A 230,686-nucleotide genomic window follows, 5' to 3' on the forward strand; every position below is an offset into this window, starting at 1 on the left:
GCACCATTTCCAAAACAAATTCCAAATATCATTTTTTAATACATAACTTGCTTAGTTAAAAGCAAGCCGTAGGCGTGATGGTTTTGGAGGCGTCAATTGCCACGATGGCAAATTGATGCCGAACAAATTCGAGGGGTCAGGAGACCCCGAAGAACAAGTCCAGTTCTAGGCACCATTTCCAAAACAAATTCCAAATATCATTTTTTAATACATAACTTGCTTAGTTAAAAGCAAGCCGTAGGCGTGCTGGTTTTGGAGGCGTCAATTGCCACGATGGCAAATTGATGCCGAACAAATTCGAGTCAGCAGGAGCTGACGAAGAACAAGTCCAGTGCATACCACGAAGTGAGTTACGAGGCAGGAGCCGAGAGCCGGCCAAGTCCTGCGCGTACCTATCAACTAACCGAAAGCCGCACCTTCTTCTATTTAAACTTTTCTTTTAGCAGTCCCAATATCATCAAGATAGAACTTAAGTCTTTGCTCAATTTCTTCAAGGGCCGCAAGGCGAATTTCGATGGCCGTATTACATGAGCGGCGAGTTTTGATTGATTCGATTCCCTCTTTAGAAGGGATATTCATAACTGGTCTTTTTTCTTTTTCTTGTTCTAAGGCCACCTGTTCTTCAAATTCTTCAATAAGCTTATTTAGAGGTGTCGGTGCCTTAGCAGTACGATCTTCTACAGGAAAATGCTTTGATGCTGGAAACATCACTAGAACATCGTTTTCTGATTTTGTGTTTGATTCAATTTGTTTCATTAATTTCAATTCCTCATAATAAGCTTTTATAGCGTTCAATTGTCGTCGCTATTTATAAAGCATAACCTAGGCCAAGATTTTTTGGGATAACCCATGTAAATTTGGAAGGTTACAAAAATTGAACGTCAATTATTTGGTCAGGCAAGCTGTTCATTAGACAAATTTCTCTCGCAATATCAAACACTTAGTCACATTTTATTTAGTCCCTAACTTGCGAGATATGATGAGCGTGGTACAATATTGGAGTGAAAAGAATCAACTGTATGCAATGCAAATATTATTTTAGTACTTGGGACAAGGATGCTCCTCGCGGATGTCGTAAATTCAATATGAAATCCACAAATATGCCTTACATCCTCGTTCGCCAATCAAGTGGTTCGGATTGCAGCTTCTTTGAACAAAAAGAACACTTAAAGAAGAAAAAGAGTAAATTAGACGATCTTAATGACCCGAGCCTGTGGTAATCGATATATATCAAATTAGTATAAGAACTATTCCATAATACTATTTCTAATATAAATAAAAACATCATATATAAGCCTCATCAATCAAGTATGTGAGGTGCAAAATGAAAAAAGAGATCCTATTAACGTCATTAATTATGATGAACCCTGTAGCAAACCTACAAGCAAAAGAGATTACTGAAGTCAGAACACAAATGCTTTCAAGTTATGAAACCCTGGCCAATTTATCATTTGAATCTAATAGGTCTTTCGATGGCCACTATTGGACATATAATGATGAACTAAATGATGCCACTAAACACTATCGTAAATTCAAATGGGCAATCGAGATTAGAGACAATAGTGATGAAACGATGACTCATACTGATAATGAATTAAAAATGGAGTATTTCTTGGTTCTTCATAAAGTATTTGAAGATGGATATATTGTGAGTTCTGAAAGTGAATTCCGTGTTGATCGTTTAACAAGTAAAAGGTTCAAGCTATATAACTGTGATTCATCACTTAATTGCCAAAGTGATTACGCCAATACAGAAATGATTCTTGAGAATATCGGAGATGAGAAAGTTCTTCTCATTAAGAATCTTAAGTATGTATTTTCACAAGATGATTATGAAGATGTTTTCTTCATTCAAACTAAGAAATAGAAAGAAATTTGTGAATTCAAAAGAAGTTCTAGAATATTTGTTAACTCCCCTTGATCAATCTCAAGGGGATGTTTTTAAAGAAGTAATTCGTGAGATCGAGCAATTAGAGATTCGTTTAATAGCATCGACGAGTCCTAATTGGGCCAAGCTTGCTAAATCTCGCCTGCTCTCTTCTAACACTGCTTCAAGAGCAATTGATGATAGCTTAGCAAGATGGGATGAGGCCAATCGTTACATCAGCGAATGTATACAAGATGAAAAGAAGCTTAGCTTTGAGATCATCACGAAAATTAACTCCATCTACAATGCTAAGAATTCGAAAATCAGAGAAACTCCTATCTACGGGGGTGGTATTGAGTTCATAAGGCCACAATATCTAGAGGAAGCAAAAGTGCTCCTTATAGATAAACTCTTAAGTGATGTCGATATGTGCTTTTATGAGAAGGCCTTTCACCTGTATCAATGGATCGTAAGTCTTCATTTCTTTGATAATGGAAATGGCCGAACTTCAAGATTATGCGCTGATTATATTCTCATGCAAAACGGAAAACTTCCTATATGCTTCCAGTCGAGCGTACGTTCTCATGTGGCGCAAATGCTTGAGGATAGAACGGTGAACAAAGAAGATAAGTATCTTAGTTTCTTAAAAGCAATAAAGCGAAGCTATGAAATTGTCTTAGAGATTTGAGTCTGGCAGCTCAATACCTTGTTCATAATAAGTTGGCCCAGCTTCTTTAATCATTCCACCGCCAAGACACACTTCCTCACCTTCTATATTAGTATAGAAGACAATCGATTGGCGTTTTGCAATAGCACGCTGAGGAGTATCAAAGTCAACTCTTACAAAGTCTTCAGAAACTTCAGTGATTGTGCACTCTTGATCTTTTTGACGATAGCGAATCTTGGCCTTTAGCTTCATTCCCACTTGTGGCCTAAATTCTTCATCAACCCATGAGAGATCAGTGGCCGTTAGGTAGTCAGCGTATAAAGCACCATGCTTTTCACCACGTTCAACAATAACAACATTTCGTTCAGTGTCTTTACCAACAACAAACCAAGGCTCACCTGGGCCTCCAAGGCCTAGGCCCTTTCTTTGGCCAATCGTATAGAAGGCACTACCGCTATGGCGGCCAACTTTGGTACCATCAAGAAGTTCGAAATCCCCTTCTTTGATATGAATATAATTTGATAGGAAGTTTTTGAAATTTCTCTCACCAATAAAACAGATTCCAGTTGAGTCCTTCTTATCGTGAGTAATTAGATCATACTTCTTTGCAATCTCTCTTACTTGCGGCTTTTCAATGGCACCGACAGGAAAGAGAACTTTATCAAGAACTTTTGATTTGATTGTATAGAGGAAGTAAGTTTGATCCTTATTATTATCAAGGCCTTTGATAAGCTTTGATTTTCCATCAATTTTTTTTGTCTGGCAGTAGTGTCCTGTTGCAAGATAATCTGCACCAAGTTCCATGGCCTTATTAAAGAAGACCTTAAATTTGATTTCACGATTACAAAGAATGTCTGGATTAGGAGTAAAACCTTGTTCGTATTCTTCAAGGAAATTTGCAAAGACGTTATCACGGTACTCTTTAACAAAGTCCACAGAATAGTATGGGATATCAAGCTTTTCACATACGGCCACAACATCTTCAAATTCAAGCGATGCCTTACAATTTCCGTTTTCGTCTTGTTCTTCCCAATTTTTCATGAACATGCCAATGACGTTATAGCCCTGCTCTTTTAATAGAGCAGCACACACAGAGGAATCCACTCCTCCGCTCATTCCGACAATGACTGTTTTTCCGTTACCTACATTTTCCATGAGCCTTATTTAGCACATTTACGTACTAGAGGTCTAGTGCCCATGAAGCAATGGACATGGCAATATTATTGGTGGCGTGATGTAAAGTCTTAATATTGAGTGAGTTCACATGGTCCGCAGGAGTGTGGATGCGAGCTGCATTTGAATCACTCTCCCAATTCTGAGTAAAGACAACACTTGGGATATTAAACTTTTGAAATGACGTATTATCGCCATAGACAAAATCATAAGGACTTACCTTGAATTCCACTCGAAATGTTCCCTCAGATGACTTCGCGTAAAATCGTTGTGCGATAGATTTTTCGGCCTTATGAAGGCCAGAGCTTGCAGGAGAATAGTAGAGCTTCATATTTCCAAGCTGCTGCTCCTTATCTTGAGTCATTGTATCGTAACCAAGCATAACGAGTTCAACATAAGAATAGACGCGAATTCCTTTTTCTAGATTAAGGTTCTTTACATAATCATATGAACCTAAGAAACCATTTTCACCATAATCAAAAAAGACCACGCGAACAGTTTTTTCAAGATCAAGTTCTGCAAGGATATTAATTAAGCTTAAGGCGGCAACAACCCCTGAGGCATTATTGTCTGCACCAGGTTGGCGTCCTTTATTGACGACCTTAAAATTCTTTAAGTCATAAGCTGCGGTATCGTAATGAGCACCGACAACGATGATCTCATTTGGATTCTTTATCCCCTTCTTTTCCCAGACGATATTGTAACCATTTGTGGACTTGAGTCCATCGACTTGTTGAATCCTCTCATTAGTAAGCCTTTGCCACTTCTTTAAATTGGCAGCACTCAATTTATCTTTTGATGCGGCCAAGTCCTTCCTAAAAAGTTCTTTTGCATATTCAATATCTGGAACGAATTTAACAGTTTTAAGAGAAGTATTATTTTTTCGTACATTACTTTCGATATAGCTAACAATATAATCCTGTGCCGTTTTGTGTCCACTTGTGCCCACGAAACGATTAGGCCTTGTTTCCTTAACAAAGCTATTGATAAGGGCCCCTATATCTTTTTCAGAATTCTTTGAAACAGCATAATAAAGAGAGCGTAACTTCTTTGGCGATCTCTTACTTTTAGAAAGTTTATATGTGTCTTTAAAATTTTTAAATTCTTTAGCTGTCACAGAAAGTGACATTGATAATGCGATAATTAAATACTTCATTTAAAACCCTAGTTCTCTTTTCTTTGGACGAGATTGTGCTTCTTCGTTTTCTTCTTTTTGTTTCTTATTTAGTGGTAGACGGTAGAATTCACCTTCGATGAATTGCCCTGTTTGAAAAATTTTGGCATGGCCAATGACTTTAGCACTCGGCCCATTCTTTGTTAGGAAGACGAAATGATCACCTCTAAAGTGGATCCCAGAGGCCTTGTCATCAAGATCGAAATAGATATTGCCATTATTTAAAAGATAAAGACTTCCCTTATAAGCATCACCTGTTGAACTAATACGACAGTAACACTCTACCGGCTTTGAAGTGTCCACAACTTCGTAATTAACAAAGTGATTTCCAACAATTCGCTCAAATGTTAATTCTTTTGCCTTTGCGACGTAGATAAAGCCACGAGACATATTAATTGACACAATTTTGCTATCAGGAACCTTCGGTTTGTTATCGAAAGTCTTATACTGCGTTTGCCCCAAATAATATTGGTGCTGGCCTTTATGCTCACCGACAACACTGTCATCGTCATGAAGATAGATTGTATTTTCCTTGATAAAGCCTGGTGCAATATAGCGATCAGTTAATTCTATGATTTCTTCGCTTGCATAGGCCTGGGCCCTTAGGCTCGCCTTCTTATCATGTTCGGCCCGACTAATCGTTTTAGAATCAACAAGCTGTCCGATTTTATCAACTTCAGAAGTTTTTAAATCGGCCAAGGGTAGAATTAGATGTGACATTATTTCATCATTCGCTTGAATCAATAAGTGACAGTCGTTTTTAATCGGATCATTTGGTGCACTTAAAACAAAGCGGTTTTGAACAGGGATAACCTTACAGTAATGGCCCGTTGCAATCTTTGTGGCCTTTAAAACAGCAAGCTTTGAATAGAGGGTTTCCAGAACAAGCGTTGCCTTATCAATTGTTGGGTTGGCCCAGACACCTGCAACACGACTTTCAAGTAATTTTGAAATAACTCTTTCCTCAAAAGCGCTAGAAGCACTTGTCACGTAGAAAGGAATGCCGATTAAACGACAAATATCGCGAATTTTCTCTTCTGATTCACTGGCCCATGGTGCAAAAATATTATTTATTTTTTTTAGCCACGTGATCTTTTCAAAATGCCTATAGGCTTCAAGTTGTTCTTCATCACCACGAAGTTCTTCAGGTAGTTGCCCTTCAGGAGTTAATTTCGCTTTAAATTGCTCCACTAGTGATTCGTCTTCACTCGTTATACGCTCAAAAAATGAGATATTTACGCCAATACATTCGTGTCCCTGCTTCTTTAAAAGCAGTGCAGTAACGGCCGAGTCAATACCGCCATCTATACCGACGATAATCCTCTCTTTCTTCATTTCTTTCTTAGCGAATTGCATAATTAAATTATAAGTGATTTTGAAAATTTAAACAGGGTAAATTTAATTTTATCGATAACTTTATCCCACTAAAAGCCTCATATATTCATTGACATAACTCAACGCAAAATCAGATAATATTCATTCACGACGCAATAACACACGAGGACACAACACAGATTATGAAAACGAGTAAGGGTAATAGTAAAAGAAGCAAGAAGCTAAAATTTATTGATATCTTTTCAGGCGCAGGGGGATTCTCTTGTGGACTTGAGATGGCAGGCTTTGAATGTGTCATGGGAATTGACTTTAACAAGCATGCGATGGATACATTTGCACTTAATCACAAAAAAGCTTTCCCATATTGTGGTGATATCTCAAAGCTTACGAATAAGAAAATTAAAGAAGTCCTTGGTGATACTGAAGTTAACCTAGTTGTTGGAGGCCCTCCATGCCAAGGTTTTTCAACAGTAGGTCCAGGAAACCCTGATGATATTAGAAATAAGTTATTCCTTGAGTTCGTAAGAGTCGTTAAGCTTACAAACCCTGAGTTTGTCGTTATTGAAAACGTAACAGGTCTTCTTGCAAAGAAGAACGAGGCCACTCTTAAGGCAATCTTTAAGAAATTCAACTCTCTAGGTTACAACCTTGATGTAAAGGTCATGAGCTCACAAAATTATGGTGTACCAGAAAAGAGACGCCGTACAATTTTCATTGGTAGCCGCATTAATGAGAAAGTTGAATTTCCAAAAATTACACACGATACAATTATTGCAAAAACTTTTCGTCCACCAGTAACTGTTGGTGAGGCCCTAAGTGATATTGAAACAAAGAAAGGTGAAATTTTAAATCACGATCTTGATAGTGCAAAAATTAAGTCTAAACTAGATCTAAAACGTATTAAGCGTATTCCAGAAGGAAAAGGCATTCGTTACGAAAAAGATGAGAAGATGTACCTTACGCCATCTTTAAAACTAGGCGTCGACTGGAAGACAATGCGAGAAGGTCGCTTTAGACAAACAAAGTATCAGAGACTTGATTCAAAGAGTGTATCTCCGACAATCATGACTCACCGTCATAGCTACTACCACCCTACAGAGCATCGCTACCTTACTCAAAGAGAAGCAGCAAAGATTCAAAGTTTTCCAAATCACTTTGAATTCTGTGGGCCAATCTCTGCTCAGTGGAGACAAATTGGTAATGCCGTTCCACCACTTATGGGGAAGGCCATTGGTAGCGCAATTAAGAAAATGCACAATGCCTACCTAAAAACAGCAGTAGACGGTAAGGTAAAAAAGAAAACAAAAGTTAAGTCAATAATTGATGATGTCCGAGGAGGAGCATTTGTCTATCGCTAGAATCTCGACATTATTTTTACTTCTACTAAGCCTTTCTTGTGCAACTCATACAGAGTCAGTAAAACTTGAAACAACAAGTTGTCACACAAAGAGAGCGGCCATCGATCTTGGCTCAGGTTCGACTAAGTTAGTTGTCGGACTGGTTGATACATGTCGCGGTATGGTTGAGGGAATTCTTTTTGAGGCGCAAAGAGCTGTTCCTCTTAAAGATCAATTACAAGCTTCAGATGACAATGAATTTAATGAAGAAATGCAAAATCGTCTTAGAGATGTTTTTGACGAATTCAAATACCTAGCAAAGAACGAAGGTGCAAATGATATTAGAGCTGTGGCCACATCTGCTTTTCGTACAGCGGATAATGGTGGTGACGTAGCTGATCTATTAAAAGAGCAAACGGGAGTAGACCTTGAAATTATCTCTCAAGAGCAAGAGGCCAAGTTTGCATATTCGGCAGCACTTTCAAAACTTAAGTCAATGAATGTTTCTCAAAAACCACCTATTGCAATTTGGGATATCGGTGGTGGAAGCATGCAAATAACTAAGCCAGTTGATGCAAAAGGTGAAAAGACACAAGTTGCGCTTTTAAAAGTAGCATCAGTTACTTTTAAAAACCTTGTACTTAAAGAGTTTTATCCAAAAGGAACGAAGACACCAAATCCACTAAAAGAAGAACGTGCCCTTAAGGCGATGGACCTTGCAAGAATTACGGCAAAAGACCAACTTAGCGAATTTGGAAATTTAAAAGATTATCAAGTTTACGGCGTTGGTGGTGTTCACTACTTCAGTATTGGTGGACAATTTAAAAAAGCAAATCGCGTCTACAACCAATCAACACTACTAGCAAAGCTTCTTGAAAGAGCAAAGCTTACTGACAAAGAAATTAATAGTAAGTATGCATCAACTGATGTGACAAATATGGCCCTTGTTCTAGGCTTCATGCAAACACTTAAGGTTGATGAAGTTAAGCCTATCAAAGTAAATATGGCCCACGGGCTTCTGATCAATCCAGCTTTCTGGAACTAGATTAATTAGTTTTAAAGATACAAAGGTTACCTTCATCGACAACAGTCGGTGAGGGCCAGCCATTTTCCTCGGCCATGCTACTTAGCCAAATATTCGCATTTCCCTTTGTCACAATAGTCACTTCTTTATGACGACTTATCTCTAGGATTTGCTCTAAAATATATTCATATGTTTCTTTAGAGAATGGATCATAAAGATAGTAAATATCAGCAATAGGAATTGAAAAAGACTTAAGTGAAAGGTCTTGAACTTTAAAAACTAAATTATCTTCTAAGCCTAACTCCTCACAAGCATTATTAGAAACTTCAACACGGTGAGGAACATATTCATATCCGACAAAGTCAAGATCTGGCCTCATAAGAGAGCAAACTAGGCCTACGCGTCCATAACCAGAGCCAAGGTCTACAATAGAGCTGCCCTTAGCGGCGTCAATTTGATCAAGGGCCAGTAATATCGTGGAATAACCTGACTGAACACCAATGCCGGCCCTTTGATAGAGTCGCTCTTTTGTTTCATGGTCATATTCCATTTCTTGATCCAGTTTATAATTGAGATCGAAAATATCATCCAGATTATCAAAAGTTCGATAAAGATTTGGCCCTTGGTGGCCCATCTCCTGATTACGCCCCTCTTGATCTTTTTCTTCTTTGATAAAGAAATCACTCATTGTATTTAAAGAGTGAATAAGAAATTCTTTCTGATCTGATCCAGCTTTATCAATGATTGATTCTAAGATCTTAGCTTCAATATTTTTAGAGCGCTTCTTTATATCTTTTAATTTACTTGGCCCACTTTCAACTAGGAATTCACTAAGGAATGAGACGGCCTCTAATTCATCATCAAAAAGTGGCGTTATGAAATTCTTATAAGAAGTCACTTGCCCATTTTTCTTATCTTCTTGTTTTTGCAACCAGAGCTCATCTTTAAGAAAGTCCATAACTGTCACTAAGAAAGCAGAGTTTGTGTAGAGAGATGCAAGTTGTATAGGTGAAAACTCAGTCGTGTCACCTTTCTTACCTTCTAGTAAATTTAAGAACATTAATTCAGATATACTCATCTCGCCTCCATGGTGTTTAACTAAAACGATCATGGTTGCAAAGCATGAGCCTCTTAAAGTATTTAGATCATAGCTTTATAATGGCCCTAAGTAAAATTAGAGGCCATTATTAGAATTAGTCGCTTGTGTGAGGTTATAGAAGATCCCCTTTTGAAGCATTAGATTATCTGGAGTATCGAATTCGGCCAGCCTACCATCTTTAAAAACTAGAATTCTATCACACTCTTTAATTGTATCGAGTCTGTGAGCAATGAAGAATGATGTCTTTCCTTCCATCACATTATGAATTCCGTCATGAAGAATCTTTTCAAAATATGGATCAACATGTGCTGTGGCCTCGTCCAAGATGAGAATATTAGGATTTTGTAAACATACGCGTGTAAGAGAGATCACTTGTTTCTCCCCCGCAGATAGGTTTGATCCACCATCTTTTAAGACACTGTCTAAGGTAAGCTTTGAATAGCTCATTACCTTACTCATTCCAGTCTTATCACAAATTGAAAGAATATCTTTATCTGTTAAATCAGGATTTACAGAGAGATTTTCTCTGAGCGTTCCATCGAAGATAATAACATCTTGTGAAACAATTCCAATCTGATCACGGTAGTGATCAATATCTAACTCTTTAAGGTTTTGGCCATCGATTAAGACCTCACCTTTTTGATAATCATAAAGACGAGAAAGAACAGCAACCGCCGTCGTTTTCCCTGAACCAGTTGGGCCGACAATCCCAATTTTTTCACCCTTGTGAATTTTAAATGAAATATCATTTAAGGCCGTACTGATTTCATTATAGCCCATGATAACGTTCTTAAACTCAATTTCACCATTGATCTTATGATGTCTATTATCATATTGATCAAAGACTTCTCTTTCTGTTTCAACCTCTATGAAGTTTGCGACACGATTAACACTTGTAAAGGCCGTTATGATATTGGCCATTTCTCTAAAAAGAGAAAGCACAGGCCAGAAAAACCTCTCACAATAGCGCATCAGCGCAATAAATAGAGCAAGAGTAAGTGTGCCATCTAAGTAAGCATTCCCCCCAAACCAAACGAGAATGAGAAGTGGAAGCCCACATAGGAAAGACAACATTGGCATAGTTAAGGCGTAGTATGAATTTGCACTTAATTGTACAACCTGTTGTTCATTAACTGCTGACTTAAAATTATCATAAGACCAATCTTCTACTCCAAAAGAGCGAATCACATGGATTCCATCAATATACTCCGAAAGTTTAGAGTTAATATTTGATGAGTACTTACTAATGGCCCTATTAAGAGATCCGATTTTATCACGAGTAATAATTAGAAAGATGACCGCAGGAATCATCCCAGAGATAACCATTAGTCCAATTTTAAAATCTGTTATAAGCATTGCTGTTGCCGATGAGATAATCATTAGAACAGAAATGGCCAGGCGTCCAAGAGAGCTTGTAAAGAATTTCTCAATTCCTTCCACATCGTGAGTCATACGCGTAACAATACGTCCCTGAGGCCATGAATCGAAGAACTTTAATGGTAAGTGGGATAGTTTTTGAAAAAGACGATCTCTAATCTTTAAGATGACATAACTCGTTTGCACAATTAAGTAACGACGGCCCACGTAGTGAATAAGTACACCACCCAACTCAAGAGCTAGTACATAGATGGCCCATTTCTTGGCGAGTTCCCAATTTGACTTGGCAAGCCCTTCACCAACTAATACCCCAAGAGTATGACCAGATAGCATCGAAAAAACAGTGAATGTTATAAGCATAAGAATCGACACTAAAATTTTTAGACGATACCCTTTGGCAAACTTAAATAAAAAGGCCGTTGTTTTTAAGGCCGAATGCCCTTGCTCCTTATGCTTCGATTCCTCTTGATCATCTTGTGCTAGAAATTGTTTTGCATCACTCATTACTTGGCCCCTGCTTCAATACGATCTAAATTAATCACCTTCTCGCAATACTTGAGAGTTGATTCTCTATGGGCAACCCAAACAAGAGTTGACTCTGGCAGGTATTTATTAATATTTGATAAAATTGTTTCTTCAGTAACAGTATCGACTGCTGATAAACAGTCATCTAAGAGTAAGATCTCTGGTTTTCTCACAAGAGCACGAGCAAGAGTAAGTCTCTGTTTTTGTCCACCAGATAGGTTAACACCCCACTCTCCAAGTTGTGTATCAAGGCCATCATCAAAGCCTTCAATATCGCTCTTAAGGCCTGCTATTTCTAAAACTTGCCATAGAACTTCATCATCAAAATCTTGATCCATTAAGATATTATTTCGAATAGAGTCTGCAAAGAGAAATGACTTCTGGTGAACCATGGTAATATGGGACCTTAAAAATTTATGGCCATACTCATTAAAAGGACGCCCGAAGAACGTTACTTCTCCGCGAATATCTCGTTCAAGTCCACTTAGAATATTTAAGAGAGTCGTTTTTCCAGTACCAATCTGACCGATAATACCGATACGCATACCACGCTTCACTTCGAGATTAATATTTGAAAGAATATCGTTTCCTTCATCATATTTAAAACTTAAGTTCTTGAGATTAAAAACCGTATCACCAGTTAGCTCATGTTCCACTTTCTTATCTAGTAAGTACTCTTCTTTTAAATGAGTATAGATTTCGGCCAGACGTCTTAGAGAAGTAAAAGACTTTCTCCAGTCTGAAATAATATATCCAAGTTCCATAAGTGGATCTTGTAAAAGGAGAACAAGGCCTTGGATAGCAACAAACTCCCCAACAGTAATTTCACCCTTCATAAGAATGCTAAAACCGTAAGTGAATAGAATAATATAGGTTGCAAATGATGCTAGTCCTGAAGAAGGAATATAGAGCATTGACGTGTTATTGGCATCTAGACGCATTTTACGATACTTCTGAGCACCAGCAAATAAGCGCTTGTACCAGAAAAAGGCCGTATTTCCGAGTTTTTGAAGCCTGACTGTTGAGATGGCCTTTGAAGTTTCATCATTAAAATATGAAAGATAATCTTGGGCCACATCGTAGCGCTCCATTTCAATTGTTGAAATATAGCGAACGAGAATTGGAACGATTAATAATGCCAGTACAGAAATAATCGTAATATGCACATTAATCATAAAAAGAGAAATAACAGTAAATAAACCTAAAAAGAGTACATCCGCAGCACCAACAAGTGTGAAGCCAAAAACAAAACGGGCCTGTCCAACATCACTATTGGCGGCACTCATAAGAATCCCCTTAGGATATTTATTAACGAGAGTGTCCATCGAAAAATATTGGGCATTTTGCCAGATGTCGTCTTTTAAAAAGCCACCAGCATGATGAGTTTGTCTTCCTAAAAAGATACGCCAACCAACACGGCCAAAGTAGAGCATAACCCTAGAAAATAAAACTACTGAGAATATATAGAAGAATTTATGCCTTAAATCATCACCAGTAATGAAATAGTCAATTGTCCAAGAAGGCATCGTTTTATTCGTAAAGAAGTCAACGACATCTCCCATGGCACGAGAGTAAAATACCTGACAAATATTACAAACTACTATTGATATAATCCCTAAGAAGTAAGCTGATTTTTTGCGGCGTAAATAATTCAACCAAATTTTATAGTGCATAGTCATTGCAAAATATTATATGATTTAAAAATGAGATTTCATATTCTTTTATTGTTAATATTTTCTGTCACATCACCAATCCACGCCGAGCTTGCAGAGTTTGACTCAGGTCCAGGTAACGCAAAAATATTTAGGATTGATGCTCTTGAAAATTACGTCAAGAAAATCAGAGAAGAAATAAGTCGCGTCGAAACAGGTATGGATGACAAAATGGGCAAAGAGCTTAAGACTCTAAAGGCCCAACTTGAAGAGCTTAAGAATAAAGAAACTAATATGGACGGGCTCAAGGTTATCGAAGATCGCCTAAATAAGCTGGAATTAAAACATGCTGATGATGTAAAGAAGATACAGGCCGACTTTAGAAACCTTCAACAAAATATCGATCAATCACTATTGGACTTATCAAATAAGATCCTACAGCGAATACAGGTTTTCGAAAAGTATCTTCAAAAGCCCTAGTGTGAACAGTGTCGATATTCATTTTCGACTACTTTTAACTTCTTAGCGATCGTTGGCTGAGTTAAATATATTGAAGTTAATCTTCTCTCATTTGAGACGTAAGAAGAGCCCTTTCTTAGCTCTTTATCTAAACAAAGCTCACTTCGTAAATTATCAACAGCAATGCCACTGTGTGCGACGACTTCAGCACTAAACCAGTCTGCAAAGACTTCATCGAGTTGATCTCTTTGCTTTCCAGGAAGTGGATAGAGCGAACGATTACATGTAGGGTTTGCTAAGAGGTTATCTCCAACTTCTTTAGTTAGTACTTTATTTTGAACTAAGAACTTTAGTTGTGAATCATCTCTATACTTGGCACCAGCACTCGTTGAATTCCTTAAACATTTTTGAATGGATTCAAAAGGATTCTTGCTCTTATAATAACCAGAGTAACGACAGCTATCAAAAGAGTGAGCAATCTCGTGTGCCATTAGACTTACTAGAGTTGCACGATACTTGGCAAAAGCAAAATTTAACCCTTCAAGTCCGATATTAATTTCATTAGTCTTAGGATCATAAGCAAGGCCCCATTCTAAAAAGTCACGGGGTGCCTCGGCCACCTTAGTTCCTTTAACTTTCATTGGTATGAAAACTTTTATGGCCTTAACCTTATTTTCGATTTCATTATATGCCTTAGACTTACCAAGCTGAATCTTTAAAACAGAAAGGGCACTTTTCTTGGCCAATTTTAAACTATTTTCTAATAAGGCAATCTTCTTCTTTGTATAAAGCTCAGAAAAAATCTCACTTAACTCTTTATCAAGTAAGTCCTGAATAACTTTCGGACGGTCTTTAAATGTCCCAGAAGAAAGAACGATATTTTCGATATAGTAGAGTCGCCACTGCTTGGCCACATTGACGGGATCGTTAACATCAAGTTTTCGACGCTTAATCCAACTCGTCACAACAGGGCTTTTCTTAGCAATTAAGCTTCCAAGTGCCTCGTCTGCAACAGCGGCAATAGGCTTTGAGTTGGCAAGATCGACCTTAAGCTTTGCAATTTCGTTGTATATCGCCTCATCTTTTTCAAAGCTAACTTTCTTACAATATGAGTTGTAGGTAGGGTTAGCAAAGAGGCCTATTGAAATAAAAAAGGGGAATAAAAACTTCATTCCCCTATTATAGCTTAAAAAAATTAAATGGATTGTGTGGACTTATTTACCGGAAACAACCGCTTGATCAAAGTGGTTAGAACGCATTCCGCAGTCCACTAAAATCCCCGCAGCATTAACACCACTAGAAGCATTAGATAATAAGAACGCTACCGTATTGGCCACTTCTTGTGTTTTAAGTGCTTCCTTTCTCATCGTAAGCTTTTCAGCAAAGATATAGTTATCAATATAACCAGGGATTCCTGCAGAGGCCGAAGTCTTTAATGGCCCTGAACAAACACTATTAAAACGCACGCGAGAGAACTCACTGAAGCTTTTTGCCAAGTAAGAACAAGTTGTTTCAAGCATTGACTTAATAGGGCCCATATAACCATAAGAAGTTGCCTTTGTATCAGAAATTGAAATCGTCACAACTGATGCATCTTGATTAAAAAGAGATGATAATTCATTTGAAAGCTGCACTAGAGAGAAAGAAGAAATCTGAGTCGCTTGTGCAAAGTCTTCCCAAGAAGTCTCATGAAAAGGTTTTGGATTAGCTAGGTTTGCAAAGGCAATTGAATGAAGCATTCCATCCAATTTTACTTCATCATTTTTCAAATTAACGGCAAGTGCCTTAATTTGATCGGCACTGGTTACATCAACAAGGTAGCTCTTTGACTCTGGAAAGAGCTTTGAAAGTTTGGCCTGGTGATCTTCACTTTGAACAGTGAATATACACTTACCACCATTTTCGATGATTGTTTTTGCACTGAAGTAAGCAACACTTTTCTTATTTGCAACACCAGTGATTAGAAATAACTTATTTTCAAAATTTAAAAAACTCACTTTATACCTTTATACTTTTGCACATGTAAATTCGATTGAAAGAACGGCCTTACCTGCAACCTTTGTTTTCCCTTTGAAGTAGAAAGCATTAGAGATTTGTTCAGTAAGTTCAACTTCCATCACTAGCTCATCACCAGGACGAACCATATTTTTGAATTTTGCATTTGATACTTTTGCAACGACACCTAGTCCACCATCAACACCAGCGGCCATCAGACACGCGCCAGATTGAAAAAGTGCTTCTTGCAGAAGAACACCAGGCATAATTGGGTTACCAGGAAAGTGACCTTTAAAAAAGTCCTCATCACCAGTAACTTGATAGCTAGTTACAATTTTATTTCCCTCACGCTCAACAATTTTATCAACAAATAAAAAAGGCTCGCGTTGTGGAATTAGATCTTTAACATTTAGTTCGCTCATTACAGTCCACCAGTTACTTCAAGTGATGCACCTGTAATATAGGCAGCTTCTTTAGATGCTAAAAATTGAACAGCATGGGCAACTTCAGAAACCTTTCCAAATCTCTTTAGAGGTACTTGCTTCTTGTATTCTTTAACTTGCTCAGCAGGAAGATCAGCAATCAGTTCAGTTTCAATGAAACCAGGACATACATTATTGATCGTAATTCCTTTCTTACCAACTTCTTTAGAAATTGATTTACTCATAGCAATTTGACCTGCTTTAGAAGCAGCATAATTTGCTTGTCCCGGAAGGCCTAGGCTTCCACCAACAGAGCTCATATTAATGATTCGGCCATATCTCTTTGAAAGAAAGTGATTCACTGCTCTCTTTGTCATTAAGAATGTACCAGTTAAGTTGATATCAAGAACACGTGCCCAATCTTCATCTGGCATAATAGGAGATAAATTATCCTTTCTGATACCTGAGTTGTTCACAAGAATATGAATCTGCTCAAACTGCTCATTCATACGATTCCAAAAAGCTTCAACTTCAGAAGCATTTGATACATCAAAGGCCTCAAGAAAGAGATTTTCTCCCAACTCCCCTAATTGCGCCTTAAACGCATTGGCCGCATCATGATTTCCAGCATAAGTAGCAACAACGCGTGCTCCACTCTTTAAGAAAGCTTCAGTGATTCCACGTCCAATCCCGCGAGTACCACCAGTAACAATTGCAACCTGATCTTTAAAATCAAACATATTTATTCCTTTTATTTTTTATTTTTCGCTAGATTTATCTAAGTAAGTATTTAAGTCATGCCCTACGATAACACCGTAGTTTGCGGCCCCAAGCCAACCAGACATGATAATCCCAACAGAGCCGGCATGAAATAGGCCCTTTACTTCATTTGGAAGATCTTTAGAAACAGCAAGTCCTTCAAACTTTGTTCCAAATGAAGACCCGAAATGGTGATGTGTATACTTCTCAACTGTACGAGGAGAAGAAACATTTACATGCTCAACCTTGTCCTTGAAACCAGGAACAAGCTTCTCCATCGTATTAAGAGCATTTTGTGCAAGATACTCTTTGCGCTCTTTATACTCTTCATCACTTAAGTGCATCCAATCTTCATAGCGTGCATTGATACTTGAAACAACTGCATATTTTTGCTTCATATGCTTTCTCATATCAGGATAGTAGATTGAGAATGTCTGAGAGTATGCTTTTGGTGATAGAAGAAGGTCTGTATCAAATTTATCTGAGCTTGAGTAAAAGATTAGCTCACCGATATTTGGAATCGACTCTCCTTCTTTAAGGCCCATAAAAACCTGACATGAAGAAGAATTTACTCTTACGGCCCTTGCTTCTTTAGCAAATTTTTCAGAATAATTCGCATTAGGAGTCATCTTAAAGATCGTATTATAAAGGGCAGAGTTAGAAAGTACTGATTTTGATAAAACCCTTTCTTCTCCAATACGCACACCTTTTGCGACATTATCTTCAACTAAGATTTCATCTACTTTTGCATGAAGTTTAATATCCACTCCATTGGCAAGTAGTTCATCTTTCATCATCCCAATAAGCTTATCCGTTCCACCTCTAAAGATATAAGCACCTTTATTCATGAAGTTAGAAAAAACAATTCCGAATGTAATGGCCTCATCTTCTAGAGTTGAACCATTAGCATAAGCGATTGGTTCAAGTAAGAAGCGAACCACATCATTTCGGCCTGGAAAGTATTTTTCAAATAATTGGCCATTAGTCATGGCCTCATCATCATAGAAATTCATGGCACGAAGTTCATTGAAGAACCCCACAACGTATTCACGTTCAAGATTAAATTTCTCCACCATGATATTAATATAGTCTTCTTTGGTGAAATCTGTATCAATCTCAAACTGAGGATTAATAAAACGAATCTTATCAACACGCTCAATGCAGTCAGCGATATCTTTTGACCAATATCGACGACAAGTTTTAATCATCCCAACAGGAAAGCCGTGAAGAGAGATATCAAAAATATGTCTTTCACCTTCATTTGTTGGACGTCTAAACCATGTAGCGAAGCCACCTAATTTATTATGGGCCTCAAGAAGAAGGACGCTTCTTCCATCTTTGGCCAGTTTGTTAGCTGCCGTCATACCTGCAAGCCCTGAGCCTACGATAATAACGTCATAAAATTTAGTAATTGGGTCTTTCTTTTTCAGTAATGTCATTTTTAACTTTTCTTTTTAAATCAAATTATTTTTTTAATACCATTGTTGATAATTTTTGTGTTTTTGGATTAATTACATAAACAATGAATGCAACAGTACCGTTATCATTGATACGTGGAGCATGAACAAATGGAGATGTAGTTGCGTCTACAACTTCATAGTCTACACCATTGATCGAAAGAGCGTCTCCTTCTCCAATAAGCTTTGACCACTGTCCATTAATATATGTAAAGATTGCCGCTACACCGGCCTTATCATAACCGCGAATAATGATGTCCCCATTTGCATTCATTGAAGGAGCAAAACCATCAAATTTAGAAATCTCTTCTCCTAAAGTTAAAATTGGCCTAACAATCCCATTACTTGAAGCAAAGAGTTTCACACCATCACTTGTTTGTGCCCAAACAGCAATGTCACCTTTTTTATTAACAGTGTATTGATTTTGGATCGCTTTAATTTTTGAAGACGGTTGTCCATCTCTATCCTGCATAACAATTTGACGACTCCCCTTTTTAATATTGTAAAGGTAGAGACGATCTGGTTGAGACTCAGCAGTAGACTTGCCCATTCTCACTTTTGTTAGAACATAATTACCGGCCGTTACTGGAGAGAAGATATATCCCATCTCTTTTGTAAAACTTGTGAAAACATCTTTTTGTCCATCAAGATTCTTGATCACAACCTTTGCTTTGCTTGTTCCAAAAGAGTGACGGTAAATTAAAGTGTCTTCACTATTCATGGCCACACCAGAAACACCAGTAAACATCCCTTCAAAGTTTTCATGCTCTAAGCGCTTACCAGTCTCAAGATTAATCGTATAAATACCAGTGTGTTCATAACCATTATTAGGTGCGAAAACAACGTGATCTTGTCCCGTCGCTCCATCATTGAAAAGATAGAACTCACTAATGGCCTCATCACCGTTTCCAGCAAAGAGCTTCACATTATCACCTTGGTTCCCACAAAGTATTCCGTATTTAGAAATTCCGTTGTCTGCTCCACTAAGAGAGAAACAAACTTTACCTGAATTTTCTAATCTAAGAGATGTACTGATCCAAAATGTTTGATCAGGAAGATTAAGTTTTAATTCACCACTACTTGCTAATAATTCGTAATTTGCTTGTGCATTGAACATTGCGATAGCGGCCAATGCTATTTTAAATAAATTCTTCATAATATTTACCCCGAAATAAGTGAAAGTGTGTGTTATTAAAGGCATTATCATACCTAAGAGGCTTCATTTCGGCTAGAAAATGGACGAGAATTTTTTGGGCCAAATGACTAAAAATAGGTTAGATTTGACACATGTCGATCCTTTGTAACTTAAAAAACATCAATCTTGCCTTTGGGCAGAAAGTCATTTTCAATAACGCACAATTCTATATTGAGCACGGGGACAAAATTGGTCTCATTGGCCTAAATGGAATGGGAAAATCTTCGCTACTAAAAATTATTAACGAAGAATTAGCACCGGACTCCTCAACTCCCCCATTTACATTTGAAAAGGCCACGAAGGCACAGGGCCCGACTCTCGAGTTTAATGTTTTCAAAGTCGATCAAAATTTTACAATACCTAATGACGACATCACGATTGCTGAATATTTTTATTTTCAATATCGTGATTTAAAAAAACTCAATGATGATTTACTAACTCTAGACTTATCAACAGATAAGGGACTTGAGAAACAAAATAAAATCATGGAAGAGCTTGAGCACAGAAATTACTGGGAGCTCAAAAATAATTACGAAAGTTACATCAAGGCCTTTGGCCTAACTGATCTTCATGTTAAGGTAAAAGGCCTCTCAGGTGGAGAACAGAAAAAGATTCAATTAAGTCTTGGATTAACGGCAAAGCAAAACCTTATCCTATGGGATGAGCCAACAAACCACTTAGACTTTGAAACAATTGAACAATTTGAAGATGAGATCATGAAGTCTAATAAGACTCACGTTATCATCTCCCACGATAGATACTTACTTTCAAAAGTTACGACGAAAATCTTTCACATTCATGCGGGTATTGTATCTCCTTTTAAAGGAACATACGCCGAGTACCTTGAGTTTACAGCTGCCCAGGAAGAACTCAGGTTAAACTCTTTAACAAAACTAAAGAACTCGCTTAGGCGTGAAACGGCCTGGATGCGCCAAGGGATTAAGGCCCGTGGAACTCGCTCCAAAAAGCGTGTCGAAAACTTTAACGACTTATCAAAAGCTGTCCAAAAGTTAAAGGATCAGGCACGTAGTCAACTTGATCTGGCCATGAATGATAGTAATCGAAAAACAAAACAACTTGTCCAATTCAAAGACGTTTCTTTTGGTTTTGAAAATAAAGCTCCGCTATTTAAAGGGCTAAACCTTTCAGTTTTTAAAGGAGACAAGATTGGTGTCTTGGGTGAAAATGGAGTTGGTAAATCAACTCTAATGAAACTAGTCGCAGATCGCTTAACTAATATCAGTGGTACAATCAAAAGAGCAGATGACTTGAAGGTTTGTCTTTTTTCACAAAAGAGAGATGAGTTTGATTTATCAAAGTCACCATATGAACTTCTAGGTGAAGGTGAAGACTTTATTCATTTTAAAAATGGCCGCTCAATTCACGTCGCTAGTTATTTTCAAAATTTCCTCTTTGATCGCGGCGAGCTCTATCGTCCTCTATCTAGCTTTTCAGGAGGAGAGCTAAATCGACTTCAACTTGCACTTAACTTAAAGAATGAAGCTGATATTTGGATCTTTGATGAGCCAACAAATGACCTTGATATTGAGTCGATTGAAATTTTAGAACAGAAACTTTCTGAGTTCCAAGGAACTGTTATTATCATCTCTCACGACAGATCATTCTTAGAAAATATCACAAATCGTGTCTGGTTAATTGAAAATCAATCCGTCACAAAGTTCTCAAGTGGATTTACTTTTGTTCGTCCATACCTTGAGGCCCGTGAGATTGAAAAAAATCTAGAAAACCAACAACAAGAAGACGTTGGCCCTCAAGTTATTGAAGAAGTTAAAGTCGAGATAAAACCAAAAGTAGATACCGATAAAGTTGAAGCTGAAATCATGGATATTGAAGAACAAATTACAAAAATTGACGAACTTCTATCTCGTTTTGATTATTCAAATATGGACGATGAAAAGAATCAATTGATCGCAGGACTAAATCAAAAAAAGAGTGTTCTCAATGAAAAGATTGAAGAGCTTTTTGAGCTGTTATCTTAAATAGTTAGCAACTGCCAAAGAAGAATGGCTATTTCTTATAGGAAATGGCCAAGTTCCCCACCTAAACTACTGAATTCTTTAATATAATAGAAATCTGTTACTATCAAAAAGTACTTAAAAAGTATGTGAATTTACCGATATGAACTTGACGATTATTAGTGGTACGTAAACAGGATAGGAACAAGTTTGAAATTAAAGGCAATATCGGCCCTCGTCATACTCACGCTGGCCCTACTATTGACGAATAGAAATTCGAATGACGATAGTCTAGTTGCTTCAAACACCACAAACTCAATAAATCAAATTGTTGTCGATGACGAAAACAATCAAAAACGTAAACCAGCTTCCAATTCAGCAAATTCAATAAGTTCAGTAAAGAAAAGATTCATTGCAAAGAAGACGACTCCAACTAAAGATTCGGGAGAAAACGTCAACTCGTCACCGGCATATCTTAATAATAATTATCAGAATGATTCTGTTGTCTCGACAGGAGAAATTAGCTCAGGTGAAAGTAGTTATACAGAAACAAGTAACGCAACTCCTGCTTATTCAAATAATCGTGATATGGCCTCTTCTAGCTACTCGCCAACAGAAAGCAACAAGAGTGAAGATAAGAAAATAGCGGGGGCGTCAGGATCATCCGGGTCTTCGGGCCCAAGCTTTTATTACCAACCAACAGTACAATCACAGGAAGAATCAAATACATCATCAAGCTCAAAGAGCTCATCTTCATCTTCATCTTCATCTTCATCGTCTGATCCATATATCCCTCCGACACCAAGGCTACAGGGTTTAGTTCCCCCACTTAATGGAGTGATTACGCATACAAATTTTTTCTCACGCCAGTTCAGCGCGTATGCAGCGACGACTTGTCCTGATCCAAAGGTTGCAATCTTTGATACGGTTACGATGTCAATTCTCGAAGACAATCCGATTGATCTTGAGACGATTGCAACGTCCACTCAATTTGAATTTAATATTAATGACCTTGATTTAGACCTAACAGCACCAGCACGCTACAAGATCAAGCTTCTAGGTTGCGATATCGAACTTGAAAAAATCGTCACAAGTTTCTATAAGAACCAGAATATTACAGCAGCTTCAACAATACTTGCCCAATTACCTTCAACTAGTATTGATTACTCAACAGATGCAAGCTTCACTAAGAAATTAGAGGAAGCAGAAGAGGCCCTATCAAAAACTCTTGATGAAAATCTGACAAATCTTGAGGATGCCTATACACAAATTGAAAGTGATAACGAGATACAAAACACTTTTAACGAGCTAACAGATGGTGAAAACCTTGAAGTCCTAAAAAGCTCAAAACCTAAGATTAAAACAATTCTAACAGCAACCTTTATGGATGAAGGGGTATCGGCTTCGTATTCTGCACTTGCAGATCACTGGGACTCAACTTACCAAGTTGCCTATGAATGGTTTGTTGATGGTGTCTCAACGGGAACAGGCAATGCTTGGAACTACACTCCTCCATCTAATACTCTTCCAAAGGCAACGATCACACTTAAGGTAGGAAAGAAGCAAAGTGGGAATGATCGTGTCGATACAAATTTTCCTTTCCACGAAAAAAGCTATGAAATCGATATTAATCAAGTGAATGACGCTCCTACTTTGGCCACTCCACAAACAATTAGTGCTACGGAAGACTCAAATTTAGATTTTAGTTTAACACAAGGAGTAGACCCAGATTCATTCTCATTAACTTATTCAATTGAAACACAACCGACGAATGGAACTCTGACTTGTAGCGCTGGCACAACAGCTTGTACGTATACACCTAACCTCAATTTCACAGGTAGCGATAGCTTTACATATAAGGCAAACGACTCAGAGCTGGATTCAAATATTGCGATCGTTAATATTAATGTTGCAAACGTGAATGATAGGCCAACAATCGCAGCAAATGAGACTTTTGTTGCAACAGAAGACAATGTTTTAAACTTCACTCTTACTGATTCATCAGACATAGACAATACTAGTGCTGAATTAAGCTATAAGTTAATCACGCCACCTTTAAATGGAACGTTATCAAATTGTTTTACAACAGGTGGTTATACTTCGGATCTAAGTTGTACTTACACACCTAATGCAGACCATAACGGTTCAGACACATTTACCTATATTGTTAACGATGGCCAATACGACTCAATTGGCCAGGCAACAGTTACAATAAATACAACGGCCGTAAATGATGCTCCGATACTTTCTTCAACTCAGACACTAACAACAGCAGAAGATACACTTCTTGCTTTCACACTAAATACAGGAAGTGATATTGAGGCCGATACTCTAAACTATATTATCGTATCAACGACTTCTAATGGTGTTTTAACTTGTACGGGCGGTACTTCAAGAGATTGTCAGTATATGCCTTCAGCAAATTTCAACGGAGTTGATACTTTTACATATAAAGTTAATGATGGAAGTCTTGATTCAAATACTGCAACAGCAACAATCACAATCTCATCAGAAAACGATGCGCCTCTAATTGGTAGTGACCAAAGTGAATCAACAAATGAAGACACTCTTGTAAGTTTCACACTTAATAGTGCGACTGATATTGATGTACCGGCACAAACACTTCAGTACAAGCTTATTACAGCTCCTACGAATGGGACACTATCAAATTGTATTACAAGTGGAAGCTACTCAACTGACGTTACTTGTGACTACACACCGAATTTAAATTTTAATGGGACTGATTCATTTACATATCGAGCTAATGACACGTTAGCGGACTCTCCTACACAGGCAACTGTTACAATTAATATTGCCGCTGTAAACGACGCTCCTGTCCTAACAGCAACACAAAGTGTTTTTACAACAGAAGACAATTCAGTAAGCTTTGACTTAAATGCAGCTTCAGATATTGAAAACGATGCTCTGACTTACACTATCGTTTCGACAACTTCTAGCGGTACTCTTGTCTGTGACGAGGGAAATTCAAGGGCCTGTACTTATACGCCAAATGCTAATTTCAATGGCCAAGATACATTCACTTATAAAACGAGTGATGCAAGCTTAGACTCAAATACAGCAACTGTAACAATAGATGTGACAGCAATTAATGATGCTCCAGTGATGGCATTGGATCAAAGTTTCTCAACAGATGACAACACTCCACTAAGTATTACTCTATCAAATGCAACAGATGTTGATGGAGATAGCTTAGCTTATAAAATAACATCGATGCCAACAAACGGGTCTCTTACAAATTGTATTACAACAGGAAGTTACGGCACAGATCTTACTTGTACTTATACTTCAAATATAAACTTCAATGGTGTTGATACATTCTCATTTATTGCCAATGACACAACAACAGATGCCCTTAGCTCAGCGACTGTGACAATTACAGTAGCAGACAAGACTCCTTCAGCACCACCGACTATTGCACTTAGCTCTGCTCTTTATACGAATTCAACGAATACTAATCTTACAGTTAGTTCATGTAGTGACATAAGCTTTGTCCTAATTAATGAAGGTACTCAACCTACTCCTGCAGATAGCTCTTGGCAGTCTTGTTCAACAACAGCATCGGCCATTACATATACCTTGGCCAATACAAATCAAGGACTCCATACTCTTAAGGCATGGTCTAAGGATGTAAATGGTAACGTATCGCTAACATCAACAGATATCTCTGTTTACTATGATACGATAGCCCCTACAATCTCGATTGCCACCGTTGCTAATCAAGCAGGATCAAATGGAGTTACACTTTCATGGGATATTACGGAAGATAATATTTCAGCTGCTCAAACACATACAATTGACTATTGGAATGGGAGTGCTTGGGTAAATATCACTTCATCACTAAATGCAAGTGTTGGCCCATTATCAAATACGACTTTTACACAAGCATGGACAGTACCAGCATTAGATATTGAAGACGCAAAAGTTAGGATCTCACTTAGTGACCTTGCTGGAAATACTAACACAGTTGAATCGAATACATTCTGGATCGATTCGACAGCGCCACAACTTGCTCACGATACATTTACATCATATGGGCAAAGCACAACAAAGACATTTTCGTGGACACTAACAGAGAAACATATTGATGCTGGTGCAAATGATTTCGCTTTAAGATTCTTTGATGGAAGCTCCTGGCAAAACCTAACGGCAGTAGCAGCTGTTACAAGTGAGAATATTTCAAAGAACTACTCCACTGATATCACGCTAGGAAGTGAAGTTAATAATGCCGTCTTTGAAGTAAGCTTTACAGATGCAGCAGGACATAGCACGACGGTGCAGAAGACTTTTGTCATTGATGGAACAGCACCGACAATTTCTTCAATCTCATTAAATGGTGGTGCAACAACAACTGGAAATAATAATGTTCAAGTTGATCTGACTGCAGCGGACTCTGCTTCAGATATTACGTATATTTGTCTCAAGTATGATGATACAACAGCGCCTTCAAGTATTAATGATGAATGCTTCACAACACTTCCAGAGGCAAAAAGAACGAAGAATTTAACAATCACAAGTGCAGACAATCTCTATGTAAGAATTGGTTTTGTCACTAATAGCTATAGTGTTTATGCATGGGCCGCCGATGCTGCTGGGAATATTTCGACAAATACTCAAGTAGCTGGAGTTGATAAAGAATCGATTAATTATATGCCAGGAACACCTCCTGAAATTTTTAATATTAGTGCAACGAATACAAATACACCAAGCTCACCGGCCACGCTTGCACAACTTCAGGCCCCTCAAAACAGTGATATCTACGTTAAATGGAAGGCCATTGATAATGAGGGACTAGCAACCAATCCAATTAGTATTTACTATTCTTATATGGATGGCACAGAAGAGAAATATGAGCTTCTAATGGATAGTGTTGCCAATATTCAAGGAAGCGGTTGTACGATTTCTGCCCAAGAAACAGGCTGTATCAAACTAACAGCACTTTCACCTACTAATGCTGTTTATAAGATCAGAGTTGTGGCACTTGATAGCGACGGAAGTGAAACCTTTATGACTTCGGCCCCTCTTAATGAATCTAACTTTAGAATTATTGCAGGAAGTACTGAAAAAGGAATAGGCGGAAGTGGACGTTCAGTTATTTTCAAAGATGGAAATTCAACATATGAAATTGACCTATTCTCAACGGTAGTCACTGATCGTGGAGATATATTCTATCGTGACCTAGATGCTGGTCTCTTATGGGTAGATCCTGCCACAGGAATTATTAAAGAATTATTACCAACAACAGGTACACCAAGTGGAGATGGCGGATCAATTGAAAATGCCACAATTGGCTTTGCAAGTGCCATTACCCTTGACTACAACAATGGGCTTCTTATTGTCGATAAGGGAAGTATTAGACGTATTGATATGAATACGACTCCTTGGCAAATATCGACTCTAGTCGGTGGAGGTTCGAGCTCTAATCCAGGAACAAGTTTCGCACCAAGTGCAATCGACATTGCAAGCTTTCACCGCTTTCAAGGTACGCTTATTCCTCTACCAAACGGCGACCTCTACTTTAGAAGTACTTCAAGTAATACTGATCGCAATTGGTTTCACTTTGATGCAAGCGAGAATATAGTCAATCGTATTCAAATCGATGGTGTCGGTATCTACAATGAAGACACTTATAGTTGGTCTGGAAGAAGTGTTACAAATATGGCCATCGCCTATAATGCGGTAAACTCAACGCTTGAGCATATGCATGTATCTGTTCATAAGCCTGTCACAGGAAATACTCATTACCGTGTCGCTAGACTAGACTATGCATCAGGAACACCGACAACAACTTATAATGCTATTGCTCCTTATGATATCTACACAGGTTATCGTTCAATATATAAAACAGGATTAGATGGTAAGATCTACTTTGATTATAATCACGGCAGAAACCTTATGCACTATGACCATGTCACTAATACGTACACAAGAGTTCTAGGTACAGACTCGACTTCAAGTACGCCATGTGCAGATGGGACTGCGGCAACGTCATGCCCTATTGATCTTCAAGGTTATTTTGTAAACCAACAAGGTAAAATCTATTTTAATGACCACGGCCTTATTAGAACATTAGATGATAGTGGTAATGTCGTAACTCTAGCTGGACAATTCTCTTCTTCAGGAGATGGAGAAAGTGCACTATCTGCTCGTATCTCGGCCTCTTGGCAAATTGATTGGGGTAAAGATAACGGCCTAGACAACACAATCGTTGTCGGAGATTACGTTTCAGGAACATACAGAGAATTTACAATTGGTGGAACCATCGAAACTATTGTTGGTGGTTACTCAGCGAGATCCTATAGCTTCTCAGTTGATCGAACAACAGGAGATATTTTTGATGATGTTGGTTCAGGTGTAAATCGCTACAGCAGAACGACATTAACGAATACACGTGTTATTGGAAGTGGTGCCACTTGGTACTTTGATGCTGCATCCGATGGACTAGTCGGAACAGATATTAAATTTGACTGGTATAACGAGCAAATTCTAGGGGTGGCAAATGGTGAGCTTATGCTTCACAAGTCACGTTATAATGGATCAACGACTTCAGATGCATTTATTAAACTATATGATATGAATGATAGCTACCGTCAGTCCCACTTTGCGGGGATGCCAGATACAGAAAGAGGAAGTTTCTATAGTGCCGGAACACCTCTAGCAACAACTCGAGTACCAACTTACGGCGGAATGGTTAATGCACACTACGACTCAACACTAGGCTGGATGTTTAAGCAGACAGGCTCTGCGCGAGTTATGGTAAAAGGTGGCGATGGAAATATTGTTGATTACACAATGCTACCAAGAACGACTAACGGCTTCACTCACGTACGCCATAATTCGAAAGAGTATTACTACTATTGTTCAAGTAATAAGCTTTGGCAGTATAATTTTACAGATGATATCGAGACTGAATTAAGCTGGGATGCACAGGTTAGTTGTTATTCATCACAGAGAAAAATTCTCTACAACCCAACTAATCATTCTGTTCACTTCTTAGTTATTCAAAATGGATTATTTGCAGTTGCAGAGTATTTTCTTTAGATATTTTTTTCTTTACGAATCATGGCCATGGCAACTTTAACACCATCAACAGCAGCAGATGTAATTCCACCTGCATAGCCCGCACCTTCTCCACAAGGATATAGGCCTTTGTGAGAATCAGACTCAAATGTTGCGCGACTTCTTTTAATTGTCACAGGTGCAGAAGTACGAGTTTCAGGCGCTAATAAAAGAGCATCATTATTAACAAAGCCCTTCATTTTCTTATCAAAAGACTCTAAACCTTCACGTAAACCTTGTGCAATAAATTCAGGTAAGATCGTTGTTAAGTTATGAGAGAAAATCCCTGAAGGACAAGATGTCTTTGGAAGATCTTTTGAAACTCGTCCATCAAGAAAGTCTTGAACTCTTTGAGAAGGAATCTCTTTTCCTGTAGCATTTGCAACAGAAGCCTCATAGGCCTTCTTTTCAATATCGCGTTGAAAGTAGTGGCCATTTAAAACATCGTCAAGGCCAAAGTCTTTGCCTGCGTTTACAGAGACAACAAGTGCCGAGTTCGACCACGGTGAGTTTCTAGCAAAGTTACTCATTCCGTTTACAACAATACCATCCGCATCTGTTCCAGATGAGAGAACGTAACCACCAGGACACATACAGAATGAGTATGTTCCTTTATCAACATTTTTATTATGATAAGTAAGCTTGTAGCGTGCGGCACCAAGATTTTCTTGTACAAAACGCCCATACTGAAGGAAGTCGACTTGCGTACGACGGTGCTCAATACGTACACCTACAGCAAAGTCTTTTGCTTCCATAGCAACTTCTTTATCTTTCAAATGATAGTAAATTTCTTTTGCCGAGTGCCCTGTTGCTAGAACAACATTATTACTCTCCAGAATTCTTCCGTCACTAAGCTTTACACCTGCGACTTTCTTATCTTCTTCAAAAATAACTTCATCAACTTTTACGTTATAGTGAATCTCACAACCCTTGTCTTTTAAGTGATCCGTGATTTTTTTAATCAGTCCACGAATCTTATTCGAACCTAAGTGTGGGTTAGAAACGTAGGCCGTCTCAGGAGGTGCACCAAAGTCAACAAAACGATTCATTACGTATTGAACGTAAGGTGACTTAATACGCGTAATCAACTTTCCATCAGAAAACAGTCCAGCGCCACCTTCACCAAAGCATACGTTATTATCATCATCAAATTCATTATAGCGCCAAAAGCGAGCGATATGCTTCATACGATTATGAGCACGATCTCCCCTTTCAATAATCACTGACTTGATTCCATACTCAGCTAAGCGTAGAGCGCAAAATAGACCCGCAGGGCCTGCACCAATAATAATTGGTGTTTGCGAAAAATTATCAAGAAAATTAAATTGTTCACGGTAGGCCGAAAACTCTTCTCCTGGATAAATAATTTCTACTTTATAATTATAGATAGGCTTCTTTCCGCGATTTGCACCACGAGCATCAAGTGCCTTATTATGGATTCGATAATCAGCAAAACCTGGAAAGTTTTTATTTAGGTAAAACTCTAGGTCTTGATCGTAGTCTAATTTAAAATTCGTAATTTTACTCATTCGTACTCTTTCTTTCTCTATATGATAAAGTTATGTGATAAAATAATCAGCGTATATTATAACCTATCTTGCCCAAATTAAAGGATTAACATGGCCAAAATTTCCCAAATAATCATTGGTGACGAGCTGCTAAATGCAAAAATTAATGATCTTAACTTGCAAATACTTGCAAAAGAGATCGCTCCCCTTGGATTTGACTTCAAAAAGTGCACAGTCCTAGGAGACAAATTTGATCAAGTAACTCAGGAAATTAAAAAACAGGCCACTGAAAATGACTTTCTTATCATTACAGGAGGGCTAGGGCCAACAAAAGATGACTTAACAAAATCCATTGTTGCAAATGCACTAGGAGTTGAACTTGTTGAGAACCTCGAGGCAGAAAAGGTCGCCATAAGACAATATGAAGCTTTTGGCAGAACATTTTCACGCGAATCAAGTAATTACCACTTACTCCCAAAAGATACCTCTCCCATTTATAATCCTTCAGGACTCGCTCCAGGAATTCATGCAAAACTTGGAAGCTGTGAAATCTTTTGTACCCCAGGTGTACCACGCGAATGCCAAACCATGATTCGAGATAGCATTGTTCCAATGCTTAAGGACCGAGCAGAAAGCTCTCATGAACTCTTTGTTTGCCGCACTCACAGTATCCCAGAAGAAACAATCTTCTTTAAACTTTGCCCTAACCTTTGGGAAGACCTCGAACAATTTGGCAAGGTAAGCTCCCTCCCAATTATCTCAGGTGTGGACATTACAATAAATCTAAAACCAGAGCATCAAAATGAAGACTCACGACAAAAGATCCGTGACATTATTGAGGCCACAGAAATTAAAAATAATATTTGGACATATGGCCTTCGCTCAATCGAAGAAGTCATTGTTGAAGAAGCAAAGGCAAAAGAGCTGACAATTGGCTTTGCAGAAAGCTGTACAGGCGGACTTGCCAGCTCAACAATAACAAATGTCCCAGGCTCATCTTCAGTCTTTCTTGGAGGAGTCGTCAGTTATGCCAACTCCGTGAAAGAAAATATTATTCACGTCAAAGAAGAAACACTCAAGAACCATGGCGCCGTTAGCATTGAAACAGCAACTGAGATGGCCGCTGGTTCTCGCAAGGCCCTAGGTGTTGATATTGCCATTTCTTATACTGGAATTGCGGGTCCAGGTGGTGCGACTCCTGGCAAACCAGTTGGTACTGTTTGCATCGGTGTTGCCACAAGTGAAGGTGTATCGGCACAAAGATACGAGTTTCGCGGAGATCGTATGCGTTTAAAGAATAAATTTTGCCAACAAGGCTTGATCTTACTTCTTGCGAAGGTACGCGACCTTTAAGGCTTTAAGGTACGCGCCACCTTTTCAGGATTTCAACATCTTGCGATCATGAGTACTTACACTAAGAGGGATTTTAAAAACACTCCTTTTTAAAGAAGTGCTAATTATATTAGTTAAGTTACTTGAAAATCTTCGTTCATAAAAAGACACCTCATCTGCATACTTAAAATGTGGCCTATAGTTTAACAAGCGAGCTTCAAAGCTTGTGAAGTGTAGAGAACTATATGGATAATCAATGCATCTTTCTACAATATTTACTCTTAGAGGATTTTGATAAATATAACGATATACATTTTGTAAATAGTCCTGATTGGACACAATTGTCCACTTATAGCGATTACTGAATTTATGATTTATTACTCTAGCATTTTGACTGATTAGTTTTGAGAGTTTGAGATTAAAATACATCATAAACCTATCAAGATTCTCATTAGGAGTTGTAATGAGTAAGTGATAATGATTATTCATTAAAACGAAACAATTTATTTCAACATTAACATTTTTCCGAGCATAAGCTAATGCCTGCTTAGCTAAATCCCAAACATGATACATTGGTAGTGGAAAAGGAACTTTATTATTAGTTCGAGAAGTTACGTGATAAGGAAACTCATTTTGTCTAATTAATTTAGGTCTAGGCATTCAGACGTTCTGTCGTATCTGACATGACAAATAAATAAAAACGACATCATTTTATTTTTTAATTCGATTACGAAACATGGTACGCGCCACCTTTTCGAGATTCTAGAAAGTTATCTAACAAAAAGGAGAAATCTTCCTCAGAGAACTCACAAGAATTAAGATTACTAATACAAAAGACTTCATTCCATAATGAATACTAATGAAAAGCAACGAGATAGAAAATTTAGGCTTAAGTATAGAAGAAATTGGAGACTAAGTGATTAAAATCTCGAAAAGGTGGCGCGTACCAAAAAGGGGGGCAGCTCAGTGAACTGCCCCTCCCCCCATCTCAGCGCTAGCTTTAGGCAGCTTTCTTAATTTCTTCCATTTCCATGATTAGGGTTGAAATTCGTTTACCTGCGCCCTGTAAACGTCCGGCCAGTAACCTTGATAGATTGAGTATCAAGAGTGAAAAGATTCGAGGATTGGTTTTGTACAGGCCGAATATGTCCGAGTAGTTCATGACGAGAACATCTGTATAATTATCTGATTGAACGGTTCCGTAGCGAACGTTCTCTTTTAGAAGTACCATCTCTCCAAAGAGGTCTCCTTTCTTACAACGAGCGATTTCTTTATCACTAGCATTGAAAACTTTGGCAGAGCCGTTAAGGATGAGAAATAATTCCTCACCAATGTCACCGTGTTTGAAAACATAGTCACCAGGCTTTAGCGTGAGCACCTTACAGCGCTCACATATAGTCATAATTTCATTGTCGTAAAGGTCAAAAAATAGCGGACAACCTTTAACGATTGATAAAACACTCATCTCTCTTCTCCAGATTTAAAGTCAGCTTTAAGTAATTACTTAATTAAGCAACATTCTTCTTATCAGGGTCCACCTTTTTAATTGGAGCATCTTCACGCATGAATCTTTCGATACTTTGAAGAACTTTAAGTACACCTTGCATTGTACTCTGCTCCTTAGCATTACCTCGTTGAAGGTGATACCAAAGGTTTTGCATAGAAGTTTCAACTTTCTTAAAAATTTTGTAACGCTTTTCCGGCAGAGGGAAAAGAGTGTTTAGGAAAGTTAAAATTAGAGAGAAGAAAATCCCCGCAATCGATGTCTTCATCGAGAAGGCAACGTTGATAACGAAACGAGTAAGGTTATCTGAAGATTTTTCAATATTATTAAAGTCAATGGCCGCAATCTCTGGAAGGGCCATGGCAATACCAATGAACGTTCCGAAAACCCCAAATACAATAAATAGGTTTGGAAGAATATCGATCATACGAGACGCACCATCAATAGGAATATGACCATAAAGTTTAGTCCAGTTTCTATCATCACTCATGATACGATCAGTAAGCTCTGTATAGTTTGGAGGAACAGTTGATTTAAATACCGAACTCTCCCCGTGAATTGAAGCAATAAGACCATGTTTAGAACCGATATACTGATTCAGAGAAATACTTGAGCCCTCTGAGTTATCGATTTCTTTATCGATCTCTCTTTGTTGCTGTTGCATGACCTCTTTACCGTCATAATGACGATTTTGAATATTGGCATTATTGCTGAAACGAAGAGCATTATCTGGTAGGGCCGCATTTACACGTCCTAAAAGATTAGACATATAAGAATCGATATCATCGATTGGTATATTCTTTTGCTTGTCATCATCGATGGCCGCATCTAGTTCACGTGTAAAACGAGAGTAGTAAGCATCATCATCCTTACTGTGACGATATGCTAAGTAGCGGAATACAAGGGCGCATACTAAAAGCCCCATCATAAATTCGATAAGATATGTACCGAAAAACCCTAAAACAATCTCAATCATACGTACCTCTTTGTTAGGTCTACCAATCCTCGACTATTGGTATTCTATTTCACTTTTGGAGACAGTTGCAGTAACCTCTCCATCGCTTTTGGATCATCTTTTAATGTAAAGCTCAGCTCAACACGTTGTGACTGTGAACAACTATAGTCACCACACTTCATGTCTTCGTTTGCAAGTGGTACTGCAAAACTAGCAGGCTTTCTTTCTTCAACAATAAACCCTTTTGGTTCAATTAGTTCAGCTGCAATCGATTCACGTTGTCTCTCGATTACTGTCTCAAGAGGAATCGGTCTTGAGAAACCATAACCAATCGACTTCGTCACATTTCTCATATAGAACTTATATGGATAATTCATACCATCGCTATAAATATAGTTTGAAATAGCTAAGGCACGACGTGACGATAGGTTTAAGTTATAGTTATACGAGTAAGCTTCTGCCATCATTGGATCAAGTGCCTTACCACCAAATAGTGGAGAGGCGTGACCTTCAACATTGAAGCTATCAAGTTGCTCTCTTACTGTATCATCAGCAAATAAAACTTCAGAGTACAATGGAATAAGCGACTTAAGCTTCTTCTTAGCGTGTCTACTTAGTCTTGAAGAACCTGTTTCAAATAGTAAGTTCTTATCCATTAGAAGTGTTACGTTACCTGTTTTTGGATCAACCGCTGCATCGATATTATTACTTCTAAATTTGTCAGCAAGGTTTCTCGCAATATTTGCACGTAAGTTCTTCTTCTGATCTTCAACTTTTTTCGCAATCTTCTTAACTTGTTTCATGAAATCTTTCTTATCATTAACTTCAGCAAGACAAGAGTTAAGCTTCTTATTCGCACCATCTAGTCCATTACCAAGTTCTGTAACTTTCTGATTCAAGGCACTTGATCCTGTCTCACAAGCATTTAGGTCTTCACCAAGAGATGCGATTTTACGGCCAAGATTACCATTCTCATCATTCTTATTAGCAAGGGCATTTTGTAGGTCACTTACCTCTTTACCAAGTCCTGCAACCTTCCCTTTTAATTCATTATTTTCGTTATTAAGTCCAGCAAGCTCACCTTTTGCTTTACCAAGGGCCTCTTTAAGTCCACCGTTCTCTTTTCCAAGACCAGCAAGTTTACCTTCTGCCTTACCAAGAGCTTCTTTAAGTCCACCGTTCTCTTTACCAAGACCAGCAAGCTCACCCTTTGCTTTTCCAAGAGCTTCTTTTAGTCCACCGATTTCTTTGCCCATTCCGGCAAGTTTACCTTTGGCCTTTCCAAGAGCTTCTTTAAGTCCACCGTTCTCTTTACCAAGACCAGCAAGCTCACCCTTTGCTTTTCCAAGAGCATCTTTTAGTCCACCGATTTCTTTGCCCATTCCGGCAAGTTTACCTTTGGCCTGTCCAAGGGCTTCTTTAAGTCCACCATTTTCTTTACCAAGACCAGCAAGTTCACCTTTAGCTTTTCCTAGAGCATCTTTAAGTCCACCGATCTCTTTACCCATTCCGGCAAGTTTACCTTTGGCCTGTCCAAGTGCTTCTTTAAGTCCACCGTTCTCTTTACCAAGACCAGCAAGTTCACCCTTTGCTTTTCCTAGAGCATCTTTAAGTCCACCGATCTCTTTACCCATTCCGGCCATCTTACCTTTGGCCTGTCCAAGGGCCTCTTTTAGACCGCCTATTTCTTTACCCATACCAGCAAGCTTACCTTTTGCTTGCCCTAGAGCTTCTTTAAGTCCACCATTTTCTTTACCAAGACCAGCTAGCTCACCCTTAGCTTTTCCAAGAGCGTCTTTAAGTCCACCGATCTCTTTCCCCATACCGGCCATCTTGCCTTTGGCCTGTCCAAGAGCTTCTTTTAGGCCACCGATCTCTTTCCCCATACCGGCCATCTTGCCTTTAGCTTGTCCAAGCGCCTTCTTAAGTCCACCGATTTCTTCACCCATGCCTTTCATCTTACCTTTTGCCTGACCTAGAGCTTTCTTAAGCCCTCCATTTTCTTCAGACATACCAGCAAGCTTTCCTTGGACCTGGCCAAGTGCTTTCTTAAGTCCACCATTCTCTTCTGACATTCCTTTAAGTTTTCCCTTGGCCTCGCCAAGCGCCTTCTTAAGGCCGCCATTTTCTTCAGACATACCAGCAAGCTTTCCTTGCGCCTGTCCTAGAGCTTTTTTAAGTCCACCATTTTCTTCTGACATTCCTTTAAGCTTTCCTTCAGCTTGCCCGAGAGCATCCTTAAGTCCACCGTTTTGTGCCATTAGAGACTTCTTATCACCTTCAAGTTTTCCAACCATCGCCTTAAGACGATCAACTTCACCTGCAAGACCTTTATTCTTAGCGTCTCCCTGGGCAAGTTTTGATTGAAGGTTTTTGATATCACCTTTAAGGCCTTGATTACTTTGTTGTGAACGTGCAAGATTAGACTTAAGCCCTTTCACATCATCATTTAGACCTGCGATTTTTCCATCACGAGCGGTAACATCAGCATTTAATTTTTTAATTTGAGAATCTTTTTGTGCAGTAAGAGAATCCATGGCCTGAGCATGTTTCCCCTTTAGATCTTTAATTTGGTTATCATAGGCCATTTTTTGATCGGCCTTATTCTTTTCATACTGCTTTGTTAAATCTGTAAGCTCACGTTTGTGATCAGAGTTTAATTTTGCAATTTGCGACTGTGCATCTTTTTTTACACCAGCTAACTGCTTTTCTTTTGTATCAAGTTCTGATTGGTACTTCTTATTTAAGTCAGCAATTTTTGATTCATAGCCTGCTTTTTGTTTTGCTTCTGATTTCTTATGCATTTTTTCTAGATCAGTAATCTTCTTAGCGTGATCAGAGTTAAGCTTTGCAATTGTTTCTTGTGATTTCTTAATAGTACCTGCTAGTTGAGCATCTTTTGTATCAAGCTCTGCTTGGTGTTTCTTATTAAGATTTGCAATCTTCGACTCATAACCCATTTTTGTATTTTGTTGCTGTTTTTGATGAGACTTTGTTAAGTCATCAACTTTCTTAGCGTGATCAGAGTTTAGCTTTGCAATTGTTTCTTGTGACTTTTTAATAGTACCTGCTAGTTGAGCTTCCTTTGTATCAAGCTCAGACTGGTGCTTCTTATTAAGATTAGCGATTTGAGTCTCATAACCCATCTTCGTATCTTTTTCTTTTTTCTCATATGACTTTGTTAGATCCGCAACTTTCTTTGCGTGATCTGCATTCATCTTAGCGATTGTTTCTTGAGACTGCTTTTTCTGACCAGCAAGTTGTTGGTCCTTTGAAGTAAGCTCAGACTGAAACTTCTTATTAAGATTGGCGATTTGAGTCTCATAACCCATTTTCGTGTCTTGTTGTTTCTTCTCGTAAGACTTAGTGATCGTATCCACTTTTTTGGCGTGATCAGCATTAAGTTTTGCAATCGTATCCTTAGACTGCTTAATTTGGCCGTCTAATTGTTGTTGCTTAGATGTAAGCTCCGACTGGTGCTTCTTACTAAGATTTGCAATCTGAGTTTCATAACCCATTTGCGTGTCTTTTTGTTTCTTTTCATAACTCTTAGTAAGAGTATCGACTTTCTTAGCATGATCAGAGTTAAGTTTGGCAATTGTTTCTTGAGACTGCTTTTTCTGACCAGCAAGTTGTTTTTCCTTAACATCAAGTTCACCTTGATACTTCTTATTAAGATCAGCGATTTGAGTTTCATAACCCATTTTCGTATTTTGTTGCTGCTTCTCATAAGTTTTCGTTAGATCAGATACTTTCTTTTGGTGTTCTGAGTTAAGACGAGCAATAGTTTCTTGTGAATCTTTCTTTTGCCCAGCAAGTTGCTTATCTTTTGTATCAAGTTCCGTCTGGAACTTCTTATTCATGTCTGCAACTTGTTTTTCATATCCAGCTTTTTGTTGCTGTTTTTGTTTTTCATAAGTTTTTGTTAGGTCGGCCACCTTATTTTGATGGTCAGCATTTAGCGTCTTAATCTCATGCTCTTTTGTTGAGATGATATTGGCATACTTCTTATTTAGATTATCAACTTTAAGTGTGTGATCTTGATTAAGTTTTTGAACTTCTTGCTCTTGGGCCTTTTTCTGTTCAACAATCTCTTTTTCAAGCTTTTCTTGAGCAATAATACGCCCTTTTATCTCACGATTTGCCTTGGCGATGAGTTCTTCATTCTTACGCTTTACTTGTTGAAGCTCTTGAATTTTCTTTGTGTCTTCAGTTACTTTTTGAAGAGTGTTAGCAAGTTTTGATCTAACCTTCACAATTTCATTATTAACAAGCTTGTTTTCGGCCTGTTGCTCCTGAACTTTCTTTTGCTCTACTTCTAGCTTTGTCTCAAGCTTAGTTTTAACCTGAGTAATCTTTTTGATATCTTGTGTTTGTTTCGTAATTTCCTGCTCTAGCTCTTTAAGTTTCTTTTCTTGCTGAGTTTTTACTTGTTCAACACTTGAGAGAGTTTCTTGAATTTTTTTCTTCTGCTCTTCAACTTGTTTCTTTTTCTTATCAAGTTCACCAACTTTAGAATAAAGAATATTATTCTTATCCTGTGCCTTAGCAAGCATAGAGTCACGTTCTTTAATTTGTTCTTCAAGATCTATTAGTGATTTTTCTTTGAATTCAAGAACAGTTTTAATTCTCTTCTGCTCTTGTTCTTGCTCTTTAATCTTCTCTTTTGTTTGCTCAAGATTCTTAGAAAGTTTATCGTTCTCTTGAGATTTTTGCTTCATCTCTTTTACGATTTGTTGAATTTTCTTTTGAAGTTCTTGTTCTTCTTTCTTTTGTCTCTCCATCATACGTGAAAGCTTATCAAGCTGGGCCTCTTTAGAACGTAGGTCATCTTGATTCTTACGAATCTCTTCAAGACGCTTCTTCATCTCTTTAGCTTTTTCGTTGATTTCTTTCTTTAATTCTGAATTTTCACGAGAGATCTTTTTAGACTTATACTTTTCTTTATCAAGTTGTTGTCCAACTTTTTCAACAATTGATTCTTTCTTTGTTTGGTTCTCAACCATCTCTTCCATGATCTTCTTATTCTTTTCAAGTTTCTCAACAAACTTAGAAAGCTCGACCATTTTCTGGTTAATCACGTTCTTATAATCAGTAACCTCAGTGATTGATTGCTCAATCTCATTCTTGGCCTTCATTTCTTTGATTTTTTGCTCTTTGGACACCATTCCTTCAAGCTGTTGCTCGTGCTTCTTCTTCTCCTGCGCTTGCTGAAGTGATTTAACACCAACTTTAATCATGGCAAATACGAACATTACTAGGAATACAACTGCAACGGTTGTAAACATATCTGAGTATGAACTCCAGATTGACCCGTCGTCTTTTCTTTCTTCTCTTTTCATAATCCTACCCTCGAACAGATCATAGGATAGCGATTTCTAGAGTTTATTAAAGGCAATGGCCTCTAGGGCCTTGAATTATCTGAGTAACTTAAATATTTACACGTGCTTAACAGGGCAAGAGAGCATTTCTTGGGCCAAAAACCAACTTGCAAGTTGAACACCAAAAGTGGCAAATATTGTGGCCAACGTAAATAATATTGGCCGTTGCCCAATATCTGAGTCAAAAGATCGGAATCATTTGGGCCAGTTTATCTCGTAACCACCTAATAACTCATTTTACTTCGTTTTTACTGCGGCATATTTTAACCTTACTTTATATTAATCTTAAGTAGTTACGTGATTGAGACGATAACTATTTGGGATAGTAAATGAAGAAATACACGGAACAGTTTAAATTCATTCTGACGTTTACGCTATTGCTTATGATGGCAAGTTCATGCGTACCTCAGGCAGCTAATAATCGCTCTACATCTAGCAGTGACAATGATGGTGTGGAATCAGAGATCAACGATCCAAGCTTCGAAGACTCAAGGGCCTATATTCAATATGCAGGAAATGTTTATGATTCTGTATTTGAAATGGATAATTACTTTGATGACAAGCTTACATTAAGAGGTCGTGGGATTCACAATTACGTGAAAGAGAATCTCAATAAAACATACTGTGCAGTTGTCAACTTCCCTAGTATTGAAAGTGGTACTCCACTTGTTGCGGTAGGATTTCCACAGTACACGATCAATGTCTCAGAAAATTCAAAAGAATATTTCTTAAGATTCACTTATCGCACAATTGATAAATCTATCACACAAAGCTATTGTGATAACCTTGATGTTCAATCTTTTATCGTCGCTAAGGCCCTAAATTCAACAAAAGTAAAATACGATATCGATGATATTTGTCCAACATGCTCAAATATCACAACAACATCAGGTTCTCTGCTTCTAACAACAAATGCAGGAGATGACCTAACAACAGCACTTGGAAATAGTTTATCATTTAAGTTGTTCTTCACTTATATCGGAACTCCTGATAATGGAAATCTTTGTTCACAAGACTCACAATGTACAAGTAATGGAAGTGACTACTGCTGTCTAAACGGACAATGTGTTCAAGACTTGTCTGCCAAGACAGAAAATATCCCTAGCACAATCTTAAATGAGATTGATCTGAATCCATCAGCAATCTACAACTATCCTAACTACTATAATATTTGTACAACAGGTTCAGTTCCAGGAACAGATCCTGATGATGAATACACTCCTGATGAAGAAGCAGCGATTCGCTTTAATCGTTTGAAACAACTTTTTCAGTGTACGACTCCATTTGATGGTGAACGCGGTATTTGTACAACAATCTATGAAGGTGCTCGTACAGACCTAGAGGAAAATTACGAAACGAATATTGATGACACAAATTTTGCGACTACATATAAAGGAACAAAACCTTTTGCTAACTCAATCCATGAAGTGCGCTATCAAAATGGTGTTATCTATAAAGAAGGTGCTCCCATTGTTCCAGGAACAGTAAGCATCTCCGGTGAAAATGACAACTTAACAGATACGACTAAGCTAAAAATCACGACACCATATAGTGAAACGAATAAGTACAAAAACCTTGAGATTGATGCCTATACTGATGTTTCATGTAAGCGTATCAATAATTTCCAGGCCCAATGTTATAAAGTCTATAAGCAAGGACAAAATGAAGGAATGGCCACTGACCACTACCCTGGAACACAACGCTTTCAAATTCCTTATTATGCAAACCTAAGCAATAAATTAGTCGTTGAAGTCGATGAAGTGACAAGAACACAAAATACTTCATGGACTCTTTCTGTAGGAGCAATTAATGAAGTTGTCTTTGGAAATAACTACATTGTTCAAGACTCACAAACAGTTAAGATAATCTTCTATGTTAACTTAACAACATATCCAACAATCCTGACATCTAAGGAAGCTGCACAACAGGAGATCGCTACATATTGTAAGTGTTCATTATCACAATGTGCGCTTGAAGAAGTTAGGGACACAAATGATGTGGTTGTTAATTACCAATGTTACTTAGTTTCTAATCAACCAGAAGCTCCCCTACAGCAATCATTTTACCTTTCGGCCAAAACCGCTCCACAGAGGTACTTTGATAGTAATGGTGTCTCTAAGAAAGACTTAACATTAACAGATGTAATTCTTGAACCAAATCTTGCTCAAGAAGGAACAGCGTTTGCTTATACGAGTGGAGATAAGTCAAAACCTAATAATTTAAATGATTACGTTGGCTTTAATGAAATCTACGGAAGCTTTGATCTGACAAGTACAGGGGCCAAAGCCGCGAAAGAGATTTCAGTTAATGAAGGGACAACGTATGATATCTTCGTTTCAGGTGGAAATTATTCAAGTTGTTCATCTTGTGGAAATGATTACTACGCTTCAAGCCTAAAGTATCTATCAAACGAGTTCACAAATGGCCCAGCTGGTTACCAACCTGACCTAACGACTTCATCAAGAAAGAAGACAACAAAGTATCGTTCTGATGACTTCCTCTTTGGACGTGCCTGCTTTGTGCCTGCTACGATGCTTGCTTGGACTCACCAACCTTACGAAGACCAACAGGATCAGAGACTTAATCGTATGAAGGCCCAGCACTTTATGGTTGCTAATGGTTATGATCGCGACTGGTATGGATTCAACTACGGATCTGTAATTGGATCATTTGATGGTGTTAAATGGTTTGCAGTTGGCTCAAAAAGAAGAATCAAGGCATCAAGTAATAAGCTCTTTCTGGCCATTAATGCAAAATTCTCTGATCAAACAGTTGAGAATAGTTATTCTGTTACAGTACAAGATTCAGTTATTAACGGAAGTTCAAATATTCCTACAACGGATTTTGCAACAGATGGAGCAACTTGCCAGCAAATTCACTCTTGTAGCACAGATAATGAATGTGTTTCTGCACTAGGTTGGGATTATGCTTGTGAGAATATTTCGACACTCTCATCACCTTTTCCAAATTTTGATGTAAATGGAAACGAGATCCCACAAGAAAGCGATATTGACCGCCTTCTTTCTCTAACAGGAACTTTTTCAGGTGGCGTAAAGAGATGTGTCTATCGAGGACGTGGAGCAGCTTGTTTACCAGAATACAACACTGTAAATAACTCTTCTCAGTCTTACACGACAGTTGGTTCAAAGAGACTACATGGTTGTTCATTTAACAATCACTGTCAGCCACTTGAAGGTGCCAATAATGATAAGTTTAATAATAGAATTTCACGTAAAGCAACTTCTCTAGCATTCCAAAATGGACAGGTTGATACGGATGAGGATCTTGTCTCAACAGTGGGACTAGAAGCACCGGCCCTTGGCCGTCCATTTAGCTATATTGGTAATGAAGCTCCTAATTCAAATGCAAAGAAGAACTTACTGCTAAATAATGTTCAGGGCCTCTGCCTACCAGGGCGTGATGCAAACTTAGAAGATGTAGTAGTTTCGATGGATCGTGAATCAGTTCTTGTTCCAGATTTCATTGGTAATATGGGAAATACTGTTACTGACCTACAAAATAACGTAAACCTTAATACTTTCCTAAGTTGCCCTACTTTTGATACGACTGGTGACTATATTGCCTTTGATCGAATAAATGATGTGACAACAAGAACATCAGATTTACAACTCCTATCAAGATCTCAAAACCTGAGTACATACTTCTTAGAAATTTTTGAAGGACTTACAAATAATGAACTTCTAAAAGACCTTGAAGATGAAGATGCACCATATGTTGATTCACAAGCTCTTCCTGTAAATGCATGCCTTAGAGCTCCAGGTTCAACATGTTTTACAGACCTTGATTGCTCGGCCTCTAAATTTGTGACAGATAATACAAAGGGTGTCTCAATCGATGATCTTATTACGGCAACAAGTCAGTATGAGCTATCTTTCTGGCAAACAGAACAGGTTTGTTCACAACCAGCACGTGTTGGCGATGATGACTATGACATAAGAAATAATCGCTGTTGTACAGAGATGGGAAATACATTTAAAGTCCCTACTCTTGATATCTTTGGAAGACCTATTTCAAATGATTCAACGATCACTAATAGTGACGGTGTTGATTTAACAAGAGTACCCGGTGCGGAAATTGGCGCAAAGACTGCAACACGCTTCTCAGGAAATGTTCTGACAGAGTATGAAAGACAAACTGATGGTATCAACACAATGACAATGGCAACTAAGGATGCTGGGATACCTGAGGCAAGTGCCTACTCTCAGTTTAAGGCCCTTTCAACTTATGGGAAGAAAATGTGCTGTAGCGAGAACTGGGTTCGAAGCTTTAACAAAGAAGTGAATGGTGGTGGACATGAGTGGGGGCCAAGTAAAATGCAAGCTCACGGTCAAGACTCACTAGAAGACTTTAAATGTTACAACTACGCTGATCAGTCAAAACAAAATTGTAGTGCCACTCAAGCTCAAAATACATCAAGCTGTTCACTTGTGGATATACCAGATGCAATTGGAGAAGATATCACAAAGTGGCTGGGATATTATGAGCTAACAGGTATTCCTAATATCGTTATCAAAGACCATATCTCAGGTGTTGTTGATATGGGTGATAATAAGTGTAGCAAACCAATCTATCGTGATGACACGGCAACTGCGGAATATGGTATTGATGGGTTTATGCTTGCAGACACTGCCGACTATGAGCCACTATCAAAAGCAAATGAATTCAAGCCAGTATTTGAAAGTGATGAGTTTGCTTGTTGTATGCCGGCAGGAACACAAATGCAGGCCGGAGATGATGCGAACCTTTGTTGTACTGGTTATATCAACCCGCAAAACAATAAGTGTCAGCTAAAGAATTATGCTAACGTTTCTGCATATACGAATCGTTATGTTTCAAGTGAACTTCAAAATCTTCCAGATTCAGACTTTGAACCTCTGACTGGGCACATGAAAGATCGTGAAAAGCTTGCTATCGTAGCATGTCAGCAAAGTATGTGTGCTGATGGTTATGTTGGTTTTGGTCTAGCTCATGGACAATATGGACTTCCAGAAGAAACACTTGCTGATGCAGATGCTGCAGGAGTTGGAAATGTTAAGCGATTTATGCAAAATACTGATAATGATAATGAGCTAGGTCGCGTTGACTACTTCCTAGAAGGTCTAAAGTGGAATGCTCACGTTTACTGTCTTCCGGCCAATGTTGCCAGTGAGCTTCAAGGCTCAACACCGGCCGTTCAAGTTCTTAACTGTAATTAAATTTAATATCATCAATAATCTTATCGAGGAGTGCCTTGGCCACTCCTCTATTATCCTTTGCAATATAAGGATGAATTTTCATACTAAGACTTAGTTGTCCATTAAACTCCATGGCAACAATACCAACGGGAAAATTCTTTGACCCTGGAGTTGTGGCAAACCACACCTCATCTTTCCCAAGAGACTTATAACTTTCATCTTCAACATTCCAAGCACCGATATTAGAAAATGTCCCAAGCCAGAAATTCTTTGTTGCAGAATTTCTAGAAAGTTTGGCCATATAATTTCTGCCAAATAAAACACCGATGTGGTGAACCCACCAGAGTCCAATATGATTGAGAGTTTTAACTTTTTCAGAAAAGCTATTTCTTATTTCTTTATAGTCAGAATTTGCATTAAGGCGTAGTTGAACAAAAGAGGTGTGATTTTCATAAGGGTTAGACTTATTAACGATTCCTCTAATATTAATAGGAAGTAGCCAAGAGTAGCGCTCATTTTGACATTCATCTTTGATCAGAGAAAAAACATGAAGATTAATAAGTTCTAAGAGCACAACATTTTGAGAAAGCTTATTTTCCTTTAGAAAATTATTAAAGGCCTTTGTCTCATCATGATTAAGTACCCCTATTTCAAATTCATAATTATCTTTAGGTCTAATATCATTACGTTCTTTCCACTGCGGGGCCTTAGCTGGTGAAATATCCGTCGCTTTCAAAGCAAGTTTCACATGTTTCCAAAATGAGATCTTCTTCTTGTAATTGGAATAGATCGGATCTCTTTTAGCGCCAAGTTGAGTAAGGTAATATGGAATGGAAGCACTTCCATCCATCAAAGAATGAGAGTACTCAAAGTATTCTGGAGACAAGAGACTTCCCTCATGCCACTTTGCCCTGCCAATAACACATTGATCGTTTTCTCCCCTTTCCTTTAATAACTCATACCAAACACCAACCCAGTCACGACTGAAGTAACGCTTCGATATGATATTAAAGGGCCAGATCACAGAAGACTTCCTTCAAAACGAAATGATCTCATAGGCCACAGTCCTTGGTTCTCATCACTGTGAATTTCAAACATATGTCCTGTATTCTCCACAACGACCCCATCAATTAATGGAGAGAAATGAATTGCATCCTGCCCCGTATAGAGATTACAAATATGATATTGATTTAATATTTTAGAGTCCTTTAGATATTTTATAACTGCTGAAATAATATCCTTTTTTGTGTCATTACTCATTTGTGACTGAAAACAAAGATATTGGATCTCTAATGTTTTTAGAATTCCGTTATCGACCTTTGGTCTTCCCATCATTTCAACAATATTAGTTAAAAACTTCTTTGCAAATTTTAAGTTATATAATTTATATGAGCGGCCTAGGTCACGATTTGAAATCATAAAAATTGATAAGAGTTTACCACCGTCAAAAACACCATAGTAAGCATTGCCTTCAGTATCATCTATTTCTTCCATCAAATCGAGGTCATGGGCCTCTTGGATATAAAACTTTTTAAAATCAGAAAAAGGAATTTCTCTAACATCATAAAACGTTGGATTAAAAACAGCAGGAATCACAACGGAATATACATGATAATTATTGATATAACGATAGTTATAACCACGGCCACCTTTTGTTAAAGAAGCAATGGCCTTTTCATTGTCTGAGAGAATAGCAGTATAGGCCATCTCACAGCGAAGATCATCTGAAAGCTTAGGCAGGGCCGAGATAACATCGGCAAAGCACTTTCTCCATTGAACCTTTGCTCGACGTCCACCTTGAGGTGAAACTCGTAGGTCACAAAAGTAGGCCACTGGACGATAATCACCGTCAATGTAGCGCAGGTGTCTTACAATTGTTCCAACACCACAAATACTTAAGTCTTCATTTAGAAATAAGAAAGTCCAAAAGTGATTGCCCTTTCTCTCATAAAACTTGAAGAAGTCATTGCCACGATCAAATGACAATGCCTCATCTCCAGTTTCCATATGAATATCTTTGTAAAAATTTAAGATCCCTTCGTTATCTTCTCTAGTCGCCAGCCTTATGTGTGAGTAAGGGGCAACGACCTCTTCCAAGGTCATCATACAAACGCTCCTTGCTAGCGAGACTAGCTATAAGATTTAACTTTCTTGATTGAGCGAGCTTTTAGTAGTCTCTTTAAAAGGAACATAACAATGCGACCAAAAGAAAGGTGTACATTCATCATTGTTCCATACTCAATCACTTCATCATCAGGCTCACTCATACCAGGTAGCATTTTTGTGTAGCCTTTATAAAGTCTAAACGGGCGTATTGTATTATAGATCTCACCAAGTTTTGGCTTGGCACTTGAGTATGCATAAATATAAAAGTTACGTCCCATACGTGATGCTTCAATATACATCATTAGCCAGAAGTAAACTCCTAGAAGTCGACAACGTTGGTAACGTGACATCCAAAGCGCTGTTGCTTCAAATAAATCATTTTCAAAATCAGGAACGTCTTTTTGTAATTTTGCTAAGGCTTCATCAGGTAAACTTTTAACAACACGAGAGTCACTCCCTAGTGCGAAAGTAAAACCACCACACATTAGCCCGTGTTTATTAAACAGAGCAAATGTCTTATTTCTAGCAAGAAAGTCTAAAGGAAACTTAACACCAATCCTTTGGTACGCGAGTTGTTGAAACTCTTGTAATTCGTCAAGTTCGTTAATGCATCTAAGCTCCGAGCGGTAAATACGCTTAACACGACGCCCCGTCCCAACAATAACACCTGGCAATACAGCTAATTGTCTAATCATTACTCTCTCCTGTTAGAGTTTTGCTGGGGACATCTTAGAAATAAGCTTAAGCATCAGTAAAATCTCAAACGATTATTAAAATTTCCCCAATTTCATCCTGCGCACTAATAATACCTATAAAATTGCACCCTTAGAAAGGGCCTAATGGAATCTTATTCAATTTCTAACAACATTTTTGGGAAATTCCGTCAAAAGAATAATATTTACAACAATTATTAGTGCCATTGTGCCACCTTGCGAATATGTCCATCGATGAATAATTTCAATAATTAATGCCAAGTACCATGACTTGCGCAGGCCTCATTGCTATTTTTCTCCATTCACAAAAGGAGCCCAATGAAGACAATAATGTCCCTACTACTATTAAGTTTCATGGCCGTTTCAAGCTATGGAATGCAAATCAACAAATCAGCATTTTCTGGCAAGAATTTCTGGTATATCGATCAAATCGATCGAGTTGAGATTATTACTGACCTATACAAGCAAACAAAAGCTGAATACGCCCTATGGGAAGTGAAGAAGAAGCGTATCGGTGTTGATGGAGATATGATCTTTAAAGAAGCAATTGAAGCAGAACAATCAATTGCAGATGTCGACGACGCCATTTCTCAAGCTAGAAGCAATATGGAATTCTACGATCGTGCAAGAAAACTAATTGCGAGCTTTCAAGATACACACTTTGGACTTAACACTCATATTGCAGCACCTTGGATTGTTTCAGGTTTCAATACGAAGTTAGTTGCAGACAGTGGAAAAGTTATTATCGCTTCAAAATATGCCAAGGTAATTGAGAAGTCAGTTATTGAAACACAAAATTACAATCTTAAAATGATTGAATTAGGTGATGAGCTAATTAGTGTTGATGGTGTTAAAGTTAGTGACGCTATCGAGGCCCTAATGCCATATATCGATGCTTCAAGCCCAGCGTTTGCAAGATCACGTGCAGCGGCCATGCTAATTGAGCGCTACTTCTTATTCCCTACAAAACCATACTTTGATATTGAGTTTAAAAGTGAAAAGACACAGACTGTTTATAAAACACGCCTACCTCTTTATTACTCAGGAAATACTAGCATCGTTAGAAAGAAAGACATTTCATTCTACCTTGAACAAAAAGGCTTCTTAAAACTTAAAGAGCTTCGCTTTAAATGGGATAACCAAAAGAGAACGTTCGTAAAGGATACAAGCCTTAAAGTAGAAACTCTACCAGAAGGTCTACCAACAGGTGCAATTGAGCTAGAGAACTGGACATCGGCAAATGGTGGGGGAAGCCCAATCGTTCGCTCTGCTCTAATCTTAAAAGATGCAAAAGCTTATGCTTATATGCAGGTTAACTCTTTTTCAGTATCAACAGTATACTATAAAGGTGAGCAGCTTTCTTTCATCGAAGCGTTAAGAAAGAATATTAAATTCTTTAAAGCACAGAACCTAAATCTAATTTTAGATATTAGAAATAATGGTGGTGGAAACGGTGGTTACCCTGCTCAACTTCTAGCTATGCTAACAGAGCAAGGTCAATCATACCCTAATGCAACTTGGGCCTCGGCAGTAACTCGTTATATGAGACAACTTATCGAGTACTATGGTGTTGAAGAAATCTTTAAAGACATTGGTGGAAGTGACTGGACAATGCAATCAGATGCATTCTTTGAAGCAGCGGCCGAAGGTAGAACACTTTCACGTGCAACTCAAAACTATGATATTACGGCAGACCCACAAGTTGGTGGATTTGATGGTAAGATCGTTGCCCTAGTCTCACCAAATTGTATTTCAGCATGTGATATTACGAGTATCCTATTACAAGGCTCAAAAAGAGCGAAATTAATCGGAACACATGCAAATGGGACAGGTGCAGGCTACCGCTCAAACGACGTGTATAACACGCAATTTAAGGACCGCTACAACGTATTCTCGACACAGATTCCAAATATGCTATTTGGTTATGGTGTTGAAGGACATCAATTTGGTGATCTTTTAGGAATTGACTCTGCCTATGAGTTAAATTCTGAAAACGTTCCAGTTCAAGCAGATGTAAATTATGTTGAGACTAAGAAAGACTTAACTAACTACATGTCAGGTTGGATTGAAAAAGCAATTGAAGTTTTAAACGCTGAATAAATAAAATACCAAGGCCACGTTACTTACGTGGCCTTATAAACATTCCAATTTCTCTACGGTGTGAAGGAAGATGACAAACAGATACTTCATACTTCTTATCATCAGTAAATACCTTGATCCATTCATCAACTTTTTTAAGATCATTGATAACAGGTGTCTTAATCGTTAAGAAAGCACCTTTAATATTCTCATAAAAATCCATAATACGACGAGATTGATTTGTGTTGAGGTCACCATTTAGGTTTAAGTCTGAAATGAGCCAATCACAGTGCTTTGGTAATTGGGCCCTCGTGACATCAAAGACACTCTTTTTGATATGTGAAAATTGCTCACCAAATTTTGATTCGATAAGTGGTGACATCAGAGCGGGATCAACAGAAACAAGTTTTGCACCTTTTTCAAGAACGTAGTATGAAATCCCACCTGGAGCACTTCCTATTTCAACAACTTGATCATTAGCAGTTATCACCTCATCAAACAGTCTAAAGGCCTGACAGGCCTTATGATAGGCCCTCGCAGGAACTTCCTCTTCACAGATATCACTCTCCTCTAATGAAAATGTATCTATTGGTGTCTTAATCGTCTCAAAATGCCAGAATTGGTTTTCTCCAACAGTAGCATACTCACCTTCAATGGGAGCTTGAATGTATTTATCAATGAATGTGGCCTGTCTGCGAGCAAAGACAACAGGTCGACTGACAAGCTGTGCTTCATAATCTTTAGGGCCTTTCATGCTTACAAATTCTTTATTAGAAAAGCTTAAATGAAGCTCTGGATGCTTTAGCTTAATTTCCTCTAAGAGAAGATCCTTAAGCTTTGGATGGTAGAAGAATAGATAAAATGCGTTCATGGAGAAAATATTAACATGAATAGTTGTGATGGGATACAACAACCAAATTCTTAATAAAATTCTAATAAATAGAGCTAATTTATATTTTGAAAATAATCCAGAAATCTGCCAAAAATATAAGACGCCCTCTCAAAAGGGCGTCTCGATATCTGTATAACTATAATGATGCCGGTGATCTAAGATTTTCTTTAATTTGAAACTGCGTAAAGATATTTTCCTTATTGGCCCCTTCAGAGTAAAAATTTTGATAAGGAATATCCCCGTTAAGATTTGCACTAACACTTCCCTTATTTGGATGAGATCCAAAAAGACGTGTTAGCAGGTAATCATTTTTAATCTGGTTATTCACGTTATAAGCAATATCTTTAAAGCGCCATAGAGGTAGCTCATGCTTATACTTTGCAAATAGTTGTTTAGAACCAATTTCCATACAAGCAGCAATCATTGACCTTCTCTTTGATGGCCTAAAGATATACTTCCAACGATATTTCTTCTCACACTTCTTTTTAATCTCAGAAGTATAATTGCCTGTTGACCATTCTTTTAAGAAATTTGCATAAGACTTATAAAGCTTATGACGACAACTACTAAAGAGTGATCGAAGTCTGACAAAGAAGTTTTTGGACTTACCACCACAGGCCTCTTTAAATACCCCGTAGATCTCATCAGAGTTACGATTTAAGAAATTGGCGATATTTGCATTATCCATAGTGATCGTCGAAGTAAATTCAGCTGGAGCACGAACTTGATAATGATCAAACATCGTTGCAAAATTTCCATAGCTATTTGTACGTTCTCTGACAAGATCCTTCATCTTATCTTCGGTCTTTGATACCGCCCAGCTATAGTCTTTATTAACCTTGCTTTGCTGATCAAAAGTCATAGTGAAGACATTAGTGCTAAAAATATCAAAGTCACGTCTAGCATGAATAAGCTCTTCTTCAGACTGATAGTTTATATTAACTTTCTTTGATTCAACGCGATCATTAGAAACCAATTGATCATAACCAATAAGCTTACCTAAGACGGCCCCAAGAAGTTTTGAAAAGATATTTTGTGTATACGATAATCTTTCATAACGGTGAGAGAAGAATTTATAAACTCGCCCATCCTTAACAACTTCTGTTGATTCAGTTTGTGAGTTCTTTACACCACCAATAATGAAAGCTAGATACTTTGACTCTTTAAGCTCCTTCTTACGATTCTCATAAGAAGTAATATTGTCTGCAAGTGTTGAATAATTAAACTTCCCAAAACGCACAACACCTTTAAGCTCATTTAGCTTATCACTATTTCTAAGGTCATCGACATATAAAGACATATAGGCCTTATATGACTTCTCAAAGCTATAATTAAAGTCATAACGAAATAAAGTTAATCTGATAAGATTTAGGAAGTCTGCCATTAATGTCACATTCGCACCGGCAGAAATTAATTTTGAATCCTCTGCACTTAAGCGAATAATCTCATTGGCCTTAGCATTATCAGCTGGCCCTAGACGTTGGATTTCCACAGTCGACTTTCTTTCATACTTGGCCAGCGCACCAGCAGCAACACCAATTCCACTATATGAAGCTGTCGCAGCTGCACCTGCAGCAAATGTTAGAGCATCTTCTTTCTTGATAAAATCATAATCTCCAAGCTTAGAGAAATTTTCTGGCCTAAGATATTTGTACATAAAGAAGAGACGATCAAATTTTGTCTGAAGTGCATCCTCCACATTATCAGCAAAGTGGTTAAACCTCATTGTTCTCTTTAGTGAAAGATTACTATAGGACTTAAGCACTGATGGAGAAATATTAATGATCCCCTTCGCTTGAAGTGCACCGAGGAAATTTCGAGCAGAGATCTCAATAACCATTTCATCATTTACGAGATAGCGATCTTCATCAAATAAAGATGGGGCCGCACTACGGTTAAAAAGAACCTTAAACCCATGAAAGTCACCAGCGTGTCGCCAACCAACAAGGTTAACACCACCAAAGAAACCATTGGCATCATGACTTAGACGATCGCCGATTGCCTGATAATTGGCCTGGTAATTATCATAGATTTGACGATAGATCGGAGAAATATCGGCAAGGTCAGTATCTGAAAACTCAGATTCTAACCTATGGTTGTCTACTGTGAAATTAGAAAATATAACAGGTTCAACGACATCCTCTTGAGCGAAGACATTCGTTGCTCTTGCTTGAAATAGAAATGTAAAAATTAAGAGAATAAGTGTTTTCTTCACTCTTTCCTCTGTATTACTTATTAAGTTCACCACGTCCCCCTTTAGTGATCACCCAATACCCAAGGCTCACTAGCGGAAAAGAAACGGGAACGAACGTGCAATACAGATTCTTTTAGCCTAAAAGGGATTCTACGTTCATTATTCGACACGATGCAAGATTTTCTTATTATTTATTGTCATTTATCAAGTTTTGAATAGTTACCCAGAATTTTTGATAGATTTTACTTATCTTAAGTTAATCTTAATTTAATGGATTTATTAGGCCAGGCCGACGATAATAAATACAAGACAAATGAGGTGACTAATTAAAATGGTCAACTTAAGCTAACTAAACAAAATCAAGGAGAATTATAATGGCATTTGAAAGTATTGATGGAAAGCAAGTCCCTAAGACATCATTTAAAGTTTTTAAAGATGGAGGATTAGTAGATCTAACATATGATGAAGTATTTAAAGGTAAACGTGTTGTAGTCTTCTCACTACCTGGTGCCTATACACCAACATGTTCATCGACTCACCTTCCACGCTACAATGAACTTGCTGGCGCGATTAAGAAAGAAGGTGTTGATGCAATCTATGTCCTATCGGTAAACGATGCATTTGTTATGGACGCTTGGATCCAAGACCAACACGCTGAAGAAGTTGGTGTTCTTCCAGACGGAAATGGTGACTTCTCAAAAGGAATTGGCCTATTAGTTGATAAATCAGATATTGGATTTGGTGCAAGAACTTGGCGCTATTCGATGGTCGTTAATGATGGAGTTGTTGAAAAGTCATTTATTGAACCAGATAAACCAGGTGACCCATTTGAAGTTTCAGATGCGGATACAATGCTTAATTACCTAAACCCAGAAGCAAAAAAACCGGAGGCCATTGCAATTATCACACGCCCAGGTTGTCCTCACTGTCACCGAGCAAAGGAGCTTCTAACAGAGAAAGGCCATAAGTATAATGAAATTATTCTAGGCCAACATACATCTAATCAATCTCTATTTGCCATTACTGGGCAAACAAAGGTTCCTCAAATCTTTATCAATGGTGAAAGAATTGGTGGACGAGATAAATTAGAAGAATTAAACGAACAGGGTAAATTATAAAAAAAGGCCGTCATCATGACGGCCTTCTTATTTATTTAAATTAAAAATAACATTTCAAAATAAGTTGGTACAGGCCACAGGTCATCAGGAATAATACTTTCAAGACGGCCACAGTGGTCAGCAATAATTTCACTAATTGGCATTAAATCGTATGCAAAAGAGTGAGCAACCTTCTCTTCGTCATGGACTTCACTTAATCCAGCAAGAGCATTTTTTAAATTTCTATTTTGCTCGAAAACTGCTTCTAGAGAGAATTGAAGATCTTTTAAAATTTCAGTCTCTACTGTTGCCTCAATTTTGATGGCCTTAGAAGCTGCAATAGATGAAGTTAATTTCGCCTTATAATTTAGTGCGGCCGGAACAACTAATTGGTTCACCATATTAGATAGTGTACTAAATTCAATCGTGCGCTTTGTAATATAAGTTTCAAGAAGAACATTGTAGCGAGTATCCAGCTCTGATTCACGGTAAATTCCATGCTTCGTTAAAAATGCTGTCTCTTCCCTATCCACAAGAACATTTAAGCTATCAGCTGTTGTCTTAAGATTTGGAAGTCCTCTCTTTTGTGCTTCTTCAAGCCATGCTTGTGAATAACCATCACCGTTGAAGATAACATCCCAAGATTCATTAATGAAAGTATGGCAAATATCAAGTAGTGCCTGATCAACTGAGACACCATCACGAGTTTTAGCTTCAAGTAGATTATTGGCCTCTTCTAAAACGGCCGCTACTGCACCATTAAGAATCGTTAATGGGAAACCAATAGATTGATCTGAACCACATGCACGGAATTCAAATTTATTTCCAGTAAAGGCAAATGGCGAGGTTCTATTTCTATCCGTATTATCTTTTGGAAGCTTAGCAAGTGCTCCTGCTCCAAGATCGAGAATAGTTTGTGACTCTGGAGAAAATTCTTCACCTTCTTTGATGGCCTTAAAAATTCTTTCAATTGTTGAACCTGTAAAAACTGAAATGATCGAAGGAGGTGCTTCATTTGCGCCAAGACGATGGTCATTACTATGAGAAGCAATTGAGGCCCTTAAAAGCTTAGCATGGCGATGTACTGCTGCGATAACAACAGAAGTGAAGGCCAAGAAACGATAGTTTTGATGTGGCTCACTTCCTGGATCAAGAAGATTGATTCCACTATCACTTGCAAGTGACCAGTTTAGGTGTTTACCTGAACCATTAATCCCAGCAAATGGTTTCTCATGTAAGAGAGCAACAAAACCGTGACGGATGGCAACGTTTTCAATCGTGGCCATAACCATGTGGTTATTATCGGCCGAAACGTTTGCATCTCTAAAGATTTGCGCAAGCTCAAATTGTCCTGGGGCAACTTCATTGTGACGAGTCTTGGCAGGAATCCCTAATTTATGAAGCTCATAATCAAGCTCTTCCATAAATGCTAAAACGCGCTCATTGATTGCACCAAAGTAGTGGTCATCTAATTGTTGGTTCTTAGTTGAAGGCGCACCAAAAAGCGTACGTCCAGTCATAACCAAATCTTCTCTTAAATTATAATAACTCTTATCAACGAGAAAATATTCTTGTTCAGCTCCACACGTTACAATCACGCGATCAACATTCGTCTCCCCCGTTAAATGAAAGAATTTCTTTGCACTTTCTCCAAGAGTAGAAACCGAACGAAGAAGTGGAGTTTTAATATCGAGGGCCTCACCATGGTATGAAACAAAGGCCGTTGGAATACAAAGAGTTTTTGACTCTCCCGTTCCGATCAAGAACATTGGTGAAGTTAAGTCCCATGCAGTATAACCGCGGGCCTCAAATGTCGAGCGTGATCCACCATTTGGAAAAGATGAAGCATCGGGCTCACCTTGAATTAACTGACTTGCAGATAATTTCTCAATAGGTCTTCCTGTTGAGTAATCGAAGTCTAAGAAAGCATCGTGTTTTTCAGCAGTCGAGCCAGTTAGTGGTTGAAACCAGTGACAAAAGTGAGTTGCACCCTTATCGAGGGCCCACTTTGTTACGGCCTTAGCAACGATCTCTGCCTGGGCCTTAGAGATATGAGAGTTTGAGTGAATTGCCTCGTTAATTTCTTCCTTAATTGAATCAGGTATTTCCTCGGCCGTTTGAATATCAAACGTATTCTCACCGTAGTAATCTGTTACTTTTTGATGCTTACCTGATTTATCTCTGGGACGTAGAAAATTTAAACCTTCAATTAGATTATTTGGGACACTCATTTACTTCCTCTCCGTGGCAGTATAGATGGATAACTACCTATATTATAAGGACTAAAGAGGATTTGTGTCCAATGAAAATTTATTTTTGTAGTGAGATGATTTGAGTTTCAAACACCTGATTATGATCGATTTCAGCTGCTTTAATTTTGGACATACAAAGTACACATCCTGCCATTAAAACAAAGATCATTTTTACGATTGCTTCATATGCATCCGGTGGTAACATTGCTAACTCCAAAAGTTTAGGCTAATTTAATTGACTTAATATTAGAGCATAATGGCAAAAGAAATGCTGATGAGCAATAAAAAATTCATGCGTAGTACATTTTTATACCTAGGCCAAAGCGAGCTTCCAGAGGGCTTTATGGCCGACAAGCGCAACGACTTCAGACTAAGTCGCTTCTGCTTATCTTCACTAACAGGCCTTAAAGATTTATCTATTATCAACCACTTACATTTAGAAAGTGATAAGAGTAAGCTCGTTTCAATTAGCCACACTAAAGAGCTTGCAGCCTGTGCGCTATGCACAAACCCTGAAGTAAAATCTGTCGGTATCGATATTGAGTGGTCTGAACGTAAGATGCGAGAGGGTACATTCAAATACTTTGTCTCTCATGAAAGAGAGCTTAAGCTCCATACTCCACTTGAGATCTGGTGTATAAAAGAAGCGGCATTTAAGGCCTACTCACCATTTCACGATGATGAAAAAGAAAAGATTCTCGTCCTAACTGACTTTGAAATTATCGAACAAGGTATTTTACAAGGGCCAAATGACAGTGAGCTTATTTATGAGATTATCGAAGAAGAATATCAGGGCAGGCCATTTAAGCTTGCCCTGACAGAGTATTAATTTTTTATTTTAAGAAACTTTCTAATTTCTTTTCATCTTCAATCTTGATTTCTTTTATCTCTTTTAGGCCATTTCCAAGTGTCACTCTCAAAGTCATAAGCTTTCCTGTGCGAGCGATTAAGAAATCAATTTGATCATTTTCCTTATACATCTCTGCAATGGAGTCATAGGCCTTCTTATCAAGTCTAAGGGAATTAATGGCAATAAGTTCATCTCCAGCATTAAGGCCGGCCTTATACCCACAGCTATCTTGGCGAATAGACTTGATGATAAGCTTACCACCTTCTTCAGCGATATTTGCGCCAATATCTAATTTAGGCGTTGACCACTCAACACTTGCACCCATGCGCTTTAGATAATCTTCAAAATCAATCTCTTCCACACCTTCAACAAAGAGTCTAAACTCATCACTTACATTTTTAGAAACAAGGCCTTCTAGAATTTCAAAGAAGCCTTCTTTTGTTAAGCCAACGGCCGGCCTTTCTTTGTAGTCGGCCCAAAGTGCACGAACAAGATCGTTGATCCCCTTGCCTTCATTCTTCATAAGTGTATTTAGAATAAAGAAAACAAGTCCACCCTTTAGATAATAACTCACAGATGAGTTCTTAAAATTTTCTCCTGCACGGTAAAGTTTAATCCATGCATTGAATGATGAGTCTTCAAGAGAATGGTAACCGCGCCCAGGTGTTGCAAGGTAGTTATTGATATTCTTCTTCATGCACTCAAGATATTCTTTAAGCGAATAAAAACCACTGCGATAAGTGATTAACTGGTCAACAAAGCTTGTCATTCCTTCCGTTAGCCAGTGCATACGAGTATAATTTTCGTTCTTATAATCAAATGGCCCTAGCTCAATAGGACGGATTCTTTTAACATTCCAAAGGTGGAAGTACTCGTGAGCAACAAGCTCCATATACTCTTTGTAGCCTTTCTCTTTGGCCAAGTGGTACGGACAAAATTGCAGAACTGTTGAATCTAAGTGCTCAAGTCCACCAAAGCCACTTGGACTTAAGTGAGTGATGAAATAGTAATGATCATATGGAAGCTCGTCACCGACGATCTTTGCCGTCTCTTCGACGATTGTCTTGATATCGTCATTAAGTTTATCCATCACTTTATGTGACGCTTGTGCATGAGCAAAATCACCATAAAAAGCAATATGGTGCTCCTTATCTTGGTGCATGAAACCATAAGTTTCATGGCAGCCAATTTCAATTGGCGTATCCAGTAGTTCATCAAAGTCGGCCGCTTCATAAATAAAGTGGTCCCTTTTTTCAGAGATATCTTTTAGTGCCGTCGTCACCTTTGACCACAGAGGATTAATTTTAATTTCAACTTGTGAGCTTCCAGTCTCCCCTTCAATACCGATAAAGACACTCGGCCCATGTAAGAAAGCATGAGTGTTATCAACATGGGAAGTACGAACAGTTAGCTCATGACAATAGATCGTATAGGCAATTCTAATTTTTCCATCTTCACTAAATGAAGCAGATTGAAAACTTGGGTGAGCAAGATCAACTCTCCACTCATTCTTTGAAACCTGTTCATGAAAAAGACGATTTCCCTTTGAGTCCTCGACTTTGATTTCTTTGATATTTCGAGCGTACTCTCTCATTAAATATGAGCCAGGAGACCAAGATGGCATGTAAAAACGCACCTCGTTCGCCTTTTTATCAAGCATAGCGTCTAAAGAAATATTAACTAAGTGAGTCTGAGGGTTTGGAATATCGATTATATATTTAAGCATTTAACGCTCCTTTTATAAGCTTTGTTATACCACCAATTTATTTCAAGAAAAACCTCTTGAAAAGGATTCGTTTACTTGCTAAAAGCCCTCTAACAACACAATTTAATGGAAAATCATAATGGAAAATCGATCTGACAACGTACAGCAGTCTGGGCATTATAACATCGACCGCTCGCAAATTATTCTCCCGCAACTGACTTTCACGCAGATAGCACAAGATCAACTTAATCTTATGCTTGAAAATGATTTCACTCTACAGGGGAAATACTTAAGAATTCTTATTAGCGGTAAAGGATGTGAGGGATTCAAGTACTCAATTGGATTTCACAACTTAAATGACGATGACTTTCTAATCCCTGTTCCAAGCATGGATATTGAAGTTATTATCGACCCATTTACAGCTTTCTATCTAGGTGAAACTCTCATTGATTATCAATTTAATTATATCAATGATGAAGAAGGCTTTATTGTGACAAATAAACAGCAAGAAGAATTCCAAGGAAAGTTTTGGCGAAAAGACAAAACAAAGATTCCTCCAAAGGCCGAGGTTCAATAAAAAATGGACTATCGTTACCTCAGGGCGTTTACACTTACTGCAAAATACTTAAGCTTTTCAAAAGCTGCCGCAGAACTAAAGATTGCACAATCAGCGGTTTCAAGACAAGTTAAACTCCTTGAAGAGTCCATGAATGAGGAACTTATCATTCGTTCGAGTAAGAAGGTAATTCTTACGAAGAAGGCCAAGCAGTTGCTAAAATCGATTGACCAATTTGAAGATAGCCTAGGAAATATTTTTGAAACCACTCAGGAGCGCCCAGTACATATTGGGATTCTCGATGGGCTTCTAGTTAATTGGTTTAATCCCATTCTTGCAAAGTATGCAAAGAATTATAAGAGAGATATCTTCATTCACGTGGCCGACAGTCCGGCCCTAAGACGTGGAATCGAAGATGGTATTTACGATATCATTTTCTCAACTGATAATTTTCAATCAGACCTCACTTCTTCTTTAAAACTTTTTGAAGAGAAGTTCGTCATTATTTCAAACGAAACAATTAACAAGAGAAAGCTTCACGAACATACGTGGATTGTTTTTAGTGAGCTAGACCATCTTCATAAGCTCTCGACAAAGGCACCGCCTAAGAAGATTGTTGTGGACTCACTTGAGAGTATCAAGGCCCTTGTAAAGCACGGTGTTGGAATTGCAGTTGTGCCTGATCACACGCTTTCTAAGCACGATAATTTTGTTACAGAGCCTGTTAGTGGACTTAAGAATATGAATATCTATATGACCACTTTAAGCTATAAGAATAGGCCTGCATTTTTAAAAGAATTTATTAAGATTTTAGAAACGAAATAAAAAAGGCGAACAATGTTCGCCTTTTTTCTTATTTTCTTTTGATGTCCTTGATTCCAACAACACCAATTAGGAATACTTTATTTGAGATGAAGTGAAGATTCTTAGTCTTTCTATTTTCAAAGTTAAAAAGCCAGTCTTCTCCAACTCTTTCAACTGATGCCGAATACTTTTTTCGACTATCATTAACACCACTATAAAGAGTATCAATTTCAATATCACCACCGTCTGATGGATTTAGGTTACTAACAGTAATCCTAACAACATCACGATCGCTTCTTCTAACTAAGACAACACCTTTCATCACTTGCTCTAGTGAATAAGTGTCAGTTCCGATGATTTTCCCCTTATCAGAGAACTCCTTCTTATAGACTGATGTAACCTCTCCGATTTCCTCATCAACATTTACACCTAGATGATAGAAGCTCTTATCTTCATCATTTGTAATGTGAACAAGTTTAACCTGTGCTGCCATAAGTGAAGTCGTGGTAACAACGGTTAAAAGAAGTAATTTCATCAATGATTTCATATTCATCTCCCTCTCAATTTGATAAGGCATATTGCCATTAATCGCATGCTAATGGGAGAGAAAATTTTACAACTATGTAAGAAACACACGACTTCAAACATTAGCCAAAGCTAATATCGAGAATTAGTCTAGCTTAACGTATTAAAAATAATAGGCCCACCAACGTGTTTGAATTCATCATCGCGAAGATCAGCGAATTCATAACCCGATAAATGGTCGTGTAATATTTTCAGGATATACTCATTAATATTCTCAATCTGATCAAGGCCAAAGGTTTGAGCAAAGCCGGCCACCTTTTGCGTAATATAATCATTCTTGAAAATACCAGAGCTTAAATTAGACTTCTTAGAGAACTCTCTAAACTCTTCAATTGAAACACCCATCTTGCGTGAGTCATCCTTGTCAAATTTATCAAGGCTATAGTTGATAAGAGTTGAAAGAATTATGGCCTCAAAGTCAATTGAGTTAATATCGTAATTTAGATAGAAATTATCAGAAAGCATGCCGTCATCTTTAAGAGACAGGTAAGTTTCTTTTAATGTCTTAATGAAAGGCATTAGCTCTATAAGAAGCTTGCACTTACTTTGTAACTTCTTCCAAACCTCAACATTATTTACCACAACAATTTTATTATCATTGTCACGATACTTCACAAGGTCGCTAAAGAAGTCATCTAGGAATAGATCAAATGAAGCCCCTAGGAAGTTCTCTTCCGAGTCCTCAAAAAGGTGATTTCTTAAGGCCTTCTTTACATCCTTTTGTAGGATACGAATTAGTGAGTTTCCGATCTTATAGATATCAGTGAAATCAAAGTACTCGAAAATGCTTTCATCACCGAAGTTTCGAATATCTTTAATATAAGACATTCCAAGAAGAATAAGCTCGCGGTTTTGATTACCAATACGAGTCATGGCAACAGGGCCATCTTTTAAAACACCGTAGTATTCCATACTTGCATTGAGCATACGAATAAAGTTGAAATGTAAGTAGCTAAAGCGCTTCTCATCTTCCACTTTATTGAGCTCATCATGGATACTTCCAGCATTCTTTTCAAAGGCAATAATCGAGTTCTGATGCAGAGTTTGCATCTTTCCCTTAGTTGTAATATTTCCAGTTAGAGGCTGCTTCTTATTGATAAAGAGGTCGATATGGCCAATTGAAGGAAATGGATTAACCACTTGCAGGGCCTCAAAATAATCAACGAAACCGTAGTCTCTAAGCCTTTCTTTCTTATCTTGGTACTGATTCTCGTTATAGATCATATAATCTTCAGAGATCATTTTAAAGAGGTGCTGGTAAGCGGCTTCAACACCAACTTCAGTGTAGAGGTCCTTGATGAGTTGGCGAACCTCATCAACAATATCGCAATCTTCATCAAATTCAAAAAGAAGAAGATTATCTTCTGTTAAGAAGTAATTGTCGTGATCATCAGGATATAGAGGATCTTCAACATCAAAGGTCCAAACATTGAAGCGTCCTTTAAGGAAAAGAATGAACTGATCTGACTTGACGAATTCATAGCGAATTTCTTCATCTGGGCACTTGGCAACAGTGCTCACCCAAGATGTGAATTCATTGACATCGAGTTCATCTTTTGACCAAAGGTCTATATCGTAGAAGGTTTCTCTTTGCTCTTTAGAAAGTAATTTAAGAGCATGAGACTTTACTTCGATTGGCAGGGCCTTAACGGATACATAAAGAGGCTGAACAGGAAGTTTCTCAAGGCTCTCTCCCTTAGAGATATAGCTATTTACTAGCTCCATCGAAGTGTAGGCCTTAGATTCCTTAAGAATTAAAGAGATTACATCTGTTGCTGGTAATTTATCTTCGTGTTTTTTGTCGCTCATATATCCGCCATTATATCAAATAAGCCTTTAATTTAAGCTATTTAACATAAGTTGTTAACCTAAATCTAAAGTTTGTACTGCACAACAGTAAATAACTAAAAATATTAAGAAGAAAAAGCACTTCTAACACGAAAACATGATATTCGTCATATTATTTCCCCTATAACTTATTTAATTTAGATATATGAAGTGATAAGATGGATTTAACCAAGAAAAGGTATAGATTATGGAAAAGAGACAGTGTGTAGATTGCCCATCAAGAGAGTTAGGAATCTTCTGTGGGTTATCAAATGATGAAGCCGCTAAAGTGTCACTTACAGCTTCTTCTCTAAAATTTAAACGTGGTGAAAAGCTATTTTCTCAGGGAAATCGCCCTGCGGGAATCTACTGTGTTCAGTCAGGTAATATTAAGCTGACAAAGACAGGCTCTGATGGAAAAGAGACAATTGTAAGAATTGCTCAACATGGAGATGTTATCGGTCACAGATCACTATTTACTGCTCAAGACTTCAATGGAACGGCAACGGCCATTGATAATGTTTCTGTATGCTTTATTGATAAACCAAGCTTATTAAAATTAATTAATGATAAACCGGCAATCGCTCTTGAACTAATTAATAAATTAAGTCGCGACATGGGAATTGCTGAAGAGCGCTCAAGTGCTTTTCACCAAAAGAATGTTCGCGAGAGAATTGCTAGACTTCTCCTCGACCTTGCCAAGACTCACGGTAACACTCTTATCAACGGCGAAGTTCAAATCGAACTTAAGCTAACAAGAGAAGAAATGGCCACGATGATCGGTACGGCCAATGAAACACTCATTCGCATTATTTCTGAATACAGAAAGGATGGGCTAATTGATCAGAATGGTAAGTTAATCATCATCAAGGACGCTGTAGAACTAGAGAAAAGAGCTGAAGGCGTTTATTAAAGTTTTACTATTTTAAGTTTATAAAAAAAAGATAACTAACAAGAATAGAGAGATGGATATCCAAAGTATCACAAGCAAGAGTCAGTCTTGCGAGGCAGAAGTGTGCCTTCACTGCTCTGAAGAAATTGCCCCTGGTGAGCTCATCACTAATGAAAGAGATGGCAAATTGGAAAAGTTTTGTTGCTACGGGTGTATGAGTGTCCACTCTCTGCTTCTTAGTAATAACCTTGAAGACTTTTACCGTTATCAAAATGAGCAAGGCTCTCAAGCAAATAGCTTAAAAGAGCGTCCTAGTAACTCGAAAAGTAAGTTTGAATATATGGATAGCGAAGCCTTCATTCGTGAATACGTCACAATTGAAGAAGATAAGCTTAAGGTTCACTTCCTATTAGAGGGTGTCCACTGCTTTGCCTGTATCTGGCTTATTGAAAGAATTTCAAAATTAGAAAACTCGGTCATCGAGGCCCAGGTCAATATTGGAAACAACTTAGGTAGCTTCACAATTGATACAAAGAGGCCATATTCGATTGCAAAGCTTGCTGCGACACTTGCGCAACTTGGCTACACTCCTCACCCATTTAATATTGAAAAAGATCAGGAAAAGAAATTAAGTGATCGTCGCGATATTCTGCAAATTGGAGTCGCTGCTTCGGCCATGAGTAATATCATGATCTATGCGGTATCCAACTATGCTGGAGCAACTGGTGATTACGTTAAGTTATTTGATGGAATCAGTTTTGCATTTTGTCTTCCGGTCATTCTCTATAGTGCAAAGCCTATTCTAGTGAATAGTGTTAGCGCAATTAGACTAAGAAGCACAAATGTTGATATTCCACTGGCCATGGCCATTGTCTTTGGATTCTTACTTTCAGCAATAAATTTCTTTAGAGAGTCGGGCCCAGTTTACTTTGATTCAATCACAACACTTATCTTTCTAATTCTACTTTCTCGCTACTTTGTAAAAATGCTGACTCAAAAGTCCATGTCAACAAAGGGGATCTCTTCACTCTTTCTAAACACAGGTGTGAAGAAGATTGTTGGCGGTGCAATTAAGCATGTTTTTTCTAACGAGGTAGAAGTTGGAGATCACGTTGTCTTTGAAGAAGATGAAAGAATTATCTATGACGGAAGGCTTGCTAGTGAGAAGGCCCTTATTCTTAACTCAATCAACACTGGGGAAAGCCGCCCATTAGTAGTCAATAAAGGTGACTTCATTGCAGCAGGAGCAGTAAGCCTAAGCAATGACCTAGCACTTGAAATTAGTGCCATTGGAACACAAACAAAACTAGGAAAGAATCTTTCTGCTATTGAAAATAATACAATTGTAAAAAATCCTGCCAATGTTTGGGCACAAAAGATCTCACGCTATTTTACAATTGGAATTATCCTTCTAAGTATCGTGGCCCTTACTCAAGGCTTAGTGACAGGAGACCTCTCAAGATCATTTGAAGTCATCCTAGCAATTTTAATTGTTGGCTGCCCATGTGCTTTTGCCATGGCCACACCAATCGTAGTTGCAACTCGAATTAATAAACTTAAGTCATACGGAATCTACGTTAAAAACGAATTGAGCCTTGAAGAGTTAAATAATGCCAAGAATATCATCTTTGATAAGACAGGAACTCTGACAAAGGGGAAATTTGCGGTTAGCTCATTTTCGAATCACTCACAAATGAGTGATGAAGAGGTTCTTGCCTTAACATTCACACTTGAACGAGCGGCCCAACACCCTATCGCCTTTGCTTTAAAAAAATACTCAAAACAAAAAATATCGAACGAGAGTCTTTTAAAGTATGCAGATATTGTTGCTGAAGTTGTCACTGGAAAAGGTGTTCAGGCACAAATTGATGAAATAACTTACTTTATCGGAAAAGGCCTTCTTGACGGCGAGATTGCACTTTATGCAAATAGCGAAGTCATTGCAACTTTCAAGATCGAAGATAGTATCAGACCTGAATCAAAGGATCTCGTTAGCTTCTTACAACAACGAGGTATCGATATTCACCTCTCAACAGGTGATGCCTCAGAGATGGCCAAAAAGATCGCAAGTGAAGCCGGAATTAATGAGACTAGCCTCTATATCGAACAAAGCCCAGAACAGAAGCTAGAGCTTGCTGACAAGCTAGAAAACGTTGTCTTTGTTGGTGATGGCGACAATGATGCCTTGGCCATGATTAAGTCTAACGTGTCCATTGCTATTGGTGCACAGGCCGATATTGCCCTTAGAAGCTGCGATATCTATCTGCCACAAGAAGATCTAAATTTAATAAAAGTCTTATTTAAAGTTGCACGTAATGTGAAAGGTACTTTACGCCGAAATATTATGTTTGCAGTTACATATAATATTGTAGGAATTACATTAGCGCTTATGCATATCATTACTCCTCTGCATGCTGCGATCTTAATGCCTATCAGTTCTTTAACAGTTCTTCTCTCAAGTACATTGCCATTAATTGGATTTGATATGAGAATGTTAAAAAATAAAGGAAAAAGCTGATGGAAGTCATTATCGTTCTATTACCAATTGCAATATTCTTAGCAGTAGGATTCCTATTGATTTTTATTTGGGCAACTAAGTCAGGTCAATATGATGACTTGGATACGCCATCCATTAGAGTTTTATTTGAAGAAGAGAATAATAATATTGTTCACAACCAAAAAAAGGAAGAATGATTATGAGCATGAGTACGAATGCCAATCTAGAAGAGTTCTCGTATAACGATAAGATATCGAAAGCTTTTCTAATGGCGACAGTTTTCTGGGGGGCGATTGCACTATTTATGGGTGTTTTCATCGCTTTTCAATTGGCCTATTGGAAACTTAACCTAGGTATAGAATGGACAACTTTTGGCCGTCTAAGACCACTTCACACAAATGCTGCAATTTTTGCATTTGTTGGAAACGGGATGTTTCTTGGGGTTTATTATTCAACTCAAAGGTTATGTAAGGCGAGAATCTTTTCAGATTTCTTATCCTGGGTACACTTTTGGGGATGGCAGCTGATTATTGTTTCAGCAGCACTAACACTACCACTAGGTATTACAACAGGGAAAGAGTATGCCGAACTAGAATGGCCAATTGATATTGCCATTGCAGTTATTTGGGTTGTCTTTGCAGTAAACTTCATTGGTACGCTAATTAAGAGACGTGAACGTCATATGTATGTGGCCCTTTGGTTCTACATTGCAACAATTGTAACAATTGCTGTTCTTCACATCTTTAACTCTCTTTCTGTACCAGTTAGCTTTTTAAAGTCTTATCCTGTTTACGCTGGTGTTCAAGATGCGATTGTTCAATGGTGGTATGGGCACAACGCTGTTGCCTTCTTCCTAACAACTCCGTTCTTAGGTATCATCTACTACTTCTTACCAAAAACAGCTAATCGTCCAATCTATTCATATAGACTTTCGATTATCCACTACTGGTCTTTAGTATTTATTTATATTTGGGCAGGTCCTCACCACCTTCTATACTCATCTGTTCCAGATTGGGTACAGACACTTGGTATGACTTTTTCAATTATCCTATGGATGCCTTCTTGGGGTGGGATGATCAACTTTCTTCTAACACTAAGAGGTGTTTGGGATAGAGTTAGAACTGAACCAATCTTAAAGTACTTTGCTACTGCTGTAACTTTCTACGGTATGGCAACTTTTGAAGGTCCACTACTTTCAATTAAATCGGTAAACTATATTGGTCACTTCACTGACTGGGTTGTAGGTCACGTACACGCTGGTACAATCGGTTGGAACTACATGCTAATTGTTGGTGTCCTTTATTACTGTGTCGAAAAACTATGGAAGACAGAGCTATACTCTAAGAAAATTGCAAACGCACAATTCTGGTTAGCAACAATCGGTCTTCTACTTTATATGATGTCAATGTGGGTTGCTGGTATTACTCAAGGTCTAATGTGGCGTGCAGTAGATGCTACAGGAAAACTTGTTTACCCTAACTTCATTGAAACAGTTATTAAAGTTATTCCAATGTACTGGGTACGTGCATTTGGTGGTGTATTTGTTTTACTTGGTTTCTTCTTAATGATCTTCAACCTATGGATGACTTATAAGAAAGCTAAGTATGCAAACAAAGACAAAGAAGAATCACAAGAAGTGTTTAAAGCGGCACCTATTTCAGCTCACCCTGAAGATGCAAATGCTGAAACTCACAGAAAGCTTGAGGGGCTTCCTGTAACTTTTACTGTTCTAACTTTAATTGCAATCGTTGTTGGTGGAGCAATTGAAATTATCCCTTCAATGCTTTCAAATAAATTTGTCGAAGTAGACCCAAGAGTTAAACCATACACTCCACTAGAGCTTATGGGACGAGATATCTTCGTTAAAGAAGGATGTTACGTATGTCACTCTCAACAAATTCGTCCAACAGTTGCTGAGAAACTACGTTACGGAAACCCTTCAACTGCTGCGGAATCTGTATACGATAGGCCATTCCAATGGGGATCACGTCGTATTGGACCAGACCTTGCTCGCGTTGGTGGAAAATACAACGATATGTGGCACTACCGTCACATGATCAATCCACGTGAAGTAACTGCTGGATCAATCATGCCTAATTATGATTGGCTAACTAAGAAGAAAGTTAACTTCAAAATGCTTCCGAAGAAAATGGACGTTATGGTTGCCCTAGGTACTCCATATAGCGAAGATGAAGTAACAAATGCAATTGATCTTGCAATGGAGCAAGCAACTCAAATCACTAAAGGTTTAAATGAGTTTGGTGTTCCAATGAAAATGCAAGATAAGGAAATCATCGCACTAATTGCGTATCTACAAAGACTTGGGGTCGATACAAAAGAATCGAAGTCAGAGGAATAGAGATGAAATCTGAAGTAATGCAAAATATGCCGTGGGAATGGATGCCAGCAGTGTCGCTATTCATTTTCGCGGCCATCTTCTTGGGCGCCTTCTTCTGGTCAATGAGACCGGGCTCAAAAGAGCTTTATGAAGAAGTTGCCAACAATGCACTTTCTGACGGCGAGGCAGTCGTTAATGAAAACAAAGGAAGCAACAATGACTAACGAAAATAACAAATCGAAGCAAGAAAATATCGTACTTGAAGATGAGAAAGATCTTGTTATGGATCATGAATACGATGGTATTCAAGAGCTTAACCACCCTCTACCTAGCTGGTGGACAGGTGTTTGGGCACTTTCATTTATCTTCTCTATCCCATACTTTATGTATTACGTCCTAATGGACGGGCCAACTCTTTTGGATACATACAAAATGGATATGGCGCAAATGCAAAAGATCATCGATGCTGAAGCAGCAAATACTGCAAACTTTGATATCCAAGCATACGATAGCTATGTAGCAACACCTGCTGCAAAAGAACTTGGAAATACTGTCTTTATTGAAAACTGTGCAGCTTGCCACCTTGACGATGGTGGTGGGGATATCGGTCCAAACTTAACAGATAAACACTGGATTAATATTACTAAACTTGATCCAGAACAAATCTATAAGTTTGTTGTTCATGGTAATGAAGATATGGGGATGCCTGCTTGGGGAGACATCCTAAGTAAGGAAGACATCATGGCCGTTACTGACCATGTAATAGCACTGCAAGGAACAACTCCTGCAAAAGCTAAAGAGCCACAAGGTGAGCTACTTAGCGAATAAGAACTAAAAGAGAAAGAAATGGCAAAGAAATCACAATTTGAATTACACGAATCGAGACTAGGTACAACTGATGACAGTGGACACCGCGTCTTCCTGTTTCCAGAAGAAGTAAAAGGTATCTGGAAAACCAGGCGTGAGATATTCTATTGGTTTCTAATTTTTGTCTATCTCGTCTTGCCGTGGATATATATTCAAGGAGAACAAATGATTCTCCTTAATATCCCGGCCAGAGAGTTTTCATTCTTTACATACAAATTTTATGCCCACAATGCGCCTATTTTAATATTTGTGATACTCGGTTTTCTATTTTTTATCGGGTTTATCACAAGTATTTTTGGGCGCGTTTGGTGTGGTTGGGCATGTCCTCAAACAGTTTTTATCTCATCTATTTTCCTCAAGCTTGAGGCCCTTATTGAAGGGAAGCCAAGAGCGAGAAAGAAATTAGCTGAAGGGCCGTGGACGAAAGAGAAAGTTATTAAGAAATCACTTAAGTGGATTGCTTTCCTTGCCGTCTCTCTACATATCTCACATACATTTCTGGGATACTTTGTAGGAACACATCACCTACTCTCTGTTAGTTTCCAAAACCCAGCAGAGAACTTCACTCTATTCACAATCATGCTCCTTATTACAACAATTGTCCTTTTAGACTTCGGTTGGTTTAGAGAGCAGTTTTGTATTATCGCTTGTCCTTACGGAAGAATGCAGTCTGTAATTATGGATGAGAATTCACTGGCAATTCTATATGATGAAAGACGTGGAGAGCCAAGACGTCAACCAGGAATGAAACCTGAAGAGCATGGTGATTGTATCAACTGCTACGCTTGTGTTAAGGCCTGTCCAACAGGAATTGATATCAGACGTGGTGTCCAACTAGAATGTATCGCTTGTACAAATTGTATCGATGCATGTGACGACATCATGTTAAAAACGAATCGACCAAAAGGGCTCATTCGTTACGACACTCAAAGTAATATTGAAGGAAAGGGCCGCCATATTTTTTCAATTAGAAATATCGGCTACCTTGTTGTTCTTATAGGTCTAATCATCGGATTTGTTTATAGTCTTTCTTTATCACAAGGGATCACAACGACAGTTCTAAGAGGGCCAGGAACACCGTTTACGGTAAGTTCTCCGACGACAACAAGAAACCACTTTCATATCGTTATTGAACAAAGTGGTGATATTGTCGAAAGAAATATCGAAGTTGCAGTCCAAGGTATTAAAGAAGGCTCTTACGAGTTAAAAATGCCAAGAAACCCTTTCGTTTTCAAATCGAATCACGAAAGAAAAATTGTCTTCATCGTCTTTAACAATGAAGTACTAACTAACGGAAGCTTAAAATTTAATTTCATCATAAAAGATCTCGACACAAATGAAGAGATCATTAAAGAGGCGGTACTCGTTGGACCAGTTAAGTAGTCTACAGGGAATCTCACCATACGTTATCATAAGCGCAGGTCTTACAATGGGGCTTGTTGCTAATTTCCACTGCGTGGGAATGTGTGGCGGAATTACCATGGCCGTCTCTAAGTCCTTTAGTCAAAACATGTCCTACCAAGTAGGAAGACTTCTGGGCTACATGGCCACAGCACTGGTTATCCCGGTGCTTGGCTTTACAATCTTAGATATCAAATCAAACCCATATCTTATGCTTTTTTCAGGTTTGAGTATTGGTTTGATCTTAATTTGGATGGGACTTAAAAGACTTTTTAAATTCTCAAATTTCAAATTTGCTCAAACTGTTTCACAAAAATTACACAACTTGAATGCCAAGCTTTGGCCAAAAATTTCAAAGAAAGTTGGAAATAAACCTCACCTCTTTAATTTTTCAATTGGGAGTATCAGTGTTCTTCTTCCATGTGGGCTTTTATGGGCGATGTTAGCACTAGCGATAAGTGCGGCCTCACCTGCACTAGCAGCACTCTTTGTATTCTTCTTTTGGCTAGGAACACTTCCGGGACTATTATTTGGGCCAAGTGCCATTAGAAAGATAAAATTCCCAAGTAGAATTCAAGCTGGTGTCCCTTACCTATTTTTAATTATTGGAACTGCTACAATCGTCTACCGCGTGTATATGATGTGGAGTCCAGCGCCAGGAGCGCCAACATGTCACTAAAGAAAATGATAACTAAATTTTTTCAAGATCCAGAGTTCTATGCATTTAACTTTTTGCTCTTCACTGTGATCATCCTCTTTCCTTGCCTACTCGTTGCTTTAACAGTTAAGTACTGGTCTTGGTAAGAGGGTGCCATGCTCCTTTGGTTTCGCACTTGCTAAATACGAAAACACAAAGATATTTTTTAGCAGGTGCGAAACCAAAGGTGCATGGCACGCTTACGGAATAACTGTATAATCGACGCTACCAACTCCACCATCACGACTGGCATCGGCACCAAGGCCACCAGAGGCATCAGCAAGTCCAAGCCAATTATTCGTTCCACAATTTACGTGAATACGGCCACCACCGCCACCTGATCCGCGATAACCTGTCGTATTTGACCCACCAATTGTTGATATATTTCCACTACCATCACAAGTTAGGCCCTTTACATAAACCGAACCACCAGCACCAGAGCCACCTGTTGCTCCAGAGAGGTTTCCGTTAACACCATTTGAATCGACTACAGCGGAAATATTAACATTGGCATCTGAAACTAACCAGATGACACCACCACCAGCACCACCACTGTAATCACCCGAGTCATCACTTCCACCACCAGAACCCGGAGTATTTGGCTCAGTTGCACTACCATATGTAATTCCACTATTAGTACAATAACCATTTCCACCGGCCCCAGCGTGTCCTCCCGCTCCGGCCGGATTATTTCCACTTGAACAGGCAAGTCCACCTGCCACTCCATATCCATTATGACCAATTCGGCCAGGAAGCTCCCCTTTACCAAGAGAAGAAATAGATGCATTCACATTAATGTTTCCGATTGCATAGACATCAGGAAGCCCAGCTTCAACAGCTCCATCAAAAGTGACAACACCACCTGAATGGATTTGAGTAATATCTTTACTTGCAGAAATTAAACTAGAAGTTGCTGTTGAGAAATTCCCACTAACATCAAAACCTACATCAGTATTATTTCCATAAACTCTAAGAGTCATAGCTGTATCAAGAATAAAGTTTCCGGCACCTGTAAAGCTTTGCACACCACCTAGTGTTAGGTCGTTACTAACGGTACAAGTTGAGGCAAAGTCACCTGTTGTACAAATTGAGTCCTGATCCATTAATGATACATAGAATGAACCTTCATCAACTCCACGATCGTTATTTTTCATATCAATTGTTCCACCATATTGATAGACACCACTAATGTCTGTCATCGTGATAGCAATTCGGCCCGCACCACCATGTCCACTTGAAGATCCAGTTGCAGAACCACCTTGAGCGGCCATTGATCCATTTCCAGTAATTGAACCAGTATTGATCCAAATTGAACCACCTGAACCACCTGAACCATAGTTTCCTGATATATAAGTACCATTTCCACCATTAGCTAAAATTGCTCCCGTGAAATTTGTTAAGTTTGAAATAGAAAACTTAACGGCACCACCACCGTCACCTCCGGCAGCATGAGCATGACGTCCACCACCTGAACCGAAATCAGTTGGTGCAGTTTCATCTCCATACAGATTTCCCCAAGTATTGGCACTATAACCTTGGCCACCAATACTTCCATAACTAGCAGCACCGCCATGATTATTCCCACCACTAGAGTCTTTCCCTCCACCTGGTCCGGACGTACTCGTATAACCTCTTTGCGAAACATCAACTGTTCCAGCAAGATCGAGATTTGTTGCAATAAAGTCCGCAAGGTTAACCTTCATCGTGGCACCGGCTTCAATCGTTGCATTTCCAGATATATCGAAAGTGTACTTATCACGATTTTGGGACTGAATCGTTGCACCAGATTTCACTAGTAGATCACCAGTAACGTTAATATTTGTAGCGCTATCATAGAGATAAATATCATTATTTAAAGTTAAGTTACCAGCAAAGAGATCACTCGGTAGCCACTTAGCATTGTTAATTTCACAAGTCGTTCCACTTGTTCCAACATCACAGAATTGGTCTAATGTTGAGTAAGCAAAATATAGAGTTCCAGAATCTCCTGGATGAGTTGAAGTACCAGGCCCATAGTCAAAAAATCCAGAAAATGTATTAGTTGAAGTTGTGATATCAATTGATAAGCGACCGCCTGATCCTGAACCAGCACCACGTCCACCAGAGTTACCGCCTTTGGCCTGAATATTACCTGTACCAGTAAAACTTGTATTAGCAGTAATCCAAATGGAACCACCAGCACCACCACCAGCAGCGTAAATACTTGCACCTAAACCAGCATTGGCGTCGGCCTTAATCTCACCATCAACATTAACAGTATCAGCAATAATTTTGATGGCACCACCACCATTACCACCTCGGTAATTTCCAGATGAACCACCACCTGAACCAAAAGTGACAGGAGCAGTTAAGCTACCATATGGACTATTTCCACCAGCAGTCGATGTTGCGTTTTCACCATTTCCACCATTTCCACCGTGCGCCCCGCCCCCAGCTTCATCATTACTATTTGTGAGTCCAGGAGAAGGCCCAAAACCTTCTTCAAGGCGATTTCTAGAACCGTAGTACCCAAGTCCAACTGCACTAATTAGGCCACCAGATTGAAGATCAAAAGCAGATGTTTCAAGAAGAGATAGGTTCGCATTAATTGATGATCCATTCTCAATTGTGATGGCCGTATCGGCCGCAATTGAAATCGATTTAAGATATTCTGTATAAGAAATACTTGAGCCAGCTTGAAGGCTTAGGCTTCCTGTTAAATCAATCGAGAAATTTCCATTATGGCCTTGAATTGCAAGCCCTGCACTTGGAGATAGAATAAGATCCGCACCAGTGAGAACAATATTATTTCCTAATGGTTTAGTTGCAGCAATTGTACAAGTAGTTGCGAAATTACCACTATCACAAATGGCATCATTAGTTGAAAGTCCTAAGTGAAATGTTCCAGGGCCACCGTGCTTACTACTAGATCCACCATTAGTATTAACAACACCTGTTAAGTTATAATTACTACCAGCAAGTTCAATTGAAAGCCTTCCACCAGAACCACTACCACTTCCGTAGTAATATAATTTACCTTCGCCACCAGAAACAAGAATATTTCCAGTTCCAATAATAGAGTTGGCCGCTTGAATCCAAACAGAACCTCCGGCACCACCACCTGAAGCATAAATAGAAGTGGTCGCTCCGTCATTTCCTTGTGCCAGGATATTACCATTTACAATAATATCGTTGGCCACAATCTTAATGGCCCCTCCACCATTACCACCAGAAACATTCTTAGAAGCTCCACCACCTGAACCATAGTCAACAGGATTGGTTGCACTACCATATGGAGTTTGTCCACCTAGCGTTGCTGCGCCTTCTCCGTTACCACCAGCAGATGCGTGAGCACCACCACCTGCTTCATCTGTATTATTTGAAAGTCCAGGAGAGATCCCAAAACCATCTTGACGGCCAAGACCGGCCCCAAGATATCCAAGCCCTTTTGCATTGAGGCTTGAACCTGTTTGGAGCTCAAGAGTCTGCGTTTCTAGATTTGTGAGATTGGCTATAATCATTGCATTTGTTTCCAATGTCGTATTTCCATCAGTTAAGATTTCAATTCCGCGAGCATTAGCAAGATATGTGATACTAGAGTTTGGCTTAAGAGTTAAGTTACCAGTTAGATCAAGTGCAACACCAGGGTTTAGGCCATCGATAGAAAGTGAGACACTATCTGCAATTTCTAAGTTATTTGCATTGATTGTATAATTTGCACCAATTGTTTTACTTTGATTAATAAAGCAAGTTGAAACGAGATCACCACTATCACAAATCGCTGAAGGATTTGCTAGAGCTAAATAAAACGTTCCATCTGCGGCCCTTTTCTTTCCAAGGCCACCTGTCGTTAAAACATTTCCAGAGAAGTCATAAGAAGAACCATTAAACTCAATAGCAATACGGCCCCCAGAACCACTCCCTGCTCCATAGGTATATGTCTTACCTGCACCACCAGCAGCACTAATCATTCCTGATCCAGAAAAAGAATTACTTACTTGAAGCCAGATTGAACCACCAGCACCACCACCGGCCGCATAGATTGAGCCAGAAGCACCGTCTGTACCATTGGCAGTTAGTGAGCCATTAACCGTTAGGTTATCTGTAATAATTTTAATGGCACCACCGCCATCTCCACCATCGTAACCACTTGAAGCACCCGCACTTGAGCCGTATTCAATTGGAGCGCTAGCTACACCGTAGACAACACTACCACCAGCTGTTGAAGCATTCTCTCCGTTTTCACCAACAGAAGCGTGGCCTCCACCACCTGATTCATCAGTGCCATTGCCTAACCCTGCAGATGGTCCCTTCCCATCGGCACCACCATCACGGCCTCCAGTGAAACCTCGGCCATTTAGATTAATGGCACCACCCGACTGAATATCAATACTTGTAGCATTAAGTTCTGTTATATTGGCCGCAAGTGTTCCACCAGATTCAATCACAAGATTACTTCCAATATTAAGATCAATACTTGTAGCATCAGGAGTTTGAACAAGAGCACCACTTTGAAGAGTTAAATTTCCTAAGATTGTATAAGTTACATTGGCCATGAGTGTTTGAGTGTCATTGATATAACACGTTGTTAGAATATCTCCACCACCACTACAATTTGGATAAATATTTGGGATATTTACATAGGCCGTTCCCTCAGCAACTCCACGTCCAGCAAGGTGGCTAACATTTGCATTAACAGTTGCCTGATTTGCAATAATTGAAATTCGTCCTCCAGCACCATTGGCAGCGGAGTTGGAATGACCAGAACTTCCACCAGTTGCCGTTAGTGTCGCAGCTAAAATTAAGTTATCAGCAGTTAGCCAAATTGAACCACCAGCACCACCTCCAGAGATATCACTACTTTCTTGGCCATTGCCACCATTAGCAGAAATTGTTCCTGAAATATCTAAAGTATTTGTCACACTTAACTTAACGGCACCACCACCGCTTCCACCAATACGTGAACCACCAGCACCTCCACCTGAACCATAATCAACTGGAGCACTAATTGAACCATATGCAGGAGCTCCGGCCGTCCCAGCATTACCATTGAAACCATCTGTTGCGTGACCACCGCCACCACCATTATCATCAGTTCCAATACCTCCAGCTGGTCCACCACCATTGCCCATGGCGCGGCCTCCGAAGTACCCCTTATTATTTACATTAATGGCACCAGAGATCGTTGCATTTGAAATCGTTGAGTCTGAAATATTAGCGTTTAGTGTTCCGGCCATATTAAAATTATTAGCAACAATATTACTAATGGCCGTCATTGCATCCATTGATAAAACACCACCAGTGGCCATTATGAAATCGCCGGCAGCATTATTAAAAGTAAAGTCAGAGTCAAGGCCCTTAACGCTTACGTTACCTGTTGTATCAATTGTTAAGTTACCACTTGTGAGATTTATGTCACCACCGATAACTTTAGAAGTATTAATAATACAAGTTGAAGAAAAATTTCCACTATCACAAAGTTGGTCATTGCTTGCAAGACCTAAATAGAAGCTTCCATCTGATGCGCGAGTACCAATACTTCCTCCAGAAACACCAATGGTTCCATTAAAAGTATAAACCCCAGAGTTTTGATAAATTGCAATTCGTCCAGCTGCTCCAGCTCCTGTCCCTTGTGAACCATTAATTCCACCAGCTGAACCACCATTAACAGAAACACTTCCACCACCAGTAATTGTATTTTGAGAAATAATCCATAGCGATCCACCAGAACCACCAGCTCCTTGATCACAACAACTGTTAACACCAGCACCACCTTGGGCAAGAATGCTTCCATCAATATTTAAATTAGTCGCAATAATTTTAGCGACACCACCACCGGCCCCACCGGCCTGAGCATCACCAGCACCACCACCAGAACCAAAGTCAACAGGCTCAGTTCTTGAACCATAGACAGTTGTCCCTCCACTTGAGCGGCCATCACCGCCAGGCCCTGCGTGCCCTGCTCCACCTGGGTCAGCACTTGTGTTAGAGTGTCCAAAACCTCCAGAAGGTCCACTTCCATTAGCAGCGCCACTGGCACCACCAGCATAACCTTTGCTTGAGACATCAATACTTGCACCTGCTTGAATATCAAGAGTCGTCGTACTTAAAAGAGTAAGGTTTGCAGAAATTTTTCCACCCGATTCAATCGTAGTACTCCCATCAACTTGCATAATAATTTTCTCAACAGCATTTGAAGAGATATCACCACCACTTTGAATCACAAGATTACCAGGAATATAAATGACTGTTGCATCGGCCATGGTTTGAAGATCATTTACATAGCAAGTTGTATTAACATCTCCTCCACCTGAACACGTTAAGCTCGTTCCAGAAGAAGCGATGGCCGCAGTTGTAAACGTCGTACTTTGTTGTCCAATCGTATTACTTGAAGTATCGATATAACAAACTGTTAGGCTATATTGTGTTGAAGGATCAAGTGATGAGATGGATTGCGAAAGATTAGTATTTCCAAAGTCAACACCTGCGCTACAATCACTTGGCGCCGTTGTTCCTGTTGCTATTTGATATTTATATGTTTGAAGATTTGTTGTGTTGATTACTGCGTAACTGAGGTCAATATCGTAACTATTAATTGCATCAATATTTAGAGAGTGTAAGTAGCTAGAAGTTTTTGAGAAGTTTTTAGATTCTGGACTAGATGTATTTCCGGCATTATCGGAAACTGTCGCACTTACGGTTACTGCTCCATCTGCCTGGGAGCTAAAGTCAAAGGTATCACTCCAATTCCCTCCAGTACATGCTGTTGACTTCGTCACGACATTTCCACTTAGAGTCACGCTACCATCTTCTGTACATGTTCCTGATAAAGTAGCACTTGGGCCAAAGACTTCACCAGCTGTATTTGTAATAGTCACACTTGGAACTGAAGTATCATAATTGATCGTAGCGCTAATTGGATTATCACTGATATAGTCACCAGTTGTGGCCGTCCAAATATAAACAGTTCTTGATCCATCTGCACCTGCTGAAAAAGTAAAATCAGTTGGCTCAGTCGTCACCCAACTTCCACCAGCACATGTCGAAGTATCGGCCGGCTTTGTGGCCTGAGTTTCAGATAAACACCACATCGTCGCATAAGTATCATTTCCAACACTAAGTCCAACTGTTAAATCATTTGAGTCACTAGATGACATTGTAAGTGTTGGATCAGGCATCGAAACGTTCTTTGTCAGAGAAATCGTTTCTTGGGGCGAAGAATTTCCTGCGCTATCAGTATAGACAACATCAAAGTCGAGGGCACCATTAGGAATTGCTGCTGTATCAACATCAACACTCCATGCTCCCCCTGAACAAGTTGTCGTCGCATTTGCTGCATTTGTTAATTGAACCTCACCACCGTCTTCACTACACGTTCCACTAAGAGTAAAACTTGTTTGATTTGATTCATCAATGACAGTGGCAGGAGATGTTGTAATGGCCGTTGTTGGTGCAACGGTATCAACTTCAATAGTTCCAACAATTGGATCTTCGGAAATATGATCAGCACTATCTGCCGTCCAAACATAGAGATCACGACTCCCTTCACCAGGAGTGAATGTATAAGTAGCAGGAGGAGTCGCCGTCCAAGCGCTGCCATTACAAGTTGCTGTGTCTGTAGGTTGAGTTGTTTGAGTTTCAGAAATACAATATTTTGTCGCACCATCTGTATTTGCGACACTAATACCAACAGTTAAGTCATTACTAAACTCCTCACTGCTAGAGTCTGAGTCTAAGAGAGAGACTGTTGGAATTGTAATACCTCCACCACCAACGATAGAGTACTTAATCTTCGAACAGGAGCTAAAAGCTATTGCTATTAGAAAGAGAAAAACGTGCATCGATATCAAACCTGTTAAATAATTTTCGTTACTCAAACAAGTTTATCGACATAAAGTAAATTTTCTTAACAATTTTTAGTATTTAGCATAACTAGCTAAAGATACTGTTCACAAATGCTAGTAATATTAGCTATTTGCAAACCTAATCTATTGAGATCTCAAGTTATGGCCATCGGCCTGATTTAGCATCGAAGATTTTCAAACTGCCAAGCCTAGGTGCCATGCACCTTTGGTTTCGCATCTGCTAAATACGAAATAATCAAGGCAGTTCTTAGCAAGTGCGAAACCAAAGGAGCATGGCACACTTATTTACAGTCACGCATGCGCTGTAGCAGCTCACTATCCTGCTCTTGAATTCGAGGTCTTAGGTACTCAACAACAGAAGAGTTTTCTTGTAGGATACGAACTAAGCGGCATAGAAAGACATTATCCTCAGCACTTTCAACAATCGACCAACCATCAACGACATTATTCGTCTCGTAGAAGAATTTAAAGAAGAGCTCTTTATATTCAAGTTTTACGTTCTTTCCGGCCTGAGCAACTAACTGCTCGCCTAGTGCCTTATCATGAACTGAAAATCCCCACGTCAGTCGATCTCCACTACCGAGATCAAGTGTTCCCTCGTATGTTTTAAAGAAGACACCTTTCTTTGTAATTCGCACTAATTTTCCAGAGCGAGTCCCATCAGATTTAGGGTAATTTAAAATTCCCCAACCTAGAAGACCTGCAATGATAGCGAGAATAAAAAGTGTGAAATAGATTTTCTTCTTCAAATGAACAACCTCGTTAAATAATTGATACTTCTATTGTAGCCATTTACATCATTAGTTGTAAAAAACTTAATCTTATTAACGCATCTTTATACCTCTTAAGTTTAATCTAGCGCCTGTGTGCGTTAAATTTCAACAAAGCCAAAGAGCGAGGTTAGATGTGTTCAACTTCATCGATTTAACAGATACCCAGGCCGTTATTCCAATACTAGGCCTGTGCCTTCTACTTTGTCTTGTGGTAGCACGTTTTACTAAATTCATCGGTATTCCCAAAGTCAGTGGCTTCATTATGCTTGGGATTATCCTAGGTCCCTATGTCACGGGTATAATCACTCACGAATTTCTAGAAAAAACAAATTATCTTTCAGACCTGGCCTTAGGGCTCATCCTCTTCAATATTGGTGGAGAATTTAATAAGTATCTTTTACGGCGATTAAGTAACGAGCTCATCAAAGAAACGCATTATAAAGTCTTTCTGATGTTTCTTATCAGTAGTATCCTCTTTGCTACTTGCCTGCTGATATTTACCGGACTCTCCGCCGCCAATGTATTTATCATTGCCGTCATGCTTGGAATTATAAGTATTGAAGCAGCACCGCCTACTACGGTTCTTGTCATGAAAGAATATAATACTCATGGCCCGATAACTGATGCCATCATGATCCACCTTGCAGTAGTAACAGGTTTAACTATTGTTGGTAGCTTATTCTTTACATCAGTCTTTCAGGCAACGGGGCTTTGGCCCTCATCTGTTTCTTCCTATCAGTCGATTCTTTCCATGGCCAAGGAAGTTATTGGCTCCATTGCAATTGGAGTTGCACTTGGACTTCTTTTGACATGGCTTGAGAATTTTGAAAATAAGATTGGTAACTTCCTCTTTTCAATTCTTACTATGATTCTCTTTTCTCAAACCCTGGCCCATTTTTTAAACTTAAATGTACTCTTAATTTCACTAGTTCTTGGATTTACGGTGACTCAGGCTTCTTCAAAAGGGAGACTCATTCACACAACAGTAAGAGATATAGGAAGTTCACTCTATGCAATCTTCTTCGTCTACGCTGGTACTCATATAAATATTGCAGGTCTAATTTCTGAAAACGCCCTCTTTGTGATCATGTACATTGTCATTCGTACTTTTTCTGTTTTCTTTGCCCACCGTATCTTCGCTAGGCGAGTAACAACTAATGATTACAATATGTTAGGACATTGCCTCTACTCGCATGCTGGGACAGCAATAGCCATTGCCATGGCCATTCAAAAAATCCCCCATATTACGAGCGACATTATCTTTCAAACCATAATCTCCAGTATTTTCATCTTTGAAATAGCAGGTCCACTAATCCTTAAAGAAGCACTTAAACGCAGCGGAGAGGTCTCTCTAGAGTCTCTAAACGACGGGCAGTTTAGCTATGGACAGGATCGCCGTTCAATTTTTAAAATCACCAAAGATTTTATCTCGAACAGCCTCTCGGGACTAAAAAAATAGTTTTGTCAGGATTAACAACCTGAGTTAAGATGCCTATATGGATACGACGATTTCAAATAATGAAAATAACGATGTGGAAGCATCGAATAAAGATATAGCTGAACAAGTTTCACAAGAAGAAAACGAAACAAAAGAAGAGATTACGAAGACAAGAAAAGACCTACATATGCCGCGTAGGATATTTCACTTCTCGATGGGCCTCATTGCGGGGATGATCTATAAGCATTTTCTAACTCACGCCCAGGCCGTCCATATTCTTGGTATTGCTACATGTGTTTTCTATATTCTTGAACAAATTAGAATTAATTACCCAGAAAATCGATTAATGAAATTAGGTAGTCGCTACCTTTTACGTGCAGAGGAACAACTTAAAGAGTCGGCCTCGATGCCGTATCTAATGGGACTCCTTCTAACAATCCTAACATTTCCAAAAACTATTACACTTGTTGCTGTTTTCACACTTGCAGTTTGTGACCCTTTAAGTGCTATCATTGGAATTCGCTTTGGAAAGACAAAGCTAAAAGATAACCGCTCCCTTGAGGGAACTCTTGCTTTTTTAATTGCAACAGTTGCGATTCACCTGATGGTCCTTCTAAGTGTTTACGAATTTAATATAAGAATTGCTCTTGTCACAATTTGTAGCTCTCTTGTTGTAACGGCCGTGGACTTTATGGATTTTAAAATTGATGACAACCTAACGATTCCTCTATCAACAGCAGGGGCCCTTTGGGTATTCATGGCAATCTTTCTATAATGAGACACTAAAAGAATTTCAAAAATTTCTTTTTCTTAATTTGAACACGACGGTAAAAAGCTTCGTTCTTGGCCTCGTGCTTTATTTCCACGAGTCCTTCTTTGATAAATTCGTTTAGGTAGGACTCCAGTACTTCCATATTCACTTCATCAAGAAGACTGAGATCCTCACTTTTGATTGAAATGAGGAGGTTCTCCATATTCATCCACTCAAAGAACGATATATTCTCCAAGATTATTTCTTTGGCCAAATCCATATCATCATTTTGTAGGTTCTTATCGGTTTTAGAATTCACTTTAAAATTCCCCTCGCCCCATCTATTATAGAACATATGGAAAATAATACTAGTCGCACAATTGTTGGTACAAATCTCCCAATTGATTACTTTGAAATGGGTAACGCTAAAGCACAGAAGACACTTTTAGTCCTCCATGGCTTTGCTCAAAATAACGAACAAATCAAAGAAAATATCGTTGATAAATTATCACCACAAATTGGCGAAAGCTTTCGTATACTCATCCCAAATGGTGTCTTTCCAATTCCTAAGATTAGGCCAAATCAAATTACCTATCGCTATAGCTGGTACTTCTATGATCACACAAGACAGAAGTATTATATCGATATGAGTACACCGATTGAGGCCCTCGGAAATTTATTAAGAGAAAGAAATATTGAGTTTAAAGATGTCACTATCGTTGGTTATTCTCAAGGAGGCTATCTTGCACCAATTATGGCAAGCTACCTTCCAGGGATCCGTGCCTCTATTGCCATAAATGCAAATACGAGAGTCGATAAGCTTGGCGAGAACTTAAACTTTAAGCACCTTTCAATTCATAACGAAGGTGATCCTGTTGTCGAATTTGAAAATTCTCACAATAGCTTTTTAGAGCTAAAAAAGAAAATAGCTGATGCTCGATACGAAAGCTTTGAGATTAATTCTCATGAAATTACACCAGAGAATTTAAGGGCCTTAGAATCTTACCTACTAGAAATCAAATAAGAGCTTTAAAAATTCTTTACGTGAATTGATGTCCACAGCACGGGAAGTATTAAAGGTTACGTGCCCTTCACCTTTGTGAAATTCAATATCCCACATAGACTCTGACGAGTAAGGAAGAATACTATAGCGAGAGTCCACAATTGTATTGCCTTCTCCCCAATGAAGATAGCCACTTGTGAAACTTCTAAATCTCTCATAGTCATAAGGGAACTTATCTGATTTATAATGTTTTAAAAGATTCTTAATTTCTTTTTCTTTAACAATGGATGCACTCTCACTTTTTGGATAGAGTTTAATCTTACCAAAAGGAATACTTTTAACGGCATAGAATTTTGCCTGATCTTGATCGACAACAATTCCACGCCAGACCACATTATTAAAGATCGTAGGCTTGATCATCTTTCTTTGGGTCTGCTCATTAATAAACCCCTTTGTTGTTAGAAAATTTGTCACGCGCTCTCTTTGATAAAAGCCAAGAGACATGAAAGCAATAACATAGATGATGGCCGCAGTATTAAATTTTAAATTCTTCGTACGTAGACAAATAAGAACAAGAATAACAAGTGGAATTGTACAAAGAGGATCAATAACGGCAACAGTATTTAGAGCAACCCTAGTAGAAGAAAGGGGCCAAAAAAGTTGTGTTCCATAATTTGTAAATGAATCCAAGAGGCCATGGGTGGCATAGGCACAAAATGTATAAAGATAACTTCTTTTAACAGGAACCCTAAATAGTTTAAGAAATAAACTAACAATCAAGGCACCTATGGGAATAAAAAAGAGTGAATGAGTAAAGTGTCTGTGAAATTGAACGTGAAATAGTGGATCAGTTGATGAGCGAATGAGAATATCGAGGTCCGCGGCCATTCCCGCAAGGGCACCCCAAAGAGCTATCGCCTTTAAACTAGGCGCTTCTTTAGCTTCTTTTGGTTCTTCCTTCTTTCTTTGTATCTTTGACTTAACCTTGGTCGCTCCTAGAGCTGCCATTGATCCAAGTACGGCCTGCGATAATGGGTCCACTAAAATCCTCACTTTATGTATTCACCTAGAGTATGTTACCATAATTCCATGAAGTTTTTAAAAGACCAAGCACTCCTTGCAGGCATAAAAAAAATTTGTATACTAACTGGTGCCGGCATCTCTAAGGAGTCGGGATTAAAGACTTTTCGTGACCAAAATGGGCTTTGGGAAAATCACGATATTTACGAAGTGGCCTCTCCCTTGGCCTTCAACAATAACCCCAATTTAGTCCACGAATTCTATAATCAAAGAAGACGACAGCTACAATCAGGTGAAGTTCACCCTAATGATGCACACCAGGCCTTGGCCGATCTAGAAAAGTCAGGTAAATTTAAGACAACTATTATCACTCAAAATGTTGATAACCTCCATGAGAGGTCTGGTTCAAAAAATATCTTCCACATGCATGGCCAGCTTTTAAAAGTTCGTTGTAAGAAAACGAAGAAAATCTATGAATGGAAAGATGACCTTACAGTTGAAGATCGCTGCCAGTGTTGTCATACGAAGGGCAATCTAAGGCCACATATCGTGTGGTTTGGCGAAGTTCCACTCTATCTCGACGAAATTCAAGAGGCCCTCTTAAAATGTGATCTCTTTATTTCAATTGGAACTTCTGGGCTTGTCTACCCTGCGGCCAACTTTGTGGCGATTGCTAAGAGCGCCGGTGCTCACTGTCTAGAGATCAATCCGCACCCGACAAATAACGCTGAACTTTTCGATGAAACCATTGCAGAGGTAGCAACGCAAGGCGTACGCCACTTTGTGGAATCCATGCTTCAAATCTAGCGTGCAGAAATTACATATTTCATAAAATCACTTTAATTTTCGTATCCCCTTGGCTATAAGTGGGCACTCAATGCTATTGGAGAGATATATGAAATCAGTGATTTTAACACTAGCGATGCTTTTTGCAGTTACATCTAACGCACAAGCTTCAAATAATATTAGAGAAATTTGTGAAAACGCTTACTATGCCACTGGCTATACTAAGCTTCATCAATATAATCTCATCGTCAACTGGGCCCGTATTTCGGATCATGCCCTAGTTGATCTTGAGAATATTATCTACTCGGACTATTTCAAGATTCTAGCTGAAAAAGATCTGGGAAATAACAAATCAAAATATACTTTAAAAGAAAATGGAAAACTGAATTCATATCAATATGAAGCGGCCCTTAGTGAACTTGCGAAGATCACAGGAAATAACGCTTCATGTGTTTATGATCTTTAATCGTTAGAGGGAAAAAATATGAAAAAATTATTACTAGCTGCTACTCTTTTTATTTCTGTAAACGCAAGCGCAAACCAAATCAAAATTTGTGCAATGGAAGCTCAAGAAACTTGTAAAGAGTTAACAAACAAAGAAGATTTCTACACATGTTTCAATTCAGTACGTGACTACTGTATTGATAGCTACATGTACCAATCAGGTAACAAGTCGATGCCATGGTGTTTTGATGAGTGTGCTCTTGTTCAAGACGAAGCTCAAAGAAACCTTTGCTACGAAACTTGTACTGAAAAATAATTCAAACAAATAAGTACAAATAAAGAAGGCACCCATTGGGTGCCTTTTTTTATTCATTTTTATCTTTCAACGATAGCAACAACGCCCATCCCACCTGCAGTACAGATAGAAATTAGTCCGCGTCCGCCGCCTTTTTCTTGAAGCATTTTAGCAAGGCCTGCGACTATTCTTGCACCAGTAGCACCAAATGGGTGTCCAAGAGCAAGTGAGCCACCTTTAACATTTAGCTTTGAGCGATCAATTGATCCAAGCGCACCGTCTAGCCCGAGCTTAGTTTTACAGAATTCCTCATCTTCCCAAGCTTTAAGAGTACAAAGAACTTGAGCAGCAAAAGCTTCGTGAATTTCGTAGAAATCAAAGTCTTGAAGAGTTAGACCTGCACGCTTAAGAAGCTTTGGTACAGCATAAACAGGTGCCATTAAAAGCCCTTCTTCCTCGATAAAATCAACTGCTGCCGACTGGCAAGTTGTGAAGTATGCTGAAACTTCTAAGTTATGTTCTTTTGCATATTCTTCTGAGCATAGAAAAACACAAGAAGCACCATCTGTAAGTGGTGTTGAGTTAGCAGCTGTTAAAGTAGCTTTATCTGATTTTTCAAAAGCTGTTCTAAGAGATCCCATCTTTTCAACAGTTGTGTTAGCTCTTAGAATTCCATCACGCTCAAGGCCTTTAAATGGCACAACAAGGTCACTATAGAAACCTTCGTTATATGCACGCTCAGCATTTTGATGAGACTCCCACGCTAGTTGGTCTTGATCCTGACGAGCAATATTCCAACGTTGGGCCATAAGCTCACAACTTTGTCCCATAGAAAGACCTGTACGAGGCTCCTTAACCGCAGGGAAAGATGGTTTTAGATCGGCCGGGCGAATACTTAGTAATGCCTTTATACGATCACCAGTTGTGCGAGCGTAGTTTGCACGGCTCATGGCATCTGAGAATTTCTTAGAGAATTCAACTGGGATATCACTATTTGTATCAACACCACCAGCGATACCACACTCAATTTGTCCTGTCGCAATTTTCATGGCAATAATATTTGAGGCCTCAAGAGAAAGCCCACAAGCTTTTTGAATATCTGTAGCTGGAGTGTGAAAAGACAGTCCAGATTCAATTGTACACTCACGCGCAAGAGAGAAGTCATAGGCATGCTTACTAACAGCACCAAGAACAACCTCGCCGACTTCTTGTCCCTTAAGATTCATCTTGTCGACTAAACCTTTTAAAGCAGCAGTCATTAGTTCCTTGTTAGAAACACCCTGATATTTTGTACCAGATCTTGCAAATGGAATACGTGATCCCGTGATAATACAAACTTTTCTTTGTTCCATTAGATTTCCTTTTTATTAATTTGCCTTTTAACCTATTAGGCTTTTTAGTTCGAAGATTATTTTACGATAACTACTTAAATGAAAGAACTCTTCTAGCTCTGATAGTATCGTATTTAATTTTAATTTTTCACGTCCCTCAATACACTTGAGTATTTCCACAACATACTTTTCAATAACGATAAAACATATCGCCAATGGTGAGAGATTTGACGTGTACACGTCAGGAAACCCCACGCCATTAAGTGAACCGTGGTGCTGGCGAACGATAACATCAATCCCTGTTGGAATCCCTGATATTTCTTGAAGTAAAGTCGTGGTCATATTGGCGTGTTCTAAAACAAGCTTCCTTTCTGATTCACTTAAGTCCACTTGCTCCATATCGTCGAGAGAGTGAATTTTAAGAAGCTTCTCTTCACGTAAGACAATATCGTGAAAGAAGCAAATATAACAAACCTTATCCATCGTTTGCTTAAGTTGTTCACCTCTTCCCCATCCAAGATTAGGAATAATTTGGTAGAAGAATAAACTCGCTAGATAATTTCTTTTGAATGCGTATGTTGTTTCATTTTCTAAAAGAGAGCGAAGTAGTGTCGAGAGCTTCTTTGAGCTATTTACCGTCTTTGTCATAGCAACAATTGAGGTCTTAGCAAGCTTTACAGTTTGTGGAGTGATTCCTATTTCATTGAGAAGGTTTTGAGAGATCTCAAAAGTATCACTACTCACTTCCATCACTTTCTTGTCTTCTTTGAAGGCCTTAACGACCTTAGTTAAAGACTGAGAAAGAATTTGTCCCATAAGCTTTTCAAAGTCTTCTTTTTGGACAAAGAAATGAGTTAGGTTATTTTGCTCATAGCGCCTAACAATATCCTTATCAAGAATATCGTTAGCATAGATACGCTTTACAAAATGCTCCTCACCGGCCTTAGTCATTTTGATATAAATATCACAACATGGGTTTGAAAGCTGATAGAAGTTAGCAATTTCAACACTTACAAAGTCGGGCATCTTCAAATGTCTTAATTCTTCATCTGTAATATTTAAACTCTTGATAAGTTGAAGACTAATGTCCCTAAGAGAGAACCTTGATGGTAGAGAAGTAAAGTTACCATAATCAATCTCCATCTCCCCTAAGATAACAACAGGTTTTTTAATCGTGTGGTCGATCATGAAATTAACAAAGTTTTGACCACCAGGGATATTCCTCCCCTCACTATCGATATATTTATTTTCACAAATAATTCCATCAAAGCTTGCTAAATCATCCGCCCTCTTTATTAGAGATGAGTTCTCGAGGCATTCAATCTCAAAAGAGTACTCATTTGTTAAGTACTCTCTCACACTAGATTGGATACGCTCATCAGAATGGATGATTAGCAATTTTCTCATTAAAACGATCTTCTCTTAAAGATAGAGTTAAAAATAAATCCCCATATCGCCAAAGTTGCCACAAGATGAACAAGGCCAAAGACAAAACTCTTAACGATATCGATATTTAACTCGGCCCCTAAAGATAACATATCCGCAAGACCTGAAATTTCTCCAATTCTTGGCAATAGCCAATAAAAGATAAATCCAAAAATAGAAGAAAGGTTAAGCCCTGATAGTGCAGGATTTCCTGCCTGAATATAAGTGTAGACACCAACCGAGGCGATAACATAGAAACATGTTAAAAGTAGTGTTCCAATCTTATTAAAGAATAAGCTAAAGAAGCAGCTAACAAACATGATAATTAAGATTTGTAAGAAGTGTGGAATAAGTGAAGCGGTCATCTTAATCATTGAAAAGTCCACTCCCTTAGGAACAAGATCATTCGAGATTAAGATAATAATACCGATAATAAGAATGAATACTAAGTAAAGAAAACTTAAAAGTGCCCCACCTAGCATACGATTAATCACGTATGAAGAACGATTGATTGGTAGCGCTAAGATTTGAGAAATAACACCACTCTCTAAATCACTACGAAAGATATTTGCCGAAATCAGGGCCGCAACAAGCTTTGCACTAAGACTGATAATCCATATCACAACCGTCATACTTGCTGTTGCGAGATAAGTACTAAAACCCGACTCTTGGATTTCAATTTGTAGAGTATTACTTAAAACACCACCTAGATACATTACGACAACAGTCATAGCAAATAAGAAGATGACTGATTTATTTCTAACTTCTTTTTCAATTGTATTTTTAATTAGCGTAAAATTAAACATGAGCTTCCTCACTTTCTTCTTTTGTCCCTTTAACTAGAGTATAGAAACGATCCTCTAAAGACATCCCATCACGAACATCATCAATTAGGCCTTGGGCCTGAACTTTACCGTGATTTAAAATAATAACTTTCTTTGCAAACTTCTCCACCTCAGAAAGAATGTGAGAGTTGATTAAGATTGTTTTCCCTTTGCTTGAAAGCTCAAGACAAATATCCTTCACATCTTTAATCCCAATTGGATCAAGACCAGAAAATGGCTCATCTAAAATAATGAGATCTTTGTCTGCGACAATTGCGATACAAAGACCAACTCGTTGCATTTGTCCTTTTGACAGCTCACTAAGTTTCTTCTTACCCAACTCTCCTATTGAAAGCTTACCTAGGGCCTCCTTAATTCTCTCTTTTACTTGAGACTTCTCGACTTGATGAAATTCAGCAAAGAACTTTAGAGTTTCCTCAACAGTAAAGTAATTATAGAAAGTGAACTTTTCTGGTAGGTACACAAGGCGTGATCGTGACATTGGATCATTAGAATCGATATCATAAATCGAGATCTTTCCACTATCAGCACTAATAAGGTTTAGCATACACTTTACAAAAGTAGTCTTACCGGCTCCATTTGGCCCTAAAAGAGCAACAACATCACCATGCTCAACAGTCAATGAAAAGTCAGATAATGCCTTTTGGTCTCTATAACTCTTAGAGACATTTTCAACGTTAATTACGCTCATATATAAATCCTTATTTATCGAGAATTGTTTTAGAGTTGATACTACGTGGGCGCTTTTGCTCATCAATGGCCACGTAAGTAAAGATTCCATCTGTTACTCTTACACGCTCAGTTTCAAACTTACGAATAACCCAAGCTTCAACCTTGACAGCAAGAGATGTATTTCCTTCTCTTACAGTTGAGCAGTAACAACAGAGAATATCCCCGACCCCAACAGGTTGGATGAATTTCATTGCTTCAATTGCAATTGTTGCCGTACGGCCATTACAGCGTTTTCCAGAATAGATTGCACCGGCGATATCCATTTGCGAAAGAACCCAACCTCCAAAGATATCACCATTGTGATTTGTATCACAAGGCATCGTTAGCGTACGAACACATAGTTCTCCTACTGGTTCATTTTCACTATTTTTTCCCACCATTTATATCCTTTTAAAGTCAGTTATAATAATTATAAAATATACCTATAATTTTAGAGTAAAAGGTCATTCAATGCTAGAAAAGAAAGAATTGCAACTCATTGGACAAGCTGTTGTTGTCAGCAGTGTTATTGTGGCAGTATTAAACGGAGTGTATCTGTCTGGTATTTTCCCACAAGATGGAATGGTTTCAAGATTGCTAATTCTCTTAGGTGGAAATTTCATCAAAGGTGGCTACATTCAGTGGCTAACGTACTTGGCCTTCTTCTGGTCAATCTCCGAAATAAAAGCATTAAAGGCACAAATAAAAGCAGAGAAATCCTACTTTAAGGCCAATCTGCTGCCTACAGATGAAAAACACCTGCTCATGTCTGACGATGTTATTCAGATTGGTCAAAAAGTGAAAGACTTTGAGAAGAAGTATTCAAAGACTCTGCTTACTCAACTCATTAAAAACTCTTGTGCGAAATTTCGTTCAACGAAAAATGTTTCAGAAGTTCTTGAGGTTATTAATATCATCACAGACCTACACAGAGATAACTCAGAAACTGAACAGTCCAATATTCGCTATCTCTTATGGGCCATTCCCTCTCTAGGATTCATTGGTACCGTACTTGGTATTTCAAGCGCCTTAATGCTTGCGAACTCTAAAGACATGCAGCTAATTACATCAACTCTTGGTGTTGCCTTTGATACAACACTTGTTGCACTTATTCTAAGTATCATTCTTATGTGGCTCTTTCACGACCTACAAAAAGCAACAGATCAATTTCATATGAAGACAAAAGAATATGTTATTGAAAACCTTGTTAATAAGATTGAGATGTAGGAAAGCAAAGAATGCGCCAAAGAAAGTCCATAGACGTTTTTAATATTTCATTTCTCGATCTACTTTCAGGAGCACTTGGAGCGGTTATCATCCTCTTTATTGTTGTTCCAAAGAATGAAACTCCAGTTGCTGAAAAGCCAAAAGAAGTTTGTGTTGATAATTCACAGGCCTTGTCTCAATGTGAGAAGCTTGCCCAAGATCAAAAGAAAGTCATCCAGGAGCTTACTGCTCAAATTACTCCACCTAAGGCAAAACCAGAACCAAGGCCTAAGCCAAAACCGACACCTGCTCCTGTTGCAAAGAGTGCTGATGTAGGATTTAACTTTAAAGGCAAACGCGTGGCCTTCCTCATTGATGTCTCGGGCTCAATGGGTACAGATGATCGCATCGGCCAAGTAAAGGCAGGACTTAAGATGCTTATTGCCTCAATGGGTAAGGATTACTATGTCGATATTATCTATTTTCCAGGCAAGAATCGCAGTTCACAATATGCCCTCTGGGGTGTTTTACAAGACCTTAGGGATCTAAAAATAAAAGAAGAAGTCTATGAGTTCTTGGCAAGTTTAAGGCCTTATGGGGCCACACCAACAAGGGCCGCCCTTAAGTATGTCATTGACCAATATCCACAAGTAACTGATATCGTTCTCCTAAGTGATGGCTCCCCGACAAAGTCAGGGCGAACAACTTCACCGGATAATATCGATGATATTGTTAGGGATATCACTGATAAGAATCGCCTTCGAAAAGTACAAATTAATGCCATTGGGGTTGGGGCAAAGAACTTTAGTAAGTCGTCGGATTTATATAAGTTTTTAAAGAATTTAACAGATGCCAATAACGGTTTTTTCTATGGCTTCTAAAGTTGGCGAAATTTACGGATTTTGCTAACTATAGATTTTATAGTGATTTTCACCTAAGCCTCTGATTTTATTAATTTAGTAAACCAGCGACTTCAGCGACTTATCCAAAATTGTCATAATAGTGTCAATGAACATGGCACTTAAACCAACATTTCGTCAGCACATTGTCAGAGTCTTGTTAAGAGCAAGTTTCTCGGCACTCTTTTTTGGAGCGACTCTCCTATTTACCTCATGTGCAGGGCCAATGAACCCATTCGGAAGTGACACTCTTTCAATTATTAATGATGGAGATAGTTTCGAAAATCTTGAAGCCTTTACTAATATCTTAGACAACCATCTAAACTTCGATAATGTTGGAACGAGTACAATAGGTATCGAGTTTTTTCCAAAGAAACAAAATCGTCACACTATTTATGATCTCTATATTAAGATCAATTCAACTCGAGGAAAACTTAATCCTGAAAATATTGTGATCTTTTGGAACGGTAGAAATATCACTTCAAGTTTTAAGAATAATAATAAAGTTATCTATGAAGACGACCAAAATATTATTTACAAGATCAACCGACTAAGTCTACCTGCAAGACTTGAGACTGATATTAAAATTGGCTATCAGTACCGTGGAGAAATTCGTTCACTATATCGTTATGAAGAACCTTCATGTAAACAATTTACAACGGCCAATAATAAAACAACGATTACAACAACTGACCCATTTAATGTTAAGACAAGCTTTATTGATCTTGTAAAAAGAGAAGCTTCTAAAGTACATACTAACCCTTCCATGCTACTAGGTATTATTGCCCAAGAGTCAGGCTTTAATTATCGCTCGGTAAGCTCAGCAAAGGCCATTGGACTGACGCAAGTTACAGATGCAGCAAGCCAGCACGTTATTAAGAAGTACGACACGTGGAAAGTTGACAAAAGAATTGAAAAACTTCCGTATGGACTAGTTAAGTTTATGGTTAGATCTGGAAAGATTAATCAAAATAATGATTGGCGACTTAATCGAAAAAAATCGGTTATCGGTGGACTTGAGTATATTGAATACCTAAAGAAGTATTGGCGTGGCAATATCGACCTTGTTCAAAAATCATATCCAAAAATAAAAAATCTTAAGACTTTTGAAAAGAGCCAACTCTATACCGACTTAATTCTTGCCAGCTACAACTCTGGGCCATTTAGAGTGAAGTCTCAATTAATAAAACTAGAAACAGACTGGCGTAATTCTGATCGCCTTCAAGAAGCAAAGAATTATATTAATCGCGTAAATAGTTACTGTTATCACTTTACACAAAATGACACTCAAGGAGTCATCAATGAAGATCAAGCCATTAATCTTTAATATCTATGCATTTGTGTTTATTGCAATTGCAGTTAGTATTCCAATTCAGGTCATGTTCCTCTATGGTCATGGTGCAACTGATATTGGTGCCATCTGGTCGAAAATGACAGTCTTTAACTTCATGGTTATGGCCTCTTGTTTTCTTAATGCTTACTTTTCTTTTACAGCACAAGATGACATCAAGTGGAGCTTCCCATTATCGATTGGCTTTGTTTGTTTAAATAATTCGATTGTCCTAGTTTATGGAAATGACTTTGAAGCGGCTTCAGTTATTCTATCAACTTTTGCCTATATCCTTATGACTTCATACTTTATTCTGAGTCATGAAACGAATGTTATTAACTCACCTGCAGCTCAGTGGTGGAAAACAGCAATTCGTTACCAAGCACCACTTCCAACAAAAGTGTCATCAACAGATATTCCAATTAATCTTGGTGAAACTTTTGATATCTCAAGAACAGGTGCTTATATTTCATATAATACACCAACACAAAAAGATATCTTCAACTGTGGAGACACTTTTACTTTCAATATCGGAACAGATTTAGAACTAAAGGCCAAGGTCGTTAGAAAATCGAATGCTGTCGGACGCTACCCAGAAGGAATGGGGGTACAATTTGTCGAGCTTGGGGTTGGTGAAAGACTTCAATTAGAGAAGCTTTTAACAAGCCTTAGACAAAGTGTAGATGAAGAAAATATGGATAGTGATAACGATTACGAAGAGTACAATAACGCTGCTTAGTCGTCCCCTAAGTAGCTAAAATAACGAGCTTGATATTTAAATTGGCAGGACCTCACTGAGGTCCTGTTTTTTTATTGGGACTATATTTCAAGTAAATTCTACAATCTCCTACCATCTGTTCATAAATTACCGTAAAAGCAAAGTATGTTACGTACAACTCTAATAATTTTAGCAACATCACTAACAGTGGCCCAGCCCCTTGACCTCAAGGCACATGGTGACACTAAACCTCAGTTTAACCAAGCAGAATTCAGAAAACGCTTATCTGCCCTGATGAAAAAAGGAAAGCGCACGCTCTACTACAAAGAAGCAAGGCTTTATCTTTTTAATAATATCTACGCTTATAATAAGAGCGGTTCTGAGAATAAGTTTCTAAAAGATCTCTACTGTGGCAATGAGTACGAAACGAATGTTGACATTAACTTAGATCAAGAAAATCTTCCTGATGGAAATATCATTAATACTGAGCATACGTGGCCTAAGTCACGCTTCTTTGAATATGGAGACTCAGTTGAACACGGAAAGAATGAATATGATGATATGGTTGCAGATATGCACCACCTCTTTCCAACGGACTCTTTTGTAAATAGCATGAGGGCCTCATATCACTACGGTGAAGTTGATGAGAATAAACTTCAAGACTGTGGGGAATCAAAATTTGGAAAGAATAAGAAGTATCCAACAATGCCTTTATTTGAGCCACCAAATGAAGTTAAGGGCGATATTGCCCGTGGCCTATTCTACTTTGCTGTCACATATGAGCTACCAATCAATGATCGCGAAGAAGAGTTCCTAAGAGCATGGGATAAGTTAGATCCAGTATCTGAGTTTGAAAAGTTTAGGAATGATGAAGTAGAAAAGTATCAGGGCAACCGTAATCCATTTATCGATTACCCTGAACTTATTAATTTGCTAACGGACCTTTAATTATTTGATCTTTGCCATTTCACTTGCTGGATCCTTAGAGTTTCCATTCAAGCGACGGTCTAAGATCATTTTAAAATGAGAATATGGGTATGCGCCCTTAACTGGAACACCGGCCACGACAAAACCAGGAGTGCCACTAAAGCCCAGTTTATTTGCACTTGCTACGTCCGCAGCAATTTTATTTTCAACACGTTTAGAACTTACAAGTTCTTTAATTTTACCAACATCTAATTTCATCTCTTTAACAAGACTAATGAAATATTTCTCACCATGGCGAACCTTATTTTGATTCTTCAAAATTGTCTCATGGAAATCAAATGCCTTTTGTCCATACTCAATTCGAATGGCCTCATAGTACTTGGCCGCAAGCCTAGCATTAGGGTGAATTGAATCAATAGGAAGGTGACGATAAACAAAAGCTACATCATCTTTATAATCATCAAGGACCTGCTTAACAGTCTCTAGTGCGCGATAACAGAATGGACACTGAAAGTCAGAGTATTCATAAATAATAACCTTTGCGTTTGGATTACCAATAATTAAGTCTTCGCTATGCTTTTCAACTTCAATTGGATTTTTAAAAGCAGCTTCTAAGATTTCTTGCTCTTTCTTATTTCGATCTTCAAGGGCCTTCTCTCTCATTTGAGAGGCCATCTTCTGAAGTGTCTCCATAAATAGCTGTGGGTTCTTTTTCATCACTTCAGTTAAGATTTCAGGATTATCTTCCAATGTTTTTTGAAGATCACTTGCTGATTGCTTTGACTGGCATGATGCTAAGAACAAGGCAACAAAGGCAAAAAGAAGTGGAATGGTTAATCGCTTAGACATAAATGGCCCCTAGTAGTTATTTTTATTAACAAACCTTTCGTAATATTATGGCCAAGCTTTATTCACTCTACGTTAGAGTTATGTCAAATCTTTGAAAAGAATATAAAAAAAGGGCCTTTATAAAGACCCTATTTATCGGTTATTCGACGTTTTTAAATCTTACTGAGCAAATTGCGGGCGGAGTTTGTAACCAATTCCACGAACTGTTTCAATTAAATTTTCATTAAACTTCTGACGTAATTGAAGAACGTGTGTATCGACTGTACGAGTTGATGGATAGCATTCATATCCCCATACCTTATTTAAAATTTCATCACGTGAAAGAGCACGGTTTGGATTTTCAACAAGTAGCTTTAAGAAATCAAACTCCATTTTAGTTAGTTCGACTAAATTTCCGTCCCAAGTTACTTCTCTGGTATCATTATCAATCTTAAGCTTTCCAAGAGTTAGCACACCCTTTGTGTCAATATCCTTGGCCATGGCACCTTGATCACCAATACGAAGCTGAACACGGATACGAGCAAGTAGCTCGCGTGACTCAAAAGGCTTAGTCATATAATCATTCGCACCAGACTCAAGCCCTACGACCTTATCAATAAGGTCAGTCTTGGCCGTTAGAATAATCATTGGCGTGTTATTATTATTTGCACGGATCTCTTTAAGAAAGTCGATCCCTTGCCCATCAGGAAGCATCCAATCTTGGATAATAAGATTAAATCCTTTTAGATCAATTTTTCTTGCCTCTTCAAGAGTCTGTGCCCAAGTTGTATCAAACCCTTCCATTTTAAGAAAATCAAGAATTCCTTTTCCCAGTGAAACATCATCTTCAACTAATAGAATCTTATCCATACTTACTTCCTTTTAGGTAGCGTAATAATAAATTTCGTCGGCTTCTTTACCAACTCAATTTTTCCGCCCCATTCATCAACAATATTTTTAATAATATTTAAACCTAAACCAGTACCAGAACTCTTTGAACCTTTTACGAATTCACTTGTCAGTGTATCGAGATCCTTTGTGATCTCACCACCATCACCTACTTCAATAACAAAGAATTTATCCTTCTCATAAATCTTCAAATAGTGTTTTTCTGCACCGTGAATAAAAGAGTTCTCAACAAGGTTCTTTATTAAAATTTGAAACCAGTAATAATCAACAAAGATCGTATCATTGACTTCAATAGAGATTTCAATTTCCTTATCGTAAGTTTCCTTAATAGGAATGATTGTATCATAAATAAGATCTTCTAAATGATCTAACTTTTCATAACTGAAGGTTAACATGCCTGAAGCATTTGAACCCTGAAGGTAGTGCTTTGACTTCTCCGTCAAACGCTGTAGGCGGTAAACCTCACCCGCAATACGAAGAACATCTTCTTGCTGGTCTTCCGGCAAAGACCCCAAAGAGCGATTCATTTTTTCGACGATAAGAAGGAGAGATGCAACAGGAGTTCTAAACTCGTGAGTTAGAACCTGAAGGGCCATCTTCTTTCGACTTTCTTCAATCTTATCATCCTTAATTTTACTAAAGAGCAGCCAAAGAATGATAAAGAAGATAACAATAATCCCAGTAAATGAAGTCAGGGTTGATGTCGAAACAGTCTGTAGGAGATGCCTTGTGTTCTGTCTCCAACAAATTGGGCCATCATTATAAACACACCACTTTCCAGCACGTGCTCTTGTGATTTGATAGGGTGTCTGGTCTAAGAATCTTTCAATGGAGTCATTGGCATAGAAACGATATTCTAAGACATTGTACTGTCTTGGGTATTTAATCCTAGCAAGTAAGAAGTTCTTAGCAAGGATTGTCCCCTCTTCATTAATAATATCCTGAAGAGTTTCTTGTGAAAGACTTGCTAGAAGTCCATAGATCCCACCAAGTGGCCCAATCTCACGTTGAAGTTGAGCAAGCTCTGAAACATGAAAGTATGAAAGTCTACGTCTTACCCAAGACGTCTGAGAGGCCTGACCTGTGGCCAATTGATATTGAAATAAGAGATAAGCGTAACTTACTCCCGACTCGTGAATATAGGGAGGTGATTTCACAAACCAATTTGGGATATTTCTGATTCTGCCACAACGAATTTGTTCCCATACTCCCTTCTTGCGTGTTCCCGTTAATTGAGACTGAAGAATTTCAATATTTGAACAACCCTTTGAACTTGAAAGAAGAGATGCATCAAATTCTTCAATTGCAAGAGATGGATTAAGAAGCTGGAACTGCTCATCGGAATAATATAGTGATGAGAAGTTGACGATGGCGTAAGGAGTAATCGTGGTCTGCATCTTAACTTTTAACTCGTTAATTTCGTCAATTTGATACTGACTAGCAAAACGAGGTGCGAAAGTTTTTAAAACAAAACTTCCAGAAAAGAAGGCAACAATTAACGCCGTGAATATAAGTACAATATAAGGTTTCATTAAATCTAAGTAATCCCAGCATTTACAATATTAAACGTATCGTTAATAATTGTCCTAAATAAGTCAGAATATTGTCAATTAATCTTATGGCACACAGCAAGACCAACAAAAGGACGTCAAATGCTCATTCTTGGAGTTGATTTAGAAGGTATTAACGAAAATTTAACGCAAAAAGGTGTAAACCTTGAAGTTGACCGCGTTACAGAAATTGGAGCGGTTCTTTGGGACACACGTATCAACTCTCCAGTTAGAGTCTTCTCTGAACTTATCGATGAAAAAGATCGCTTAAAACTTACAGAAGAAGTTATTGAGCTTACAGGCATTGACGAACAATTACTTGCTGAGTGGGGCCGCCGTGGAGATGAAATCAAGATGGCCCTTGAAAGAGTTGCCCTACTTATGAAGAAGGCCGACTATATGATGGCCCACAATGGCGCAAAATATGACAAGCCGATGCTAACGGCCATGTTTAAAAGATATGGTATCGAGATGCCAAATAAAGTTTGGATTGATACTCAGGAAGATGTTGAGTACCCAAGAAGAATCACTCACAAGTCGATGGCTCTTCTCGAGCACTCACATGGCTTTATTAACCCGTTTCCACATAGAGCGGTTACTGATGTTCTTGCAATGCTTAAGATTGCATCTCACTACGACTATGCACGTATGGCAAAATTAGCGAGTGCACCTAAAGTACGTATTGTTGCAGAACTTAAGGCACCAAATTGGAAGAACCGTCAAGAAGTTGAAAAATTCAACGCTATCAAGCATAAGGTTGCACGAGCAAGATTTCAGTGGGATCCAAATGAAAAAATTTGGTCAAAGATTGTTTCTCAAGTTCATATTGATGAAGGAAAGCTTCTCTTTGATTTCGATTGGAGACTTTCATAAGATATTCCACTCGAGCACTACCACCATATAGGTTTCGTCCAGGAGTGAATCCTCACCCCTTAAAACCTGGTGGCCATATGGAAGAAAGCGGCGAGCCCCAAACAGCTCGCCTAGGTTCCAGTGAAGCTTTTAAAAATAATGAAGATTATTTATTTGCCATAGACTTAGTTAATGAAGGCTATTTCTGGGAGGCCCATGCCTACCTAGAGTCATTGTGGAATGAACATAACCGCACGGATGACTTTGCCATTTTATTTAAGGCCATTATCAAAATTGCAGCAGGACTATTAAAGCTAGAGATGAAGCAAGAAAGTGCGTTTAGAACTCACTTTGAACGCTGTCTTGAACTTTTAAATGAATTAAATTACGAAGTTTTTTGCGGAATCGAAATCAAAGAGCTAAAAGTCTTGGTTTCTCATATGCTCAGCGAATCTTTCGAAAGCGCCCCAGAGTTCTTTATCAAACTCAGGCTTTAGCTGCTTCTTATCCATGGCCTTTCTCATACAATAGAGCCACTCATCTCTTTCAGCGAAACCAATCTTAAATGGAAAATGACGCTTTCTCATACGAGGATGGCCATACTTTTCAATATATAAACTTGGGCCACCTAGCCAGCCCGATAAGAACATAAAGAGCTTCTTATTAGCACTCTCAAGTGAGCTTGCGTGAATGGCACGACACTTTGAGGCCTTAGGATCAGTATCCATGATTTCGTAGAAGTTATTAACAAATTCTTGAACGCCCTCGGCGCCACCTAGCTTATGATAAGGAGTCATCTTTAATTTTCGAATAAGAAATTCTGGCAGTTTGATTTTCATAAATAAAAAAGGGAGTCGCTCTTATAGCAACTCCCCTCTTTATATATCACTAGTTTTGGATATTGTTAAGTAGGCGGTAAGCTTCAATACGTCCAGACTTAGCTTTTGTGATAAGTCCTGGATTAGGTACAGAAGTAGAATAAATTCTTTCTTTAATTTCAGAAAAAGATAGTCCATCTTCTTTTGAAAGTAGAAGCCCTAGAACCCCTGAAACCATTGGCGTGGCCATTGAAGTCCCAGACATTTTCTTATAACGGTTATTTGGAACAGTTGAAAGAATATTTGATCCTGGAGCAAATACGTGAACTGTTTCTTGTCCATAGTTAGAAAATGATGAACGGTTACCTTTTCCATCCATTGCACCAACAGTGATCACGTTAGCAACATCATAATTTGCTGGATACGTTGGCCTAGAATCATTATCCATCCTCGAGTTACCTGCTGCAGCTACGAAAAGAACACCTTTATCACGTGCGTTTTCGATCGACTCCTTAAGTGCTTCAGAGTACTCTCCTCCACCCCAAGAGTTTGAAAGAATTTTTGCTCCATTAGCAACAGCGTAGTCAATTGAAGAGATTGCATCAATTGTTTCACCTGAACCACTATCACTTAGGAATTTAATCGACATAATTTTAACATTTGCCATTACACCCATAATACCAGTTCCATTGTGACGAGCACCAATTACACCAGCACAGTGAGTTCCGTGAGAGTGGCCATCCATTGGGTCACCATCTTTATTTGCGAAGTCATATCCGTATACATCATCAATGAATCCGTTTCCATCATCATCAATTCCGTTACCTGCGATTTCACCTTCATTCTTCCAAGTGTTAGCTTTAAGATCAGTGTGAGTGTAGTCAACACCTGTATCAATAACAGCTACAACTAGGTCGCGATTACCTGTTTCAACATTCCATGCAGCAGTTGCATTGATGTCTTCACCAGCTTTTCCTCTTGAAAACCAACCACCAGAGTTGCTTCCATCATTTAAAAGTCCCCACTGCTTAGAAAATTGTTCATCGCGATTTTCAGTTAGTGAAGAGTCATCTTGTTGAGGTGCAGAGAATTCATTTAAGTTAATAATCCAGTTTTTCTCAACATACTCAACCGCTGGGTCTTGTACAAGACCTTCGAATTTTTGCTTAACAACAGCAAATGTACCAAAGCTAAGTTTTCTAACCTGAGCATCGGCCATATTTGTGTTAACAAAAGATTCGTAACCTGGCTTTAATTTAACAATGTAACCATTGTAATTTTGAGCTGAAGCGCTCAGTGCGCACGTCATACCTAGTGCAAGAAATAGTTTTTTCATGATTTATCCTTATGTTCATCCGTGATCAAAAGTAATTCGGGTAAAAAAAATGATTTCATTTAAATTTTCTTAAGACAAGTTCAGATTTCAGGTTGTAAGAAGTTGTTACAATACCCGAGTTTTCACATTGGTCTTTTAAACCTTTTCCTACTTTATTGATTTAGGTATTATGAAGAGCAAATTATAAAAGGATTTTAAATGTCAGATTCGACTGAAACGAATATTCAAAAAAGTAAAAACGAAAAAAATGAAAACCCGTTCATCAACATTCTTTGTAATGTTGTGATTCCGTCAGTAATACTAACGAAGTTCTCAGGGCCTGAAAAACTAGGACAAGTTAATGCTCTTATCATTGCCCTTGCTTTTCCACTTCTCTATGGTGCATGGGACTTTATCTCTAAAAGAAAGTTTAACTGGATTGCGGCCATTGGTCTTGTGAGCGTTCTGCTAACAGGCGGAATTGGTCTTTTAGAACTAGATCGCACATGGATGATTGTCAAAGAAACTGCTGTTCCACTTGTAATTGGTCTTTTTGTACTTGCTTCTCAATTTACAAAGAAGCCACTGATAAGAACTTTATTTGAGCAAATTTTTGATATGGAAAAAATCCACCTGGCTTTTGAAGCAAGAGGTTTACACGACGACTTCAAACAAAAGATTCACATTGCAGGATTCTACTTCTCTTCAACATTCTTTCTGTCAGCATTTTTAAATTATGTTCTAGCGGTCATCGTCCTTAAAGGCGCCCCTGGAACAGTTGAGTTTAATGAGAGCTTAGGAAGAATGACTGCACTTAGCTTCCCAGTGATCTCTGTACCAACTTTAATTGTGACAGTGATTATTATTTTTACTCTAGTAAATTACATCAAGAAACAAACACAGCTTCCATTAGAAGAAATGGTTAAGCAGCAATAATAAAACCAAATATAAATGAGGGTTTATGAAATTTAATCAACTTGGAAATACAGATATTAAAGTCAGTGAAATTTGTCTTGGGACAATGACATGGGGTGAGCAAAATACAATTGAAGAGGCCCATGAGCAACTTGATCTAGCGCTCGACTATGGAGTTAACTTTATTGATACAGCTGAAATGTATCCAGTTCCTGGTCAACAAAGTACATACACAAAGACAGAACAATTCATTGGTAAATGGGATAAGATGCAAACTCACAGAGACAAGTTTATTCTTGCTTCTAAAGTTGCAGGCCCTGGATCAATGGATAGCTACATTAGAAATAGTGACATTAGAAAGATCGCCTTTTCAAAAAGCGATATTAAAACAGCTTGTGAAGCTTCTCTAAAAAGACTTAACACTGAATACTTAGACCTCTACCAAATTCACTGGCCATCACGTGTGACAAATTTCTTTGGCCGTCTAAATTACGAGCATATCACACCTGAGATTGAAGTAAGCTTCAATGAAAGAGTGGAGGCCATGGATGAGCTTATTAAAGAAGGTAAGATTCTTCACTGGGGATTATCAAATGAATCACCATGGGGAGTTATGAAATACCTTGAAGCGGCCAAAGAAACAAATATTGAACGCCCAGTTTCAATTCAAAATCCATACTCTCTACTTAATCGTTCATTTGAAGTTGGTCTTGCTGAAATGGCAATTCGTGAGAAAGTCGGACTACTTGCTTATTCACCACTTGCTTTTGGCGCGCTCTCTGGAAAGTATCTAGATGGAAAGAAACCTGCAAATTCTCGCCTAACTGAATACGGTGAGTACTTCACACGCTACTCTTCAGAGCATGCACAAAACGCGATCAGAGCTTATGTCGAACTTGCTAGCGATGTTGGACTCTCTCCTGCAACTCTTGCTCTTGCCTTTGTGAACAAGCGTGAATTTAATACATCAAATATCATCGGTGCAACGACGATGGAGCAATTAAGAGAGAACCTTGCCACAAGTGAAGTGACTCTTGATAGCGACACTCTTAATCGCATCGAAGAAATACACAAGGTATTTACTATACCTTGCCCATAAGACTGGCACTTTCTGCCACTCACTCCACATAAGTTCTTGATTTAATTTAATTTGATAAAATCTAGAACAAGAACTTATGTGGAGGCGTTCATGTTTTCAAAATTTAAGCACAAGAGTGAATTCGATCTTGGCAAACAAGAGCTTGCAAAAATCTTCTTTGAATTAGAAGAGTTTGAAGATGCACCTCTTAAGATGGCCCTTGCTAGTTATGAAAACTTAAAAGCTGGAACAAAATCCACAGAAGACTTCTTCTACTATCTAATTGAAGATTCAATTTTTACTTCCCTATACGCTACATTCTATGAGCGCATTTTCATGGCCATCAATCAGTATCCGGAACGTGCACTTGAATTAGTTGAGAGCTTTAGTGCTGACTCAGATGAGAGGGAGCAAGTTATTGCAACTCAAACTCAGCAGCACCTGGCCTTTGTTGAAAACTACGGAATGTGTAACGGATGCGGCTCATGTGAATACCACCAAGACGTGGCCGAATTAATCGCCTACTATCAAAAGGGTGATATCGACTTCTTTACTGAGTTATATATCGGTATGCAGACAATTCAATTTGCCATGGAATACTTTCTTTACGACTATATTCCAAGCGATCCAAAACTTGTTAAGCTTACGGCCCCTGCGCTTATGCAAAACTGGCGTGAATTAATCTACAATTACGCTAAACTTAAAGCGCGTGAGCTTTAACTCATAAACTTACAAGTTCTATCTTTAAGCTAGATAAAATTGCATAAACTAAAACTCCTTAATATCATTAATAGGATTATAAAAAGGAGTTTATAATGAAAGTACTAATTAGTTTACTAATGCTTCTGCCTGCTTTCGGTGCAGGACTTCAAATTGGAAATGATTTAGCTTCCAACCCTGTTGAAGGGAGTATCCGCTTAACATGTAATGACAGAAATCAGCACCAAATTCGCTACGTAAATTGTAGTGCAAATTACTTAAGCCCATCTGAGTTTTCACGCTTTGTTCTAGACGAAGGTGAAAGAGTTGATGCAGACGAAGTAACTCTATACTACAAGGACCACAAGGGACGCAAAAAATCGAAGTCATCTTCATTTGATGCTGAAAAAGGTGAAAGTTCTAAGAAGTTCAATCTTTGGATCTACACTCTACTTCAAAGGCCACTACTTAACTACTACGGTGAAAATGAAATCGAGTACAAGCTAGAAAAAAATGGACGCGAAGTTGCTACTGGAAAGTTCATTGTTAATGTTGAAAAACAAGACACAAAGTACTGCCAAAGTGCAAGCTACTGGTCAAGCAATATGGATGACTGTCGCTTCCCACAAAACTTCTGTGCTCGCTACTTCCGCGATTACAACTACTGCCAATAAAAAAGCAAAATACAAAGCCTCCAGTTCGGAGGCTTTTTTTATTAAATAGAAATTTAAAAAGATGTTCTAAACACTTATTTATGTTTATTAATTACAAATATGTCTTCCTTAACTTCCTCTGGCCCCTTAGGTATTACTCGATAAATCATATGTGCAACAAGGCCACTAAACATAATTAGCGAACAAATACTTTTGGATATTCCAGGCACTGTTAAGAGGTATAAACCTAGTGCCAGAGATAAAAAAGAAACAGACAAAAAAAATCGATTTAATCTTATCGAAATCATCCCCTTATACTTCTTTTCACACACACCACAAGTTTGAGGTACTTTAACTGCATGTATCCAAGAGATTGTTCTTGTCTTACAATTTGGACATGCCAGAATCGTGAAATCTTTAAATCGTGGCTCCTTGACAATCCTTAAATCACCATCAAACTCAGTTGGTATGCCCCACTTCTCATACTGTCGGGAAACGATATAAATAAAGAAAAATAAAAGAGCTAAGGCCAAATAAATTATCAAAATAGTGTATATTCCCTTCTGTGTATCAAGTAACAAGAAGCTAAATATAAAGCAGCATAAGAGATAAGCAATAATAAGTGTATTCTTATCCCTCTCTTTTTTATCAGTTATTTTGTTTGAGTATTTTGAAATTAGCTTAATTGCATAATTTACAAAGATAGAGATAAACAGATTTATTATCAAAAGTATAAATAGATCATGATGTAAAAACTCAGGTGTGAATTGTTTTATTAATTCTATTAAGTTATCAAAAAAATTAAATATCATAGATATTTAGCTACAACTTTTGCCAAAACAGTTATGAATGAATCTCTTTCATCAATTTGATAATAGTTCTTAAATTCATAACTATCTAACTCCATCTTTTGATTCTGAGATTCAATATCCTCAAGATTTAAATCACCCAAGATAATACTCTCAATATCTTTAAATACCTTTTTCTCATTATCACAAAAATTATTATCTAAATGTCCAATTGTACGAACCATGTGTAAAATAAAAGACCTTCTTGCGGGTGTCTTAATTTGTGAGATCGCTTCAACATAGTTTCCTATAGGTTGACTAAAACTTAGCTTTAAGGCTTCAATGTCTTCTTCAGTCGCATTTAAAAGCTTGTGAGACCTTAATTCATTTATTTTTTCCTTAAACCACTTCTCTTCTGATGAAGAGATAACGCCATCCATATGTATAAGACTTAAGACTAACTTCCATACTTCTAGTAGTTCTTTATCCATCTAGCTTCCTCTCAAAAATCATTATAATTAAATATCGGAATAAAAAAGTATAATTGTGAAGAAAATCACAGGCCTTAGCAAAAAACTAGAAATATAAAATAACTAACTGAAATTATAAAATAAAAAAGCCTCCAGTACGGAGGCTTTTTAGCAGTTGCGAAACCAAAGGTGCATGGCACCCTTACACGCGGTAAAGAGAAGCGGCCCAAGTAAAGCCAGCACCGAATGCAGCACTTGCCACAAGCATACCTGGCTTTAGAACACCTTCTTTCATCGCATCGTGCATTCCTAGAGGAATTGTCGCAGCAGTTGTATTTCCATATTTTTGAATTGTATTGAAAACTTTCTCTTCAGGAATTCCCATCACCTCTGCAACTTTAGAATTGATTCTTAAGTTTGCTTGGTGGAATAAGAAAACATCAACATCATCAACTGTTACACCATTTTTGGCCATAAGCTTTGAAAGTGCTTCAGTCATTCTTTTTACAGCGTGTACAAAGACAGTCTTCCCATTCATTTGTGGGTAGTGAAGTTTTTCATCAAGCATTGCCTGTGAAAGTCTTTCCGTTGAATCAAAACCAGTTCCTGCAGCAGGAAGCCAAAGCTCTTTAGCATACTTACCTTCACTGTGAAGAGAAGCATCGATAAAGCAAGGCTCAGTCTTCTTATCATTAACTTCTGTCGCACTCATAACAATTGCACCAGCACCATCACCAAAGAGAACAGAAACATTACGTCCATCTGGAGTTTGATCTAATCCTTTTGAGTGCACTTCAGCACCAACAACAAGAATATTCTTATTTGAACCACTAACAATAAATTTATCAGCAACAGTCATGGCATAAAGAAAACCAGAACACTGTTGACGAATATCGATTGCTGGGATTTCTGAAAGCCCAAGCTTCTCTTGTAAGAAACAACCTGTACCTGGAAAGTCAAAATCAGGAGAGAGAGTAGCTAAGATAATCATGTCGATATCTTCTTTATTAATGCCTGCATTTGCGATGGCCTCTTCACTCGCCTTAAGAGCAAGATCTGAAGTTGAAGTCTTTGAATCAACCCAATGACGTTGCTCAATTCCTGTGCGCTGAACGATCCATTCATTAGAAGTGTTCATCATTTCTTCGATATCTGAGTTTTTAAAAACTTGTGGTGGTACGTAAGAACCCACACCAATAATTTTACTTGCCAAAACACCCATAGTATTTCCTTTTCATAAATTTTCTTACATCTGAATTGGTGATTGATATCTTTTCAATTTAACACAAGATTCGCATATGCGATAGAGAGGACACTTACAATTTTATTTTTCTTAAATTGCCCCGATGTGATTTTTATGGGCCGTTTCTTGCTCCGTTTTTTTATTGGCCAAGATATGTTTTCTTGTTAAAGTATAATCATTCCAAGGAAGGAATTAAAATGACTAAGCTTAGTCACCTTATGGTGCTTATCTACATTCAAATGAGTTTCAGCGCGTCTGCTGGTTACAACTCAACCCAACTGACGAAATACTCTTACTACCCAGAGGATACGGCCCAGTTCATCTCAAACACAACGATAAATTCTTCTGAAAAAATTAAAGCAAAGCTTAGAGAGATCTTAGTATCTGCTCATATTAGAACACCAAATAAAAACGACTTACTTGCTAAAGATTGTAAGGGTAGACAAAATTGTTTTACTCAAAGAGTTCCAAGAAATTATAAGGAAGCTAGAAAGTATTTATTTGGAGATGTTTACCTTCAAACTTCTTCTCAAGGATATTACGTAAAAGATATTTACTGTAACCAAGAAGTTGATGAAAGAGATGGTATTGGAAAAATGCAAATTCCAAATCATCAAGTTATGAATTGTGAACACAGTTGGCCTCAATCTCGCTTTAATCCAAGAGAAGGCCGCAACACTCAAAAGAACGATCTTCATCACTTATTTCCTGCAAATTCAAGAGCTAATTCATCACGCAGTAATCACCCATTTGGTGAAGTTAATGGAAGAGTTGTGAATTCTAATTGTCAGGTTTCGCATATTGGTGAAGTCGATTATGCAAATGAAACAACAACATCATTTGAACCACCTCAAGAAATTAGAGGTAATATCGCAAGAGCACTTTTCTACTTCTCTACTCGCTATAATCTTCCAATCGATGAAGCTCAGGAATTCTATTTGAGAAAATGGCATAATGATGATCCTGTTGATGCATTTGAGGTAAGAATCAATAACCGAATTTACGAAATTCAAAATAGTCGCAACCCATTTATTGACGACGAAACTCTAGTTGATGCTATTAAAGATTTTTAAGCTTACCATTCTACTCATATCTGCTAGCTTGATTGCCTCATGTGCAACTAAGCAAGCACCTGTGAAGCCCCTAACTCAAAGAGAGAGACAACTTCTCTACTATAAGAAACTTAGAGCGGCAAAGTGGAATGAGATCACAAAGAAGCGCTCTCAAGCTCAAGAGCGTCGCTACTACAAGAATAAGAAAATTACCGTTGAAACAAGAAAGAAAAAAGTTTCTCCTAAACCTAGAAAGGTTTCACCAGTAATTCCTGTTGATCCTAATGAGCAACGAATAGAAATTGAGCAACTAATATCATTCCACTGTATAAAAGAGAGAATGGATAATTGCGATGAATTATCGACTAAGATCTACGAAAAATGCCTCCAAGAGTTTAACCCTGGAGACAAGAGACTTACTAACTGTGTGACAAAAGCTCTTAGATAACTATTCGTTACCGGCTTTCTTTTCTAACTCTTTTTGAAACTCTTTGAGTTCTTTTTCAGCTTTCTTTTTAAGTTCTTCTTGTTTCTTCTTTAAGGCCTCTTTCTGCCTACGTCTCTCCAGGAGATCACGCACAACACCTACTCGTTCAGCATTAGGCCCACCTGCTTTCCCAGCTTTTCTTCATCCTCCTCACTAACAGCTTCCTTCTTCTTAGGTTTGACTTTTGAAAAATGCCAATAGGCCTTTACTAGATCCCTGGCCTCTTTCTCTTCGAGCTTTAACCTTTCCTTTAAATTCATAGATTTCTCCTTGCCATCATGGTTGAGTGGTCAACTATATTCTATTTGGCCATATGAATCATTTCATATCAACTTAAGATAGTTTTAGATTTTCGAACAAAGTAAAAATTAACTTTGTGTTAAGTTTTTCTATTATTTTTAAACATTAGAGACTGGTTGTTGAGTTAAGTAAGTATCAGATGTATAATTCTATGGAATGAAGAGTTTAGTAATCAATACCATTGTTAATGCAAGTGTCGAAGAAATTTTGAATAATTTCAATGCCGATACAATGCAGGAGGCGACACCTCCTTTTATCAATTTAGAAGTGCCTCGCTTCGACGGTAACTCTGTATCTGATCAAACTCACCTAATTACATCAATCTGTGGCCACTACCAGTCTTGGGTTATCGAAGTGACTCAGAAGAAAGAAACTTCTGATGGAATTATCATTCGAACAGAGGCCATTGAAACCCCATTTCCATTCACAATGTGGATTCATACTTATCATATTCGCGATATTGGAAATGGCCAAACAAAGATTACAGATAATATCAAATATAAAACTGAAAACTTTGCATTTGATTTACTTATTTATCCAATTATCTACTTCATTATGTACTACCGAAAACCAATTCTAATGGACAAGTACAATAAAGAATTAAATATCTAATTATGGCCAAACGAAACCATTGCCCCAATTGCCTACGGCCACAAGGCCAGTGTCTATGCCACACAATTGAACAAGTGCCTTTAGAAAATAGACTGATCATTTTACAAGATCAAAAAGAAGCACTTCACCCCTTTAACACGGCCAGGCTGGCGAAGCTGGTTGCGCCAGAAATTGAACTTGTGACGAGTGAAAATATCAACGAGGAGTTGATGCAAGAAATTAAGGGACTAAGGCCATTTCTACTTTTTAAAAATGAAAAATCCATTGCCTTAAATGTTGAAAATATTCACTTATTAGAGAGCAAGAATTTTATTGCTTTAGATGGGACTTGGAAGAAGGCCAGAAAGATCTATCACACATGGCCCCAGCTTAGTGATCTGCCTTGCTTTCACTTGGAATTAGATGATCAAAAGACAATATATCAAAGCATTCGCAAGTCTTGCGGTGAGACACACCTATCAACTCTAGAGGCCATCACAGCAACTCTCCTTGCCCTAGGTGATATTCAAGAGAGTCAAAAGGATCAATTTCTTGCGCCATTAAAAGAGCTTATAAAACAACAAGAAGCCTTTCAACACAAACCCAATTAATGCTATTATAATCAAATGAAAATGATTCTAAGCCCTCGAATTAGCGATCTTGATCAGTGTCCATATTTAAAAGAGGAAATGGAACAGCACGAGTTCTTCTTTAGTTCTGAATTAAATGATACTGAATTAGACTTTCTGCTTGAGCGTGGTTGGAGAAAGTTTGGCCAATTCATCTTTAGGCCACTTTGTCCCAATTGCCAAAAGTGTATTCCCATTCGAGTTGATCTTAAAAAATTCAAACTTACAAAGAACCAATCAAAGTTTTTAAAAAGAAATCACAATAAAGGTTTGCAAGTAAAGTTCTCACCGCTTTTATACAGGCAAAAGCATTTTGAGATTTATCGCCTACATGGGCAAAACCGTTTTGTCGACAGTATTGATGCAACGATTATTGATAACGAGTTGCTCTTTAAAGAAACATTCTATCGTTTCACTGGAACCCAACTACTAAGTGAAGTCTTCTTTGATAATAAATTGATCGCTTTTGGAATTTTAGAGCAATCCCAAAATGCTTTAAGTAGTGTTTATTTCTGCTATGATCCGCAATTTGAAAAAATGAGTTTAGGGCATCTTGGAGCACTTGCTGAAATTATGCATGCAAAGAATATGGGACTCGATTATTACTATCTTGGCTACTGGATTGAAGAGAATGAGTTTATGAAATATAAGTCTCGCTACACTCCTTACCAATTATATGACTGGAGCTCGAAGAGCTGGGAAAGCTAGTCGATAATATAACGAAAAGTTAAGTTGATTCTCTCATCAACCTGTTTGGCCGTCTTATTTAATTGATGCTTCCAATTGTGTTGAAGAGCGCCTTTCATAATTAAGAGACTCTTATCTTCAAGAACAATCTCAACCTTTTCAACGGACTTATCAAAGCGATGCTTTAAAACAAATTTACGAGACTCTCCAAATGAAGCAGAAGCAATCACAGGGTTTCTCCCAAGACTTGCCTCATCGTCACTATGCCAAGCCGCATAGTCTTTTCCATCACGGTATAGATTACAAAGACATCCATTAAATTGATGTTTTGTTATTTTTTCAATTTCTTCTTTTAGGATGAATAAATTATCGCTCCAATTATTGCGAGGTAATTTAACCCCAGAATAGCTATATTCTTTCTCATCACTATACCAAGCATGTAGTCTTGGAATCGCGTGAGTTTTACCATAGAGAGTAATTTCACCTTCTTGCCATCTAAGGGAGTTCTTCAAGTCATTAAATTCAATCTTAGTCTTAGCAAAGAAGTTTGGATAATAGATTACAGTGCCATCTTTTAAATTGTAGACGACTTCTTCATTCTCATTCTCACCTGCTCCAAATAGATCGAATTGACTCATTACTCTCCTAAAAATTAGAATTCAAAATTTAATAATCCTAAGTATGCTGTAGCAGCATCAAACTCACGTCCATCAATATTATATAAAGAATAGCCTATTGTTAAGTAAGGATTCCAGGCCGCTAAGTTAAGATCAAATCGGGCCCCAATATCACTAATTGTTGTATCAAGACTCAAGCACTGACCGTTTTTACAAATATCAGTCTCACCATAGTTGAAAGACGTATATGCACCAACTCCAAAGCTACTTGTCACCATATAAGTATAAGAGAAATTCACTCCCGCACCAGAGTAATCAGCATTACTCAACATTTCATATTCTACACCATTTGCAAGAGTGTACGATTCAGCTCGTAAAGAACGAATAACTAATCCTAGACGATACTTGTGATTATCAATTGATTTAACTCCACTTACAGCAAGTTCACTTCCAATCAAGTTTATATCTTTTTCATAAAAGTCCAATGTTGATGCAATGGCACTGATTCCAAGTTGAAATTTAAAATCGTCTTTTTCCTCGACAAACTCAGGAACTAGAACTGCTTGAGTATTTTGCACTGTCTTCGGACTTTCTTGCTCTACTTTTTCAGCAGGGGCCTCTTCTACTTCTTTAACTTCTGCTTTTTGCATTGAAAGAGACTTCGCAATCTCTTTTGCCAGCTCTTGTTTAACAAGAAGGCGCATTTGCTCATCTTTAATTGTCGAATTAATCTTCTCAACTTGAGTATTATACTCTTCTAATGACATTCCAAATGCTTGAGTTGATAACGCCACAATAAATAATAAAGATGAAATCCTCTTCACTTCTTCCCCCATGTTCCTATTTGTAAATATTAGAGCAACATAGAGGCCAAACTATTTTATGCATTTTTAACAACTTATATCAGAGCATTGCATACTTTCTAAACATAAAGCCTAATCTTAGGACAATTTTAAATATTGAGAAAAAATTGAAAGCAAACGCCACGAAAAAGACACGGTCAAAAAGGCGTAAAAGATGCCTAAGTATCTAAAATTGCAACAAATCTTATATAATAGTAAGGAGATGGACACATTTTCGATAAAATACTCTTATAAGGTGAGGAGAACGCTATGAAAATGGCAAGCGGACAATTTGTAATTATCAAGAAGTTATTAATAACTCTTATTTCATGGTCAATGCTTTTGACTCCTATGGCCTACGCCCAAGAGCAAACGGATGTGAATACACAGGCCCAGCAGGAACAAGTCCAATCTGAAACGCAGCAAGAAAAGACTGCAGACTCCACACAATCTGAGGAAGATGACGGCCGCACAGAAGTACAAAAACAATCAGATCCCAACTACTGTTATCACGATGGAACAAATCAAAAGTGTGAGGGTGGAAATGTTTATAATTGTCACCTCGAACAATGTGTTAATGCCAACGACAATAAGAACTACAATATGGAATATCAAAATTGTGGGATTGATAAAAAATGTCAGGAAGATCTAAAGGCCGATGCAAAACTCTTTACTAACCATAAGACAAGCGGTCCAAAAGGTGCTTCAGATACGATGAGTTATCTGGCAGCTGCTGCTCAAGTAGGACAAGGCTGTGTTCTTTTATTCGGTGGAATGTGCCAGACAGATGGAATCGGAACAATGCTCTCAGGGGCGATCATACTCGCAGTTGCTCTTATGTCGGCCATGGGTGATGGCTACAAGAAGAAGTTTAAAGGTTATAAAGATGCCTTAGCAAAACTTGATGAACAAGATGAAAAAGCATGGAATCACCAAACTCAAAGAGTTGCTCTTGAAACTGAAGTTCAACTTTTAAAAGATATGGAAAAGGCAGCACAAGATAAGATGAAGCATCATAAGAGAATTATGATGATGATTACAATCTCTACTGCTATTGCCGCCATTTGTGCGGCCCTGACAATCTTTGGCTGTCCTGCTTCAAACCCGTGTACATATTGGGTTTTAGGTCTTGGTGCAGTGGCACTGGCACTTGAAAACCAGGCCCTTTCTTCTGCTAAGAAGGCCCACAAGAGCGCAAAGAGTGCCCGAGAAAAAACAGAAGTCGTTCTTAGAAAACTCTTGGCCCGCTACAATAATCAATACAATCCGGCCTCGAGCCAAAAAACTTCTGTTGCCAGTGGTATGGCCACTCCTGGTTCACAGGGATTAGGGATGAGTAATAATGATACGACATTCGACGTGGATGAAGTGAAGACAGAAAAGCTTAAAACAATTCCTAAGATGGATATAAAGATGGGGAAACTTGGGACAACAGGTGAAAACTTTGCCAACGCTATCGGACTTAGTGAAGTACAAGGTGGCTATAATAAGACAAAGGCCACAGGTAACTCAAAGTATGTAAACGAAGCACTTGATAAAAATGCTGCTAAGATTAACAAAGCGGCCAATCGTGTTCTTAAAACACTCGCAAAATCTGATAAGACAAGTGCTAAGGCCAAGAAGGCAATCAATGCGATTCTTAATCCAGCAGGAAATTCTAAGTATCTAGCAGATACACTAGCTGGTCATGTATCCCCTGTTCAGATGGCCCTTAATTATCGAAGAGCTGGTGGACGTAATGCGGCCAGAGATATCGCTAAGAATTCACAAGACTTAGAAAAAGGAACAGGAGAAGGTCTTGCTGTTGCATATGACCCAGCTTCAAAAGACTACTTAAACAAGCTTAAGAGTCAACTTAATGGTTTTGAAAGTTTACTCGACAGTGAAGATGGAGTTATGGCGCTATCTAATTTTGATCCAACAGTGAATGAGGATGCAGTTGAGCAACTAAATGACGAAGAAATCATTGATGATAAAGGAACAATCCACAAGGACTCAAAGCTGTCCCTGTGGAAGATTATTTCAAATCGTTACAATGTTATAAAATTAAAAAAGACACTAGAGTAATAAACTAAGCTTCGCAGCAGCTATCATCTCTTTGAATCTGTTGTGAAGCTTTCTTTTCTTCAATAACTTCACTAATCTTATTAAATTCTTTTAAGAAGATATGTTTAAATTTAACCATCTCATAATTAGCAGAAACCCCATGACGCTTCTTAGGATCTTCGTCAGGAATTCCAACTTGTACAGGATATCTTAGTGCAAGGTAGTCCGCAGGTAGCTCATGCACTCCTACACCAAATGGTAAAAACTTATTTCCATTTGTAAGAACTGGCCTTCCACAACTTAAGGCCTTAAGTGAAAAATGTGGAAACTTATCTGTCGTATCAATTAGATACTTCGTTCCAGCTAAAAGTGGAGCGAGCTCACCTGAGCAGCGATCACCAAAGAAAAGCTCAGGATGCTTAGTCGCATATTGCCCTAAGTGATCATGCTTTCCGATGAATTTGAATTTCTTATCACCATAAATATCGATGATCTTATAAACTTCAGAGCTTGTAAGTGGCTCACAGTTAATTAAGAAGTAATCACGCTTAAACATTCCTTCAGGAAGAATCTTGTAATCCTTTAAAGCAATTGCTGGCGTTACCTGAGTCGCACTTGGAAACTCTTCTAAAATTGCTTCTTCATTTGACCAAAGTGTATTTGCTCTTTTTAAATATTTTCGCTGTTTCGTACGAGTAAATGCTTTGAAAAAGAATTCCTTAAAAGAGGACTTCTTCTTAATCGAATTAATATCTTCGACAAAGTAAGTGAAGAGATAAGTATCATCACACATCTTGATTTCTTGAGAAAAACCACGAGAAAGATTAACCACAAGATCAACACTACATGGAATAAATAAACCTCTAGCGGCACCGTGTACTAAGTGAGATTTATCAACTAGGTCTTCCCAAGATTTTACAAAACGGTTTAGAAATGTTGAATGAATTTTTCTTTGTTCAACTGGCCCTAGAACCTGACCTTGTCTATGTACAAGAGTATAAAGCTCAACGTTATCACCGATAACACCAAGTATTGTTTCTAAACACTCAATATAATAATCTCTTTCAATAACAGCATCGCAGCTGACAACAACTTTTAACATAATATTCTCATTACCTATTTTTTATATTTTTAAAATAATTAGCAGTTTCTTTAATCCCTTGCTCAAATGAAATTTTTGGCGAGTACCCTAATTTCATAACACGACTAATGTCGGGTCTTCTACGTCTTGGATCATCTTTTGGCAGTTCCTGGTATGATAATTTTGATGATGACTCGAGAGTCGAAACAATTAATTCTCCCGTCTCCTTAATTGAATACTCATCAGGGTTTCCTATATTATAAGGCATCTCATCACCTAGCATTAGAACGTGATCAATTGCGTTTGCAAGATCAGTTACATAGCAAAATGAGCGAGTCTGGCCTCCATCACCATAAATTGTGATATCCTCTCCATCCAATGCTTGATTGATAAAATTAGGAATAACACGGCCATCATCAGGACGCATACGAGGTCCATAAGTATTAAAGATTCGAACAATACGTGTATCGACATTGTACTTTCTAAAATAAGTCATTGTCAGGGCCTCAGCAAAGCGCTTTGATTCATCATAGCAACTTCTTGGGCCAATTGGATTAACATGTCCAACGTAATCTTCAACTTGTGGGTGAATCTCGGGATCACCGTAGATTTCCGAAGTTGAAGCCTCTAGAAATCTTGCCCCATGATCTTTTGCAAGCTCGAGAAGATTCTGAGTTCCAACTGAATTGGCCATCATGATCTCAAGTGGGATGATTTCAAAATCAACCGGAGAAGCAGATGACGCAAGAGAGAGGATGAAGTCAAACTTCACCTCTTCAAAATCAGGCAGTCCCTGAACAATATCACACTTAATAAAGTGGAAGTTTTCATATTTAGAGAGAAGTTCAATATTAGAATTTGAACCTGTTATAAAATTATCAAGGCCATAGACTGTCGCACCTTTATCAAGATAAAGCTGGGCAACAGTTGAAGGAACAAAACCTGCTGCTCCTGCAATCAAAAAAATCTTATCTGTTAGATCCATTGGTAAATGGCCCACCTAGTCTCCCTAATAAAATTAATTCACTTGAACGTTTAATTCGTGTTTTCTATTTGCTAATTGTAGCATCGTTGATCCGAGCAGTAAAAATGCCCCACCCAATAGCTGAACAACGCTAAGCTTCTGATCAAGGGCAACCCAATTGATTATGACTGCAAAGAATGGAAAAGACATTTCAGCAATAGTACAAACCTTAGCAGAGACTAGTCCTAGCCCCTTATAATAGAAGTACATTCCAAAAATTCCAGAAATGAGGGCCAAGATACTAACCTTTCCCCATAACTCAATTGGAAAATTAAGTCCTGTGCCTGTTCCAATCATAAAAGGAATAATAGCAAGAAGGCCGACTGCAAAGCGCAGTGACATCACTTCTTTTTCAACCCAATTCTTCTTCATTAGGTACTTTCCAAATACTGTCGCACTCCCCCAACTCATGACAGAAATGAGTGCTAGGCAAAGCCCATATAAAGACGAGCGATCAAAGCTCACTTGTCCAGTCTTAATCAAATTAATAGCGCTATTAATATCCTGGTAGCTAATTAATATTGCCCCAAATAATGAAACAGCTGCCCACAAGAGAAAGCGCTTCGTGATACGCTCTTTTAAAATAAGGTAAGCAAGACTTATGGCAATAAATGGTTGAAGCTTTTGTAAGAGAATAACCAGTGATGGATTTAGGAGCGCAAATGATTTTGTGAAAGTTAAAGTAGCAATGGCCGAGCCCATTGCGCCAATCATAAAGAAGCAAAGCATTTCAAATGGCTTCATCTTTAAGATTTTCTTTCTTGCAATATAGAGAGTTGGAAGAAAGAGAATGGTAAGAAATAAGTGCTCACCAAAAACAATGATCTCACTGCTATTGTACTTATAAAGCAGAGGATAGCGAATAAGCGTATCCAGCGCCCAAATAAAGCAAGCAATGAGAATAAAGCTTAAACCTTTCACTTCGTAAAGTACCCACTCATGAATTCATCAAAGACAAGTTTCGCACGATCAGAAGCAAGTTGCTTTTTGACTTTTTTACGATTCTTACGATCACGTCTTTGTTCTTTAGTAAGAGTAACCGGAGGAAGAAGTCCGAAGTTAATATTTGATGGAGTTGGCTTAGGCACTGTCATAATATAGTTAACAAGGGCACCTAGTCCTGTCTCCACAGGAAATTGTTTAACTTCCTCACCTCTTAACTTCTTAAGAAGTTGAAGCGCTACATACTGTCCCATGGAAGCTGACTCAGTATAACCTTCAACTCCAGTAATCTGACCAGCAAAGTAAATATTAGGAAATTTCTTAACACTTAGATCAAAATCTAGCAGTGTTCTTGAGTTAATAAATGAGTTTCTATGAACAGAACCTAGGTGAAGAAAACTTGCATTTTCAAAACCAGGAATCATCTTAAAGACACGTGTTTGCTCAGGGTATTTTAGACGAGTCTGGAATCCAACCATATTAAAGGCCGAACCGAGTAGATTTTCACGTCTTAGCTGAACACAGGCATATGGAAGAGAGCCATCAGGTAATTCCAGTCCAATAGGCTTCATACATGAGAAACGGGCCGTATCAACACCACGCTCTGCCATAATATCAACAGGTAGGCATGACTCGAAGAATTTATAATCTTCAAAATTTTGGGCCGGTACTTTCTCTGCCTTAACAAGCTCTGCGATAAAAGCTTCATATTGCTCCTGATTCATTGGAGCATTTAGATAATCCGCTTCCTCACCTTCTTCTTCACTTACTGGCTTGTGGCGATCTTTGTAATATAGCTTTGAGTAATCAAGACTGTCTCCATCCACTACTGGTGCAATTGCATCGTAGAAATAGAAGTCGTCATTTGAAATATTCTTAACGATCCAATTTGATAGGCCTTCTGTCGTTAGAGGGCCAGAAGCGATAATACAAGCATCTGCCTGATACTCGGCCATTAGCGCCTGAGGATCTGATGCATCTTGTGCAACAATTGTGATCTTTTCATTTTTATGAAGACGATCAGTTACTTCTCCTGAAAAGCCATCACGATCTACCGCAAGAGCATCCCCTGCAGGAACCGCATGCTTTCTTGCAGAGTCAAGAATGATGGAGCCAAGAGCGTCCATCTCATATTTAAGAAGTCCATGCCCAGAAGCTGGATTCATCGACTTAAGTGAGTTCGTGCATACTAATTCTGCGAATGCATCGATTTTCTGTGCTGGGTTTCTCTGGATCGTTTTATTTTCTACAAGAATAACTTCAACACCATGATTTGCTAGAAAATTGGCGGCTTCACTACCGGCCATTCCAGCACCAATAACAATTACTTTTTGCGAATTAGACAATTTCAACCTCTTTAATATACTTAAATGATGATATAGACCTTATATATGCAAACATGCTATAAAGTCCATTAATTACCAGTATTTAACGTATATTATTAACATAGAGACGACGCAATGCAAATAGTCATTCATCAAACTGATCACACCATTGGCAACTTTACACAAGTTTACAAATACATAGAGAATCTTGTTCAATCTCAAGGCTTTCAAAATAAGATTCACATCTTTCCAGAGTCATTTTTAACAGGATATCCCCTCCAGGATTTAGTTCTACAAAAAACATTTATTCGCGAATATCACGAATTGCTAGGTGCTCTAAAAGAGTTATTTTCCAAGACAGATTTTGAAGAGCACACGGCCTTGTTAATCGGTGGGGTTCGTTATGACTTTGAAGAAAATAATGAAATTCCTTCAAATATCTACAACGTCATTTATGAAGTCACTAAAGATGCTAATCTAAAGGATATTTATAAGAAGTGCCTTCTGCCGGCCTATGATATTTTTGATGAAACGAAATACTATACACCAGGAGATTCTGCCACAATTTGGACTCTTGGGGACTATAAATTTGGTCTACTTATTTGTGAGGATATGTGGCACTCAAAGCAGTATGCAATTGACCCACTCCAACTTCTTATGAACAAGGCCCAAGGTGAAAGCCTAAATGGAGTCATCAATCTAAGTGCGTCGCCGTGGAATATCGATAAAGAAGATAAGCGTCTTAAAAGGGCCAGCGAAATCTCAAAGGTATTTAATATCCCTTTTTACTACGTCAATAAAGTTGGTGCAGAAGATGAAATCATTTTTGATGGTGCAAGCTTTGTCGTCAATGGCCAAACAGTAATTGCCAAGGCCAAGTCATTTGTAGCAGATAAAATGGAAGTTGAAGTTGGCCCAGCAGTCAAAATGAAAGATCTAGGAGCAGCACCTCAGGGGAAACACTCTTGGGAATCCCTTTTTGGCCCTCATATTGAAAAGACTCCTAATGGAGCAAGGCTTAGGCCACTGAGTGAAGAAAAACTCGATGCTATTTTAGGTGCCATTAATTTAGGTCTACAAGACTATGCCAGAAAGTGTGGGATGAACAAATTCCTTGTGGCCCTTTCTGGTGGAATCGACTCAGCACTTGTCCTAACACTGGTTAAGTTATTCTTGCGACCTGGACAAGAAGTTGAGGCCATTTATATGCCTTCAAAATTCTCTGCTGGCCTAAGCTGGGAGATCAGCGAAGAGCTCTGTAAGAACCTTGGAATAAAGCTTCATAATGTACCAATTAAGTTTCTCCACTCATCAGTGCAAAACCTATTTCAAGACTCGCTAGACCCTCTATCAGGACTGGCCGATGAAAATATACAATCACGCCTAAGAGGCGCCTTACTTTATGCACGCTCAAACCAAACCGGAGCGATGGTCATCAACACATCTAACAAGTCTGAACTTGCTGTTGGCTACTCGACTCTATATGGTGACTCAGTTGGGGCACTTAGCATTCTTGGGGATCTCTATAAGAGTGAGGTTTTTGCCCTTTCAAGGCATATCAACAAGAACTTCAACAATATTATTCCAGCTGCTGTTATTGAGAGGCCACCGAGTGCAGAGCTTAGGGCCGAGCAAAAAGATGAAGATTCTTTACCTCCCTACGACACCCTCGATATGATATTAGAATCATATCTTTCTTATCGCTACGACATGGAAGACCTTCTTAAGCTTGGGTTAAACAAAACTGAAGTTGAAAGAGTCATTAAACTGATATTAAATAGTGAATACAAAAGGCAGCAGTTCTGTCCTATTTTAAAACTTAAAGATAAAAGCTTTGGTTTTGGAAGACGTGTGCCGATATGTAAGAAGGTTGATTTTAATTTAGACTAGTCTATTGATTTAGGGAGTAAGAAAAGATGAATAAGACATTTGAAAAAGTAGTTAATTCTTTCGATGATGTAAAAGCAATGGTTGATAATGTTATTGCTAATAAATCTGTAAAAGAAGTAGAAAAGAACGTGATGAACTTTATCGGTCAAGTTGAGAAAGAAGCTCGCAACGTGATGGATAAAGATGTAAAGAAAGTTGTTCTAACGCTACAAAAAGAAAAAAAGAAAGTTGAAAAATTTGTTGATTCAACAATTCAAAAAGAAGTTAAGGCCGCTAAGAAGTATCTAGATGGACACATCAAAGATGTGCAAAAGCTTCAAAAGACACTTGATAAGTATCTTAAAGATGAAATGAAAAAGGCCAAGAAAACGGCAACAAAGAAAGTAAAAGAGGCCGAGGCGACAATTAAGAAGAAGGCCAAGACTGCTAAGAAAGTAGTAAAAAAGAAAGCGGCAGCAAAGAAGGCGCCTGCTAAAAAAGCCGCTCCAAAAAAGGTGGCCAAAAAAGCGACAAAGAAAGCTACGAAGAAAGCGACCAAAAAAACAACTAAGAAAGTGGCCGCAAAGAAGGCCCCGGCCAAAAAAGCAGCTCCAAGAAAGGCCGCCAAAAAAACAGTTAAAAAATAGTACTCGACACTACTGAGGGAGCCTAATGCTCCCTCAAATATCCCACAAGGTGATATCATGGAAAAGAGTCTCAATTCACATATTCAAAAACTACTTCCCAAGTTTAAGGCATCTAAGAAAACAGAAATTAACTACCTCCTGCCAAAAGTTGCGACAATGCAAGAAAATGAGCTGCGCCAAGTCCTTCACAAAATGGCCGGCAGCTTCTCATGCTACAACTTCCTAAAAATCGGTGCCTCTCTAAAGGCCTTTGAAGTCGATCAAGATCTTGACTCAAAGCGTGATTTAGTTAAGAAAACTCTGGAAGAGATTTTAACCGAACTATAGCCCAAATCCCCATTTTTATTAACAATCCCTATCTTTTGAGTGATAATGCCCAAATACTCAAATTAGAATAAGGGAATTTATTTGAAGAAACTTGAAAGAAACTTAGGACTCTCATCAGTTATTTCAATCAGTATCGCGTCAATGCTTGGATCTGGAATTTTTGTTCTGCCAGGACTAGCATTCGAAGTGACAGGTCCGTACGTATGGATCTCATATTTACTGGCCGGACTCTGTGTACTTCCGGCGGCACTATCAAAATCAGAACTTGCCACGGCCATGCCGGCATCAGGTGGTACATATATTTATATTGAAAGAACATTTGGGCCAATGGCCGGAACAATTGCGGGCCTAGGCCTTTGGATCTCCCTGCTACTTAAGGCGGCATTTGCCCTGATGGGTTTTGGTGCCTACCTTGGTGCTATAAGTGCAGGCTTTGATCTTAAAAACTTCGCCCTCATCCTCACTGCAATTATTACAATATTAAATATTGTCGGTGTTGGAAAAGTCAGTGGTCTTCTAATCGCCGTTGTCCTTCTTTCAACAATTGGCCTCACTGTTTTAAATATTGGAACGCTCTCAACGGCCCAAGTTATCACAGGTATTCCATTTTCATTTTCACATATGGACTCAATTCTCTTGGCAGCAGGTCTCGTTTTTATTTCATATGCAGGTGTAACAAAGGTTGCGGCCATTGCAGAAGAAATCAAAACTCCAGAGAAGAATCTTCCAAGAGGAATTCTGCTATCTCTTTTGATTGTCACACTCCTCTACTGTGTCACAACTCTCGCCCTTGCTAAGTACTTACCAATCGAGCAGTTAAAGAATAATCTAAGACCTATTTATACTCTGGCCTATGAGTTTGGTGGAAAGGGATTTGGGATGATCATGGCGGTTCTGGCCATCCTAACCATGACTTCCATGGCAAACGCTGGGCTTCTTGCGGCTTCTCGTTTTCCATTTGCCATGAGTCGGGATCACTTGATTCCAAGGCTATTTGGCCACCTAGACCGTAGATTCTTAACACCTGTTTGGAGTATCCTTGCCTCAGGACTAGTTGTCGCCTGTGCAATCTACTTTTTAAATATTGCTAAAATTGCAAAACTTGCTTCGGCCTTTATTCTAACAATTTACATGATTGAGAATATCGCAGTTATTGCTCTTAGAGAGACTCATATTCAATGGTATAAGCCAACTTATAAGTCACCTCTTTATCCATATGTTCAAATTTTTGGAATCATTTCAACGCTCTACTTACTTGTTATGATGAAGGATCTTGCCGTAATTGGCCTTGTCTCAATTTCTGTCCCAGGTATCTTAATCTATCTCTTCTACGCAAAAGGACGCGTGAGTCGAAAAGGTGTACTAGGAATAAGAGGAAAGAGAACGGATCTAGTTAATGAGGCACAATTCCCAGCACCGGCAGCTTCTGAAAAGCTAAGCCTTGATCAGGATGCCAATGTTGTCGTTGCCCTTGTCGGTAATGAGAGATCTCCTGAAATGCTAATTGACATGGGGACAACTCTAGCTGGTGGTGAGCATATTGAAGTAGCCCACTTAACAGAGGCGCCAGAACAAACAGACCTGAATGACTTTACTGATGAAGACCCAAAGCTTAGATCGCTAAGACGTCGAGTAATTGCTATGGCCATTGAAAAGACCACACCGATTAACTTTGATCCTATCGTGACTCACGACTTATCAAAGTCTATTTTTGAAATTGGCCAAAGACTTCATTGCAATTGGCTCTTTATGGAGTGGAAAGGACGTCTTCGTGATACGTTCACAACTCAAAGTCCTGTAGCATGGCTTAGGTCGCACCTAAATTGTCACCTTGCTATCTTTAGAGACAATGGTGTTCGTTATATGAGAAAGATTATGGTTCTCATTGATCAGAACTCTAATGATGTCACTCTTATTCAAGCGGCCCAGCAAATTGCAGAGTCCCATAAAGCAGAGATTACCTTTATCTATCTTATCGATAAGGATCTAACGATTGAAGAAACTTCTCAAGTTGAAAAGTATATTCGCTTAATCAGTGATGATATGACTGTTCGAACGACTGGGCATATTATTAAGTATAATGACAAGGTCGATACCCTAGAGACTCTGACAGTTGAGTATGACCTACTTGTATTTAATTCAAATAAGAAGCATAGATGGTTTCATGTATTTGGAACTGAAGATGATCAGATTATGGCAAAGGCCTCTTGTTCAGTACTAGGGATTCATACAGGAAGTACGAATTAAAGAAGCTCAGATTTTGGTAATGTAATCATAAAGGTTGTGTACTCTGAGTCAGGATCGTAAGTCAGAGTACCACCGTGGTCCATAATAATTTCACGGCTGATATTTAAACCGAGACCAGTACCCTTCTCTTTACTCTTAGTTGTGTAGAAGCGATTAAAGATTTTCTGAGCAATCTCTTTTTCAATCCCTTGCCCACTATCGAGAACCTCAACAATAACATGCTCTGTATCATCAAGAAGATTGATCTCAATCCATTGTTCTTTAAGTCCTGCAATAGCATCATGAGAGTTATTAAATAGGTTAATTAGAACCTGAATAACTTCCGACGAATTAATCGTCACGAGGTCTGAGTCCGCATCATTTGAAAAGACAATACGTAGACTCTCATCCACAAGGCCTGTTTTAAATAATGCAATTGAGTCGTGAATGATCGAAGATAGACTTGTCATCTCACGCATTGAGCGGTCATCTTGAGAGTAGATATTAAGGGAGCTCACAATATTTGCGATACGATTTTTCTGATCACCAATTGAACGAATCTTCTCTAAGAGTTGATCAGAAGTGATCTTCTCACCTCGACGCTCTATGGCCTGAACTTGAAGTTCAATAATAGCAAGAGGGTTATTTACCTCATGGGCGATATTAGCGGCCATCTGTCCAAGAGCTGTCCACTTACTCATTTTATCTATCGTAGCTTTCTGCGAATCGATTTCACGATTTCGACGAAATCTTTCAGTCACATCGGCCGTACGATCAAGAAAGAAGTGACCAAGTTGATTAAAGTCGTGATACTCCATCGAGCACTCAAATACCGACTCTTCATCATCTTCAACTTCGATAAAAACCGTATCGGTGATAATTTCACCTACAGACTTCTTTGCACGTTCTGCTCGTTGATAGAATTTTTTAAGATTCTTACCACTCACAACGTCTTTTATATTTTGGCCTACTAAAGGCCTATCATTCCAAGTAGCGTCAGCTTTTGAAACATAGACAAAATTATAATCCTTATCAAAGACAGTGAAAATATCAGAGCTTTGTTCAACCATTTCTCGAATAAAGAAATTCGTTGAACTCGTTGTAAGATTAACTTCGTGAGGTCGAATTTGCGACAGAACGCGCTTATTTCCCTCATCATCAACAAAGGGATTAAAATCGACATCCCAAGTAATACTTTCGCGGTTTAAGCGATTTGTTAAAATGATCTGCTCACGGCCGACTTCACCAGCTAAGGCCTTTGCGAAGCACTTTTTCACCTTCTTAATTTCACTCTCACTAAGATGGCCCTTGTAATAATCATAGACACTCATGCCTAGATAATCTTCAGTAAAGCCAAACATTGTCGTTGAAACAAAGAGAAAACGGGCCTCTTCATCGAACACAGCAACTCGAACGTTTTGTTCTTCAAAACTACCAAGCTTTAATAAATCGATGAGTTGCTGTGTATTCATATACTATCTAGTTAAGTTCTAAACGAATTTTACCACACAATAATTCTTCTTCCCCTTCTTAAGGATTAGGCAAGACTCACTTGCCAGATCTGAAGTAGTTATCATGTGTTCGATATCTGCATTCTTAATATTATTAATGGCAACACCATTTTGAGTGACCATTTTTCTTGCCTCTCCCTTAGATTTAAATAAAGGAGTGGCCGCTAACATATCTAAGTAGCTAATTTCACCTAATTGAGATTTTTCAAGCTCAACTGATGGAACGTCATCAAAAATACCCGCAAGTTCAGCATCTGTTGTATTTTCGATTACCTTTCCAAAGAAAAAGTCTGTTGCTTTTTTAGCAGCTTCAATACCTTCTTTACCGTGAACAAGAGTTACGATCTCTTCCGCAAGACGCTTTTGCGCTGCTCTTAAGTGAGGTTCAGTTTCAACTAATTTTTCGTACTCAGCAATTTCTTCTAGAGTTAAGAAAGTTAAAGTTTTAAGATACTTGATTACAGAAGAGTCATCAGAATTAAGTAGGAACTGGTACATCTTATATGGAGACGTCATTGTTGCATCAAGGTAGATTGCGCCACCTTCAGACTTTCCAAACTTCTTCCCATTTGAATCAGTTAGAAGAGGAATAGTCATACAGAAAGCAGGTTTTTGATGCATCTTACGAGTAAGATCCATTCCAGCAGTCATATTTCCCCATTGATCAGCTCCACCAATTTGAAGGCTTACATCATATTCTTTATTCAGGTGAGCGAAGTCATAACCCTGAATAACTTGGTATGTAAATTCAGTATAGCTAATACCCACTTCTGAGCTAATGCGTGACTTAACAGAATCCTTAGCAAGCATTTCACCAACACGGAATCTCTTACCAACGTCTCTTAAGAACTCAAGGAAAGAAAATTTTCCAATCCAGTCAATATTGTTAACCATAGTGGCCGCATTCTCGCCTTCAAAATCTAATAGATTCATAAGCTGTGCTTTTTGGCCTTCTAGGTTCTTTAAAACTTGATCTTCAGATTGAAGATTTCTTTCATCACTCTTACCTGATGGATCTCCAATCATCCCCGTTGCACCACCAACAAGAACGTAAGGCTTATGCCCTTGTCTTTGAAGGCGCATCATCGTTACTACTGCAAATAAATTTCCTAATTGAAGAGATTTTGCCGTTGGATCGTAACCACAATAAAAAGAAATTTTCTTATCGTTTAAGATTTCTTTTAATTCTTCATGTGAGTACTGATTTACAATTCCTCTTGCTTCTAATTCTTCAAAAAAGTTCATTACGCTAATCTCTCTTTAATTATTTCAATTGGAGTAAGTGCCACGACAGTTTTTAGATCTGGCCCATGCGCTCGTCCTGTAAGACAAACACGTGTCCCCATAAAAAGTGGCTTACCTTTAATTTTTAATTCTTTCTTTAAGTAGTTCATCCACTCACCAACTTGATCTTCAGTAACGTTAGTCGTTTGATCAGCTAGTTGTGCTTTTAGATACTCTTTAATCTGTGGAGTTGTTTCCCAAGACAGCGCTTCATTATATTGATCGTCCGCATCCACACCAGCATCAAAGAAAATCGGAAGATGCTCAATAATATTGCTAAACAGCTGAATCTTTTCTTTCATAAGTCCTGCAAATTTAACTTTCCATGCAACGTCTTGCTTATGATAGTCGCTCCCCTCAGGAATGAAACGATCAAAACCAGCTGCAATTTCAACATCATCTAGCTTTCTAAGCCATTGCTCGTTAAAGAAGTTAAGTTTTGCAATATCATACATTGCTGATGATTTAGAGAATCTCTCGTAACCAAATTTATCGCTAAGCTCATTAACATCAAAAATATCCGTCTCATCTGGATGCGACCAACCGAGAAGACATAGGTAATTTGCTAGGGCCTCTGGAAGATAGCCTTGGTCCTTATATTGAGTCACCGAAGTTGCTCCGTGACGCTTTGAAAGCTTTTGACGATCGTGACCAATAAGAAGTGAAACGTGACCAAAGTTTGGAGGAGTTACACCCATTGCATCGTAGATCATAAGTTGACGGCAAGTATTATTTAAGTGTTCTTCTGCACGGAAAACATGAGTCATTTCCATCTTTGCATCATCAACAACACAGCAGAAATTATAAACAGGCATTCCGTTAGCTCTTAAGATAACGAAATCCCCTACCATATTCTCAGGAAATTTAACGTGTCCTTTTACAAGGTCTGTAAATTCCCAAGTTTTTCCAGGGTTCTTAAAACGAATAACATACTCTTCTCCAGCATCAATTCTCTTTTGTGCTTCAGCTGGATCAAGGTCACGGTATTGCCCGTGGTATGCATGTGGGTCTTTATTTTCATTTGTTGCTTTTTCAGTTAAGCGCTCTAACTCGATACTTGTTAAGAAACAAGGATAAGCAAGGCCACGCTTAACAAAATCCCAAGCAATATCTTTATAAATTTCAAGTCTTTCAGACTGACGATATGGACCAAAGTCACCACCCTTATCAGGGCCTTCATCGTGCTCAATTCCCATCCACTTAAGGTCAGCAATCTGTGCTTCTTCATACTCACGCTTTGATCTTTCAAGGTCAGTATCTTCAATTCTTAAGATATACTTACCACCGTTTGCCTTTGCAAATAGGTAGCTATAAAGAGCGGTACGAGCGCCACCAATGTGTAGGTAGCCAGTTGGAGAAGGTGCAAAACGAACACGAACAGTCATGTAAATTCCTTTGGGTAATTAAACGTATTTTAAAATAACATAGTTGAGCGATATTATAGCTTTTTAAATAGGAAATGACACTTTCTAAGTCGAATTTTTTAGGGAAAAACAATTGAAATCATAGGGCGTTCAAAATGGAATCCACATGGTCAACATTCTTTAAACGCTTGGACATGGAACGTGACACAATGCAATTCTCACCGTAACAAGTATTGGTGATATTTTTGAAGCAAGAACTAAGTAATTGGAAATAACGTGGCGTCCCAATAACAATACGGCCAGAGCCGTCCTCTTTGGGGATAATTTTACTGGCGTGCAGCTTCAAGCACTCATCAACTCCAAAAGTTGTGTACTCCAATAAATACTGCTTGCGGGCCTTAAGATATCTATTCGCAAGGTCAACTTTTGGACGAGAAGCATAAGAGCTTAGGCCAAACAGCAATTGACAGGATACGAATAAACTCATTAACTTAGTCATAAATTGATTCTAACAATATATTTTCCTTTAGCAATGAGAAATAAATGCGCAGAGAAATTGAATTAAACTCCAATGGACTTGATACACTTGATGACTACTTAGTTGAGTGTGGCCGCCTATTTGATTTCCCAAGCTTTTACACAAATAATATCGATGAACTCTACGAGTTCATTCAAACTTATACAGATAAAAACTTAAGTTTATATTGGACAAATACTAAAGATGCACAAAATAAATTAGGTCAGGATTATTACCGTCTAAAAGAAGTATTTGATTTGATTAGTTCACAATATAGTGAATTCCAATTTCATGTTAATGAGTAAGATAACTCGTCTGCCCTGAGCTTATCTCAATGATTGAAGTTCTTGGACCTTGAGTAATAACGAGCTCACCACTAGTATCTCCATCAGACAAGTAGCCCTTATAGAAGTAGAGATCATCTCTTATGTGAATGAAGCTAAAGCGCATGCCACGTTGAATATTTTTAGAATGAACCCAAATAGGCCCCTTCTCCTTAGTTCTTAAATACACTGCAAATGTATTTATATCTTTCGCATAATTAATTTTAACTTTTTGATTACCTAGGAATTCTTTTTCAAAAATGGCCAAACTTGAATTCTCACAGCGCGATGGTGAAATGAGACAATTTTTTGAAACAAGTGTTGTGGCCGGAGTTCCAAATAGGCGAAAGCGTAAGTGGACACCATCAATATTATAATGAGTTGAAACCTTATCCTCACTTACTAAATTCGGATTGGAGCTCGATGGAGCAACGGCAAAGTCCCCTTCAATATCTAAAATACTCGGGGCCAAGGTTGCAGAAATCGTCACATAATTCTTATCTGCAATCATTTCAAAAAATTCGCGACTCTTAAAATACTCCATGGTCTCGATGACTTTCTTAGAGCCGATCTTCATATTCTTTAATTCTTTCTTTCCAAGAATCGGCAAGATGAATGTTCCCAGAGAGTAGCCAAGATTTGCGATTATTGCCCCGTAATACGGCGTGGCCATCGTCATTATATTCTTCACTCTAAAGTGGATTGGATCTTGGGCCTGATACATATTTCTAAGCCAAAACATGGTAATGAGGCCACCTTGAGAGTGGGCAACAATTGATATTCTAGAGTGACTCTCCTTAAAGCGCTCATGCATGAAAGAGTCAAAGCTTTGAATGAAATCTTCAAGATTTAATTTATTATTACCGGTATCGTATTCAAAGAAGTGTGAGTTTATGCACTCACTTGGATGGTATTTTTTTAAGTAATCGGCCCAATAACCAAAGGCACCTTTATTGCTAGCGATCCCGTGAATAAAGACAACATCGTGAATTTCATGAGAGTCACTAGTGCTACAAGTAGCACTAGTATTTAATGATAAGAGAAATAGTAAAGATAGAACTAAAAATCTCAACTTACTCCATACCTTCTGGGTAGATCTGAATTGCATGATTTAGCGTTGTTTGTACCCAAGCATATTCTCTTGCAATAAGTGGTGCGTTTAAGAAATCTTCCTCACCTTCTTTTACAAGATCGTAATCGTATTTTGGCATATTCTCATTTGGATAAATTGAGTCACGTACGTAGAAAACACCTTTTGAAGCACATCCAACTTCTTCGTAGCGCTTTTGAACAGCATTTCCTTTTTCCATAACTTTTTCAGCATTTGCTAAGTACTTAGCACGCCAAGAATCTGATTTTGTTTTCTCAGCTTTTTCTAACCAGTAGTCACGTTTTTCTTCCATATGTGGTTTAAAAGAAGAAACAAATGGACACCCTTTAGTGTCAGCGCTGTCATTATAACCAAAGATATAATTAGCGTGCCAAAATCCTTTGTGATTATAAATAACTAATACTGGTGCATTTCTTTTATGCAGAGCTTTCTTAATTCTTTCAACAATATCAGAAGGCGCTTTTGCAACGGCCCACTGATCCTTATCTGGATCAACGTGAAGAACTTCTCTCTTAAACTTTGGAAGCTTATATTCAACAGCATTCTTATCAATTGAATCTGTTAGAGAAATCCAGTTAAACTGAGTTCCATATGATCCGTCTTCATCTTTAGCGTCAGTTACAACACGTTTCCCATCTACCTTCTTAAAATTTCCTTTTGTGAAGCGGTAGTCTTTATTTGAGAACATCACAGAACTTTTATTAATTCTTCTGATATTATCAGTTCTCCAATTTTCAATTTCTTCTTGGTTTGTCTTATTTGTCTTTAAAGACATATAGTAGCGTTCTGCAAAATTGATTTTCTTATCACCCTCTAGGTTATTTAGTCGGTTATACCACCATTCAACAACACCAGTATGTGACATATAAAGACATGAACCAGCATCTTCTTGAGAAGGAGCTGCTACAACATACTTCATTAGCTCGTTAAAACCACCAGTTGTAACTTCGTCTTCAATGAAAGAGTTTGGATTAATTGTACTTACGTAATCCTTTGGAAGTGACTGGTAAGTTGAGATTTCGGCCTGAGCTGAGAAAGTAGAAATGGCCGCAGCAATTGCGAGTAAAGTTTTAAACATATTCCCTCTTTTAAAGTAAATTCTTTTCACGTGTGAAGGGTAAAATGCTAGCAAACTTGAACCATAATCACAAAATTTATGGCCAAATGAAGCGATGCGCATGCATTAGCTGCGCATCAAGTACTGAATATTTTGTTAAACACTAAAATTACTTATGATAAGTAAATAACGACAGATGCACCAATTGCCGTCACTGCCAGAAGAATCCAAGTATTCATTGCAGAACTTCTTTTCACTTCTTTGCGGTTTGTTACATACTTCTTATTGCGTTTATTCTTATTAGATTTACCCATTTCATCCTCCATAAATAATCACAGGCAAAGTATTTTATACAAATTTTATAGCGAGTGCATAGACCGAGTGCTCCACTCGGAATATAACACTCATAAAAAAGTATTTTCTACCTAGCGACAAGCGAGTTAAATCACCAAAATAACTATGATATTATAGTATTATGACAGGAAGAAAATTACTTGATCAAATTATTATTGCACTCTTGCTACTGACGACGTTGGCCACAGTTGGTGTCTTCGTTTACACCAATATTATCTACAAGAAAGAGCTGCCAAATAGTGCGACAGAAATGCAAGCACTCAAAGATGACTTCAAGCAAATCAACTTCCCGACAACTTACGTCTTGGATAAAATCACTGTAAACCTAGACTCAGCAACTCGCCGTCTTAGATTTCTCGATGTTCAAATAAACCTCGTTCTTTTCAGTGAGGAAGACTCGCAGCTGCTTGATCCAATCAGACCTCAAATTTACGATATTATTATTGATGTTGCTGCATCAATTGAGCCAGACGAGCTTAACTCACTTTCAGGAAAGCTAATCTTTGAAGGGCGAATTAAAAAGCGTATCAACTACTTAGCGAAGAAAAAAGTTGTTAAAGAAGTATTTTATTCAAAATTCGTTGTTCAATAACCACGATACTCAAATCTATGCTATAGTTTAGAAATCATGAATCTATAATCACTTAGAAATCCATTCCTTTATTTCAATCAATTAACCCGAGGTGATTATCGTGAACACTTCTCACATTTAAAATTCATTCTTGCATTTACACAATTTTAAATTGAGAGGTCTCCATGCGATCTTACTTACTACTATTCTATCTAGGACTAGGGCTTCCTGCATTTGAAGCTCGTTTTGATACACGAAGAGAAAATACGGAAAGTATTTCTACTGAGTACGACTTAGCTGAGCGTAAGCAAAAACTAAGAAAGAAAACTCGTCGATACAAAAAAGGGAAACGCAAACGAAAGCAAAATTACCATCAAAAACACTTTGCACTCAAAGGGAGTCATTCAAAGGATTCGCGCTATAGTAATGGGAATAAATTAAGAAGGATGTTTATTAATATGTAAATTAGAACCAGAATGTTATAAGGCCCGCGAGGGAAGCGGGCCTTAAGACAACAACACATGGGAATTTTAAAAAAAGGAAATTTTTAAAATTACTCGCAACGGCCTTCATTTACATAAATGGCCTTTGCACGATATAATTCACACGAATTTGGAAAGCTAATAAATGCGTCTCCGTCGATACCACTGATGGCACCACAAACAGGAGCGAAAATTTCTGGACATACGTTAAGTTGTCTTGGCTCATCAACCCAATTCTTACAGTTAAGAACGGCCTCAAGCTTGTACTTACCTAGTCCTTCTTGCTTAAGAGCAAATTGTCCATCTTCACAGCTTTGAGTTTCAAAGTACTCATTAACTAATTCAATTTCTTCATTTTGCTCAGTGATAATAACTTTGAAGATTCTTCCTCTAAATGATTGAGAATCAAGTAGATCACCATTAAGAATAATTTCTTTTGCACTTACATTCATTGCTAATACTGCAAGAAAAATAATTGAAACTAATTTACTCATAATCCTTCTCCCTAAACATTTTTTAAAAATTCAAAGTCTTATCTTGTGAAAGGAGTTATAGAACAAAGAATAAATTAGTAGAAATTATATATAATAATCATTATCCATAATTATATGTTATACTTGAACCTATAGAACCAAGCTAAGGTATTGAAATTATGAATATAGACTATATTTCTATTCCTACTCTACGTGTATTCATCGAAGTCTATGAAACGATGAATATGTCTCAGACCGCAAAAAACCTTGCCATGACCCAGCCAGGAGTCTCTCAGCACATCAAATCCCTTGAAGGGCTACTGCAAATCTCACTCTTTGACCGAATCAACAAGAAGGTTCTCCCAACAGAGCAGGCCCACTGGCTTTACCGCGAGTGTCGCCAGATTCTTGAAAATCTAGAAAAGGCCCTCGGGGAAGTTTCGGCCAAAAAGAATGCGCTTAAAGGAACACTTCATATTGGAATGCCAATTGAGTTTGGTAATAACAGGCTCTTGCCTATAATCGCCCAATGGCTAAAGCTACACCCTGAAGTGTCACTACAAATTAACTACGACCACGCTGCAAGACAAAGTCAGCTTCTTTTAAATGGCGGATTAGACTTTGCTATTACTGATAGTTTCAACTTTCCAAAACAGATTGCAACTAAGAACTTATCAAGTGAAAGGCTTATTCTTTGCTGTTCAAAAGAATACGCAAGCGAGCACCAATTAAGTGAGACGACAAAATTTAAAAAGGCCGATGAACTGGACTTCATTGCATACCTTGAAGGCTCACCCGTTATCACCAGTTGGTTTAAGTACCACTTAAATAAGAACTTCCACAAACAACCAAAGGCCCAGTTAATGGACGTTCAAGGGGTATTGCGCCTTACTCTTGCCGGAGTAGGAATCTCTGTTTTACCTCTGCACGTTATTGAGCGCTCTGATAATAAATCAAAACTGATGCTTTTTAAGGGGACAAAAGATCATATGGTAAACGAGCTAAACCTCGCCTACTTAAACGCTAGAAAGCTGGGGCCAGTGGCCTCTAGTTTATTTGAATTTCTGACTGAAAATATTTAAAAAAGACAAAAAAAAAGCCGCTAAGAAAGCGGCCTTTATATAAAAAATTTTATTCTGAATTATTGCTTCATTCCTGGAGCTGTTGACTCGTCAGTTGTCGTAACATTTGACTCTTCGTCATTTAATCCATTTAGGTATTCTTCAACCTGAGCCTTAGTTACTTTACCTTCAGCGATAAGCTTATCTCTTAATCTTAGGTCTAAAATTTTCTCTTGTAACGCTCTTGAAAGTCTCATTGAATTTCCTTATTTAAAAAATTAACGATTGATATATTTATAATAATGTAGCTTTATATCATGTGTTATTTGCTTTGGAAACCCCTAAAAATATCAGGGACTTAAAAAGCTTACTGCCAAAACCTTGGCTCATCCGGGTTTGGACGCTCCTCATCATCAACTAAGCGCAGATGACTCTTCTTTTTCTTACTTGTCTTCTTTCCACCTTGCTTAGGAGCAATGCGAGAGCCTTGGTTGCGAACATAATTTCCAAGGGCCCTAAAACCTAAGACAAATACAGCACCAAAGATCATTGAAGCAATATTTGCAAAAGCCTGTGCTCCACCTGGAGTGAAGAAGCCTTGGTACACATTCATCCCTGCCAGAATTAAACAGAAGTACTTGGCCTTAACCGGAATGATCATAAAGAATTGAAAAATACGATCCGGATAAATACAAGCATAACTCACACACATTGCAGATGATAAGAATGCCATTCCATGGAATGGATAATTAATCGTTGCCCCACCCATAAAGAGTGCAAAAAGTGTGTAAGCAAAAGCATTAACGAGAACAGCAATGATAATATACTGAACGTATCTTCTTGCTCCCCAGCGTGCCTCAAGATCACTTCCAAGAAACCAAAAGAGAAGTCCTGTGAAGACGACATTGAAAAGGCCAGTATTCACAAATGGATAAGTTACCATCTTATAAATCAGGCCGGCCTTAAGTGCCGAAACATTAAGGCCTAAAATATTAACAAGAGAAATATTTAGAAATTGTGCAAAGACTGCGCTAATGACAAAGGATGCGACAATGATCCCGATGAGATACTTGTTTACCTTTGTTAATGGCGGCAGATAAATATTTTGCATTCTTTCTCCTTACATTTTTTGAGCAATCTCGATGAGAACTCCACCAGTTGATTTAGGGTGAATAAAGTTCACTAAACAATTATTCGCTCCCTTGCGTGGCGCTTCATAGAGAAGATTATAACCTAAGTCCCTAAGCTCTTGTGACTTTTTTGCAACATCTGGAACGCGATAACACATATGGTGAATCCCTGGACCTTTTTTCTCAAGATACTTGGCAATTGGTCCCTGACCGTTAATAGGTTCAAGTAATTCAACATGAGCATTTTCATCAATATGAGCAAAAGAAGTCGTCACTTGTTGATCTTCAACCACTTCTCGGTGGTTAAATTCTAAACCTAAGTCACGATAAATTTTTTCGGCATTATCTAGATTCTCAACTGCGATCGCAATATGATCTAGGAAACAATCTTTATTAAACATGATTTCTCCACTTTTCTTACTTAATAGTTCTTAAGCATTATAGAAAAGTCCGCAGGCTTGAGCAACCGTATAAGGATACAAACGATCGCTACAGGTCACTCAAGTTAAATGGCGGTGAATCCAGAACATCCTCACCCGAACAATCTGCAGGCGTTGTTGGAGTCGCTGGCTCTTGAGGTGTAATTGGTGGCTTACAAAGACCATTTACACAATCGCCAAAAGTTGGAACAGAGTAACATCTCTTCTCACAAGAAAGAGCGTTATTCGGGTCGTTGACGCGAATGAGGTAACACTGTCTAACGTATTCGATACGACAGAACTCTTTCGAGACACAACTCTGGTTTGGAACTTTTGAACAAAGAACTTGTTCAAAGTCATTATTAATATGATCACGACATGTATTTGTCGTTCCATCACAACAAAGTGAAGCACAGTCAAAGTCTGAACCACAACTATTTCCAGTTGGAAGGTTTCCAGATGAATCAAAATCATCACTACACTGCCCTACAATTGAGCGAGAAAAACAGCGATTATTAAAACAACACTCTCCTGATCCACATTCACGATTTGCACTACATGACTTAAGTGAATTGAAGTCGTAACCCTCTTTAGCACCAAGACCAGTCTTTAGAAGTTGTAATTTAATTTCTTTCGTTTCTGCAATCTGAACTTCAAAACCATCTTCCATTGTAAACAGTTCAATTGTTCCAGTAACATTACAACTTGAAACGGTCTCCCCCGTAGAGGCGTTATAATTCTTAGCTCTAATATTACAACCATCCATATAGTACGTATCACCGGCCGCATTTAATGTTTGAACCGAACGGTTCGCAAATGGTGATTGAGAACCTAGGTATTGAATTCCAGTTGTTTGATAATTAATCTTGCCTGCACGTGGGAAAAGGTATGCCTGAGTACCTGATGCAATATTTGTAAAGTCTGCCGCACCAGCTAGAGGCGCTTTAAAGATTGCACTTGGAGTCGTTCCCGACTGATAAACTGCTGCCCCTTTAATTTCCCATTCGTCTTCGTTGTGAATACGATATGGACCTCGGTAATCATAGGCTCCACCACCAAGGGCCAGAGCTGTTCCTACGGCCGCTGGGTGATTTACACCAAAGAGGCTTTGAAACATCGCCGAATCTTTCTTATCAGGAAGACACTTATAAAGATTTGTTTCTAATGATTCATTTGCAAGAAGATTACCTTCAATATCAATTTGCTCAAAGACAGGAGTATTTGTTTTTGAAACAGTTTCTGCATTAACAATTTCGTCATACCAAAGAGTTTGATCTTTAATCTTTGCATAAGAGTAAAGACATACATCCCCTGCTTGATTACAGTATGGGTGACTAATTGAAGATGTAAAAGTTGGATCATCTTCTAAACGAAGGCCACGACAGTAAAGACCTGCATTTGTTGCATCACCTTCAATATCTTCGGCCGTATCATTGTCATAATCATTGTAGTCAAATAGATCATAAAGAAGTCTGATATCGTTAAACTTCTTATCTGCTAAATCAAATGTGATAACGTTAATTGTTGAAAACTCAGTAATACCAGATCCTGGAACTTGTCCAACAACTCCGTCTAGAACAATTGGTGTTCTCTCACGGCCAAAGTAGAAACGTCCTTTAACAACACGATTCTTTAGTGAGGAAATATTTAAACCTGTTAAGTGAAGCTTTCCTCTAAAGTCTTTAGGGATCGATACTTTCTTTTTAAAAGACCCTGTATTTGGATCAATGATTTGTGTGATTTCAACGGCCGTCGATTCAGGAATACTTGTTACGACTTCATTATCGCCGTCTGTAGCATTATTCCCTCCTGATGAACCGCCATTCCCATTATCACCGCTTCCAACACCTTCAGATGGATTATCCACAATATCGCGCACAGAGCGAGGCTGCTCCATACAAGAAACAAAAAGTGAAAGTGTGAATAGGTAGACTAAGACATTCTTCATCATTTATTAGGCCTTAAGTTAATAATCTTCACTCCACTTATCGAATTGAGCGAAAATTAAGTTAACCCTAAGTAAATATTAACCCTGAACTTGAAAAATATGCCGATGAAGCGCTAAGGAGCTGAATTTACGAATTAGATCGTAAATCAGCTGCCTTAAATATGTGCAATTTTGAGTGTTTGTGGAAAGAATTAGGCCTTTCTAAATAAAGAAACAATAACCCCTGTTAGGACATCTTGGATAAGAGTCAGTAACAGACAAATTACGTAGATTAATTCAATAGTAATTCCTGCTCCAGGAGCATAATTTGTAACGACCTGAGAGATCCCAGAAATAATGAAGACCATCACCAGATAAAAGAAGTATGTTCCCCCAAGTGTTGAGACTTTCTTCTTTGTAATGGCAAAATTAGACTCCCCTTCTTTATCAAAGAGAATCGCCGTCATGGCCACGAAACTATAGAAGTAGGCCACGTAGAAAAATGGAATAATAAAGAAGGCCACCCCTAATATCATTAAAAGAGATGTTAAAAAGCCATAGAACATATACGTTGGAATATCCCAGAGAACTTTTGAAACTCGATATTGTAATTTCTCAAAAGCAAAGAAAAAGAAATTTAAAATAAAGACTGACTGAATAATTGTCCCAAAGACATTTACTGCGGCGACAGTAATAACTGTCATATCATCTTGGGCATTAAAATAAGCAAGGCCGTAGGCCTTAATCGCAAATGATAGAAAAAATAGTGGTAGATAGTGAGCAAGGTTCCCCTTCATTGCACTTACTGATTCATACATTGAATCAATAAAAGAAAAGTCCTTACTTACTTCAATTGTTTCCTCTTCATGATGCATATCCATTTGCATCCCCCTTTGATCTAGTCTTCAATATACTCAAAAGTTCGTTTCGCATGATTCTTTCTCACACCCGGAACCTTAAATAATTGACCGTGAAAAGAAATATAAATACCTGCATCTGCTATTTTAGCAGCATATAGACTTTCTGTAACATTTTGAAAGGCATCGCTATCAACAAAACCCATAGGCTTCATCGCCCCAGTAAAAATAATCGGCACCTGAAGGTCCTTTGCACCGTCTAGAGCGTCGTAAACAAATTTAGCAGACTTTGCCATGGTATCAGTTCCGTGAAGAACGATAAGTGGAATATTTTTCTCCAACTGTGCCTTAATTGTCTTTAGTAGCACCTGACGGTCATAGTCTGTAAAGTACAGAGAGTCTTTATTGATGATATTTGTAATATGCAGCTTAGTGTATGGAAGCCTTAAGCGGTCAATAATAGTCTGGCGAATAAAAGAGTCGCGATTCTTTAAAGAGCCGTCACTTTCACTATACGACTTCTCGATTGTTCCACCTGTTGAAATTAATTGTATATCTTGAACATGGTTTTCCATGTGCTTTCCTCTCTATAAATTATGAATTCCTATCTTATACCTAATTTTTTCAATGATTTTAAGAATTTAAGTAAATTTTTTACTCTCCACCCTTGACGTAGACACTTTAGCTCCCATCTTTGAAGCATAAGACAATTATCTACTTGATTATATATGAAGGAGTATCGATGACTAATCGCACAGGACAGATTTCCGTTGCTACAAGTGACATTTTTCCAATTATTAAGAAATGGCTTTACTCAGAGCATGATATTTTCATCCGCGAGCTAATTGCCAATGGAAGTGATGCTATCACGAAGAGATCAACTCTAGCTCGCCAAACAGGAGCAGAGAACCCTACAGGAAAAATCTCAGTGGCCGTTGATAAAGAAGCAAAGACAATTACCGTAACAGATAACGGGATTGGGATGACTGAAGAAGAGGTTGAAAAGTATATCGCTCAACTTGCCTTCTCTGGAGCAGAAGAGTTTATCAAAAAGATGGAAGATGCTGGCGGTGAATCAAATAAGGATATCATCGGGAAATTCGGACTTGGCTTCTACTCTGCTTTCATGGTCGCAGACAAAGTTGAAGTTGACTCACTTTCAATGACAGAAGGTTCAAAGGCCACAAAATGGACTTGTGAAGGAGACACTGAATACACTTTTACAGACTCAGATAAGAAAGAAGTTGGGACAACAATCACTCTTCACGTAAATGGTGAATCAGAAGAATTTCTAAACAAGTGGAAACTTAATGAAACTCTTTCTAATCACTGTGATTTCATGCCATACGAAATTTCTCTTCGCGATGTAAATGAGAAGATCCAAGATGGTGATGACAAAGGTAAAGACGTTGAACCAATAATCATTAACGACACTAACCCAATTTGGAAGCGTGATCCAAAAGAATTAACAGATGAAGATTACAAAGGTCTTTATCGCAAGCTATTTCCAATGGACGGCGAACCATTATTTTGGATTCACCTAAATGTTGATCACCCATTTACTTTAAATGGTATTCTCTTCTTCCCTAAGTACAATCCAATGAAGCCAGTTGGTGATAAGAATATTCGCCTCTACTGCCGTCAGGTATTTGTATCTGATAACGTAAAGAATATTATTCCTGAATTCTTAGGACTTCTAAAAGGTGCAATTGACTCACATGATATTCCACTAAATGTTTCACGCTCTTCTCTACAAGGTGATCCAAACGTAAGAAAGATCTCAAACTATATTGTGAAAAAAGTTGCAGAAGCACTTAAGCTTCTTAACAAGAAAGATAGAGCAAAGTATGAGAGCATCTGGAATGATATTGGCCTATTCGTAAAATACGGCTGTGTATCAGATGAAAAATTTGATGCAATCATGCGCGAGCGCGCCCTCTTCAAAACGAACGAAGGAAAATTCGTTACACTTAACGAATACCTTGAATCAGTACCAGCAGAGTATACAGAGAAGATGGCAGGAAAAATCCTATACTTTGAAAAGGATGCTGCCAACCAATCACTTCTAGCTCAACTTAAAGAAGCTGGAATTTGGGCGCTTGAAACAGACAACCATATTGATCCACACTTTATTCAACACTCAGAGATGAAGAAATTCAAAAAAGGTGAAGAAGAAGTTGAAATCAAATTTGTAAGTGTTGACTCAGAAATTGAAAACCTTCTAGGAAATGAATCAACGTCTGAAGACGATATAAAAGTTAAAGAGATGTTTGCAAAATTCCTCGATATCAAACTTGAAGAAAAAGAAGGTGAAGCACCGGCAAGCAAAGGCCTTGAAATTGGTCGCATGGCCAACGCTCAAACACCTGCATACTTCAAAGTTGATGAGTCAATGAAGCGTTTTGCTCAAATGACTCAGTCAATGGGTGGTGATCACCAATTCCCTATCAAGAAAACCCTTGTTGTAAATACATCGAACCCACTAGTTCAAAGTGCATTCAAGATCCACGCAAGTGGTAAGAATGAAGACCTGGCAAAGAAGCTATGTCAGCACGTTGAAGACCTAGCTGGAATCTCTAGCGAAGGCCTAAAACCAGAAGAGCGCGACCTCTTTGTGAAACGCTCACAGGACCTGATTAGCGAATTATCAAACCATATCAACTAATAAAAAAGGCCAGCTTTACAGCTGGCCTTCTTCTATCAATTAATACCATCTTATAAATTTTGCTAAATCCTTATGGCCATGCTCTTTAGCAATTTGCCATGCTTTGTCTTTATTTCTATTCTTCTTATTCTTATCCGCTCCTGAGTCTAAGAGAAACTTCGCAACTTCTTTATTTCCTTCTCGTGCAGCACTCATAAGTAAAGTTTCCCAAGCAGCAAAGTAGTCATAGTCTAGATCAAGGCCTATTGCAATTAACTCTTTTAAAGCAGTTATATTACCTTCTTTAATAAACCTTGATAAAAAATAGCCATTCACTTTACCTTTGTTATCACCCTGATAATAAGAACTAATAAGATTTAGATTATTAACGCTAAATTTTTTCATCGTTAAAAAGCTATTAAATATTGCTTCAGAAATGAAATCAGAGAATCTCAATGAATCATTTGCTTTTATAACCATTAATAGAAATTCTTCTCGAACAACAGGATCAGAAATCTCCTTAAATCTCTCATAAACATCATCTTTCGTGATTCTATCGCTTGAAATGTTCTTAATATTGAGTCTCTCGAAGGAGTTTCGCTTAAATAAATCAATCAACGTAGGAATAGGAAGATATTTCACATAAAGTGCTTTAATATGATCACTACCTCTTTTTGCAACATAATCAGCAAATTTTTCTGCATATTCTAAATAAAGAGATGCCTCATCTCGATATGAAAAATACTCAACGGACCTAAGTAAATAGACATCTGGAATAAAAAGATTTCTTTTCTTAAGGGAATTAACAAAGTGTTCTAAAATACCTGAATATACCTTATGAGAATATTTATAATCATAACGATATCCAAACTCTTCATCAATTTTTTCAGCGTATTCAATATGATAATTATTAGCTAAGAGATTATCTAAGAATTTAATATTCTTTTTGAGGCCTGCAAAGACAGCTTCAAAGTAATCTGCTCCACCTCTTAATCTTTCATAAAGATCGTGCCAGCCTTTTTTAGCAACTAGAAATGAGAATGATTGATCGTCGAGTTTAAAGTAGCTAAAGTTAAAATCGGACTCAGTAAGTAAGCTGGAGTAAAGATTTGATACACTCGACTCTGTCTCATTTGATTCCGGTCTTACCATTTCTCTAAGTTTCTTTATACTCTCATAATCTCTCTTCACTCTTTCAAAACAATTTGGTGCTTCTCTGTAAAAGCCATATCCTTTACTATAAGGATTCGCGTATCCTGGGTCAGCAAAGCGTTCTAGAGCTTTCACATTGTCATTTAAAAGACAGACAATCTGTACAAGATTAAACTTTCCAATTAATGATGGTTTTATAGTCTCTTCATAATCACCTGCATGAGGCGCCACATCCATTAACCAATCAATAGAGTCATATGCAGCAGCGACTTGTGCGGCAGAAACCTTATACTTAGTAAGAAATTGCTCAAATAAACTATACTTCTCAATATATTTTCTTAAGAGTTCTTCATTCTTTAATTTTACAATAAGAGAAATGGGCTGTTCCCACTTCGTCGTCTCTGGCTGTTTTAGCTTCACGCCAATATCAACTAAGGCCAGCGCCATGTCAGTATTCCCTTCGCGAATTGCAGTTAAAAGTGCTCTTAACTCGTCACCATCTCCAGTTTCATTAAAGCCGAATTCTCTTTTTAGAAAATTTACCATGGCCTTGCCACCAACAATCTCCCCTTCATGTAAACGAAGAGATGAATAGGCTTCAAACTTAGTTAGCTTGGCGCCACTATTCTTTAAAGCAATCGCATAAGAAGTAAGTCCTTCACTTATTGCCATCGAAATAGGAGAAACACCATTTAATGAATAGTTAAGATCAAATTTGGCATCATTGATTGCCCATCTTAAAATACTGGTGTCACCCCTTTTAATAATCCTATTTAAAATTGTTTCAGAACCTTTACAGTGAGACACTATTTCTCGAAAACCAAATTCTTCGAATAAAACTTTTAAATCTTCTAGGCTTCCATTACTTGCAACAAGCGAAAATGTATTAGAGCATTGTGACTTTGTAAGTTCTAAATCGGCTCCATACTTCAAATAAACCCTAAGTGTTTCAACGTCTAATGCATATCTTGCAGAATTAATAAAATAATTATTATTAGGGTTAGAGATTAAACCACCGTGTGCAAAGTAATAATCAAGAACTTCACTAAATCCATTCATCGCAGCATAAGAAGTAAAAGATTGATTCTCTTCTTCCTCAATAAATAATTTTACAAAAACAGTGTCCATTAAAAGAGGGTTGATATTGTATATTTCGACAGCTTCTTTTAATGCATTAAGGTCATTTTCATAAAGACCTTTGGCCATTAACTCAAACCCCTTGGCCATCTTTTCAGTATATGTATTTAAAATAATTTCTACTTCTTCATCTTTAATAAGATCATCAACTGTTTGAGACAGACCATTTTCTTGACCAATATTTAAATTAGAGTCGCTAAGTAATAGTTTTACTAAATTGATATTATTAGACTCGGCAGCGTACATCAAAGGAGTGCGTTCAAAGATATCCACATAGTTTATATTTGCACCCTTTGCTAAGAGGGAACGGACTTTACTAATATCTCCTTCTTGTGAATATTGAGAAAGAGCACGGTTTAGTTCAAGTTGTCTTGCTTCTAAGAACTCTTTTTCAGCAGTATTTACAAATTCATAAACATTATAACCTTTACGATTTATACGCTCGATTAATACATCATTTTCAACAAGTAATTTAAACAATTCTAATCTAAGGTTGGTTTCAGATTGTGGAATACATTGCGCAGCTTTTAACAATGCAGTATTGCCAACATTGTCATACATATGCACATCTGCACTACCGTTTATTAGAGATTTAACAGCGTCTATACTCCCTGTGCAAATCGCATTAAATAGTGGAATATCCCTTGAATTAGTTACAATTTCTTTGAATGTAATAAGTGATACTTTGCTATCACGACGACCAAGAACAATTTTTGTACCAGAAGCATTTAGGGCCATATCGGTTACTTGCCCAAGCTCTAGTTCATACTCACTTTGAGACTTATTTAATAAGTTTATTTTATGAATCTTCTTACCCGTTGCAAGGGTTAAAGAAGAGTTTTGAATAATAAGTGCATGAACTTGAGTATTAAAATTATGCTCGAAAACTAAATTACTTAAATCATCGTTGTATACTTTAACTTGACCAGAGCGGTCAGTAACAAAAATATAATTTCCATTTTTACTAAAACCAACCTGTGCAATTGCAAATCCATCAAGTTTTTTGTCTACGAGAACATCTGTACTTGTTAGGTCTCTAACGATGACTCTTCCATCTCTCGTACCTAATAGAACATTTAGAGCACCTTTAGAAAAAATATCGGCACTTCTAACACCGATATTACTATATTCTGTAATGGCACCAGATTCGTCGTTATTAGTATCCACAAAGAAAATACTACCTAGACGATCAACGGTTACAAAATAAGATTCATAAACTGTCGATTTAAGTAATGAATTATCAGATATATTATAGCTTTTTTTATCAGTAAAATCAGATAGATTAATACGTGCAACAATACCATTCCTTGTAGACATTAAGAATTGATCTTCACTTATAAAACTTAAATCAGTAATCTCTACTTCTAATGTATTATCAAAAAATAACTCACCATCTTTTCTTATTAACATTCGTCCACCACGGTCAGTCGTTGCAATATATTTACCGCTGGGACTAATCGCAACACTTGAAATTGCAGAAGTATGCTCTTCAAGTACCTGATTTTCCTCAATTGATTTAGCATTTCCTGATAGTGGAAGTAGTAATAGAGCGAATGCGATAAACGCAAAAAGACCTTTCATAAAATAACCTAGTTAATGTTTGATTTCTTACATGTTATTAAATAGTGCATTAAAAACATATATTATTGTAATTTATACAAGGGCCAATCGAATCTAGGCACTTTTAAGGTATCTTAAGCTTATGAAAATTTTAATCACAACGATATTGATGCTTTTAGCACTTCAAACAGAGTCTTATGCTAGAAGTTGTAAAGATAATACTAACAAAGACTTGATCTTTTTATATGAACATCACATGCCCAACCTCTATGGTCATCCCTCGAAAGGAAATCATCCTCTTGGGGAAATAGAACAAAGAAAGCTCATACGACAGAATTTAGAAGATTATAGAAATCCAAAAACTGGAAAAGAACCAAGAATCTGGGAAAATAGTCATATATTTAATGGTCTAGGTTCCGATTATTATGACGATTTTAATGTGTTTAAACAAATACCAGAATGCACCAACTTCATAGCAATAGTCGATGATTCAACTTACCATAAACAAGATGGAGAATTATATGTAAACTTCGAATGGAGAATGAAGAATACAAATAGTAATTCAAGTTATGTTAGGAGTACCTGCCATTGCATCGACTTAGTTCAAATAGGTCATGAAAATAGTATCTACATGAAGGAACTTGCCTCAAAAGTAAGTGGTGGTTATTGCCATGCAGATACACTTGAACAAACTCTAGAATGTATAAAAAACTTTGCCCCTACTTCTAGTTCTGACAGAGAAAAGGCAACAGGTTGGACAATTCACCTTCCTGATCCTCCTAGGGATAATTCTAGTTCTGACTCTACTTCTAAATACTCCAGCTGGGATGATAAAAATAAAGAATGTACATTCTCGAGAGGTGGAAAAACAGGGCTTAATCAAGTTAGCTCATATGAAGAGATGAAGGAACTAGAACATTATCAATGCTTTGACTTCACTTCTATAGACTTAAATTCAGCTCCGTACAATAAGCTCGATATCTACTCAAAAGACATCACTGGCTCAAAATTTGGTGATACGACTTTTCAAAGTAAGACTTTCAAGCAGTCTGAAGGGATATCAAATGTCGAATTCAATGGGACAAGCTTTAAGAACGTTATTTTTGAAACGAATGTTTCAAACGTTAAATTTTCATATAACAACCTAAATGAAGTTACTTTTAGAAGACAATTTCATACAAATAATCTTACTGATGCCACAATCAATAGAATAAATATTTTAAATAGAGGGTGTGACAACGGAAAAGGTATCAACACGATTAAAGATAGCAATATCACAGGCAGTAAATTCTCAGAGAAATATGGAGGATGCTCTAATCATATCTTAGGGCTGGAAATCGATAATACAAAAATCGAAGATTCAACATTTGAAAACATTATATTCAGTAGGCTAAAACTAATATCAGTCGATATAAGTAATAGTAATTTTTCAAATACAAAAGCTAACTCGACAAATATTCAACATTCAAATTTTAATAAGAATATATTCGAATCAACCTTCCTTTCTAATGGTCTCCTTTATAGGAATAGGTTTCAAAACAACCGCATTAGCCTACTTAAAATTGATAAGATGAGTGAAGTTACATCCAATGAGTTCATAGATGACAAGATATCACAACTAGGATTTTTCCAGGTTAGAAAACTTGAAGATTTTAAGATCAAGGGAAGAAATCCTGGAGATATTATATTTAATGATATCAATGCAGATAGTATCGACTTTTCAAATGCAGTTTATAATTACTCATTCACTAAAACGACACTTGACGGTTCAAACTTCACCCCTGGCCCAAATGGCACATTTAACAGCTCTATTAGCTTCGATGGATCATCTTGCAAGAGCTGTAATTTTTCAAATCAATTTGTTAGTAAAATTAGTATTAAAAACTCCAACCTAAGTAATTCAAAATTTGAAGATTTTTCTACGAAGTCGTTTGACTCAATTAAGTCTAATTTAGATAACGCGAATTTTGAAAAAGCTAATTTAGGTAAGGTAACAATCAAGAACTCAGAATTTGAAAACTCAAACCTGTCAAATGCTACTACGAGTGAGAATTCAACTCTAACATCATCAAATTTCAATGGTGCAAGTCTTAAAGCAATGACACTTAGAAAGGCCGACCTATCAAACTCAACATTTAACTCTGCCAATCTCCAGAGAGTCAAATTCTCAGAGGATACGAAATTCTATAATAACGAATTTTCAGGAGTCGATTTCTACGGAGTCTCTTTTAGTAACCTCATTTTTGATAAGGCAAGTTTTGTCGGTGCTCAAAATATCGGTAAAACAACTTATGGAACGAGTGATCTCACCCTTTCCAATGTCAATATGAATAACGCCAACTTCCATGGTGACTTCAAAGGGCTTAAGGTTAGTAATTCACTCTTCATTAATGCTTCATTTAACGGTGGAACAATTACTGGAAAAATTGAAAGAGCTGACTTTAGCTTCGTTAAATTTAAGGGTACAAATATCGGAAATTCAATTAAGACTGAGATAAAAAACTCAATCTTTGACAATACGACAATTGAAGGAACAATTCAGGCAACCTTTAATAACACAAGCTTTATCAATTCAGAACTTAGTAAGACAAGTATTAGAGAGTCGAATTTCGTTGATGTAAACCTAACTGACGCCAGACTTGGAAATGCCCATATTTATAAGTCTGAGTTTAATAGTTCTAATTTAACAAACACACTATTTGATGGTGCTACTTTCATCAATACTAAAATTTATAACTCGAAGATGATCTACACCAGCCTCTACGGAGCAAGTGTCGATCTTGAGATCACTCAGTCAACTTTGAAAGATGTTTACGGCCTTGATGCAATCACAGGACCGCTACACTACGCGACATTAAATATTAGTGATTCACAATTAGATGGACTTAACTTTGCAAATTCTCATATTCAACATTCTAGTTTTAGGAATTCAAGCCTAAAGAATGTTGATTTTAGTGGAGCTATTCTTAAGAATATTGAGTTTAATGATGTTAATTTAAGTGACGCCAACCTTACAAATACAAGCTTTGAATCACTTGAGATTAAGGGCTCAATCTTACACCGTGTGGACTTTAATGGTGCCGAATTTTCGAGTTTTGAGATTAATAACTCAGATTTAAGTGCTTCTCGTTATATCAATGGTGCCAATTGGTATATCTCAGGGAAAGCAAGTTTTGATAATTCCAAATTAGACGACTTAATCTTTTCTAATCTAAACCTTATTGGCGTTTCTTTTAAAGGTGCAAGCCTTGAATATGCTCTATTTAATAAAGCACTCTTACAGGACGCTGACTTTACTGGTGCAAACCTCTACGAGACAGACTTTACTGGGGCCAATACAACTGGTGCAAATTTTAATACAGATACTAGTTATACATATGGCCTATAAGTATTGAGGATCGCATTTTCTGATCTTTAAAAAATAAAAATTACTATATATATATTTCAAAAGGCCCCTTTTCGGGGCCTTTTTCGTATATATTGGCCAAACAAAAAGACGAAGACGAAGAGAGGACGAATTTATGAAGAGAATACTTCTTACAGCTGCTGCTTTAGTAACGTTTGCAGGTAATGTGCAAGCAATGCCAAGTCTAATGAATGAAGATATGCCATCAACATCTGTTGCGACAGCTTTCACAGTGGCCCCAATCGGACTAGCAATCCAAGCAGTAGGATCAGTAACTCATGCAACATTTCTAGCTTCACTTGCAGTATTTAATCCATCTGAGGCAGTTCAGATGACACAAGAATCTCTAGGAATTTACAACAGAGAAGAAATTGAGCGTGCTATTGAAAGACGCGATATCGATATTATCGACTCTCTAAGAGAGATGGTAAGAGAAGATTTAAAAGCGGGCGGACAAATTGAAAGCCTTGACCAGCTATCTGATGAAGATGTTGATCAACTTATCAACGTAGCACTTTATATACCAAACGAATCTGAAGAATAAATTTGAGGGACAATATGAAAAAACTTACTTTAACAATTTTAATGGCATTAACAATTACTAACTCGGCCAATGCCATTGAAACGACTAGAGATAGCTTAGACACTAGTTCAATGATCACAACTGGTTGGGTTTATGCAGCTGGTTTATATACTGAGATGGTCGCAACTCTAGGATTTCAAATTTCATTTGCAGCAAGTGTTTCTTCCCTACAAGTTACGGCAAGAGCAATTAATAATCTAAATCGTGAAGAAGTAGAAAGAGCGATTGAAAGAGAAGATCAAGATACTCTTGATTCAATTAGAGATCTTATTAGATACGAGCTAGAAGAAGCTGGTGAGATTTCTTCTGGTGACGAATTAACTAATGAAGAAGCAGATATTCTTCTTTATGTAGTTCTAACAAAATAATTTTTCAAATAAAAAAAGGCCAGTTTAAAACTGGCCTTTTTTATATATATCCTTTGCTTAAAGTTATCTTTTAAAATGCTGCATTCTTCTCATCAAAGCTTCTTGCGAAAGTTTCGATTGAGACAACATTTGTATTTTCATCCATTCCATCGGCATGCTTAAAAGCTACGTTCTTATTATGTGCGCTCATTGCATTTCCATTTGTATGAGATCGCTTTTCATATGTACGAGAGTTCTCTTCTCTTTCAAGCTCTTCTTTACAAGAGATGCAACAAGTTGCGATTGGTCTTGCATGAAGTCTTTTGATTGAGATTTCATCTCCACACTCTTCACACTCTCCGAAAGTACCGCTTGCGATTTTTTCAAGAGCACGATTAACTTTGTTCAGTAGGAATTTGTCTCTTCCCATGAGCTTAAGTTTTAGTTGAGCATCTCTTTCATTTGAAGTTTGGTCGATAATGTCACCACTGGTCTGGTTAGTTAGTACTTGCTCGACACTTCCTGTTGCACTGACCAGCTGATTTTTAAGATTAATGAATAAGTTTTTGAAATGTTCTTTTTGTTCATTGTTCATAGTATCTCCATTCAATCTAAAAATTAGTAGTCCTTCACGTCATACCTAAAGTCTTCTTCCTGATAACTTTAGAGAGATTCCTTTCTCTGCTATTTATAAAGCAATGCCCGTGCCAACTTTTTAGTCGGTTATTCGGATAAATTTTATGGAATTAGGTGGTGCAAGGGAGGATTTTGGTGCCAGACTGACTTTTTAAGGCCAGTATTGGCACTGTCAGAACGCACCAGTCCTCAATTTTCGTTGAGTTTACAAGATTTTATACAAGTTTATCGTCTCGCGAGATAATCAGACGTTCATCATCAATCATCTTTGAATAGATTAGCATAACTTCCTGATGGGCCTCTAGGGCCTGAGACTTTGGAACTTTTTTCTGGATAAAGAAAAGAATATCTTCACGAATACTCTTAGGAAGCTTTGCAAGAATCCCATTACGATCCTCTTCTTTTTCAAGCTTCAACGCATTAGCTAAGGTTTGCGTTTTAACTTCCCTTAAGAACTCACTCATCATTTGTGGTGTAATAAATTGTAGATCTTTTAAGCGGTACATACTCGCACGTAACTTATCCGCTAAATCAAAATCCATTTTCGTAATATTTGAAATTAAGGTTTCCTTCTCTTCCTTATTCATTAAAGAGATGGCCTCAAGAATTGCTTCAAATCCAGACTCTTTAGAGTTTTTCGACATATGGATTCCCCTTCATCAGGTGATTCTTAACATAGTCGGCAACACCCTCATCAACAATACGAAACTCAAAGTTTGGAAGAACCTTTCTAAACTTATCCATATCTGCTTGCGTATAGTATTGGTATTGATTACGTAGATGCATTGGCATATCGATGAATTCGACATTAGGCTCTCGTCCCATAGCAATGAATGTTTGATTAACTAGATTAAGGAAACTGTCTGCTCGTCCAGTTCCGATATTGTAAATACCTGAGTGCTTGGCCATCTCCTTCTCAGATAATTCAATCATCGCATTGACCACATCCTTAACATAGACGAAATCGCGAAGCTGCTTTCCATCCTCATAACCTTCTTTATGAGACTTAAAGAGTTTTACCTTGCCTACTTCATTGATTTGTTCAAAGGCCTTATGAACAAGAGAGCGCATTTCTTCTTTGTGGTACTCGTTAGGCCCATAGACATTGAAGAATTTTAATCCAAACCAATGCTTTGGACGATCAGTCTGATTTAGAACCCACTCATCAAATAATTGTTTTGAATATCCATAAGGATTTAGTGGACGAAGTTTTCCAACTTCCTCTTCTTTATCTTCATAGCCAAGCTCACCATCACCATAGGTAGCAGCAGAAGAAGCATAGATATAAGGGATATTTAAATCACAGGCCAAGTCAAAATAGAATTTTGAATGACCAACATTATTAGTCATTAAATAGTCCATATCCATTTCAGTTGTCGATGAACAGGCCCCCATATGATAGATGCAAGAGATTTGCTTATGGACTTCCTCTAATTGAATATCGATGAACTCATCAGCGTGAAAATACTCGGCGTACTTTACGCCTTTTAAGTTCTTCCACTTCTCATTGTGATCAAAGCGATCAACGATAATAATATCATCACGTCCAAGCTCATTAAGCTTTGCAACGAGAACGCTTCCAATAAAACCAGCGCCACCAGTTACTAGAATCACGCCTCACCTTCTTTGCTTTCTAAACGCATTAGACTTGTTAGCGAGACCCCACACATTGTTAAAAGGGCCAGAAGCTTATAGCTATCGAGGCGAACATAGAGCTTATGATAACCTCTTAGTTTATCTTCAAAGACTTGATACTCTTCATCAGTATGAGCATAGTTTGATTTTGCAATCTGAGAGTCACGAATCCCAGGAGAAAGCTTAGTCGTATACACGATAGCAAGAACAAGAGTTGTTACAGCGATGAACTTCATAACAACAGACGCCTTACCTTTTTTCTTATAGAGAAATGTAGCGATGATAAGTAGCACGGCAAAGATCATTTCAATGATATTAAATGAAGTGAAGATGATTCCACCTAGAGTTCCTGCTTCTTTTAAAGAGCTAACATTTCGAAAGATACTAGGAGCTGCAATGAAGTCGATGAAGACAGTTGCAAAAAACCATGAAAGGCAGACGCCAAAAATTAAACTTAATAATACGTGTTTCTTTAGTAGTGATTTCATAAAGAAATCATACCGTCTATTTCATGTGATGACGAGAAAGATATGGGTGAACAATTAACGCAACGGCCAAGATACCTAACTCAAAAAGAGCAACAAGAGGAACCCAAAGTCCCATCATTGTAATCACATCAGGAGGAGTCAGCATCGCAGAGACCAGCGCAAAACCAACGTAAACATAGCGTCTCATTTTTGCTAGGGACTGCTTTGTTACAATTCCCATAAAACCGAGAATAAGAAGAACATTTGGTAGTTGAAAAATAAGCCCTAGAAAAACGAGGACCTTGCTTGAAAGAACCAGATAATCCTTTAGGCCAATTGTTGCCTCAACATTTTGTACCCCAAATCCCATTAGTGTTTCAAATGTAAGGGGAAAGACAATGAAGTAGCCAAAGCTTACACCAGTGGCAAAAAGAAAGAGACCAATGATGAGGAAAGGCTTAACGGCCTTCTTTTCATGATCGTAGAGTCCAGGAGAAATAAACTTCCAAACCTGGTAAAACCATAAAGGACAAGAAAGAATAACACTTGAGTAAAATGCTACCTGAAATTGAGAAAGTACCTTATCAAGAAGTCCAAGGTAGACAACCTTGCCCCCACCAGAGTCACCTAAAGCATTTCTAAGAGGCCTTAGCAGAATCTCCTGGATGAGGTCACCATAGGCGTAACAAACCACAAAAGATACTAAAATAATGATTAGTATCTTAATAAGTGCAGAGCGCAACTCTTCTAAATGGTCAATTAATCCCATCTCTTTCAAAACTTACCCTAGTTTTCCATCCATACTTAAAGTAAAATAAATTGATACTAATAATTTAACACAGTTAGAACGAATGAAATACCCATTATTAATTTTTATTGTTAATTTTATGATCACTCTTCCGGCCCAGGCAAAGACGATATTGCTATGTCTAGGACAAGAAGAAAGCTACTATGCTAAGAGGCACGATACGGGGCCACGCTATCACTTAAATCAAATTATGATCAATGAGATCTCTTCTGTTGGTAACCCTCAATTCTCAAAAGGTTATTACAATAAGTTTTGTTCTGATCCAAGTAAGTCACCGACTCTGAAACTTCTAAAGGCCCTGACAACAGGCCAAAGAAATATCTTTGATTTTAAAGAAGAAGACGGTGGGATTGGTGTTCAATATTCCATGTCGACTTATAATGAATTTCGTTTGAAATCGATAAAGATCCTAATGGAGTATCTTGCAAAAATACAGGTGCAAGCAAGTAGCGCAGACTGTCTTGAACAGAATATTCCAGGTCTAAAAGAGTTCTATGCTCGCTATCGTTATCTTGAAGGAGAAGTAAGTCTTTCAACTCTAAAAGGTTCAAAAGAATCCCTATTAAAGATTTATGATTCTCTAGAAAATATTGATGCAATATTAAAGAAGTGTAAAAAAACTAAATAAAGAAAATACTTAACTCAGAGTCCTGCGCCGTTATATGAGAAACAAACTCTTGAGAACTCGCGGCCTCTTCGTCACCAATAATATAAAGGTGGTGTCCAATAAGTCCCTCGATACTAATTCCTCCAAGCTTCTCTGCTAAAGGATAAATATCTTCTAATAGGAATTGATATGGCCTTTTGCCTGCCACCATATCTTTTTTAAAGCCATTGAAAGTCACAGCAGGAATAACTTTTTCCTCGCGACTTGTTTTAAACATTGGAATGATATCTGAAAGACAAGACCCACAACCACCAGCGGCTTTGGATAGGTTTGTAATCGTTAAAGGATCACTTGCTCCCCTTTCAATAAGTGCAGCAACTTCACTGCGACTCACACCAAAGCAACGACACAGCGTATTTTCTGTATCAATGGCCATTAGTTGGTTTGGAGAGAAATAATTTAGTACTTCTCTAAATAAGCTAAAAAGCTCTAGAGACTGGCCTGAATTTTGTGCAAGAGCATCTTCAATTTCAAATAATAATTGTGATTTAGAACTCTTTGCTCGTTCAAGAATATTCATAATGAGCTCTTTTAAAGAGCTATCATCACTTTCAACAAAGTACTCACGCACTTCATTGAGCTTAGAGAATCTAAGCTCAACTCGGCATGGATTAGTAATTTTTAAATCTGGTGCAATTAGGCTCGTATTCACTATTAAGGATGAACCTCATAACTTCTAAGAGTTAGAATCTCAAAGCCACCTTCTGTAACTAGGATCGTGTGCTCAAATTGCGCCGACCACTTCTTATCTTTTGTCAGAACTGTCCAACCATCTTTAAGAACTTTACAGTCCTTTGTTCCAAGGTTGATCATTGGCTCAATTGTAAAAGTCATACCAGGCTTCATCTCTGCGCCCTTACCTCTTTTTCCTACGTGAACAACTTGAGGATCCTCATGGAACTCACGTCCAATACCGTGGCCACAATAATCTTCAACGATACCGTAACCGTGATCGTGTGCGATCTCCATAATTGAAGCACCGATATCACCAATATGGCCACCTGGGCGAACTTGCTTAATCCCTTCCATCATACATTGATAAGTTACATCAACAAGCTTCTTAACTTCATCAGAAACATTACCAACTAGGAAAGTCTTATTAGTATCACCGTGGAATTTATTTAAATATGTTGTGACGTCGATATTTAGAATATCACCATCTTTAAGAACATCTTTTGTACTTGGAATTCCATGACAAACAACTTCATTGAGTGAAGTACAAACTGACTTTGGAAAACCGTGATAATTTAATGGTGATGGATAAGCACCATTTTTAATAATATATTCATGACAAAGAGTATTTAATTCCTCAGTGCTCACACCTGGCTTTACGAATGGTTCAATATACTCAAGAGTTGATGCCGCTAACTTCGACGTAGCTCTCATTAATTCAATTTCGCGTTTCGACTTGATCGATATCATACTTTTCCCTTCGGTTCATTCTAAGTGCTTAAATATACATTCCTTTTAACATAGTTTGACCCACTAAAGAATAGACAAAGTTAAAAATTTTACAATTTACAACACGCTAAGTACCTAGAATGGCATAATGTGGCGAAAGAATTCAGAAATTAGGACTTATCAATGAAACAAATTATCGCCATTTTCCTCTTAACTGTGAACGTATTTTACGCAAACGCACAGAGTAAAGCAGACAATAAATTATTTCATTCGACAATGACTCAGATAAATGAAATTCAAGAAAGAATAAATGACACAAGCTATGACCCATCAAAGCTAGGTTACAATATTCGTGAACTTGAGAAACTTATCAATGCAAGTAATGATCTTGTGAGTGTGACAGAAAACTATAGTCGATTAATCTATCGACAATCTGTTGATAAAAAACCAATCCGAGGTGCAGACTTATCAATTATTGGTAACCTCATGAATACAGCTGCACTAATCATGGAAAAATCCAGCCTTTATACGATAAAGGACTTAAGTAATGCCCGTTCATACTCAGAGCTTGAGTTTGCCCAAATCAAGGTAACAAACCTACTTGCAAAACTTAATTACGTGAATCTCTACTTAGTGACTCACGATATTTTTTACAAGAATAAAACGATCAAAGAAGTGACAAAAGAGATCATTAAAGTTCTCGACAACGAAAAACAAGTTGAGATTCTTAAGCAGTTCACAAAGATTGCAAAGAGTAAAAAATTCAATGAAGAACTACAATCAGATCTAAGAAACTTTCTAGAATATCATTACTACTACCTTAAGTTGTTAAATCCTGATCTAACAAGAGGTGTCGTTCTTGTTGAAAAGTTTCAGATCGAAAAACACCTACTTGATAAAAGACTTCCAGTTATTGAGTTCTATAGCATTGGTGATTGGTTTGTTGAGATCTTCAATCGTACGACAAATTTCATCTCAGGACTATTTGGAAACCTTGTTGGTAAACTACGTTTTCGCCATGGTCATATGTATGATAACGAGAGAGCTTTTGACTACCTTGAGACAGTACTAAGGCCACTGGATATTATTGCAGAAAAAACACCTTTTGCAGCAACAGACTTCTTTATCCCTGGTCACTTTGGTCATATCGCCATCTACCTTGGTACAGAAGAAAAACTAAAGCTTGCAGGACTATGGAATACTCCATTCATTAAGAAGTATCATAAAGAGATTCGCCGAGGCAAAACAATTGTCGAGTCCATTCGTCCAGGTAGTCGCCTTGTGTCTCTTGAAGACTTTTTAGAGATTGATGAGATCACAATTATTCGTGAAAAAGGAATCCTAGAAAATAAGTGGAATCGTGAGATGGTGACAAAGGTTGCACTTGAGCAACTTGGTAAGAAGTATGACTTTAACTTTGATGTCACAACTCTTGATAAGGTTGTATGTTCAGAGGTTCCTTACCATGCTTATGGACACAAGAGATGGCCAACAAGTTATATCCTAGGAAGAAATACAATTTCTCCAGACGAGATTATCGAGAATGCTTATCGTAAAGGATCGGGCATTGAATTTGTTGCCTCAATTAAGGCCAACAGGAAGCATGAGCTGTTCAGTATAAGTAAAAAAGAAATGGGAGATAATCTAGATTTTGACTACGATGAATCAAGAGATATGTTCAAAAAGAAAATCAAAGCATGTCGCTTAATTAAAGTTGTTGATCATGATCAGCGCTCAACGATAAATGGTCGATATCGCACATATAAAAAGTGTAAAACGATCAAGAAAGACTTAATTTATAGCGCCTTCTAGCAAAGAAAAGAAAAAGTTGCTAGATTAAGGGTATGAACTATTACTTCTATCGACCAGAAATTTCGAGCTATCAAGGAGAGGCCTTTCGCGTTAAAGAAAGGCAGTCACTAGGGCAACTTGGTATCAAGTGCGTGGACACCCCTATTGAGATTCCAGATGGTGAAAGTGTTATTGTTATCTCAACAAGCTACACAGATAACGAAAGTATCGTAAGTTCACTTAAGCACGCAAATATAGCTCTATGGATTCACCCAAACTCTGGCTATGATAATTTCTCACTTGAATTTGTGAAAAACGCGAAATTCCCTATCGTTTTAGGAAATGAGATCAGAGCAAATGCCGTGGCCCAATTCTATCTGCAGGCCCTCTTAAATCATCAAGGAAATATTCCAAAGCGCCAGCAATGGGATCAGGCAAGAAGTTATAATAGAAAACTTCTTCACACTAAAAAAACTCTTATTATTGGCCGTGGCCCAATTGGCGCAAGACTAGGTAATGCTCTTGAAACACTAAATGTCAGTGTTAGCTACTATGACCCATACCAAAATAAGCAACAAAATACTAAGTACTTAAAAGAAGAACTGGCCAACGCTGATATTATCATCATGGCCTGTTCTCTAAATAAGACATCACATCACATTCTCAATGAAGATATTTTTACACTCTTAAAAGATGATGTACTTATCATGAATGCTGCAAGAGGCAAGCTTATCGACCAGCAGGCCCTCGTAAACTTCTTAAGTAAGAATAAGAATGCCCATGCAATTATTGATGTCTTTGAAAAAGAGCCAATTGACTTTAATGAATTCAAACACCTTTCTAATATAACTCTCAGCTCACATATTGCGGGAGTGTATAAGGGAATTAACGATGCTATTATAAAGTTTGAAAAGCGTGTTGTTAGAGACTACCTTCACGACCAAGAGCTTGACCTTTATAAAACAGCACTCCTAAGCTCTCGTGTTAAGGGTGATTTTTTAATCTAAAATTAAGGACTATATATGACTAAAACAAATGAAACATTATTAAATGATTATCTATGCCCTCCAGGTTTTGGAGTATTTACAGTAAATACGGCCAAGGAAAGAAAAGATAAGCTAACTAAAGTTCTCTATAACACAACAGAAGATCAAGATATCAGAACAGCTTGGACGAATGAACTTTCTAAGCTTGCAGATGTAAACGGTTGCGCTATCTTAGGAGTTGCCTCTGACTGCGGAGGAGGAATTCAAAGAGGAGCAAACTGGGGCCCATTATTTCTTAGAAATACACTAATTGAAGAACATCTTGAAGTATATAAACAGTGTTTTGACCTAGGTGACATTAGAGTAATCCCTCACCTATTACACGATAAGTATTTAAATGATGATACAATAAAAAGTGCTCAAAATGCACTATATGGGGGAAAACAGCTAAGTGTTTCCCCCCTTAGTATTGCAAAGGCCAGCGTTGATGAAGTTTTCAAAAATAACAAAAATTTAAAAATCTTTAGTATTGGAGGAGACCACTCTGTAAGCTTTCCACTAGTTAAGGCCTGGATCAATAATCGCAGATCACTTGGTAAGAAAGTTGGTCTTATCCACTTTGATGCACACACAGACCTTTTAAGAGAAAGGCTTGGTATTGATTACTGCTTCGGTTCATGGCTAACACATGTATTAGATGACCTTGAAACTCCTAAGCATTGTTATCAATTTGGAATTCGCTCAACAGGTAAATCAAAAGAGCACTGGGAAAGTGAATTTGGCCTAAATCAGTATTGGGCAAAAGATGTAAAAGAAATTGGTGCAAAAGAATTGGCGCTTAAAACAATTGAAGAACTTAAGAAAGAAGGAATCGAAGAAATCTATATCAGTTTTGATATTGATGCCCTTGATGAAAGTGTTGCGAGTGCAACAGGAACACCTGAACCAGAGGGACTAATGCCACATGAGTGTGCTACAATGATTAAAGAGTTTACTAACGCCTTTAAACTAACTGGTGCAGATATGGTTGAAATTGCTCCACTAGTAGGTCTAAGCGAAGAGGGCTCTCGTACAACACTTGAAGTAGGAGCAGCAATGAGCGCTCTTATGATGGAGGCCATGATTAGTGCCGATAATTGAGTTTCCCCCAGTCGAGATCGCAGATGAGCAAGGGCTACTAGCAATTGGTGGAGACCTCCACCATGACTCTCTTCTATTGGCCTATCAAAGTGGAATCTTCCCTTGGCCAATTTCTCAAGAGTACCCCCTTGCTTGGTTTTCACCTCCACAAAGAGGTGTGATTCGATTTGACGACATTCAAGTAAGTCGCTCCCTAGCTAAATTTGTCAAAAAGAGTGGCTGGACAATATCATTCAATCAAGGCTTTCTAGAAGTCATCAGACAATGCCAAGAAGTTCACTCTGGATCTTCAGAAGGTACATGGATTACCGATGAAATTATTGAAGGTTATTTTAATTTATTCCATCAAGACCTAGCCTATAGTGTAGAAGTTAGAGATGAAAAAGACCAACTTATTGGCGGGCTCTACGGAGTAAGCATGGGACATTTCCTAAGTGGTGAGTCCATGTTCTATAAAGAGTCTAATGCTTCAAAAGTTGCCCTACTAGCTATTCTTTCAGTGGTTAAAAGAAACCAGATCCCATTTCTTGATACTCAAATGGTTACACCTATTACTAAATCGTTTGGAGCTATTGAATTAGATCGTAGTGTCTTTATTAGCGAAATTGGACAATTATTTACTCAAACACCTATCGAATTTCCGAATACTAAAATACCTGTTAAAGATCTACTTAAGTCTTTTTAATTTTAAATATAATGCGGCCCTCTTAAAAAAGATCGCAATACGCCAGCGGCTTTGATAAATATTTTTAGATAGAATCATTTTACAATTTCCTCTTCACTAATCCCTAAAGCATTCCATTCACATGCAATTTGTGAAAGAGCGAATTTCTTTAGTCTCTTTGAGAAGTATTTTAAATTTGCCATTGTCGGCGACATCAAGTGAAAGCGATCGATCACACCATCTTCTTTAAGATATGAAATAATTGAAACTTCACCAGAAGATACTTGTGTTGTCGCAAGGAATATCCCAGTTTTAAGCGAGTCAGGCTTTAACTCAACTCCTTTTCTAATAATTGGATATTCTTCACAGATTTTAATAATATTTGAATAGGTATTCTTTAACTCTTTTAAACGAATCAAAAGGAGTTCGTAGGTTGATCCATTAAGGGCAAGGTACTCGGTATTTGTAAGGTCACTATATTCATAGAAAGGTTCGTACTTCTTACTATTATAGTGATAACCGTAGCTTTGCAGAGGCATCGATTTAAGTGAAAAATCGAGGGCCCCAAGATTTGAATGAAAGTAGCTTTCTAAATTTAAAAAGTACTTATTCCCCTCTATCGTCTGAATGATATCATTGATAATGTCCTGATAATCATGAATACGATCCCTAATATCGTAAACCCATTTGCGATCTTCAGAATTAATTAGCCTACTAAGCTCGTCTTTCGTTTGAATCTCTGAAAGATTAGTTAAATTACTTAGGGTCTCAAATTGATAGTTTAAAATTTGATATAACTCAGTAAAAGACGAAAGGTTGAAAACCTTTTCTAAGCACTTTAAATTTTCAAGCGCACAAAGAATTTCATAAATGAACATACGGTGAATCTTTACGGAGCTACTTGTCTTTAGGTTTCCAACGAATTCACTTAACTCAAGGCTTAACAGAGATGTAATATTCTTTAGTGGTAAATTTGATTTTAATAGCAAAGAGATGGCCTCATCAAGACTCTTTCCCTCAATTTGCTTTTCTAAAGACTCAGACTTACTAAAGTCAAAATCAAAGAAACTATCACTAATACGGTTTTCATCGATATTAAAACGAATAACTGAACTTGAAAGTGGATTATTAAACTTTTTAACCGGAACTTCGATTTCCTCACCAGTCACCTTAAGGGGCGAAAGGTACGTCTTACATAAAGAATCTTCAAGGTTATCTTTTTCTAAGTGATACTTCCCCGCAGGTGTAACAACCTCATATTGAATACGATCTTCTTTTCGATAGAAGTGAACACCAAAGTTTCGATTAACTTCGGCCTCAAACCAAGTCATTGACTCAAATAGATGAGCAAATGAAAGCGCAGTTTGTCCATAGCCCAATGAAAGGGCGTAGAAGTCTCTTTTATGATCATTTAAATTTTGAAATTGATAGATAAGTAAAAAGCGTGCGTTTAAAAGATTATACTTTTCCTTGAGCTCACCAGCATTTAAGAGATCAAGACATGTCAGGCCAGAGAAAACAATATGCTGATCATCAAAGTGAGAAAGCATAAGCATTGAAAGCTCTGCTTTTGATTTTACCTGAATTTCGTTCGTGATATCAAAAATATTCATCTATTTAATTTTCCAATTACTTTAAATTAAATCTTACGTCGTATGGAAAGATTGGGCCAACTTCTTTATCTGGAGCACAACTTTGTTTCTTACCATTTGACCACACCCAATTATATATCTTTTGATTGAATGTGTCTGCACCACTATCGTATTCAATATAGCGATAGTATGGGGCCCCTGAGTTAGCAGCACTAGATAATAATGTGATTGCTGCAGGAAATGAAGCGGCAATTTCACGGTCGCGACACCCACCAATTAATTTTCTTTGATCGACAACAAATTTACCTTTACTATCTCTCACATTGCGCACCCATGTCTTTAAACGACAGTCAAAATAGTAACCTGTTTGGACTGCATTTTCAAAGGCCGTCAAATACTCTAACTTCCAATGCTTATCCTTCTCTTTTTGAATATTAAAAGGACGCACATACTTTCGACATAGACTAAAACGATCTAGGTGATTGCGATAGAACTCAATAAATCGTTGAGAGATCCCTTCTTCTTTTCTGAAAATCACGAGGGCGTCATCATACACCTTACGACATGACGTTTTTAATGTTTGCAGTTCACTATTTGAAAATAAGTGGCCTGAGTTGATAACATATTTAAGCGCACGATTAGGCAGAATTGGAGATTCTAAACGATAGGCCCCCTTAAGCTTTCTTCCCACATCATTGCGACCCATTGAGTTTTCAATAAAGGCCTTCGCATACTTCCAGTCCACATATTTCTTTAAAGTATTTAGCCCTTGGACTTCTTGAAGAGACTCATCAAGCATACTCTTTGCAATTAGTATAACCTCTGAATTCCAGTCATCATTTAAGTCGCAAAGTCCTGTTAAACAAGATTTTAAAATATAGCCACCAATGATTTGAACTTGAATGGTTTCTTCACGTGGAAAACTACCATCAACAAGATATTTTAAATCACCAAAGACGGCCACTCGCTGAGGCTTTCCATCGCGTCCTAGAAGTCTTGGAATAACGGCCCAAGAAAAATTTGGAGTTGATACGTTTGATGTGTAATCATTCCAAATATCTTTTTCTTTACAAAATTTACGTTCTTTAAAAATTCGCCCACTAACTAAATCAAGTTCGAAGTGAACCTCGCTATCACGGGGCGTTGTAATAAAAACATCCACAAGCTTAGTGCGCATATCCATACGTGGTGCAAAGTCGAAAAATAAATGCGGAACAACCCTGCCCTCATAAGTAAGATAATTAAAATTACCTTCTCCAGAGAACCAAGCCGGCTTAACTTGAGAAGTCGGAAGGACAATTTTTTTTGTTGCACAACCTACAATGAAAATTGCAAGTAAAAGAAAAATGAATTTAGTAGTTTTTTTGAATTGACAAATATACACGTTATAGTCCAAAATCGTTAAACACAAATAGCGGTTCGGTGTTGGAATTGGTAGACAATCTGGATTTAAAATCCAGTGGGGGCAACCCCGTGCGGGTTCAAGTCCCGCCCGAACCACCATTTCCTTTTCTTAATTATCAACGGATACATTTATTTAATCAAGGACTTAGACTGATTCAGTCCGTTTTTTTGAAACGCGATGCAAAATAGTAAATTAAGCAGCTTTCTTAGAGTCGTCGTTATTGTTGAGGATTTCAATCATACGCTCTCCAATAACTTCCATGATCGAATCCGAAACAGACTCAAAGCGCAGCCCAAAGCCTCTAGGACGATTCTTTGATGCTCTCATGATAGTGAAATCAACTGCGAGTGCGCGGCCAAATAGGCCCTCAGAGATATAGATTGTTCCACGAGTATTTTTGTCAAATTCTTTCTCAAATTTCGTCACTTCAACAAATCCTCCACTAAGGGAAAGATTTGTCAGGTAGCCCTTATAATCTTTTTGAACTCCTACAAGTGAGAATGAGACAAGTTCTTGAAGATCAACTCGGTACTCAGTTCTTTCGATTTGATATTTATTATTTTCTGGATTTTCTTTATCCTCTAAAACTAATTGTGCTTGTGTATTAAGCTCAAGACAATCTTTGGCAGCAACCCAAGGTGCACCGGCCTTCTTCTTAACAAGTGTTTCAGATGTAATAATATTCTTTTCTAAGTCAACTAGCATTTCATCAAAACGTAAAGGCCCAACTACCCCGGCCCCCGTATCATATTGCCATGACTTCTTATTTGAGATTTCAAAAGACTTACCATTTTTAAGTCCTTCAATATTTAGTCGATCAAGTTCTAGGTCATCAACTTGAGCACGCGTCGCAATTTCAAGTCCACCACTTGAGATATCAAACTCTCCAGTCGCTTCTTCACTTAAATCAATCTCAACAGTACGATCCTCATCTTCTAAGACAAGTGAGTCACGTGAAATAAGATTAATCTTAGGGCCTGCATTTGTACTTTCTTGTGGTGGCTTAACATCTTCAATCTTCACTTCTTCATTGACTGCAGAAATGCCGATTTTACTATCAGTATAACTTTTGAAATTTTCTAATTCTTGTTCAGCAACTTCTAGCTTTGCATTTAAGGCCTTTGCCTTTGCAATTACTTTTGAAAGATTCTTTCTTGCAATCTTATTTTCAACGGCGAGATTTTTATATTTGATTTTAAGTGCATTGAATTTTGATTGGTACTCTTGAGAACTTGAATTTCCATCCTCCAACTCACGTGCTGTGGATAGAACTTTTGTAATCTTACGATTAACGTCACTGATAAGATGAGTCTCATCTAAGATTGATTCTAGCTTACCGATAATAACGTCGCTGCGATCACTCCCCGATGAACCAATAAGTTGCGTGATATCTCCAATCCTTTCTTCGACGTTTGAAATCTTTTGACCAAACTCTTCTCGAAGTTGATCACCGATTGTTGAAACTTCATCTTTTACAATTTTAGAAATTGCACTTAGTAATTCATTATTATGGGTACTCTTAATCTCTAACTCTTCTTTTTTAATACTGTGTCCATCTGGTGCAGATACAGGTTTTTCAAATACATCAGGACTTGGTTTTAAAGCTTCAGTAACAACTCGAGGCAGACTCATCTTAGATAACTCAAGCCACTGAGACTTCTTAACATCAAAACCAAATTGATTAGAAAAAACGACACCCGAGAGCGCTTCAACGTAGAGATCGTTAATATCGATCTCTCTAAAAGTCGTGAATGTGTCTGCGATGAAAAGTTTTTTCAATATTTCCTCAACTGTTCTATCTAGTATATCGGTAGGATTTAAACTAAAATTTAATAATATTAGTAGTTTACTCTGTTTTTGTTTACAAACTTCTATTTGAGACATGATAAGGTATTGAATTGTGGAAGAATCAAATAAAAACCAATTAGAAAAAAAAGAAGAAGAATTGGCCAAATTAATTGGCTTTCAGGTGCAAGTTGTTGAAAAAATCGAAGCAGGTTTAAACAAGAAAGAACAAACTTCACCAGATGAACTCTATCTTTGTGGCCTACAAGAAGAGGCCATTAATACTTCCCTCTCAGACTTCTATGAAATTCTACTAAGAATCAATGAATTAAATCATGCTAAGGAAATCGTCATCTGTGATATCGGAGCCTCTTACGCAAAGATGGCCTTTGTGGCCAATCACTTCTTTCCAAATATTAGAGTGATTAGTATCGAGCCAGTCAAAGAGCGAATTGATTACGCCTTAAAAATATTAAATAATACGAAGCATATTTTTATTAACGATATCTTTAAAGAAGAATTGATTAAGAACGATAAAATTGATTACTTCTTCCTCTACTTCCCTGTTGGAAAAATACTTGATGAAATCATCCCACAGATCGATGCACCTCTTATCGCCATCGAGTCTCATGGTGAACTTTTAAACCGACTTGGACATAGTTTCTCTCAAAAAAAGAAACTAACTAAACTTGTCTTCCCACGCCATAACCCGCATAGCTACATTTTTTCTCATAAAGAGGAAACGAGCTTATATAAGGCATTTAAAGCACTTCATAATAAAGATGATGACCTTATTATCATCAATGACCAAAGGCCTTGGTTAGCGGATTCAGAAGGCCTAGAGCACTACTTTGACGAAGAAGATAAAATCACTCTTGAACTCAAGTGTCCTCCTCGAACAATCCATTTTAGTGACAACTTAAAAACGATAAAAAGCAGCGAGCTTGATACTAACGTTCAAGAAATCATTTCCATGCGACGTGAAGGTAAACAAATTGATGGGTGCTTTATTCGTAAGATTTTTGTGGATGGGAGTTTTGAGCTTTCGAGTGGGGTGATTAGAAAGTAAGTATTTCCCATTGCTCCTGCGGAAACAAAATCGACATAAACGTCGATTTGTTTAAATAGTATTCGAGCTAAAGACTGGGGAGCTAACACCGCATCATATCTTGCTTCCGCAAGATGCTGCGGATGTTTTCGAAAGATATTTTTAGATGGGAGTTTTGAATTATCTTCGGGTGAAATAAAAAAGGCACCCTAAGGTGCCTTTAAAATATTTGCTTAGATATTCAGTGGTTTTTTATCAAAAGCATCAAGAGCAGCTTCTTTGAATGCTTCAGAGTAAGTTGGGTGGGCATGACAAATGCGTCCAATATCTTCAGCAGCAGCTCTAAATTCCATTGCAGTTACAGCTTCAGCAATTAAGTCTGCAGCACGTGGACCAACAATGTGAACCCCTAGAATCTCATCAGTTTCTTTACAAGCTAATACTTTTACGAAACCAGCTGATTCATTTGAAGCACGAGCACGTCCACTTGCTTTAAATGGAAACTTACCAGCTTTATAAGGAGTCTTATTTGCTTTTAGTTCTTGTTCAGTTACACCAACAGAAGCAACTTCTGGCCATGTGTAAACAACACCAGGAATTAGGTTGTAGTTGATATGTGGCTTTTGACCAGCGATGATCTCAGCAGCAACAACACCTTCTTCTTCCGCTTTGTGAGCAAGCATTGCACCAGTTGTAACGTCACCGATTGCATAAATATGTGGAACGTTTGTTCTTAAGTGATCGTCAGTGATTACACGTCCACGCTCATCAAGATTTACACCAGCGTTCTCAAGACCAAGATTGTCAGTATATGGACGACGTCCAACTGCCATTAGACAGTAGTCACCTTCTAGCTTGATCTCTTCTTCATTCTTTTTGTTCTTGGCCTTAACAACAACTTTAGCGCCTTTTCTAACGACTTCAGTTACACCGTGTCCAGTATAGAATTCCATACCTTGTTTCTTAAGAACCTTAGTCATCTCTTTTGCACAATCTTTATCCATTGTTGCAAGGATTGAATCTGCGTACTCAACAACAGAAACTTTTGAACCAAGTCTTAAGAATACAGAACCAAGCTCTAGGCCAATAACACCACCACCAATAACAATGAAGTGCTTTGGAAGGGTTTCAAGCTTAAGAGCTTCAGTTGATGTGATGATTCTTTCTTTATCAATTTCAATTCCAGGAATTGTCGCAGGCTTTGAACCTGTTGCAATAATGAAATGCTTTGCTTTAAGAATTTCTTCTTTTTCGCCTTCAACTTTAAGAGTGTGAGCATCAACAAATGATCCAAAACCGTGGAAAGTTTCAACTTTATTCTTTCCCATCAGGTATGTGATACCACCTGAAGTATCGGCCACGACACCAGCTACACGCTCGGCCATCTTTTTAATGTCGGCCTTAACTTTTCCAGTTGTGATTCCGTGTGCTTCAAACTCATGAGTCGCCTCATGAAATTTTTCACTTGAATCAAGCCATGCTTTTGATGGGATACAACCTACGTTTAGGCATGTTCCACCAAGTGTATTATATTTTTCTACGATTGCTACTTTCATTCCAAGTTGTGAACAACGAACAGCACTGATATATCCACCAGGACCTGAACCAATTACAACAACATCAAATTCTTTACTCATAATATTTCCTTAATCTTTTTAAATCTAATTAGATACTCTTAAATATCAAGTAGCATTCTGGCCGGATCTTCTAACATCTCTTTAACCATCTTAAGGAATGTTACTGATTCCTTACCATCGATAATTCTGTGGTCATAAGATAGTGCTAAGTACATTACAGGGTGAATAACAACCTGTCCGTTAACAGCAACTGGTCTTTCAACAATATTGTGCATTCCTAGAATCGCTGATTGAGGAACGTTGATAATTGGAGTTGAAAGCATTGAACCAAAAACACCACCGTTAGTGATTGTAAAAGTTCCGCCAGTCATTTCGTCCACTGTAAGCTTTCCATCACGCCCTTTTAGAGCAAGTCTTCTTACTTCTTTTTCAATTTGAGCAAGACTTAAGCTTTCTGCGTTTCTAATAACTGGAACAACTAGACCTTTTGGAGTTGATACCGCGATACCAACATCTGCATAGTCATGATAGATAATATTCTCACCATCAATTTGTGCGTTAACACCTTTGATTTCCATAAGAGCTTTCGTACATGCTTTTGTGAAAAAAGACATGAAACCAAGTCCAATATCGTGCTTGTCTTTAAAAGCATCTTTATATTTCTTACGAAGCTCCATAACGTTATACATATCAACTTCATTAAAAGTTGTTAGCATTGCCGTTGTATTCTTTGCTTCCACAAGACGCTTAGCGATAGTCTTACGGATACGCTTCATTTTTACTTCTTCTTTTGCTCTACTTGCACCACCCATTGGAACTTGAGTTTCAATTGTAGGAGCAGGAGCTGCCTTTGCTGCTGGAGCCGCTTTTGGAGCAGCACTTGCATTCATCGCATCAGCTTTCGTGATTCTTCCATCTTTTCCACTTCCTGCAACAGCACTAGCTGCGACACCTTTTTCAGCAAGAATTTTTGCGGCCGCTGGAGATGGATAATTCTTATCTCCACCTGCTGCTGGAGCGCTTGCTGGTGTACTTGGAGTTTCAACTGCAGTTGGAGCTTCATCACTTGATGCTTGAGCTGGAGCCGCTGCAGAAGTATCTAGTTCCGCAACTACTGCACCAATTTCAAGTTCAGCACCTTCTTCAGCGATAATTCTAATTACACCACTTTCTTCTGCTGGAAGAGGAAGTGTTGCTTTATCTGATTCAACTTCAACTAGTTCATCACCTTCACTAACATAGTCACCGTCAGCTACTAGCCACTCTCCTAGAGCAACTTCTGTAATTGATTCACCAATTGGTGGAATAGTAATTTTTACGATTGCCATTTTTTATCCTTATTTATTTTTTAGCTAAAAGCTTTCTCTACAATTGTTTCTTGTTCTCTAAGGTGTACTGAAGCGTATCCAGTCGCCGGTGAAGCCGAAGCTTTTCTTGATACACAGTCAATATCTCTGAAAGTATCACGCCAACGATTTAGATGCATCCAAGCTCCCATATTTGAAGGCTCTTCCTGTACCCAACGATGAGTTGCATTTGGATACTTATCAAGGATTGCCTTAATTTTATCTGTCGGAAGTGGATATAATTGCTCAAGACGAACAACAGCAACATCTTTGCGGTCATTTTCTTGTTGGTACTTAAGTAGATCGTAGTAAATCTTACCAGTACAAAGAACCACCTTCTTAACGTCTTTTGGACTTACCCAAGCATCGTCAAAAACTTCTTCAAATTTACCATTTGTAAATTCTTCTACTTTTGACTGACATAGAGGATGTCTTAGAAGTGACTTTGGAGTGAAAACAACTAATGGCTTTCTAAACTCCCACTTAAGCTGGCGTCTAAGCGCGTGGAACATATTTGCTGGAGTTGTAATATTACAAACAACCATATTCTCTTCAGCACATTGCTGTAGAAATCTTTCTGGACGACAAGAAGAGTGCTCTGGACCTGCTCCTTCATAACCATGAGGAAGAAGCATTACTAAGTTACTCATTCTTCTCCACTTACTTTCTGCTGCTGAAATAAATTGATCAATAACGATTTGAGCACCGTTAGTGAAGTCACCAAATTGTGCTTCCCAAATATTTAGCGCATGTGGAGTTGCCTGAGAATAACCATATTCAAAAGCAAGTACTGCATATTCTGATAAAAGAGAGTTGTAAATATAGAAGTCACCTTGACCAGTTGTTAAGTGCTCTAGGCCACAATATGCTTCATTTGTTCTCTCATCAAAAACTTTTGCGTGACGGTGAGAGAAAGTCCCACGGATAACGTCTTCCCCAGAGAAGCGTACATCGTTACCTTCAGTAAGAATTGATCCGTATGCAAATAACTCAGCCAGTGCCCAGTCAATTTGATCACTTTCAAAAGCCGCCTTTCTTTGATCAAGAAGCTTTTGTGCCTTTCTTAAAGTTTTGAAACCTTCAGGAGTTTGAGTGATTGATGAAATAATATTTTCAAGTGTCTTCTTATCAACACTAGTATCTGGTGAATTTGCGAAGTCCTCTAGAGTCGAGAAGCGAACATCTTTCCACTCTCTGTGTGGCCCTGGAACCTTTTTAGGAATAACATTTTGCTTAACATTATTGAAACGATCAGAAAGAAGACTCTTGTATTCTTCTTGCATCTCTTTTGCTACGGCCTTATCAACGGCTCCATGACTAGCAAGCTCTTCGATATACATTTCACGTGGGTTTTTATGCTTTGAGATCATCCCATAAAGTTCTGGTTGAGTATACTTCGGCTCATCACCTTCATTGTGACCGTGCTTACGGTAACAAACCATATCAACAAAAACATCACGCTTAAATTTTTGTCTAAACTTAACAGCAAGCTCACAAGCGTAAACAACGTCTTCTGGACAATCACCATTTACGTGAATAACTGGAATATTTAGCATCTTAGCAACTGATGTTGAGTAGTGAGATGAACGAGCATCTGTAAAGTCAGTTGTGAAACCAATTTGATTATTGATAACAAAGTGAAGAGATCCACCAGTGCGGTAACCTGGAAGCTCAGACATTTGAAGAGTTTCATAAACAATTCCTTGTCCGGCAACGGCCGCATCACCGTGAATAACGATAGGGATAATCTTGCTCTCATCACCTTCGTACGCGATATCAATTTGAGCACGAGCATAACCTGTTGCTACAGGAGATACTGTTTCTAAGTGTGATGGGTTTGGTAGAAGCTTTAAGTAAACTTCGCTATTGTCTTCAGTTTTCGTTACCGAAGTAAATCCCATGTGATACTTAACATCACCATCACCTTGACCAGCTAACTGCTCAAGAGAGTTCCCTTCAAATTCAGAAAAGATATACTCATAAGTTTTACCTAGAGTATTTGCTAGAATATTAAGACGTCCACGGTGGGCCATACCGATAATAAATTCTTTGGCCCCTAATCTTGCACCTTCGTTAATGAAAGCATCAAGTCCTGGGATCGTCGACTCCCCACCTTCTAGTGAAAATCTTTTTTGTCCCGTATATTTTGTTTGAAGAAAGTTTTCAAAAACATTTGCTTCATTCAACTTGTGTAGGATTCTTTTTTTCTTATCAACATTAAAGTTCTTATTTAAATAAGTTGTTTCAAATTCTTCTCTAAACCAACGTCTCATTTCAGTATCAGTTGAGTGCATATACTCAACACCGATCTTTCCGCAGTAAAGTTTCATCATGTGGTCCATGATATTTTTAAGAGTCGTTGCTCCAAGGCCAACAAACTCACCACATGTAAATACTTCGTTTAGATCAGCATCTGTAAGATCATAATCTTGAAGTGAAATACGTGCATGACGATCAAGTCTTGGACGAATCGGGTTTGTATCCGAAAGAAGATGTCCTCTTGATCTGAAAGATTGAATTAGTCTGAATACGTTGAATTCTTTACGTAACTTCTCATCACTTACTTCACCACCGGCACCTGTGCTACCTTTACCGGCACCGAACTCAAAACCTAGAAAAAAGTTGCGCCAACTTTCTTCTACTTCCATCGGGTTTGATTCGTATTGTTCGTAGAGAGAGTCAATGTAAGAAATGTCTGAACTTGATAGTGTTGAAAAGTCGAATTTATCCATTTGATTAAAATCCATTTTACCGCTTTGCGGCTATTACAAAATTAATAATTTAGGCACGTTAATATACCTTATATCTTAACAGTTCGTGAAGTTTTCTTTTTGCACAGGCAAGCTTTGACTAGATAAAAATCAAAGTGATAAAGTTCGATCAACTACCCAACTTTTGACAGGAGAAATTATGGATTCAAAGAAATATATGAGTGATGCAATCAGAACAGAATCAAGAGATTTTGATGCGATGAATACTCGCCTAAATGACGATGGAATTAAGAGACTACTTCACGCTGGAATTGGTCTTTCAACAGAAGCTGGTGAATTCCTCGATGCTCTTAAGAAGCATATATTCTATGGTAAGGAGCTTGACCGCGTAAATTTAGCGGAAGAATTAGGAGATCTTTTCTGGTATATGGCCATTGTTGGAGATGAGCTTGGAATCAAATTTGAAGATGTCATGGAGAGAAATATCACAAAGCTTAAGGCGCGCTACGGCGAAAAGTTTAGCGAAGAAAAGGCCGACAAGAGAGACCTTGATAGCGAAAGAAAAATTCTTGAGGAACAGGCGTTTAATTAATGAGACTTAACAAAATCTTTATATTTGGAATGGCCCTATTGTTAGGAGTCTTAACTTCTTGCAATAGTGAAAAACTGCAAATTTATCGTGTCACAGGCCCAACCATGGGTACGACATATCATATCAAGTATCTTGCTCCTAACGGCTTCGATGAAGACACGGTAAAAAAAGATATTGAGATAAGATTAGATGAAGTCAATAAGGCCATGAGTACTTATATTAAGGATTCGGAAATTTCACTCTTTAATAAAATGGCAAAGAATGAAAAATTCTACCCTGGCCAAGACTTTACAAGAACGCTAAAGCACGCACTAGACGTTGCAAAGAAGACTGATGGAACATTTGATCCAACAATTGGAACACTTGTAAACCTTTGGGGCTTTGGGCCTAATGGCAAACGCAAGATCCCTTCTAAAGAAGATATCGATGCGGCCAAGCATAAGGTTGGATTTGAGAAAATCATTTTCAAAGATGGTGTCTTAACAAAAACTATTGACGGTGTTTATCTTGATCTATCAGCTTCTGCCAAAGGCTTTGGAGTTGACGCAATCATCGAACTTCTTCAAGCAAGAGGAATTAAGAATGCCCTTGTGGAAGTTGGCGGCGAGGTTCGAACGATGGGTGAATCTCTGACTCGTCCGTGGCGTATTGGTGTTGAATCTCCAAATAACAAGGATAATAATCCTGTTGTAAAGGTCGTGAAAATCAAGAATGTTGCCCTTGCCACTTCTGGCGACTACCGAAACTTTTTCAAAGAAGGTGGCAAGCGCTATCAGCATACGATAAATTTCAAATCTGGTTCACCTGTAGAATCGCAACTTGCTTCAGTTAGTGTTATCTCTGACACTTGTATGGATGCGGATGCCTGGGCCACGGCCTTAATGGCAATGGGTGCAAAGAAGGCCATAGCCTTTGCTAAAGAAAATAAATTGAAGGCGTTCTTTATCTACCGTTCAGATGATGGATCAGGAAAGTATTTAGAGACATCAACGCCAGGATTTGATAAGGTGACAGAGTAATCTAATCAGATAATTTTTATCGGAGAATATTATGGATGCTAACATTAAACTATTCCTTATTACTTTCGCTGTACTTGCTCTATCAATTACAGGAATGGCAGTTGGTGTGATTCTATCAAATAGAAAGCTACAAGGATCTTGTGGTGGACTTGGAAAGCTCATCGGTGAAGATTGCCAATTCTGCGATAAGAAAGACGAATGTACAGAAAATCCAGAACAAGCAGAAGACTGTCTTAAAGCCTAATCTTAAAATACATATCAAATAATCATAAAGGCCCCATTTTGGGGCCTTTGTTGTTCATAAATAGGGCCAAAAAGCGCCCCCCTTCCCTAACGACACCACCCACAACCAGCTAAGTAGCTGATTGTACGTGTTCAATTTTTGGCACAGTTCATGCTTTTACTATAGCAACAAAGCTCTTAAACAGGATGTTTAAAGCTGAAGGCTTCAGGAAGAACGAACTTAGCGGAAAAGAGGCCATTATGAAAAGTACATTAAGGAGAGCACTTTACATCACTTTAGGATTAGTTATGTTATCGATAACAATCCAGGAAAGAGTTCATGCAAGAACGATGAAGAGAATCACGCCAGAGCAGATTCAAAAACTAGATCGCGCCATGGCAATTGAAACATTCAATGGTGAATTCCTCGACATCACAAAAGTGGCAAAGATCAGAAAAACTTTTGGAAATCTTGAAGGATTAAAAGATGGTGCACAAATCAAATTAGCAAATGGTGATGTACTAACTGCAAGAGATATTCGTTTTCTATATGTAGAAAGACTCAAGCAACAAAAGGAGAAAAAATCAGTAGTGGGGCGTACTCCACACGACGAAGAATAGTCGGAAATATTTTGGGAATCTGTAACTAATTTGCTACGTCTTCCTTAGTAGCAATGACCAGTAAGACATCCGGGTCGCTCGAAAGAGCGGCCCTTCTTTTTTTATCGGCAATAATCTTGCGCCCACTCGGAAGCATCAAGTAAATAATACGAAGTCCGGCCTCTGTCACGATTCGCTCATACTCAAGGTAATCTAAAACAGTAACAGATAAATCAGAAAGGATCATCTCCTTACTCTTAACCATTGCTTCAAAACAGAAAACTCCCCCATTACTTAGTTGTCCGTAGACACTATTTATATAGCGAGAAATTTCATCTTGAGATTGTAGGTAGTGAATCTGGTGAGCATCGAAGATAAAATCAAAACTCTCTTGTAATTGCCCTAACTCAAGGCTTGAGAGGCATTTAAACTCATCATTTGGAAAGTTGCTTTTGGCCTTCTTAACGGCGGCTTCAGAGATATCAATTCCTAATAACTTAGAGAAATCGAAGTCGGCCAACTGGAGTCCTTGGCCACAGCCAACTTCCAAGGCCTTTAGGTTTTGAGCGCTAAGAGACGTAAGAGAAAGTGCTCTTTGAGCTAGCTCAATAAGTGTCTGAGATTTGAGAAAGTGGTCGCTTTCTGTATGGGCCTGATTAAATTGATTCACAATTTAATATAACGGCCCCATATCCTTGAAGTCACCATCAAATCCTGTTGAGAAGAAGAAATCATTAGGAGAAAGTCCTAACTTTCCACTTGGAGGAAGTTTTCCACCAAAGTAGATCTCCCAGCCCTTTGGATTCTTATCATATGTCATAGGAGTCGGCTTAAACTTCTCAATAGCGTAAACGCTTTTTAAAAGTTTATAGATAAACTCTGAACAGTAGAGCTTTTCATCATCCCAAACATAGTCGTGATCAAAATCCATTCCAAGATATTTTCTCTTGTAATTTTCAAGTAATTTTCTTTTCTTTGAGAAGTTAATATGTTTTGGGCGAATCACATGAGGAACTTTATTAGAATATCCTAGGAAGGCCTGAAGTGGGATATGGTGAACACTTCCAAGAGATTGGGCCACATAGACTTGTGAACCTAGCTTCAAAACGATTCCCGAATGAGAAAAAGGGCCACCAGTTTCATTTTCAATTAACTCGCAACTAAAGCAGTCCATATCTAACAGGATAATATCACCTGTTTGTAGATCACTTAGTGGCAGTGCCAAAGTTTTAAGGCTTACAAAAGCAAAGAATAACACCAAAATACGTCTAAAATTCACAACCAAACCCCTGTAATAACAGAAACTTAAATGATTAAACAGCAATTGCCCTACTATTAATAACTAAGGCTTTGCTGTTATACTAAGTAAGTAACTAGATTGATAGCCTAAAAAAGCAGGAAAAGTAAAAATGAAAGGCATTATTTTGACACTCATATTTTTAAGTTTTGCACTTGGACACTTCGAAGTCTTTGCGACAACAAACTGCCCGACAGGACAGGTTTTCAACGCGAGCTTAAATCGCTGTATGTATACAGAGGGTTCAATTAAGAACAGAGATGAATATCAAGACTGCGATTCTAAGTCGAGTGAGACTGAGCGTAATGCTTGTATGAAAGCAGCAGCAGATTCCAGACAACAAAAAACCATTAATGAATTAAATGCAGGGCGAGTTTCTGATAGTGAGGTTGAGAGCAAGGGTAAAGGAAATCTTATTACAGGTTTTGCTGAAGCTTGGGGTATTGTGACAGGTGTTACGGCCCTCGTTGTTCCTAAGTTCTTTAATGGTGAAGATGCGGCCAAAAAGCCAGTTGATAATACAGTTAAAGGAGATGGAAACGTACAAGATGCCGGAGCAAAGAAAGCAGAGGTCTCAAAAGATGAGAACCGTTCAAGCTGTAAGTCTTGTATGCTGGTGGGTGCGGTTTCGGCCTATAGCTTCTATCAGACAAAGATCAACAAAGAAGACGTAAAGAAGAAAACAAAAGAATTTAAAGAAGAATACGAAGAGATCTCAAAAGATCCAGAAACAATGAAGAACGCTCAGATTGCAGCATTTGATATGCTTGAGAAAGAGCAGCAATACCTAGCAGATGTCTCTTCAAAGCAGGCCAAGCAGTATAAGACACTTGCCTTAGGTTATACGGCAGCAGCTGCTGTTGCAGTTTATGAAACATTCTCTTCATTTGGAACAAGTTGTATGAATCAGTCACCAGGTGAAGCTGGTGGTGCTTCAAAGTGGAACTTCAGTGATATGGCAAATGGCTTTCGCTCAATCACTAATAATCCTTGTACAGTAATTGTTGCTTCAGCGGTTACAGTACCTGCGGCTCTAACAGTTTCAAACCAAGCGAAAAAGAATAATAAAGATGCCAAATCAAATGTTGAGCAGATCAAAATTCTAAAAGAAAAGTATGTAAAAAGTGTTGCCTCTTTTTGTCCAGATGGAAGAGACAGCTTAAGTAATCCAGCTTGTTACTGTTATACGGCCGAAGGGAATAAAAACCCTAATCGTGAGAAGTCGAAAACATGTCAGGATTATTGGAACAAATATAATGGTTCATTTATTGCCTCAGCAGATTCATCTCGTGCGGGACAAGTTAGTAACCCACAAGGTTGTTTCTATGTTGATGGGAAGTTTGACCGCGAATGTAATTGTCGAAAGCTTAAGAATAATAAGGGTGAGAATGCTTGTAAGAAAATTACGGTTTCCCCCACTGCTCTAAGCTCTCTAGGTGGTCTTGATGTATCAGAGGCCATTAGAGCGGCCAATGCAACAACTCAAGGAAACGGTGGAACTTACAATGCTTCAACAACTGATGCACAAGCGGCCATGGCGGCCAAGGCAATGGATGCAATAAAGAAGAAGCTAGAGAATCCATTTAAGAAGAACACAGGACTTGGGCTTAGCAAGATCAGTGATGAGCTTGCAAAACAAGCTGGTAAATATGGTGACAATAACAATGTATCAATCTTTAATGGAAGTGGTGCAAGTGAGGCCTTTGCTCGTCTAAGACCGACAGAGCCTTCTTTTCAAAATGCAGTTGAAAGTGTTTCAGCAAAACTTCCGGCGAAGGGACTTGCAGCACCGGCAAAGAAAACAGTTAGAAAAACAACAAATAACAACACAAATCGTTGGAAATTTGATGACAGCTCAAGCTCACAAGTTTTAAGCTTTGGAGCAGGCGCAGGTGACGGTGACTCTAAAAAGAAATATGACTATGGTGATAACGATATTATCAAAGACAAGTCGGTTTCTATTTTCAAAGTGATCTCTCATCGCTACGTTCAGTCAGGACTGAAAAAATTATTCTCTGAATAATAATTGGAATTTATATGAGTAAGAAGATAGACAAGGAAGTTCTATTCGGTATGACCAAAGAACACCTCATTTATGATGAGAGTATCAATCGCTACTTCCACAAAGATTCATTTGAAGACTTTAAAAGATTTAAAGAAGATGCGCTAAAAGAAGGAATCGACTTCTATGTCACAAGCTCCTTTCGCTCATTTGATGACCAGTTAAGAATTTGGAATGAAAAGTGCGCCGGCAAACGCCCTATCTATGATCGCACGGGAAATGAACTAGATCACACAAAACTCTCCCCTTCAGAAATTGTAAGCGCTATTATCAACTGGTCAGCACTACCAGGAACTTCCCGTCACCACTGGGGAACAGAGCTTGATGTTGTCGATGGCAATAGTTGGCCTGAAGGCTATCATATTCAACTCGTACCAGAAGAATTTTCAGAAGGTGGGCCATTTTTTGAATTTAGTAAATGGTTGAATACAAAGATTGAAGATAAGTGTAGCTATTCTTATTATAGGCCATATGTTGAGGATCTCGGCGGTGTTGCGCCAGAGGCATGGCATATAAGCTACAATAAGGTTTCATCTGAGTATCATCAAGAATATACTTACGATTTATTTTGTGAGCTACTGGAGCATCCGAAGATGAATGAGCTTACTTATTTGAAGGAAGTTAAAGCAAGCTCACAAGAAATTTATCACCACTTCTTTAGGCTTTTAAAGTAAGTCCTACGGCCTTTAGCCATTCAGGATCGTGGCCCATCAGTTTTCTTTCTTTAAGATCAAATAGACCTGCAGTCATTTTGAATTTAGTGTAAACCTTTCCACTATCATCAAACATTTCCTGCTCGTAAGTAAGAACCTTACTATTCACAAAATTCGTCGCTTTTGAGCGAATCTTCACCATTTGTCTTAGGCGTAGTTCTGATTTAAAAGTGATATTAATATCTAAAACGACCGGTCCTCTTTTCTCACGCATAATGCGATCCATGCCCCAACCATTCTTCGTGATCATATCCCAACGGGCCTGTTCAAAAATCGTCAGGTAGGTTGCATTATTCATATGGCCGAAAGTATCAAGATGAGTCTCTTGAACCTGAAACTCATAGATTGCTTCTTCAATATTAAAATCGTCGATCGTAAGTGCTCTTTTTGCTATTTGTGAAGTCATAGGTCCTACCTCTAAGTTATTAAATTCCCTTAAATGGCCACAATCATGGGCATTCGTAAAATTTAATTTTACATGGCCGGTCCTCAAAAATGAACATATTTTTAAGGACTTATCTTGTGCAACACCCCTCAAATGCCTAAAACATGCTTAAATACTCAACTTTTCAAAGAAATTAACCGATTAGAACTTATAATTTAAGTAAGGAAAACCTAACTTTCGAGTCACTTATGAGCAAGAAAACAACTTTATTAAACACATTTACCTTATCTCTTCTGCTAGCTTCAGTGCCACTTAGCTCTGCCTATGCGTCACTAGAATGTCCAGATAGCGAAGGTAATATCCACAAGTTCAACTACTCTTTCGAAGGGCTTGCCACGCCATCTGATGAAGAGGTGAAAAAGAAATGTGAAGATCTCATTTATGAGAAAGAAAGAGAGCTTGCCAATGGGCTAGCAGGTGAACCAGAACCTCCGCAAGATCCAGGGAGAGAATCTGACAATGGTTCGGATGATCCAAAGCATGCAAACTGGGATGGTTGTTTACAAGAAATGATGACTAAAGAGAATAAGTCACATATCGAGGCCTTTAAGGCTTGTACAAAATCTGTTTCAAAACTTAGCTTCCAAAATGTTGAACCTGACTTTACAGGTAGTAGTGGTGCTATAAAGTGTCAGCGTGCTTTTAAAGTTTCGGGAAAAAATGGTAATGCAAATTGGCAGGATGTTGCCCAAGAAGTTTACCGCAATGGTAGCTCGTCATCTATTGACTACACTAAGGCCGTCGCTGTTTTCATTTATGCAGCTAACCCTGATGAAGTTGATGGTAATGCAATCTCAGCTGCCGTTAAGAATGTTACAGCATGTAACCAAGTTGCAGCTGCATTTGGTGAAAACTTTGCAGAAGATCGCCAATCTGAAGATCAATACTCTAACCCAGAAAAACTTACTTCAATTGATGGGCGTATCACTTGTAAGCTTTCAGGTCTTGAGACAATCGACTATGACGAATGTTCAAACCTAGTTCTAGCTCACAACGCTGCCCAACTTGGAAAGACTGCCAATGCAACTTTTCAACAATTTCAAGCGCAGGACTTTAGTAATAAACAACAAAATAAACTAATGAATATGGATGCGTCAGAAAACGTAACAACAACGGCCCTAAAATCACAAAAAGATGGGCTAGCAAAGCAACAATCAATGGCCGAAACACGTCGTACTATTGAAGTTGCAAGACTTGGTACAATCTTAACAATGACTTCAAGTATTCCAACAAGTGAAACTTATTTCGAGTCAAGTGAACTATGTACTAAACCAGTTGAACAAGCATTACTAGGAATTCAAGGATATGTGACAAACGACGGTGGAGCAGGCTCAGTTGGTTCTCCAGCACAATTATGTCGTATCAACTTTAAAAAGTTTGCTATCTTAAAGAATGGTGGCGCTAAGAGAGCTGGTAACCAAATCGCAGCTGAAGCTGGGGTTGATGTGGCCAAAGAACAAATGGCCGTAAGCCAACTTGGAAAGCAACAAAAGATGATTTCAAATGCCATTGGTAAAATTGAAGGAATGGATACAATGGAACTTCCAGAGGACTTCTTTGAAAACCAAGATGTCTATATGGAGTTTTGCCAGGCCCACCCAACACATGCACAATGTCAGTCAGGTTGGGCAAATACAGTTAATGTTCCATCATTTGGGGACTACTCTGTCGGTGGCTTTGGTACAAACCAGGCCTATCAACATACAGAACAAGATCAGGCAGTAGCAGCAACGGCCGCAAGTACTGATGACCCAACATCAGCTGGTGTGGATACATCAACTGTTGTTAACAAAGCAAAAACAGGTGGTGGACTTAAAGGTAACTTTGGTCCAGTTGCAACAGTATCTGAAGGGGGACAACTTGCACAAGGTGCCGGAGGTGGAGGAAGCTCACCTGGTGGCGGTGGCGGTGGCGGTGGCTCATCGGCAGGTGGCGTAGGTCAACCGGAGGCCCTTTCTGGAAATGCGGGAAGTGGTTTAAAAGGTATCAGCTACGTTGGTGGCCGCGGCCCAAGCTTTGTCGGTGGACGAGGAACTGCTTCAGTTAAAAAGAAGAATAATGGTAACCCATTTAGCAATATGTTTAAGAAGAACCAAAACCGTAACCTAAGTTCACTTAACTTTAAGGGTAAGTCAGCAATTGGTTCAAAATCGGACAATATCTTCCAAAGAATTTCAACGGCATATGATAAGGCCAATGATGCTGGAAACCTTCTTAAGTACGAAACAAAAGCTCTTGAATAATGAACACTTAGAGCACTTATCCAAAAAACGAAAAAGAGATAAATTATAGACACTGGGGCCAATATTTTGGCCCCATCTTATTTTCACCTATCAAATATCAGACAGTTACAATTAAGAATTTTGGCACGTAATGTGTATATGTATAAAGTAACATGTCAACGAGTTGTTGATGCGTCACAACGTAGACAAGATGAATCATAGAGTGCATATTTCAGGGACGAAATATGAATATTCAAGGGAAGAAATCACTAAGATGAATACTATTCAAGAAATTTTATTAAGTGAACTTACACAATCAAGAAGCTACCTAGATAGGATTCTACATGCTGTTTGTGAATTAAGCGAGACTCACCTCGATGCTAAGGCACGCCTTATTATTGAAGAGTTTAGTTCTGAATACGATAAGCTAGTAAGTGAATTACTAATTCCATCTCACTTTGGTGATCTTAGTCTTCTCCACCAAAATAATTTTCGTCAAGGGCGTGAAAACTTAAGGCTCATGAATAACTTTATCGAAAGCTTTATTGCTCTCGCTCCAAAAAATGATGATGAAGTTGTTGGCGTTATCACTCGCCTCATCAACCTTTCATATAAGTACACAAGAGAACTTCACCTAATCTTAATCGAGCGCTCATCACTTGATGTTGCCACTCCGAGAATGGGGCTTTTAAAAGCAATCGATATTAAGGAAAAGAAAGAAGTCGTTGTTGCAAAAGAAATCATTAAGAAAGGTCCATTCACACTTATTGAAGGTGGACGAGTGGATGAAGATGATGAAGATATGGAGCACGAAGAAGACTTCACTCCTCCACTATACTTCCTAGAATCCCTTGAGATCCTAAATCTTGCTCACTCTAAAACGGCACCAATTCTTGGAATGAATGCCAAAAGAGAAGAAAAGTACGAGCAATATATTTCAGATGCCCATGTGCTAGTTTCTAAAAAAGACCTGGCCGGAGCATTAGAGTTATTTAATAAGGCCCGTGGCCATAAAGAAACAGCGGAAGTTCTAACTCTTATGGGTTGGGTAACTTCACAAATGGGAAATATTGAAGATGCGAAGTCACTTTGCCTAAAGGCAATTGAAATCGATCCAGAATATGGTGCTCCTTATAATGATCTAGGAACACTTCTTTTAAATGAAGGTCATATCAATGAGTCAATCAAATGGTATGAGCTTGCAAAAAAAGCACCCAAGTACACAAATCGCGAATATCCATATATCAATGCAGGCCGCGCCTATATGCAGCTTAATAATTTTGATAAGGCCATGGAAGAATTCGAGGTTGCTCTAAAACTAGTCCCAGAAAATCAAGAACTACGCCACACAGTAAGTAAAATCCGCTCTAGTGTAACAAAACCAGAGAATACGGATAAGACTCGTGGATTTGAGAAGTTCAAAGTTGATTTCTCTGGCCGCCAAGGGGATAATGATAACCAACCAACACAATAATTTTAACGGTATGGATATCATTTATGACAAAAATCTCAGCAAGTGAGCTTGGAAAGTTCTTAGCAAAACACCTTAACACTTACGAGTATAACGACTACGGCCCAAATGGCCTACAAATCGAAGGTCGACCAGAGATTTCAAAAATAGCATTTGCTGTTTCAGCACAAAGAGACTCTATTGCAAAGGCCTGTGAATTTGGCGCAGATGCCATGATTGTTCACCATGGGCTTTTTTGGAAATTCCACGGTGTCAGAACAATTACAGGAAGCTTCGCAAAGAGAGTAAAGCCTCTTATTCAAAATGATATCAATCTATTTGGCTACCACTTACCTCTTGATGCCCATCTTGAAGATGGAAATGCAGCAGGAATTGCCAAAGAGTTAGGCCTAAAAGATCTCAAACCATATGGAGACTACAAGGGAATGCCAACAGGTGTTCAGGGTAGCTTTGAAAAACCATTAAAACCAAAAGAACTAAAAGAACTATTAAAGAAAGTTCTAAATCACGAAATAATTCATAGTGAACCTAGTGATGATGAGATTTCATCAATGGGCATCATCACAGGTGGTGCAAATTCAGACTGGCGCTACTGTGTCCGCGAAGGACTTGATGCTTATCTTACAGGTGAAATGAGTGAGCATGACTGGCATGAGTCTCGTGAAGAAGGAATTCACTTCTTTGCAGGTGGCCACAATGCAACAGAAAGATTTGGTGTTCTTGCCCTTAAGAAATTAATTGAAGAAACTTACGGGCTAGAGTGTATCTTTATCGATTCAGACAATCCAGCTTAGGGTTCCAGCAGACTTTTACGTAAGCAATGCGTTGCTTTTAATAATGCTGTGCTTACGTAAAAGTCTGCTGGAACCCTATTTTTATTTTCTCTTTAAACTTAAAGTGATCGTAAACTTTGCGACAGGTTCATCCCCAGATACATCAGGGCAAGTTGCAATGATATCCAGTGGAAGATTGTGACGCTCATCACTTGCTAAAACTTTTTCAACAAAGGCATCAATCTCCTTACCTTGTGTACAAGTAAAGACCGTGTCACCTTCTGCTCTCTTTAAGAATTCAGCGTGAAACTCTTTAAAAGCAAGAGACACTCTCTTCCCCTTATCCATCGTCTTCTTCATTGCTGCAAATCCACCTGCAAGGTCGGCCCCACAAGCAAGAGCACCAAAGTACATACTATTTAAATGGTTTTTAGAACGCCGTGAAAGAGGGATTTTAATGGCCGTTACTTCATCGCTTAATTCAACAACTGTTGGCCTAAGCCAAAAAATCATTGGAACTTTTGTTAGGCCAAAAAGTCTTACAAAGGCCGTATTTCTTAAACCTTCTGGTAATTTATCTAAAACTTTCTTCATTACTTACTTCCTTTTAATTCAAGTGTTCTCTGGTATGCGCGCTCAATTGCACGATTAAACATCTCCTCCATCCCCGATTCTTTAAAAGATTCAAGGGCCTCATAAGTTACACCATTTTTTGATGTGACATTATTGCGAAGAGTTTCAGCATCAGAGTTTTTAGATATCATGCGACCAGCACCTTCTATTGTACCTGCAACCATTTGATGTGCAAGGGCACCATCAATGCCGCGTGCTTTCATATCCTCAATTAAGATACGTGCAATTTCAAAGAAGTATGCAGGGCCTGAACCTGAAAAAGGAGTGATGGTATCAATATCGTCTTCATTTTCAAAAACTGTATTAATTCCACTTGTATTAAATGCCTGCCAAAAAGCGCCCCACTTATCTTGGTGAACAGTCTTTGTTTTATAAAGAGCATTAACTCCAAGGCCAACTTGCGCCGGCGTATTTGGCATAATTCGAATAATTTGATCAGTTGTTAGATACTCTGTTAATGCCTTAGCGTCACTTCCCGCAAGAAGTGAAACAATTGTTAAATATGGGTGCGTAAGAAAATCAATTTCTAGCGCGACTTGTTTTAACTGTTGCGGCTTAAAGCAGGCCCAGAGGTAATCAATATGAGTATTACGTAACTCTTCAAGGTCCTTAACCCAAATCGCACCAAAATCATCAGCAAAGCTTTTTGCCTTATCTCCACTTGGAGTAAAAACTAAGAACTCACAATCTTGCGAGTTTTGGATGAAACCAGGGATTAAAGCGCGGGCCATATTGCCCGCTCCTAAGATTAAGTGACGATACTTCATTATGAGTCTAACTCCATCGGTGCTCCGTGCCTCATGATATTAACAGCGTAGCTTCGCTCACATGAGAACATATGGAATAGGTCAAAGTAAGACCCACTAATATAGTCTTCAAGTGGTGAAATAAATGACGTCATAACAAATTGCCCATTCTGCTCACCAACTGCACTATTGAATTCTTTTATTGATTCAAGATCACCATCACAGATAACCACATCAAAGTTCTCACTTAAAAGTGTGTGCATCTTTTCCTTGCTTACGTGGTAGCAATCGATATTCTTCTTAGAGAAACGATTCTTCTTTAAAATATCAATTAGGTAATTCCACCAACGATAAGCTTCAGCATTTGAACAAAGGATTGTAACACCTGTTCCAGTTGTTAAAGACATCAGTACCGCAAAGAATGTTTGCATATTAATTTCTTCATTTAAGCTTAAATAAAGAGCACGGTCTTTATTGCAATCAAAAACAGAGTAATTGATTTGTCCTGGGATATAGCGATTATCACGCCCCTTATTTAAGAACTCTAGATAATCAACCTCAAGCCACTTCTTAAGTTCCTTAAGAGCATGTCTCTGCTCTCCGAAAGTTCCTGGGAATAATGGGCCAAAGTTACTAATAATCTCATCTAGCGCTGAAAGCATTTTTTCACGTCTTACAAAGTGATCAGAAGAAGAACTACGAGATACAACTGGTTCATAATCACTTCCATTATCAAATTTTGAAGAATTCAGCTCTTGCGAACTATTACGAACAAAGAGGCTTCTTAGGTAGTCAGCACCACCGGCCTTAGGGCCTGTTCCAGACATTTTAAATCCACCAAAAGGCTCGATAGCAACACGAGCACCTGTGATCGGACGGTTGATATAATTATTTCCGATATACATCTCTTTCGTTAAGAAATCGATATCATCTTGAGATTGAGAGAAGACTCCACCGGTTAAACCGTACTCAACACTATTGAAGATATTTAATGCATCTTCATAATCATCATAAGCAACGATATGGATAACAGGAGCAAAGAGTTCACGTGATGCAAAACTATCTTTTTCTAAAGCACGTGACTTTGGAAGTTCAATAATTGTAGGTCCTACGCAATAACCTGGAAGATTTTCTTCTGAACGATTAACGTGAACCACTCCACCGTACATCTTCGCTTCTTCACTAGCTTCTTTAACCTGAGCAATTAAGCGATCTTTCTCTTCTTGACTCACAAGAGGATTGATAAAGCTAGCAAAGTCTGTAGCAGGCCCCACATAGATATCATTAGCAGCTTGCTTAAGACGAGCAACTAATTTGTCCTTTACTTCTTTGTGAACAAGGACACGAGAAGCAGCAGAACACTTCTGCCCAGCATGAGCAAAAGCAGAGTAAAGAATTCCTGAAACTGTTTCATCAAGCTCAGCATTATTTGTGACGATCACAGCATTCTTTCCACCCATTTCAGTAATAACTCGAACTGGATAGTTCTTACCTGTGTTGCGATTCTCATAAAGTCTCTTGGCACAAGTTTTAGCAATATGAACACCAACTGGTTTTGATCCAGTAAAGATCACACCAGCGATACGCTTATCTTCAATAAGCTTTTGCCCAACAGTCTCACCCACACCTGGAAGGTGAATTAGAGCATCCTTAGGTACACCTGCCTCATGGAATAAATTCACGAGTTCGCAAGTAATAAGAGGTGTTTGCTCAGCAGGCTTTAGGATAACTGTAGATCCTGTTAAAAGTGCCGAGGCCGTCATTCCACATGGAATAGCAAGTGGGAAGTTCCAAGGAGCAATAATAGCAAATGGGCCACGGGCCTTGTACTCTTCGTTATCACCTACTTCTGCTAATTTTCTAATATAGAAGTTTAAGAAATCGATTGCTTCATCAACGTCCGCAAGAGCTTCGCCAATTGCCTTACCAGACTCATGCATAATAAGTGCAGAGTAGTAATTACGGCGAAGATACATGATCTCAGCAGCACGGGCCATAACAGCAGCTCTTTCTTGCCATGCAGACTTTGACCACTCACCTTCATAGAAAGACTCATCAATTGTAGCAATTGCTTTTTGCGTATCATCTAGGTTTGCAAAAGTTATTTTTCCAACGACACTCTTTCCATCAGACGGAGAAAGTACTGATTCCGACTCTCCTGCTAGAGAAAAGTCTGTTGCATAATCCTTTCCTGATTCAAATTTTTCAAACTCACTTCTAAAATACTTAAGCTCTTTTTCAAGATAAGTTTTTAGTGGAGGACAGTTACTAAATTGTCCGTGAACCTGAGTTAATGTTGAGTCTAAATTTAGAAGCCCTTCGCTTTGGTGTTTTTCAAAAATCTCATTCGGTGCCATAAGTTTTGCATTCTTCTTATGACTTCTCATGATTGTTAGGACACCAACTTGAGAAGAATTTTCCATAATACGACGAACAAGATAGGCCATTCCAACAATTAGAGATCCAATTGGAACGTAATTTCTTACGGCCCATCCCATCTTTGCCATGGCAGTCGATAGGGCCTCATAAGTCATATGCAGACACTGGTGCTCAATTTCATCAATGTCGTTAAATTTCATTTCTCTTAGTGCTTCAGCGTATGCATGGTCTGCAAAGTTATGAGAAGCAATACAAAGCTTGATATGTGGAAATGCTTTATACATTTCATAGATCATTTGTCTGAAGTTAATATCTGTTTCTTCTTTATTTAAGAATTCAGGAGCATTGTGACCATGGGCCTCGGCCTCAACAGTCTCGGCATCCCAATAGGCTCCCTTAACAAGACGAACAGGCATAATCATGCCACGCTCTTTTGCCAGCTCGACAACATCTTGAAGATGGTCGTAACAGTCACGTAGATATGCTTGTACAACAATTCCTGTATCGGCATAGTCTTTTAGCTCTTCGGTTTCAAGAAGGGCCTTCTTATAAATTTCAAAAACGATATCACGGTAGTGGTAATGTTCAGCATCGATATTGATAAAGACTTGCTGCTCTTTTGCAGTCTTTAGGATTTTAATAAGTCTTGGGGCAACTAACTTGTAAGTATAATCAAATGCCTCAGGTTTAAAGTCAGAACAAAGGGCCGAAACTTTAATTGAAACGTGCGCTCTTAAAATCCCCGCTTTATTGCGACTTCCAGGTGTAATGTGCATGCTAAAACCATTAACTAGTTTTAGAACTTCATTCATATAATTATCAGCTTCTGACTCTGAAACAACGAGTTCTCCAAGCTGGTCTAGAGTAACATCTCTTCCCGTATTAAAGATTGCTGCAAAATTCTTTTGTGCACTTTCAATTGTTTCACCAGCAATAAATCTCTTTGCCATAAAGCGAACTTTAAAACGTACGATATTAGCAAGTGCCTTAGCAGGAAAAATGCGTACAATTAAAAGAACAAAGTAAAAGAGAACAACTAGTTGCGGTGGTAGTGGTTGACGATCTCCTTTCAGATCTAATCGCTTTGCTTTTTTAGAATCGAGAATAAGACGTCTTAATGACTCTCTTAAAATACGCTTAACTTCCTTTCCCTCTTTATCGTGATCAAGAGATGGTAGGATTGCTAAGAATTTTAATAAGTGAATTCTAAGAAGTGCATAATTTGCAGTAAGACCTAGAGCAAAGTCAGAGATCTTTTCAAAGAAGACTGGTTTATAATCATTAAGAAATGTAAGAAGTTTCTTTGTGATTGTATCAGACATCTCACTTACAGACTGGTCCTCGATTTCATCGAGCTTCTTTAGTCCATAGCGATGACTAATGATATTACTCACACCAGGAAAGTCTGCAATCTTCACACTCATAACATTTGTTACGTGTGCTTTGAATTTCTTATAATCTTCACTTTCCTCTCCAACATAGTTATCAAGAAGAAAGATCTCATTGGCCATTTTTATATTACAAAGGCGTAGTACTTTTTCGTCCTTATCAATTCCTAATAAAAATTGAACACCTTCAAGACCTATTTGAAATTTGAATGAAGAATCAAACTCCGTCCAAAATAGTAAATCTTTTTTAATAGACTCTTTAATTTGCGAACCATCAAATAAAAGAGATTCAAAATGATCATAGTAATCTAAGCGAAATGAATCATTTAATTGTGCGCTTTTAACCACAGGTAACTTCACATTAACTCCAATTAAAGTGTGTTTCTCAACGAAAAGTTGATTTCTTTTGTCATTTAATTATCAGCGGGTATAATAAACTAAAGTGAAGGTTTAAAAAACAAAATTCACACATCTAACTCACAGCAATAAATAACTAAAAATTACTTTTGATATTAATTAAGATTTGAGAAAATATATTTATGAATGAAGAGATCCTATTTATCGATGACGATGAGAATATTGCTGAGCTCTTTGCTCTTACCCTAAGCCAAGAAGGCCATGAGACATTGGCCCTTAGCGGTGAAGTTGACGTGGAGCACTACTTCGACAATATTAGCGACAACCTCAAGGTAGTCATTGCCGATAAGAATATGCCAGTTATTAGTGGCGCAGAAGTTGTGCGTCGATTCGAGAATAGCTCGAAAGCTGGTACATTGAAGTATATCATCATCTCCGGTGACGAAGAGCTAGATAATGAGGAACTTCGAGACAAGGTTCACTTCATTAAAAAGCCTTTTAAAAAAGAAACTCTCTTCTCTGTGATTGAGGACATTATTTAAATGCGCATAATGGTTTGTCTATTTATATCACTCCTAGCAGTAAAGGTATCGGCCATCACCTATACGATGGATGACTTGCGTGTGCTCTATAAAGACAAATCTCACCGTGAATATATGAAGCACTTCCTAGATGTTAGGCCTTCTCAAAGAGATTTTGAATGGAAGAAGATGACGCGAGAGATGGCAACTTCGTATGTCGAAGATCTTATCAATAAAAATGAGATTAATAAGGCGCAGTTCTCAAAAATAACAAAGTACATTGAGAATAAGAATCTTAAGGCCTATGCCTTTTTCACTCTTGCCTACTCTAAATACGCTAGACTCTACTTTCAAAAGTGTTCAAGCTGTCAAAAAGACTTAGATACTTATATTTCTCATTCGGCCCGCTATCCTGATATCGACTTTGATATCTATAAGGTGCTATCAGCACCACTCCAGAGCAAGTACGACAACTTAGTCAAGGCACCTTTAAAAAGTAACGATTCAATCTACTACTGTCGCGAAGATCAAGGGCAGAAGGCCTTCTTACAAATTATTGTCAAAGAGATTTCTCGCACAGACACTAAGGCCTCAATCATCAACAAGGCCAAGGATATCTTTAATCCAGATTGTCTAAATGGTTTTGCCAAGGCCGACATTGAGTCACTTCTTAGGCCAAGTGATTATAATAGCGAAATCATTTTTCTAACATTCAATGCATTTGATAAAATTGATGAACAAACGAAATCTGTTTTCCTTACTAACTACCTTTTAACCAATCCAATCCCTGGGCCTGTGATGAATATGGCCTGGAATAAAATGGAAGAATTATCGGCCAATTATGACAGCAGAAAAAAAGTGTTGGACGATCTTCTTAAGTATCACCCTCTAAGAGGAGAGATCTTTCATCGCCGAAACGGTAAGGCCAGCACAAAAACGAAGGTTATTATCAAGAGGTTTGCTAAGAACTTTCCAGAATATATCGAAAGTTACGCTCAAACTTGCCTGAGCTTCTACGATGGTAAGAAGAAGTTTCCACGCGGAAATCCGGCCCGTTATTGCGATGATTTCATGGCAGAAGACGTTGCTGGCCAATGGTTAAGTGACGAAGTCCGTTTACGCTATTCTGGCGCTAAGAAAATCAAGTAGTTACATCCAGTACATTATACAACTCGCCGCACAAAGGCTTGCCTGATAAGCTCAACTATGGGAGGATGCCCGTATCAACAAATAATATTAGGGAATTAGGGAAATGAAAAAAACAATACTAGCATTACTACTTGCTCTACCAGTGTTTGCAAATACTGGGGATCAGGGTCAAGAACCTACACCAAAGCCTTGTCTTGAGTTAACTCAAGAAAAACTAATAGGCCTAGAGAGTAAGCCGGCAAACGAGTTAGTATTTATCTCTAATAAATGTTCATACGCTGATTTTTCAAAAGAGCTAAAAGAAGGTCTGCAAAAAGCAATTCTTGGTGCCGATGACAGCAGACTACAACTACTTTTAAAAGACGAAAAGATCAATGTTATCATGGATACACTTGCCACAGATCACGTTGGTTCAACTCGTTTCTCATATGAAGACACAAAGAAGATTGAAGACTTCTACTCTTCAACTAAAGCTGATTCTCTAAAACAATCAGGAAACCTAGAGTCTTTTAGAGAAGAACAATCTGATGATTTCTACTTAGTACTATTTTTTAATGCTGAAAAAGATCGTCTAATTGTTATCTACAAGAGACTTACAGAGGCACCAGTTAAGACAGAGCCTTCTGGGCCAAATGATGGTTCATCAGACGACCTTCCTTCTGAAGAAGTTCAATAAATCAAAAGGCCCTTGAAGTCATTTTAAGGGCATAAAGTTTCATAATATAAATTTGAATAGAATTATAGAATTAAAAATTTCTTGGCATATAGACTCGCGGCCAAGTCAGCATTTTTGCGATTTCGATTTTCAACTCGGTAACCGATGAAGACACGCTTTCCAGCTTGAAAGCGATAAGCAGGAGTAAGCCTTACAAACTTATCCATATCACCTTTGTAGACAATAAATTCTTCACCAGGCTTTAAGTCTTTGGCGTTAATAAGAAGTGAGCCTAGGTCGATACTCTCAGCACCCCAAGAAACCTTAATCTTTTTAACCTCACCTTTTTCACTTGCAATACTTCTGCCCTTTTCATCTTTCTCATAGGCAAGGCCATTGAACATTTTTGAAATCTCAGATGCATCTGGGTGATTTGTAATCGAAGCCGGTAAAGTTGCTCCAGAACTTTGAAGATTATTTAAATCAATATTTGGTGCCGAACGCCCCGTGATATCAACTACTGTTGCCTTCTTCTCAGGTTGCGTAAATGTTGAACTTCCAGTTGAAGAAGATCCACCGCCACCTGTGGCAAAGTTTGATCCACCACCTGCCCCGGTACTTGCAACATTTGCGATCGGATAATTACCTGATCCGTTTGAACCTCTTCCTCTTCTACCTCTTTGGATTGGCTCAAGAGTTTCAGCATCATAACGTTGGTACTTATCTTGATTCTCACGCGCTATCTTTTCTCTTTCTCTTTTAAGTCTTTTTTGCTGTTGAGTTAGGGCATCGGCAAGACTACTTCCAGCTTGTCTTAATGTTTTAATAGTCTCAACAATCTGCTTCGTATTTTTTGAAATATTTCGATTATTTCTTGTTCGTGCTCCCATTCTTAAACCGCTTCGGCCAGATGCCATCTGTACTGCGCCAGAGTTTACACCATCACTTATATTTGCAGACTCTGCCACTTGTGTTGTTGCCGGAGCCTCAGAAGGTCCAGTCGGTTTAGCTGCTATCTGAGACCCAGTAGGAGCATCATCTTGAGTAGGTACTTGAGCAATTTTTTCATTCTTTTCAGGGCCACCAATATCAAGGGCCTCACCATCTTTGCTGGCAAAGAATTGTGAAACAAGTGAGCCCTTCTTCATCGAGTTAGACTCGATCTTTGCAAGCTCAATTCTTTCTTCTAATTCATTAGAATCATCTTCATGCAGATGACTTCTAAAGAAGGCAATATCATCTTCATTTAACTCACCTGATTTGAAGTCTTTTAATAATTGGTTACCTATTGCTTCTTTCAAAAATTTACAATCCGGAGTCTCAGAATTTTCAATACAATTTGCTTTTTTAAATTCATCTAGTGCCTTATTGTTGTCAACATGACATCCATGTATTGAATAAGGAGCTTCGTCCATGCAGATTTTAGTACAAGTTGGATTTACCGGTGCTTCAAGTGATTGATGAGCATTCTTTAAAGTCGAAAGAATATTGTTAGACATATCTTCTCGATATGGACGATCTTTTATTTTACAAAAGTAATTAAAGTTATCAATATCTGGTGTCGTTGCAAGGTCAAAGTCAAATTTATCAAACTCAGGTCCTGAAAGAGACTCTCCTTTACAAAAACCAATCACTTCGTTTTCAAACTTTCTACAAGAGTCATCAAGCTCTTCTTGTGAAGGTACACCAACCCCTGCAGTATTACCTAAAGAAGATTGACAGATATTTGATCTAAATTGATTAATTGTATTATTATCTGAATTAGAAGATTGAAAGATTTCTAAGTAATCATTACCTATTTCACTACCTAGATCAAGACCCTTATATTCTGGAAATAATTCATCAATCATTTGTTGATCGCAATTCTTAGAAAGCGTATCATTTAAACTACAATTAAGACTTAAATTTGAATTATCATTTTTGATACTTTCTGCTAACTCGAAAATTTTAGCTTTAAGCTGTTTTCCACTTTTTTGTCGAAATGCCACTCGGCTCTGATCGTAGTCAGTTTTATCGCTTTTTGAGATACATTCACAATATGTGTCAGAATTAGCATCTAGACCAAGTTTTTCAACACACTCGCTTCCGACCTTTGACTTAAGACCACTTCCCATTTTTGCAGCAATTTCCTCAATATTATCACCACCAATAAAAATTGCAGCAATTCCTGCACGACATTGAGCATTCGTATAGAAAGAAAAATGAATAGACAGAATAAAAAGTAATACTTTCAACTTCTTCCTTAATTCACGTTAATAGGCATATCAGGGTCTTCCCTTTTAATCTCATCAATTGTCTTTACAGGAAATAAATTAAAGCGTTTTCCCGATCTAAGCCGTCTCATTACGGCCGCATATTCCTTTGCACGCTTAGAGTTTGGAAAGTTCTTTTCAAGGTAAGCAAAGACATGAAAGATAGGACCTTCTACAATTTTTCCCTCTCTTTCAATTCGTATATAAGCATTAGGATCAACTCCTCCAAATTGAGATTTCATCATCGTCCCAAGATAGCTTGAGTAGTTTCCAGAGTAACTTAAATCATCGAAGAAGTTTTTACGAAACGCCCAACAATCCATCGTTAACATATACTTAAAGAAGAACTCTTGTCGGCCCCCTGGGTAGTGCTTATCTATATTCTCCATAATTGAATTATAGCTTGGCACAATATCATTGGCCGAAAAATAGGCATCACATACAGCCCTTACATTTGGCTGCATAATTTCTTTCATATTTGCAGGCCAATCTTTTGGATAATTTGGATTTGCGCCGTACGATCTAACATTGGCAATTTTACGGATATTCTCTTCGTTTACAGAATCCAGAGTTTCGAGAGTCCCCTTCACGCAATTAACACCATCAGATGCAAAACTATGGCCGTTTTGCACTAACAATAATAATAAAAATGGTAAAATCAACTTCCTCATAAACTAATCCTTTGTGAACTAATCGGAAGCAAAATATTTGACTTTAGGGTTTAGTTCACAAAATTTCGCATAATTTCAATAACTTACTTGAGTGAACCTATTCACTAAGTAGTTGAAAACACGTCATTACTAGAGGTAACGCCTCAGCTATTATTATAAATGAACTAGAAATTAAGAACAAAGAGAGGCCGTAAGCACTTGATTGCTTATAAAGTAGGCCCCAATAAAATTTGGCAATAGAGATTGCCTCTACGGCATTGGTAGCGTGATTGGCATATCAGGTTCTTCTTTTTTAATCAGTTCTAGAGACTTTTTTGGAAACTTTGCAATATACCTAGGGTGTTTAAGTCGTTTCACAATAGGTAGATATTCAATTTTAAAGCGCTCAGATTTTGAGTAATTTTTTAGAAGATGATCATAGACAATATACATTGGCCCTTCAAACATCTTCCCTTCACGCCAGATACGAATAAAAGTATTTGGATCAGCTCCACCAAATAATGGCTGCATCATATCACCAAACAAGAGTCCGATACCCGCCCTAGCATTAGCATCATTACCAGACGTAAAGTAATCAAACATATTTTTAGAATAATGCCAGCAAGGAAGAACTAAAAGGTATTTGAAGAAAAAATCTGTATCATCGCCATCTTTGTATTTTTCAGTAATATTATCGCGAATGTCTTGAAAAAATGGATCAGTAGGATTGGCCTTAGCATAGAAATCACAAACAGTTCTTAAATCAGGACTTAGAATCTCTTTTATATTTCTAGGTAGCTTTGGATAGTTATAATCATAATTGATAATAGGCCCAATCGATTGAGACTTTGATGAAGCAAGCATTCGAACATTCTTAACATTTACAGGGTCAAGTGTTTCGAAACTTCCGCCTAAACATTCAACAGAATTCGAGCTTTTAGCTTGAATAAAAGCACAATTAAGCGCAAGGAATAGGTAGATAAAATTTCGCATGACATGTTCCCTCTTTGAACTATCTATACTCATCGGGTGTTATCCCAATGGCCAAAGAAGAAACCCATGAATTTCAAATAAAATCAATTGCCTAGAGAGTTTAGATATTTGAGAAATAATCTAATGTCTCAGGATTTGCCACGGCCTGAACATTATCAAGTGCACGGCCATTGATAAGACGGCTAACGGCCATCTCCATCTTCTTTCCAGAGCGAGTATATGGAATTCCCTTAACTTGAATTACACGTCTTGGCATATGTCTTGGCGTCGTATTTTCACGAATACGCGCTTTAACAAACTTACAGTCTTCTTTAGTTAGCTCGTGACCATCTTTAGTTACGACAAAGAGCCATACCTCAACATCGCCATCGACATTCTTTCCGACACAAACTGAATCTTCAATAAAGTCGATCGTCTCAGTTTGGCGATAGATTTCGGCCGTACCAATTCGGACACCACCAGGGTTTAACGTCGCATCAGAGCGGCCTAGAACCATAGCTCCACCACCTTCAGTGATCTTTATAAAGTCACCGTGATGCCACACTCCCTTAAACTCAGAAAAGTATGCTTTATTGATACGCTCACCATCATCATCGTTTAAGAAGTAGATTGGGCGCGAAGGGAAACTTTGAAGACAAACTAACTCACCTTCTTCACCTGTTTCAACTTTCTTTCCTTGTGAATCAAAGCAGGTTACGTCCATACCAAGGCCCGCACACTGAAGCTCACCTCTAAAGACAGGAAGAATTGGGTTTCCTAAGAAGAAACAACCAATAATATCTGTTCCACCAGAGATGCTTGAGAGTTGAATGTCTTTTTTAAACTTCGAATATACGTAGTCAAACTGCTCAGGAAGTAGTGGTGCTCCTGTTGAAAGAATTGTTTCAAGTGATGACATATCATACTTAGAAAGATCCATATTTGAATCTTCTAAGGCCTTTAAGAATTTTGGACTTGTCCCAAAAATATTAAGCTGTTCTTTTTCAATCAGTGAAACAAAATCGCCAAAAGTAGGATAACCTGGTGAGCCCTCATAGAGCACAACAGTTGATCCAAAATATAGAGAAGAAACAAGCCAGTTCCACATCATCCACCCACAAGTCGTGAAGAAGAAGATTGATTTGTCTTCTTTAAGATCTGAGTGAAGGCCAAGTTCCTTAATATGATTAACAAGTGTTCCACCAACACTATGAACAATACACTTAGGTTTTCCAGTTGTTCCAGACGAGTACATAATATAGAGAGGGTCAGCAAAGTCACACTCTGTATATTCGATCTCTTTATCGACTGGTTTTACAACTTCACTCCAGCTAACTCCCTTATGAATAGAGCTTGCATCAAACCCCTCACCTTTGAAGTCAACAACGATGACTTTCTCAATAGAGTCAACGGCCTGAACAACAGCATTAATCTTTTCTGTTAAATCAAAATACTTACCACCGTACTCGTAACCACTAACTGTTACGAGAACCTTAGGCCTTGATTGCCCAAAACGATCAATAACACCTTCGATACCAAAGTCACATGAAGTTGATGTAAAGACACCACCAAGAGATGTTGTCGCTAACATTGAAACGACTGTCTCAGCGATATTTGGCATATAGCCAGCAAGAACATCACCCTTTGAAATATGAGGTGCGATAACTTCTTGAAGGCCAGCAACCGTATTTTTTAAGTCTTTATATGAAATTTTTTGAGCCTGGCCGTTTTCTCTAATGCTATTTAAAGCAATGGATACGTCACGGCCATTTTTTAGAAGGTTCTTTGCGAAGTTTAATTTTACCTTTGGAAACCATCCATAAGTATCAAAGCTTAAATCTGTGCACACTGGCTCTAAATCACCAGTATAATCAACGTCAAAGAACTTCACGAGTTCTTTCCAAAAGCTTTTAGGATTATCCACCGAGTACTTATGTAGCGAGTGATAAGACTTACAATCGAGTCCTTGGGACTTATTAATTTGTCTTATAAACTCCATCATATTTGATGACTGAATTCGCTCTCTACTTGGCGTATATAAAATCTTATTCACTTCTTCTAACCTCAAATTGCTTAGTTAAAACTAAACTAGTCCCTTTAGAATTTCAGCACTCTCCGCTTCAACTTTTGAGTGCAGAGAATTTCCATGAGCATCCATTGTCACAACAACAGGAAACTCATCAACAGTTAATTCCCAGATTGCTTCAGGTGAACCAAGATCACGCCAATAAACATTGTCTACAGACTTAATCTTCTCAGCTAAAACCTGTGCAGCGCCACCGATACCGTGGAAGTAAACACATCCATACTCTTTACAACCGTCAAGAGTCTTCTGTCCCATACCACCTTTACCGATAACACCAAGGATACCGTGGTCGCGCATGACTTCCCACTGATACGGCTCTTCACGAATTGAAGTAGTCGGCCCCGCGGCCTTAACTTCGTATGTCCCATCTTCATTTTCAAGGACAACAGGTCCACAGTGATAGATAATCTGGTTATTTAAATCAACTGGTGGCTTTGTCCCTTCGTGAAGACGTTTGTGAACAGCATCGCGTCCCGTAAACATCTTTCCAGAGATTAAAACCATATCTCCAACTTTAAGTTCTCTAATTTGTTCTTTTGTAAATGGATAATCTAAACGTTTCATATACGCCTCTTAGTATAGCCAGTTTTTAATTTGGTTATTAGGTTTAAGTGCAATCCCCTGTCTTCTAAATGCCCAACACATGTAAGACACAGAAACAAAGAATGATGCTGGTAAACGGTTAAGGTCAGTAACTTTACAACCTAGAAGAGTTGTCTTACCACCAAATCCCATTGGCCCAATACCAAGTTTATTTGCAGTTTCAACAATATCAGCTTCAAGAGCAGCAAGTTCAGCTTTTGCGTTTGTATCATCTAGCTTTCTTAGGAACTGATCCTTAGCAGCGACGTGTCCTGTTCCTCTATCACCACCGATACATACACCAAGAACACCTGGCCCACATCCCTTACCTTGGGCTTTTTGAACACAATCAAGAATTGCTTTTCTTACACCATCAAGGTCACGTCCAGCGTTTAGCTCTGTATTTGGAAGAGAGTATTGAGCACCAACATTTTCACATCCCCCACCTTTAAGCATAAGCTTAACTTCTAGGTTCTTAGACTTGTGTTGCTCAAATTTGATAACAGGGTGTCCACCACCAACATTCATACAGTCATTCTTACCAGTTAGTGAATCAACTGAGTTCTGTCTTAGGTAACCGATTTTAGTTGCTTCAAGAACGGCCTTTTCACATACCTTTCTGAATGCATCTTGATCAAAGTCTCTTGGATGATAAACCTTGAATACAATTGTCCCTGTATCTTGGCAAAGTGGCTGAGACTTTTTCTCTGCCATCTTGATATTTGCTTGAATGATATTCATTGCGTATTCAGCAGTTGTATTCTTTTCTTCTCTGTGAAGAGCATCAAGAACAACTCGTTGAATATCGTCAGGAAGAACAGTTGAAGTAACTCTAATAAGTTCTAAAAGAGAGTCAAAAAGGTCCTTTGAAGGATTTACTTTTTTAGCTGCTTTCTTTGGTGCTACTTTCTTAGTTGCTTTCTTTGTAACTTTTTTGGCAACTTTTTTCTTAGTCGCTTTCTTTGCTACTTTCTTCGTAACTTTTTTGGCAACTTTTTTCTTAGTTGCTTTCTTTGCTACTTTTTTCTTAGCAACTTTTTTCTTCGTTGCTTTCTTTGCTACTTTTTTCTTCGTTGCTTTCTTTGCGACTTTCTTAGCAACTTTTTTCTTTGTTGCTTTCTTTGCTACTTTCTTAGCAACTTTTTTCTTCGTTGCTTTCTTTGCTACTTTCTTAGCAACTTTTTTCTTAGTCGCTTTTTTAGCTACTTTTTTCTTTGTTACTTTTTTTGTCGCTTTTTTAGCAACTTTCTTCTTTGCTACTTTCTTCTTGGCCATGGCCATCTCCTTAATCTATATAGAAAAAATTTCCAAAATCATGTGCATATTTCTGAGTAATCATTCCATAACCTGGATAGCTTACTCCATCTAACTTAAATCTTTTTCCAAAGCCTTTAACACCCCAAGAGTTTTTAAAGTAATAAACACCTTTGTACTCAAACTCTTGCCACGAACCATCTTCCATCTGCATTCTTGTCTTAACGACAATATCGTCATCATAACCAACAAGAATCATCGAATGGCCTCCGCCATTAGTTCGAGAAATTCGACGATCGCGAGTTCCTACTTCAGGATAGCCAACAATGCCGGCATACCATTTGGATTTATCTCGCTCTTGAATTTCATATGTTTCAGTTTTCTTAGAATTCCACGAACCATAGTATAACTTGGTCCCTAGAATAACTGACTTTCCATCACTTAACCATTTCTTAATTTTAGATAGGTCTTTCGACAGATAAGACTTCTTTCTTGAATATAGATCATTCACGAGAGTATCTCGTAAATAAATTGCCTCTTTTCTAATTGGAATAAAGTCCGGATCAATTTGAGCAATATCATAATCGGCCATTTCAAATAAACGTGGATCACGTTGGCCAAGCAGGCATGACTTTAAGTATTTTGGTAACGCAACTAAGTGGCCACAGGCTTGTTTGGCCATTGTAATCTCTGGATAGTCTTCATCAAGTGAAGGCCATTTCTTACGAGAGTACGGCCATGTCTTCTCATGGACAACTCCCCAATCAAGAATGGCGCGCATATTTCTTGATGTTGTAGAGCCTTCAGTATTCTTATCCTTCATGATGAGATACTCCATCCACTGCTCTGATAAGTCGAGCTCAACAGGAAGAACTCCATGCTTACGAATAAGTAAGTGCTCAACAATTCCAATTGCACTAAACATTGTGCATGTACCTCGTGAGCCTTGAGACTTAACGGAAGTCTGGTGGCCAATTAATGCATGGATATCACTTCGACTAGGAAGCTCAGATGCTTGGGTATATAGCGCACCCAGTAGAATTACTAAATTCAATAAAATCGATCGTAGTTGTGTTGTGTTCATGCATGAAATTCTGACTCTTTAGCTCGGTTTTATCAAGATGCAATGCATTTAAAAAAGTAAGTCAGAATTGATAAAGCGATTGCCTAATCGCCTCTCTGGAGGCACATTATAGGCATGATTTCATTGGCAGGATTAAACGACAAACAACGCGCGGCGGCTGAGACCATCGAAGGCCCAGTACTGATTTTAGCAGGTGCTGGAAGTGGTAAAACACGTACTATCACGTATCGTATTGCGCATATGGTAGATAACCTGCATATTCCAGGTAAGCAGATCCTGGCCGTATCATTTACAAATAAGGCCGCAAAAGAAATGAAGGAAAGAGTCCACGGTCTCCTAGGGAAGAATAAGTCTCGAGGAATGACACTAGCGACATTTCACTCTCTTGGTCTAAAAATTCTTAAGAAAGAAATTACTCATCTTGGTTATCATAAGAATTTCTCTATTTATGATCAAACAGATCAGATGAGCATCATTCGTGAAGGACTTAGACTTTATCACGATAATAAAGGCTCTTTTAAAAAAGAAGTTATTCAATCAAAAATTGGTAAGCTAAAAAACGAAGGGATCACGCCTGAAGACTTTGCTGACTCACCTTTCTTTGACGGTGAGGATCCATACGATCACGCAGTCAATTTTCTCTACGAGTACTATCAAGAGAAGCTTAAGTTTTATAATGCTATCGATTTCGATGATATTCTTCTCCTTACAGTAAAACTATTTGATGAGAACCCTGAGATCGCTCTCGAGTACTCAAATGGTTTTAAGTACATCATGGTTGATGAGTATCAGGATACAAACCCACTTCAATTTAGACTGATTCGTCACTTAACATGTGCACACGATAACCTATGTGTAGTTGGTGATGACGACCAGGCCATCTATTCATTTAGAGGTGCCGATATTGCAAATATTATTGGATTTGAGAGAGACTTCTCCCGAGCAAAAATTATTAAGCTAGAGCAAAATTACCGCTCAGTTTCACCAATTCTAAAACTTGCTAACGCTGTTATTCAAGAAAATACAGATCGAAGAGATAAGACACTTTGGTCAGATAAACCAAGTGATCACAAACCAATTCTTTGGGAGCTTGAAGATACTGATCATGAAGCGGAAATCATTGTAGAGGATATTATCTCTCACCAGTCAAAAGGTGGACACCTTGGTGATATCGCAATCCTTTACCGCTCAAATACACAAGCTGCCCCAATTGAAGAACAGCTAAGACTTTCACAAGTTCCATATACAATTATTGGTGGTCAGAAATTTTACGAAAAGAAAGAAGTAAAAGATATCATGGCCTATCTTTCGGTTATTAAAAACCCGGCCGATCAGATGGCCCTTCGAAGAATTCTAAATGTTCCAAACCGTGGGATTGGAATGAAGACATTAGAAAAATTCTTAGAAGAAAGCGAGGCACACCAAATCGATCTCTTTAGTGCGATGAAAGGTGCACCAGAGCTTGCAGGACCAAGAGCTGAAAAAATATCTGCATTTGTTCAATTGATCGAAACAGCAAAGGGATACTTTGAAAGACAACCACTTAGTCAGGCCATAACAAGCCTTACTGAAGATTTAAAATATTTTGAATATATTGATAAATGTTATGATCAAGTTAAACAGGCCTCTAGAAGAAAGGACGATATTCACTTCTTCATTGAGTCAGCGGCCCGCTTTACAGAAAACTTTAAAGAGCAAGCAACCCTCAATAAATTCATGGAAAAGCTCATGTTACAGGACTCTCAAGACTCAAAAGATGATGAAGAGGATGATGATGTGAGAAAGAATGAAGTGACAATGATGACACTTCACTCATCTAAGGGCCTAGAGTTTAAGCAAGTTTATATGGTTGGAGTTGAAGAAGAAATTCTTCCTCACAAGAGAACAATTGTTAACGGCGAAGGTGACGCGGAGGAGCGTAGACTTTGTTACGTTGGAATTACACGTGCTCAAGAAAAGCTTATTATGACAGTTTGTAAGCAGAGAAAGATTTACGGAAATATGCTTGCGCGCCATCACTCTCGTTTTCTTTGCACAGATAAAGCTAAGAGCTTCTTTGTTAAGCAAGATCGCCAGAATTTTGGTCACCTTGAGTCGCAAGAAGAAGTGGATGCCTATAAGAAAGACTTCTTTTCAGGCCTTATGAATCTTCTAGATTAAAATCAATGATAACAGTATTTGAAGAATAACCAGGAATAAGGCTAATGAGTGCCTCAAAGAACCCCTGTTTAATTGTAACTCGCATTTTACTAACCATGCGACAATCGTAGCTTCTTTGCCTAAAGATATCGCGAATTCTTCTCTCTTCAATTCCAAAACCAGAAATATTTTTTGAAACTTGATATTGAAGCTTCTCTTCAGAACTTGCCCACACTCCATTTCGAGAAGCACAGAATTGGCTATTAAGCTTTACACCACTTGAAGCGCAAGAAGTAATCAATAACAATAAAGGGAGCATGATAAATTTAGTAAACTTCATACTCATTCTCTCCAATATCTGTTGCGGCCTTTACTTCAATTTGTTTTTTTGAAAAGAGTCCGAAGCTTAAAAATTTAATGAATTGATCTAGGGGTGACTCCAGCTCTTGAATTTCGATACGAGAGACATACTCACTTCGACGTCGAAAGAAATCATTTCCTAACTTCACATGGTGTTGTTTTGGAAGAGTTCCATAGAACATATTTTGAACTTCATGATTAGCTTTTAGTGTAATGGCCTCTCGATTAGCATGTTTTGAAATATGCAATAGTCTTTCCCCTTCTCCACTATAGAGAGTATTAGAGCAAGACGAGAGAACTAAAACCATGAAGGCCAAAACGATAAGCTTAATACTAATTTCCTTTGAAGTCTGGATTTCTCTTTTCTTTTAGAGCTGATAATCCTTCAAAATGATCATTCGTTCGCTGAGCAATCCCTTGATAAGCACTCATAAGATTTAAGTGAGATTCAAGATCGTCATGTGCAGCACGTTTCATCGCAGTTTTTGTTAATTGAACCGCAACTGGAGCATTGGCAGAAATTTCATTTGCAAATGCACTAACCGCTAACTCAAGGTCTTCACCAGTTACAATATTATTAACGAGTCCCATTTGCATGGCCTCTTTAGCAGTATAGATACGACCTGTTAAGTACATTTCCATTGCCTTAGTGTAGCCAACTTTTCTCGTAAGAAAGTATGGGCCTCCATCACCTGGAACAAGTGAGAGCTTACAGAAAGTCTCACCAAACTTAGCATCATCACTTGCCACTGCTAGATCACACATTGCCACAAGATCACAACCTGCCCCGATAGCACCACCGTGAACCATTGCTATAATTGGTTTTTGAAGTCTTTCAATGACTCTTGGAATATTTTGAATTCCTTTTGAATAACGATTTCTTAATTCAAATGATTCTCCAGCAAACATTCCCTTACGAGCAACCATTGCCTTGATATCGCCACCAGCACAGAAGTTATCTCCCTCGCCTCTTAAAACAATTACACGAATATCAGGATCACCATCAGCAAATGTTAAAACTTCAGTAAGAGAAGCAATCATTTTATTTGTGATAGCGTTGGCCATCTTTGTATTATCAAGACTTACCCATAGGGCCGCATCTTTCTTTTCGATTTTTAAATGTTCAAATTCGTAGCCGTAAATAGACATTACTTTCTTCCTTTATAAGCTTGAAAAAACTTAGACGGTGCTGTGTGACCGATTTTAGAAATGATAAATGAACTAGCGTCATGAAGTTTATCCATATCCACACCAGTTTCATAACCAAGTTTATGTAAGAGATTAACAACATCATCTGTTGCAACGTTACCGCTTGCCCCTTTGGCATATGGACAACCGCCAAGACCTGCCGCAGATGAATCAAAAACTTCGATACCTTCTTCAAGAGAGGCATAGATATTTGCTAACGCCATACCTTCTGTATCGTGAAAATGCATGGCCATTTGTTTTAAATCAAAATGACTAGCAATGAGTTTCGTTATTCGTCTAACCTGGGCCGGGTTAGCAACACCAATCGTATCGCCTAAAGAGATCTCATAGCATCCAAGATCCAATAATCTTTGAATACCATCGAGAATGGCCTTATCTTCGATATCTTTTTCATATGGGCAGCCAAAGACAGTCGAGAGATACCCTCTAACTTTCATGCCTTCATTGAGTGCGGCCTTTGCCACTTCGACTTGTCTGGCATGGGCCTCCTCAATCGTTGCATTGATATTCTTCTGGTTAAAAGTACTAGATGTTGCCGTGAACATACTAACTTCTTTTACCCCAAGATCTTTTGCAACCTCAAGGCCTTTGAGATTTGGAACTAAGCAAGGTGTTGCAATTCCTTTTTCCTGCGTAAACTTTAGCACCTGTGGATAAAGATCCGCAGCATCCTTCATTTGAGGAATTTTATCTGGACGAACAAAGCTTGTTACTTCAATCGTTGATAAACCTGTTTCACTAAGAAGCCTGATAAACTCAAGCTTATCTTCCGTGGCCACAAAATTCTTTTCATTTTGCAATCCATCACGAGGTCCTACTTCAACAATCTTAATTTTCTTAGTCATAGTTAATCCGAGTTAGTTTAATTCTACGAGGTCAACTCCACCATCAATAGTTTGGCCTTCTTGAACAAGTATAGCATCAATCTTTCCATCACGAGATGCCTTAACTGTATGTTCCATTTTCATGGCCTCCATAACAACAAGAGCGTCACCAATCTTTACTTCTTGACCGGCCTCAACAAGAACCTTCAGGATCTTTCCAGGCATCGGAGAGCTCATTTCATGGGCCTCACCAGTTGCGGCCCCAGAACGTTTTGCAACACTTCTTTTAATTTCAACACGCTTACTATTTACAATATAGGCGTCTTTTTGAGTTAAAATATGAAATGGCACTTCATTAATCCAAAGAGCATCCTCTTCAATATCAACAGCACTTGTAAAGCCTTCAAAACGAACAACTAAAGTACTTACTCCAGAGAACTTAAAGAATGCTTCAAAAGTATTTTCACCAAATTCATAGACTCTCTTTTCTCCAGCATCTCCACTCATTCTAAATGAATCAAAAAGAATATCATCCTTTAAGAAGTCATGAGCAAGTGCCGCAGCGATTTCCTCAGCATAGACTTCTGCAGGAGCGAGATCCGCTTCATATGTTTTTACAAAGTGAGTATATGTATTTCCTGCTAAGAATGCTTCATGTTTTAAGATTCTTACAAGGTAATCATTATTAGTCGTTAGACCTTCAAATGGAAGGTGGTTAAGGCCTGCAATCATAGTTCCAACAGCTTCGTTTCTTTCAGCTCCCCAAGTGATTACCTTTGCAATCATAGGGTCAAAGTTAACAGTGATTGAGTTTCCGTTCTTATAACCAGTATCGAGACGTACGCCATCAATAGCGTCTCCAATATACTCAAGACGGCCAATTGCTGGCATAAAGTCATTATCAGGATCTTCAGCATAAATACGACATTCAATAGCATGTCCTACTTGCTTAATATCATCTTGAGTAAAATCAAATTTCTCACCACTGGCGGCCATAAGCTGTAGTTCGACAAGATCATAACCTGTAACCATCTCTGTTACAGGGTGCTCTACTTGTAGCCTCGTATTCATTTCTAAAAAGTAGAAATCCTCTCCATCAAGAATTAACTCAACAGTACCAGCACCATGATAATCAATTGCAGTAGTGATCTTTACAGCAGCATCAGTCATGCGCTTTCTTAATTCATCACTCAATGCCATTGAAGGTGTTTCTTCAATAATTTTCTGGTGACGTCTTTGGATAGAGCACTCTCTTTCAAAGAAGTGAAAGTGGTTTCCATGAGTATCACTCATCACCTGAATTTCAATGTGGCGAGGGCTTGTTATAAATTTTTCAATAAGTACAATATCAGAGCCAAAAGAGCTTAAGGCTTCACGCTTACAACTTTCAAGTTCAGCAAGGAAATCTTTTGAGTCGTTAACAACTCTCATTCCTTTACCACCTCCACCGGCAGATGCTTTAACAAGAACAGGGTACCCCATCTTATCAGCTTCAGACTTTAGAAGTTCTGGTTCTTGATTTTCACCATTATACCCAGGAATAACAGGGACACCAATTTCGATCATCTTGTCTTTTGATCCCTTCTTATCACCCATTAAAACAATATGTTCTGGAGTTGGGCCAATAAAGATAAGGCCTGCGTCTGTTACTTTTTGAGAAAAAGTAGCATTTTCCGAAAGGAATCCATAACCTGGGTGAATTGCATCACAACCACTCTCTTTAGCGATCTGAATAATCTTATCCATATTAAGATAAGTTTCACTAAGAAGTTTCCCTTCTAGGTAATAAGACTCATCAGCGAACTCTCTTTGAGGAAGATTTCTTTCTTCAAAAGTGTAAAGAGTTACAGTTTTCATACCAAGGTTACGACAAGTTTTAATAACTCTTAGTGCAATCTCGGCGCGGTTGGCGATTAATACTTTTTCAATCTTCTTCATAAATATTATTTCCAGTTTGGTTTTCTTTTATCAAGTAGTGCAGTCATTCCTTCCTGACCTTCATCAGAAATTCTCTGCTTAGCAATAACTTCACAAGTGTAATTCATCATCTCTTCATCATTTCCAAGACGCTCTTTCACACCAAAGATAAGCTTCTTTGCAACTCTTTGTGCATTTGGTGCTACCTTGATTAATTCTTTTGCCATACTAACGATATCTGCATCGTAGTAGCGATCAAGTGATACTTTATGAATTAGGCCAATCTCTAGAGCACGTTTTCCATCAAATCTTTCCCCTGTCAGGAATAAGTGGCGAGCATTTGACTCTCCAATCTTTGCCATAACAAATGGAGAGATAACAGCTGGTACTAGACCTAAATTAACTTCTGTTAATCCAAATTTGGCACTTTCACTTGCAATAACAAAGTCACAACAAGCAACAAGTCCAACACCACCACCAAGGGCAGCTCCGTTTACTCGACCTATCACTGGCTTAGAAAGATTATTAATTGCATGGAATAGTCCTGCTAACTTTTTCGAGTCAGCAATATTCTCCTCCATCGAGTAATCTTTCATTTTCTTCATCCAATTAAGATCTGCTCCTGCGCAGAATGATTTTCCAGCACCAGTGAGAATCACAACGCGTACGCTATCATCGTTTTCAAGTGCTAAGAATTCTTCCGTTAGAGCTGCAATCATTTCATCATTGAACGCATTATGTACTTCAGGGCGATTAAGTGTAATAAAGCAAATCCCACTCTCTTCACCTGTTCTTATTTCTTTTGTAAATCCTGTCATAAAAAATCCTTTCTTATTTCCTACATTCTAAAGACACCAAACTTAGTTTCTTCAATTGGTGCTTGCTTACTTGCTTTTAGAGCTGCTCCTAAGATGTCACGAGTCTTGTGTGGCTCGATTACACCATCATCCCACAGTCTAGCTGTTGAGTAATATGCACTTCCTTCATTTTCGTACTTATCTAGGATCGGCTGCTTAAACTTTGCCTCTTCCTCTGTACTCATTGGCTTTTCACCTTTGGCCTTAAGCCCATCTTGGCGAACAGTTGCAAGTACTCCAGCGGCCTGTTCTCCACCCATTACTGAGATACGAGCATTTGGCCACATCCATAAGAAACGTGGTGAATAAGCACGTCCACACATACCGTAGTTTCCTGCACCAAATGATCCACCAATCACAATAGTAAATTTAGGAACATTTACAGTTGAAACGGCCGTAACCATTTTAGCACCATGCTTTGCAATCCCTTCCGCTTCATATTTTGAACCAACCATGAATCCTGTAATATTTTGAAGGAAAACTAATGGAATATTTCTTTGACCACATAACTGAATAAAGTGAGAACCTTTAATTGCAGATTCAGAAAATAGAATTCCGTTGTTGGCAACAATTCCTACTCTCTCACCACAAATCTTTGCAAATCCACAAACCAGAGTTGGCCCATACTTTTCTTTAAATTCATGAAAGCGTGAACCATCCACAAGGCAAGCGATGATCTCACGAATATCAAATGGCTTCTTAGTGTCACGAGGAAGGATACCGTAGATATCTTCAGCGTCATACTTTGGCATTTCAAAGTTAAAGTCGTCCTCGTTTTGCACGAAGTTTGTATTTTCAACGATTGATCTCGTAATCGCTAGCGCATCCTCTTCATCTTCTGCAAAGTGATCAGCTACACCAGACTCACTCGTGTGAACTTTTGCTCCACCTAGAGTTTGGGCATCAACCTCTTCACCCGTAGCCGCTTTTACTAACGGAGGTCCACCTAAGAAGATCGTTCCATTATCTTTTACGATAATTGATTCATCGGCCATGGCAGGAACATACGCTCCCCCAGCAGTACATGAACCAAGAACAACAGCAATTTGTGGAATCCCTTGAGCAGACATTTGTGCCTGATTAAAAAAGATTCTTCCAAAGTGTTCTTTGTCTGGGAATACTTCATCTTGCATTGGTAAGAAGGCCCCACCAGAATCAACAAGATAAATACAAGGTAGACGATTTTCTCGTGCCACTTCTTGCGCTCTTAGGTGCTTCTTAACAGTCATAGGAAAGTAAGTTCCACCCTTAACAGTGGCGTCGTTTGCAACAAACATACACCATACACCGTGTACTTTACCGATACCTGTTACGATACCAGCGCTTGGAATATCCATGCCGTACATACCATTAGCAGCTAATGAAGATAATTCAATAAATGGAGATCCTGCATCGAGGATCTTATCAATACGCTCACGTGGAAGTAGCTTTCCACGAGAATGGTGACGAGAAACAGACTTCTCCCCTCCACCCATATGAGCATGTTTAACTTTGTTTCTTAATTCTTCTACATTTGAAAAATGAAAATTGAAATTTTCTCTAAAGTCGTCACTAGAGCGATCAACTTTAGAAACGATAGGTAGCGTCCCTGAAATTGTCATAGAAATTGCCTCAAACTTATGTAATAAAACTGAGCAATTTTATCTATTTATCAGGGATTTTGACAAGGCAAGGCACGTTATAACGCGCCTCGCATCGGTTTATTCTAAGAAATTATTCTGATATTTCTGCTGCATTGAGAAATTTTGAGTAGATACTTTCCTCCGAACTTACTTCTGAAGGCTCAGAAGCTATAGAACGACCTGCGTTATCTAGCTTTTTAATTTGATCAAACTCTAATTGTGGCCCTTCTAATTCAGGTAGCATCGCAACTTCATATAGTGCATCCTTTGACTGAGATAGAATGACATTACCATTATCGTCGTGACCGATGAAATATGTTTGTCCGTCAGCTAGAACGACACGGTTGCTTCCTTTTGAAATAGCATCTGCAACAAGTTTTCGATCTTGTTTGCCAATACGATTATCTGAAACAGATAGGACATCAGATCTTGCACTATTTGATAAGCTTAGCCCAGATGCCATCTCTTGTGGACCAAGAGCACTTGCAGCCGCGGCCATGCCTGTAGAAGCAGAGGCCCCAATACTTGTACCACCACCTCCACGGCCACCACTCGCACCAGCAGAAGCTTGCGCCCTAACCTGAGAATGAGAACTTGCTGGCCCTGCATAACCTGAAGCATGGACTCCATTATACGAAGCATCGTCGTTAAAGACCTGCTCACTTGCAGGGGATCTTTCTCTTTTCTTTGAACTTTCTTCATTAACAGCAAGTGCATTTTTTGCGACATTAGCTAATTGTTCTTTAAGTTCTCGTAGTTGCTTTCTAAGCTCTTGTGCTTCAGTGTCATCGTTAACATTAGTAGCAAGTTGATTTTCAATTTTCTCAACTTGATTTTCGATTTCTCTTTCTACTCTTTCATGTTTTGTATCTGTAGCTGAAGAAATTGTATTCGTTTGTACCTGTGCAACTTGGGCCTGTCCCATTGTTGTCATTTGCGACTCTGGATTAATCCCAGCACCTTGAGTATTTGTATACTTCTTATTTAAGTACTCGGCCGTTTTTGAAAAAGCTCCATCATCCACTGAATCTCTTGCTACATTATCAATACCAGAACTTGCCTTAGCACCATTATTAAAAGCATTTGCGAGTCCTCCTTTTTCATAAGACTCTCTAATTGAAGCAATTTGCTGTCCGTGACTTCCACGTACTTCATCAAAAACTAATGCTGGATCATAAGTCGAAGTAAAATTTCCATAACCACTTGCTACAGTTTGAGAAATTTCTCCCTTATCAACAGCGGAACAGTAGAAGTTAGCCGTTTCAATATTGTTACCACCAAATAACTCATTCGCCTCAGTAAACTCAACGGCAGAAACACTTTTCATTACATCATCAAAATTTGAAGGGTTACAAGTATATTCTAATTCTTCAATTCGACTCTCACACTCACTAATGACTTCTTCTTTCAAATCAGTTAAGTGATTCATTAGGGAATCAAAAATAAAATTCTTAGTATCAACACCCTCATTTTTAATTTCTTTTAATGCCTTCGTTACTTGCTCAAAGTCATCAGCATCACGAACCATTGACTTCATAAATTTTGATCCAAAGAATGATACGTATTGAATTAGGAATTGATCCTCTTCCTCAGCAGTAAAAATCTGATCGGCATAATCAAGACGACCTTCTTTCCCATTTGTTTGATAGTAAAGTGATCGACTTAGTTTATCTGTCTTTGCAATCTCTCTTTCTCTAAAGCTATAAAACTCACGACTAAAAATTTTATTATTATAAACGTAGGCCTTGAGGTCATCTTTGTAATACTTAGAATATCCTTCTCCACCAATTCTTTGTTCATTGAAACGAACGATAAAGAGATCAATGAATTGATTTCTCTTACTACCACCCTTTCCATCAAGGGCCACATTTTCTGCTGCAATTTTTTCATCGAAGTATTCATCGATATCAGTATTAGACCTCGTAAACAACTGGTTAAGGCGCTTCTTAGCTTCTCCTTCAGCATTTGTCTTCAAGAGGTTATCTAAATTATAGCCAATCTTCTTATCAATAGCATCTCTAACCTGTGGGCCAAAACAAGACTCAATCTTTTGACTAATTTTATCAATATCACTCTTTGTACATGTGAATCGATCAAAGTTTTTATCTCTAATAGATAACTTATGACGGTAGCGCTCAAGTCTGCCGGCATTGTCTCTAATGAGATCTAGTAGATTGTAAACTCGACTCGCAACGATAGCAGAATGAAACTTATTCTTATAAGCTTCATCTGAATTAGGTATTAATGACTGCTCCTGGGTAACAGAAGTTGTCACATTACTTACGCATTCACAGTATTGCTTAACTTCAATTTTCTCTTTAGCACCTTCATTAAGGTCAACACTGTAGAGAGTATCTCGACATGCATTACCATATCTCGACATACTGATTTCCATTTGTGTCACTTGGTCAATTTGAGTATCTGCCGGAGAGGAGCTCTTACGATCTCCAACACAACCAGCCTTTGCTAAGGTCTTTTCCATATCGACAAATGGATCACTTGTTCCAAGAATACGATTTTTTCTAATTTCATTAAACGTATCTTCGTTTTGATCAACTTGTTCAAGAAGAAAAGTACCTGCATCGGCCACTACTGTATCGACTTGACTTAACATGAGTAGGTTTTGATGAATAGGTGCTGCGACAGAGCCAGTGCCAATACCAGCACCGAATACGCCAACAGCTTGAGCTGTGCTTTGTAGAGTAAATAATGTCGTTGTAATAAATATTTTAATTAATTTCATTTCCGTCCCGGATACCTGATCCATTTTGTCTATCGGTGGCATTAAGAATTCTCTTAAGTGACCAAAATTTATTGTACCCCTTCCTTTCTTCAATATATTATGGACGCTAAAAATATATTTTCTAAATAGCTTTTTAAGACTTTAGATAGCAAGTGATCAAACTCACTGAATTCACGTGTACATTTGTTCAAAATCAAATAAATATCTTAGAATCAACAAAATACTCCTACGCCAATAATAGTCGTCGTTTCAACAGTTTCTATTTTCATAAAAAAGTAAAAAAAAATAAAAAAAAGGCCAGCATATGCTGGCCCTTTCTATTGTTTAGAATGTGAATTTGATTATTCGTTAATTTCGGCAGCATCTAAGAATTTAGAGTAAATACTATCTTCACCTGGTGCTTTAGTTTCTTCACCTTCAGATGCAATTTCACGCTTTGGTCCATCTTCGGCCTTTGGTGTTGGCAATTGAGGACCTTCTTGTTCTGGCCCAGGTACACTTGCTAGAACCTCCTCTGCAGTTTCTGAAAGGATAACATTCCCATCTTCATCATGCCCGATATAGTAAACTCGACCATCGGCCAGAACAACACTATTACTTCCTTCAGCAATGGCCTTAGCAACTAATCGCTGATCACTTTTTGCAATATTATCTCCTGCCACAGCTCCAGAGTTTGCACGTGAAGACGAAGAACCGGATGTTAGTCCAAGACCACCAGTTGCCCCAAGACGGTTTATTCCACTCACTCCTGAACCCGCAGAAGAAATACTTCCTGTACCACTTGCACCTGAGTTAGTTGGTATATTAGAACCACCTGAAGCCTGCTGAACAGCTCTTGGAGAACCTGAAGCCGAAGTATCACGACGTCCTCCACCAAAACCGCTGTTGGCAGCAATATTAGACATTACTTTATTTCTTTGTGCTGCAATTCTCTTTTCTCTTTCAGGATCATCCGTAGGATCACTACTTTCGTTCTTTGATGTGATAGCAGAGTTAAGCTCCGCAATTTGTGCCTTCAGCGCAGCTAATTCGGCCTTAAGCTCAGCACTCTGACTTGCTTCATCAGTTGAAACTGCAGTTGAGCTTTGATTCTCTTCGATCTCTTTAGCAATCGCCTCTGCCTCATCCTCAACTCTTGATCTTACATCTTCAAGGGACTTTACAGAAGTCGTCGGATTTTGAATCATCGACTGTAGCGAGTTACTATCGATGACATTGGAGCTAGTGAAGCTTGAATTAGCTACAGCTGAGTTTGAACTATTGTAGCTTTCAAGAAATTGCGCAGCTTCATCAAAATTATACTCGCTTGAACTTCCATCATTTGCGACACCTGAGTCTTGTCCATTATTAATAATATCACCAGCAGTATTAGCTCTTTCAACAAAGCCTCCGAGGCCTCCATCTAATTTTGAATCGTCGTCACTCTTTACTTTATTAGTCGCAAGGCCAGTCGTTGGATCATATGAGCCTTTAATTTGCTCTAAGACTTTTTGTGAGTCCGAAACAACAGAGCTAGCAAGCTTGGCCGCATTCTCATTGGTAACACCCATATCTAGGGCAAGACAATACTTTCTTGAATTCAAAGAAACGTCTTCACTATTTGTATCATTAATCGCAACGAATTCTTCTAAAGAAAGAGAAGACATAATCTCTTTAGGACTACTGTTACAATCCTTTTCAAGGGCCTCAATTTTTTGACGACATGTTGCTCTTAATTCATCTTCGTGCTGATTTCTAATTACGTTATACATATCTCCCATCACTTTAGCGCCTTGATCATTTTTCGTTTCAAGAGCATTTAGAGCGTTTGAGATTTCAGATAGAGATGCCTTTGAAGAACCATCAAGTAGTCGTGGTAATGTTTGACTGGAAATTGATGTTGCAAATTGTAACATTAGCATATCTTCCTGAACTTGAGAGATATACATATTATCGACAAAAGAGCTTCCCCAACCATAACTTTTATTTTCTAAATTGGCCTTTGCTCTTAATGTTTTATCCGTTACATCAAGTTCCTGCTTTCTAAAATCTTGATAAGCTCCATACATAACAGGATCACTATAGATATACTTATTTAAGCGTGCCACATATGAACGAGGAAACCCTAAAGGTCCTCTTTTATGCTGGCTATATTCTAAGATAAAAATATTTGCGAATTCTTTTAGCTTTTCTTCATCAGTTGTGAACATCTGTCTTTGTCCACTAACATTTTTATCAATGTCTTCAAAGATTTGCTCGAAGCGATTCTTAGCGCGAGACTGTCTAGACGAGTTACCAAGAGCTGGAATCGTTGTCATAAAGTGTAGGCCAATCATATCATCCGAAGAATCAAGTTCCAGTTTCTTATCAATAGCATCACCAAGCCTTCCTGCAAAACAAGACTTAAGCTTATTACTTAGGTTTTCAATATTCTGCCCAGAGCAACTATACGGGTCATTCACATAGCTGTGCTTGTCAAATTCATCAAAACGAACTCTTGCGCTCTCTAAGAAGTCTTTAAATTCTTTGACTCTGTGAGCGACAACTTTTTCATAAATTTTATCAGAGAAGTTATCAATAACATCCTTCTGACCTAGCTCTTCTTCTTGTTCATCAGAATGAGTTATCTTATTTGCGCAATTACAGAATTTTTGAGGGTCAACTTTTGGTGTTATACTAAATGGATCTTCATCTATTGTTAAATAGTCATCAGAACAGCCTTTAAAACGGCTATCAAGCTTAAACATAAATGACTCAAGGAACTCACCATTCGTCCCTAGACGATTCTCAGAAATTGAATCATCACCAGTACAAGGCCTGTAGGCTTCATCAAAGCGAAAAGCAGTCGCATTATTCCAAGGATTGCCTCCAACGGCCACTGCAGAACTATGTGGATATTGTACTTTTTGCTTAAAAATGAAAGGAGAATTCGATAATCCCTTTAGTGATTTGTCACCATCGTCATAATTCAATTCGATTAGATTATCATAACTAAAGTCGTCCATTGGATCTTCAATACGACTCATAAGACCAGTTTGAAGGAAGCTTGCACTGTAAAACATCGGAGGAACTTTACTTCTAATTCCATCCCCACCTTCAAGCTCTCTAAGCTGTAGACGCTTAAGACGAATCGACTTCTCAAAATCATTATTCGTTTCAGCGATGTTATAGACTTGTTGAACAAGGACTTGTTGAACAGGGTCCACAGCATTGAATTGCCCACTTGCATTCACAACCGCATTACCAACCGCAGCGCCAAGCATGTCACCACTTTGATCAGCCACTCCACTAATAAGACCTGATTGTCCATTAGCAAAGCTTGAGTTAATCGTGAATAATAGGATAATCGATGATTTAACAACTTTCATTTCTTCCTCACATAGATTAATCTTCTTAATTTATCGGTTAATAAGTTTTATTTCTTTACTTAACCGACAATAAAGTTGACCACTCCCCTCTATCATTTTCACTTGAGAAAGGGTGTGAGTGAATAATTTTAATAAATTAGGTGCAAGATAATTTTTAGACCGACTTTAACTAGCTGATATCAAAGAATAATTTTCAATTGTAAAATTACTATTCACCAAAAACTGTGCAATTAATTGTGCCAATAAAATTTGCTTTTTAGCAAAGTCCTGGCCCAAACTCTTCCAATTTATTTAAGTGAGAGTCAATCGTCGCATAAGCATACTTGTGTAGTCTATCAGGAAGATCAGGATATATTGATTGAAAGATCTCTTCACGACTCTTGCCTTCTTCCAAGCAAGCACGGATTTGATTCTCTCTTTCAATTCGATGATCAAGAGTTTGCTTAATCTTATTGGTTCCCCCAAGGCAGATACCATGTGAAGGCATCACAACTTGTGGATTAAGATTAATGACATGATTTAGAGATTGAAAATATTCTCGCATATCTGAGCCTCGGCCACTAATTGTAACTGTTCCAATTGTTTGAATAAGATCAGATACAATCATCCATGAGCCGTCAGCACGAAGAAGTGAGCTCTGGCCAAAAGCATGCCCACCAGTTGTGACAAGCTTCACATCATGGCCACATGACGTTGTGATAATGTCACCGTCTTTATAAAATTTTACATCGTGGCCTTCAAAGTAGTCCTGTCCAAAGTCTTCAAGGAGATGCTCATAAGTTCCCTTAGACATGGAAAAAGGCAGGCTTAACTTTTTTGCCAACTCACGACTAAATTCGTGATGATCTGGATGGTGATGTGTTAGAAAAATTTCACTTAAGCGATGTTCTTTTAGCCCATAGATAAGTTTATCTAATTCTTTTTCATTCTTCGGAGAAGGATCAATAACAATTTTCTTTCCGTTATCATCTCCTATAACAAAGCAATTTGTACGATTTGCTGGAGGAAAAGTATGCGATAGAGGCATGTACTGACGTAGGCCAAATAAAGGCTCAATCATTGGAACTTGCTTCTCTCCGTCATATTTTAAATTAGCATCAAGGAAGTCGACAGAATTAATATCTCGATCAAGATCCTTTAAAATCGTAATCATAGGAGGAACAACTAAAAGATGACCTTTCTTATATTCAGTAAATGCCTCGTGGCAATTCATCCACGTTGCATTGGCAATCTCCCCTTCATCAAAGTGAAAGGCTATTTCATCGAGGGCCTTCTTATCTTTAACAAAGACCTTGAAGTAGTAATTTTCAAAGCGATGTGGATTAAAGTCCGGTGTTACTGCTAATGCATATTGTTTCACATCGCTAATATGTTCAGACTTTAATAGCTCATCAATATTTATATGAAGCTCTTCTTGAATTTCTCTTTTAAGAGCAAATAGAAGATAGTCATCTCCACCATTGACAACATCCTCTTCATCAACTTTTCCCCCTGGAAAAGAAGAATAGCCAGGGAAAGCTCTTAGGTAGTTTTGTCTCTTCATGATAAGGACTTGGTCCTCACAGATAAATATTGCTGAAACTGATTGCTTCAATTGATCTCCAACTCTTTAAATACTCTTTGTGCATTATTGTAGCGAACTTCCCTGTAACCTTTAATATTATCGAGAAGTTTGAGGGCGTGGTATTGACTATTTCTTGCCTCAATTTTTTGGATGCCATTAAATAGAAAATTTCTAACTTTAGCACTAATCTCTCTTTCCTTCTCGTGCCATGCTGGAAGAAATGAGCGTAATAATCTAAAGTGTCTCATAATTTTTAACTGCCAATCTTTTGGTGAAATATCAAATTCTATCTTCTTTCCAAAAATATCAAATGATGGGCGGTTAATTCTCTCTTTTGAATATGACTTTCCAAGGAAGCTATAGATCCCTTCTTCCATTTGTTTTAAAAATGGTGAAAGCATTAAGTGCGCAACCATAACTTCATCTTTTACGATAAAAGTCTTAGCAAGAACTCGTGTCGCAAGAACTCGATTCTCCTCGTTAACAATCGTTCCAATAGCTCTGGCACCTGAAATAAACTCAGTCGTCTCTTTTCCACGATTGTATATATACTGATCGTGAATTAGTTGAATTAAGTCCTTACGACTCATCCAATTAATATCAACGATGGCCTGATCAAGATGCTCTCTAAACTTATTAATAATATAATTAGAATTATGCCATGGAAGTAATGAAGCCTTAATAGACTCGATTGCGAGATCAAGCGGGTCCTTACTTTTGATAACAAGATTCTTATACTTAGCTTCAAAGGCTTCAGTACCAAGCGAGGCCATTTCTCGCCCAAGCTTAAACGAAGCAATATTATTTTCAACCTCTGCAGGTTTCATTGATTTTTTGAGTGCACCAAGTAAATCGTCTTCTCCAAAAGGAACAAGGCCTAATTGGAATGCGTAACCAAGAATCATACTTGAAGCATAAACGGCCTTTCCAAAGAAGAGATCACACCACTTCTTAAGTGGCACAAGAATAATTCGATCATCACCCTTGCTTCTGACTTTTTCAATAAGCTTTGCTCTTGTTAAGCTCTCTTCACTCTCCCCTTTATCAAGAAGAATTGAAAGAGGCACTTGATATGAATCATCAAAAATGGCAACAGCATTTTCAGTCTTTAGAAATCCAAGTTGCCCTATACCATCTAAAAGGTCAGGGCTTAAGAGTACATCAGATCCACCACGTGGAGTAACCGCTCCCATTGACTTATCTTTGTGGCAAATTGACATATGCCCAGTTACATTCCCATTTCTTTGAGCAAGGCCCTTTTGATCCATAAATTTAAAATCAAGATCATTACGGCCGGCCATTTCAACACATGCATTCGCAATAATTTTAGAGATTGTAGTAATCCCTGAACCACCAACACCTGTTACAACCATTCGCCAAGTGTCTCCACTAGCAATGGCATCAAATGTCTTCTTCGTTTCAAACTCTTTAAGATCGTATGTTAAGTGAGAAAGATCACTATCTCGATACATTGTCGGGTGATAACCCTTAACGACAACTTTCTCAAAACTAGGGCAGGCCTTCATTTTTGTACAATAACTATCGGCCACACAAATAGTAGGATCAATTGCCATCTTAGTTCCGTAAGCATCCATCACTTGAGTTAATCCAGGACAACCTGTCTCTTCAATACAAACGCGGCAATCTTCACAAGCAGAAGTATTAATTTGATAGAAAGTTTTCTCAGTTAAAGACCCTTTCTGTTTTATCTGAGTTCTCTCCTTTGCTCTTACCTTTGCTTGGTAAGTAAGAGAACATTCTTTATTAGAAATAATTACCTTCACACCCTTTTGAACAACAAATTCGCGCATAAGGTTTTGGTAAAAGTAGCGATCTGATGGATTGACTTCCTTAGCAACCTTAACGCCAAGGTTTTGAACGATATTTAACATATCTTGCTTTGGCCTCTTACTTCCCTCTACGTTAACTTGAGAAGCAGGAGTCATCTGGTGCCCTGTCATGGCCGTATTATCATTATCTAAAAGAATATAAGTAATATCGTGATCAGCTTGAACTGAATTTGAAATATCTGTTAAACCAGAGTGGAAGAAAGTTGAGTCTCCCATAAGAACAACAGAAGGATTCTTTGTAAAAAGATCCATCCCAGCTCCAAGAGCACCACCTTGCCCCATTGCAGATAAGTTATGCATCTCTCCAAACGGAGGTAAGAATGAAAGCGAATAGCAACCAACATCTCCGTGAGTGATAAGGTCAATATCTTGGGCCTTAAGCCAACGACGAAGATCTTTTAAAAGAGAAAGAGTCTCACGGTGTGGACAACCTGGACAAAAAGTCGGAAGTCTTTTTGGAAGAATCTCTCCGAAATTTCTTTCTTCGAATGCCAATGATTTACATTGGCCAATTTCAAGATAGTCTTTCAGTGCTTCAAGTTTTTCACTGATGATCTCATAACTAAGCCCACCAAATGCAGGAAAGCCTTCAGAGTCCTTAAAGTCTTTACCAACAATATCAAGAGTCAGGCCATGCTTCTGACAAAGAGAGCGAATTTCTCCTTCAAGAAAGCCTCTCTTTTCTTCAACCACAACAAGTTTCTTTAGGCCTTTTAAGTATGGGACTAATAAGTCATCAACTAGTGGGAATGAAGAGGCAACTTTATATAAAGAGAAGTGATCAAGATACTCACCTTCTTCTAAGCATTGTTTAAGTGTTTCAAAAATAACACCACTTGAGATAAATCCAATATCTGCGTTCGGTTTTCCAAAAACTTGGTCAAGGGCCATCTCTTTTAGAACGCTTTGTAGCTTAGGGAAACGCTCTTTAATCATGCTAATATCAGCAAGAAGCGAATTTGGTGGAACCATAACATTCTTTTGAAGATCAAAAGTTGAAGGATCGATATCAATCAATCCGGCCTCAATTGGAGCTTCATCGAAACACTCAACGCGTCCCCCACCTTCAGCTAAGAAAGTAGTTAAAAGCAGCCCCTGATAGAGACTTGTTTTTGATGAAATCTCTTTCGCTTTAGCAATCCAATCTTTTAACTCTTTCGGATTTGATGGTTCTAAAAAAGACATATGAAGATGCTTAAAAAGATACCTTGAGTCTGCTGCCGTTGAAGTAGACATTGACCAAGGGTCATCACCAACACAAATAACTGTTGCCGGATAAACTTCCTTTCCATCAACAATCTTTGGACGTGCAGGATTAGCAAAGTTACCAACAGATAGAGCGTCACTTGCTACATGAAGCCCCATTGACTTCATGGCCACAATACAATCACGTCCCGCTTGCTTTACACCGCTGGCCATCGCAGCAGCATTGGCCTCAGAGTTAGCAATCACAACACGGATGCCTTTATCGTGAAATTCTTTTTTCTTCTTATATAAGATATTAAAATAATCTGCTAACGGTGACCCTGGGTAACCAGTGTAAAGATTAAAACCAGCTTCAAGAGCACCTTGAATGATTAACTCATTCCCATTGAGAATTCTATATTGACTCATAATTCCTCTAAATTTAATTGAGGTGCAAGTATAGAATTTTTATTATGTTTTTTGACGAACCAAAGCGTCATTACTCAATAGTAAACATAATTTTTTTAGTATACGTATTTTGTCTCTTTTGAGGTTTGAATTGCCACTGTTTGGCAACGCTTAGAACTGCTTCATTAAAAGCTGTATAATCAGCTGACTTTAGGATCTTGGCATCGATAACCTTACCGTCAACACCCACCACGAGAGAGATTGTAACACTTCCTCCTATCGCAGACCTTCTGGCAGAACGTGGATAAATCGGCGCTTCAAAGTGTACGATTTGATTATCAAAGGTATTATTTGTCACAACCTGTTGCTGCTCAGATTTAACAGACTTCTTTTTGGCCTGAACACTTTTGCTGGGCTTTTGTTCAAGCTTCTTTTCTTTTATCTCTTCTTCATCTTTCTTACTAATAGCGTGTGCCTTAATTTGAATATCAATACCAATTCGCTCGCGCCTCATTTGCTGCTCACCCTTTCGAATATTTGAAAAGAAGATAACGGCATGAGTCACTAGACTTAGTGCAAAAAAGAAAAACCATAAACGATGCTTCATGCACATATCATAATGCATCTTGCTCCATTTGGGAAAAATCGTTAGTATCTTCCATACTCTATTCAAACAGCAAAATTTAAAGAAGGAAGTTTTTATGAACTCAAAAATTTCTCCAGAGAACCCACTTGGGGTTCTGGCCATTGACCACCTAGAATTCACATGTGACTCATTAGAGACGGCCACGAAAGAATTATTCTATACATTTGGTTTTTCTAAGACATATGAAAAGCAAAGTGAAAGCAAAGAGCTTTTCACTCAAGGGCAAGTTAGATTTCTTCTAACAGCACAAAAAGGTGGCCATGCAGAAAGTTATTTCAAGGACCACGGTGAAGGTGTTTCAACAATTTCATTCTTAGTAGAAGATTGTGAACACGCATATAAGACAGCAATGGAGCGTGGTGCAGAGTCACTACAAGAAGTTGTTATCACAGAAAATGAGCACGGTGTTTATAAGAGTGCTCGTATCAAAGGTTTTGGAGATGTTGCCAATGAGTTTATTGAAAGACCTCGCTCATTCTTCCGTCCAGAATTTACAAAACTTGATGAGGATCCAAAGGCACGTCCACTAGGCTCACGAGTTGCAAGAATTGACCACCTAACAAATAATGTTCCTAAGGGTGAAATGAAAAAATGGGTTGAGTTCTATGACCGTGTTTACGGATTCAAGGTAACTCGTTACTTCGATATTAAAGGTTCAAAAACAGGACTTAACTCAGAAGTTGTTCAGCTTCCAAAGGGTGAAGTTATTATTCCAATCAATGAGCCAAAAGAAGCCGGTGGAAAGGACCAAATTCAAGAATTCCTTGATCGTCACAACGGTGCAGGTGTTCAGCATATTGCTCTAACTTGTGGAGATATTCTAACAACAGTAAAAGATTTAAGAGAAAGAGATATTAAATTTCTCGATATTCCTCACTCGTATTACGAAGGTATTTCAGGACGTGGGATTAATGTTACAGAAAGCCTAGAAGAGCTTGAAGACCGTCAACTTCTAGTTGATGGAGATGAAGAAGGATACCTAATCCAGAACTTCACTGATACATATGTTGGTCCGCTATTTTTTGAATTTATTCAAAGAAAGAATCACAATGGATTTGGGGAAGGAAACTTCCAGGCCCTCTTTGATGCCATTGAAAGAGATCAAATGGCCAGAGGATACCTGGATTAAACTAATTACTTAATACAACTGAAGATGCTTTGTTTTTGAAAAGATCTCGAAGCAAAGCATCTTTTATCAATTGTCATATCTGACCAAGCTTTATAAGCACGATCGCGAATTGAATTGATCACTTCAACAAATCCTTCAAGGACTTCGTATTCTGACTTATCAGAACATTCAAAGAAGAAGTTCTCGCAAATAACTTCTTTAGAAATGATAATATCTTCTCGCTCTGTATTAATAACAATATGGGCCTCATGAAAAGGGCGAAAAGATTCAATTACGTGCGCACGCACATCTCTTGGTGAAACTTCTAAGGCAAATGACGCCTGAATTGCCATTGCTACTAGAATTAATTTGATTAATATTTTCATTTTCCACTCCGGGATTAATTTTTTTAGATGCGGCAATATAGACGAAAATCTAAAGGCAATGTTTATTATTGAAAGTATTTCACATGGCGTCATTAAAAACTGATATTTTCCATTAGATTAAACTAATATATGGTTTTCCTTTATCTAAACCACTGAAAATACGTCAAAAAATGACTCAACTAGCCTATTCAAAAGGCCCTTCATATCCCTACAATATTGATTTAATTAACTAAAATTTAAACAATACGACACAACTTCAAAGAAAGGATACTTATGTACAAGTTAATCGCCATTTATAAAATTCCAAACGATATCGACGCATGGGAAAAGCACTATGCAGAAGTTCACACTCCACTTGTAAAGAAAGTTCCAAGCATGAAAGAGCTACGCTTAAACCGCATCACGGGAACTCCTCGTGGAGCAAGTGACCTACACGTTATCGCAGAAATGGTATTTGAAAATAAAGACGACTTTAAAGCAGGTATGAGCTCTGAAGAAAATATGGCATGTGGAAAGGATCTATTTAATTTTGCTAAAGAGATCGTTTCAGTTCACTTCGCTAAAGAAGAAGTCATCACTCTTTAATAAGGAAAATTTTAATGAGTAATATCCTTTGTGAATTTCCATATAACGGACACGAGCATATCGCCCTAGTGAAGCTTAATCGCCCTAAGGTTTTGAATGCTCTTTCAACAGATCTAATGAGAGAGTTAGTTGATAAACTTTTCGAACTTGATGATAACCCACAAGTTCGTGTCATCATTCTAACTGGTGATGACCGCGCATTTGCCGCTGGTGCAGATATTGCACAAATGGTTGAAGCAACTCCAATTGATCAAATCAATGATAATCGCTTTCGTTCTTGGCAACAACTTGCTCAAATCACAAAACCAATCATTGCGGCCGTAAATGGCTTCGCTCTTGGTGGTGGTTGTGAGTTAGCGATGCACTGTGATTTTATCATTGCAGGAGATAGCGCAAAATTTGGTCAACCAGAAATTAAAATTGGAACGACTCCAGGTGCTGGTGGAACTCAAAGACTAACACGTGCTCTTGGAAAATCGAAGGCCATGATGCTTGCCATGACAGGTGAAATGTTTGGGGCAAAAGAGGCCATGGATTGGGGACTCGTTGCAAAGGTTGTTCCTAGCACGACTCTACTTCAAGAAACTTTTGAGATGGCAAAGAATATCGCAAATAAAGCACCTGTTGCCATTAAGCTTATCAAAGAGTCTGTTAACAAGGCCTTTGAAATGAGCTTAAGCGATGGTGTTGATTTTGAAAGAAGAAATTTTTATCTCACATTTGCAAGTAGCGACCAAAAAGAAGGAATGCGTGCCTTCTTAGAAAAGCGCTCACCAGAGTACAAAGGAAATTAAAATGTCTGAGTTTAAAAATATTATTATCGAAAAAGAAGCCTTCACAGGTGTTATCACAATTGACCGTGAAGAAGTTTACGGTGCTCTATCAAAAGAGGCGAAGTTAGAAATTATTTCTGCGATCCGTACACTAAATAGAGATAACGAAGTTGGCTGCATTATTCTTGCTTCTAAAGGCAAAGGATTTTGTACAGGCCAAGATCTAAATGATCGCACTGTACAAGCGGGTGAAAAACCAGTTGATCTTGGAGTCACTCTTGAAACAGAGTGGAACCCACTTGTAAATGCAATCAAAAACTCAAAGAAGCTTGTTATTGCAGCAGTTGAAGGCGTCGTTGCCGGGGCTGGCGTATCTGTTGCTCTTGCCTGTGACTTAGTTGTAGCAAGGCCTGGAATCAAGTTTGTTTCAGGTTTTTCAAAACTAGGACTTTGTCCAGATGCTGGCTCAACTCATATGTTTACTCAAGCACTAGGGCCAAAGAAAGCGATGGAGTACTTTCTCTTCAATGCTCCCTTAACTAGTGAGCAATTAGAGAGCGCAGGCCTTATTAATAAAGTCAGCGAAGAGGCATTAACTGATGCGAAAGCTTGGGCAGGGCAAATTAATGCCATGGCACCTCTTAGTGTGAAAGCAATTAAAGAGAATATTGGTGTTGCAATTGACAGCACTTCTAAAGAATCAATGGATCGCGAAACCGCATATCAGAGATTCTTAGGAAATAGTGAAGATTACAAAGAAGGCCTATCGGCATTCTTTGAAAAGAGACAAGCAAAGTTTTTAGGAAAATAGTATGAAGGGTTCCAGCAGACTTTTACGTAAGCATGGCATCACTAAGTGACGCTTTGCTTACGTAAAAGTCTGCTGGAACCCTAAAAAAAGGAGGCCATATGGCAGCAAGAGAATACACTCAAGAAGAATTACAATTATTTGAAGACATTCAAAATGGTAAGAAATTTGATAAGGGAGATGAATTACCTCCTCTATATAAGAAGGCCCTAAGAAACCTTCTATGGATGCAACACGATTCAGAATACTCTGGAGCGCTAGGATATGCACCATGGATTGAAAAGGCACCAACGATGCAAGAAAAAGTTGTTGTTGCTCAAATCGTTAAAGATGAAATGAGACATGCTTCTGTTTGTTACAGACTTCTTAAAGGTCTTGGTGAAGATGTTGACTCACATATTGAAAAGTCAGAACTTGGATTCAAGATGCCAGAAGACGAAGCACAAATTGGATTCCAAAGATTAAAAGAAGATTACCGTGTAAATATCTTCTACTACGGTATTAACTTTTGGGAAGACTTCATTCTATTTAACTTCCTAATGGATAGGGCCGCAGGTCACCAGTTAGAAGACACTCTTGATTCAAGCTACCTTCCTTGGAAGAAAGGAATTGAAGGAATCTATAAAGAAGAAATCATGCACCTTGCACACGGAGATAAGTGGATCAAGATTCTTGCTGAAGGTGAAAATAAAGAATTTCTACAAGAAAGATTAAATATCTGGTGGCCACGTGTAATGAATGTCTTTGGTTCGACTAAAGGTCGCTCAAATGACCTATACGTAAAACTAGGTCTTAAAAAGAGAACAAATGCAGTTGTTCGCGATGTTTTTGTAAAAGAAGTAGAAGAGCTTTGTCAGCAAGCTGGACTTGTTCTTCCTGTTTACGACGAAGACGCACAACCACAAAGGTAATAATTTAATGAATATAAAAAGTGTACTAGTTATTGGTGCAGGAACTATGGGGCGAGGAATCGCCCAGTGGTTTTGCCAGCATGGTGCTAAGGTTGAACTAGTTGACCAACACCTAGAGATGGCCCAAGCAAGTGGTGATCTCATCCACTCTTCTTGGGATAAATTACAAAGCAAGGCCAAATTTGACGAAGCAGAAGTTGCTGCATTTAAGAACAATTTAAGCATCGTTGAAATGAAAGATCATCAGGTTGATCACGACCTTGTTATTGAAGCAATTGTCGAAAACCTTGATATCAAAAAACAAGTCTTTGCACGCCTTGATGAAGTTATGAAAGAAGAAACAATATTCTCTTCAAATACATCATCAATCCCAATCACAAAGATGGCAAAGGACCTATCAAAATCTCGTCGAGAGAAATTTCTAGGACTGCACTTCTTTAATCCAGCAACAATTATGAAGCTTGTGGAGATTATCGAAACACCTTGGAGTTCAAAAGATTGTGCTCACGCCCTTTATGATTGGTTTGAACGCTATGGAAAAAAACCTGCTCTATGTAAGGACTCTCCTGGCTTTATCGTTAATCGTGTGGCCAGAAATTTTTACGGCGAAAGTTTTCACCGCCTAGAAAATTATGACCAAGAGCAGGTCGCAGAAATAGATCGTGTCATGAAAAATGTTGGTGGTTTTAGAATGGGGCCATTTGAATTAATGGATCTTATCGGAATTGATGTCAACTATGATGTCACGCAGTCTGTATGGGCCTCATACTATTATGAACCTCGTTTTAGGCCACATAAAATTCAAAGAGAAATGGTTGATAGTGGCCGTATTGGACGCAAAGTAAAAGAGGGGTTCTATCGTTATGAATAAAACAATTTTAGTAAGTGATAACCACCCTCTTTATAAGAATGTTCTTGGAAGTGAATTTCTTTCAATTGTCGTTGATCCTTATAGTATCAACACACTTGATGGTGTTGACTTCGATGAAACAGACTTCGTAATTGACCTAACGTGTTTTGATCGCAATTCAAAGATGGATCTCTATGAACATCTCGACATCGTCTTCGGAGGGCCAATAGTCTCAGATCTTACAGTAAACTGGGGTGAATACCTTATCGGACAATATGAGAATGTACTTGGTGCAGTGGCGGCAGCTTTCTATTCGCCAAAGAGCTGCTTTGAATTCTATATGAAAGACGACGTTATTGAAGAAGCAACATTTGATGTTTTTAAAAAGCTTGGCTTTGACTTAGAAATCGTTAACCACATTGGTATTGGCTTTACTTATCCAAGAGTAATTTCTCAAATTATAAATGAAGCATACTTTGCTAAAGAAGAGGCCCTTGCCTCAAATGCTGATATTGATAAGGCAATGAAGTTTGGAGTAAATTACCCTCTTGGCCCATTTGAGTGGTCTGAGAAAATTGGCGTTGAAAAAATCTTACTTCTTCTTGAAGAGTTAAGAGAAATTACAGGTGATGCACGTTATCGTCCATCACGACTATTAAGGATGAATCTATGAGTTTAAATAATAGAGATGCATATATTGTATATGCCAAGCGAACTCCAATTGGAAAACTAGGAGGTAGTCTTGCTCACCTACGTGTCGATGACATGCTGGCCAACCTATTTCGTGACTTTTCTCAAAACTTTGATTTTGACATGAAAGAAATTGACGATGTGATCGTTGGTTGTGCAAATCAAGCAGGTGAAGATAACCGCAACCTTGCACGTATGGCCGCACTTCTTGGAGGTCTTCCTTTTGAGGTTCCAGGAGTAACTCTTAACCGTCTTTGTGCTTCTTCACTTGATGCTATTATCGATGGTTGGTCACGTATTAACTTAGGGATGGCAGATTGTCTTCTGATAGGTGGAGCAGAGAGTATGACAAGAGCACCTCTTGTGATCTCTAAAGGATCAACTCCATTTGGACGAGACTCGCAAATGTTTGACACAACTTTTGGTTGGCGATTTCCAAATAAGAAAATGGAAGAAATGTTTCCCCTATTAGGAATGGGACAAACGGCCGAAGAAGTTGTAGCAAAGCTTGGAATCTCTCGAGAGGATCAAGACCGTTTTGCACTGGCCTCTCACCAAAAAGCTTGTCAAGCATGGGAGAATGGAGACTTTAACGACGAAGTTCTACCTGTTGAAATCAAACTAAGAAAACAAACTTTAACAGTAGAAAAAGATGAAGGGCCTCGTCCTTCAACGACTTTAGAGGCATTAGCTGGTCTTCGTGCAGTCTTTAAAAAAGATGGATCAGTTACGGCCGGAAACTCGTCAATGATGAATGACGGTGCAGCTTGTGTTGCTCTAGTGAGTGAAGACTTCTTAAAGCGTCACGACCTAACTCCTCTAGTAAAGCTAACTGGTGCGGGAGTGAGAGGAATTCATCCAAATATTATGGGACTAGGTCCTGTCGAGTCGACAAAGAGACTAATGGATAAGTTTGGAAAGAAGATTTCGGACTTTGATGTTGTCGAACTAAATGAAGCCTTCGCATCTCAATCACTTGGTTGTATTCGCGAACTAGGCCTTGATGAATCAAAAATTAATCTACGTGGTGGAGCGATCTCACTTGGACACCCTCTTGGATGTTCAGGAGCGAGAATTGTAACGACACTTACTCATATCATGAAAGACAATGCAAACCTTAAACAAGGTCTTGCATCAATGTGTGTCGGAGTTGGGCAAGGTGTTTCTTTAAGTGTAGAGAATTGTAAATAGGAGCAAGACATGAATGAAGTAAAATTATATATCAATGGAGAGATTAGGCCATCATCAACTGGTGAAATGGTTGATTCAATTGACCCTTCTAACGGTGAATTTGTAGCGAAGGTTCATATCCCTTCAACTGCAGACCTTGAAGAGGCGGTACAGTCAGCAAAGACGGCCTTTTACAATAAAGAGTGGCGTGACATGACTCCTGCTAAGCGAGGAGAAATTTTGTTAAAAGTTTCGGAGCTTTTGAAAGAGAGAAAAAGAGAGTTCATCGAACAAGAAATTAAAGACAGTGGATCGACTTTTAGAAAAGCCGCTGCAGACCTTCACAACACTGCAAGCTTCTTTAAAGTCATGAGTAAGGTTGCAACAAATTTCAAGTTTGAACAACTTGATGAAAAGGCCACAAGAGCTGGCTTTTCTAAGAACACTCGTCGCTATGAGCCGGTAGGTGTTTGTGCACAAATTATTCCATGGAACTTCCCTCTTGTTATGGCGGGATGGAAAATTGGGCCAATTCTAGCAACAGGTTGTACAACAGTTCTAAAATCAGCGATTGAAACTCCAGTAACAGCAATGATGCTTGCACAAGTTCTTATTGATGCTGGTGTGCCAAAAGGTGTTGTTAATATCGTAACTGGTGGGGCCAAAGAAGGGCAATACCTAGTTAATCACAAAGATATCTCTAAAGTTGCCTTTACTGGATCAACGGCCGTTGGACGTGAAATTCTAAAACAAAGTGCACAAGAGATTAAGAACACAACAATGGAACTTGGTGGAAAGTCTGCCAATATCGTTTTAGACGATGCTGATCTTGATATTGCGGTTGATGGTGCTTTATACGCATTCCTCTACCACTCAGGTCAAGCTTGTGACTCAGGTACTCGCCTGCTTGTTCAAGATGGGATTTATGATGAGTTCATGACAAAGTTTAAAGAGAGAATTGCTCAAATTGCTATTGGCCCAACGCCAGAGAAGACAACAGGATTTGGTCCGGTTGTTTCAGAAAAGCAATTTGATACAATCATGGGTTATATCAATAAGACAAAAGAAGAAGGTGCAAAGCTTATTTATGGTGGTGAACGTATCACTGATGGTGACTTTGCCAAGGGTTATTATATCCAACCAACAGCATTTGAGATCACTCCTGATAATACAATTTGGCATGAAGAAATTTTCGGTCCAGTTGTTGGAATCACAAAATTTTCAACGCAAGAAGAAGCAATCTCTTTAGCAAATAATTCAATTTACGGACTTGCAGGTGCTGTATGGTCAAAGAATGAAGAGCGTGCGCTTAATATTGCAAAAGAAGTTGAAGCAGGAACTGTATGGATTAATGAGTATCACCTACTTAATCCAGGAATGCCATTTGGAGGCTTTAAGCAATCTGGTGTTGGACGTGAAATGGGAGAAGAAGGTATCAAGGCCTACCTTGAAGTGAAACACCTATGGGAATCTGACTGCAATACTCGAGAAGGGAAAATGTGGTTTGATGCACTATTCTAGATAGATAATAAAAAAGGCCTTCGTCATGAAGGCCTTTTTTTTTATTAGTATAATACTTTAAGAGCAATATCACCAAAGTCATCATAGATTGAGAATGATTTCTCTAAATGACTTTCTCTAAATACAATATCGAGATTAGCATCAATACAAGTCGTGATAAAGTCACGTCCATAAATTTCATAACTACGATTTAGGTAAGGTTGAAATTCACAAATCCTAACCCTTGGGTACTGATAAGGAATACTTTCATAACTTAGAGCAAAGAACTCACGGTAGCGAATGTAATTATCACCAATTCCTGCAAGCCTAGAAAAAACATGATCAATTCGACGATTATTAAATCTAAATAAGTCAGCTAATTGCTTAGAGTGCTGTGCTGTACCAGGGCGATAAACAGGATCATTACAGTAGCTAGCTTCTTCACCACCCTCATCATCAAGGTTAAATGTTTTCAAGATACATTTAATTGGTGTTGCTAGAGTAAGAGTAGATCCTTTTCTTCCGTGCATAAATCGTCTAAAGGTCTTATCTTCATTAATCGATCCATGAACAAGCCCAAGAACATCTCCTGTTCTTGTATCAACAACTCCACCACCCATTGAATCATCGCGGATATTACAATTCTTCATAGCAACTGCTGAAGAATCATCATTATTACTTGGAAAGAGAACATTATTATTTGTCTTTCGACAGTTATATCTCATGCGGTTAAGTTCATAACCAGTATTATCAAGCTTCTTCTTAATGAACCATAATTGGTAGTAACTAAAGTCACTCATCTTATTATCTGAAATTTCAGCATAGTTTCCAGGAATCACTTCTTTAAATTTGATCGTAGTGAAATTTCCATTATAAGTTTTTTCTTCGTTGAATTGTGATTGGCCAGCAAGAATTTCACCACACTGATATACTCGGCCATTTGTTGTCTTTGCTGCAATAGAACTACATTTTGCCTCGGCCACGCAATGTGATGGAACAACCATATGCTGTTCATCGGCCATATAACCAGTACAGTATGTTGGGAACTCACCTGCGCTATTGATAAAGAGAATGAATGAGTCAGTACACTGTCCCTCTTCGAAACAGTCGAACTTAACCTTCGTTGAGGTCTCTAATTTCGAGGTCTGTCTCGTCACATTCTTTTTAGCACCATCATCTCCGCCAGGAGTTCCACATGAACATAGAACAAGAAGAGAGATAGTTATAAGTGTTAATGCCTTAAGCAAAGTCCGTCTCCAAAAACTTCATTTAGTCCGATTTTTTACCATAAATAGGATTTTCAATAATGATATTGTAATTTATTCAAGAATCCTCGACACACAGTGGCGAAATCGACGATTTTAACGTATTCTTGTTAAATATGATGATCGTAAGTGCATGCTTGGCCGGTAAGAAGTGTCGATATGACGGTGAGCACAAAAAACAACAACTTATAAGTGACCTAGTTGCTCAAGGCAAGGCCATCGCTGTATGCCCAGAAGAGCTTGGAGGACTTCCCACTCCTCGTCCACCAGCAGAAAATGTTGATGGAAAGCTCATTACAATTGACGGAGAAGACGTCAGTGTCAACTATGAACTAGGTGCCCAGAGATCTTTAGAGATAGCATTGGAAAACTCATGTACCAAGGCCCTCTTAAAATCAAAGTCACCAATGTGTGGAGCAGGTCTTGTCTACGATGGAAGTTTTGCTGGTAACCTCATCGAAGGTGATGGTGAGTTTACAAAGAAGCTAAAAGAGAACGGTATCCAAGTTCAAGCAATCGACTAATCCAAAGTTTTCATACATCTAACAAAGCTGTAACAACTCAATTACAAAATCAATTAAGATAGACCTACTAGAGCACTAGGAGGGTCTAGATGAATGAATTAGAACTAAAGAAATTTCAAGCAAGAAATTTACAAGGACGAATGAAGCACCTTAGTCATCAACTTGAATACTTAAAAGTTAATCCTGAAGACTGGGAGAATTTTCAATCAATCATTAATATGAAGTTTAATCATCTTATCAATGATTCAATTTCACTTGGAAGCGTTGAGGCGGCAAACTACCTTGCTCTCTTACAAAACCATTTAAATGAAAATTTTAATAGTGAGACGATCACAATCGTAAAAGATCAATTTGATGAAGTTCTTGATGCCTTGGATGGCCTTGGGGTTGAGCTTTTAATTAACTCAGAGATTCAATCAGAATTTACTCACTAGGTGGATGGCAAGTAAATAAGCCCCGCATTCGCGGGGCCATCCTTTTGCAGTAATTATTGTGGTTTTAATTAACCAATTAGTTTTAGAGCTGCAGCACCTTGAGAATTAGACTGAGCAAGTACTGAAGAACCAGCGTTAACAAGAATATCATTCTTAGCTTTCTTCGCTGTCTCAGCTGCGTAGTCAGTGTCTCTGATACGAGAGTTCGCTGCACTTAAGTTTTCTGAACTGATTTGTAGGTTGTTAATTGTAGAATTTAATCTATTTTGCTTAGCACCTAGCTCAGCTCTTTGTCCTGCAATACTTTCAATTGCAGTGTCTAGGTTTGCAAGTGCAGATTGAGCACCTTCTTTTGATCCAACTTCTAGATCAGCAACACCTAGGTTTTCAAGAGAAGAATTCAGAACATTCGTATCAAATTGAATTCTATCTTGGAAATCATCATTATTAATACCGATTTGGATATCAAACTTATCACCAGTTCCAGTTAGAAGTTTCTTTCCGTTAAACTCAGTAACTTCTGAAATTCTTTGGATCTCTTGCTTAAGGTTTTGATATTCAAGATCTGTAAACTGTCTCTCAGTGTCACCTACTGTGTCCGATGC

General features: G+C 38.2%; 196 protein-coding genes, 1 tRNA gene and 2 pseudogenes (1 of these 199 only partly in view). 90 read left to right on the top strand and 109 right to left on the bottom strand.

The features are described 5' to 3' along the window. Window positions 1-426: 426 nt before the first annotated feature. Window positions 427-756: a hypothetical protein gene (locus ABMA72_RS02650; protein ID WP_021266608.1), complete on the bottom strand. Its 330-nt coding sequence runs from the start codon at window positions 754-756 to the stop codon at window positions 427-429. Between the two features lie 245 nt (window positions 757-1,001). Between ABMA72_RS02650 and ABMA72_RS02655 the strand changes: the two genes are divergently transcribed. The 3 genes from ABMA72_RS02655 to ABMA72_RS02665 all read left to right on the top strand — a co-directional run bounded on the left by ABMA72_RS02655 (window position 1,002) and on the right by ABMA72_RS02665 (window position 2,555). After that, window positions 1,002-1,220: a hypothetical protein gene (locus tag ABMA72_RS02655; protein WP_199177525.1), complete on the top strand. Its 219-nt coding sequence runs from the start codon at window positions 1,002-1,004 to the stop codon at window positions 1,218-1,220. 104 nt (window positions 1,221-1,324) lie between these two features. Continuing rightward, window positions 1,325-1,867 carry a hypothetical protein gene (locus ABMA72_RS02660; protein ID WP_392855797.1) on the top strand — a complete coding sequence of 181 codons (543 nt, stop codon included), beginning with the start codon at window positions 1,325-1,327 and terminating at the stop codon, window positions 1,865-1,867. Further along, a complete protein-coding gene (locus tag ABMA72_RS02665; RefSeq protein ID WP_393055937.1) occupies window positions 1,827-2,555 on the top strand; it encodes a Fic family protein in 729 nt (242 codons plus the stop codon). The genes ABMA72_RS02660 and ABMA72_RS02665 overlap by 41 nt, the downstream gene beginning before the upstream one ends. On the opposite strand, the gene mnmA is transcribed toward ABMA72_RS02665, so the two are convergent. Genes mnmA through ABMA72_RS02680 form a run of 3 tightly spaced genes read right to left on the bottom strand, consistent with a single transcriptional unit; the run spans window position 2,544 to window position 6,237 of the window. After that, a complete protein-coding gene (mnmA, locus tag ABMA72_RS02670; protein WP_392855801.1) occupies window positions 2,544-3,689 on the bottom strand; it encodes a tRNA 2-thiouridine(34) synthase MnmA in 1,146 nt (381 codons plus the stop codon). The genes ABMA72_RS02665 and mnmA overlap by 12 nt on opposite strands. Before the next feature lie 25 nt (window positions 3,690-3,714). After that, the gene (locus tag ABMA72_RS02675) at window positions 3,715-4,863 is read right to left on the bottom strand and encodes a M28 family metallopeptidase (protein WP_393055940.1); all 1,149 of its coding nucleotides are present in this window, start codon (window positions 4,861-4,863) and stop codon (window positions 3,715-3,717) included. Next, on the bottom strand, window positions 4,864-6,237 hold the full coding sequence (locus ABMA72_RS02680) for a hypothetical protein (RefSeq protein ID WP_393055943.1): 1,374 nt from the start codon (window positions 6,235-6,237) through the stop codon (window positions 4,864-4,866). A gap of 161 nt (window positions 6,238-6,398) precedes the next feature. On the opposite strand from ABMA72_RS02680, the gene ABMA72_RS02685 reads away from it, so the two are divergent. Further along, complete coding sequence (locus ABMA72_RS02685; protein WP_392855804.1) at window positions 6,399-7,574, top strand: DNA cytosine methyltransferase; 1,176 nt, start codon at window positions 6,399-6,401, stop codon at window positions 7,572-7,574. Further along, window positions 7,561-8,598 carry a Ppx/GppA phosphatase family protein gene (locus ABMA72_RS02690; protein WP_393055946.1) on the top strand — a complete coding sequence of 346 codons (1,038 nt, stop codon included), beginning with the start codon at window positions 7,561-7,563 and terminating at the stop codon, window positions 8,596-8,598. Before ABMA72_RS02685 ends, ABMA72_RS02690 begins: the two co-directional genes overlap by 14 nt. Window position 8,599: 1 nt before the next feature. On the opposite strand, the gene ABMA72_RS02695 is transcribed toward ABMA72_RS02690, so the two are convergent. From ABMA72_RS02695 to ABMA72_RS02705, 3 genes are all read right to left on the bottom strand, one after another. Beyond that, window positions 8,600-9,655 (bottom strand): methyltransferase domain-containing protein, encoded by a 1,056-nt coding sequence (locus ABMA72_RS02695; protein ID WP_393055949.1) that lies wholly within the window; start codon window positions 9,653-9,655, stop codon window positions 8,600-8,602. A gap of 96 nt (window positions 9,656-9,751) precedes the next feature. Next, a complete protein-coding gene (locus tag ABMA72_RS02700; protein ID WP_393055952.1) occupies window positions 9,752-11,557 on the bottom strand; it encodes an ABC transporter ATP-binding protein in 1,806 nt (601 codons plus the stop codon). Next, a complete protein-coding gene (locus tag ABMA72_RS02705) occupies window positions 11,557-13,233 on the bottom strand; it encodes an ABC transporter ATP-binding protein (protein ID WP_393055955.1) in 1,677 nt (558 codons plus the stop codon). The genes ABMA72_RS02700 and ABMA72_RS02705 overlap by 1 nt, the downstream gene beginning before the upstream one ends. A 48-nt stretch (window positions 13,234-13,281) precedes the next feature. Between ABMA72_RS02705 and ABMA72_RS02710 the strand changes: the two genes are divergently transcribed. After that, window positions 13,282-13,710: a hypothetical protein gene (locus tag ABMA72_RS02710; protein WP_393055958.1), complete on the top strand. Its 429-nt coding sequence runs from the start codon at window positions 13,282-13,284 to the stop codon at window positions 13,708-13,710. Here the strand turns inward: ABMA72_RS02710 and ABMA72_RS02715 are convergent. Genes ABMA72_RS02715 through ABMA72_RS02740 form a run of 6 tightly spaced genes read right to left on the bottom strand, consistent with a single transcriptional unit; the run spans window position 13,707 to window position 19,478 of the window. Next, window positions 13,707-14,861, bottom strand: coding sequence for a hypothetical protein (locus ABMA72_RS02715; RefSeq protein WP_392855815.1), 1,155 nt, complete (start codon window positions 14,859-14,861; stop codon window positions 13,707-13,709). The genes ABMA72_RS02710 and ABMA72_RS02715 overlap by 4 nt on opposite strands. Before the next feature lie 42 nt (window positions 14,862-14,903). After that, window positions 14,904-15,686 carry an enoyl-ACP reductase gene (locus ABMA72_RS02720; protein WP_393055961.1) on the bottom strand — a complete coding sequence of 261 codons (783 nt, stop codon included), beginning with the start codon at window positions 15,684-15,686 and terminating at the stop codon, window positions 14,904-14,906. A 9-nt stretch (window positions 15,687-15,695) separates the two neighbouring features. Beyond that, entirely contained in the window at window positions 15,696-16,106 is a 411-nt protein-coding gene (fabZ, locus tag ABMA72_RS02725; RefSeq protein ID WP_393055964.1) for a 3-hydroxyacyl-ACP dehydratase FabZ, read from the bottom strand. Further along, complete coding sequence (locus ABMA72_RS02730) at window positions 16,106-16,846, bottom strand: SDR family oxidoreductase (protein WP_392855820.1); 741 nt, start codon at window positions 16,844-16,846, stop codon at window positions 16,106-16,108. Before ABMA72_RS02730 ends, fabZ begins: the two co-directional genes overlap by 1 nt. Window positions 16,847-16,864: 18 nt before the next feature. Beyond that, a complete protein-coding gene (locus ABMA72_RS02735) occupies window positions 16,865-18,304 on the bottom strand; it encodes a phytoene desaturase family protein (RefSeq protein WP_393055967.1) in 1,440 nt (479 codons plus the stop codon). 25 nt (window positions 18,305-18,329) lie between these two features. Beyond that, window positions 18,330-19,478 (bottom strand): hypothetical protein, encoded by a 1,149-nt coding sequence (locus ABMA72_RS02740; RefSeq protein ID WP_393055969.1) that lies wholly within the window; start codon window positions 19,476-19,478, stop codon window positions 18,330-18,332. A 131-nt stretch (window positions 19,479-19,609) separates the two neighbouring features. On the opposite strand from ABMA72_RS02740, the gene ABMA72_RS02745 reads away from it, so the two are divergent. Together ABMA72_RS02745 and ABMA72_RS02750 are read left to right on the top strand one after the other, a co-directional pair. After that, entirely contained in the window at window positions 19,610-21,517 is a 1,908-nt protein-coding gene (locus ABMA72_RS02745) for an ABC-F family ATP-binding cassette domain-containing protein (RefSeq protein WP_393055972.1), read from the top strand. A gap of 186 nt (window positions 21,518-21,703) precedes the next feature. After that, window positions 21,704-28,552 (top strand): tandem-95 repeat protein, encoded by a 6,849-nt coding sequence (locus ABMA72_RS02750; RefSeq protein WP_393055975.1) that lies wholly within the window; start codon window positions 21,704-21,706, stop codon window positions 28,550-28,552. Here the strand turns inward: ABMA72_RS02750 and ABMA72_RS02755 are convergent. Beyond that, a complete protein-coding gene (locus ABMA72_RS02755; protein WP_393055978.1) occupies window positions 28,549-30,099 on the bottom strand; it encodes an NAD(P)/FAD-dependent oxidoreductase in 1,551 nt (516 codons plus the stop codon). The genes ABMA72_RS02750 and ABMA72_RS02755 overlap by 4 nt on opposite strands. Window positions 30,100-30,189: 90 nt before the next feature. Between ABMA72_RS02755 and ABMA72_RS02760 the strand changes: the two genes are divergently transcribed. Beyond that, the gene (locus ABMA72_RS02760; RefSeq protein WP_393055981.1) at window positions 30,190-31,431 is read left to right on the top strand and encodes a CinA family nicotinamide mononucleotide deamidase-related protein; all 1,242 of its coding nucleotides are present in this window, start codon (window positions 30,190-30,192) and stop codon (window positions 31,429-31,431) included. Window positions 31,432-31,455: 24 nt separating this feature from the next. On the opposite strand, the gene ABMA72_RS02765 is transcribed toward ABMA72_RS02760, so the two are convergent. The 4 genes from ABMA72_RS02765 to ABMA72_RS02780 form a co-directional block, all read right to left on the bottom strand. Continuing rightward, on the bottom strand, window positions 31,456-32,070 hold the full coding sequence (locus ABMA72_RS02765; protein ID WP_392855833.1) for a transposase: 615 nt from the start codon (window positions 32,068-32,070) through the stop codon (window positions 31,456-31,458). Window positions 32,071-32,410: 340 nt separating this feature from the next. Further along, entirely contained in the window at window positions 32,411-32,875 is a 465-nt protein-coding gene (locus ABMA72_RS02770; RefSeq protein ID WP_392855835.1) for a cyclic nucleotide-binding domain-containing protein, read from the bottom strand. Window positions 32,876-32,918: 43 nt separating this feature from the next. After that, entirely contained in the window at window positions 32,919-33,890 is a 972-nt protein-coding gene (locus ABMA72_RS02775; protein ID WP_392855837.1) for a hypothetical protein, read from the bottom strand. Window positions 33,891-33,934: 44 nt separating this feature from the next. Beyond that, entirely contained in the window at window positions 33,935-39,211 is a 5,277-nt protein-coding gene (locus ABMA72_RS02780) for a hypothetical protein (protein WP_393055984.1), read from the bottom strand. A 368-nt stretch (window positions 39,212-39,579) separates the two neighbouring features. Between ABMA72_RS02780 and ABMA72_RS02785 the strand changes: the two genes are divergently transcribed. After that, window positions 39,580-44,466, top strand: coding sequence for a hypothetical protein (locus tag ABMA72_RS02785; protein ID WP_393055987.1), 4,887 nt, complete (start codon window positions 39,580-39,582; stop codon window positions 44,464-44,466). On the opposite strand, the gene ABMA72_RS02790 is transcribed toward ABMA72_RS02785, so the two are convergent. Genes ABMA72_RS02790 through ABMA72_RS02800 form a run of 3 tightly spaced genes read right to left on the bottom strand, consistent with a single transcriptional unit; the run spans window position 44,453 to window position 47,246 of the window. Then, window positions 44,453-45,469: a hypothetical protein gene (locus ABMA72_RS02790; protein ID WP_392855844.1), complete on the bottom strand. Its 1,017-nt coding sequence runs from the start codon at window positions 45,467-45,469 to the stop codon at window positions 44,453-44,455. The two genes, ABMA72_RS02785 and ABMA72_RS02790, sit on opposite strands and share 14 nt — an antisense overlap. Beyond that, the gene (locus ABMA72_RS02795) at window positions 45,466-46,551 is read right to left on the bottom strand and encodes a hypothetical protein (protein ID WP_392855847.1); all 1,086 of its coding nucleotides are present in this window, start codon (window positions 46,549-46,551) and stop codon (window positions 45,466-45,468) included. The genes ABMA72_RS02790 and ABMA72_RS02795 overlap by 4 nt, the downstream gene beginning before the upstream one ends. Window positions 46,552-46,574: 23 nt before the next feature. Beyond that, window positions 46,575-47,246: a hypothetical protein gene (locus tag ABMA72_RS02800; RefSeq protein ID WP_392855848.1), complete on the bottom strand. Its 672-nt coding sequence runs from the start codon at window positions 47,244-47,246 to the stop codon at window positions 46,575-46,577. A 336-nt stretch (window positions 47,247-47,582) separates the two neighbouring features. Between ABMA72_RS02800 and ABMA72_RS02805 the strand changes: the two genes are divergently transcribed. Further along, window positions 47,583-49,364: a S41 family peptidase gene (locus ABMA72_RS02805; protein ID WP_392855850.1), complete on the top strand. Its 1,782-nt coding sequence runs from the start codon at window positions 47,583-47,585 to the stop codon at window positions 49,362-49,364. A gap of 19 nt (window positions 49,365-49,383) precedes the next feature. Here ABMA72_RS02805 and ABMA72_RS02810 read toward each other — a convergent pair whose 3' ends face one another. Together ABMA72_RS02810 and ABMA72_RS02815 are read right to left on the bottom strand one after the other, a co-directional pair. Beyond that, window positions 49,384-50,214: an SAM-dependent methyltransferase gene (locus tag ABMA72_RS02810; RefSeq protein WP_392855851.1), complete on the bottom strand. Its 831-nt coding sequence runs from the start codon at window positions 50,212-50,214 to the stop codon at window positions 49,384-49,386. 157 nt (window positions 50,215-50,371) lie between these two features. Next, window positions 50,372-52,480 (bottom strand): hypothetical protein, encoded by a 2,109-nt coding sequence (locus ABMA72_RS02815; protein WP_392855852.1) that lies wholly within the window; start codon window positions 52,478-52,480, stop codon window positions 50,372-50,374. 323 nt (window positions 52,481-52,803) lie between these two features. On the opposite strand from ABMA72_RS02815, the gene ABMA72_RS02820 reads away from it, so the two are divergent. Further along, complete coding sequence (locus ABMA72_RS02820; RefSeq protein ID WP_392855854.1) at window positions 52,804-53,547, top strand: glutathione peroxidase; 744 nt, start codon at window positions 52,804-52,806, stop codon at window positions 53,545-53,547. Window positions 53,548-53,582: 35 nt separating this feature from the next. Here the strand turns inward: ABMA72_RS02820 and ABMA72_RS02825 are convergent, their stop codons facing one another. Then, a complete protein-coding gene (locus tag ABMA72_RS02825) occupies window positions 53,583-55,757 on the bottom strand; it encodes a glutamine synthetase III (protein WP_392855855.1) in 2,175 nt (724 codons plus the stop codon). A gap of 79 nt (window positions 55,758-55,836) precedes the next feature. Next, window positions 55,837-55,983: a hypothetical protein gene (locus tag ABMA72_RS02830; protein WP_392855858.1), complete on the bottom strand. Its 147-nt coding sequence runs from the start codon at window positions 55,981-55,983 to the stop codon at window positions 55,837-55,839. Between the two features lie 51 nt (window positions 55,984-56,034). On the opposite strand from ABMA72_RS02830, the gene ABMA72_RS02835 reads away from it, so the two are divergent. After that, window positions 56,035-56,607 carry a 4'-phosphopantetheinyl transferase family protein gene (locus tag ABMA72_RS02835; RefSeq protein ID WP_393055989.1) on the top strand — a complete coding sequence of 191 codons (573 nt, stop codon included), beginning with the start codon at window positions 56,035-56,037 and terminating at the stop codon, window positions 56,605-56,607. Window positions 56,608-56,611: 4 nt separating this feature from the next. Here the strand turns inward: ABMA72_RS02835 and ABMA72_RS02840 are convergent, their stop codons facing one another. After that, window positions 56,612-58,354 (bottom strand): M61 family metallopeptidase, encoded by a 1,743-nt coding sequence (locus ABMA72_RS02840; RefSeq protein ID WP_392855863.1) that lies wholly within the window; start codon window positions 58,352-58,354, stop codon window positions 56,612-56,614. 118 nt (window positions 58,355-58,472) lie between these two features. Between ABMA72_RS02840 and ABMA72_RS02845 the strand changes: the two genes are divergently transcribed. Both ABMA72_RS02845 and ABMA72_RS02850 read left to right on the top strand, forming a co-directional pair. Continuing rightward, window positions 58,473-58,910 carry a HesB/IscA family protein gene (locus ABMA72_RS02845; RefSeq protein ID WP_392855864.1) on the top strand — a complete coding sequence of 146 codons (438 nt, stop codon included), beginning with the start codon at window positions 58,473-58,475 and terminating at the stop codon, window positions 58,908-58,910. Window positions 58,911-58,913: 3 nt separating this feature from the next. Then, on the top strand, window positions 58,914-59,714 hold the full coding sequence (locus ABMA72_RS02850; RefSeq protein ID WP_392855867.1) for a LysR family transcriptional regulator: 801 nt from the start codon (window positions 58,914-58,916) through the stop codon (window positions 59,712-59,714). A gap of 28 nt (window positions 59,715-59,742) precedes the next feature. Here ABMA72_RS02850 and ABMA72_RS02855 read toward each other — a convergent pair whose 3' ends face one another. Both ABMA72_RS02855 and ABMA72_RS02860 read right to left on the bottom strand, forming a co-directional pair. Then, window positions 59,743-60,240 (bottom strand): hypothetical protein, encoded by a 498-nt coding sequence (locus tag ABMA72_RS02855; RefSeq protein WP_392855869.1) that lies wholly within the window; start codon window positions 60,238-60,240, stop codon window positions 59,743-59,745. A gap of 128 nt (window positions 60,241-60,368) precedes the next feature. After that, complete coding sequence (locus ABMA72_RS02860) at window positions 60,369-62,087, bottom strand: DUF6178 family protein (RefSeq protein ID WP_392855871.1); 1,719 nt, start codon at window positions 62,085-62,087, stop codon at window positions 60,369-60,371. Window positions 62,088-62,313: 226 nt separating this feature from the next. On the opposite strand from ABMA72_RS02860, the gene ABMA72_RS02865 reads away from it, so the two are divergent. Genes ABMA72_RS02865 through ABMA72_RS02905 form a run of 9 tightly spaced genes read left to right on the top strand, consistent with a single transcriptional unit; the run spans window position 62,314 to window position 70,904 of the window. Next, window positions 62,314-63,018 (top strand): Crp/Fnr family transcriptional regulator, encoded by a 705-nt coding sequence (locus ABMA72_RS02865; RefSeq protein ID WP_392855873.1) that lies wholly within the window; start codon window positions 62,314-62,316, stop codon window positions 63,016-63,018. Window positions 63,019-63,070: 52 nt separating this feature from the next. After that, window positions 63,071-65,515 carry a heavy metal translocating P-type ATPase gene (locus tag ABMA72_RS02870; protein ID WP_393055992.1) on the top strand — a complete coding sequence of 815 codons (2,445 nt, stop codon included), beginning with the start codon at window positions 63,071-63,073 and terminating at the stop codon, window positions 65,513-65,515. Further along, window positions 65,515-65,691, top strand: coding sequence for a cbb3-type cytochrome oxidase assembly protein CcoS (gene ccoS / locus ABMA72_RS02875; protein ID WP_392855879.1), 177 nt, complete (start codon window positions 65,515-65,517; stop codon window positions 65,689-65,691). Before ABMA72_RS02870 ends, ccoS begins: the two co-directional genes overlap by 1 nt. A gap of 8 nt (window positions 65,692-65,699) precedes the next feature. Further along, window positions 65,700-67,853, top strand: coding sequence for a cytochrome-c oxidase, cbb3-type subunit I (gene ccoN, locus ABMA72_RS02880; protein ID WP_392858003.1), 2,154 nt, complete (start codon window positions 65,700-65,702; stop codon window positions 67,851-67,853). A 2-nt stretch (window positions 67,854-67,855) separates the two neighbouring features. Further along, entirely contained in the window at window positions 67,856-68,056 is a 201-nt protein-coding gene (locus ABMA72_RS02885) for a cbb3-type cytochrome c oxidase subunit 3 (protein WP_021267131.1), read from the top strand. Then, a complete protein-coding gene (locus tag ABMA72_RS02890) occupies window positions 68,049-68,660 on the top strand; it encodes a cbb3-type cytochrome c oxidase N-terminal domain-containing protein (RefSeq protein ID WP_393055995.1) in 612 nt (203 codons plus the stop codon). Before ABMA72_RS02885 ends, ABMA72_RS02890 begins: the two co-directional genes overlap by 8 nt. 18 nt (window positions 68,661-68,678) lie before the next feature. Continuing rightward, window positions 68,679-70,082: a cytochrome c oxidase accessory protein CcoG gene (gene ccoG / locus ABMA72_RS02895; RefSeq protein ID WP_392855886.1), complete on the top strand. Its 1,404-nt coding sequence runs from the start codon at window positions 68,679-68,681 to the stop codon at window positions 70,080-70,082. Next, a complete protein-coding gene (locus tag ABMA72_RS02900; RefSeq protein WP_392855889.1) occupies window positions 70,066-70,779 on the top strand; it encodes a sulfite exporter TauE/SafE family protein in 714 nt (237 codons plus the stop codon). The genes ccoG and ABMA72_RS02900 overlap by 17 nt, the downstream gene beginning before the upstream one ends. Then, window positions 70,770-70,904 (top strand): hypothetical protein, encoded by a 135-nt coding sequence (locus tag ABMA72_RS02905; protein ID WP_021266605.1) that lies wholly within the window; start codon window positions 70,770-70,772, stop codon window positions 70,902-70,904. The genes ABMA72_RS02900 and ABMA72_RS02905 overlap by 10 nt, the downstream gene beginning before the upstream one ends. Window positions 70,905-70,997: 93 nt before the next feature. Here the strand turns inward: ABMA72_RS02905 and ABMA72_RS02910 are convergent, their stop codons facing one another. Further along, window positions 70,998-78,617 carry a beta strand repeat-containing protein gene (locus ABMA72_RS02910; RefSeq protein ID WP_393055997.1) on the bottom strand — a complete coding sequence of 2,540 codons (7,620 nt, stop codon included), beginning with the start codon at window positions 78,615-78,617 and terminating at the stop codon, window positions 70,998-71,000. 305 nt (window positions 78,618-78,922) lie between these two features. Next, window positions 78,923-79,390 (bottom strand): hypothetical protein, encoded by a 468-nt coding sequence (locus ABMA72_RS02915; RefSeq protein ID WP_392855893.1) that lies wholly within the window; start codon window positions 79,388-79,390, stop codon window positions 78,923-78,925. Window positions 79,391-79,547: 157 nt separating this feature from the next. On the opposite strand from ABMA72_RS02915, the gene ABMA72_RS02920 reads away from it, so the two are divergent. Beyond that, on the top strand, window positions 79,548-80,873 hold the full coding sequence (locus ABMA72_RS02920) for a cation:proton antiporter (RefSeq protein WP_392855896.1): 1,326 nt from the start codon (window positions 79,548-79,550) through the stop codon (window positions 80,871-80,873). Window positions 80,874-80,910: 37 nt separating this feature from the next. Next, window positions 80,911-81,627 (top strand): diacylglycerol/polyprenol kinase family protein, encoded by a 717-nt coding sequence (locus ABMA72_RS02925; protein WP_392855897.1) that lies wholly within the window; start codon window positions 80,911-80,913, stop codon window positions 81,625-81,627. Between the two features lie 7 nt (window positions 81,628-81,634). Here the strand turns inward: ABMA72_RS02925 and ABMA72_RS02930 are convergent, their stop codons facing one another. After that, entirely contained in the window at window positions 81,635-81,922 is a 288-nt protein-coding gene (locus ABMA72_RS02930; RefSeq protein WP_393056000.1) for a hypothetical protein, read from the bottom strand. Between the two features lie 36 nt (window positions 81,923-81,958). Here ABMA72_RS02930 and ABMA72_RS02935 point away from each other — a divergent pair, with 36 nt between their 5' ends. Further along, complete coding sequence (locus tag ABMA72_RS02935; RefSeq protein ID WP_392855902.1) at window positions 81,959-82,627, top strand: alpha/beta hydrolase; 669 nt, start codon at window positions 81,959-81,961, stop codon at window positions 82,625-82,627. Here the strand turns inward: ABMA72_RS02935 and ABMA72_RS02940 are convergent. Then, window positions 82,613-83,647: a metal-dependent hydrolase gene (locus tag ABMA72_RS02940; RefSeq protein WP_393056002.1), complete on the bottom strand. Its 1,035-nt coding sequence runs from the start codon at window positions 83,645-83,647 to the stop codon at window positions 82,613-82,615. The two genes, ABMA72_RS02935 and ABMA72_RS02940, sit on opposite strands and share 15 nt — an antisense overlap. A gap of 48 nt (window positions 83,648-83,695) precedes the next feature. Between ABMA72_RS02940 and ABMA72_RS02945 the strand changes: the two genes are divergently transcribed. The 3 genes from ABMA72_RS02945 to ABMA72_RS02955 all read left to right on the top strand — a co-directional run bounded on the left by ABMA72_RS02945 (window position 83,696) and on the right by ABMA72_RS02955 (window position 85,172). Beyond that, window positions 83,696-84,433, top strand: a complete 738-nt coding sequence (locus ABMA72_RS02945) for an NAD-dependent deacylase (RefSeq protein ID WP_393056005.1) — start codon at window positions 83,696-83,698, stop codon at window positions 84,431-84,433. Window positions 84,434-84,521: 88 nt separating this feature from the next. Beyond that, window positions 84,522-84,878 (top strand): hypothetical protein, encoded by a 357-nt coding sequence (locus ABMA72_RS02950; protein WP_393056008.1) that lies wholly within the window; start codon window positions 84,522-84,524, stop codon window positions 84,876-84,878. Window positions 84,879-84,896: 18 nt separating this feature from the next. Next, entirely contained in the window at window positions 84,897-85,172 is a 276-nt protein-coding gene (locus ABMA72_RS02955; RefSeq protein ID WP_392855911.1) for a hypothetical protein, read from the top strand. A gap of 59 nt (window positions 85,173-85,231) precedes the next feature. Here the strand turns inward: ABMA72_RS02955 and ABMA72_RS02960 are convergent, their stop codons facing one another. Genes ABMA72_RS02960 through ABMA72_RS02980 form a run of 5 tightly spaced genes read right to left on the bottom strand, consistent with a single transcriptional unit; the run spans window position 85,232 to window position 89,864 of the window. Continuing rightward, window positions 85,232-86,503 carry an acetyl-CoA C-acetyltransferase gene (locus tag ABMA72_RS02960; protein WP_392855912.1) on the bottom strand — a complete coding sequence of 424 codons (1,272 nt, stop codon included), beginning with the start codon at window positions 86,501-86,503 and terminating at the stop codon, window positions 85,232-85,234. Window positions 86,504-86,530: 27 nt separating this feature from the next. Next, window positions 86,531-87,889 (bottom strand): hypothetical protein, encoded by a 1,359-nt coding sequence (locus tag ABMA72_RS02965; protein WP_393056011.1) that lies wholly within the window; start codon window positions 87,887-87,889, stop codon window positions 86,531-86,533. Continuing rightward, window positions 87,889-88,713, bottom strand: coding sequence for a hypothetical protein (locus ABMA72_RS02970; RefSeq protein WP_393056014.1), 825 nt, complete (start codon window positions 88,711-88,713; stop codon window positions 87,889-87,891). Before ABMA72_RS02970 ends, ABMA72_RS02965 begins: the two co-directional genes overlap by 1 nt. Continuing rightward, window positions 88,706-89,443: an ABC transporter ATP-binding protein gene (locus ABMA72_RS02975; protein ID WP_392855919.1), complete on the bottom strand. Its 738-nt coding sequence runs from the start codon at window positions 89,441-89,443 to the stop codon at window positions 88,706-88,708. Before ABMA72_RS02975 ends, ABMA72_RS02970 begins: the two co-directional genes overlap by 8 nt. A gap of 10 nt (window positions 89,444-89,453) precedes the next feature. Next, on the bottom strand, window positions 89,454-89,864 hold the full coding sequence (locus tag ABMA72_RS02980) for an acyl-CoA thioesterase (protein ID WP_392855921.1): 411 nt from the start codon (window positions 89,862-89,864) through the stop codon (window positions 89,454-89,456). A 70-nt stretch (window positions 89,865-89,934) separates the two neighbouring features. Between ABMA72_RS02980 and ABMA72_RS02985 the strand changes: the two genes are divergently transcribed. From ABMA72_RS02985 to ABMA72_RS03005, 5 genes are all read left to right on the top strand, one after another. Then, window positions 89,935-90,690, top strand: a complete 756-nt coding sequence (locus ABMA72_RS02985) for a MotA/TolQ/ExbB proton channel family protein (protein ID WP_392855923.1) — start codon at window positions 89,935-89,937, stop codon at window positions 90,688-90,690. Window positions 90,691-90,701: 11 nt separating this feature from the next. Next, complete coding sequence (locus ABMA72_RS02990; protein ID WP_392855926.1) at window positions 90,702-91,550, top strand: VWA domain-containing protein; 849 nt, start codon at window positions 90,702-90,704, stop codon at window positions 91,548-91,550. 127 nt (window positions 91,551-91,677) lie between these two features. Beyond that, window positions 91,678-92,895, top strand: a complete 1,218-nt coding sequence (locus tag ABMA72_RS02995) for a transglycosylase SLT domain-containing protein (RefSeq protein WP_392855927.1) — start codon at window positions 91,678-91,680, stop codon at window positions 92,893-92,895. After that, a complete protein-coding gene (locus tag ABMA72_RS03000; RefSeq protein WP_392855929.1) occupies window positions 92,870-93,637 on the top strand; it encodes a PilZ domain-containing protein in 768 nt (255 codons plus the stop codon). Before ABMA72_RS02995 ends, ABMA72_RS03000 begins: the two co-directional genes overlap by 26 nt. A 144-nt stretch (window positions 93,638-93,781) precedes the next feature. Then, the gene (locus tag ABMA72_RS03005) at window positions 93,782-94,564 is read left to right on the top strand and encodes an endonuclease I family protein (protein WP_392855931.1); all 783 of its coding nucleotides are present in this window, start codon (window positions 93,782-93,784) and stop codon (window positions 94,562-94,564) included. Here the strand turns inward: ABMA72_RS03005 and ABMA72_RS03010 are convergent, their stop codons facing one another. From ABMA72_RS03010 to ABMA72_RS03020, 3 genes are all read right to left on the bottom strand, one after another. Then, a complete protein-coding gene (locus tag ABMA72_RS03010) occupies window positions 94,565-95,392 on the bottom strand; it encodes a DsbA family protein (protein ID WP_393056017.1) in 828 nt (275 codons plus the stop codon). Window positions 95,393-95,551: 159 nt separating this feature from the next. Next, complete coding sequence (locus ABMA72_RS03015; RefSeq protein ID WP_392855934.1) at window positions 95,552-96,241, bottom strand: response regulator transcription factor; 690 nt, start codon at window positions 96,239-96,241, stop codon at window positions 95,552-95,554. 2 nt (window positions 96,242-96,243) lie between these two features. Continuing rightward, window positions 96,244-97,812 carry a sensor histidine kinase gene (locus ABMA72_RS03020; RefSeq protein WP_392855936.1) on the bottom strand — a complete coding sequence of 523 codons (1,569 nt, stop codon included), beginning with the start codon at window positions 97,810-97,812 and terminating at the stop codon, window positions 96,244-96,246. 120 nt (window positions 97,813-97,932) lie between these two features. Between ABMA72_RS03020 and ABMA72_RS03025 the strand changes: the two genes are divergently transcribed. Continuing rightward, window positions 97,933-98,703, top strand: a complete 771-nt coding sequence (locus ABMA72_RS03025) for a 3'-5' exonuclease (protein ID WP_392855938.1) — start codon at window positions 97,933-97,935, stop codon at window positions 98,701-98,703. A gap of 77 nt (window positions 98,704-98,780) precedes the next feature. Further along, complete coding sequence (locus ABMA72_RS03030) at window positions 98,781-99,179, top strand: DUF309 domain-containing protein (protein WP_392855940.1); 399 nt, start codon at window positions 98,781-98,783, stop codon at window positions 99,177-99,179. On the opposite strand, the gene ABMA72_RS03035 is transcribed toward ABMA72_RS03030, so the two are convergent. Further along, window positions 99,102-99,521, bottom strand: coding sequence for a group II truncated hemoglobin (locus ABMA72_RS03035; protein ID WP_392855941.1), 420 nt, complete (start codon window positions 99,519-99,521; stop codon window positions 99,102-99,104). The two genes, ABMA72_RS03030 and ABMA72_RS03035, sit on opposite strands and share 78 nt — an antisense overlap. Before the next feature lie 49 nt (window positions 99,522-99,570). Continuing rightward, the gene (locus ABMA72_RS03040; RefSeq protein ID WP_392855942.1) at window positions 99,571-100,836 is read right to left on the bottom strand and encodes a S8 family peptidase; all 1,266 of its coding nucleotides are present in this window, start codon (window positions 100,834-100,836) and stop codon (window positions 99,571-99,573) included. 198 nt (window positions 100,837-101,034) lie between these two features. On the opposite strand from ABMA72_RS03040, the gene ABMA72_RS03045 reads away from it, so the two are divergent. The 4 genes from ABMA72_RS03045 to ABMA72_RS03060 all read left to right on the top strand — a co-directional run bounded on the left by ABMA72_RS03045 (window position 101,035) and on the right by ABMA72_RS03060 (window position 104,181). Continuing rightward, complete coding sequence (locus tag ABMA72_RS03045) at window positions 101,035-101,751, top strand: VC0807 family protein (protein ID WP_392855944.1); 717 nt, start codon at window positions 101,035-101,037, stop codon at window positions 101,749-101,751. A 25-nt stretch (window positions 101,752-101,776) separates the two neighbouring features. Then, window positions 101,777-102,829 (top strand): aldo/keto reductase, encoded by a 1,053-nt coding sequence (locus ABMA72_RS03050; protein WP_392855946.1) that lies wholly within the window; start codon window positions 101,777-101,779, stop codon window positions 102,827-102,829. Window positions 102,830-102,919: 90 nt separating this feature from the next. Next, window positions 102,920-103,528, top strand: coding sequence for a hypothetical protein (locus ABMA72_RS03055; RefSeq protein ID WP_392855948.1), 609 nt, complete (start codon window positions 102,920-102,922; stop codon window positions 103,526-103,528). Window positions 103,529-103,623: 95 nt separating this feature from the next. Further along, window positions 103,624-104,181, top strand: a complete 558-nt coding sequence (locus ABMA72_RS03060) for a hypothetical protein (RefSeq protein WP_392855949.1) — start codon at window positions 103,624-103,626, stop codon at window positions 104,179-104,181. A gap of 74 nt (window positions 104,182-104,255) precedes the next feature. On the opposite strand, the gene ABMA72_RS03065 is transcribed toward ABMA72_RS03060, so the two are convergent. The 3 genes from ABMA72_RS03065 to ABMA72_RS03075 all read right to left on the bottom strand — a co-directional run bounded on the left by ABMA72_RS03065 (window position 104,256) and on the right by ABMA72_RS03075 (window position 106,640). Further along, window positions 104,256-104,972 carry a hypothetical protein gene (locus ABMA72_RS03065; protein ID WP_392990044.1) on the bottom strand — a complete coding sequence of 239 codons (717 nt, stop codon included), beginning with the start codon at window positions 104,970-104,972 and terminating at the stop codon, window positions 104,256-104,258. Continuing rightward, a complete protein-coding gene (locus ABMA72_RS03070; RefSeq protein ID WP_392855953.1) occupies window positions 104,969-105,439 on the bottom strand; it encodes a hypothetical protein in 471 nt (156 codons plus the stop codon). The genes ABMA72_RS03065 and ABMA72_RS03070 overlap by 4 nt, the downstream gene beginning before the upstream one ends. 181 nt (window positions 105,440-105,620) lie before the next feature. Beyond that, window positions 105,621-106,640, bottom strand: coding sequence for a 3-oxoacyl-ACP synthase III family protein (locus ABMA72_RS03075; RefSeq protein ID WP_392855956.1), 1,020 nt, complete (start codon window positions 106,638-106,640; stop codon window positions 105,621-105,623). Between the two features lie 218 nt (window positions 106,641-106,858). On the opposite strand from ABMA72_RS03075, the gene ABMA72_RS03080 reads away from it, so the two are divergent. Both ABMA72_RS03080 and ABMA72_RS03085 read left to right on the top strand, forming a co-directional pair. Continuing rightward, window positions 106,859-107,734, top strand: a complete 876-nt coding sequence (locus ABMA72_RS03080) for an endonuclease I family protein (protein ID WP_393056020.1) — start codon at window positions 106,859-106,861, stop codon at window positions 107,732-107,734. Then, window positions 107,715-108,161, top strand: coding sequence for a hypothetical protein (locus ABMA72_RS03085; RefSeq protein WP_392855959.1), 447 nt, complete (start codon window positions 107,715-107,717; stop codon window positions 108,159-108,161). The genes ABMA72_RS03080 and ABMA72_RS03085 overlap by 20 nt, the downstream gene beginning before the upstream one ends. On the opposite strand, the gene ABMA72_RS03090 is transcribed toward ABMA72_RS03085, so the two are convergent. Continuing rightward, complete coding sequence (locus tag ABMA72_RS03090; RefSeq protein ID WP_392855961.1) at window positions 108,162-108,293, bottom strand: hypothetical protein; 132 nt, start codon at window positions 108,291-108,293, stop codon at window positions 108,162-108,164. A 5-nt stretch (window positions 108,294-108,298) separates the two neighbouring features. Further along, on the bottom strand, window positions 108,299-108,460 hold the full coding sequence (locus ABMA72_RS03095) for a hypothetical protein (protein ID WP_392855962.1): 162 nt from the start codon (window positions 108,458-108,460) through the stop codon (window positions 108,299-108,301). Window positions 108,461-108,656: 196 nt separating this feature from the next. Here ABMA72_RS03095 and ABMA72_RS03100 point away from each other — a divergent pair, with 196 nt between their 5' ends. Genes ABMA72_RS03100 through ABMA72_RS03110 form a run of 3 tightly spaced genes read left to right on the top strand, consistent with a single transcriptional unit; the run spans window position 108,657 to window position 110,428 of the window. Further along, window positions 108,657-109,112 carry a hypothetical protein gene (locus tag ABMA72_RS03100; protein WP_392855963.1) on the top strand — a complete coding sequence of 152 codons (456 nt, stop codon included), beginning with the start codon at window positions 108,657-108,659 and terminating at the stop codon, window positions 109,110-109,112. 2 nt (window positions 109,113-109,114) lie between these two features. Further along, window positions 109,115-109,702 (top strand): tRNA-uridine aminocarboxypropyltransferase, encoded by a 588-nt coding sequence (locus ABMA72_RS03105; RefSeq protein WP_392855966.1) that lies wholly within the window; start codon window positions 109,115-109,117, stop codon window positions 109,700-109,702. A 15-nt stretch (window positions 109,703-109,717) separates the two neighbouring features. Further along, complete coding sequence (locus ABMA72_RS03110; RefSeq protein WP_392855967.1) at window positions 109,718-110,428, top strand: arginyltransferase; 711 nt, start codon at window positions 109,718-109,720, stop codon at window positions 110,426-110,428. Here ABMA72_RS03110 and ABMA72_RS03115 read toward each other — a convergent pair. Both ABMA72_RS03115 and ABMA72_RS03120 read right to left on the bottom strand, forming a co-directional pair. Next, the gene (locus ABMA72_RS03115) at window positions 110,425-111,045 is read right to left on the bottom strand and encodes an alpha-ketoglutarate-dependent dioxygenase AlkB family protein (RefSeq protein ID WP_393056023.1); all 621 of its coding nucleotides are present in this window, start codon (window positions 111,043-111,045) and stop codon (window positions 110,425-110,427) included. The two genes, ABMA72_RS03110 and ABMA72_RS03115, sit on opposite strands and share 4 nt — an antisense overlap. Before the next feature lie 14 nt (window positions 111,046-111,059). Continuing rightward, window positions 111,060-111,848, bottom strand: coding sequence for a hypothetical protein (locus tag ABMA72_RS03120; RefSeq protein WP_393056025.1), 789 nt, complete (start codon window positions 111,846-111,848; stop codon window positions 111,060-111,062). A gap of 288 nt (window positions 111,849-112,136) precedes the next feature. On the opposite strand from ABMA72_RS03120, the gene ABMA72_RS03125 reads away from it, so the two are divergent. After that, window positions 112,137-113,933 carry a hypothetical protein gene (locus ABMA72_RS03125; protein ID WP_393056028.1) on the top strand — a complete coding sequence of 599 codons (1,797 nt, stop codon included), beginning with the start codon at window positions 112,137-112,139 and terminating at the stop codon, window positions 113,931-113,933. Window positions 113,934-113,937: 4 nt separating this feature from the next. Here the strand turns inward: ABMA72_RS03125 and ABMA72_RS03130 are convergent, their stop codons facing one another. The 4 genes from ABMA72_RS03130 to trmFO are packed head-to-tail and all read right to left on the bottom strand — an operon-like array spanning window position 113,938 to window position 118,305. Next, a complete protein-coding gene (locus tag ABMA72_RS03130; protein ID WP_392855973.1) occupies window positions 113,938-115,014 on the bottom strand; it encodes a hypothetical protein in 1,077 nt (358 codons plus the stop codon). 10 nt (window positions 115,015-115,024) lie between these two features. Continuing rightward, complete coding sequence (locus ABMA72_RS03135) at window positions 115,025-115,993, bottom strand: NAD-dependent epimerase/dehydratase family protein (protein WP_393056031.1); 969 nt, start codon at window positions 115,991-115,993, stop codon at window positions 115,025-115,027. Window positions 115,994-116,011: 18 nt separating this feature from the next. After that, window positions 116,012-116,938 (bottom strand): DMT family transporter, encoded by a 927-nt coding sequence (locus ABMA72_RS03140; protein WP_392855978.1) that lies wholly within the window; start codon window positions 116,936-116,938, stop codon window positions 116,012-116,014. Next, window positions 116,935-118,305: a methylenetetrahydrofolate--tRNA-(uracil(54)-C(5))-methyltransferase (FADH(2)-oxidizing) TrmFO gene (gene trmFO / locus ABMA72_RS03145; protein ID WP_392855980.1), complete on the bottom strand. Its 1,371-nt coding sequence runs from the start codon at window positions 118,303-118,305 to the stop codon at window positions 116,935-116,937. The genes ABMA72_RS03140 and trmFO overlap by 4 nt, the downstream gene beginning before the upstream one ends. Before the next feature lie 114 nt (window positions 118,306-118,419). On the opposite strand from trmFO, the gene ABMA72_RS03150 reads away from it, so the two are divergent. From ABMA72_RS03150 to ABMA72_RS03165, 4 genes are all read left to right on the top strand, one after another. Next, window positions 118,420-120,174 carry an NAD+ synthase gene (locus tag ABMA72_RS03150; RefSeq protein ID WP_392855982.1) on the top strand — a complete coding sequence of 585 codons (1,755 nt, stop codon included), beginning with the start codon at window positions 118,420-118,422 and terminating at the stop codon, window positions 120,172-120,174. Between the two features lie 26 nt (window positions 120,175-120,200). After that, window positions 120,201-120,800 carry a hypothetical protein gene (locus ABMA72_RS03155; RefSeq protein ID WP_393056034.1) on the top strand — a complete coding sequence of 200 codons (600 nt, stop codon included), beginning with the start codon at window positions 120,201-120,203 and terminating at the stop codon, window positions 120,798-120,800. A gap of 57 nt (window positions 120,801-120,857) precedes the next feature. Then, complete coding sequence (locus ABMA72_RS03160; protein ID WP_392855986.1) at window positions 120,858-121,127, top strand: hypothetical protein; 270 nt, start codon at window positions 120,858-120,860, stop codon at window positions 121,125-121,127. 81 nt (window positions 121,128-121,208) lie between these two features. After that, window positions 121,209-123,374 (top strand): amino acid permease, encoded by a 2,166-nt coding sequence (locus ABMA72_RS03165; protein WP_393056037.1) that lies wholly within the window; start codon window positions 121,209-121,211, stop codon window positions 123,372-123,374. On the opposite strand, the gene ABMA72_RS03170 is transcribed toward ABMA72_RS03165, so the two are convergent. The 4 genes from ABMA72_RS03170 to ABMA72_RS03185 form a co-directional block, all read right to left on the bottom strand. Beyond that, complete coding sequence (locus ABMA72_RS03170) at window positions 123,371-124,825, bottom strand: ATP-binding protein (RefSeq protein WP_393056040.1); 1,455 nt, start codon at window positions 124,823-124,825, stop codon at window positions 123,371-123,373. The two genes, ABMA72_RS03165 and ABMA72_RS03170, sit on opposite strands and share 4 nt — an antisense overlap. An 18-nt stretch (window positions 124,826-124,843) precedes the next feature. After that, complete coding sequence (gene tyrS / locus ABMA72_RS03175; protein WP_392855992.1) at window positions 124,844-126,109, bottom strand: tyrosine--tRNA ligase; 1,266 nt, start codon at window positions 126,107-126,109, stop codon at window positions 124,844-124,846. Further along, window positions 126,109-127,533: a glutamate--tRNA ligase gene (gltX, locus tag ABMA72_RS03180; RefSeq protein ID WP_393056043.1), complete on the bottom strand. Its 1,425-nt coding sequence runs from the start codon at window positions 127,531-127,533 to the stop codon at window positions 126,109-126,111. Before gltX ends, tyrS begins: the two co-directional genes overlap by 1 nt. 118 nt (window positions 127,534-127,651) lie before the next feature. After that, window positions 127,652-128,011, bottom strand: coding sequence for a hypothetical protein (locus ABMA72_RS03185; protein ID WP_392855997.1), 360 nt, complete (start codon window positions 128,009-128,011; stop codon window positions 127,652-127,654). A 44-nt stretch (window positions 128,012-128,055) separates the two neighbouring features. Between ABMA72_RS03185 and ABMA72_RS03190 the strand changes: the two genes are divergently transcribed. Further along, a complete protein-coding gene (locus tag ABMA72_RS03190) occupies window positions 128,056-128,334 on the top strand; it encodes a barstar family protein (protein ID WP_392855999.1) in 279 nt (92 codons plus the stop codon). Here ABMA72_RS03190 and ABMA72_RS03195 read toward each other — a convergent pair. The 3 genes from ABMA72_RS03195 to ABMA72_RS03205 form a co-directional block, all read right to left on the bottom strand. Continuing rightward, entirely contained in the window at window positions 128,324-129,424 is a 1,101-nt protein-coding gene (locus ABMA72_RS03195; RefSeq protein ID WP_393056046.1) for an esterase/lipase family protein, read from the bottom strand. The two genes, ABMA72_RS03190 and ABMA72_RS03195, sit on opposite strands and share 11 nt — an antisense overlap. Window position 129,425: 1 nt before the next feature. Beyond that, on the bottom strand, window positions 129,426-130,541 hold the full coding sequence (locus ABMA72_RS03200) for a hypothetical protein (protein WP_393056049.1): 1,116 nt from the start codon (window positions 130,539-130,541) through the stop codon (window positions 129,426-129,428). 152 nt (window positions 130,542-130,693) lie between these two features. Beyond that, the gene (locus ABMA72_RS03205; protein WP_392856006.1) at window positions 130,694-130,834 is read right to left on the bottom strand and encodes a hypothetical protein; all 141 of its coding nucleotides are present in this window, start codon (window positions 130,832-130,834) and stop codon (window positions 130,694-130,696) included. A 161-nt stretch (window positions 130,835-130,995) separates the two neighbouring features. Here ABMA72_RS03205 and fliL point away from each other — a divergent pair, with 161 nt between their 5' ends. Both fliL and ABMA72_RS03215 read left to right on the top strand, forming a co-directional pair. After that, the gene (gene fliL, locus ABMA72_RS03210; RefSeq protein WP_392856008.1) at window positions 130,996-131,466 is read left to right on the top strand and encodes a flagellar basal body-associated protein FliL; all 471 of its coding nucleotides are present in this window, start codon (window positions 130,996-130,998) and stop codon (window positions 131,464-131,466) included. Window positions 131,467-131,630: 164 nt separating this feature from the next. After that, window positions 131,631-131,909 (top strand): hypothetical protein, encoded by a 279-nt coding sequence (locus ABMA72_RS03215; RefSeq protein WP_393056051.1) that lies wholly within the window; start codon window positions 131,631-131,633, stop codon window positions 131,907-131,909. Between the two features lie 89 nt (window positions 131,910-131,998). Here the strand turns inward: ABMA72_RS03215 and ABMA72_RS03220 are convergent, their stop codons facing one another. Next, entirely contained in the window at window positions 131,999-132,421 is a 423-nt protein-coding gene (locus ABMA72_RS03220; protein WP_392856013.1) for a hypothetical protein, read from the bottom strand. A gap of 158 nt (window positions 132,422-132,579) precedes the next feature. Between ABMA72_RS03220 and ABMA72_RS03225 the strand changes: the two genes are divergently transcribed. After that, window positions 132,580-133,482 carry a LysR family transcriptional regulator gene (locus ABMA72_RS03225; RefSeq protein WP_393056053.1) on the top strand — a complete coding sequence of 301 codons (903 nt, stop codon included), beginning with the start codon at window positions 132,580-132,582 and terminating at the stop codon, window positions 133,480-133,482. Window positions 133,483-133,541: 59 nt separating this feature from the next. Here ABMA72_RS03225 and ABMA72_RS03230 read toward each other — a convergent pair whose 3' ends face one another. The 6 genes from ABMA72_RS03230 to ABMA72_RS03255 form a co-directional block, all read right to left on the bottom strand. Then, complete coding sequence (locus ABMA72_RS03230; protein WP_392856018.1) at window positions 133,542-133,718, bottom strand: hypothetical protein; 177 nt, start codon at window positions 133,716-133,718, stop codon at window positions 133,542-133,544. A gap of 110 nt (window positions 133,719-133,828) precedes the next feature. Beyond that, a complete protein-coding gene (locus ABMA72_RS03235; protein WP_392856019.1) occupies window positions 133,829-134,572 on the bottom strand; it encodes a rhomboid family intramembrane serine protease in 744 nt (247 codons plus the stop codon). A 9-nt stretch (window positions 134,573-134,581) separates the two neighbouring features. Next, window positions 134,582-134,992, bottom strand: a complete 411-nt coding sequence (mce, locus tag ABMA72_RS03240) for a methylmalonyl-CoA epimerase (RefSeq protein WP_392856021.1) — start codon at window positions 134,990-134,992, stop codon at window positions 134,582-134,584. A gap of 88 nt (window positions 134,993-135,080) precedes the next feature. Beyond that, entirely contained in the window at window positions 135,081-136,961 is a 1,881-nt protein-coding gene (locus ABMA72_RS03245; RefSeq protein ID WP_392856024.1) for a hypothetical protein, read from the bottom strand. Window positions 136,962-137,149: 188 nt separating this feature from the next. Beyond that, window positions 137,150-137,818 (bottom strand): hypothetical protein, encoded by a 669-nt coding sequence (locus tag ABMA72_RS03250; RefSeq protein ID WP_393056056.1) that lies wholly within the window; start codon window positions 137,816-137,818, stop codon window positions 137,150-137,152. 17 nt (window positions 137,819-137,835) lie between these two features. After that, window positions 137,836-138,369 (bottom strand): asparaginase domain-containing protein, encoded by a 534-nt coding sequence (locus ABMA72_RS03255; RefSeq protein WP_392856029.1) that lies wholly within the window; start codon window positions 138,367-138,369, stop codon window positions 137,836-137,838. Window positions 138,370-138,536: 167 nt separating this feature from the next. On the opposite strand from ABMA72_RS03255, the gene htpG reads away from it, so the two are divergent. After that, complete coding sequence (gene htpG, locus ABMA72_RS03260; RefSeq protein ID WP_392856031.1) at window positions 138,537-140,459, top strand: molecular chaperone HtpG; 1,923 nt, start codon at window positions 138,537-138,539, stop codon at window positions 140,457-140,459. A gap of 39 nt (window positions 140,460-140,498) precedes the next feature. Here htpG and ABMA72_RS03265 read toward each other — a convergent pair whose 3' ends face one another. Beyond that, the gene (locus ABMA72_RS03265; protein WP_392856034.1) at window positions 140,499-144,308 is read right to left on the bottom strand and encodes an ankyrin repeat domain-containing protein; all 3,810 of its coding nucleotides are present in this window, start codon (window positions 144,306-144,308) and stop codon (window positions 140,499-140,501) included. Window positions 144,309-144,429: 121 nt separating this feature from the next. Here ABMA72_RS03265 and ABMA72_RS03270 point away from each other — a divergent pair, with 121 nt between their 5' ends. The 3 genes from ABMA72_RS03270 (at window position 144,430) to ABMA72_RS03280 (ending at window position 148,644) form a co-directional block, all read left to right on the top strand. Next, the gene (locus tag ABMA72_RS03270) at window positions 144,430-147,675 is read left to right on the top strand and encodes a pentapeptide repeat-containing protein (protein ID WP_392856037.1); all 3,246 of its coding nucleotides are present in this window, start codon (window positions 144,430-144,432) and stop codon (window positions 147,673-147,675) included. Window positions 147,676-147,808: 133 nt separating this feature from the next. Continuing rightward, window positions 147,809-148,237, top strand: coding sequence for a hypothetical protein (locus tag ABMA72_RS03275; protein WP_392856038.1), 429 nt, complete (start codon window positions 147,809-147,811; stop codon window positions 148,235-148,237). A 14-nt stretch (window positions 148,238-148,251) separates the two neighbouring features. Continuing rightward, window positions 148,252-148,644 (top strand): hypothetical protein, encoded by a 393-nt coding sequence (locus ABMA72_RS03280; protein WP_392856041.1) that lies wholly within the window; start codon window positions 148,252-148,254, stop codon window positions 148,642-148,644. Between the two features lie 70 nt (window positions 148,645-148,714). Here ABMA72_RS03280 and ABMA72_RS03285 read toward each other — a convergent pair whose 3' ends face one another. From ABMA72_RS03285 to tatC, 5 genes are all read right to left on the bottom strand, one after another. Continuing rightward, complete coding sequence (locus ABMA72_RS03285) at window positions 148,715-149,218, bottom strand: TraR/DksA family transcriptional regulator (RefSeq protein ID WP_392856043.1); 504 nt, start codon at window positions 149,216-149,218, stop codon at window positions 148,715-148,717. A 256-nt stretch (window positions 149,219-149,474) separates the two neighbouring features. After that, window positions 149,475-149,903, bottom strand: a complete 429-nt coding sequence (locus tag ABMA72_RS03290) for a FliG C-terminal domain-containing protein (RefSeq protein ID WP_392856046.1) — start codon at window positions 149,901-149,903, stop codon at window positions 149,475-149,477. Then, window positions 149,887-150,873 carry an ADP-glyceromanno-heptose 6-epimerase gene (gene rfaD / locus ABMA72_RS03295; protein WP_392856047.1) on the bottom strand — a complete coding sequence of 329 codons (987 nt, stop codon included), beginning with the start codon at window positions 150,871-150,873 and terminating at the stop codon, window positions 149,887-149,889. Before rfaD ends, ABMA72_RS03290 begins: the two co-directional genes overlap by 17 nt. Then, on the bottom strand, window positions 150,870-151,382 hold the full coding sequence (locus tag ABMA72_RS03300) for a DUF4149 domain-containing protein (RefSeq protein WP_392856050.1): 513 nt from the start codon (window positions 151,380-151,382) through the stop codon (window positions 150,870-150,872). The genes rfaD and ABMA72_RS03300 overlap by 4 nt, the downstream gene beginning before the upstream one ends. A 16-nt stretch (window positions 151,383-151,398) precedes the next feature. Then, complete coding sequence (gene tatC / locus ABMA72_RS03305; RefSeq protein ID WP_392858005.1) at window positions 151,399-152,130, bottom strand: twin-arginine translocase subunit TatC; 732 nt, start codon at window positions 152,128-152,130, stop codon at window positions 151,399-151,401. Window positions 152,131-152,212: 82 nt separating this feature from the next. Between tatC and ABMA72_RS03310 the strand changes: the two genes are divergently transcribed. After that, complete coding sequence (locus ABMA72_RS03310) at window positions 152,213-152,797, top strand: hypothetical protein (protein WP_392856052.1); 585 nt, start codon at window positions 152,213-152,215, stop codon at window positions 152,795-152,797. Here the strand turns inward: ABMA72_RS03310 and ABMA72_RS03315 are convergent. Continuing rightward, window positions 152,790-153,488, bottom strand: a complete 699-nt coding sequence (locus ABMA72_RS03315) for a (2Fe-2S)-binding protein (RefSeq protein ID WP_392856055.1) — start codon at window positions 153,486-153,488, stop codon at window positions 152,790-152,792. The genes ABMA72_RS03310 and ABMA72_RS03315 overlap by 8 nt on opposite strands. A gap of 2 nt (window positions 153,489-153,490) precedes the next feature. Then, window positions 153,491-154,258 carry a type I methionyl aminopeptidase gene (gene map / locus ABMA72_RS03320; protein WP_392856057.1) on the bottom strand — a complete coding sequence of 256 codons (768 nt, stop codon included), beginning with the start codon at window positions 154,256-154,258 and terminating at the stop codon, window positions 153,491-153,493. A gap of 162 nt (window positions 154,259-154,420) precedes the next feature. On the opposite strand from map, the gene ABMA72_RS03325 reads away from it, so the two are divergent. The 4 genes from ABMA72_RS03325 to aat are packed head-to-tail and all read left to right on the top strand — an operon-like array spanning window position 154,421 to window position 158,839. Beyond that, window positions 154,421-156,049 carry a YiiX/YebB-like N1pC/P60 family cysteine hydrolase gene (locus tag ABMA72_RS03325; protein WP_392856059.1) on the top strand — a complete coding sequence of 543 codons (1,629 nt, stop codon included), beginning with the start codon at window positions 154,421-154,423 and terminating at the stop codon, window positions 156,047-156,049. Window positions 156,050-156,081: 32 nt separating this feature from the next. Beyond that, window positions 156,082-157,035, top strand: coding sequence for an NAD(P)-dependent oxidoreductase (locus ABMA72_RS03330; protein ID WP_393056058.1), 954 nt, complete (start codon window positions 156,082-156,084; stop codon window positions 157,033-157,035). 15 nt (window positions 157,036-157,050) lie between these two features. After that, window positions 157,051-158,154 carry an arginase family protein gene (locus ABMA72_RS03335; protein WP_393056061.1) on the top strand — a complete coding sequence of 368 codons (1,104 nt, stop codon included), beginning with the start codon at window positions 157,051-157,053 and terminating at the stop codon, window positions 158,152-158,154. Further along, window positions 158,141-158,839: a leucyl/phenylalanyl-tRNA--protein transferase gene (gene aat, locus ABMA72_RS03340; RefSeq protein WP_393056064.1), complete on the top strand. Its 699-nt coding sequence runs from the start codon at window positions 158,141-158,143 to the stop codon at window positions 158,837-158,839. The genes ABMA72_RS03335 and aat overlap by 14 nt, the downstream gene beginning before the upstream one ends. A gap of 74 nt (window positions 158,840-158,913) precedes the next feature. On the opposite strand, the gene ABMA72_RS03345 is transcribed toward aat, so the two are convergent. Next, window positions 158,914-160,431 carry a hypothetical protein gene (locus ABMA72_RS03345; protein ID WP_393056067.1) on the bottom strand — a complete coding sequence of 506 codons (1,518 nt, stop codon included), beginning with the start codon at window positions 160,429-160,431 and terminating at the stop codon, window positions 158,914-158,916. A gap of 16 nt (window positions 160,432-160,447) precedes the next feature. Next, window positions 160,448-161,794, bottom strand: coding sequence for a hypothetical protein (locus ABMA72_RS03350; RefSeq protein ID WP_393056070.1), 1,347 nt, complete (start codon window positions 161,792-161,794; stop codon window positions 160,448-160,450). Window positions 161,795-161,826: 32 nt separating this feature from the next. On the opposite strand from ABMA72_RS03350, the gene ABMA72_RS03355 reads away from it, so the two are divergent. Further along, window positions 161,827-161,913 (top strand) — tRNA-Leu (locus ABMA72_RS03355). 94 nt (window positions 161,914-162,007) lie between these two features. Here the strand turns inward: ABMA72_RS03355 and ABMA72_RS03360 are convergent. After that, window positions 162,008-163,594 (bottom strand): PilZ domain-containing protein, encoded by a 1,587-nt coding sequence (locus tag ABMA72_RS03360; RefSeq protein WP_393056073.1) that lies wholly within the window; start codon window positions 163,592-163,594, stop codon window positions 162,008-162,010. A 121-nt stretch (window positions 163,595-163,715) separates the two neighbouring features. On the opposite strand from ABMA72_RS03360, the gene ABMA72_RS03365 reads away from it, so the two are divergent. Then, window positions 163,716-164,669, top strand: a complete 954-nt coding sequence (locus ABMA72_RS03365; RefSeq protein ID WP_393056076.1) for a hypothetical protein — start codon at window positions 163,716-163,718, stop codon at window positions 164,667-164,669. A gap of 212 nt (window positions 164,670-164,881) precedes the next feature. Here the strand turns inward: ABMA72_RS03365 and lpdA are convergent, their stop codons facing one another. Genes lpdA through ABMA72_RS03380 form a run of 3 tightly spaced genes read right to left on the bottom strand, consistent with a single transcriptional unit; the run spans window position 164,882 to window position 170,318 of the window. Further along, window positions 164,882-166,285, bottom strand: coding sequence for a dihydrolipoyl dehydrogenase (gene lpdA / locus ABMA72_RS03370; protein WP_393056079.1), 1,404 nt, complete (start codon window positions 166,283-166,285; stop codon window positions 164,882-164,884). Window positions 166,286-166,323: 38 nt separating this feature from the next. Next, complete coding sequence (gene odhB / locus ABMA72_RS03375; protein ID WP_392856075.1) at window positions 166,324-167,553, bottom strand: 2-oxoglutarate dehydrogenase complex dihydrolipoyllysine-residue succinyltransferase; 1,230 nt, start codon at window positions 167,551-167,553, stop codon at window positions 166,324-166,326. 20 nt (window positions 167,554-167,573) lie between these two features. Further along, complete coding sequence (locus ABMA72_RS03380) at window positions 167,574-170,318, bottom strand: 2-oxoglutarate dehydrogenase E1 component (RefSeq protein WP_392856078.1); 2,745 nt, start codon at window positions 170,316-170,318, stop codon at window positions 167,574-167,576. A 163-nt stretch (window positions 170,319-170,481) separates the two neighbouring features. Between ABMA72_RS03380 and ABMA72_RS03385 the strand changes: the two genes are divergently transcribed. From ABMA72_RS03385 to ABMA72_RS03400, 4 genes are all read left to right on the top strand, one after another. After that, entirely contained in the window at window positions 170,482-170,874 is a 393-nt protein-coding gene (locus ABMA72_RS03385; RefSeq protein ID WP_392856080.1) for a nucleoside triphosphate pyrophosphohydrolase family protein, read from the top strand. Then, a complete protein-coding gene (locus ABMA72_RS03390) occupies window positions 170,874-171,893 on the top strand; it encodes an FAD:protein FMN transferase (RefSeq protein WP_392856083.1) in 1,020 nt (339 codons plus the stop codon). Before ABMA72_RS03385 ends, ABMA72_RS03390 begins: the two co-directional genes overlap by 1 nt. 31 nt (window positions 171,894-171,924) lie before the next feature. After that, on the top strand, window positions 171,925-172,137 hold the full coding sequence (gene nqrM / locus ABMA72_RS03395; protein ID WP_392856084.1) for a (Na+)-NQR maturation NqrM: 213 nt from the start codon (window positions 171,925-171,927) through the stop codon (window positions 172,135-172,137). A gap of 287 nt (window positions 172,138-172,424) precedes the next feature. Beyond that, on the top strand, window positions 172,425-172,736 hold the full coding sequence (locus ABMA72_RS03400; protein ID WP_392856087.1) for a hypothetical protein: 312 nt from the start codon (window positions 172,425-172,427) through the stop codon (window positions 172,734-172,736). Window positions 172,737-172,761: 25 nt separating this feature from the next. Here the strand turns inward: ABMA72_RS03400 and ABMA72_RS03405 are convergent, their stop codons facing one another. Continuing rightward, entirely contained in the window at window positions 172,762-173,385 is a 624-nt protein-coding gene (locus ABMA72_RS03405) for a class I SAM-dependent methyltransferase (RefSeq protein ID WP_392856088.1), read from the bottom strand. 3 nt (window positions 173,386-173,388) lie between these two features. Continuing rightward, window positions 173,389-173,994 (bottom strand): YiiX/YebB-like N1pC/P60 family cysteine hydrolase, encoded by a 606-nt coding sequence (locus ABMA72_RS03410; RefSeq protein ID WP_393056082.1) that lies wholly within the window; start codon window positions 173,992-173,994, stop codon window positions 173,389-173,391. Window positions 173,995-174,124: 130 nt separating this feature from the next. On the opposite strand from ABMA72_RS03410, the gene ABMA72_RS03415 reads away from it, so the two are divergent. Together ABMA72_RS03415 and ABMA72_RS03420 are read left to right on the top strand one after the other, a co-directional pair. Then, window positions 174,125-176,035: a hypothetical protein gene (locus ABMA72_RS03415; RefSeq protein ID WP_393056084.1), complete on the top strand. Its 1,911-nt coding sequence runs from the start codon at window positions 174,125-174,127 to the stop codon at window positions 176,033-176,035. Window positions 176,036-176,049: 14 nt separating this feature from the next. After that, window positions 176,050-176,748: a M15 family metallopeptidase gene (locus tag ABMA72_RS03420; RefSeq protein ID WP_393056086.1), complete on the top strand. Its 699-nt coding sequence runs from the start codon at window positions 176,050-176,052 to the stop codon at window positions 176,746-176,748. On the opposite strand, the gene ABMA72_RS03425 is transcribed toward ABMA72_RS03420, so the two are convergent. After that, window positions 176,732-177,193 (bottom strand): acyl-CoA thioesterase, encoded by a 462-nt coding sequence (locus ABMA72_RS03425; RefSeq protein WP_392856098.1) that lies wholly within the window; start codon window positions 177,191-177,193, stop codon window positions 176,732-176,734. The two genes, ABMA72_RS03420 and ABMA72_RS03425, sit on opposite strands and share 17 nt — an antisense overlap. A gap of 227 nt (window positions 177,194-177,420) precedes the next feature. On the opposite strand from ABMA72_RS03425, the gene ABMA72_RS03430 reads away from it, so the two are divergent. The 3 genes from ABMA72_RS03430 to ABMA72_RS03440 all read left to right on the top strand — a co-directional run bounded on the left by ABMA72_RS03430 (window position 177,421) and on the right by ABMA72_RS03440 (window position 181,719). Beyond that, window positions 177,421-179,475, top strand: coding sequence for a hypothetical protein (locus ABMA72_RS03430; protein WP_393056088.1), 2,055 nt, complete (start codon window positions 177,421-177,423; stop codon window positions 179,473-179,475). Window positions 179,476-179,644: 169 nt separating this feature from the next. Continuing rightward, on the top strand, window positions 179,645-180,928 hold the full coding sequence (locus ABMA72_RS03435; protein WP_392856102.1) for a tetratricopeptide repeat protein: 1,284 nt from the start codon (window positions 179,645-179,647) through the stop codon (window positions 180,926-180,928). A 23-nt stretch (window positions 180,929-180,951) separates the two neighbouring features. Further along, entirely contained in the window at window positions 180,952-181,719 is a 768-nt protein-coding gene (locus ABMA72_RS03440; RefSeq protein WP_392856103.1) for a Nif3-like dinuclear metal center hexameric protein, read from the top strand. Between the two features lie 81 nt (window positions 181,720-181,800). Here the strand turns inward: ABMA72_RS03440 and ABMA72_RS03445 are convergent, their stop codons facing one another. Genes ABMA72_RS03445 through ABMA72_RS03455 form a run of 3 tightly spaced genes read right to left on the bottom strand, consistent with a single transcriptional unit; the run spans window position 181,801 to window position 187,204 of the window. Beyond that, complete coding sequence (locus ABMA72_RS03445; protein WP_392856105.1) at window positions 181,801-182,292, bottom strand: PaaI family thioesterase; 492 nt, start codon at window positions 182,290-182,292, stop codon at window positions 181,801-181,803. Next, window positions 182,292-183,098 (bottom strand): pyrroline-5-carboxylate reductase family protein, encoded by an 807-nt coding sequence (locus ABMA72_RS03450; RefSeq protein WP_393056090.1) that lies wholly within the window; start codon window positions 183,096-183,098, stop codon window positions 182,292-182,294. The genes ABMA72_RS03445 and ABMA72_RS03450 overlap by 1 nt, the downstream gene beginning before the upstream one ends. Beyond that, window positions 183,098-187,204 (bottom strand): proline dehydrogenase family protein, encoded by a 4,107-nt coding sequence (locus ABMA72_RS03455; protein WP_393056092.1) that lies wholly within the window; start codon window positions 187,202-187,204, stop codon window positions 183,098-183,100. The genes ABMA72_RS03450 and ABMA72_RS03455 overlap by 1 nt, the downstream gene beginning before the upstream one ends. 179 nt (window positions 187,205-187,383) lie before the next feature. Here ABMA72_RS03455 and ABMA72_RS03460 point away from each other — a divergent pair, with 179 nt between their 5' ends. The 3 genes from ABMA72_RS03460 to ABMA72_RS03470 all read left to right on the top strand — a co-directional run bounded on the left by ABMA72_RS03460 (window position 187,384) and on the right by ABMA72_RS03470 (window position 189,547). After that, on the top strand, window positions 187,384-187,743 hold the full coding sequence (locus tag ABMA72_RS03460; RefSeq protein ID WP_392856111.1) for a response regulator: 360 nt from the start codon (window positions 187,384-187,386) through the stop codon (window positions 187,741-187,743). Next, a complete protein-coding gene (locus ABMA72_RS03465; protein ID WP_392856113.1) occupies window positions 187,744-188,871 on the top strand; it encodes a hypothetical protein in 1,128 nt (375 codons plus the stop codon). 103 nt (window positions 188,872-188,974) lie between these two features. Beyond that, window positions 188,975-189,547, top strand: coding sequence for a hypothetical protein (locus ABMA72_RS03470; protein ID WP_392856115.1), 573 nt, complete (start codon window positions 188,975-188,977; stop codon window positions 189,545-189,547). A 62-nt stretch (window positions 189,548-189,609) separates the two neighbouring features. On the opposite strand, the gene ABMA72_RS03475 is transcribed toward ABMA72_RS03470, so the two are convergent. The 7 genes and pseudogenes from ABMA72_RS03475 to ABMA72_RS03505 form a co-directional block, all read right to left on the bottom strand. Next, entirely contained in the window at window positions 189,610-191,760 is a 2,151-nt protein-coding gene (locus tag ABMA72_RS03475; protein ID WP_392856117.1) for a hypothetical protein, read from the bottom strand. An 8-nt stretch (window positions 191,761-191,768) separates the two neighbouring features. Further along, the gene (locus ABMA72_RS03480; protein WP_392856119.1) at window positions 191,769-192,449 is read right to left on the bottom strand and encodes a hypothetical protein; all 681 of its coding nucleotides are present in this window, start codon (window positions 192,447-192,449) and stop codon (window positions 191,769-191,771) included. A 249-nt stretch (window positions 192,450-192,698) separates the two neighbouring features. Next, the gene (locus ABMA72_RS03485) at window positions 192,699-193,421 is read right to left on the bottom strand and encodes a hypothetical protein (RefSeq protein WP_392856121.1); all 723 of its coding nucleotides are present in this window, start codon (window positions 193,419-193,421) and stop codon (window positions 192,699-192,701) included. Between the two features lie 100 nt (window positions 193,422-193,521). Continuing rightward, window positions 193,522-195,453: an acetoacetate--CoA ligase gene (locus ABMA72_RS03490; RefSeq protein ID WP_392856122.1), complete on the bottom strand. Its 1,932-nt coding sequence runs from the start codon at window positions 195,451-195,453 to the stop codon at window positions 193,522-193,524. A gap of 30 nt (window positions 195,454-195,483) precedes the next feature. Then, window positions 195,484-196,920 (bottom strand): annotated as a pseudogene (locus ABMA72_RS03495) (FumA C-terminus/TtdB family hydratase beta subunit); the annotation flags it as partial. 168 nt (window positions 196,921-197,088) lie between these two features. Then, window positions 197,089-197,163, bottom strand: a pseudogene (locus tag ABMA72_RS03500) (histone protein); the annotation flags it as partial. 190 nt (window positions 197,164-197,353) lie between these two features. Beyond that, window positions 197,354-198,406, bottom strand: a complete 1,053-nt coding sequence (locus ABMA72_RS03505) for a C1 family peptidase (RefSeq protein WP_392990039.1) — start codon at window positions 198,404-198,406, stop codon at window positions 197,354-197,356. 114 nt (window positions 198,407-198,520) lie between these two features. Here ABMA72_RS03505 and ABMA72_RS03510 point away from each other — a divergent pair, with 114 nt between their 5' ends. Further along, window positions 198,521-200,566 carry an ATP-dependent helicase gene (locus ABMA72_RS03510; protein WP_392856126.1) on the top strand — a complete coding sequence of 682 codons (2,046 nt, stop codon included), beginning with the start codon at window positions 198,521-198,523 and terminating at the stop codon, window positions 200,564-200,566. Here ABMA72_RS03510 and ABMA72_RS03515 read toward each other — a convergent pair. The 12 genes from ABMA72_RS03515 to ABMA72_RS03570 all read right to left on the bottom strand — a co-directional run bounded on the left by ABMA72_RS03515 (window position 200,547) and on the right by ABMA72_RS03570 (window position 219,038). After that, entirely contained in the window at window positions 200,547-200,885 is a 339-nt protein-coding gene (locus ABMA72_RS03515) for a hypothetical protein (RefSeq protein ID WP_392856128.1), read from the bottom strand. The two genes, ABMA72_RS03510 and ABMA72_RS03515, sit on opposite strands and share 20 nt — an antisense overlap. Further along, window positions 200,872-201,153: a hypothetical protein gene (locus tag ABMA72_RS03520; RefSeq protein WP_392856129.1), complete on the bottom strand. Its 282-nt coding sequence runs from the start codon at window positions 201,151-201,153 to the stop codon at window positions 200,872-200,874. The genes ABMA72_RS03515 and ABMA72_RS03520 overlap by 14 nt, the downstream gene beginning before the upstream one ends. Window positions 201,154-201,238: 85 nt before the next feature. Beyond that, window positions 201,239-202,054 carry an enoyl-CoA hydratase-related protein gene (locus ABMA72_RS03525; protein WP_392856131.1) on the bottom strand — a complete coding sequence of 272 codons (816 nt, stop codon included), beginning with the start codon at window positions 202,052-202,054 and terminating at the stop codon, window positions 201,239-201,241. Next, window positions 202,054-202,959: a hydroxymethylglutaryl-CoA lyase gene (locus tag ABMA72_RS03530; protein WP_392856133.1), complete on the bottom strand. Its 906-nt coding sequence runs from the start codon at window positions 202,957-202,959 to the stop codon at window positions 202,054-202,056. Before ABMA72_RS03530 ends, ABMA72_RS03525 begins: the two co-directional genes overlap by 1 nt. Before the next feature lie 12 nt (window positions 202,960-202,971). After that, window positions 202,972-204,876: an acetyl/propionyl/methylcrotonyl-CoA carboxylase subunit alpha gene (locus ABMA72_RS03535; RefSeq protein ID WP_392856134.1), complete on the bottom strand. Its 1,905-nt coding sequence runs from the start codon at window positions 204,874-204,876 to the stop codon at window positions 202,972-202,974. A gap of 5 nt (window positions 204,877-204,881) precedes the next feature. Then, window positions 204,882-205,673, bottom strand: coding sequence for an enoyl-CoA hydratase-related protein (locus ABMA72_RS03540; RefSeq protein ID WP_392856137.1), 792 nt, complete (start codon window positions 205,671-205,673; stop codon window positions 204,882-204,884). Window positions 205,674-205,693: 20 nt separating this feature from the next. After that, on the bottom strand, window positions 205,694-207,313 hold the full coding sequence (locus tag ABMA72_RS03545; protein ID WP_392856140.1) for a carboxyl transferase domain-containing protein: 1,620 nt from the start codon (window positions 207,311-207,313) through the stop codon (window positions 205,694-205,696). Between the two features lie 112 nt (window positions 207,314-207,425). Further along, window positions 207,426-210,077 (bottom strand): hypothetical protein, encoded by a 2,652-nt coding sequence (locus ABMA72_RS03550; protein WP_393056094.1) that lies wholly within the window; start codon window positions 210,075-210,077, stop codon window positions 207,426-207,428. Window positions 210,078-210,418: 341 nt separating this feature from the next. Next, complete coding sequence (locus tag ABMA72_RS03555; RefSeq protein ID WP_393056096.1) at window positions 210,419-213,424, bottom strand: coiled-coil domain-containing protein; 3,006 nt, start codon at window positions 213,422-213,424, stop codon at window positions 210,419-210,421. A 256-nt stretch (window positions 213,425-213,680) separates the two neighbouring features. After that, window positions 213,681-215,018, bottom strand: a complete 1,338-nt coding sequence (locus ABMA72_RS03560; protein WP_393056098.1) for an MBL fold metallo-hydrolase — start codon at window positions 215,016-215,018, stop codon at window positions 213,681-213,683. Continuing rightward, a complete protein-coding gene (locus ABMA72_RS03565) occupies window positions 215,015-218,452 on the bottom strand; it encodes a thiamine pyrophosphate-dependent enzyme (RefSeq protein WP_393056100.1) in 3,438 nt (1,145 codons plus the stop codon). Before ABMA72_RS03565 ends, ABMA72_RS03560 begins: the two co-directional genes overlap by 4 nt. Window positions 218,453-218,522: 70 nt before the next feature. Continuing rightward, window positions 218,523-219,038: an energy transducer TonB gene (locus tag ABMA72_RS03570; RefSeq protein ID WP_393056102.1), complete on the bottom strand. Its 516-nt coding sequence runs from the start codon at window positions 219,036-219,038 to the stop codon at window positions 218,523-218,525. Between the two features lie 94 nt (window positions 219,039-219,132). Between ABMA72_RS03570 and hppD the strand changes: the two genes are divergently transcribed. Then, the gene (gene hppD / locus ABMA72_RS03575) at window positions 219,133-220,206 is read left to right on the top strand and encodes a 4-hydroxyphenylpyruvate dioxygenase (protein WP_392856154.1); all 1,074 of its coding nucleotides are present in this window, start codon (window positions 219,133-219,135) and stop codon (window positions 220,204-220,206) included. 5 nt (window positions 220,207-220,211) lie between these two features. On the opposite strand, the gene ABMA72_RS03580 is transcribed toward hppD, so the two are convergent. Beyond that, window positions 220,212-220,571 carry a hypothetical protein gene (locus ABMA72_RS03580; RefSeq protein WP_392856156.1) on the bottom strand — a complete coding sequence of 120 codons (360 nt, stop codon included), beginning with the start codon at window positions 220,569-220,571 and terminating at the stop codon, window positions 220,212-220,214. 273 nt (window positions 220,572-220,844) lie between these two features. On the opposite strand from ABMA72_RS03580, the gene ABMA72_RS03585 reads away from it, so the two are divergent. The 8 genes from ABMA72_RS03585 (at window position 220,845) to ABMA72_RS03620 (ending at window position 227,879) form a co-directional block, all read left to right on the top strand. After that, window positions 220,845-221,156 carry an EthD family reductase gene (locus ABMA72_RS03585; protein WP_392856158.1) on the top strand — a complete coding sequence of 104 codons (312 nt, stop codon included), beginning with the start codon at window positions 220,845-220,847 and terminating at the stop codon, window positions 221,154-221,156. A gap of 14 nt (window positions 221,157-221,170) precedes the next feature. After that, entirely contained in the window at window positions 221,171-221,950 is a 780-nt protein-coding gene (locus tag ABMA72_RS03590; RefSeq protein ID WP_392856160.1) for an enoyl-CoA hydratase-related protein, read from the top strand. Window position 221,951: 1 nt separating this feature from the next. Further along, on the top strand, window positions 221,952-222,740 hold the full coding sequence (locus ABMA72_RS03595; RefSeq protein ID WP_392856163.1) for an enoyl-CoA hydratase/isomerase family protein: 789 nt from the start codon (window positions 221,952-221,954) through the stop codon (window positions 222,738-222,740). A gap of 98 nt (window positions 222,741-222,838) precedes the next feature. Beyond that, entirely contained in the window at window positions 222,839-223,648 is an 810-nt protein-coding gene (locus ABMA72_RS03600; protein ID WP_392856165.1) for a Phenylacetic acid catabolic protein, read from the top strand. Window positions 223,649-223,655: 7 nt separating this feature from the next. Next, window positions 223,656-224,519: a 3-hydroxyacyl-CoA dehydrogenase NAD-binding domain-containing protein gene (locus ABMA72_RS03605; RefSeq protein ID WP_392856168.1), complete on the top strand. Its 864-nt coding sequence runs from the start codon at window positions 223,656-223,658 to the stop codon at window positions 224,517-224,519. Beyond that, window positions 224,512-225,171, top strand: a complete 660-nt coding sequence (locus ABMA72_RS03610) for a 3-hydroxyacyl-CoA dehydrogenase family protein (RefSeq protein ID WP_392856170.1) — start codon at window positions 224,512-224,514, stop codon at window positions 225,169-225,171. Before ABMA72_RS03605 ends, ABMA72_RS03610 begins: the two co-directional genes overlap by 8 nt. Further along, the gene (locus tag ABMA72_RS03615) at window positions 225,168-226,379 is read left to right on the top strand and encodes a thiolase family protein (protein WP_392856172.1); all 1,212 of its coding nucleotides are present in this window, start codon (window positions 225,168-225,170) and stop codon (window positions 226,377-226,379) included. The genes ABMA72_RS03610 and ABMA72_RS03615 overlap by 4 nt, the downstream gene beginning before the upstream one ends. Window positions 226,380-226,388: 9 nt before the next feature. Continuing rightward, a complete protein-coding gene (locus ABMA72_RS03620; RefSeq protein WP_392856175.1) occupies window positions 226,389-227,879 on the top strand; it encodes an aldehyde dehydrogenase family protein in 1,491 nt (496 codons plus the stop codon). 44 nt (window positions 227,880-227,923) lie between these two features. On the opposite strand, the gene ABMA72_RS03625 is transcribed toward ABMA72_RS03620, so the two are convergent. Next, complete coding sequence (locus ABMA72_RS03625) at window positions 227,924-229,105, bottom strand: hypothetical protein (protein ID WP_392856177.1); 1,182 nt, start codon at window positions 229,103-229,105, stop codon at window positions 227,924-227,926. A 134-nt stretch (window positions 229,106-229,239) separates the two neighbouring features. Between ABMA72_RS03625 and ABMA72_RS03630 the strand changes: the two genes are divergently transcribed. Both ABMA72_RS03630 and ABMA72_RS03635 read left to right on the top strand, forming a co-directional pair. Then, window positions 229,240-229,647 carry a DUF523 domain-containing protein gene (locus ABMA72_RS03630; protein WP_392856178.1) on the top strand — a complete coding sequence of 136 codons (408 nt, stop codon included), beginning with the start codon at window positions 229,240-229,242 and terminating at the stop codon, window positions 229,645-229,647. 89 nt (window positions 229,648-229,736) lie between these two features. Continuing rightward, a complete protein-coding gene (locus tag ABMA72_RS03635; RefSeq protein WP_392856179.1) occupies window positions 229,737-230,081 on the top strand; it encodes a hypothetical protein in 345 nt (114 codons plus the stop codon). Between the two features lie 68 nt (window positions 230,082-230,149). On the opposite strand, the gene ABMA72_RS03640 is transcribed toward ABMA72_RS03635, so the two are convergent. After that, window positions 230,150-230,686, bottom strand: partial view of a flagellin gene (locus ABMA72_RS03640; protein WP_392856180.1) — the 3' portion only. 297 nt of this gene lie beyond the right edge of the window; only the last 537 of its 834 coding nucleotides appear in the window; its start codon lies off the right edge, out of view; the stop codon is at window positions 230,150-230,152.

It is taken from the genome of Halobacteriovorax sp. CON-3 (assembly GCF_043196995.1).
Lineage (GTDB): Bacteria > Bdellovibrionota > Bacteriovoracia > Bacteriovoracales > Bacteriovoracaceae > Halobacteriovorax_A.

Bases quoted from the DNA above. Each gene is read 5' to 3' on its own strand.
- ABMA72_RS02650 (WP_021266608.1), bottom strand. From the start codon at position 756: ATGAAACAAATTGAATCAAACACAAAATCAGAAAACGATGTTCTAGTG.
- ABMA72_RS02660 (WP_392855797.1), top strand. From the start codon at position 1,325: ATGAAAAAAGAGATCCTATTAACGTCATTAATTATGATGAACCCTGTA.
- ABMA72_RS02665 (WP_393055937.1), top strand. From the start codon at position 1,827: ATGATTATGAAGATGTTTTCTTCATTCAAACTAAGAAATAGAAAGAAA.
- mnmA (WP_392855801.1), bottom strand. From the start codon at position 3,689: ATGGAAAATGTAGGTAACGGAAAAACAGTCATTGTCGGAATGAGCGGA.
- ABMA72_RS02675 (WP_393055940.1), bottom strand. From the start codon at position 4,863: ATGAAGTATTTAATTATCGCATTATCAATGTCACTTTCTGTGACAGCT.
- ABMA72_RS02680 (WP_393055943.1), bottom strand. From the start codon at position 6,237: ATGCAATTCGCTAAGAAAGAAATGAAGAAAGAGAGGATTATCGTCGGT.
- ABMA72_RS02685 (WP_392855804.1), top strand. From the start codon at position 6,399: ATGAAAACGAGTAAGGGTAATAGTAAAAGAAGCAAGAAGCTAAAATTT.
- ABMA72_RS02695 (WP_393055949.1), bottom strand. From the start codon at position 9,655: ATGAGTATATCTGAATTAATGTTCTTAAATTTACTAGAAGGTAAGAAA.
- ABMA72_RS02700 (WP_393055952.1), bottom strand. From the start codon at position 11,557: ATGAGTGATGCAAAACAATTTCTAGCACAAGATGATCAAGAGGAATCG.
- ABMA72_RS02710 (WP_393055958.1), top strand. From the start codon at position 13,282: ATGAGATTTCATATTCTTTTATTGTTAATATTTTCTGTCACATCACCA.
- ABMA72_RS02715 (WP_392855815.1), bottom strand. From the start codon at position 14,861: ATGAAGTTTTTATTCCCCTTTTTTATTTCAATAGGCCTCTTTGCTAAC.
- fabZ (WP_393055964.1), bottom strand. From the start codon at position 16,106: ATGAGCGAACTAAATGTTAAAGATCTAATTCCACAACGCGAGCCTTTT.
- ABMA72_RS02730 (WP_392855820.1), bottom strand. From the start codon at position 16,846: ATGTTTGATTTTAAAGATCAGGTTGCAATTGTTACTGGTGGTACTCGC.
- ABMA72_RS02735 (WP_393055967.1), bottom strand. From the start codon at position 18,304: ATGACATTACTGAAAAAGAAAGACCCAATTACTAAATTTTATGACGTT.
- ABMA72_RS02740 (WP_393055969.1), bottom strand. From the start codon at position 19,478: ATGAAGAATTTATTTAAAATAGCATTGGCCGCTATCGCAATGTTCAAT.
- ABMA72_RS02745 (WP_393055972.1), top strand. From the start codon at position 19,610: ATGTCGATCCTTTGTAACTTAAAAAACATCAATCTTGCCTTTGGGCAG.
- ABMA72_RS02755 (WP_393055978.1), bottom strand. From the start codon at position 30,099: ATGAGTAAAATTACGAATTTTAAATTAGACTACGATCAAGACCTAGAG.
- ABMA72_RS02760 (WP_393055981.1), top strand. From the start codon at position 30,190: ATGGCCAAAATTTCCCAAATAATCATTGGTGACGAGCTGCTAAATGCA.
- ABMA72_RS02765 (WP_392855833.1), bottom strand. From the start codon at position 32,070: ATGCCTAGACCTAAATTAATTAGACAAAATGAGTTTCCTTATCACGTA.
- ABMA72_RS02770 (WP_392855835.1), bottom strand. From the start codon at position 32,875: ATGAGTGTTTTATCAATCGTTAAAGGTTGTCCGCTATTTTTTGACCTT.
- ABMA72_RS02775 (WP_392855837.1), bottom strand. From the start codon at position 33,890: ATGATTGAGATTGTTTTAGGGTTTTTCGGTACATATCTTATCGAATTT.
- ABMA72_RS02780 (WP_393055984.1), bottom strand. From the start codon at position 39,211: ATGAAAAGAGAAGAAAGAAAAGACGACGGGTCAATCTGGAGTTCATAC.
- ABMA72_RS02785 (WP_393055987.1), top strand. From the start codon at position 39,580: ATGAAGAAATACACGGAACAGTTTAAATTCATTCTGACGTTTACGCTA.
- ABMA72_RS02795 (WP_392855847.1), bottom strand. From the start codon at position 46,551: ATGATGACCTTGGAAGAGGTCGTTGCCCCTTACTCACACATAAGGCTG.
- ABMA72_RS02800 (WP_392855848.1), bottom strand. From the start codon at position 47,246: ATGATTAGACAATTAGCTGTATTGCCAGGTGTTATTGTTGGGACGGGG.
- ABMA72_RS02805 (WP_392855850.1), top strand. From the start codon at position 47,583: ATGAAGACAATAATGTCCCTACTACTATTAAGTTTCATGGCCGTTTCA.
- ABMA72_RS02810 (WP_392855851.1), bottom strand. From the start codon at position 50,214: ATGAACGCATTTTATCTATTCTTCTACCATCCAAAGCTTAAGGATCTT.
- ABMA72_RS02820 (WP_392855854.1), top strand. From the start codon at position 52,804: ATGGCATTTGAAAGTATTGATGGAAAGCAAGTCCCTAAGACATCATTT.
- ABMA72_RS02825 (WP_392855855.1), bottom strand. From the start codon at position 55,757: ATGAGTGTCCCAAATAATCTAATTGAAGGTTTAAATTTTCTACGTCCC.
- ABMA72_RS02830 (WP_392855858.1), bottom strand. From the start codon at position 55,983: ATGTTACCACCGGATGCATATGAAGCAATCGTAAAAATGATCTTTGTT.
- ABMA72_RS02835 (WP_393055989.1), top strand. From the start codon at position 56,035: ATGGCAAAAGAAATGCTGATGAGCAATAAAAAATTCATGCGTAGTACA.
- ABMA72_RS02840 (WP_392855863.1), bottom strand. From the start codon at position 58,354: ATGCTTAAATATATAATCGATATTCCAAACCCTCAGACTCACTTAGTT.
- ABMA72_RS02845 (WP_392855864.1), top strand. From the start codon at position 58,473: ATGGAAAATCGATCTGACAACGTACAGCAGTCTGGGCATTATAACATC.
- ABMA72_RS02850 (WP_392855867.1), top strand. From the start codon at position 58,914: ATGGACTATCGTTACCTCAGGGCGTTTACACTTACTGCAAAATACTTA.
- ABMA72_RS02855 (WP_392855869.1), bottom strand. From the start codon at position 60,240: ATGAAATCATTGATGAAATTACTTCTTTTAACCGTTGTTACCACGACT.
- ABMA72_RS02860 (WP_392855871.1), bottom strand. From the start codon at position 62,087: ATGAGCGACAAAAAACACGAAGATAAATTACCAGCAACAGATGTAATC.
- ABMA72_RS02865 (WP_392855873.1), top strand. From the start codon at position 62,314: ATGGAAAAGAGACAGTGTGTAGATTGCCCATCAAGAGAGTTAGGAATC.
- ABMA72_RS02870 (WP_393055992.1), top strand. From the start codon at position 63,071: ATGGATATCCAAAGTATCACAAGCAAGAGTCAGTCTTGCGAGGCAGAA.
- ccoS (WP_392855879.1), top strand. From the start codon at position 65,515: ATGGAAGTCATTATCGTTCTATTACCAATTGCAATATTCTTAGCAGTA.
- ccoN (WP_392858003.1), top strand. From the start codon at position 65,700: ATGAGTACGAATGCCAATCTAGAAGAGTTCTCGTATAACGATAAGATA.
- ABMA72_RS02885 (WP_021267131.1), top strand. From the start codon at position 67,856: ATGAAATCTGAAGTAATGCAAAATATGCCGTGGGAATGGATGCCAGCA.
- ABMA72_RS02890 (WP_393055995.1), top strand. From the start codon at position 68,049: ATGACTAACGAAAATAACAAATCGAAGCAAGAAAATATCGTACTTGAA.
- ccoG (WP_392855886.1), top strand. From the start codon at position 68,679: ATGGCAAAGAAATCACAATTTGAATTACACGAATCGAGACTAGGTACA.
- ABMA72_RS02905 (WP_021266605.1), top strand. From the start codon at position 70,770: ATGTCACTAAAGAAAATGATAACTAAATTTTTTCAAGATCCAGAGTTC.
- ABMA72_RS02910 (WP_393055997.1), bottom strand. From the start codon at position 78,617: ATGCACGTTTTTCTCTTTCTAATAGCAATAGCTTTTAGCTCCTGTTCG.
- ABMA72_RS02925 (WP_392855897.1), top strand. From the start codon at position 80,911: ATGGATACGACGATTTCAAATAATGAAAATAACGATGTGGAAGCATCG.
- ABMA72_RS02935 (WP_392855902.1), top strand. From the start codon at position 81,959: ATGGAAAATAATACTAGTCGCACAATTGTTGGTACAAATCTCCCAATT.
- ABMA72_RS02945 (WP_393056005.1), top strand. From the start codon at position 83,696: ATGAAGTTTTTAAAAGACCAAGCACTCCTTGCAGGCATAAAAAAAATT.
- ABMA72_RS02950 (WP_393056008.1), top strand. From the start codon at position 84,522: ATGAAATCAGTGATTTTAACACTAGCGATGCTTTTTGCAGTTACATCT.
- ABMA72_RS02955 (WP_392855911.1), top strand. From the start codon at position 84,897: ATGAAAAAATTATTACTAGCTGCTACTCTTTTTATTTCTGTAAACGCA.
- ABMA72_RS02960 (WP_392855912.1), bottom strand. From the start codon at position 86,503: ATGGAACAAAGAAAAGTTTGTATTATCACGGGATCACGTATTCCATTT.
- ABMA72_RS02965 (WP_393056011.1), bottom strand. From the start codon at position 87,889: ATGAGAAAATTGCTAATCATCCATTCTGATGAGCGTATCCAATCTAGT.
- ABMA72_RS02970 (WP_393056014.1), bottom strand. From the start codon at position 88,713: ATGTTTAATTTTACGCTAATTAAAAATACAATTGAAAAAGAAGTTAGA.
- ABMA72_RS02975 (WP_392855919.1), bottom strand. From the start codon at position 89,443: ATGAGCGTAATTAACGTTGAAAATGTCTCTAAGAGTTATAGAGACCAA.
- ABMA72_RS02980 (WP_392855921.1), bottom strand. From the start codon at position 89,864: ATGGTGGGAAAAAATAGTGAAAATGAACCAGTAGGAGAACTATGTGTT.
- ABMA72_RS02985 (WP_392855923.1), top strand. From the start codon at position 89,935: ATGCTAGAAAAGAAAGAATTGCAACTCATTGGACAAGCTGTTGTTGTC.
- ABMA72_RS02990 (WP_392855926.1), top strand. From the start codon at position 90,702: ATGCGCCAAAGAAAGTCCATAGACGTTTTTAATATTTCATTTCTCGAT.
- ABMA72_RS02995 (WP_392855927.1), top strand. From the start codon at position 91,678: ATGAACATGGCACTTAAACCAACATTTCGTCAGCACATTGTCAGAGTC.
- ABMA72_RS03000 (WP_392855929.1), top strand. From the start codon at position 92,870: ATGAAGATCAAGCCATTAATCTTTAATATCTATGCATTTGTGTTTATT.
- ABMA72_RS03005 (WP_392855931.1), top strand. From the start codon at position 93,782: ATGTTACGTACAACTCTAATAATTTTAGCAACATCACTAACAGTGGCC.
- ABMA72_RS03010 (WP_393056017.1), bottom strand. From the start codon at position 95,392: ATGTCTAAGCGATTAACCATTCCACTTCTTTTTGCCTTTGTTGCCTTG.
- ABMA72_RS03015 (WP_392855934.1), bottom strand. From the start codon at position 96,241: ATGGATAAGATTCTATTAGTTGAAGATGATGTTTCACTGGGAAAAGGA.
- ABMA72_RS03020 (WP_392855936.1), bottom strand. From the start codon at position 97,812: ATGAAACCTTATATTGTACTTATATTCACGGCGTTAATTGTTGCCTTC.
- ABMA72_RS03025 (WP_392855938.1), top strand. From the start codon at position 97,933: ATGCTCATTCTTGGAGTTGATTTAGAAGGTATTAACGAAAATTTAACG.
- ABMA72_RS03030 (WP_392855940.1), top strand. From the start codon at position 98,781: ATGGAAGAAAGCGGCGAGCCCCAAACAGCTCGCCTAGGTTCCAGTGAA.
- ABMA72_RS03035 (WP_392855941.1), bottom strand. From the start codon at position 99,521: ATGAAAATCAAACTGCCAGAATTTCTTATTCGAAAATTAAAGATGACT.
- ABMA72_RS03040 (WP_392855942.1), bottom strand. From the start codon at position 100,836: ATGAAAAAACTATTTCTTGCACTAGGTATGACGTGCGCACTGAGCGCT.
- ABMA72_RS03045 (WP_392855944.1), top strand. From the start codon at position 101,035: ATGTCAGATTCGACTGAAACGAATATTCAAAAAAGTAAAAACGAAAAA.
- ABMA72_RS03050 (WP_392855946.1), top strand. From the start codon at position 101,777: ATGAAATTTAATCAACTTGGAAATACAGATATTAAAGTCAGTGAAATT.
- ABMA72_RS03055 (WP_392855948.1), top strand. From the start codon at position 102,920: ATGTTTTCAAAATTTAAGCACAAGAGTGAATTCGATCTTGGCAAACAA.
- ABMA72_RS03060 (WP_392855949.1), top strand. From the start codon at position 103,624: ATGAAAGTACTAATTAGTTTACTAATGCTTCTGCCTGCTTTCGGTGCA.
- ABMA72_RS03065 (WP_392990044.1), bottom strand. From the start codon at position 104,972: ATGATATTTAATTTTTTTGATAACTTAATAGAATTAATAAAACAATTC.
- ABMA72_RS03070 (WP_392855953.1), bottom strand. From the start codon at position 105,439: ATGGATAAAGAACTACTAGAAGTATGGAAGTTAGTCTTAAGTCTTATA.
- ABMA72_RS03075 (WP_392855956.1), bottom strand. From the start codon at position 106,640: ATGGGTGTTTTGGCAAGTAAAATTATTGGTGTGGGTTCTTACGTACCA.
- ABMA72_RS03080 (WP_393056020.1), top strand. From the start codon at position 106,859: ATGACTAAGCTTAGTCACCTTATGGTGCTTATCTACATTCAAATGAGT.
- ABMA72_RS03085 (WP_392855959.1), top strand. From the start codon at position 107,715: ATGCTATTAAAGATTTTTAAGCTTACCATTCTACTCATATCTGCTAGC.
- ABMA72_RS03095 (WP_392855962.1), bottom strand. From the start codon at position 108,460: ATGAATTTAAAGGAAAGGTTAAAGCTCGAAGAGAAAGAGGCCAGGGAT.
- ABMA72_RS03100 (WP_392855963.1), top strand. From the start codon at position 108,657: ATGAAGAGTTTAGTAATCAATACCATTGTTAATGCAAGTGTCGAAGAA.
- ABMA72_RS03105 (WP_392855966.1), top strand. From the start codon at position 109,115: ATGGCCAAACGAAACCATTGCCCCAATTGCCTACGGCCACAAGGCCAG.
- ABMA72_RS03110 (WP_392855967.1), top strand. From the start codon at position 109,718: ATGAAAATGATTCTAAGCCCTCGAATTAGCGATCTTGATCAGTGTCCA.
- ABMA72_RS03115 (WP_393056023.1), bottom strand. From the start codon at position 111,045: ATGAGTCAATTCGATCTATTTGGAGCAGGTGAGAATGAGAATGAAGAA.
- ABMA72_RS03125 (WP_393056028.1), top strand. From the start codon at position 112,137: ATGAAAATGGCAAGCGGACAATTTGTAATTATCAAGAAGTTATTAATA.
- ABMA72_RS03130 (WP_392855973.1), bottom strand. From the start codon at position 115,014: ATGTTAAAAGTTGTTGTCAGCTGCGATGCTGTTATTGAAAGAGATTAT.
- ABMA72_RS03150 (WP_392855982.1), top strand. From the start codon at position 118,420: ATGCAAATAGTCATTCATCAAACTGATCACACCATTGGCAACTTTACA.
- ABMA72_RS03155 (WP_393056034.1), top strand. From the start codon at position 120,201: ATGAATAAGACATTTGAAAAAGTAGTTAATTCTTTCGATGATGTAAAA.
- ABMA72_RS03160 (WP_392855986.1), top strand. From the start codon at position 120,858: ATGGAAAAGAGTCTCAATTCACATATTCAAAAACTACTTCCCAAGTTT.
- ABMA72_RS03170 (WP_393056040.1), bottom strand. From the start codon at position 124,825: ATGAATACACAGCAACTCATCGATTTATTAAAGCTTGGTAGTTTTGAA.
- tyrS (WP_392855992.1), bottom strand. From the start codon at position 126,109: ATGAACTTTTTTGAAGAATTAGAAGCAAGAGGAATTGTAAATCAGTAC.
- gltX (WP_393056043.1), bottom strand. From the start codon at position 127,533: ATGACTGTTCGTGTTCGTTTTGCACCTTCTCCAACTGGCTACCTACAC.
- ABMA72_RS03185 (WP_392855997.1), bottom strand. From the start codon at position 128,011: ATGACTAAGTTAATGAGTTTATTCGTATCCTGTCAATTGCTGTTTGGC.
- ABMA72_RS03190 (WP_392855999.1), top strand. From the start codon at position 128,056: ATGCGCAGAGAAATTGAATTAAACTCCAATGGACTTGATACACTTGAT.
- ABMA72_RS03200 (WP_393056049.1), bottom strand. From the start codon at position 130,541: ATGTTTAAAACTTTACTCGCAATTGCTGCGGCCATTTCTACTTTCTCA.
- ABMA72_RS03205 (WP_392856006.1), bottom strand. From the start codon at position 130,834: ATGGGTAAATCTAATAAGAATAAACGCAATAAGAAGTATGTAACAAAC.
- fliL (WP_392856008.1), top strand. From the start codon at position 130,996: ATGACAGGAAGAAAATTACTTGATCAAATTATTATTGCACTCTTGCTA.
- ABMA72_RS03215 (WP_393056051.1), top strand. From the start codon at position 131,631: ATGCGATCTTACTTACTACTATTCTATCTAGGACTAGGGCTTCCTGCA.
- ABMA72_RS03220 (WP_392856013.1), bottom strand. From the start codon at position 132,421: ATGAGTAAATTAGTTTCAATTATTTTTCTTGCAGTATTAGCAATGAAT.
- ABMA72_RS03225 (WP_393056053.1), top strand. From the start codon at position 132,580: ATGAATATAGACTATATTTCTATTCCTACTCTACGTGTATTCATCGAA.
- ABMA72_RS03230 (WP_392856018.1), bottom strand. From the start codon at position 133,718: ATGAGACTTTCAAGAGCGTTACAAGAGAAAATTTTAGACCTAAGATTA.
- ABMA72_RS03235 (WP_392856019.1), bottom strand. From the start codon at position 134,572: ATGCAAAATATTTATCTGCCGCCATTAACAAAGGTAAACAAGTATCTC.
- mce (WP_392856021.1), bottom strand. From the start codon at position 134,992: ATGTTTAATAAAGATTGTTTCCTAGATCATATTGCGATCGCAGTTGAG.
- ABMA72_RS03245 (WP_392856024.1), bottom strand. From the start codon at position 136,961: ATGATGAAGAATGTCTTAGTCTACCTATTCACACTTTCACTTTTTGTT.
- ABMA72_RS03250 (WP_393056056.1), bottom strand. From the start codon at position 137,818: ATGGATATGCATCATGAAGAGGAAACAATTGAAGTAAGTAAGGACTTT.
- ABMA72_RS03255 (WP_392856029.1), bottom strand. From the start codon at position 138,369: ATGGAAAACCATGTTCAAGATATACAATTAATTTCAACAGGTGGAACA.
- htpG (WP_392856031.1), top strand. From the start codon at position 138,537: ATGACTAATCGCACAGGACAGATTTCCGTTGCTACAAGTGACATTTTT.
- ABMA72_RS03265 (WP_392856034.1), bottom strand. From the start codon at position 144,308: ATGAAAGGTCTTTTTGCGTTTATCGCATTCGCTCTATTACTACTTCCA.
- ABMA72_RS03270 (WP_392856037.1), top strand. From the start codon at position 144,430: ATGAAAATTTTAATCACAACGATATTGATGCTTTTAGCACTTCAAACA.
- ABMA72_RS03275 (WP_392856038.1), top strand. From the start codon at position 147,809: ATGAAGAGAATACTTCTTACAGCTGCTGCTTTAGTAACGTTTGCAGGT.
- ABMA72_RS03280 (WP_392856041.1), top strand. From the start codon at position 148,252: ATGAAAAAACTTACTTTAACAATTTTAATGGCATTAACAATTACTAAC.
- ABMA72_RS03285 (WP_392856043.1), bottom strand. From the start codon at position 149,218: ATGAACAATGAACAAAAAGAACATTTCAAAAACTTATTCATTAATCTT.
- ABMA72_RS03290 (WP_392856046.1), bottom strand. From the start codon at position 149,903: ATGTCGAAAAACTCTAAAGAGTCTGGATTTGAAGCAATTCTTGAGGCC.
- ABMA72_RS03300 (WP_392856050.1), bottom strand. From the start codon at position 151,382: ATGAAATCACTACTAAAGAAACACGTATTATTAAGTTTAATTTTTGGC.
- tatC (WP_392858005.1), bottom strand. From the start codon at position 152,130: ATGGGATTAATTGACCATTTAGAAGAGTTGCGCTCTGCACTTATTAAG.
- ABMA72_RS03310 (WP_392856052.1), top strand. From the start codon at position 152,213: ATGAAATACCCATTATTAATTTTTATTGTTAATTTTATGATCACTCTT.
- map (WP_392856057.1), bottom strand. From the start codon at position 154,258: ATGATATCGATCAAGTCGAAACGCGAAATTGAATTAATGAGAGCTACG.
- ABMA72_RS03325 (WP_392856059.1), top strand. From the start codon at position 154,421: ATGAAACAAATTATCGCCATTTTCCTCTTAACTGTGAACGTATTTTAC.
- ABMA72_RS03330 (WP_393056058.1), top strand. From the start codon at position 156,082: ATGAACTATTACTTCTATCGACCAGAAATTTCGAGCTATCAAGGAGAG.
- ABMA72_RS03335 (WP_393056061.1), top strand. From the start codon at position 157,051: ATGACTAAAACAAATGAAACATTATTAAATGATTATCTATGCCCTCCA.
- ABMA72_RS03345 (WP_393056067.1), bottom strand. From the start codon at position 160,431: ATGAATATTTTTGATATCACGAACGAAATTCAGGTAAAATCAAAAGCA.
- lpdA (WP_393056079.1), bottom strand. From the start codon at position 166,285: ATGAGTAAAGAATTTGATGTTGTTGTAATTGGTTCAGGTCCTGGTGGA.
- odhB (WP_392856075.1), bottom strand. From the start codon at position 167,553: ATGGCAATCGTAAAAATTACTATTCCACCAATTGGTGAATCAATTACA.
- ABMA72_RS03380 (WP_392856078.1), bottom strand. From the start codon at position 170,318: ATGGATTTTAATCAAATGGATAAATTCGACTTTTCAACACTATCAAGT.
- ABMA72_RS03385 (WP_392856080.1), top strand. From the start codon at position 170,482: ATGGATTCAAAGAAATATATGAGTGATGCAATCAGAACAGAATCAAGA.
- ABMA72_RS03390 (WP_392856083.1), top strand. From the start codon at position 170,874: ATGAGACTTAACAAAATCTTTATATTTGGAATGGCCCTATTGTTAGGA.
- nqrM (WP_392856084.1), top strand. From the start codon at position 171,925: ATGGATGCTAACATTAAACTATTCCTTATTACTTTCGCTGTACTTGCT.
- ABMA72_RS03400 (WP_392856087.1), top strand. From the start codon at position 172,425: ATGTTATCGATAACAATCCAGGAAAGAGTTCATGCAAGAACGATGAAG.
- ABMA72_RS03415 (WP_393056084.1), top strand. From the start codon at position 174,125: ATGAAAGGCATTATTTTGACACTCATATTTTTAAGTTTTGCACTTGGA.
- ABMA72_RS03420 (WP_393056086.1), top strand. From the start codon at position 176,050: ATGAGTAAGAAGATAGACAAGGAAGTTCTATTCGGTATGACCAAAGAA.
- ABMA72_RS03425 (WP_392856098.1), bottom strand. From the start codon at position 177,193: ATGACTTCACAAATAGCAAAAAGAGCACTTACGATCGACGATTTTAAT.
- ABMA72_RS03430 (WP_393056088.1), top strand. From the start codon at position 177,421: ATGAGCAAGAAAACAACTTTATTAAACACATTTACCTTATCTCTTCTG.
- ABMA72_RS03435 (WP_392856102.1), top strand. From the start codon at position 179,645: ATGCGTCACAACGTAGACAAGATGAATCATAGAGTGCATATTTCAGGG.
- ABMA72_RS03440 (WP_392856103.1), top strand. From the start codon at position 180,952: ATGACAAAAATCTCAGCAAGTGAGCTTGGAAAGTTCTTAGCAAAACAC.
- ABMA72_RS03445 (WP_392856105.1), bottom strand. From the start codon at position 182,292: ATGAAGAAAGTTTTAGATAAATTACCAGAAGGTTTAAGAAATACGGCC.
- ABMA72_RS03450 (WP_393056090.1), bottom strand. From the start codon at position 183,098: ATGAAGTATCGTCACTTAATCTTAGGAGCGGGCAATATGGCCCGCGCT.
- ABMA72_RS03460 (WP_392856111.1), top strand. From the start codon at position 187,384: ATGAATGAAGAGATCCTATTTATCGATGACGATGAGAATATTGCTGAG.
- ABMA72_RS03465 (WP_392856113.1), top strand. From the start codon at position 187,744: ATGCGCATAATGGTTTGTCTATTTATATCACTCCTAGCAGTAAAGGTA.
- ABMA72_RS03470 (WP_392856115.1), top strand. From the start codon at position 188,975: ATGAAAAAAACAATACTAGCATTACTACTTGCTCTACCAGTGTTTGCA.
- ABMA72_RS03480 (WP_392856119.1), bottom strand. From the start codon at position 192,449: ATGAGGAAGTTGATTTTACCATTTTTATTATTATTGTTAGTGCAAAAC.
- ABMA72_RS03485 (WP_392856121.1), bottom strand. From the start codon at position 193,421: ATGCGAAATTTTATCTACCTATTCCTTGCGCTTAATTGTGCTTTTATT.
- ABMA72_RS03505 (WP_392990039.1), bottom strand. From the start codon at position 198,406: ATGAACACAACACAACTACGATCGATTTTATTGAATTTAGTAATTCTA.
- ABMA72_RS03510 (WP_392856126.1), top strand. From the start codon at position 198,521: ATGATTTCATTGGCAGGATTAAACGACAAACAACGCGCGGCGGCTGAG.
- ABMA72_RS03515 (WP_392856128.1), bottom strand. From the start codon at position 200,885: ATGAAGTTTACTAAATTTATCATGCTCCCTTTATTGTTATTGATTACT.
- ABMA72_RS03525 (WP_392856131.1), bottom strand. From the start codon at position 202,054: ATGTCTATTTACGGCTACGAATTTGAACATTTAAAAATCGAAAAGAAA.
- ABMA72_RS03530 (WP_392856133.1), bottom strand. From the start codon at position 202,959: ATGACTAAGAAAATTAAGATTGTTGAAGTAGGACCTCGTGATGGATTG.
- ABMA72_RS03535 (WP_392856134.1), bottom strand. From the start codon at position 204,876: ATGAAGAAGATTGAAAAAGTATTAATCGCCAACCGCGCCGAGATTGCA.
- ABMA72_RS03540 (WP_392856137.1), bottom strand. From the start codon at position 205,673: ATGACAGGATTTACAAAAGAAATAAGAACAGGTGAAGAGAGTGGGATT.
- ABMA72_RS03545 (WP_392856140.1), bottom strand. From the start codon at position 207,313: ATGACAATTTCAGGGACGCTACCTATCGTTTCTAAAGTTGATCGCTCT.
- ABMA72_RS03550 (WP_393056094.1), bottom strand. From the start codon at position 210,077: ATGAAATTAATTAAAATATTTATTACAACGACATTATTTACTCTACAA.
- ABMA72_RS03555 (WP_393056096.1), bottom strand. From the start codon at position 213,424: ATGAAAGTTGTTAAATCATCGATTATCCTATTATTCACGATTAACTCA.
- ABMA72_RS03565 (WP_393056100.1), bottom strand. From the start codon at position 218,452: ATGAGTCAATATAGAATTCTCAATGGGAATGAGTTAATCATTCAAGGT.
- ABMA72_RS03570 (WP_393056102.1), bottom strand. From the start codon at position 219,038: ATGAAGCATCGTTTATGGTTTTTCTTTTTTGCACTAAGTCTAGTGACT.
- hppD (WP_392856154.1), top strand. From the start codon at position 219,133: ATGAACTCAAAAATTTCTCCAGAGAACCCACTTGGGGTTCTGGCCATT.
- ABMA72_RS03580 (WP_392856156.1), bottom strand. From the start codon at position 220,571: ATGAAAATATTAATCAAATTAATTCTAGTAGCAATGGCAATTCAGGCG.
- ABMA72_RS03585 (WP_392856158.1), top strand. From the start codon at position 220,845: ATGTACAAGTTAATCGCCATTTATAAAATTCCAAACGATATCGACGCA.
- ABMA72_RS03590 (WP_392856160.1), top strand. From the start codon at position 221,171: ATGAGTAATATCCTTTGTGAATTTCCATATAACGGACACGAGCATATC.
- ABMA72_RS03595 (WP_392856163.1), top strand. From the start codon at position 221,952: ATGTCTGAGTTTAAAAATATTATTATCGAAAAAGAAGCCTTCACAGGT.
- ABMA72_RS03600 (WP_392856165.1), top strand. From the start codon at position 222,839: ATGGCAGCAAGAGAATACACTCAAGAAGAATTACAATTATTTGAAGAC.
- ABMA72_RS03605 (WP_392856168.1), top strand. From the start codon at position 223,656: ATGAATATAAAAAGTGTACTAGTTATTGGTGCAGGAACTATGGGGCGA.
- ABMA72_RS03610 (WP_392856170.1), top strand. From the start codon at position 224,512: ATGAATAAAACAATTTTAGTAAGTGATAACCACCCTCTTTATAAGAAT.
- ABMA72_RS03615 (WP_392856172.1), top strand. From the start codon at position 225,168: ATGAGTTTAAATAATAGAGATGCATATATTGTATATGCCAAGCGAACT.
- ABMA72_RS03620 (WP_392856175.1), top strand. From the start codon at position 226,389: ATGAATGAAGTAAAATTATATATCAATGGAGAGATTAGGCCATCATCA.
- ABMA72_RS03630 (WP_392856178.1), top strand. From the start codon at position 229,240: ATGATGATCGTAAGTGCATGCTTGGCCGGTAAGAAGTGTCGATATGAC.
- ABMA72_RS03635 (WP_392856179.1), top strand. From the start codon at position 229,737: ATGAATGAATTAGAACTAAAGAAATTTCAAGCAAGAAATTTACAAGGA.